The 230,686-nt window shown below is 53.9% G+C and carries 213 protein-coding genes and 1 tRNA gene; 104 read left to right on the top strand and 110 right to left on the bottom strand.

Annotated features, from left to right (window positions below; all coding sequences use genetic code 11):
• Positions 1–37: 37 nt before the first annotated feature.
• The 6 genes from coaBC (at position 38) to FBR45_RS20470 (ending at position 5,668) form a co-directional block, all read left to right on the top strand.
• The gene (gene coaBC / locus FBR45_RS20495; protein ID WP_138505777.1) at positions 38–1,267 is read left to right on the top strand and encodes a bifunctional phosphopantothenoylcysteine decarboxylase/phosphopantothenate--cysteine ligase CoaBC; all 1,230 of its coding nucleotides are present in this window, start codon (positions 38–40) and stop codon (positions 1,265–1,267) included.
• A 44-nt stretch (positions 1,268–1,311) separates the two neighbouring features.
• Positions 1,312–2,226 (top strand): type IX secretion system protein PorD, encoded by a 915-nt coding sequence (porD, locus tag FBR45_RS20490; RefSeq protein ID WP_138505775.1) that lies wholly within the window; start codon positions 1,312–1,314, stop codon positions 2,224–2,226.
• A 152-nt stretch (positions 2,227–2,378) separates the two neighbouring features.
• Positions 2,379–4,052, top strand: a complete 1,674-nt coding sequence (gene recN, locus FBR45_RS20485) for a DNA repair protein RecN (protein ID WP_138505773.1) — start codon at positions 2,379–2,381, stop codon at positions 4,050–4,052.
• 74 nt (positions 4,053–4,126) lie between these two features.
• On the top strand, positions 4,127–4,582 hold the full coding sequence (locus tag FBR45_RS20480) for a viral A-type inclusion protein (protein WP_138505771.1): 456 nt from the start codon (positions 4,127–4,129) through the stop codon (positions 4,580–4,582).
• A gap of 4 nt (positions 4,583–4,586) precedes the next feature.
• The gene (locus FBR45_RS20475) at positions 4,587–5,216 is read left to right on the top strand and encodes an SCO family protein (RefSeq protein WP_138505769.1); all 630 of its coding nucleotides are present in this window, start codon (positions 4,587–4,589) and stop codon (positions 5,214–5,216) included.
• On the top strand, positions 5,213–5,668 hold the full coding sequence (locus FBR45_RS20470) for a c-type cytochrome (protein WP_138505767.1): 456 nt from the start codon (positions 5,213–5,215) through the stop codon (positions 5,666–5,668). The genes FBR45_RS20475 and FBR45_RS20470 overlap by 4 nt, the downstream gene beginning before the upstream one ends.
• On the opposite strand, the gene lptC is transcribed toward FBR45_RS20470, so the two are convergent.
• The 3 genes from lptC to FBR45_RS20455 are packed head-to-tail and all read right to left on the bottom strand — an operon-like array spanning position 5,665 to position 8,335.
• Positions 5,665–6,279: an LPS export ABC transporter periplasmic protein LptC gene (gene lptC / locus FBR45_RS20465; protein ID WP_246082323.1), complete on the bottom strand. Its 615-nt coding sequence runs from the start codon at positions 6,277–6,279 to the stop codon at positions 5,665–5,667. The genes FBR45_RS20470 and lptC overlap by 4 nt on opposite strands.
• A gap of 6 nt (positions 6,280–6,285) precedes the next feature.
• Complete coding sequence (locus FBR45_RS20460; RefSeq protein ID WP_246082322.1) at positions 6,286–7,602, bottom strand: hypothetical protein; 1,317 nt, start codon at positions 7,600–7,602, stop codon at positions 6,286–6,288.
• Positions 7,586–8,335 (bottom strand): type III pantothenate kinase, encoded by a 750-nt coding sequence (locus FBR45_RS20455; protein WP_138505765.1) that lies wholly within the window; start codon positions 8,333–8,335, stop codon positions 7,586–7,588. The genes FBR45_RS20460 and FBR45_RS20455 overlap by 17 nt, the downstream gene beginning before the upstream one ends.
• A 543-nt stretch (positions 8,336–8,878) precedes the next feature.
• On the opposite strand from FBR45_RS20455, the gene rho reads away from it, so the two are divergent.
• Complete coding sequence (rho, locus tag FBR45_RS20450; RefSeq protein ID WP_138505763.1) at positions 8,879–11,119, top strand: transcription termination factor Rho; 2,241 nt, start codon at positions 8,879–8,881, stop codon at positions 11,117–11,119.
• 70 nt (positions 11,120–11,189) lie between these two features.
• Here the strand turns inward: rho and FBR45_RS20445 are convergent, their stop codons facing one another.
• The 4 genes from FBR45_RS20445 to FBR45_RS20430 form a co-directional block, all read right to left on the bottom strand.
• On the bottom strand, positions 11,190–11,987 hold the full coding sequence (locus tag FBR45_RS20445) for a DUF3298 and DUF4163 domain-containing protein (RefSeq protein ID WP_138505761.1): 798 nt from the start codon (positions 11,985–11,987) through the stop codon (positions 11,190–11,192).
• A gap of 84 nt (positions 11,988–12,071) precedes the next feature.
• The gene (locus tag FBR45_RS20440; RefSeq protein WP_138505759.1) at positions 12,072–12,812 is read right to left on the bottom strand and encodes a LytR/AlgR family response regulator transcription factor; all 741 of its coding nucleotides are present in this window, start codon (positions 12,810–12,812) and stop codon (positions 12,072–12,074) included.
• A gap of 52 nt (positions 12,813–12,864) precedes the next feature.
• Positions 12,865–13,962: a sensor histidine kinase gene (locus FBR45_RS20435; protein ID WP_138505757.1), complete on the bottom strand. Its 1,098-nt coding sequence runs from the start codon at positions 13,960–13,962 to the stop codon at positions 12,865–12,867.
• Between the two features lie 137 nt (positions 13,963–14,099).
• On the bottom strand, positions 14,100–14,738 hold the full coding sequence (locus FBR45_RS20430) for a histidine phosphatase family protein (RefSeq protein WP_077922734.1): 639 nt from the start codon (positions 14,736–14,738) through the stop codon (positions 14,100–14,102).
• Positions 14,739–14,797: 59 nt separating this feature from the next.
• Here FBR45_RS20430 and FBR45_RS20425 point away from each other — a divergent pair, with 59 nt between their 5' ends.
• Together FBR45_RS20425 and FBR45_RS20420 are read left to right on the top strand one after the other, a co-directional pair.
• The gene (locus tag FBR45_RS20425) at positions 14,798–15,214 is read left to right on the top strand and encodes a hotdog fold thioesterase (RefSeq protein WP_077922733.1); all 417 of its coding nucleotides are present in this window, start codon (positions 14,798–14,800) and stop codon (positions 15,212–15,214) included.
• A gap of 97 nt (positions 15,215–15,311) precedes the next feature.
• Entirely contained in the window at positions 15,312–16,577 is a 1,266-nt protein-coding gene (locus FBR45_RS20420; protein WP_138505755.1) for a chorismate-binding protein, read from the top strand.
• Between the two features lie 49 nt (positions 16,578–16,626).
• Here the strand turns inward: FBR45_RS20420 and FBR45_RS20415 are convergent, their stop codons facing one another.
• Together FBR45_RS20415 and FBR45_RS20410 are read right to left on the bottom strand one after the other, a co-directional pair.
• Positions 16,627–16,809, bottom strand: coding sequence for a hypothetical protein (locus tag FBR45_RS20415; protein WP_138505753.1), 183 nt, complete (start codon positions 16,807–16,809; stop codon positions 16,627–16,629).
• Between the two features lie 35 nt (positions 16,810–16,844).
• Positions 16,845–17,096: an adhesin gene (locus FBR45_RS20410; RefSeq protein WP_138505751.1), complete on the bottom strand. Its 252-nt coding sequence runs from the start codon at positions 17,094–17,096 to the stop codon at positions 16,845–16,847.
• Between the two features lie 207 nt (positions 17,097–17,303).
• On the opposite strand from FBR45_RS20410, the gene FBR45_RS20405 reads away from it, so the two are divergent.
• Positions 17,304–18,362 carry a glycoside hydrolase family 130 protein gene (locus FBR45_RS20405; RefSeq protein ID WP_138505749.1) on the top strand — a complete coding sequence of 353 codons (1,059 nt, stop codon included), beginning with the start codon at positions 17,304–17,306 and terminating at the stop codon, positions 18,360–18,362.
• Between the two features lie 60 nt (positions 18,363–18,422).
• A complete protein-coding gene (locus FBR45_RS20400; RefSeq protein ID WP_138505747.1) occupies positions 18,423–21,392 on the top strand; it encodes a S9 family peptidase in 2,970 nt (989 codons plus the stop codon).
• Between the two features lie 92 nt (positions 21,393–21,484).
• Here the strand turns inward: FBR45_RS20400 and FBR45_RS20395 are convergent, their stop codons facing one another.
• Positions 21,485–21,868, bottom strand: coding sequence for a DUF1573 domain-containing protein (locus tag FBR45_RS20395; RefSeq protein WP_138505745.1), 384 nt, complete (start codon positions 21,866–21,868; stop codon positions 21,485–21,487).
• A 196-nt stretch (positions 21,869–22,064) separates the two neighbouring features.
• Between FBR45_RS20395 and FBR45_RS20390 the strand changes: the two genes are divergently transcribed.
• From FBR45_RS20390 to FBR45_RS20375, 4 genes are read left to right on the top strand one after another with little or no spacing between them, the layout of a single operon-like run.
• On the top strand, positions 22,065–23,360 hold the full coding sequence (locus FBR45_RS20390) for a sensor histidine kinase (RefSeq protein WP_138505743.1): 1,296 nt from the start codon (positions 22,065–22,067) through the stop codon (positions 23,358–23,360).
• The gene (locus FBR45_RS20385) at positions 23,357–24,034 is read left to right on the top strand and encodes a response regulator transcription factor (protein ID WP_138505741.1); all 678 of its coding nucleotides are present in this window, start codon (positions 23,357–23,359) and stop codon (positions 24,032–24,034) included. Before FBR45_RS20390 ends, FBR45_RS20385 begins: the two co-directional genes overlap by 4 nt.
• Positions 24,035–24,066: 32 nt before the next feature.
• Positions 24,067–25,161: a hypothetical protein gene (locus tag FBR45_RS20380; RefSeq protein WP_138505739.1), complete on the top strand. Its 1,095-nt coding sequence runs from the start codon at positions 24,067–24,069 to the stop codon at positions 25,159–25,161.
• A 33-nt stretch (positions 25,162–25,194) separates the two neighbouring features.
• Entirely contained in the window at positions 25,195–26,142 is a 948-nt protein-coding gene (locus FBR45_RS20375) for a TolB family protein (RefSeq protein WP_138505737.1), read from the top strand.
• Here FBR45_RS20375 and FBR45_RS20370 read toward each other — a convergent pair.
• Complete coding sequence (locus tag FBR45_RS20370; RefSeq protein WP_246082321.1) at positions 26,136–27,296, bottom strand: alpha/beta hydrolase family protein; 1,161 nt, start codon at positions 27,294–27,296, stop codon at positions 26,136–26,138. The genes FBR45_RS20375 and FBR45_RS20370 overlap by 7 nt on opposite strands.
• A gap of 308 nt (positions 27,297–27,604) precedes the next feature.
• Here FBR45_RS20370 and FBR45_RS20365 point away from each other — a divergent pair, with 308 nt between their 5' ends.
• From FBR45_RS20365 to glgX, 5 genes are all read left to right on the top strand, one after another.
• Positions 27,605–28,321 carry an OmpA family protein gene (locus FBR45_RS20365; RefSeq protein WP_138505733.1) on the top strand — a complete coding sequence of 239 codons (717 nt, stop codon included), beginning with the start codon at positions 27,605–27,607 and terminating at the stop codon, positions 28,319–28,321.
• A 42-nt stretch (positions 28,322–28,363) separates the two neighbouring features.
• A complete protein-coding gene (locus tag FBR45_RS20360; RefSeq protein ID WP_138505731.1) occupies positions 28,364–28,579 on the top strand; it encodes a hypervirulence associated TUDOR domain-containing protein in 216 nt (71 codons plus the stop codon).
• A gap of 3 nt (positions 28,580–28,582) precedes the next feature.
• On the top strand, positions 28,583–28,933 hold the full coding sequence (locus tag FBR45_RS20355; RefSeq protein ID WP_138505729.1) for a DUF3140 domain-containing protein: 351 nt from the start codon (positions 28,583–28,585) through the stop codon (positions 28,931–28,933).
• A gap of 147 nt (positions 28,934–29,080) precedes the next feature.
• Positions 29,081–29,536 carry a ferritin-like domain-containing protein gene (locus FBR45_RS20350; RefSeq protein WP_077922718.1) on the top strand — a complete coding sequence of 152 codons (456 nt, stop codon included), beginning with the start codon at positions 29,081–29,083 and terminating at the stop codon, positions 29,534–29,536.
• A 199-nt stretch (positions 29,537–29,735) separates the two neighbouring features.
• A complete protein-coding gene (glgX, locus tag FBR45_RS20345) occupies positions 29,736–31,859 on the top strand; it encodes a glycogen debranching protein GlgX (RefSeq protein WP_138505727.1) in 2,124 nt (707 codons plus the stop codon).
• Between the two features lie 54 nt (positions 31,860–31,913).
• Here the strand turns inward: glgX and FBR45_RS20340 are convergent, their stop codons facing one another.
• The 7 genes from FBR45_RS20340 to FBR45_RS20310 form a co-directional block, all read right to left on the bottom strand.
• Complete coding sequence (locus tag FBR45_RS20340) at positions 31,914–33,068, bottom strand: glycosyltransferase family 61 protein (RefSeq protein ID WP_138505725.1); 1,155 nt, start codon at positions 33,066–33,068, stop codon at positions 31,914–31,916.
• Between the two features lie 153 nt (positions 33,069–33,221).
• On the bottom strand, positions 33,222–34,589 hold the full coding sequence (locus FBR45_RS20335) for a Gfo/Idh/MocA family protein (protein WP_138505723.1): 1,368 nt from the start codon (positions 34,587–34,589) through the stop codon (positions 33,222–33,224).
• A 115-nt stretch (positions 34,590–34,704) separates the two neighbouring features.
• Complete coding sequence (locus FBR45_RS20330) at positions 34,705–35,430, bottom strand: DUF3891 family protein (protein ID WP_138505721.1); 726 nt, start codon at positions 35,428–35,430, stop codon at positions 34,705–34,707.
• Positions 35,431–35,512: 82 nt separating this feature from the next.
• Positions 35,513–36,016, bottom strand: coding sequence for a pyridoxamine 5'-phosphate oxidase family protein (locus FBR45_RS20325; protein ID WP_138505718.1), 504 nt, complete (start codon positions 36,014–36,016; stop codon positions 35,513–35,515).
• A gap of 85 nt (positions 36,017–36,101) precedes the next feature.
• Positions 36,102–36,512, bottom strand: a complete 411-nt coding sequence (locus FBR45_RS20320) for a four-helix bundle copper-binding protein (protein WP_138505716.1) — start codon at positions 36,510–36,512, stop codon at positions 36,102–36,104.
• 30 nt (positions 36,513–36,542) lie between these two features.
• Positions 36,543–36,725, bottom strand: coding sequence for a DUF2188 domain-containing protein (locus tag FBR45_RS20315; RefSeq protein ID WP_246082320.1), 183 nt, complete (start codon positions 36,723–36,725; stop codon positions 36,543–36,545).
• 849 nt (positions 36,726–37,574) lie between these two features.
• The gene (locus tag FBR45_RS20310) at positions 37,575–38,027 is read right to left on the bottom strand and encodes a DoxX family protein (RefSeq protein WP_138505715.1); all 453 of its coding nucleotides are present in this window, start codon (positions 38,025–38,027) and stop codon (positions 37,575–37,577) included.
• Positions 38,028–38,237: 210 nt separating this feature from the next.
• On the opposite strand from FBR45_RS20310, the gene FBR45_RS26900 reads away from it, so the two are divergent.
• Positions 38,238–38,372, top strand: a complete 135-nt coding sequence (locus tag FBR45_RS26900) for a transposase (protein ID WP_138505713.1) — start codon at positions 38,238–38,240, stop codon at positions 38,370–38,372.
• Between the two features lie 203 nt (positions 38,373–38,575).
• On the opposite strand, the gene FBR45_RS20300 is transcribed toward FBR45_RS26900, so the two are convergent.
• The 3 genes from FBR45_RS20300 to FBR45_RS20290 all read right to left on the bottom strand — a co-directional run bounded on the left by FBR45_RS20300 (position 38,576) and on the right by FBR45_RS20290 (position 43,482).
• Positions 38,576–40,462 (bottom strand): fatty acid desaturase, encoded by a 1,887-nt coding sequence (locus FBR45_RS20300; protein ID WP_138505711.1) that lies wholly within the window; start codon positions 40,460–40,462, stop codon positions 38,576–38,578.
• A 1,031-nt stretch (positions 40,463–41,493) separates the two neighbouring features.
• A complete protein-coding gene (locus tag FBR45_RS20295; protein ID WP_138505709.1) occupies positions 41,494–42,972 on the bottom strand; it encodes a hybrid sensor histidine kinase/response regulator in 1,479 nt (492 codons plus the stop codon).
• Positions 42,973–43,062: 90 nt separating this feature from the next.
• On the bottom strand, positions 43,063–43,482 hold the full coding sequence (locus FBR45_RS20290; protein ID WP_138505707.1) for a response regulator: 420 nt from the start codon (positions 43,480–43,482) through the stop codon (positions 43,063–43,065).
• Between the two features lie 569 nt (positions 43,483–44,051).
• On the opposite strand from FBR45_RS20290, the gene FBR45_RS20285 reads away from it, so the two are divergent.
• Positions 44,052–44,696, top strand: coding sequence for a porin family protein (locus tag FBR45_RS20285; RefSeq protein ID WP_138505705.1), 645 nt, complete (start codon positions 44,052–44,054; stop codon positions 44,694–44,696).
• A 72-nt stretch (positions 44,697–44,768) separates the two neighbouring features.
• Here FBR45_RS20285 and FBR45_RS20280 read toward each other — a convergent pair whose 3' ends face one another.
• Together FBR45_RS20280 and FBR45_RS20275 are read right to left on the bottom strand one after the other, a co-directional pair.
• Positions 44,769–46,229: a sigma-54-dependent transcriptional regulator gene (locus tag FBR45_RS20280; RefSeq protein WP_138505703.1), complete on the bottom strand. Its 1,461-nt coding sequence runs from the start codon at positions 46,227–46,229 to the stop codon at positions 44,769–44,771.
• An 88-nt stretch (positions 46,230–46,317) separates the two neighbouring features.
• Positions 46,318–46,692, bottom strand: coding sequence for a response regulator transcription factor (locus FBR45_RS20275; protein WP_077922706.1), 375 nt, complete (start codon positions 46,690–46,692; stop codon positions 46,318–46,320).
• A gap of 478 nt (positions 46,693–47,170) precedes the next feature.
• Here FBR45_RS20275 and FBR45_RS20270 point away from each other — a divergent pair, with 478 nt between their 5' ends.
• Positions 47,171–47,332: a lmo0937 family membrane protein gene (locus FBR45_RS20270; RefSeq protein WP_138505701.1), complete on the top strand. Its 162-nt coding sequence runs from the start codon at positions 47,171–47,173 to the stop codon at positions 47,330–47,332.
• Positions 47,333–47,553: 221 nt separating this feature from the next.
• Here FBR45_RS20270 and FBR45_RS20265 read toward each other — a convergent pair whose 3' ends face one another.
• Positions 47,554–48,627, bottom strand: a complete 1,074-nt coding sequence (locus FBR45_RS20265) for an endonuclease/exonuclease/phosphatase family protein (RefSeq protein ID WP_138505699.1) — start codon at positions 48,625–48,627, stop codon at positions 47,554–47,556.
• Positions 48,628–48,842: 215 nt separating this feature from the next.
• Here FBR45_RS20265 and FBR45_RS20260 point away from each other — a divergent pair, with 215 nt between their 5' ends.
• The 7 genes from FBR45_RS20260 (at position 48,843) to FBR45_RS20230 (ending at position 58,011) form a co-directional block, all read left to right on the top strand.
• A complete protein-coding gene (locus tag FBR45_RS20260; RefSeq protein ID WP_138505697.1) occupies positions 48,843–49,091 on the top strand; it encodes a YtxH domain-containing protein in 249 nt (82 codons plus the stop codon).
• Between the two features lie 32 nt (positions 49,092–49,123).
• Positions 49,124–49,492 (top strand): YtxH domain-containing protein, encoded by a 369-nt coding sequence (locus FBR45_RS20255; protein WP_138505695.1) that lies wholly within the window; start codon positions 49,124–49,126, stop codon positions 49,490–49,492.
• Between the two features lie 196 nt (positions 49,493–49,688).
• Entirely contained in the window at positions 49,689–51,029 is a 1,341-nt protein-coding gene (locus tag FBR45_RS20250) for a TolC family protein (protein ID WP_138505693.1), read from the top strand.
• Positions 51,030–51,065: 36 nt separating this feature from the next.
• A complete protein-coding gene (locus FBR45_RS20245) occupies positions 51,066–52,313 on the top strand; it encodes an efflux RND transporter periplasmic adaptor subunit (protein WP_138505691.1) in 1,248 nt (415 codons plus the stop codon).
• Positions 52,314–52,355: 42 nt separating this feature from the next.
• Positions 52,356–55,469: an efflux RND transporter permease subunit gene (locus tag FBR45_RS20240; protein WP_138505689.1), complete on the top strand. Its 3,114-nt coding sequence runs from the start codon at positions 52,356–52,358 to the stop codon at positions 55,467–55,469.
• Between the two features lie 357 nt (positions 55,470–55,826).
• Positions 55,827–56,504 carry a response regulator gene (locus FBR45_RS20235; protein WP_077922700.1) on the top strand — a complete coding sequence of 226 codons (678 nt, stop codon included), beginning with the start codon at positions 55,827–55,829 and terminating at the stop codon, positions 56,502–56,504.
• A gap of 82 nt (positions 56,505–56,586) precedes the next feature.
• Complete coding sequence (locus FBR45_RS20230) at positions 56,587–58,011, top strand: sensor histidine kinase (protein WP_138505686.1); 1,425 nt, start codon at positions 56,587–56,589, stop codon at positions 58,009–58,011.
• Here FBR45_RS20230 and FBR45_RS20225 read toward each other — a convergent pair.
• From FBR45_RS20225 to FBR45_RS20210, 4 genes are all read right to left on the bottom strand, one after another.
• Positions 57,961–58,242, bottom strand: coding sequence for a hypothetical protein (locus FBR45_RS20225; RefSeq protein WP_138505684.1), 282 nt, complete (start codon positions 58,240–58,242; stop codon positions 57,961–57,963). The two genes, FBR45_RS20230 and FBR45_RS20225, sit on opposite strands and share 51 nt — an antisense overlap.
• 54 nt (positions 58,243–58,296) lie before the next feature.
• The gene (locus FBR45_RS20220) at positions 58,297–59,742 is read right to left on the bottom strand and encodes an NADP-dependent isocitrate dehydrogenase (protein ID WP_138505682.1); all 1,446 of its coding nucleotides are present in this window, start codon (positions 59,740–59,742) and stop codon (positions 58,297–58,299) included.
• Between the two features lie 313 nt (positions 59,743–60,055).
• Complete coding sequence (locus FBR45_RS20215) at positions 60,056–60,328, bottom strand: hypothetical protein (RefSeq protein ID WP_138505680.1); 273 nt, start codon at positions 60,326–60,328, stop codon at positions 60,056–60,058.
• Positions 60,329–60,362: 34 nt separating this feature from the next.
• A complete protein-coding gene (locus FBR45_RS20210; RefSeq protein ID WP_138505678.1) occupies positions 60,363–60,791 on the bottom strand; it encodes a RodZ family helix-turn-helix domain-containing protein in 429 nt (142 codons plus the stop codon).
• A 217-nt stretch (positions 60,792–61,008) separates the two neighbouring features.
• On the opposite strand from FBR45_RS20210, the gene FBR45_RS20205 reads away from it, so the two are divergent.
• Positions 61,009–62,592, top strand: a complete 1,584-nt coding sequence (locus FBR45_RS20205; protein ID WP_138505675.1) for an NAD(P)/FAD-dependent oxidoreductase — start codon at positions 61,009–61,011, stop codon at positions 62,590–62,592.
• Positions 62,593–62,668: 76 nt separating this feature from the next.
• Positions 62,669–63,298 carry an NUDIX hydrolase gene (locus FBR45_RS20200; protein ID WP_138505673.1) on the top strand — a complete coding sequence of 210 codons (630 nt, stop codon included), beginning with the start codon at positions 62,669–62,671 and terminating at the stop codon, positions 63,296–63,298.
• On the opposite strand, the gene FBR45_RS20195 is transcribed toward FBR45_RS20200, so the two are convergent.
• The 4 genes from FBR45_RS20195 to FBR45_RS20180 all read right to left on the bottom strand — a co-directional run bounded on the left by FBR45_RS20195 (position 63,299) and on the right by FBR45_RS20180 (position 68,065).
• Positions 63,299–64,750 (bottom strand): TolC family protein, encoded by a 1,452-nt coding sequence (locus FBR45_RS20195; protein ID WP_246082319.1) that lies wholly within the window; start codon positions 64,748–64,750, stop codon positions 63,299–63,301. It abuts the gene before it with no gap.
• Positions 64,747–66,105, bottom strand: a complete 1,359-nt coding sequence (locus FBR45_RS20190; RefSeq protein ID WP_138505671.1) for an HlyD family secretion protein — start codon at positions 66,103–66,105, stop codon at positions 64,747–64,749. The genes FBR45_RS20195 and FBR45_RS20190 overlap by 4 nt, the downstream gene beginning before the upstream one ends.
• Positions 66,106–66,223: 118 nt before the next feature.
• Positions 66,224–67,225 (bottom strand): ABC transporter transmembrane domain-containing protein, encoded by a 1,002-nt coding sequence (locus FBR45_RS20185; RefSeq protein WP_138505669.1) that lies wholly within the window; start codon positions 67,223–67,225, stop codon positions 66,224–66,226.
• A gap of 21 nt (positions 67,226–67,246) precedes the next feature.
• Positions 67,247–68,065: a hypothetical protein gene (locus tag FBR45_RS20180; protein WP_138505667.1), complete on the bottom strand. Its 819-nt coding sequence runs from the start codon at positions 68,063–68,065 to the stop codon at positions 67,247–67,249.
• Between the two features lie 150 nt (positions 68,066–68,215).
• Between FBR45_RS20180 and FBR45_RS20175 the strand changes: the two genes are divergently transcribed.
• A complete protein-coding gene (locus FBR45_RS20175) occupies positions 68,216–68,902 on the top strand; it encodes a TetR/AcrR family transcriptional regulator (protein WP_138505665.1) in 687 nt (228 codons plus the stop codon).
• Here the strand turns inward: FBR45_RS20175 and FBR45_RS20170 are convergent.
• Positions 68,876–69,256: a DUF1801 domain-containing protein gene (locus FBR45_RS20170; protein ID WP_138505663.1), complete on the bottom strand. Its 381-nt coding sequence runs from the start codon at positions 69,254–69,256 to the stop codon at positions 68,876–68,878. The two genes, FBR45_RS20175 and FBR45_RS20170, sit on opposite strands and share 27 nt — an antisense overlap.
• Before the next feature lie 74 nt (positions 69,257–69,330).
• Between FBR45_RS20170 and FBR45_RS20165 the strand changes: the two genes are divergently transcribed.
• Together FBR45_RS20165 and FBR45_RS20160 are read left to right on the top strand one after the other, a co-directional pair.
• Positions 69,331–70,488 carry an efflux RND transporter periplasmic adaptor subunit gene (locus FBR45_RS20165; protein ID WP_138505660.1) on the top strand — a complete coding sequence of 386 codons (1,158 nt, stop codon included), beginning with the start codon at positions 69,331–69,333 and terminating at the stop codon, positions 70,486–70,488.
• Positions 70,489–70,615: 127 nt separating this feature from the next.
• Positions 70,616–73,762 (top strand): efflux RND transporter permease subunit, encoded by a 3,147-nt coding sequence (locus FBR45_RS20160; protein ID WP_138505658.1) that lies wholly within the window; start codon positions 70,616–70,618, stop codon positions 73,760–73,762.
• Between the two features lie 74 nt (positions 73,763–73,836).
• On the opposite strand, the gene FBR45_RS20155 is transcribed toward FBR45_RS20160, so the two are convergent.
• A complete protein-coding gene (locus FBR45_RS20155; RefSeq protein WP_138505656.1) occupies positions 73,837–74,553 on the bottom strand; it encodes an SGNH/GDSL hydrolase family protein in 717 nt (238 codons plus the stop codon).
• Between the two features lie 173 nt (positions 74,554–74,726).
• Here FBR45_RS20155 and FBR45_RS20150 point away from each other — a divergent pair, with 173 nt between their 5' ends.
• Together FBR45_RS20150 and FBR45_RS20145 are read left to right on the top strand one after the other, a co-directional pair.
• Entirely contained in the window at positions 74,727–75,329 is a 603-nt protein-coding gene (locus FBR45_RS20150) for an RNA polymerase sigma factor (protein WP_138505654.1), read from the top strand.
• On the top strand, positions 75,326–77,002 hold the full coding sequence (locus FBR45_RS20145; RefSeq protein ID WP_138505652.1) for a hypothetical protein: 1,677 nt from the start codon (positions 75,326–75,328) through the stop codon (positions 77,000–77,002). Before FBR45_RS20150 ends, FBR45_RS20145 begins: the two co-directional genes overlap by 4 nt.
• 88 nt (positions 77,003–77,090) lie before the next feature.
• On the opposite strand, the gene FBR45_RS20140 is transcribed toward FBR45_RS20145, so the two are convergent.
• The 3 genes from FBR45_RS20140 to FBR45_RS20130 form a co-directional block, all read right to left on the bottom strand.
• Positions 77,091–78,413: a PQQ-dependent sugar dehydrogenase gene (locus FBR45_RS20140; protein WP_138505650.1), complete on the bottom strand. Its 1,323-nt coding sequence runs from the start codon at positions 78,411–78,413 to the stop codon at positions 77,091–77,093.
• Between the two features lie 215 nt (positions 78,414–78,628).
• Positions 78,629–79,069, bottom strand: a complete 441-nt coding sequence (locus FBR45_RS20135; protein ID WP_138505648.1) for a GNAT family N-acetyltransferase — start codon at positions 79,067–79,069, stop codon at positions 78,629–78,631.
• Complete coding sequence (locus FBR45_RS20130; protein WP_138505646.1) at positions 79,069–80,016, bottom strand: threonine ammonia-lyase; 948 nt, start codon at positions 80,014–80,016, stop codon at positions 79,069–79,071. The genes FBR45_RS20135 and FBR45_RS20130 overlap by 1 nt, the downstream gene beginning before the upstream one ends.
• Positions 80,017–80,131: 115 nt before the next feature.
• Here FBR45_RS20130 and FBR45_RS20125 point away from each other — a divergent pair, with 115 nt between their 5' ends.
• From FBR45_RS20125 to FBR45_RS20075, 11 genes are all read left to right on the top strand, one after another.
• Entirely contained in the window at positions 80,132–81,073 is a 942-nt protein-coding gene (locus tag FBR45_RS20125) for a sugar phosphate isomerase/epimerase family protein (RefSeq protein ID WP_138505644.1), read from the top strand.
• A gap of 60 nt (positions 81,074–81,133) precedes the next feature.
• Positions 81,134–82,732: an aldehyde dehydrogenase (NADP(+)) gene (locus FBR45_RS20120; RefSeq protein ID WP_138505642.1), complete on the top strand. Its 1,599-nt coding sequence runs from the start codon at positions 81,134–81,136 to the stop codon at positions 82,730–82,732.
• Between the two features lie 508 nt (positions 82,733–83,240).
• A complete protein-coding gene (gene kduI, locus FBR45_RS20115; RefSeq protein WP_138505640.1) occupies positions 83,241–84,092 on the top strand; it encodes a 5-dehydro-4-deoxy-D-glucuronate isomerase in 852 nt (283 codons plus the stop codon).
• The gene (locus tag FBR45_RS20110) at positions 84,089–85,282 is read left to right on the top strand and encodes a glycoside hydrolase family 88 protein (RefSeq protein WP_138505638.1); all 1,194 of its coding nucleotides are present in this window, start codon (positions 84,089–84,091) and stop codon (positions 85,280–85,282) included. The genes kduI and FBR45_RS20110 overlap by 4 nt, the downstream gene beginning before the upstream one ends.
• Before the next feature lie 166 nt (positions 85,283–85,448).
• Positions 85,449–88,601: a SusC/RagA family TonB-linked outer membrane protein gene (locus tag FBR45_RS20105; RefSeq protein ID WP_138505636.1), complete on the top strand. Its 3,153-nt coding sequence runs from the start codon at positions 85,449–85,451 to the stop codon at positions 88,599–88,601.
• Positions 88,602–88,609: 8 nt separating this feature from the next.
• Positions 88,610–90,340, top strand: coding sequence for a RagB/SusD family nutrient uptake outer membrane protein (locus FBR45_RS20100; RefSeq protein ID WP_138505635.1), 1,731 nt, complete (start codon positions 88,610–88,612; stop codon positions 90,338–90,340).
• A 67-nt stretch (positions 90,341–90,407) separates the two neighbouring features.
• The gene (locus tag FBR45_RS20095; protein ID WP_138505634.1) at positions 90,408–90,803 is read left to right on the top strand and encodes a hypothetical protein; all 396 of its coding nucleotides are present in this window, start codon (positions 90,408–90,410) and stop codon (positions 90,801–90,803) included.
• A 6-nt stretch (positions 90,804–90,809) separates the two neighbouring features.
• Entirely contained in the window at positions 90,810–91,805 is a 996-nt protein-coding gene (locus tag FBR45_RS20090; RefSeq protein ID WP_138505633.1) for a DUF4466 family protein, read from the top strand.
• A gap of 69 nt (positions 91,806–91,874) precedes the next feature.
• The gene (locus FBR45_RS20085) at positions 91,875–93,077 is read left to right on the top strand and encodes an alginate lyase family protein (protein WP_138505632.1); all 1,203 of its coding nucleotides are present in this window, start codon (positions 91,875–91,877) and stop codon (positions 93,075–93,077) included.
• 77 nt (positions 93,078–93,154) lie between these two features.
• On the top strand, positions 93,155–95,104 hold the full coding sequence (locus tag FBR45_RS20080) for a heparinase II/III domain-containing protein (protein ID WP_138505631.1): 1,950 nt from the start codon (positions 93,155–93,157) through the stop codon (positions 95,102–95,104).
• A gap of 147 nt (positions 95,105–95,251) precedes the next feature.
• Positions 95,252–96,049 (top strand): MBL fold metallo-hydrolase, encoded by a 798-nt coding sequence (locus tag FBR45_RS20075; RefSeq protein ID WP_138505630.1) that lies wholly within the window; start codon positions 95,252–95,254, stop codon positions 96,047–96,049.
• 65 nt (positions 96,050–96,114) lie between these two features.
• Here the strand turns inward: FBR45_RS20075 and FBR45_RS20070 are convergent, their stop codons facing one another.
• From FBR45_RS20070 to FBR45_RS20060, 3 genes are all read right to left on the bottom strand, one after another.
• Positions 96,115–96,816 carry an SDR family NAD(P)-dependent oxidoreductase gene (locus tag FBR45_RS20070; protein WP_138505629.1) on the bottom strand — a complete coding sequence of 234 codons (702 nt, stop codon included), beginning with the start codon at positions 96,814–96,816 and terminating at the stop codon, positions 96,115–96,117.
• A gap of 69 nt (positions 96,817–96,885) precedes the next feature.
• Positions 96,886–97,674 carry a GTP cyclohydrolase I FolE gene (gene folE / locus FBR45_RS20065; RefSeq protein WP_077922667.1) on the bottom strand — a complete coding sequence of 263 codons (789 nt, stop codon included), beginning with the start codon at positions 97,672–97,674 and terminating at the stop codon, positions 96,886–96,888.
• Positions 97,637–98,068 (bottom strand): 6-pyruvoyl trahydropterin synthase family protein, encoded by a 432-nt coding sequence (locus FBR45_RS20060; protein ID WP_129601403.1) that lies wholly within the window; start codon positions 98,066–98,068, stop codon positions 97,637–97,639. Before FBR45_RS20060 ends, folE begins: the two co-directional genes overlap by 38 nt.
• 281 nt (positions 98,069–98,349) lie before the next feature.
• On the opposite strand from FBR45_RS20060, the gene FBR45_RS20055 reads away from it, so the two are divergent.
• From FBR45_RS20055 to FBR45_RS20040, 4 genes are all read left to right on the top strand, one after another.
• The gene (locus FBR45_RS20055; protein WP_246082318.1) at positions 98,350–99,435 is read left to right on the top strand and encodes an MBL fold metallo-hydrolase; all 1,086 of its coding nucleotides are present in this window, start codon (positions 98,350–98,352) and stop codon (positions 99,433–99,435) included.
• An 80-nt stretch (positions 99,436–99,515) separates the two neighbouring features.
• The gene (locus FBR45_RS20050; protein WP_138505627.1) at positions 99,516–100,880 is read left to right on the top strand and encodes a Gfo/Idh/MocA family protein; all 1,365 of its coding nucleotides are present in this window, start codon (positions 99,516–99,518) and stop codon (positions 100,878–100,880) included.
• A 95-nt stretch (positions 100,881–100,975) separates the two neighbouring features.
• Complete coding sequence (locus FBR45_RS20045; RefSeq protein WP_138505626.1) at positions 100,976–102,193, top strand: sugar MFS transporter; 1,218 nt, start codon at positions 100,976–100,978, stop codon at positions 102,191–102,193.
• A gap of 24 nt (positions 102,194–102,217) precedes the next feature.
• Entirely contained in the window at positions 102,218–103,300 is a 1,083-nt protein-coding gene (locus tag FBR45_RS20040) for a mevalonate kinase family protein (RefSeq protein WP_138505624.1), read from the top strand.
• A 39-nt stretch (positions 103,301–103,339) separates the two neighbouring features.
• On the opposite strand, the gene FBR45_RS20035 is transcribed toward FBR45_RS20040, so the two are convergent.
• Positions 103,340–104,809: a nicotinate phosphoribosyltransferase gene (locus tag FBR45_RS20035; protein WP_138505621.1), complete on the bottom strand. Its 1,470-nt coding sequence runs from the start codon at positions 104,807–104,809 to the stop codon at positions 103,340–103,342.
• A gap of 279 nt (positions 104,810–105,088) precedes the next feature.
• On the opposite strand from FBR45_RS20035, the gene rpoN reads away from it, so the two are divergent.
• The 5 genes from rpoN (at position 105,089) to FBR45_RS20010 (ending at position 109,761) form a co-directional block, all read left to right on the top strand.
• On the top strand, positions 105,089–106,543 hold the full coding sequence (gene rpoN / locus FBR45_RS20030) for an RNA polymerase factor sigma-54 (RefSeq protein WP_138505619.1): 1,455 nt from the start codon (positions 105,089–105,091) through the stop codon (positions 106,541–106,543).
• Positions 106,544–106,658: 115 nt separating this feature from the next.
• Entirely contained in the window at positions 106,659–107,297 is a 639-nt protein-coding gene (locus FBR45_RS20025) for a hypothetical protein (protein WP_317128630.1), read from the top strand.
• A 27-nt stretch (positions 107,298–107,324) separates the two neighbouring features.
• The gene (locus FBR45_RS20020) at positions 107,325–108,122 is read left to right on the top strand and encodes an enoyl-CoA hydratase/isomerase family protein (protein WP_138505617.1); all 798 of its coding nucleotides are present in this window, start codon (positions 107,325–107,327) and stop codon (positions 108,120–108,122) included.
• Positions 108,123–108,238: 116 nt separating this feature from the next.
• A tRNA-Arg gene (locus FBR45_RS20015) sits at positions 108,239–108,315 on the top strand.
• Positions 108,316–108,585: 270 nt separating this feature from the next.
• On the top strand, positions 108,586–109,761 hold the full coding sequence (locus FBR45_RS20010; protein WP_138505615.1) for a phage integrase SAM-like domain-containing protein: 1,176 nt from the start codon (positions 108,586–108,588) through the stop codon (positions 109,759–109,761).
• Between the two features lie 55 nt (positions 109,762–109,816).
• Here the strand turns inward: FBR45_RS20010 and FBR45_RS20005 are convergent, their stop codons facing one another.
• From FBR45_RS20005 to FBR45_RS19925, 17 genes are all read right to left on the bottom strand, one after another.
• Positions 109,817–111,715, bottom strand: coding sequence for a PAS domain-containing sensor histidine kinase (locus FBR45_RS20005; RefSeq protein WP_171044927.1), 1,899 nt, complete (start codon positions 111,713–111,715; stop codon positions 109,817–109,819).
• A 468-nt stretch (positions 111,716–112,183) separates the two neighbouring features.
• Positions 112,184–113,710, bottom strand: a complete 1,527-nt coding sequence (locus FBR45_RS20000) for a terminase large subunit domain-containing protein (RefSeq protein WP_138505610.1) — start codon at positions 113,708–113,710, stop codon at positions 112,184–112,186.
• Positions 113,691–114,236 (bottom strand): hypothetical protein, encoded by a 546-nt coding sequence (locus tag FBR45_RS19995; protein ID WP_138505608.1) that lies wholly within the window; start codon positions 114,234–114,236, stop codon positions 113,691–113,693. The genes FBR45_RS20000 and FBR45_RS19995 overlap by 20 nt, the downstream gene beginning before the upstream one ends.
• A complete protein-coding gene (locus FBR45_RS19990) occupies positions 114,214–114,582 on the bottom strand; it encodes a hypothetical protein (protein WP_138505606.1) in 369 nt (122 codons plus the stop codon). Before FBR45_RS19990 ends, FBR45_RS19995 begins: the two co-directional genes overlap by 23 nt.
• Positions 114,583–114,674: 92 nt before the next feature.
• Complete coding sequence (locus FBR45_RS19985) at positions 114,675–115,037, bottom strand: hypothetical protein (RefSeq protein ID WP_138505604.1); 363 nt, start codon at positions 115,035–115,037, stop codon at positions 114,675–114,677.
• Positions 115,038–115,100: 63 nt separating this feature from the next.
• Positions 115,101–115,340, bottom strand: coding sequence for a hypothetical protein (locus FBR45_RS19980; protein ID WP_138505602.1), 240 nt, complete (start codon positions 115,338–115,340; stop codon positions 115,101–115,103).
• A 61-nt stretch (positions 115,341–115,401) separates the two neighbouring features.
• Positions 115,402–116,112, bottom strand: a complete 711-nt coding sequence (locus FBR45_RS19975; RefSeq protein WP_138505600.1) for a hypothetical protein — start codon at positions 116,110–116,112, stop codon at positions 115,402–115,404.
• An 82-nt stretch (positions 116,113–116,194) separates the two neighbouring features.
• On the bottom strand, positions 116,195–117,172 hold the full coding sequence (locus FBR45_RS19970; RefSeq protein WP_138505598.1) for a hypothetical protein: 978 nt from the start codon (positions 117,170–117,172) through the stop codon (positions 116,195–116,197).
• 64 nt (positions 117,173–117,236) lie between these two features.
• Entirely contained in the window at positions 117,237–117,668 is a 432-nt protein-coding gene (locus FBR45_RS19965) for a hypothetical protein (protein WP_138505596.1), read from the bottom strand.
• 45 nt (positions 117,669–117,713) lie between these two features.
• Entirely contained in the window at positions 117,714–118,586 is an 873-nt protein-coding gene (locus tag FBR45_RS19960) for a S49 family peptidase (protein ID WP_171044926.1), read from the bottom strand.
• Positions 118,587–118,831: 245 nt separating this feature from the next.
• The gene (locus FBR45_RS19955) at positions 118,832–119,293 is read right to left on the bottom strand and encodes a DUF1353 domain-containing protein (RefSeq protein ID WP_138505592.1); all 462 of its coding nucleotides are present in this window, start codon (positions 119,291–119,293) and stop codon (positions 118,832–118,834) included.
• Positions 119,290–119,736 carry a hypothetical protein gene (locus FBR45_RS19950; protein ID WP_138505590.1) on the bottom strand — a complete coding sequence of 149 codons (447 nt, stop codon included), beginning with the start codon at positions 119,734–119,736 and terminating at the stop codon, positions 119,290–119,292. The genes FBR45_RS19955 and FBR45_RS19950 overlap by 4 nt, the downstream gene beginning before the upstream one ends.
• Positions 119,737–119,740: 4 nt before the next feature.
• Positions 119,741–121,402, bottom strand: a complete 1,662-nt coding sequence (locus FBR45_RS19945) for a hypothetical protein (RefSeq protein ID WP_138505588.1) — start codon at positions 121,400–121,402, stop codon at positions 119,741–119,743.
• Positions 121,403–121,413: 11 nt separating this feature from the next.
• Complete coding sequence (locus FBR45_RS19940; protein ID WP_138505586.1) at positions 121,414–121,980, bottom strand: hypothetical protein; 567 nt, start codon at positions 121,978–121,980, stop codon at positions 121,414–121,416.
• 211 nt (positions 121,981–122,191) lie between these two features.
• Positions 122,192–122,665, bottom strand: coding sequence for a hypothetical protein (locus FBR45_RS19935; RefSeq protein WP_138505584.1), 474 nt, complete (start codon positions 122,663–122,665; stop codon positions 122,192–122,194).
• A 114-nt stretch (positions 122,666–122,779) separates the two neighbouring features.
• Positions 122,780–126,550, bottom strand: a complete 3,771-nt coding sequence (locus tag FBR45_RS19930; protein WP_138505582.1) for a hypothetical protein — start codon at positions 126,548–126,550, stop codon at positions 122,780–122,782.
• Positions 126,550–127,113, bottom strand: a complete 564-nt coding sequence (locus FBR45_RS19925) for a hypothetical protein (protein ID WP_138505580.1) — start codon at positions 127,111–127,113, stop codon at positions 126,550–126,552. Before FBR45_RS19925 ends, FBR45_RS19930 begins: the two co-directional genes overlap by 1 nt.
• Before the next feature lie 196 nt (positions 127,114–127,309).
• On the opposite strand from FBR45_RS19925, the gene FBR45_RS19920 reads away from it, so the two are divergent.
• Complete coding sequence (locus FBR45_RS19920; RefSeq protein ID WP_138505578.1) at positions 127,310–129,199, top strand: NACHT domain-containing protein; 1,890 nt, start codon at positions 127,310–127,312, stop codon at positions 129,197–129,199.
• Positions 129,200–129,244: 45 nt separating this feature from the next.
• Here the strand turns inward: FBR45_RS19920 and FBR45_RS19915 are convergent, their stop codons facing one another.
• From FBR45_RS19915 to FBR45_RS19850, 15 genes are all read right to left on the bottom strand, one after another.
• Positions 129,245–130,648, bottom strand: a complete 1,404-nt coding sequence (locus FBR45_RS19915; RefSeq protein ID WP_138505576.1) for a hypothetical protein — start codon at positions 130,646–130,648, stop codon at positions 129,245–129,247.
• A complete protein-coding gene (locus tag FBR45_RS19910) occupies positions 130,648–132,708 on the bottom strand; it encodes a DUF5977 domain-containing protein (RefSeq protein ID WP_138505574.1) in 2,061 nt (686 codons plus the stop codon). Before FBR45_RS19910 ends, FBR45_RS19915 begins: the two co-directional genes overlap by 1 nt.
• Positions 132,709–132,771: 63 nt before the next feature.
• Positions 132,772–132,996 (bottom strand): hypothetical protein, encoded by a 225-nt coding sequence (locus FBR45_RS19905; protein WP_138505572.1) that lies wholly within the window; start codon positions 132,994–132,996, stop codon positions 132,772–132,774.
• Positions 132,997–133,236: 240 nt separating this feature from the next.
• Positions 133,237–133,707: a hypothetical protein gene (locus FBR45_RS19895; RefSeq protein WP_138505568.1), complete on the bottom strand. Its 471-nt coding sequence runs from the start codon at positions 133,705–133,707 to the stop codon at positions 133,237–133,239.
• The gene (locus tag FBR45_RS19890) at positions 133,704–134,564 is read right to left on the bottom strand and encodes a hypothetical protein (protein WP_138505566.1); all 861 of its coding nucleotides are present in this window, start codon (positions 134,562–134,564) and stop codon (positions 133,704–133,706) included. The genes FBR45_RS19895 and FBR45_RS19890 overlap by 4 nt, the downstream gene beginning before the upstream one ends.
• Positions 134,564–134,734: a hypothetical protein gene (locus FBR45_RS26435; RefSeq protein ID WP_171044925.1), complete on the bottom strand. Its 171-nt coding sequence runs from the start codon at positions 134,732–134,734 to the stop codon at positions 134,564–134,566. The genes FBR45_RS19890 and FBR45_RS26435 overlap by 1 nt, the downstream gene beginning before the upstream one ends.
• 30 nt (positions 134,735–134,764) lie before the next feature.
• The gene (locus FBR45_RS26785) at positions 134,765–134,890 is read right to left on the bottom strand and encodes a hypothetical protein (protein WP_262709537.1); all 126 of its coding nucleotides are present in this window, start codon (positions 134,888–134,890) and stop codon (positions 134,765–134,767) included.
• A gap of 8 nt (positions 134,891–134,898) precedes the next feature.
• The gene (locus tag FBR45_RS19885; RefSeq protein ID WP_138505556.1) at positions 134,899–135,477 is read right to left on the bottom strand and encodes a hypothetical protein; all 579 of its coding nucleotides are present in this window, start codon (positions 135,475–135,477) and stop codon (positions 134,899–134,901) included.
• An 11-nt stretch (positions 135,478–135,488) separates the two neighbouring features.
• Positions 135,489–136,256, bottom strand: a complete 768-nt coding sequence (locus FBR45_RS19880) for a hypothetical protein (RefSeq protein WP_138505554.1) — start codon at positions 136,254–136,256, stop codon at positions 135,489–135,491.
• Positions 136,257–136,267: 11 nt separating this feature from the next.
• Complete coding sequence (locus tag FBR45_RS19875; protein ID WP_138505552.1) at positions 136,268–137,236, bottom strand: DUF6712 family protein; 969 nt, start codon at positions 137,234–137,236, stop codon at positions 136,268–136,270.
• Entirely contained in the window at positions 137,236–138,510 is a 1,275-nt protein-coding gene (locus FBR45_RS19870) for a hypothetical protein (RefSeq protein ID WP_138505550.1), read from the bottom strand. The genes FBR45_RS19875 and FBR45_RS19870 overlap by 1 nt, the downstream gene beginning before the upstream one ends.
• A 9-nt stretch (positions 138,511–138,519) precedes the next feature.
• A complete protein-coding gene (locus tag FBR45_RS19865) occupies positions 138,520–138,819 on the bottom strand; it encodes a hypothetical protein (protein WP_138505548.1) in 300 nt (99 codons plus the stop codon).
• Positions 138,809–139,012 (bottom strand): hypothetical protein, encoded by a 204-nt coding sequence (locus FBR45_RS19860; protein WP_138505546.1) that lies wholly within the window; start codon positions 139,010–139,012, stop codon positions 138,809–138,811. The genes FBR45_RS19865 and FBR45_RS19860 overlap by 11 nt, the downstream gene beginning before the upstream one ends.
• A 76-nt stretch (positions 139,013–139,088) precedes the next feature.
• Entirely contained in the window at positions 139,089–139,502 is a 414-nt protein-coding gene (locus FBR45_RS19855) for a hypothetical protein (protein ID WP_138505544.1), read from the bottom strand.
• Positions 139,405–139,779 carry a hypothetical protein gene (locus FBR45_RS19850; RefSeq protein WP_138505542.1) on the bottom strand — a complete coding sequence of 125 codons (375 nt, stop codon included), beginning with the start codon at positions 139,777–139,779 and terminating at the stop codon, positions 139,405–139,407. Before FBR45_RS19850 ends, FBR45_RS19855 begins: the two co-directional genes overlap by 98 nt.
• A gap of 255 nt (positions 139,780–140,034) precedes the next feature.
• Here FBR45_RS19850 and FBR45_RS19845 point away from each other — a divergent pair, with 255 nt between their 5' ends.
• A complete protein-coding gene (locus FBR45_RS19845; RefSeq protein ID WP_138505540.1) occupies positions 140,035–141,336 on the top strand; it encodes a hypothetical protein in 1,302 nt (433 codons plus the stop codon).
• A 349-nt stretch (positions 141,337–141,685) separates the two neighbouring features.
• On the opposite strand, the gene FBR45_RS19840 is transcribed toward FBR45_RS19845, so the two are convergent.
• From FBR45_RS19840 to FBR45_RS19815, 6 genes are all read right to left on the bottom strand, one after another.
• Positions 141,686–142,072 carry a hypothetical protein gene (locus tag FBR45_RS19840; RefSeq protein WP_138505537.1) on the bottom strand — a complete coding sequence of 129 codons (387 nt, stop codon included), beginning with the start codon at positions 142,070–142,072 and terminating at the stop codon, positions 141,686–141,688.
• Between the two features lie 270 nt (positions 142,073–142,342).
• Complete coding sequence (locus tag FBR45_RS19835) at positions 142,343–142,528, bottom strand: hypothetical protein (protein ID WP_138505536.1); 186 nt, start codon at positions 142,526–142,528, stop codon at positions 142,343–142,345.
• Positions 142,521–142,874, bottom strand: coding sequence for a hypothetical protein (locus tag FBR45_RS19830; RefSeq protein WP_138505534.1), 354 nt, complete (start codon positions 142,872–142,874; stop codon positions 142,521–142,523). Before FBR45_RS19830 ends, FBR45_RS19835 begins: the two co-directional genes overlap by 8 nt.
• Complete coding sequence (locus tag FBR45_RS19825) at positions 142,871–143,614, bottom strand: hypothetical protein (RefSeq protein WP_138505532.1); 744 nt, start codon at positions 143,612–143,614, stop codon at positions 142,871–142,873. Before FBR45_RS19825 ends, FBR45_RS19830 begins: the two co-directional genes overlap by 4 nt.
• Before the next feature lie 809 nt (positions 143,615–144,423).
• Positions 144,424–144,660, bottom strand: a complete 237-nt coding sequence (locus FBR45_RS19820; protein ID WP_138505530.1) for a hypothetical protein — start codon at positions 144,658–144,660, stop codon at positions 144,424–144,426.
• A 141-nt stretch (positions 144,661–144,801) separates the two neighbouring features.
• Positions 144,802–145,086, bottom strand: a complete 285-nt coding sequence (locus FBR45_RS19815) for a hypothetical protein (protein WP_138505528.1) — start codon at positions 145,084–145,086, stop codon at positions 144,802–144,804.
• 175 nt (positions 145,087–145,261) lie between these two features.
• Here FBR45_RS19815 and FBR45_RS19810 point away from each other — a divergent pair, with 175 nt between their 5' ends.
• The 10 genes from FBR45_RS19810 (at position 145,262) to FBR45_RS19760 (ending at position 153,247) form a co-directional block, all read left to right on the top strand.
• Positions 145,262–146,098, top strand: coding sequence for a hypothetical protein (locus FBR45_RS19810; protein ID WP_138505526.1), 837 nt, complete (start codon positions 145,262–145,264; stop codon positions 146,096–146,098).
• A complete protein-coding gene (locus FBR45_RS19805; RefSeq protein ID WP_138505524.1) occupies positions 146,095–146,514 on the top strand; it encodes a helix-turn-helix domain-containing protein in 420 nt (139 codons plus the stop codon). Before FBR45_RS19810 ends, FBR45_RS19805 begins: the two co-directional genes overlap by 4 nt.
• Positions 146,515–146,950: 436 nt before the next feature.
• On the top strand, positions 146,951–147,133 hold the full coding sequence (locus tag FBR45_RS19800) for a hypothetical protein (RefSeq protein ID WP_212748640.1): 183 nt from the start codon (positions 146,951–146,953) through the stop codon (positions 147,131–147,133).
• A gap of 43 nt (positions 147,134–147,176) precedes the next feature.
• On the top strand, positions 147,177–147,401 hold the full coding sequence (locus FBR45_RS19795; protein WP_138505522.1) for a hypothetical protein: 225 nt from the start codon (positions 147,177–147,179) through the stop codon (positions 147,399–147,401).
• Complete coding sequence (locus FBR45_RS19790; protein ID WP_138505520.1) at positions 147,398–147,820, top strand: putative toxin-antitoxin system toxin component, PIN family; 423 nt, start codon at positions 147,398–147,400, stop codon at positions 147,818–147,820. Before FBR45_RS19795 ends, FBR45_RS19790 begins: the two co-directional genes overlap by 4 nt.
• Positions 147,821–148,050: 230 nt before the next feature.
• Positions 148,051–148,455: a hypothetical protein gene (locus FBR45_RS19785; RefSeq protein WP_138505518.1), complete on the top strand. Its 405-nt coding sequence runs from the start codon at positions 148,051–148,053 to the stop codon at positions 148,453–148,455.
• A 687-nt stretch (positions 148,456–149,142) separates the two neighbouring features.
• Complete coding sequence (map, locus tag FBR45_RS19775) at positions 149,143–149,904, top strand: type I methionyl aminopeptidase (protein ID WP_138505514.1); 762 nt, start codon at positions 149,143–149,145, stop codon at positions 149,902–149,904.
• 219 nt (positions 149,905–150,123) lie between these two features.
• Positions 150,124–150,933, top strand: coding sequence for a helix-turn-helix transcriptional regulator (locus FBR45_RS19770; protein ID WP_138505512.1), 810 nt, complete (start codon positions 150,124–150,126; stop codon positions 150,931–150,933).
• 80 nt (positions 150,934–151,013) lie between these two features.
• Positions 151,014–152,672: a serine hydrolase domain-containing protein gene (locus tag FBR45_RS19765; protein ID WP_138505510.1), complete on the top strand. Its 1,659-nt coding sequence runs from the start codon at positions 151,014–151,016 to the stop codon at positions 152,670–152,672.
• A 353-nt stretch (positions 152,673–153,025) separates the two neighbouring features.
• Complete coding sequence (locus tag FBR45_RS19760) at positions 153,026–153,247, top strand: hypothetical protein (protein ID WP_138505508.1); 222 nt, start codon at positions 153,026–153,028, stop codon at positions 153,245–153,247.
• A gap of 704 nt (positions 153,248–153,951) precedes the next feature.
• Here the strand turns inward: FBR45_RS19760 and FBR45_RS19755 are convergent.
• From FBR45_RS19755 to FBR45_RS19715, 9 genes are all read right to left on the bottom strand, one after another.
• Complete coding sequence (locus tag FBR45_RS19755; RefSeq protein ID WP_138505506.1) at positions 153,952–155,055, bottom strand: type I restriction enzyme HsdR N-terminal domain-containing protein; 1,104 nt, start codon at positions 155,053–155,055, stop codon at positions 153,952–153,954.
• Between the two features lie 37 nt (positions 155,056–155,092).
• Complete coding sequence (locus FBR45_RS19750) at positions 155,093–156,028, bottom strand: hypothetical protein (protein ID WP_138505504.1); 936 nt, start codon at positions 156,026–156,028, stop codon at positions 155,093–155,095.
• A gap of 8 nt (positions 156,029–156,036) precedes the next feature.
• Positions 156,037–156,900 (bottom strand): hypothetical protein, encoded by an 864-nt coding sequence (locus FBR45_RS19745; protein WP_138505502.1) that lies wholly within the window; start codon positions 156,898–156,900, stop codon positions 156,037–156,039.
• Between the two features lie 71 nt (positions 156,901–156,971).
• Positions 156,972–160,505 (bottom strand): Ig-like domain-containing protein, encoded by a 3,534-nt coding sequence (locus FBR45_RS19740; protein ID WP_171044924.1) that lies wholly within the window; start codon positions 160,503–160,505, stop codon positions 156,972–156,974.
• Between the two features lie 51 nt (positions 160,506–160,556).
• Positions 160,557–161,828: a hypothetical protein gene (locus FBR45_RS19735; RefSeq protein WP_138505499.1), complete on the bottom strand. Its 1,272-nt coding sequence runs from the start codon at positions 161,826–161,828 to the stop codon at positions 160,557–160,559.
• The gene (locus FBR45_RS19730) at positions 161,825–162,775 is read right to left on the bottom strand and encodes a hypothetical protein (RefSeq protein ID WP_138505497.1); all 951 of its coding nucleotides are present in this window, start codon (positions 162,773–162,775) and stop codon (positions 161,825–161,827) included. The genes FBR45_RS19735 and FBR45_RS19730 overlap by 4 nt, the downstream gene beginning before the upstream one ends.
• Positions 162,772–164,118 carry an OmpA family protein gene (locus tag FBR45_RS19725; RefSeq protein WP_138505495.1) on the bottom strand — a complete coding sequence of 449 codons (1,347 nt, stop codon included), beginning with the start codon at positions 164,116–164,118 and terminating at the stop codon, positions 162,772–162,774. The genes FBR45_RS19730 and FBR45_RS19725 overlap by 4 nt, the downstream gene beginning before the upstream one ends.
• Before the next feature lie 12 nt (positions 164,119–164,130).
• Positions 164,131–165,348, bottom strand: a complete 1,218-nt coding sequence (locus tag FBR45_RS19720) for a hypothetical protein (RefSeq protein ID WP_138505493.1) — start codon at positions 165,346–165,348, stop codon at positions 164,131–164,133.
• 17 nt (positions 165,349–165,365) lie between these two features.
• Positions 165,366–166,190 carry a hypothetical protein gene (locus FBR45_RS19715; RefSeq protein WP_138505491.1) on the bottom strand — a complete coding sequence of 275 codons (825 nt, stop codon included), beginning with the start codon at positions 166,188–166,190 and terminating at the stop codon, positions 165,366–165,368.
• A 405-nt stretch (positions 166,191–166,595) separates the two neighbouring features.
• Between FBR45_RS19715 and FBR45_RS19710 the strand changes: the two genes are divergently transcribed.
• The gene (locus FBR45_RS19710) at positions 166,596–166,997 is read left to right on the top strand and encodes a hypothetical protein (RefSeq protein WP_138505489.1); all 402 of its coding nucleotides are present in this window, start codon (positions 166,596–166,598) and stop codon (positions 166,995–166,997) included.
• A gap of 44 nt (positions 166,998–167,041) precedes the next feature.
• On the opposite strand, the gene FBR45_RS19705 is transcribed toward FBR45_RS19710, so the two are convergent.
• The 3 genes from FBR45_RS19705 to FBR45_RS19695 form a co-directional block, all read right to left on the bottom strand.
• Positions 167,042–167,494: a nuclear transport factor 2 family protein gene (locus FBR45_RS19705; RefSeq protein ID WP_138505487.1), complete on the bottom strand. Its 453-nt coding sequence runs from the start codon at positions 167,492–167,494 to the stop codon at positions 167,042–167,044.
• Positions 167,495–167,609: 115 nt separating this feature from the next.
• Positions 167,610–168,182 carry a YMGG-like glycine zipper-containing protein gene (locus tag FBR45_RS19700; protein WP_138505485.1) on the bottom strand — a complete coding sequence of 191 codons (573 nt, stop codon included), beginning with the start codon at positions 168,180–168,182 and terminating at the stop codon, positions 167,610–167,612.
• A gap of 117 nt (positions 168,183–168,299) precedes the next feature.
• Positions 168,300–170,189 carry a beta-N-acetylhexosaminidase gene (locus tag FBR45_RS19695; RefSeq protein WP_138505482.1) on the bottom strand — a complete coding sequence of 630 codons (1,890 nt, stop codon included), beginning with the start codon at positions 170,187–170,189 and terminating at the stop codon, positions 168,300–168,302.
• 138 nt (positions 170,190–170,327) lie between these two features.
• Between FBR45_RS19695 and FBR45_RS19690 the strand changes: the two genes are divergently transcribed.
• Complete coding sequence (locus tag FBR45_RS19690) at positions 170,328–171,950, top strand: carboxylesterase/lipase family protein (protein WP_138505480.1); 1,623 nt, start codon at positions 170,328–170,330, stop codon at positions 171,948–171,950.
• Positions 171,951–172,120: 170 nt separating this feature from the next.
• On the opposite strand, the gene FBR45_RS19685 is transcribed toward FBR45_RS19690, so the two are convergent.
• Positions 172,121–172,885, bottom strand: coding sequence for an NIPSNAP family protein (locus tag FBR45_RS19685; RefSeq protein ID WP_138505478.1), 765 nt, complete (start codon positions 172,883–172,885; stop codon positions 172,121–172,123).
• 175 nt (positions 172,886–173,060) lie between these two features.
• Positions 173,061–173,540, bottom strand: a complete 480-nt coding sequence (locus tag FBR45_RS19680) for an Lrp/AsnC family transcriptional regulator (RefSeq protein WP_138505476.1) — start codon at positions 173,538–173,540, stop codon at positions 173,061–173,063.
• Positions 173,541–173,713: 173 nt separating this feature from the next.
• Between FBR45_RS19680 and ald the strand changes: the two genes are divergently transcribed.
• Positions 173,714–174,844, top strand: a complete 1,131-nt coding sequence (ald, locus tag FBR45_RS19675) for an alanine dehydrogenase (RefSeq protein ID WP_138505474.1) — start codon at positions 173,714–173,716, stop codon at positions 174,842–174,844.
• Between the two features lie 66 nt (positions 174,845–174,910).
• Here ald and FBR45_RS19670 read toward each other — a convergent pair whose 3' ends face one another.
• A complete protein-coding gene (locus FBR45_RS19670) occupies positions 174,911–176,176 on the bottom strand; it encodes a hypothetical protein (RefSeq protein WP_212748639.1) in 1,266 nt (421 codons plus the stop codon).
• 101 nt (positions 176,177–176,277) lie between these two features.
• On the bottom strand, positions 176,278–176,568 hold the full coding sequence (locus tag FBR45_RS19665) for a hypothetical protein (RefSeq protein ID WP_138505472.1): 291 nt from the start codon (positions 176,566–176,568) through the stop codon (positions 176,278–176,280).
• Positions 176,569–176,800: 232 nt separating this feature from the next.
• Between FBR45_RS19665 and FBR45_RS19660 the strand changes: the two genes are divergently transcribed.
• Positions 176,801–177,703 (top strand): sterol desaturase family protein, encoded by a 903-nt coding sequence (locus FBR45_RS19660; RefSeq protein ID WP_138505470.1) that lies wholly within the window; start codon positions 176,801–176,803, stop codon positions 177,701–177,703.
• Between the two features lie 180 nt (positions 177,704–177,883).
• Here the strand turns inward: FBR45_RS19660 and FBR45_RS19655 are convergent, their stop codons facing one another.
• Positions 177,884–179,368, bottom strand: a complete 1,485-nt coding sequence (locus tag FBR45_RS19655) for an FAD-binding protein (protein ID WP_171044923.1) — start codon at positions 179,366–179,368, stop codon at positions 177,884–177,886.
• 163 nt (positions 179,369–179,531) lie between these two features.
• Here FBR45_RS19655 and FBR45_RS19650 point away from each other — a divergent pair, with 163 nt between their 5' ends.
• Positions 179,532–179,915, top strand: a complete 384-nt coding sequence (locus FBR45_RS19650) for an iron chaperone (RefSeq protein ID WP_171044922.1) — start codon at positions 179,532–179,534, stop codon at positions 179,913–179,915.
• 3 nt (positions 179,916–179,918) lie between these two features.
• On the opposite strand, the gene FBR45_RS19645 is transcribed toward FBR45_RS19650, so the two are convergent.
• Positions 179,919–180,230: a GNAT family N-acetyltransferase gene (locus FBR45_RS19645; protein ID WP_138505464.1), complete on the bottom strand. Its 312-nt coding sequence runs from the start codon at positions 180,228–180,230 to the stop codon at positions 179,919–179,921.
• 313 nt (positions 180,231–180,543) lie between these two features.
• On the opposite strand from FBR45_RS19645, the gene FBR45_RS19640 reads away from it, so the two are divergent.
• From FBR45_RS19640 to FBR45_RS19630, 3 genes are read left to right on the top strand one after another with little or no spacing between them, the layout of a single operon-like run.
• Entirely contained in the window at positions 180,544–181,512 is a 969-nt protein-coding gene (locus tag FBR45_RS19640; RefSeq protein ID WP_138505462.1) for a helix-turn-helix transcriptional regulator, read from the top strand.
• A gap of 57 nt (positions 181,513–181,569) precedes the next feature.
• Positions 181,570–182,037: a DUF3224 domain-containing protein gene (locus tag FBR45_RS19635; protein ID WP_138505460.1), complete on the top strand. Its 468-nt coding sequence runs from the start codon at positions 181,570–181,572 to the stop codon at positions 182,035–182,037.
• Positions 182,034–182,417, top strand: a complete 384-nt coding sequence (locus FBR45_RS19630; RefSeq protein WP_138505458.1) for a VOC family protein — start codon at positions 182,034–182,036, stop codon at positions 182,415–182,417. Before FBR45_RS19635 ends, FBR45_RS19630 begins: the two co-directional genes overlap by 4 nt.
• Positions 182,418–182,477: 60 nt before the next feature.
• Here the strand turns inward: FBR45_RS19630 and FBR45_RS19625 are convergent, their stop codons facing one another.
• The gene (locus FBR45_RS19625; protein WP_138505456.1) at positions 182,478–183,698 is read right to left on the bottom strand and encodes an acyl-CoA dehydrogenase family protein; all 1,221 of its coding nucleotides are present in this window, start codon (positions 183,696–183,698) and stop codon (positions 182,478–182,480) included.
• A gap of 186 nt (positions 183,699–183,884) precedes the next feature.
• On the opposite strand from FBR45_RS19625, the gene FBR45_RS19620 reads away from it, so the two are divergent.
• Complete coding sequence (locus tag FBR45_RS19620) at positions 183,885–185,228, top strand: sigma-54-dependent transcriptional regulator (protein ID WP_138505454.1); 1,344 nt, start codon at positions 183,885–183,887, stop codon at positions 185,226–185,228.
• A 13-nt stretch (positions 185,229–185,241) separates the two neighbouring features.
• Here the strand turns inward: FBR45_RS19620 and FBR45_RS19615 are convergent, their stop codons facing one another.
• On the bottom strand, positions 185,242–186,087 hold the full coding sequence (locus tag FBR45_RS19615; protein ID WP_138505452.1) for a helix-turn-helix domain-containing protein: 846 nt from the start codon (positions 186,085–186,087) through the stop codon (positions 185,242–185,244).
• A 172-nt stretch (positions 186,088–186,259) separates the two neighbouring features.
• On the opposite strand from FBR45_RS19615, the gene FBR45_RS19610 reads away from it, so the two are divergent.
• The 4 genes from FBR45_RS19610 to kdpA all read left to right on the top strand — a co-directional run bounded on the left by FBR45_RS19610 (position 186,260) and on the right by kdpA (position 191,206).
• On the top strand, positions 186,260–187,057 hold the full coding sequence (locus FBR45_RS19610) for a phytanoyl-CoA dioxygenase family protein (protein ID WP_138505450.1): 798 nt from the start codon (positions 186,260–186,262) through the stop codon (positions 187,055–187,057).
• An 81-nt stretch (positions 187,058–187,138) separates the two neighbouring features.
• Positions 187,139–188,980: a glycoside hydrolase family 13 protein gene (locus FBR45_RS19605; RefSeq protein WP_138505447.1), complete on the top strand. Its 1,842-nt coding sequence runs from the start codon at positions 187,139–187,141 to the stop codon at positions 188,978–188,980.
• 288 nt (positions 188,981–189,268) lie between these two features.
• Entirely contained in the window at positions 189,269–189,457 is a 189-nt protein-coding gene (locus tag FBR45_RS26670; protein WP_246082317.1) for a potassium-transporting ATPase subunit F, read from the top strand.
• A 33-nt stretch (positions 189,458–189,490) separates the two neighbouring features.
• A complete protein-coding gene (gene kdpA, locus FBR45_RS19595; RefSeq protein ID WP_138505445.1) occupies positions 189,491–191,206 on the top strand; it encodes a potassium-transporting ATPase subunit KdpA in 1,716 nt (571 codons plus the stop codon).
• Here the strand turns inward: kdpA and FBR45_RS19590 are convergent.
• Together FBR45_RS19590 and FBR45_RS19585 are read right to left on the bottom strand one after the other, a co-directional pair.
• Positions 191,198–191,548, bottom strand: coding sequence for a toxin-antitoxin system TumE family protein (locus FBR45_RS19590; RefSeq protein ID WP_138505444.1), 351 nt, complete (start codon positions 191,546–191,548; stop codon positions 191,198–191,200). The two genes, kdpA and FBR45_RS19590, sit on opposite strands and share 9 nt — an antisense overlap.
• Entirely contained in the window at positions 191,545–191,841 is a 297-nt protein-coding gene (locus tag FBR45_RS19585; protein ID WP_138505442.1) for a hypothetical protein, read from the bottom strand. The genes FBR45_RS19590 and FBR45_RS19585 overlap by 4 nt, the downstream gene beginning before the upstream one ends.
• Positions 191,842–191,873: 32 nt before the next feature.
• Between FBR45_RS19585 and kdpB the strand changes: the two genes are divergently transcribed.
• The 9 genes from kdpB (at position 191,874) to FBR45_RS19540 (ending at position 203,443) form a co-directional block, all read left to right on the top strand.
• A complete protein-coding gene (gene kdpB / locus FBR45_RS19580) occupies positions 191,874–193,949 on the top strand; it encodes a potassium-transporting ATPase subunit KdpB (protein ID WP_138505440.1) in 2,076 nt (691 codons plus the stop codon).
• Positions 193,950–194,018: 69 nt separating this feature from the next.
• Positions 194,019–194,582, top strand: coding sequence for a K(+)-transporting ATPase subunit C (locus tag FBR45_RS19575; protein ID WP_138505438.1), 564 nt, complete (start codon positions 194,019–194,021; stop codon positions 194,580–194,582).
• Between the two features lie 28 nt (positions 194,583–194,610).
• Positions 194,611–195,699 carry a porin gene (locus FBR45_RS19570; RefSeq protein WP_138505436.1) on the top strand — a complete coding sequence of 363 codons (1,089 nt, stop codon included), beginning with the start codon at positions 194,611–194,613 and terminating at the stop codon, positions 195,697–195,699.
• An 8-nt stretch (positions 195,700–195,707) separates the two neighbouring features.
• On the top strand, positions 195,708–196,832 hold the full coding sequence (locus FBR45_RS19565) for a sensor protein KdpD (protein ID WP_138505434.1): 1,125 nt from the start codon (positions 195,708–195,710) through the stop codon (positions 196,830–196,832).
• A gap of 7 nt (positions 196,833–196,839) precedes the next feature.
• Complete coding sequence (locus FBR45_RS19560; protein WP_138505432.1) at positions 196,840–198,684, top strand: sensor histidine kinase; 1,845 nt, start codon at positions 196,840–196,842, stop codon at positions 198,682–198,684.
• Between the two features lie 42 nt (positions 198,685–198,726).
• A complete protein-coding gene (locus tag FBR45_RS19555; protein ID WP_138505430.1) occupies positions 198,727–199,563 on the top strand; it encodes a ThuA domain-containing protein in 837 nt (278 codons plus the stop codon).
• A gap of 111 nt (positions 199,564–199,674) precedes the next feature.
• Positions 199,675–200,517 carry an SMP-30/gluconolactonase/LRE family protein gene (locus FBR45_RS19550; protein ID WP_246082316.1) on the top strand — a complete coding sequence of 281 codons (843 nt, stop codon included), beginning with the start codon at positions 199,675–199,677 and terminating at the stop codon, positions 200,515–200,517.
• Between the two features lie 92 nt (positions 200,518–200,609).
• Complete coding sequence (locus FBR45_RS19545; RefSeq protein WP_246082315.1) at positions 200,610–201,827, top strand: cupredoxin domain-containing protein; 1,218 nt, start codon at positions 200,610–200,612, stop codon at positions 201,825–201,827.
• On the top strand, positions 201,827–203,443 hold the full coding sequence (locus FBR45_RS19540) for a DUF7133 domain-containing protein (RefSeq protein WP_246082314.1): 1,617 nt from the start codon (positions 201,827–201,829) through the stop codon (positions 203,441–203,443). Before FBR45_RS19545 ends, FBR45_RS19540 begins: the two co-directional genes overlap by 1 nt.
• Before the next feature lie 4 nt (positions 203,444–203,447).
• Here the strand turns inward: FBR45_RS19540 and FBR45_RS19535 are convergent, their stop codons facing one another.
• A complete protein-coding gene (locus FBR45_RS19535; RefSeq protein WP_138505425.1) occupies positions 203,448–204,350 on the bottom strand; it encodes a histone deacetylase family protein in 903 nt (300 codons plus the stop codon).
• A 116-nt stretch (positions 204,351–204,466) separates the two neighbouring features.
• Here FBR45_RS19535 and FBR45_RS19530 point away from each other — a divergent pair, with 116 nt between their 5' ends.
• From FBR45_RS19530 to FBR45_RS19520, 3 genes are all read left to right on the top strand, one after another.
• Positions 204,467–205,216, top strand: a complete 750-nt coding sequence (locus FBR45_RS19530; protein WP_138505424.1) for an SDR family oxidoreductase — start codon at positions 204,467–204,469, stop codon at positions 205,214–205,216.
• A gap of 66 nt (positions 205,217–205,282) precedes the next feature.
• Entirely contained in the window at positions 205,283–205,723 is a 441-nt protein-coding gene (locus FBR45_RS19525; RefSeq protein ID WP_138505422.1) for a hypothetical protein, read from the top strand.
• A gap of 18 nt (positions 205,724–205,741) precedes the next feature.
• Positions 205,742–206,062 (top strand): hypothetical protein, encoded by a 321-nt coding sequence (locus FBR45_RS19520; protein WP_138505420.1) that lies wholly within the window; start codon positions 205,742–205,744, stop codon positions 206,060–206,062.
• A gap of 303 nt (positions 206,063–206,365) precedes the next feature.
• On the opposite strand, the gene FBR45_RS19515 is transcribed toward FBR45_RS19520, so the two are convergent.
• Entirely contained in the window at positions 206,366–207,115 is a 750-nt protein-coding gene (locus FBR45_RS19515) for a ferritin-like domain-containing protein (protein WP_138505419.1), read from the bottom strand.
• A gap of 334 nt (positions 207,116–207,449) precedes the next feature.
• Here FBR45_RS19515 and FBR45_RS19510 point away from each other — a divergent pair, with 334 nt between their 5' ends.
• The 5 genes from FBR45_RS19510 (at position 207,450) to FBR45_RS19490 (ending at position 219,489) form a co-directional block, all read left to right on the top strand.
• Positions 207,450–208,685, top strand: coding sequence for a PQQ-dependent sugar dehydrogenase (locus tag FBR45_RS19510; protein WP_138505417.1), 1,236 nt, complete (start codon positions 207,450–207,452; stop codon positions 208,683–208,685).
• 837 nt (positions 208,686–209,522) lie between these two features.
• On the top strand, positions 209,523–210,266 hold the full coding sequence (locus FBR45_RS19505; RefSeq protein WP_138505415.1) for a response regulator: 744 nt from the start codon (positions 209,523–209,525) through the stop codon (positions 210,264–210,266).
• A gap of 68 nt (positions 210,267–210,334) precedes the next feature.
• Positions 210,335–214,111 carry a PAS domain S-box protein gene (locus FBR45_RS19500; protein WP_138505413.1) on the top strand — a complete coding sequence of 1,259 codons (3,777 nt, stop codon included), beginning with the start codon at positions 210,335–210,337 and terminating at the stop codon, positions 214,109–214,111.
• Positions 214,112–214,124: 13 nt separating this feature from the next.
• Positions 214,125–215,231 (top strand): hybrid sensor histidine kinase/response regulator, encoded by a 1,107-nt coding sequence (locus FBR45_RS19495; protein ID WP_138505411.1) that lies wholly within the window; start codon positions 214,125–214,127, stop codon positions 215,229–215,231.
• Between the two features lie 13 nt (positions 215,232–215,244).
• Positions 215,245–219,489, top strand: a complete 4,245-nt coding sequence (locus tag FBR45_RS19490) for a PAS domain S-box protein (RefSeq protein ID WP_138505409.1) — start codon at positions 215,245–215,247, stop codon at positions 219,487–219,489.
• An 18-nt stretch (positions 219,490–219,507) separates the two neighbouring features.
• Here the strand turns inward: FBR45_RS19490 and FBR45_RS19485 are convergent, their stop codons facing one another.
• Complete coding sequence (locus tag FBR45_RS19485; protein ID WP_138505407.1) at positions 219,508–219,894, bottom strand: hypothetical protein; 387 nt, start codon at positions 219,892–219,894, stop codon at positions 219,508–219,510.
• A 403-nt stretch (positions 219,895–220,297) separates the two neighbouring features.
• Here FBR45_RS19485 and FBR45_RS19480 point away from each other — a divergent pair, with 403 nt between their 5' ends.
• Complete coding sequence (locus FBR45_RS19480) at positions 220,298–220,531, top strand: hypothetical protein (protein ID WP_138505405.1); 234 nt, start codon at positions 220,298–220,300, stop codon at positions 220,529–220,531.
• 112 nt (positions 220,532–220,643) lie between these two features.
• Positions 220,644–220,886: a PIN domain-containing protein gene (locus FBR45_RS19475; RefSeq protein ID WP_138505403.1), complete on the top strand. Its 243-nt coding sequence runs from the start codon at positions 220,644–220,646 to the stop codon at positions 220,884–220,886.
• A 122-nt stretch (positions 220,887–221,008) separates the two neighbouring features.
• On the opposite strand, the gene FBR45_RS19470 is transcribed toward FBR45_RS19475, so the two are convergent.
• From FBR45_RS19470 to FBR45_RS19460, 3 genes are all read right to left on the bottom strand, one after another.
• The gene (locus tag FBR45_RS19470; protein ID WP_138505401.1) at positions 221,009–221,467 is read right to left on the bottom strand and encodes a hypothetical protein; all 459 of its coding nucleotides are present in this window, start codon (positions 221,465–221,467) and stop codon (positions 221,009–221,011) included.
• Positions 221,468–221,493: 26 nt separating this feature from the next.
• Positions 221,494–222,000, bottom strand: a complete 507-nt coding sequence (locus FBR45_RS19465) for a GNAT family N-acetyltransferase (protein ID WP_138505399.1) — start codon at positions 221,998–222,000, stop codon at positions 221,494–221,496.
• Positions 222,001–222,075: 75 nt separating this feature from the next.
• Positions 222,076–223,146 carry a glycosyltransferase family 4 protein gene (locus FBR45_RS19460; RefSeq protein WP_171044921.1) on the bottom strand — a complete coding sequence of 357 codons (1,071 nt, stop codon included), beginning with the start codon at positions 223,144–223,146 and terminating at the stop codon, positions 222,076–222,078.
• Between the two features lie 259 nt (positions 223,147–223,405).
• Between FBR45_RS19460 and FBR45_RS19455 the strand changes: the two genes are divergently transcribed.
• Both FBR45_RS19455 and FBR45_RS19450 read left to right on the top strand, forming a co-directional pair.
• The gene (locus tag FBR45_RS19455) at positions 223,406–224,461 is read left to right on the top strand and encodes a glycosyltransferase family 4 protein (protein WP_138505394.1); all 1,056 of its coding nucleotides are present in this window, start codon (positions 223,406–223,408) and stop codon (positions 224,459–224,461) included.
• A 75-nt stretch (positions 224,462–224,536) separates the two neighbouring features.
• Positions 224,537–226,375, top strand: coding sequence for an ABC transporter ATP-binding protein (locus FBR45_RS19450; RefSeq protein ID WP_138505390.1), 1,839 nt, complete (start codon positions 224,537–224,539; stop codon positions 226,373–226,375).
• A 53-nt stretch (positions 226,376–226,428) separates the two neighbouring features.
• On the opposite strand, the gene FBR45_RS19445 is transcribed toward FBR45_RS19450, so the two are convergent.
• From FBR45_RS19445 to FBR45_RS19435, 3 genes are read right to left on the bottom strand one after another with little or no spacing between them, the layout of a single operon-like run.
• A complete protein-coding gene (locus FBR45_RS19445) occupies positions 226,429–227,688 on the bottom strand; it encodes a glycosyltransferase family 4 protein (protein WP_138505386.1) in 1,260 nt (419 codons plus the stop codon).
• Between the two features lie 58 nt (positions 227,689–227,746).
• The gene (locus FBR45_RS19440) at positions 227,747–228,397 is read right to left on the bottom strand and encodes a glycosyltransferase family 2 protein (protein WP_138505382.1); all 651 of its coding nucleotides are present in this window, start codon (positions 228,395–228,397) and stop codon (positions 227,747–227,749) included.
• Positions 228,390–229,580, bottom strand: a complete 1,191-nt coding sequence (locus FBR45_RS19435) for a glycosyltransferase family 2 protein (RefSeq protein ID WP_138505379.1) — start codon at positions 229,578–229,580, stop codon at positions 228,390–228,392. The genes FBR45_RS19440 and FBR45_RS19435 overlap by 8 nt, the downstream gene beginning before the upstream one ends.
• A gap of 299 nt (positions 229,581–229,879) precedes the next feature.
• Here FBR45_RS19435 and FBR45_RS19430 point away from each other — a divergent pair, with 299 nt between their 5' ends.
• A complete protein-coding gene (locus FBR45_RS19430) occupies positions 229,880–230,593 on the top strand; it encodes an ATP-binding protein (protein ID WP_138505377.1) in 714 nt (237 codons plus the stop codon).
• Positions 230,594–230,686 lie beyond the last annotated feature (93 nt).

The following is a 230,686-nucleotide window of genomic DNA, read 5'->3' as shown; positions in this document are numbered from 1 at the left end:
CGCCGGTTCTGGCTGTTCAGCTAACGTAATCACGTCTATGGTATTAGTCGGCAAACGAGTTCTTTTAGGTGTTTCGGGCAGTATTTCGGCCTATAAATCGGCGCTTCTCGTTCGCCTGCTGGTCAAGGCCGGAGCCGACGTGCAGGTTGTCATGACCGAGTCGGCCAAAACGTTCATTACACCGCTGACGCTGGCAACTTTATCGAAACGCCCTGTACTTTCGGCCTTCGCCCATACGGAAGACGGGCAGTGGAATAACCATGTGGAGCTTGGCCTCTGGGCCGATGCCGTAGTAATTGCACCCGCTTCGGCTCACACCCTAGCCCGCTGTGCCTTCGGAATTTGCAACGACCTGCTATCGGCGGTGTATCTGTCGGCAAAATGCCCCGTCTTTTTTGCTCCGGCCATGGATCTCGACATGTACCGGCATCCAGCTACAGCCGAGAACCTGCGTCGGCTCGAGTCGTTCGGCAATCACATCATCCGGGCCGAATACGGTGAACTGGCTAGTGGACTGGTGGGCGAAGGTCGTCTGGCCGAACCCGAAGCCATTGTTCAGGTTCTGGAAACGTTCTGGGCCAAAAGTACTACGGCTGTCCTAAGCGGGAAACAGGTGCTGATTACGGCTGGCCCCACGCAGGAGCCTATCGACCCGGTACGGTATATCAGTAACCATTCTACCGGCAAAATGGGGTACGCGATTGCAGCGGCCTTTGCGCAGGCTGGAGCGCTAGTTACCCTGGTTAGCGGCCCTACCAGCCTGCCTCTGCCCCACCCCGCCATTCGGCGCATCAACGTGCGGTCAGCCCAGGAAATGTTCAGCGCCACACAGGCCGCTTTTAGCCAGGCTGACATTACGATTCTTAGTGCCGCCGTGGCCGATTATACACCGGCCCACCCCGCTGATCAGAAGATCAAAAAGAACGAAGCTCAGTTCGCCATTGAACTCGTTAAAACCGTTGACATTGCCGCTTCCCTGGGTCAGCAAAAACGGGCAGGCCAGTTGATGATGGGGTTCGCGCTGGAAACGAATAACGAACGGGAGAACGCGCTCAAGAAACTCCATGCCAAAAACCTCGACTGGATTGTGCTAAATTCACTGCGGGACTTGGGGGCTGGTTTTGGACACGATACCAATAAAATTACCGTTATTGACAGGGACGAACAAGTGCGTGAATTTGCTTTGAAAGCCAAAGAAGACGTGGCGCAGGATTTGTTACAGATCGTACTAGAGAAGCTCGGTTCGCAGCCAGCCCTCACCGTCTGACAGGTTTCCCGTTCAGACTCCGATCGTCAGAAAAAAAGCTCAATATGAAATTGCTAAAAACCTTGCTGGTAGTATGTGCTCTGATCAATTCGGCCCGGGCTCAGGAGCTGAACTGTACGGTGACGATTAACTCCGATCAGCTTTTCGCAGCCCAGAAGACGGACTTTTCGTACGTAAATCAGTTACAGGGGATTATTTCGGAGTTTATGAATGCGCGCCGATGGACAAACGACCAGTTCGCACCCAACGAGCGGATCAACTGCTCCATAAATATAAACCTGGTGAAATCACTGGCACAGGGAGTTTTTGAAGCTACCGCCCAAATCACCGTTACCCGACCTGTGTACGGCACCAGCTACGAAACCACTATTTTCAACTACGTAGATCGGGCCTTTAATTTCGTTTATCTGCCCACTACTCCGGTATTCTTCCGCGAGAACCAGTTCTCCGATGACCTGACCTCACTGCTGGCCTTTTACGCCAACGTCATACTGGCCGTTGACTACGACACATTTAGTCGGCAAGGCGGTAATCTCTTCATTCAGCGCGCATACGCCATCACGAATCTGGCTCAACAGGGCTCACCAAACGCGGCCTGGCAAACCGGAGGTGACCGTCGTAACCGCTACTGGCTCATCGAGAACTTGCAGAATCAGCAGCTGCTTCCATTTCGGGATGGGCTGTATACGTATCATCGCCTGGGACTGGACACCTTTGCTGCCAATCCCGTGCAGGTCCGGAAACAGACGCTCGACCTGCTCGGTACCATTCGGACCATCGGTCTGCAACTTCCCAATTCGGTGCTGATTAATTCGTTCTTCGATGCCAAGTCGCAGGAGTTATTCAACATTCTGTACGAAGGAACCCCCGCCGAACGCCAGCGCAGCTTCGAGTTACTCTCCTACCTCGACCCCAGTAAAACTGAAGTGTATCGTAAACTGGTTGCCAGCGGCCAGTAGAGGGAGCCGTCGGGCTACCTGACATGCAGAGTTACAGTAGCCAGTGGACGGGTATTATCTTTACATTTTTTCATCGGAATCGGCACAAGACGTACGGCTTCCTCAGAACTGAGTGCTGGCTGGTATTGTTAGCTATTTGAGGAACCTCACCTATGCTATCGCACTTATTGATAAAAAATTACGCCCTGATCGATGAGCTTGAACTCGCTCCTGACCGCGAGCTGAATATCATCACGGGCGAAACGGGCGCTGGTAAGTCTATCATGCTGGGCGCCATTGGCTTACTGCTAGGCAACCGGGCCGATACCAGAGTGCTCTACAACCCTGAGCTGAAATGTGTCATTGAAGGCACGTTCGGCGTGGCCGGTTATGCCATCGAACGAATTTTCGAGGAAGAAGAACTCGACTTCTCAGACAGCTGTATTGTGCGCCGGGAAATCGGCGTCAGTGGCAAATCGAGGGCTTTTGTCAACGATACTCCCGTTAACCTCGAAACGCTGCGTCGGGTTACGAGCCAGATCATGGATATTCACTCCCAGCATGATTCCATACTGCTCGGCTCTAACGACTACCAGCTGGAAATTGTCGACACCTACGCCCAGAACGATACATTGCTCCGCCAGTACCGTACTGACTATCAGGCCTATCGCGCCAAAAAGAGCATTTACGATCAGCTGCAGGCAGAAGCCGCAGCCATGCGGAAAGAGTTTGACTATAACAACTTCCTATACGAAGAACTGGTCAAAGCCCAACTGACCCCTGACGAGCAGGAAGCCCTCGAGCAGGAACTCAACATCCTGGAGAACGCCGAAGAGATCAAGGAAAGACTACAGCTAGCCTACGAATACCTGGATAACGCTGAACAGTCGGTCATCGATTTTCTCAAGAGTACCGTCAGCAATCTCTCCTACATCAGTAAGCTTTCCGATCAGTACGAACAGTTGCAGCAGCGGGCGCAGAGTAGCCTCATTGAATTGCGGGATCTGGCGGATGAAATCAGCACCGAACAGGACAATGTCGAGATTGACGATGCCCGGGCCGAAACCATTCGGGAACGGCTGAACCTGCTGTACCAGTTGCAAACCAAGCACCAGGCTGCCGACGTAACCGCTTTGATCAGACTGCGTGATGAGCTGGGGCAGAAAGTGAGCAAAGTACTGAATCTGGATGATGAGCTGGCCGAAGCCAAAACCCAGACCGAAGCCGCCCGCGCCCAGCTGCTGGAGAGCGCCAACGCGCTGTCGGCGGCACGCCTGGCCGTACTTGAATCAATTGAAGCAGAAATTGATGGTCTGCTACATGATTTGGGCATGCCTAACGCATCCCTGAAAATCCAGACCGAGACTGGCAAGCCCAGCGCAACGGGTATTGATGTGATCACCTTCCTGTTCAGCGCCAATAAGGGTATAAAACCCCAGCAGCTTAAAAACGTAGCTTCTGGTGGTGAGTTCTCACGGCTGATGATGGCCATCAAATACATACTGGCCAATAAGCGCTCCTTGCCAACCATTATTTTCGATGAGATCGATACGGGCGTCTCGGGTGAAATTGCGATCAAGATGGGTAATATGATGCGCGACATGGCTCACAGTCACCAGATTATCGCCATCACCCACCTGCACCAGATTGCCGGACAAGGCACAGCCCACTACTTTGTATACAAAGACAATACAGCCGCCAAGACCGTCAGCCGAATCAGGAGATTGTCATTTGATGAGCGAGTGAGCGAAATTGCGCAGATGATAGGAGGCAAAAACCCGTCGGCCAGCGCGATCAAAAACGCCCGCGAACTGTTGAAGCAACGGGCCAACGCTACGGTCAGGTAACAGAGCGGTATCCGTTATGTTGGTCTTTATTCCTGCCAATCTACCTGAGTTCTACTATCTAGCTTAATTTATTTATGCACAATCGTGTTGTGTTATTGACTGGCCTGCTCACTGCCACCCTTTTTCTCGGAAGTTGCCAGTCGAATGAAGATGCTGTACGGGAGGCCGAAAATGAAGTTTTCGCGATTCATGACGAGGTAATGCCCAAAACGAGCGATATCCTGGGGCTGAAGAAACAGTTGAACCAGCGCCTGACGGCCCTCGACAGCCTGGGCGAGGCCGGTTCACCAACTGCCACGCTACGGGCCGACGAAGACCGGGAACAACTCATGCGGCTGCGCAAAAACCTCTCTGATGCCGATAGCTCAATGATGAGCTGGATGAACCAGTACAACGGCGATACCCTCACTACACTTTCCTCCGAAGAAGCTTTGCGTTACCTGGCGGAGCAAAAAGATCAGATCAATGAAGTCAAAACAAGAGTCAATACGAGTATCGAGCAAGCCCGCTCATTCCTGGGTAAGAATTAACGGAATGGCCCTGGTCTCAATTGCAGCCGGCCTGGTGCTGTCGTGCAGCCAGTCGGATGAGAAACTACCTATTCTGGGTCGGCGGGAGGCCGTTACCAAAGTAGTAGATGGCAAATCGGTAACCGATTCAGTATACCAGACCATTCCCGATTTTGCCTTCGTCAGCCAGTATGGCGATACGGTCACGGCGAAAGCCGTTGCCAACAAGATCTACGTGGCCGATTTTTTCTTTACCAGCTGCCCTACCATCTGCCCCAAGATGAAAGTTCAGCTGAAGCGGGTTTATGAGACGTTTAAAGGCAACCCGGATGTCATGCTGCTTTCCCACACAATCGACCCGGCGCACGATTCCGTAGCTGTACTGCGCGAATTTGCCGACAACCTGGGCGTAAGCGGTCGGCAATGGCTCTTCGTAACCGGCGATCGGGAAACGATTTATGATATCGGGCAGAACAGCTACATGGTCACCGCCCAACAGGATTCATCGGCTCCGGGTGGTGTTGTACACAGCGGAGCTTTTATTCTCGTCGATAAGCAACGACGGATACGCGGTATTTACGACGGCACCACGCAGGAAGGCGTCGATAAACTGATGAATGACATAAACCGGCTTTTGGCTGAATACAAATCATGACAATACGGCTGGGTTTATATGCTGCGCTGGCGGGTGTGCTTACCCTGGCATCATGTCAGAGTGATGAAGAGATAAAGCGGCAGAAATACATTACCGAAGGAATTTTGTTATACAAAAGCAACTGCGCCAACTGCCATCAGGTTGACGGCAAAGGGGTTGCCGCGCTGTACCCGCCCCTCGCAGGGTCTGATTATCTCGCCAACAAGAACAACGTTATCTGCCTGATCAAGTATGGACTGAACGGCCCGATCGTTGTGAACGGGAAGCGGTACAACCGACCGATGCCGGCCCAGCTACAGCTCAGTGATCTGGAAGTGGCCGAGATAACCACCTATATTTATAATGAGTGGGGAAAAGAAACCGGCCTAACCAGTGTCACGGCCGTTACGCCTATCCTGAAAGCCTGCGAAACCAACGCGCAGCAGAACCCTGCTCCTGCGTCTGCTCCCTAATAAGTCGGATTCGTTTCTACGTTGAAGACCCCGGTTGGCTTGCGGATCCTGTAGTTCGTAAAATCCTGATTGGCATCCAGCCCAATCCCGTACAGGTTTTCGCCAGTCAGCTGGCTGATGACCGTTACCCGCTTTTCGGTGTATACCTTTTTGGTTGCCGGATTCCAGTTCAGCTCGGGCGTCAGCAGCTTTTCCTGTTTCTGCTTGTTGATTACAACAACATTGCCCATAACGGTATAGAGGTTCTTTTCTTTACTATACCGTCCCGAATCAGACCGCAGGGTGGTCACCTCTTCGCCAGCCGGGCCGTAAAAAACGATGTTAACCTCTTTAGGATACGTCCGGTTATCATTGGCATACCGATACTGTTTAGCCGTGGTTAGCTTGACTTTCAACAGGGCCGCTTCGCTATACAGTAGTTTAACATCGTTTATCTCTTCGATTGGCCCTTTATACGGGGATACCTTCCTGGTCTGCTTCGAGTCTTCGCAGGCCAGCAACAGCACGGCTCCCAGCAGGCAAACGTAAAATGGATACCGGAAAGCCAGTCTGGTCCAGCCAGACCACTTCCCTGCATTTCCAGTATCCATTTTACCTGTTACGCTATTCATGCTGTATCAATCGACTACCTGCTTCCGGAACCACCAGTCGTTCAGCGAGAAGCCTAACGCCATAAGGACGTACTGTTCACGAATCTGGCTTCCCGTCAACACCCCGCGCTGGCCACCTACAACCGATACGGTGATGTGATTGACCAGATAGGCGCCGAGGGGTAAAGAGATACCAACACTACCATTGATGTCTTTAATTTGTTCACCTGCCACGCGGTAGGGCATCTGATTGTACTGGAACCCGGCCCGGTACGTTATCAGATCCCGATAGCGGGTAGAGTTTGCTTTGGGGGTGTACTCCAGTCCGGTGGCTACTGTTAAGCCGTCAGTTAGGTTTCCGGGCTGATCGCTGACCGTTCGAAACTGAGTCCATTTCTGAAATCCGACGTCGATACCGACCAGGAATGTATTGTTGCGCTCCAGACTTAACCCGAAATGCAGCTGCTGGGGCAGCGTAGCTCGCCCATTGGCCCCGTACCGAAGGGTATCGGGCGATGAGATGGCCAGCCCGGTTAGTGTTGTTTGCTGGTAAATATCGGTCTCGGTAGCGTTGATGCGCGTCTGCGGATCATACGTGGCCCCCAGGTTCAGGGTCCAGTTTGTGCTGAGTTTAGGTCGCCAGGCCGCTCCCAGTTTCCATACGATATCGCTGTAGTTGGCCCGGTTCAGACGAGCGACCCGAGTATCCTGTACACCAACGTTGGTTTCGTTGATGAGAACGCGTGAATCCGAGGTGTTGGTGATGTTGCCAAATACAAAGGCCGCTTCGGCACCGGCATAGATGTTTTTACCGATGCGAAACCCACTGGCAAAAGCAGCTTTGTTAAGACCGCCCCGACCGGTATAGTTGTATTCAGCCTCGTAGATCGTACTGCCAATGGGCCGGTACTGCCGGGTGCTGTAGTCGACGTAGGTATAGGGCCGGAGGCTCAGCGACATATTCCAGCGTGAGTTGGCCGGAAAAGCCAGGGCCAGGTAGCCCAGGTTACCACCGAAATCGCGCTGGCTCTGCGTACCGCCGTTCAGATTCTGGGTGAGCGACTTCGATTGGCCCATCAGCCCAACCTCGAAAACAGTGAACCGTGTACGCCGGGCCAACAGGGCCGGATTTTGTAGATTCAGGTAGAACGGGCTGGCATTACTAATGCCAATCCCCCCCATACCCATGTTCGTGACGTTGCCAGAGGTATATTGTTCGCCAAGCCCCAGCGCGGAGTATGGCGAATTTCCTAATCCCTGCGCCTGAACCACTGGTGCGGTCGCGGCAATGGCCAGCAAACTATGCGTTAACGTCTGGCGTATCCGCTTATAAATTTTCAACATTATACTGTAAAATACGATTCAATCCAATCAGCACCAGTTCGGATACTGCAAATATCGGGGGTTTCAAACGACTTTCAAAGGTTAGACCGTCTCCCCCACACAACACCACCACTAAACCAGGGCGTTCGCGCCGGTAGTAATCGATGATTCCATTCATTTCCAGAGACAATCCGTTCAGTACGCCACTCATCATAGCCTGATGCGTATTCGTTGCGGTGAGCGCAGGCCATTGCTGATCATCCAATACGAGCCCCTGCTCCAAATTCAGCAACGGCAAACGAGCCGTCTGTTCGTGCATAGCCCGAAACCGCATGCGCAGCCCGGGCGAGATCAGCCCTCCTTCAAAAATACCCTCTTTACTGACCAGATCGGCCGTAAGGCAGGTACCCAGGTCCAGGACCAGGCAGTGCTGATCCGGAAAAAGCGTAACCGCCCCCACGGCAGCCGCTATCCGGTCAGCTCCCAGCGTATAGGGTGTATCGTAGTGTTTCCGGACAGGAACGGGCGTGTGCCCATCCAGTACTAACAGCTTGTCACTCAAGCTCCCTAAGCCCTCCCGAATATCACTCGCAGGTCGGCTCGTTGACGATACGATGCCGTGAGCAAAAGGGCGCTGGGCTATGTCGGCCAGCAACTCATCGACCGAGCTGTAACGGCCCGCGTCCATCAATCCTGCGCCTTCAAACCAACCAGTCTTCAGGGTTGAATTGCCCCAGTCTATTACCAGATTCATGTAAATTAGTTAATCAAAACGGCGTCTTGAGGAAGGTGTTCGGGAAAGGTAACGACGACGATGCAGGCAATCGTTACAGCGGGATGGAGATTTAAGCATTTTTAAGGAAAATATCGGTTAGTAAGCCTGATCGGGAAACATTTTCAGATCGCTGACGTTATCTTGACAAAATCGGAACGGTTTGTTACCTTTGCCCACATCAATCTGGTCGGCAGGTAGCTCTTTTCAGAGGCACAGCTCGTACTACGGCAGACCATCCGTTTTCCAAACGTCTCTATAACCACCGCGTCTGGCCTCACCAGACCTTTGTGTTTGGATAAAGTAAGAGTACTTCCCGTTCACTTTTTTAGATTAACCCCATTGCCCAGTTAACTCAACTTATTGCGGTTACCTTGTCCGGTTCCTTAAGAATCAGCTCGTTACGGCACTCGTCCGACCCGCGCACCTGCCCTTCGGGCATCTACTTCTCCGTATCAGCAACCCCCATTTTCTATTCTGGCCGCCCAGGCGGTCCTGCCAAGGTTCCCTGTTAACCTGAACTGTATGTACAACAAAGAAGAATTGAGTATGAAGCTTCTTTCTGAGCTTCAACCCATTGCCGAGCAATTCGGTATTCGCGACATCGCGAGATACACCAAAGAAAAACTAATTTATAGAATCATCGACGAACAGTCGAAAACGCCTGTTTCAGAAAGTGAGGAGGCCGCCATCGAAGCGCCACGTCGTGGTCGTCGCCCCAAGGCGGCACCAGTCGCCGAAGATACACCAGCAGCCGAGCAGGCCGAACCGGTAGCTAAGCCAGAACCTGCCAGAAGTCGCCAACGGACTCGTCGCGATGCCGATGCAGCCCCTACTCCTCCCCCAACGTCAGAAACTGGCGAAACAACTATCTCAACCGCCGAAGCCCCTGTGGCCGAGGTCGAGCCAGGTACGTTCCCTGCCGATGCCCAGCCAGCGCAGCAACCCCTGCCGGACTCGTCGGAAAACGCCCAGCCGGCCATCGATGCAACGCCACGAACGACTGCTGACACCAGCGCTGCAGCCACTATGCCAACGGAAGCCCGATCGTCGGAGCGACCACTTCGCACCCGGGAGCGGGTCGGTAATGCGAACGGCGACCCCGCCCGGACTCGTCCCGAGAATAATCGGGATGGCGGTCAGCGCGATGGAACAGCCCGGGATGGTGGACAGCGCGACCAGAATCGGCAGCGTATGCAACGCCCCGACGGACAACCCGCCGGTCCGCGTGATCCTAACGGGCGGCAACGGTTCGAAAACCGAAGTGACCGATCCGCTAGTGACGATTTATCTGCCGACCGCTCTGTCCGTCCCCGCGATGGCGGCCGTCGTGACAATATGCGCGAAGGAGGCCCCGGTCACCGTTCGCGGATACCAAGACCTGTTGCCGACGATACGGCGGTAAACTACAACGCCCAGCCGGACGATGAGTTTATCACACCTACCGTTGTTTCTGAAGACAATAGCGGAAATATGCAGTCGGCACCGGAGGCTCCCGTTACTGAAGAGTCGAACGGCCAGCCTGCGGATGTTCAACAGGCAGATCAGCCAGCTTCGGCGCAGATGCCCCAGGTTCCGCAGCCATCCCGCGAAGCGCAGGAGTATCAGAATCGCATTCGCCGGCAATACAACCAGCATATTCGGGAGTTTGATGGTATCATCGATAACGAAGGGGTACTGGAGATCATGTCTGACGGTGGATATGGGTTCCTGCGGTCGGCTGACTACAATTACCTCGCCAGCCCGGATGATATTTACGTATCGCCCTCCCAGATCAAGCTGTTCGGCCTGAAAACCGGCGACACGGTGCGCGGAGCTATTCGCCCACCCAAAGAGGGCGAAAAATACTTCGCCCTGCTGCGGGTAACGACCGTTAACGGGAAAACCACCGAGGAGATTCGTGATCGTATTCCGTTTGAATACCTGACCCCGCTTTTCCCCGAGGAGCAGCTCCACCTCAGCAACCGGCCCGAGAATTATTCGTCGCGGGTGCTCGACCTGTTTGCCCCTATCGGAAAAGGACAGCGCGGTATGATCGTCGCGCAGCCGAAAACGGGTAAAACCGTATTGCTGAAAGAGATTGCCAATGCCATTACCCGGAACCACCCGGAGGTCTATCTGATCGTGCTGCTCATCGACGAACGGCCCGAGGAGGTAACTGACATGGCCCGCAGCGTCAATGCCGAAGTTATTTCATCGACTTTTGATGAGCAGGCCGACCGCCACGTAAAAGTGTCGAGTATGGTGCTTGAAAAAGCAAAGCGGATGGTTGAATGCGGCCACGATGTGGTTATCCTGCTCGATTCGATCACGCGTCTGGCCCGGGCCTACAACACCGTGGTTCCGTCGTCGGGTAAAATCCTGTCAGGTGGTGTAGATGCCAACGCGCTGCACCGGCCCAAGCGTTTCTTCGGCGCAGCCCGGAACGTAGAGAATGGCGGATCGCTGACGATCATCGCTACGGCCCTGATCGATACGGGTTCGAAAATGGACGAGGTGATCTTCGAGGAATTCAAAGGTACGGGTAACATGGAGCTTCAGCTTGACCGTAAACTGGCTAACAAACGTATCTACCCCGCCGTTGACGTAATGGCCTCGGGAACCCGCCGGGAAGACCTGCTGCTCGACAAGGAAACCCTGCAACGGGTCTGGATTCTGCGCAAGCACATGTCAGATATGAACCCAATGGAAAGCATGGACTTCCTGCTCGATCGGATGAAAGGTACCCGGAACAATGAAGAATTCCTGATTTCGATGAATCGTTAACCGTCCTATTTTATACAGGAACGCCCCGGTCGATAGGTCGACCGGGGCGTTCCTGTTTTCATATGTATCGTTACAGCCAGCCTTCACGCAGGATACCGTTCAGCTGTTCGTAGGGAACTGTTACTTCGATCGGGCCCACGGCGTACGCGGCAATTTCGTAGGGGTTGTAGTAAAAGATCATTCCCCTCGGACTCAGGCCCACGTTAGCAGGCAGGAAAAACCGACCGTCGTGCAGAAAATACCCCCGTTCTTCCAGATTATACTGAGGCAGTAGCTGTTGCTGTTTCCGAAATGCTTTCTCGACTACGCCGAGTAAGGCAACCGTATCGGATACCATGTCACTCAGGTTCAGCGGTTGCCCTGTTTCCCGGTTAAAGGTAAAAAATGACTGATTCGAATTCGGATGGGCGCCCCCCGTATACGCGTAGGTTTCCATTTTGACGGTTAGCACGTTTTCATTCGAGAAAACCGTATCGGCTGTCGTTTTCAGTTCCCAGCACCCGCCCAGGCTACCCATTTCGGTGAGCATGTTCTGGTAATCGGCCGCAAATAGGGCAGCCGCTTTGTTGAGATCAGACCGGGAACCCGGATTAGCGGCAACCGTTGCACTATCGAGCCAGTCCGTCACACTGCGTACGGCCATATCGCTCAGCCGACCGTTGATGGTACCAGCGCCGGGTTCCTCATCGGCGAGAAGTACGTAGGATACCGATACGTTGACCCCCCGGTTACTGGTTGTATCGCAGCGGCTATCTCCCGAAAACGTATAAAGCTGCTGCTTCAGCTTGGGAGGACCAGACGGTTTATTACGACACGCCTGCGACAGGCAAAGCAATCCAAGGAATAACGTTGCAATCAGGTACTTCATGAACTAAACAGGGAGCGTTTGCCGGTTGTTGACGAGCGGTTTGTCAACAGTATAGTACATGTATTGAACAAATCGGCTCTCCCTCTACAAACTTAGCAAATCTTTGAACCGAATAGCCTGACGCCGGCTGATTTCAATTTTATCGCCCCCGCGCAGGGTCACCAGCAACCCACCGCTGAACCACGGTTCTATCTTTTCGATCCACTGCAGATTGATGATGTGTTTCCGGTTGGCCCGAAAGAACGTGCTCGGGTTTAGCCGATCTTCGAGTGCATTGAGCGACTTCAAAACCAGCGGTTTCTGATCGTCAAAGTACAGTCGGACGTAGTTACCCATCGACTCGAACAGGCGTACCTTTCCCAGCTTTACGAACCAGCACTTTTCGCCATCCTTCACAAACACCTGATCATTTTCGCCCAGTACCTTGGAGGGTGAACCGGTTGCCGGGGTTGTGCCGGTTGAGTCGGTGGTGTGCTGCTCTTCTTCTATGCGGTTGATGGCATCGGACAAGCGGGCCAGTTCAACGGGTTTAAGCAGGTAGTCAAGCGCATTGAACTCAAACGCTTTGATAGCATACTCGTCGTAGGCAGTGGTAAAAATAACCTCCGGCGTTTTTCCTTCAATCGACTGAAGTAGTTCAAATCCGTTTTTACCAGGCATCTGAATATCGAGAAACAGCAAATCGGGCTCGAGTTCTTCGATCATGGGTAATGCTTCATTGGCGTCAGCGGCCTCGCCGATGACCTGAATTTTAGGAAAGTTGTCAAGCAGTCGACGAAGTTCGTTACGAGCCAGGCGCTCGTCATCGATAATGAGGGTCTTCATGGGGAATAGATATATGACGTCACATGATAAATAGGCCTACGGGCAGCCCGTCTCACTCTCCGCTCATCATTTTGGCGGTAGCGGCTCGCCGGAATAGCCCCTCCGACTGGGCGGGAATGCTGATATGCGCACAAACGACCGGGCCCTCGTTGGGGTCATCGTCTTCCTGATCAATTTCAAACGAGGCTTCGGGTCCGTAGAGGAGTTCGAGTCGTTGTGCGGTATTGGCCAGCCCAAATCCGCCCGACGCCGTTCGGTCGCCCAGGACGCCGGTGTTACGGATCGTGATATGAAGTTTATCCGCCTTAATGGTAGAGCTAACCGATACGAAGCCGCCCCCTACTGCCTGAGATACCCCGTGTTTGATAGCGTTCTCGACCAGCGTCTGTAACATCATAGGCGGCACCTGCCAGAATAGTGTTCGGCCATCCAGCTCGATGCGGGAGCGCAGCCGGTCTTCGTAGCGCACTTTTTCGAGCGCCAGGTAGTCTTCTACGGTTTTCATCTCCTCGCGGAGTTCTACCGTTTTTCGGCGGTCGGCCAGTAATGAGTTGCGGAGTAGGTTGGAAAGCTGGGTGATACCCTGCTGGGCTTTGTCCGGATTTTCATAAACCAGCGCCCGGATGCTGTTGAGCGCGTTAAATACAAAATGAGGGTTCAACTGCGAGCGCAGCACTTTGGCCTCCGTTTCGCGGATGCTTGTTTTCAGCAGAATTTTCTCGATTTCGGCGTTGCGGGTCTGCTCTACATAATGGTAAACCGTATAACTCAGTACCCACGCCAGCATGGCCTTGCCCCAGCTCAGTATATAGCCGATAACGGGCCAGGGCTCATCGATCAGCTTATCGGGAATAATAATCTGGTCGAACGGCATGTTGACCATAGTCATGATCAGGGCCAGCACAAAGACCGACAGCAGCACCCGGGGCGCCAGCTGCACGAACGGCAGACGTACCCAGTTCCAGCGCCGAATCATGAGTCGGTACAGATGCGTTAGGGTGATGCCCAAAAAAATATTGGCAACGGCCAGGTATAGCGTATCCGCATCGAACCCGTCTTCAAGCACGTAGGCCAGGTATTCGACCAGAATCAGCAGCGTCCAGCCGAATAACTGACAAAACCAATATATTTTCTGTTTCGGAAAACCCATGCGTCAGTCGCGTCCACTACCGGACTATAAGCGAATGTACGAGAAAGAAGGCATCTCTACCCAGCTACCCATTACCAAAGGGGCTATTAGCGGATTACTGGCGCGTACGCTGGTACTACCGGAATCAGCTAACAGGCTTAATGCGCCAGAGCCAGCGTCAGCAGATGCGCCGTATCATTGGCCTGTTCGATCGTGAACGCAGCGGTCTCGTAGTTATACTGAAGTTTGTAGAGGCAGAGATTACTGTGCTCGAACTGATCCATATGGGCCAGCGGCTGATTGGTAAGCCAGCAAAGCAGGATACGCATAGCCCGACCGTGCATGGCCACCAGCACCGTGCTCTCGTCCGGATGCGACAGAATGGCTTCTATAGCCACCCGCTGCCGAACCACCACCTGGTCGGGGCTTTCTCCGCCATCGGTCGGCAGGGCAGTATTACCCGACGCCCAGGCCGTGATGAGGGCGCTGTAGTACTCGTTTTCGATGTTACCCGGCACCCGGCCTTCCATAACGCCCCAGCTGATCTCGTTCAGACCCGGTAGCTTTTCGTAGGGCAGACCCAGTTCGATAAACGACTCAACCGTTTGGTACGTACGCTTCAGCGCGGAGATATAAATTTTGTCGAAAGGTACGTGCTGATACGCCTGAAAAAAGGCCATCGCCTGCGCCCGACCCATGTCGTTGAGGTCCGAGTCGACACCACTGCCCTGAACTACGCCCCGTCGGTTGTAGTCCGTTTCGCCGTGGCGAATTAAATAAATGGTTTTTTGCTGCAAGCCCTTAGCTTTGTCTTAAGTTGTATTCAACTACAAAATTAAGAATAAACCAATGCATTATGAAAGCTGGTTTCGACCTGAGTAACCTTTCCTTTGCCCACGCCGACTCTATTGTTAAACATCTTGGTATTGAGTTTACAGAAGCCGGCGAAGGCTATTTGCTGGCCCGGATGCCGGTAGATGCCCGCACCCATCAGCCCTTCGGCATCCTGCACGGCGGAGCCTCGGTCGTGCTGGCGGAGTCGATGGGCAGTACGGCCTCCTTTATGATGCTGGATGATCCTGCCACCCAGCGGGCTGTGGGCGTAGAAGTAAATGCCAACCACATCCGCTCCGTGCGCGAGGGCTGGGTTTACGGTCGGTGTACACCCATTCACGTCGGACGCTCGACGCATGTCTGGGACATCCGCATCACAGACGAGCAGGGACGAACGGTCTGCGTCAGTCGGTTAACTATAGCCATTATTACCCCCTAGCGGCCGTACCTGTCAACTTATTGTTCGGGTTACGCACAAATCATGTCTACAAACTGTTACCTATACAGCCGATCTTTTGCCCGGTCGGCTGTTGACTATGCAACCTGATCCGCTCATCAACACCGTACTTTCTGAAAAATCCTGGCTTACCAGTCAGCCCACGACCACTGATCTGTGGCAAACGGCTCTCTCGCTCGGGTATCCTGCTGCGCTCTGGCGGCTCCCCAACCGGGCCGACAAGCACCTGATCGTTTCGCTGGATACCGTATTACCGCGCGTATCGGTCGATCTGGAGGAATTACCCGCCGGATTTGCCATTAGCCCCTTCGACAACCTCGACTTTGGTCCCGATAGCCCCGCCCGCACGCTGTTCCTGCGCGCCGACATCCACGCAACGTTTGGTGAGCAGGGGAGCAAAATTGTGGAGACTGGCACCGCTCCGGCCGTAAACCGGTTCTGGCAGGCAGTAGCTGAACAGCCGACGGCAAAGCGCCCGGCTTCGCTGTCGCTGACCGACCTCCCCGATCCTAACGCGCAGTCAGACTACGTACATCGCGTAGCTCAGGCTGTTGAGGCCATGCAGCGGGGCGAATTCAGAAAAGTAGTGCTGTCCCGAACGAAGCGCGTCGAGTTTTCAGATACCCCCGACGCGGTGGCTCTGTTCGATACCCTGTGCGACACCTACCCAACCGCCTTTATCTCGGCCGTGTCGTTACCCGAACATGGACAGATCTGGATGAGCGCTACCCCCGAACGACTGGTTAGCCAGAACGCCGACGGCCTGTTCAGAACCCTCTCGCTGGCGGGAACCCAGTCAGCAACCGATGCCAACGGCGTACCTAAACGACCGGCAGAAGCCATGTGGTCGCAGAAAGAAATTGAGGAACAGGCGCTGGTAAGCCGGTATATTATCGAATGCTTTAAGAAAATTCGACTGCGCGAATACCTGGAAGAGGGGCCAAAGACCATTATAGCCGGTAATCTGATGCACCTGGGTACCCAGTTTACCGTCGATACGCAGGCGGTGCATTACCCCCAGCTGGGCACTGTCATGCTGCGGTTACTTCATCCGACCTCGGCCGTGTGTGGCATGCCGCGCGATCGGGCCTTTAACTTTATCCGGCGCCACGAAACCCACGACCGCGAGTTTTACGCTGGTTTTCTGGGACCGGTCAATATCGGTTCGACGGAAGAACAACCGGCCACGGATCTGTTCGTGCATATCCGCTGTATGAAGCTGGAAGGTCGCGTGGCTACACTAATTGCCGGAGCCGGCCTGACCGAAGATTCGGTGCCGGAACGCGAGTGGCAGGAAACGGAAATGAAATGCCAGACCTTACTGGCGGTGTTAAGCAAGCCGTAGGCAGCACCTGCCCGACAGGGTTGCGCTACCTACGGCTGTTCAATGTCACTTACTCGTCCCGACCTTCAGCAGGATCGCTTGTGGCCCGGGAGCCTTCTTCGGAGGTACGTCCGCCAGCAGCACTGGCAGCGCCAGACTGCGTTTCGCTATCGGGAGCGGTGTTGTCGGGACCGCTGTTGCCCGCTGCCTCGCGGTTTTCTTCTGAGTCCTGTAGTGATTCCTGTGGGTTCATATGTGTTGAGTAGTTAGCGTGCTCTGAGTGATTCCCTATTCCATACTGTCATCGTCGAGATCGTCGTCAATGTCATCATCCAGTTCTTCGCTAAGATCGTCGTCGTCGAAGTCCTCATCGATGTCTTCGAGGTCGTCTTCGCCATAGCCACTGGTGGCACCGGAACCTAACTCATCAAATTCGGCTCCTCCGTCGAAATCGTCATCGTCGTCATCCAAAGCGGCCGTTTCTGGATCGGGATTTAACATCAGTACGTCGTCCTGTTCAAAACTGGGATGGTGTAACATGATTGTAAAGATATGCGGGTTGTCAATGGGGTTTGCAGTAGCCTTAACGCGACTCTTTGCCGGAAGGTTTTACTGACACAAAAAGTATTTGACCAAATGGCCCCGAAATAGCAGCGCATCCTCCGTAATTAGCGAACGAGTTAGGACGCAACGTTAGCTTTTGGCCCGGCTGCGTCTTCTTACTGGCTCGTTACTTTATATTTTCGAATGAAAAACTACCAGCTCAAACGGCTCTTCGATCAGCCAATTTTACAAACAATTGATGTAAAACCCGCTATTGATGGCTTTGACGTTCTCGGCGCGTTTAATCCGGCTACCTGTTTGCTGGGCGATGAAGTGATCATGCTCCTGCGGGTGGCCGAAGCCCCCCATGCGCGGGAAGGGTACCTGGCCATACCACTCATCGAAGAAAAGGATGGCATTCCAACCCTGACCGTCAAACACGTTAAAGAACCCGAAGGAGATTATGACCCCCGCGTGGTGACCATCGATGGCAAGCAGTATCTGACGTCGCTCAGCCACCTGCGGCTAGCCCGGAGCCGCGACGGGATTCATTTCGATATCGACGATAAACCGTTTTTGTTTCCGGCCCGCATGGACGAATCGTTCGGCATTGAAGATGCCCGAATTACGTTTCTGGACAATCAGTACTGGATCACCTACACGGCCGTTTCGGAGCACGGACCCGCCGTCGGACTGGCCCGTACTACCGATTTTACAACCGTAGAACGGCTTGGCCTGATTCTGCCGCCCCCCAACAAGGACGTGGCCCTGTTTCCGAAACAAATCAACGGTAAGTATGTGATGCTCCACCGCCCGATGGTATCGGAAATAGGCAAGCCCTCGGTCTGGATGGCCGAATCAGAGGATGGGGTCAACTGGGGAAATCACCGGTTCCTGTTTGGAGGCCGGGGCCTGGCCGACGCCCGTTTTGCCTGGGAAGGTGCCAAGATTGGAGCCGGTCCGGAGCCGATCTTGACTGATGAGGGCTGGCTGGTCTGTTATCACGGCGCCGACGACACCCATGCTTACGCCCTGGCGCTGGCGCTGCTGGACAAGGACGACCCCACCCAGGTGCTGGATCGCTCGGCGGTTCCCCTGCTTACGCCTGATCTGCCCTGGGAGCAGGAAGGATTCTTCCCCAATGTTGTCTTTTCGAACGGCTGGATTCAGTGGCCGGCCCACAGCACACACCCAAATAAAATATGGGTATATTACGGTGCCGCCGACTCAGGCGTTGGTTTAGCCGAGTTAATACAGATATAAAGTAGTACATATTTTCCTATATCCGTTATATTCGTTTTTTCTTTCTAGCAACCTGAAAACATGAACCGAATTATTACGGCTTTTCTTTGTCTGGCAGCGGCTCTCCCGCTCCGGGCACAGTCTCCTAAGCGACCGCTCAAGGCCAGCGATTACGACCGATGGCAAAGTGTACGAGCAGAAAAACTCAGTAACGATGGCCGCTGGGTGGCCTATCAGATCGATCCGCAGGAAGGCGATGGCGTGTTGCAGGTTAGCCGGACAGACGCGACGGCCGGGGCGAAAACTACCGCACCGGCTCAGGTAGTAGCCAAGCCAGCCTACGCCTTTTCCCGGGGCTACATGGCTCAGTTTACCCCCGACAGCAAGTATCTGGTTATGCGGCTGAAAGTCCCGCTGGCTGATACCCGGAAAGCCAAGCTGAAAAAGAAAAAGGCTGACGACATGCCCAAGGATAGCCTGTTGGTGCTTAATCTGGCGACCGGCGAATCGACCCGACTCCCGAACGTAAAGTCGTTCATGTTCGGTAAGGACGCTGGGTCGTGGCTGGCCATCCTGCAGGACGGCAATGCTCCGAAGCTGGTAGCCGAAGCCCGCGCTACGCCCCGTAAAGACACGCTGACCCCAACTACGCCCGTCTCAACCACCACGGTAGCGACCCGGCGCGGCCCGGCCAAAAAGCCCAAGGGAGACGACCTGGTGCTGTTCAACATGGCGGACGGAACCCGTAAAACGGTACGCTACGTATCCAACGTGGTTATGTCGGATAATGGCCAGACCATTTTTTACAGCCGTGAGTCCGCTACCGATTCGCTCAAAGCAGGCGCAACCCTTACGCCGGGGGTGTTCATGATCAACACCACGAACGGGCAAACCATGCTGGTTGACAGCAGTTCACAGCGCAAGCTGTACAAAGGACTGACCGTAGACAAAACCGGTAAGCAGCTGGCCTGGATGGCCTCTGCCGACAGCGCTGGTGCCGACGTGCGGGTGTTTTCGCTCTACTACAAGAACCTGGCGCCGACCCCGGTAGCGAAAGGGAAACGCGCTAAACCAGCTCCTGCCGACGTGCCCTACCGCGTACTGGCCGACACCCTGACCAAAGCCCTACCGGCCCGGTGGTCGGTGAATGAGTACCGCGAACCAAAGTTCTCGGATGACGGGAGCCGGCTGTATTTTTCGACCTCCCCCATTGCGCCCAAACCGACCAAAGATACCCTCACCCCCGACGATGAGAAAGTTCGGATGGACGTCTGGAGCTGGACCGATAGCCGCCTGCAGCCCATGCAGCAAAAAAGACTCAAGGAAGAAAAAGAGCGGGGTTTCCTGACGGTAGCGGAGCTGACTCCTGCCGGTCCGGCGCGGGTGACGCTGCTGGCCAGCCGGGAAGTGCCTACCGTTACGTTCGACCCTAAAGTAAACACCCGCTATCTGCTCGGTCTGAGCGACCTCCCCTACCAGGTTCAGTCGTCCTGGGACCCCGGACATACAGACCTGTACCTGATTGACACCCAGACCGGCGACAAAAAGCGGATTGCCAACGACGTTATGGCCTCCCAACCCCGACTGTCGCCAGGTGGTAACTATGCCTACTGGTTCGATGAGCGTGATTCGCTCTGGCGGGCCTGGTCGGTGGCCGATGGCAAACGGATCGACCTCACCCGCGGTTTACCCAGCAAATTTTTCGACGAAGAGCACGATACGCCCAGCCTCCCTGGTTCGTACGGCTCGGCGGGCTGGACCACCAACGACCGCTACGTATGGCTGTATGACCGGTACGACATCTGGCAGATAGACCCTACCGGCCGCGAGAAGCCCCGCCCGTTGACCAACGGCTGGGGCCGGACCAACAAAGTCCGGTTGCGCCGGGCCGATACAGACCCCGATGAGAAAGCCATCGATCCCAAAGAAACGGTATGGCTGACCGGTATCTGGGAAAGTGACAAGCAAAATGGCGTTCTGCAGGCTACACCGCCTGCATCCGGATCGGTAACCATTCGGGTGCTGGCCCATAGCCCGCACCGGTATTTCGGGCTGTCGAAAGCCAAAAAAGCCCCAACCATGACGTATTACCGGGGTAACTTTCAGGAGCCGATCAATCTGTACAGGACCGATACCACCTTTACCACACCGGCTCAGCTTACCCGCACCAACCCACAGCAGGACAGCATCCGCTGGGGTAGCGTAGAACTGGTCAGCTGGCTGGGTACAAACGGAGTTAGGCTGGAAGGGCTGCTGTTCAAACCGGAAGGCTTCGACCCGAAACAGAAATACCCGATGCTGACGTATTTCTACGAACGTAACGCCGAAACCCTGAACGACTACCGGGTTCCTTCGCCCAGCCGCTCAACCATCAACATACCCTACTGCGTATCGAACGGCTACCTGGTTTTTGTGCCCGACATCGTTTATACGACCGGCCAGCCGGGTCCGAACGCGTATGACTGTATCGTTCCCGGGGTGCTGAGTCTGCTGGACCGGGGTTTTGTAGACCGCGACCGGCTGGGTATTCAAGGGCAAAGCTGGGGGGGCTACCAGACGGCCTATATCATTACGCGCACCAATCTGTTCCGGGCGGCCATGGCCGGTGCTGCGGTGGCTAACATGACCTCCGCTTATGGCGGTATACGGGGCGAAACGGGGGTTGTACGGCAGTTCCAGTACGAGAAGACCCAGAGTCGGATTGGCGGTACCCTCTGGGATAAGCCCATGAACTACCTCGAAAATTCACCCCTTTTCTATGCCAACCGGATTCAGACTCCGCTCATGCTGATGCATAACGACGCCGACGGGGCGGTTCCCTGGCAGCAGGGCATCGAATTCTTTACGGCCCTGCGCCGACTCAGCAAACCCGTCTGGATGGTGGTGTATAACGGCGAAGGCCATAACCTGACCCAGCGCCACAACGCCAAGGATCTGAGCATCCGGATGTACCAGTTCTTCGACTATTATCTCAAAGACGCACCCGAGCCTGTCTGGATGAAAGAAGGCCGGACAGCCGTTGAGAAAGACCGGGGCGAAATGAAGTATTAACAGCCTGACGGCTGCCACACCGGAACGCGCGGACTGAACAGGAGACAAGCCAACGGAGGCTGATTCTTTGTTCGGTCCGCGCGTTCCGGCTTTTACGGTGCCGCCTTCAGCACTTCACCTTTTACGTACAGCGTCATGGTTCCGCCTTCGGCATTCGACTCGACAAAGACGCTTTTGCTGAACTGACCTACGGTTGCTGCGTTAAAAGTCGCTTTAATTACCCCCGAGGCTCCCGGCATAACGGCCGCTTTGGGAAACTCTACCCCGGTACAGCCACAGGACCCTTTCGCCTGGCTAATCAGCAGCGGTAATTCGCCCTGGTTGGTAAACCGAAATTCAGCCGTTACGGGCTTGCCCTGTTCGATACGCCCGAAGTCGTGGGCCGTTTTGACCCAGTTGAACAGAGCAGCCCGGCTAACCATGGCTACAGAAGCCGTCAGGGTTAGTAGCCCTACTACAAACAGTACGCGTTTCATTGGCAAATGTGATTAAGTGATAGATGCAAAGCCGCTCACCCGAGCGACGATGCAAACCTATATCAGGTCTTTCGGTCTTCCTGTTAAGCCCTTCCTAACAGGTGTTAATGAGTTGTTAATGGATTGGCGACAGCCTCACGAATCGATATATTTGCCTGGTAACCTTATCCCTTTATCCGCGTCTGCCCCTTATCCGATGAATCGGCTTCGACTGCTTGTTGTCCTGTCTGTCTTGAGCATCATTGGCATCCTGATCATGCAGGCGGTCTGGGTGCGCAGTGCCTACACCCTGCGGGAGCGGCAGTTCCGGCAGTCGGCGTTTATTGCCCTGCAGGATGTAGCCGATGAAGTAGCCCGGCTCAACCAGTTTACCCTGAACCGGTACGCCGTTACGCAGTTGTCGGCCGATTACTTTATTGTCAATACCGACGCCCCCATTGACCCGGTCACTCTCGAAACTCTTATTCAACGATCCCTGCAGCAACACAACCTGATAACGGATTACGAGTATGGGATCTACGACTGCGAAACAGACCGGATGGTATATGGCGCCTATGTCAGCACCAACGGCAAAGCCGGTCAGTCTTCGCGGGTGCTGCCTACCTTTCCCCGTTATACCTACTACTTCGGCATCCGCTTTCCGAATCAGTCCTTGTTTGTGGCCGGCCAGCTGAGTGGCTGGCTGTGGTCAACCCTGGTGGTGCTGCTGGTCGTGCTCTTCTTTGGGTATACGCTGATCGTTGTACTGCGGCAACGGCGGCTGACAGAAGTGCAGCGTGATTTCATCCATAACATCACCCACGAGTTGCAAACCCCCGTCTCGACCATCCGGATAGCAGCCGATGTGCTACAGTCCGACCTGATCATCGATCAACCGGCGCGGCTGAAACAATACGCCCGTATCGTGATGGAAGAAAGTCTCCGGTTGCAGAAGCAGGTGAGCAATGTGCTTCGGCTAGCCCGTACCAACCAAACCGGCTTCCGTCTTACCTGTTCTGATGTTGATCTGCATGCCCTGATGCGCGCAGCCGCCAGCACCTTCGCTCCCTATGTTACGCTCGACCTTAGGGCGGCCGAGGGGCGGGTATGGGCCGATCCGTACCACCTCGAAACGGCATTGACCAATCTGATCGACAATGCCATCAAGTACAGTCAGCCTACCCCCGCGGTTGTGCTCCATACGCATATTGATAAGGGTCGGCTGGTCTGGTCGGTGAGCGATACGGGGATCGGCATAGATCCGGTTTACCACAAAGCGGTATTCCACCAGTTTTTCAGGGTGCCGACCGGTCACACGCCCACAGCTACCGGGTTTGGCCTTGGGTTGTATTATGTGCAGCAGGTAGTACGGGCTCATCGCTGGCAGCTGTCGCTTAGCAGTTCGCCGGGACAGGGCAGCTCGTTTACCATCTGCGAACGGGCAGGAACCCGCAGCCATTCGACCAGCCGCCCGGCCCCAACCTCCGCTCCCCTTTCCCTGCCGCAGCCTTGACACCCGCCCGCATTTTATTTGTCGAAGACGATGTCAACCTGGGCTTCGTCGTAAAGGATACCCTTTCGATGGTCCCCTTTGCCATTACCCACTGCACCAACGGTTCCGATGCCTGGGCTGCTTTTCAGGCTGGTTCGTTTGATCTGTGTCTGCTCGATGTCATGCTCCCCCAGAGCGACGGCTTCACCCTGGCGCGGCAGATCAGGGCACTGAATACACAAATTCCTATTCTGTTTCTCAGTGCGCTGGGCGACAAAGACAGCCGCTTAGAAGGACTCCGGCTGGGTGCCGACGACTATCTGACCAAACCCTTCAGTATTGAGGAGTTGATCCTGAAAATCCGGGTTTTTCTGAAGCGGGCTGCAACGGTACCTGCCCGACCCGATTCGGCCCCGGCGTTCCGGTTCGACCGCGCTAATCTGACGCTGTGCGTAAACGGAAAAGAGCAGTCCCTCACCCACCGCGAGGCTGATGTGCTCACCTACCTGCTGATACGCCCCAATACACTGATTCGGCGCGACGAACTGTTACGCGCGGTCTGGGGCGACGATGACTATTTCATGGGCCGCAGTCTCGACGTTTTTATCTCCCGGCTGCGGAAACGGCTCGCCGAAGTTCCTACTATCCGGATCGATAATGTCCACGGCGTTGGCTTTGTGTTCAGGCAGGAATAATCGTAGTTTGCGCCACAAAAGCTCCCTACACCATGAACCACCATATTTCTTCTACCTTCCTGATCCTGACGATTTTTGGTCTGTCCTGTCAGACAAGCCGCCCACTCACGCAGGCTCCTGCCTCTGCCGCCATAACAGCCGAAGGGTTGCTCAACTGCTTCAGCCCGGGTACCTCTCTGGATGGCAAACCAGTCTGGTGCGAAGCTTCGGCCGTAGCCTATGATGGTAAACAGGTGCTGGTCGCCAACGATAAAGACATGCCCGGCAATCTGAGCCCGGTATTTACGAAAGCCACCACGACCCTGTCTGACTCAACACAGGCCCCTGCTTACCTGATGGCCCCCGCTTACCCGGCGGGCCGAAAGTATGAAGACTTTGCCCAGACACCCGACCGCAAGTTTGTCTTACTCACCACCGCCTTTGACCGGGTTAAGGCAGGCAGCCCTGACTGGGACAGCTACAACACGATTCTCTACTGGCGTACGGGCAATGAGCAGACGCCCCTGGTGCTTGCCCACGACGATACCAGCCGGACCTCAGTAGCGTATCGGCAGAAGCTATCGCGCGTGCTGGCGACCGAGGAGTTTCCCGACGGTGTTCCGTACTTCAAGATCGAAGGGCTGGCAGCTACCAGCCAGTTTCTGCTTTTCGGGATTCGCGAAGCTGGTAAAGCGTTTGACTCCTTTAAACCGGTCGATAAGGTGGTTGCCGTATCGTATTCAGTCAATGGTGATCGTATCCGGCTTGCCGACGACTGGCGCGTAGTGGCCGACTTTGACCCCACTAAAGCCGAACCCGCCCTTCCGCAGCCGCTGAGCCTGTCGAGCCTGGAATACGACCCGGCCCGGAACCGGTTCTGGCTGCTGACATCGCTGGAAACCAAAACCAAACTGGACGCTTACCTCTGGAGTATTTCGGCCGATGATCTGTTTAGCAACAAACCATTCACCCTGGTTCGGGATGCGCAGGGTCAACCTCTCCACTTCAACCACAAAGCCGAAGACCTCACCCCCCTCAACCGGAACCAGCTGCTGATCATCCACGACGACGATCGTTTTCAGCTTCCGGTAGGTAACCAAACGCGCCAGCCTCACCAGGCGCCGTACAGTATTGTTACAGTAAACTGATTAGAGTTACCCTGCTGAGGTCTTTACCCCGTTATGCATAAACTTATCATAACGATCGGCCTTTCAGCCTGGCTGGTGGGAGCTGCTATGGCCCAGTCGGTCCAGCAGCCTGTCCTGAGCAAACTGGAGATCTACACCCTGGGCACGAAAAGCCGACGGGTTGTGCGGCAGGATAGCGTACGGTTCGAAGCGCCCAACTGGACGCCCGACGGTAGGTACCTGATCATCAACGAGCGCGGGCGCCTGTACCGGGTAACCGTGAGCGATGGGCGTAAAGAACTGATCGACACCGGCAGCGCCAGAGCCTGTAATAACGATCATGGCCTGACGCCCGATGGCAAAACGCTTATCATCAGCAACAACACCCGCACCGATGCTACGGGGCCGTCGCCCTCCAGAGTATATACAGTACCCATAAGCGGTGGCGAGCCAACCCAAATTACTCCCCTGGGCCCATCATACTGGCATGGTGTCTCTCCAGATGGAAAAACGCTCGCCTATGTTGGGGAACGGGCTGTTGGGCCAACGGGGCAGGCGGATTTCGATATCTATACCGTTCCGATCACCGGCGGTCCCGAAACGCGGCTCACAACTAGCCCCGGCCTGGACGACGGGCCTGAATATTCGCCCGATGGCCAATATGTGTATTTCAACTCGTACCGGACCGGCCGGATGCAGATCTGGCGAATGCGGCCCGATGGCTCCCAATCCGAACAGATCACCGACGATGCCTACGCTAACTGGTTTCCACATCCATCCCCCGATGGCCGCTGGATTGTATTCATCAGTTATATAGAAGACCAGAAGTCAGCGCACCCCGCCGACAAAGAGGTTATGCTACGGTTGATCGACGTAAAAAGTCTGGGACAAAAAAAGACCGGACCAGTTCAGGAACTGGCCCGGTTCAGGGGTGGTCAGGGCACGATCAACGTGGCAAGCTGGTCACCAGACAGCCGATCGTTCGCCTTCGTGAGCTACTGAACGTTCCGGAAAAACTCGTAGGTGCCGGTGATGAATTCGACGACGCCGGTGCCGTGGTTGGCTCCGCGCATGGTGCGCAGTTGTACGGCGGTAGCCCCCCGCTTCTGCATAGCATCGTAAGCATTCTTTGAGTTCAGGTAAAACACTGTATCGTCCGCATCGCCATGATAAAGCCGGGTTGAGGTGCGAGGCTTCCAGTCGTAGATATCGTTGTCCTGCACGGCAGCAATGAATTCTTTGTCGGTACCGTTGGTGATAGCCTGTTTAAAGCTGTCGGTAAACGCCTGATTCATGCTGACGTTGATACTGGTATTAGCGCCACTAGCGGCTACCCGCGACGCGTACGGCTCTTTAAAGTAATAGCTAGCGGGCCGGTTAAGGCCATAGATACGGTCGTAAGTGAGCAAAACCCGCAGATATAACCGGTTTATGTAATCGACTCCGCTGGTCGGTTTGCTGATGATCTCCCGCATGAATGACGATTTATCGTAAGCGCCCGCTCCGCAGCTGGACGCTACCAGATTAAACTCTGATCCGGTTTCTTCTTCCAGCTTCTTCTGCAGAGCCAGCGTGGCGTACCCCCCTTCCGAATAGCCCGCCAGATACAGTCGTTTGTCCCAGTTTACCTTCTGATCGGCTAAGAAGTCGCGGGTAGCCCGCAGCATATCGAGCGAAGCCGTTGCCAGACTCTTGTTGTGCTCGTATGGGTGCGGAACCGTATTCGAGGCACCATAGCCTATGTAGTCAGGAGCCGCAATGATATAACCCTGAGAGGCAAACACCGATCCAAACGTATAGGCTTCACTACTCGATCCATAGCGGGATGGCGCTTCACTATCGTTTTGAATCGTTCCGTGCTGCATGCTCAACAGCGGAGCCGCGGTCTGCACATCCGGGATCAGCAGCGCTCCCGATGCCGTTATGGGTTTTCCGTCGGTGTTGGTCGTCTGGTATTCGAGCCGATAGGCTTTTATTCCGTGTACGATAAACGCTTTGAACAGCGCACTCCCCCCCGAAAACCGGCTTTGCAACTGACTCACTGAATACTCACCAATCAGCGAACTACTGACCAGCGTTCGGGCGGGGGGCGGGTTAGGGACTACCGGGTCGGTCCGGTTGGTTGTCTGGCAGCCGGTAGGGGCTGAAACAAGCATGACGCCCAAAAGCATCAGCATCAAAACTGATTTGAGGGTTACCATCTAGAAGCAGAAAAAATGAAAAGAAGAAACGCTGGGCGGGTGTAGAACAGACTCCACAAGAATAGGCATCTGACTTCCCGTTTACTCTACTATATTACTTGGTATTAGTATAACTCATTCGATTGGAAATAAAATCCCAATATGAGTTAAATACTTGTTCTGCAGCTAGTTAATCTCCATAATCCCCTGATCGTCACAGCCTATAGAGTATCTTGGTACACCTTTTGGACCTGTAGAGTCAGTACCAACAAGTATTCACTACAATGAAACGTCAATTCATAACAATCGGAACAAAGTCGCTGGTCGTATTCGCTGCGGTTGGTCTTTTATCCACCAGTACGCTTACGAGTTGCAAATCACAGGGGAACCTGAATAAAACCCAGAAAGGCGCTGCAGTTGGTGCAGGCGGTGGTGCATTGGTGGGCGGTATCATTGGTAAGAAATATGCGAAAGGCAACACGGCCATTGGTGCCATCATCGGCGCAACCGTAGGTGGAGCCGCTGGTGCGGTAATTGGTCGTCGGATGGATAAACAGGCTGAAGAGCTGAAACGAGAATTACCGAATGCCCAGATTGAGCGGGTGGGCGAAGGAATCAAAATTACCTTTGGCTCGGACATTCTGTTCGATGTCGATTCTTACCAGCTGAAGGCTGCTACCAAACAGCAGCTTACGGAATTTGCTCAGACGCTTAACAAATACGAAGACACGGACATCCGGATTGAAGGCCATGCCGACGCAACCGGTTCGGACGCTTATAATAAGAAGTTGTCTGACCGCCGGGCTAAGGCAGTCGGTGATTACCTCGCCACGCAGGGCGTAAAAACGTCACGTCTGGAAGAACTGGGATACGGCGAAGCACAGCCCGTGGCCGATAACACGACCGAATCTGGACGTCGGCAAAACCGCCGGGTTGACATAGCCGTGTTTGCCAACAAGCAGATGCAACGCGATGCCAAGGCTGGTAAACTGGAAAACTAATAGACTGTAATATAACGCGAAACGATCAATCCGAATGGAGTTATGGCAACGGTAAAAAAAGGCGACGAGGTCACGTGGAAATACGGTAAAGGCACAGCCGAAGGAAAAGTTGCCGAGGTTCATAAGGAAGATATCGAACGCAAAACGCAGGGAACCACCACTAAACGGAAAGGTTCTGCCGAGGAGCCCGCACTGGTAATCAGGCAGGGTAGCAAGAAAATTGTAAAATCGGCCAGTGAGGTCACCAAAAAGAGCTAGGTTATGGCAACTGCAACGCTCGACGCTGACGAGAAAAAGGCGATCAAAAGTGAGTTCGATGAGGTTGTTAACATGTCGGCTTCACAAATCGAAAAATGGCTCAAAACAGAAGAGTCGAAGTCGGTCGGACAAACGAAAGAGGGCGATGATGAATCGATTGGCCACCAGTCGGGCGAAAAAATCATCGACATTCTCGGTAAAAAGTCGGCCGATCTCTCCGAAGATGATTACGCACACATGCGCAAAGTGGTCAGCTATGTCCGGCGTCATAGTGCACAGCGTCCCAAACAGGTGGCTGGTTCCAACTGGGAGTATTCCCTGAAAAACTGGGGCCACGATCCTGGAAAAAAATAAATTTCGGTTTGCTGCCGGGTGGTGCATACGGTTTATTCAGCGGGCACCACCCGGCTCAAAACGGAACCCATTGCTTTCTGATTTACTCAACACAACGAACGTTACGAATTCTTTTCATTTCAACACAACCAACACAACACAAACGTTATGAATGTTAAAGAAACACGGGGCGAAGTCCTCGACCAACTGAATCGACTTCTAACAGACACGCGCGACGGAGAAAAAGGCTATCAGGAAGCTGCCGACAGCGTAAAAGATACGGAGCTGAAAAGCCTGTTCCTGGCGCAGTCGCGGCAGCGGGGCGAATTTGCCCTGGAGCTGGACCGCGAAATCCGTACCCTGGGTGGCGATCCGGACAACACAACTAGCCTGGCTGCTGATCTGCACCGGGCCTGGATCAATATCAAATCAACATTTGCCAGCAACGACGATAAAGCGACTGTGCAGGAATGCCAGCGTGGCGATCAGGAAGCACTGGAAAATTATAACGCCGTATTACAGGAAACGGATCTGGTAGCCAGCACCCGCGAACTGTTACTGCGTCAAAAGCAAAGCATCGAATCGGCCCATGCATCAATGGCTCGATTGGCCTTGGTAGTGTAGTGAATGGTGGGATCGGAAAGCCTGCCCTCGTTGAGGGCAGGCTTTTTTGTATATAGTCTACTAATTCAATTGATTAACAATATTTATCAAATTGCTGGTAAAAAGGCCTGGGTTAGCCTTAAACAATCGCTTCAATCAGGCAGTTATTTGATGAGCCTGTTTTATACAGTGCCATCACCATTCCTGCTTTACACACGTTATGAGCAAGCATAAATCTACCGTTTCGGCTCCGGCAGCCGATCAAATCAAACCCGGCAAACCGTACCCGCTGGGAGCCACGTTTGACGGCGAAGGCATCAACTTCGCCCTTTTCTCCGAGAATGCCACTGGCGTTTACCTGTGTTTATACGACGTGGCTGACCCCACCCAGGAAACCGCCATGATTCCGCTCACTGAGCGCACCGAGCTGGTCTGGCATATTCACATCGACGGCCTGCAGCCCGGTCAGCTCTACGGCTTCCGCGTCGACGGCCCTTACGATCCGCAGGCTGGTCATTTTTTCAACCCCAACAAACTGCTGCTCGATCCGTACGCGCGGGCTATCAACGCCCCCGTGAATCACAACAACGACTGGCTTGGCTACGATTACGAAGAAACCGAAGGCGAAGAAGGCAAGCATCTGGTCATGAGCAGTACAGACAGCGGCCCGAGCATGCCCAAGTCGGTGGTTGTCGACGATAAAGATTTCGACTGGGGTGAGGATACCGCACCGGCCATACCAATGCATCGGTCGGTTATTTACGAGATGCACGTGAAAGGATTCACCTACCAGCATCCTACCATCAACGAAACCCTCCGCGGTACGTACGCCGGTCTGGCTACCCCCGAGAGCATCGACTATCTGAAACGGCTGGGGGTTACGGCGGTTGAACTGTTACCCGTTCATCAGTTCACCGACGAGAGCTACTGGGGCTATAACAGCATCGGCTTTTTTGCGCCCCAGAACACCTACTCTTCGGCCGGCATGAATGGCGAGCAGGTCAACGAATTCAAACAGATGGTCAAAGACCTGCATGCCGCCGGTATTGAGGTCATTCTGGACGTTGTTTACAACCATACCGCCGAAGGTAATCAGCTGGGACCAACGCTGTCTTTCCAGGGCATCGATAACCGGGCCTACTATCACCAGGTTGGTGACAGACCGGATTATTACATGGATTATACCGGCACCGGCAACACGTTCAACCTAAGCCACCCACGCGCCCTGCAGCTGGTCATGGATAGCCTGCGTTACTGGGTAACAGAAATGCACGTCGACGGTTTCCGCTTCGACCTGGCATCGGCGCTGATTCGGACAGACGAAGAAGTAGGTCGGGTTTCGTCGTTCCTCGACACCGTGGCGCAGGACCCTATTCTGACTCAGGTAAAGCTGATTGCCGAACCCTGGGATATTGGCTCATATCATGTGGGGGGCTTCCCGGTGCGCTGGTCAGAATGGAATGGTAAATACCGAGATGCGCTGCGTGGTTTCTGGAAGGGTGACGATGGCAAAGCGGCCGAAACGGCCCTGCGGTTGCTGGGTAGCCCCGACCTCTATGCCAACGACGGCCGGTCGCCGGCCAACAGTGTTAACCTGATTACGGCCCACGACGGATTCACTCTGAACGACCTCGTCAGCTACAACGATAAGCATAACGAAGCCAATGGCGAAGACAACCGCGACGGCTCGAACGATAACCTGAGCTGGAACTGCGGGGCCGAAGGGCCAACCGACGATCCGGCCATTGTTGAGCTACGCGAGCGGCAGAAGCGCAACTTCCTGTCTACCCTTCTTCTGAGCCAGGGGACTCCCATGATCGTGATGGGCGACGAATGTGGGCGCACGCAGCACGGGAATAACAATGGCTATAACCAGGATAGCGAAATAAGCTGGATGAACTGGCACTGGGACGATCGGCAGCAGGCGCTGTTCGACTTCTCAAGTGCGCTGACAAACCTGCGCCGGGATATTCCGCTGCTGAGTCGCCGTAAGTTCTTTGGTAGCGAGCAGGTCTCCTACCTGCGTCCTGATGGGCAGGAAATGACCAGCGACGATCTGAACAATCCGGGTACCCACTGTCTGGCCCTGTTTATCGACGGTAAACGTGTTGACGAACAGACCGAAGACGGTCAGGACATCGGCGACGAACAACTGATCTGGATTCTGAACGCTTACTGGGAAGACATCCCGTTCCTGCTGCCCAAGCTTGAGCGGAAAACCGCCACCTGGGAAGTGTTGGTTGATACGAACGCCGGTCAGGTCAGACCCGATGCCACGCCAACCAAAGGCGGGAAGGAGTTTGTCGTACCAGCGCGCTCGTCTATCCTGCTGCGGTTAAAATAATCAAGCTTACTCATTTTCCTGAAATAAAAGCGGACCGTCTGGTCCGCTTTTATTTTAATAGGCTGGCTCGAACAGCTGATCAAAGGCGGCTCGTAAGGCCGGGATGGATACATGAACGTCAGCTTCAAGATCGCGATCATCGTCCAGCGCACCGGAATAGGTAGCCGTGTACCGCAGCCCTGCCCAGGTAGACAGGTAGAGGAAATAATCGACCACGTACTTTGGCGAAAACAGTTCAAAGAGAGCGGTTCCGGGCTTACACCAGATCAGGTTTGTAAACGAAGCCCCGTGTGGGCCCAGAATGAACGACGCGTTGGAATAGATAGCAACCTGTTCGGCTACGGTTCGGGGTTCGTCGTTGATGACGGTGAACTGGTAGTCGTTCAACAACGTCATCAGCTCCGCTTCGTTGCTGACCCGACGGCGACCCGCCCGGCGGATGTAGATTCGTTCCGATTGCTGCCCGCGAACCGGCACCGCTTTTTCGACGCGATTCTTCAACGCCTGAATCGAGGCAGAGTTGGGGTACGACCAGTCGCCGTTGTTTGCCAGAATACAGCGGTCAGCGATCACTTCGGTATGGCGGCTGTCGATAATCTGATCCGGTCGAAACCCGAGCATGGTCAACAGCTCCCGTTCGTACGGTGTGTTGAACAGCGGGTAAGCCACCACCGCATTGGCCAGTACCTGAGCCGGTATGGTTTCTCTGATCCGGCAGAGCTTTGCCCCTACCAGCATCATGAAATCGTAATAACCTCCGTAACGAACGCCGTCGAGCTGGTGGCTCCAGGGTGCAATCAGCACTCTGGCCCGGACGGTTTTTCGCCTGGCTGGAAACAGGGCCGCCTTGACCACACCCCGCAGGTCATCGAAATCCGTACAGAGTACCCGCCCCTGGGTTCTGACACTGCCAAGAGGTAATACAACGGCTTTACTGGTTGGGCAATGGTAATCCCAGACGAAGCTGGTCTCGCTGATCGCTACGGTTTCGGCGAAAATGAGTTTATCGAGCTCCAAGGCGTCGTGTACGTTCCGTAGCTTCAGCTGATTACCCGCCTGCTCGGACACCACGTATTTCGCCAGAAACGAGTAGGTTTCGGAGCGGGACAGTAGCCTGAAGCCCAGCCAGCGCAGGAGAACAGGAACCAGCTTAGCCAGTAGGGATCGTAACGTACCAACAAGTGTTTTTTTAGGGGCAGAGGAAGTCATCTAAACAGACAGGCCTAATGGAAGAACCTGTCTGTTTGGACGCCTTTCGAGCCGAACCGTCAAAAAATGGGCTGAATATTTTATAAACGGTGTTTTGGCTGACGTGACCCGGCCGTTCTAAAAGCCCTGACCATTGGCTCGAACGTGTTGTGACTAGCTTTGGTACGGGTGTTTCCAGGGCTGTCGGTAGGGTCGTTTCAGCAAGGCGGTAGCCTCCTTGTCGCCCACGACAACGTGCTTTTTAGGATCGTATACCACCGGTCGGCCGATCTTCATAGAGATATTGGCCAGTATACAACTGGCGGTCGATATATGGGCTTCGTCGATGTTGGCTACGGGGCGGCCGTTCGTCTCGATCGCTTCCAGGAAATTAATCATGTGTTGCCGGGTAGCCGGGGCCGCGTTCAGTTCGATACGTTCTTCGGTAAGGTCTTCCGGATACTTTTCTTTCTCGAACACGACGTCTTTATGAATTTTGGCCGGCCCTTCTTTTCCCTGCGGCACAAAGTCGTAGCTCATCGTGCTGGCCATAAGCGTGCCTTTTTCTCCATAGAGCGTAAACGCCCATGGGTAATCGGGATTGGCGGGCGTTCCCCACGACCGGTGCTGCCACACACAATTCAGATTGTCGTACTCAAACACGGCTGTTTGCGTATCGGCAATGTTCGATTTGCCTTCGGTCTGCACATATATGCCACCGGTCGAGCTGATTTTATTGGGCCAGCCCAGACCCAGCATCCAGCGAACCGCGTCGAACATATGTACGCACATATCGCCCATAATGCCATTGCCGTATTCCATAAATGTGCGCCACCAGCGAATATGCGGCAGACCATCGTACGGACGAAGGGGGGCCGGGCCCGTCCACAGCTCATAATTGAGAAAATCCGGCACAGGCACTACCGCCGGGTTTCCGTTAGCTTTCATGTGGTAATAACAGCACATGTCAACATGCGATATCTTTCCCAGCAACCCTGCATCGACAATATTTTTCTTAGCATCGATCAGGTGGGGAGTACTCCGGCGCTGGGTACCTACCTGTACGACCCGGTTGTATTTCCGCGCAGCGGCTACCATTGCCTCCCCTTCCAGCACGTCGACGCTGATGGGTTTCTGCACGTAAACGTGTGCCCCTGACTTCATAGCTTCGATAGCCTGAAGCGCGTGCCAGTGGTCAGGCGATCCGATCAGAACAATGTCGAGTTTGTTTTCGGCCAGCATCTTCCGATAATCTTCGTACTGCCGGGGTGTCTGCCCCGATTTCTGACGCTGGCTAACTAGTTTTGCGGCCTGAGAAAGCTGATTTTTATCAACGTCGCACAGAGATACCACCTCGACCGGGGCAACCTGAATCAGCCGGAACAAATCGCTTTTACCGTACCAGCCCGTGCCGATCAGGCCTACGCGGTACGTTTTGGGAGGGGTCGAAAAAGCCAGACTATTGGCACCCAGCGTAGTAAGAGCGAGCGACGCTGACGTACCCTGCAGGAAGCGACGGCGGTTTATCGTGACCGTTTGCATGATTAAACGAACGTAAAGGTGTAACTTAGGAATAGCGTTCCCAAGTTAAGGGATCGGCCGGTAAATATCAGATTTACGCCCCCTTTAAACGACAGACTCGCTCAGCATTGGTCGATCACTGCCTGAACGTCCAGACTTTCACCGCAACGGGCGCATCCTGAATAGCATTGTACAGCTCTTCGTCCGAGCTAAATACCAGTTGCTTCAGCGGGAAGGTTTCGACGTGTATGGTTAATTCTGGCTGATCGAAGGGCCAGGGATCGAGGCAAAGCGATTCATCGGGACGCTGTAAGATGTAATAAGACACGCCATCGGGCCCCACGCTTACCTCTAAACGTCGGCCTTCGGGAGGCACCTGATCCAGACAAAGCACCAGCGAGAGCGCATCGCACCACTGCACAAAATCGTAGGCATACTGGGCTTCGGCTTTACTGGCTCCGCACTGCCTGCGCCACTTTTTCTGGTTATCGACCTGCTGATCCAGGAACTCGTCCAGAGCGGCATCCGTCCCCCGTTTGGGTTCGTACAGAAAAGACGTATGCATTGACAGCATTAGGGCGTTCCAGCGGCTCTTCTGCAGGCCAATCTGGATCATACTCCGACACTGATCTACCGAGTACTGGAGAATCTGGAAATGGAGTGGGGCACCAGCCGTGGTCAGGTGGTTACGGCCCTGCCAGGGGTCCTGCCCGTCGTCGTGCTCAGTCAAAGCTATGAGGGTCTCTACCCAATAGATGGGGCGTTTCGCGTCCTGCCAGTGCATAGCCGCCTGCAAAGCCAGCAGCCCGTGCGCCTGCTGGTTAATAATTCGCCAACCTTCGTCGGTTTGGGTAACGATCATCTTCTGAGTAGTAACACAAAGCGAGCCGAACGACCGACTGAAGCAGTTGCTTCGGCCAGCCGTTCGGCTCGCTTTATTACTGTTAATTGTATACTTTTTCGTTTTCGCCCATTTTGGGTGTTGTTCCCGTCAGCGCAGCCGTGGCTTGCTGAAACAGCCGAACCATGGTGCTGTCGTTAGAATCCCAATACTCAGCCATACGGGTATGCACCTTGAGCAGCGTCAAATTCGGATCGTCTTTTCCGTTGGGAAACCAGGCTTTTGCCTGCGGATTCCAGAGCTCGTCAATCTTGGCCTGATCGTGAAATTCTTCGGCCGTACCCGAGATAGATACGTAATCAGCATCGCTAACATTGGCGAAGGCTATGTTGACCTGCCGATCGTGCTGCTCGATCTGATCTACTTTGGGAGACGTTTTTTGGGTAAAGAACCAGAGTGTACCGTCTTCATCCATCTGTAAAACAGCCATTGGCCGACTTTGCAGATGACCTTCTTCATCGACGGTTGTCATCATGGCAATCCGAATGTCGCCAACCATCTTACGTACTTTCTCCAGCTGGTCGTTTTTCTGTGGTTTCGTTTCCATAACGCGAATTGGTTGTCATATCAGGTAGCATCAAAGCCCGGTGTTGACGGGCAAGTCGTCTGCTACCTACCCTATATGACTCGAATTAGTTGTATAATGTTTCGCGTAGGTCAATTCCGTAAAAAAGCGACATAGGGGTTGTAGCCGGATGTACGGCATTGGTCTGACCGCTCATTTCCAGAATGCTCACGCAGCAGTGAATCGTTTGCTGACACATAGCGTATACCTGCTGGCAGCGATCGTTTTCAAACTGGAGTACTTCCTGGGCGCATTTTTCACAAACCTCAATACAGGCGCTGGCCAGCAGACGGGTGTTTTCCGAACCGCGGACGTATAGCATGGCCAGCTGACGGCACATATCGGCGCAATCGAGATTCAGGAAAATGCTCCGGTACCAGTTTTCAATGTCTTCATGCCTTGAGCATTCGGTTGCAAACGAATCACAGAGTGTGGCACAGCCAGTAAGGGTGTCGTAGATGTTCTTCTTCCAGATCATAACGCGATGACTATATTGAGGTTGGGGTCATTAAACAAATGAATGTGTGCTCTGCACCAGCGAATCATTATCACTGTGCAACCGGCGGGCCAGCCGACGGGCCTCGCTCACACTGGTCAGAATAACCTGCTGCTTATCCAGCTGTCCCTGTTCCAGAAGCTGGTTGGCAATCTCAATAGCTTTGGCCCGGGTACCGGGGTTAAGCGAACGCATTGCGGCTGGGAAGTGAGTAGCGGTCCACATCATGGTAGTTACCTTTTCGCAAAACAGAGTACCTATATCATGCCACGACATGAACTAGCCGGTCTTCAGGCTAAATAGACAAGCATAAGCCATTAAAAATCAGCAGCTTGAAAAATACGCATCGGCTCTTTTTTTGCGCCAGGCAATATCAGTTCTTCAATGACTGTGTATATTCTGCCGGGTCAGTGTGTATTAAATTACCCAATGTTTATCATCAGACAACCCCACATGTCCAGGGGGTGCACTGTTATTACTGCAGACGCGTCGTACGTGTGATTCCAGACCAGTCTCAACGGCGCAGAATCAGTTATCGCTCCTCCGTTAGCAAGAGCATTGGCGAAAACGAGGTGCCATAATTTGGCGAGCTGACCATAGCCAGGTTAAGAGGCTACCTAGGATGGCATTTTTCCCCCCGCCCTGTGCGGATGGACAGCCGTTATTAGAGTCCATTCGGCAGGATTAAGGGCCTGTATCGAATAAGGTGGGCAAACCGTCGAGGGCTTGTATCTTCAAGCCAGTGATTTGCTGGGAGAGAAATCGTCAATTAGATGGCGAGTTGGGCCAGTGATTTGGTGCCTTTTAGGGCTTCCAGTACCACCTTTACCTTGAAAGCTGAGTCGTGTGAACACGATAGGGTGACTTGGTCATAATTAGACATTGTGTAGCGAAACGCTTGAAGATTTAAGTTACACTACCTGTCCAATTTTTGGGGACCATTATAGTACCACAGCCAATAGTAGCCCGTAGAGAATCAACTGACGCATTCCTAAGCTTAAGTTTATACCAGTCCACCCCGTAGCAAGACCAGCTAAGTGAGATTTATAAGGCATTTTTTGTTAAACGAGCATCTAAGCTTGCCTTGCCTCCTCCGGCAATCAATACAATGAGTGTCAGGCCGAATAGCAGAATAAAATATTCGACACCTTCTTCCTTGTTAGCCTCGGCTCCCCAGTTCATAAAGAAGCCCGTCGTTAGGTGCGAGGTCAGGACAATACCGACGAAGTTGCCCAGAATTCCCAGCGCAGCGATGCGGGTAGCCAGGCCAAGAATAAGCAGTAGGGAGCCCAAAAACTCGATCAAAATAACAAGGAGTCCTACGATCCAGGGTAGGCCCGCCAGTTCAGTTAAAAAATTCATGCTAGATGCGAAGCCATCCCCGCCAAACCAGCCCAGCAGTTTCTGAGCGCCATGCGGGAAAACAACGATTCCAAGAGCCAGTCGGGCGATCAACGGTGTTAGATTGGCTGGATTAGTGGCAAATAATGATACCATAAATTGTCTTGTAGCAGTTTAAGAACCTATTTAAAAATAGGATAATGACAACTTAAAAACAGAGAATCAGCCTATTTTATGGGTTGATCCGAACGCTCCGGTAGCCTTGTAAAGATATACCCCACAGACCTGACTGATTCTGCCTGCGGTTCCCCGGCGGGGCAAGTTATCCAGGAAATCCTGGCCGGCAAGCGAAAACGTACATAGTCCTTGCGTGCTCTATTCAATACCTTGCTTTACGTCACCAAAACGGGTGGACAATGGCGACAAACGCCTAATAATTTACCGCCTTGGCCACTCTGCTATTGCTATTTCGGGAATCGGAGCGCTGAAGCGATGGCATAATGATGGTAGCTGGCAGAAACTTAATAGAGGCTGGTCGAACGCCGACGTAAAAAAGCCAAACCTGAAGCCTAGCCCAATGTGGGCATCATTGATTCGCCTACTGTGGATAGTAGTAAATTTCAAGGTGGTTTAGTTTTGTTGTACTAGTTGACTATGTTGAGAAAGAATTACCTTCTCTGTGTACTAATTCACGGGCCTATCAATTACAAATCCAGGGTTAAAGACTCGCCTTTGGCACGCGAAACACAAAGACAAATTTTCTTATTATCCATTTTCTCATCTTCACTCAGACAGGCATCAAAGTGTTCAATGTCGCCTGCTGTAACATCTGTTATACAAGTGCCGCAGGTGCCCTGCAGGCAAGAATATGGCACACTTATGTTATTGAGCTGAAGGCTATCTAGTATAGAAAGGTCTTCTGCTACCATAATGGTCTTTTTGCTTTTCAACAAATGTACCGCAAAGGATTTTCTGGTTTGAACCTGTAGACTTCCTGCATGAAAAGCTTCAGATTTTATTTGATTTTTATCCCAACCCATGGCTTGTGCGGTTTCTCTGATCCATTGGTTAAACTCAGTTGGTCCGCACACATAAATCAAAGTTCTGGGTTCTACCTTAGCTAGTATCTTAGAGAGATCTAATCCTGAACGGCCATTCAGACAATATTCTATGTTTGGCGCGAAAGACCAGTTTTCCAAAGCATGCTGAAAGGGAATCTGATCCTTTGAACGGGCGCAAACGTAAAATTCAAAATGTTTTTCTAATTCTGTTAACCGATGACTCATCGAAATAAGTGGTGTGATACCTATTCCACCAGAGATTAAAATATAACGGTCTGCATTTTCATAAAGTAGAAAATTATTTTTGGGAAAAGATAGGGTGATTTGATCCCCTTCCAGCAAAGTCTCATGAATCTCACGAGAACCTCCTCTACCATTTTCTTCTTTCTTAACCGCAATCGTATATTTATTCCTATCAAAAGGAGCGTTTACTAACGAGTAGGATCTTACTTTTCCTGATTTTAAATGTAAATCTATATGTGCTCCTGCTTCGAAGGCAGGAACACTCGCCAAGTCGATGGGTTCGAAAGTAAAGCTTTTAACGTTTGTAGCTACCTGTTCTATTTGGCTAACTCTGGCCAGAAAGGTTTGTTTTTCTTCCTGGATCAGGTACGATTTATAGGTTTCTGTGAAATGTTTATCTGGTCGGCTAAAAATATTTTTTTCTGGTATAAATTGTTTTTTAAAGACTCCATTGGCTAATTCCCATACCTTGAAATATTTGTACCATGGTACGTGGGGTAAAAAATGATGCATAGCATGATGCTCTTGCCCCAATAATCCATCTAGTATTAGTCGATTTGATTTTAATTTAAACGTAGTCAGAAAGGGATAGTCGTTCCACTTAACCCCTTCTGGGTGTGGAGAGTGTGCAAACCCGAATGCAGTAATCCAAATTCCTAATCTGGAAGGAATAAAAAAATACATACAGTATTCTGTTCCTATTGGACTCAACAGCATGAAGGCATGAAAAATTGGATTTAATCCAAACGTAAAAGCAAGGTGAGCCTTGGTTTTTGTAGGAATCCTTTTTCTGTTGTTGTATATCCAGTAAACCCAATACACTTCTGGAACAAATAACAGTAAATAGCCTATTGGATAATAATGAGTTGGAAAACTCACCATACGCTCGTCAGGGTCCAGGTCTTTGTCTCCTACATATCTATGATGGGACAAATGCAAATAGCGAAAGGCCGGTGCCGTTACAAACGGAAACAATACTTGTCCTGACAATGATCCTAAAACGTCATTAATCGTATTGTTATTGGAAACCGCTCTATGTGTACAATCGTGTAACGGCGTAAAAGCGGTATATATAAAAATTGCCATGATAGGGTATGCAACAAGTAATGGCATACCCCAATAAATATGAACCAAGATTAGCGAAAAAGGCACCAGATAAGCTAAGACAATAATACTTATCTGCTGAAAGGACAATAACGGAACACTAGATACTTTTTTATATTCAGGATCATGTACAACCTGATTAATAACTTCTCTTATTCTGGAGTTAGTAGCCGTGATACTCATATTGATTAAGATTAAGGGTCATTGTTGATCCGTTTTTGAAGTTCAACTCCTTGTGTAAACACAATCATTATTGACGTGCGAATTAGTCCACTCAAATATCACACACGACACGACCAATGAAACCAAGCCCTTACAAATCAAGCATTTATACTACCAGCTGAGATATGAAAGACGTAAAGGTAAATTTTACTTACTAAGACGTTTGTTTTGACGCAGGTAACCTCTCTATAAATTTTTTCTACCGTCAGACTATATAAGCTCAATGTCTATTCTTTGAAACAAGCTGTCCTGTATAATGTATATATGCTTTACCATACCATCGAATATCAGCTTACCCTGCAAACCTGTTACGACCTGGCACACCGCCACTTCCAGTGCCCCGTTTTGTCTTTTGATCAAGTTAACTGGTTCAACAATGGGATAAATTTCTGTCAACTACTCTGCCCAGTACGTTCGTATTGCCTCGTGTCCACTTACGTAACCCCCTTCAAAAGCTTTTGGCCATAGCACATCAGCGTGCATATGGGCTAAAACAGCGTCAGTACGACTGGCGTCAAAATCTAGATCGAGCTGACGAAAAATCGACGGAGAGTCCATCTTATTAAGCAGTTATGATCTCCTGATAACAGAGCAAAGCTAGGCCATACCGCCTGGTGTTGAGCGTCAGTAGTAGGTGATATTTTAACGGATTTGCTTGGGACTATTGTAGACAGACCACTTAACGGCAGATACCCAATTGAATTGACTGGGGTTTTTCCAAGCGTCGATCACAGCGATCTTCAACTTATTATCCCTCTGTGCTTCTGTTAGCTGCAATCATTAAGCCCCTATCAGTTTAGCCTGGAGACTGAGAGCCAACGGACAACTGCTTTAGCGTCCCAAACACTGGTGAGTATGCTCGATACACAAAGATCCTGTTGGGTCTAAGCGTTAGCGATAGGCCACTGCCATAAGCCGACTCCGCCCAGAGGAATTGGCGGGCGACTCTTGTGTAAAGATCAGAAGTTATTTGATGATGGTTTGCCGACGGTTTATTTCGGGAAGAGCAGTCGGAAGGTAGTTCCCTGCCCTACCTGGCTGTCTACTTCAATGGTGCCTTTGTGACTGTTAATGATATTCTGCGTAGCGGTCAGGCCTAGTCCCATACCGCCCGACTTTCCGGTAAAGAAAGGATCGAAGAGCCGCTGCCGGTCGGCATCGCTAATGCCCCCCCCATTATCGGCCACTTCCACACAAACCCAGTTGTCTTCAATACAACTCGTTTTAATGGACAGAATACCTTTGCCTTCCTCCATGGCCTCTACGGCATTAACCAGTATGTTGAGCAGCGCCGTTTTCACCTGATCCCGGTCGAGCAAGGCGGTGCAATCATCGGGGGCGAGCGAAACCTCCAGGCGCATCCGTTTCAGCTTGATCCGGTCGGCTATGAGCTGCAGTGTCGCTTTGACAACGGCGTTGAAATCCTGTTTTTTACGGTCCAGCTCACGGGGTTTGGAGGAGTTGAGCATCTCCGTAATCAACTGGCCAATTCGATCAACGTTACGCCCAATGATATCGGTGAACATGGTCACGTACTCATTGTCAGTATCCAATTCATCCTTGAGCTGCTCCAGAGCCAGACTCAGGTTGGTCAGCGGGTTGCGAACTTCGTGGGCAATGCTCCGGGCGATCTTACCCGTCATGGTGAGCTTTTCGGCCAGGATAAGATCCTGCTGCGCCCGCTTCTGTTCGGTGATATCGCGTACAATACCCTGGTACCACTCAGGTTTACCAACCACATCCTCTACCGCCCAGACCGAAATCAGGCAGATGCGCTTACGGCCGTTTCGGTTAATAAGTGTTGTTTCATAATCTTTGATCTGCCCATGTTCCCGAACGTTGAACCGCAGCTCGCGCAAGTGGTTCAGGTCGGCAAAGAGCCGCGCGGGATTGAGCAGCCGCAGTTCATCACGGCTGTACCCCAGCAGTCGTTCTACTGATGGGTTCGCATCCCGGAAGCGCAACTCATTATTTGCCACGAAGATGGCATCGATAGACCGCTCGAATAGCGAGCGGTATTTATTTTCTTTCTGGGCTACTTCGGCCAGGACACTGGCCTGCCGAAGGGCGTATCGAATACTACGGCCCAGCAGCTGAGCATCGATGCGTCCTTTTACCAGATAATCGGCAGCTCCCAGTTCAAGAGCTGACTGATCGACTGTAAGGTCATCCTGCCCCGTGAGCAGAATCATGGGAGCGCGGCAACCGGCGCGAAAGGCTTCCTGAATAAGATCAATACCGGTATGATGACCCAGTCGGTAATCGACCAGATACACATCATGCTCATTCGCTTCAATAGCTAGCAGCGCCCGGTCATAGCTCTCTACCCAGTCGAGTTTGATGTTAGCATTTTCCCGGGCCGAAACCAGGGCCCGGGTCAGCATGTAATCATCTTCATCATCTTCAACCAGAAGAACCCGAATTACATGTTTCTTTTCGGTAACGTCGAGGGGAGCAACAACCGGCATCATAACAGTGAGCAGTTAACAGGAACCAGTTAGTATTAATTTAATACAGTATATACAATCGAAAGGGCTGACATCCTGGACAGCACCGCTCTGTTAAGGTAGCTTGACCGTGTCCATCCAGTACGTCTTCAGCGCCCCAACCATCTCGACCAGACGGCTGAAGTTGAAGGGCTTTGTAACAAACGAATTAACGCCCAGATTATACGTTTTCACCACATCCTCGTCGGCCGATGAGGTAGTCATTACTATTACCGGCAGACGACGTAATTTAGGATCGTCTTTGATCTCTTCCAAGGCCTGAAATCCGTTTTTACGGGGCATATTCAGATCAAGTATGAGCAGATTGGGCCAGGGAACGTTCTGATCGAGGAATCGACCTTCGTGGCGCAGATACTCCATCAACTCCTCACCGTCTTCAACAAACTGTATTGTTTGAGAAAATCCATTCTGACGCAGCGCCTGCTCCATAAACAAGCGATCATCATGGTCATCGTCAGCAATCAGAATAGTCATACTGGTAGGCTTACGGTGCATAGATTCGGTAAAGTAGTTTGTTACGGTAGTGCTAAAAAGAGGTAAAATGCATGCATACTAGTTGTAACAGATTTAAACCCGCCATCAATAGTCGGCTAGCATAATACATGTAACGTATAATGCATAGCAATCGGCATTATACTTGTCAAAACTAAGCAAAATTGCCCAACTCGCGGCAGCGCCCATCCATTAAAATAGCGTAACCTATCCTGCCGTACGATAGTATTTATACCGAACTAACAGACTTAGCCTGATTGACAGCCCCTTACGTATATAGAGCAGGGGTATTCATGAACAGATGTATGCGTTCTAATTTCAGATCAGGATTGTCTATATTCTACAAAATGGGGAGATTATTACGCAGCAGGTGTCCTTACCGAGCAGTTCCCCTTCTCTAACAAAATTCTGTAAAGTGGTAAAATGCAACGCGATAGGCCCTCAACATGCGCTTAGGAGAGTTTTGGCACGATTTTAACATATTAGCCGTCATGAGTCGGTACAACTGAATTAACCATGGACCTGCTCTTCACGTAAATCACTAGATCGTTATGAAAAAGTCGATGAATCTACTGTTGGCTACTGCAGTACTGGCTGTTGGTAGTCTTGTTACTTCCTCGTCGGATGCACTTGCCCAGGGCCGAGTCAGGACGGGGATCAAAGGAGGTCTAAACGCAAGCTCACTCTTCTACGATAACCAAGGTGTCAGCAACAAAAATGAGCGTATCGGCTTCCACGCGGGCTTGTTTGCGCAGGCACCTCTTGGCGAATTTCTGGCCATTCAGCCTGAGTTACTCTACTCGACCAAAGGCGCTTCTGCCGATTACAACCTGCTGGGTTTTAACGGACGCAATACATTCAGACTAAACTATGCTGAACTGCCAGTATTGCTGACGTTCAAACTGGGTCAGGCCGTAGAACTTCAGGCTGGCCCTTACGCTGCCTATCTGCTAAACTCGAACGTCAATTCGAACGGCGACTTCGGGAGTGGTAGTAGCGCGATCAACCGCGATAACTTCAACAAGGTCGATTACGGTATCGCTGGCGGACTCAACATTTACTTCGGGAAAGCGTTTATCGGCGCTCGCTATGAGCAGGGACTACAGCGGATTGCCAACAGCGGAGCCGCCCGTACGTTGTTGGGTAATGCAAAAAACAGTGTAGGATTACTGTCGGTAGGCGTGAGCATCAACTAAGAAAATGCTCCATAAAGAAAGCCGCCTGAATCGAATTCAGGCGGCTTTCTTTATGGGTATATACTCTACATGTTAGAGATGAATATCGTACGCTTTGAGTTTGTTGTAAAGCGTTTTTCGGTCGATGTTGAGCACTTCCGCGGCTTTGGTTTTATTGTAGCCGGTTTTCTCAAGTACCTTTAGAATAGCGACCCGCTCGGCGTTTTCGGATACTGATTTTAAGTTAGCGGCCGACTGACTCATGACGGGCACACCCGGTCGGGCCGGATCAAACGAAACCTGAACGTTGCCTGCCGTATCGTCGGGGGCAAAATACTGAGGAGTGATTATCTCGTGAGGTAACACATCGGCCTCCACATAATCTCCCGATGTCAGCAGTACAGCCCGTTTTACCACGTTCTGCAGTTCGCGAAGGTTTCCATGCCAATAATACTCTTTCAGTTTCTCCTTCGCTTCATCATCGAAGCCAAGAATATCCTTTTCGAGCTGCCGGTTGGCCAGTTCCAGAAAGTGTTCGGCAAAGATCATAATGTCGGCCTTGCGTTCGCGCAGGGGCGACAGATGAATTTCGAATTCGTCGATCCGGTGGTAAATATCCTCGCGAAAGCGCCCCTGGCGAACGGCCTCACGCAGATCTTCATTCGTAGCTACGATAATTCGCACATCGACGGCAATGTCCTGGTTACTGCCAATGCGCCGAATCTTACGCTCCTGCAACACCCGAAGCAACTTGATCTGGTTGTCGTAGGAGAGGTTGCCGATCTCATCAAGAAATAATGTTCCGCCGTTGGCGAACTCGAAACTCCCGGCTTTATCGGACATGGCCCCAGTAAACGCACCCTTTACATGGCCAAACAATTCGCTGCCGGCCAGTTCTTTGCTCAACGCTCCGCAGTCGATAGCCACGAAAGATTTGTCGGCGCGTTTGCTTTTGAGATGAATGGCGTTGGCTACAAACTCTTTCCCCGTACCCGTCTCGCCGGTAATGATAACCGACATGTCTGTGGGAGCAATGAGATCAATATGTTTCTGAAGTTGCTCGGCTACCCGGCTTTTGCCGAAGATAAACCGTTTGCCGTCGGGGGCCAGTGAGCCTTTGTTACCAGCGGCTCTGGTGGAGGTAGCTTTTGCCGGACTGGCGACCGTTGCCGCTGGCTGGGTGAGCGACTGGCTACGACGTTCCAGTGCGCCTTTAATAGTGTAAAGAATTTCGTCGGGGTAGAGTGGCTTGGTTACATAATCGTAGGCCCCGTGCTTCACCGTCTGCACAGCCACCCGTACGTCAGAATAACCGGTAATGATGATAACGGCTGTTGTCGGATGCATGACCTTTATTCGGCGCAGCATTTCCAGCCCATCAATATCCGGCAGCTTGAAATCGCAGATAACTAGTTCGAACGATTCTTTACGAAGCAGAACGAGTCCGTCCTCTCCCCGCTGCACCGACGCCGTCTTATATCCCTGTTTGCCCAGAAACCGTTCCAGCAGCAGGCATATGTCGTTATTATCGTCAATGATTAATATTTTCTCCATGAAGAGGCAGTAGCTTACTCAGGCAGCCCAAGGCTAACTATGTTAACAGGAAATAACGAAGCGTTGTTAGCTGCTTGAACAAAGTTACTCAAACCTGAATGGTTTGCAAAGCCATTTCGACCGACCTTCTGGTAAACGGTTTACCTATAAAATAGTCGGCTCCCTGCTCGGTGGCGCGTCTGCGTTCGGCCTGTCCGTCAAAGGCGCTGATCATGATAATCTTGGTGTCGGCCTGCTCCTGCTTGATGGACGGTAGCAGATCGAAGCCTAACCCATCGGGCAAGTTCAGATCTAAAAACACAGCGTCGAATTGCTGTGCACTCAGGCACTGCCTGCCTTCTTCTATGAAGTGGGCACAGGTCGGCTGGTAACCCAACCGACGAAGTAAACCGGACAGTAATAAACAGATGTCGGCTTCGTCGTCGACTATTAACACGCGTTTGGCGTTACTCACTGCATTCATTACGGCTGGTCGGTATTGCTGGCCCACACTGGCTCCTGTCATTGTGCTTACCACGGTACGTAGCATTTTATGAACTTCTATGCTTCTCTTTATATAAAATTTAGTGCCGAAACGATAGCCTTCCAGTTTATTTCATGTAATTTCTGTGTTAATGGCTGATTAACAAGCCCGTTACCCGTTACAAGTTATTCTTCAAGGTAATAGTACTCATAGCATATGAGATAACGTACTGTGGCAATGTGCGCTTATTTTCCCCGAATGTTCTACACATGTGTACTTTTCTCCACACTTCCTCACTAGAGGTTAATAAATTGCTGTAGACACGTCAATGGCGAAGTTTACTACCTAGTAACTCATTTTCAAGCATGTAGCCCATTTTAACTCTACTTTATGCTCCGAAGGGCCCGTGATGGCACAGAATTTTCTAGAGAGTTTGACAATTGCGAGATATTAATTTCTGATTTACTCACGAAACGTTATGGGAAACCTTCTTTATACAATTGCCGTAGTGCTGATTATCATCTGGCTACTTGGCTTTATCGGATTCGGCAGCTTTGGTCTGGGCAATCTGATCCACGTTCTGCTGGTGATTGCAATCATTGCAATTATTCTGCGCCTGATTCAGGGACGAGGGGTGTGAAGATTGGGTTTCCTTGAAAATATACCGACCTGTTGCCAGCTACGGGTTGGGGTCACAGAATTCCTAATACGTCGAAACGTTTAGGTTTAGGTGGTTTCATTTTAGGTTAAGTACAAGTTACGGTGGGTACGGAATCCCTGCGCCAAGTTGAGCGCAGGGATTTTTTTTATCCCTGCCCAATCAGATCGCGTAACCTGACCACAAAATGATCACTGACCGGGTTATGTAGCCCGGTCAATGATGTCACGTGCTTCTTTCAGATCGTCGCCCTCAGGTTGCGGCTCTTCGGTAGCCGTAGCCGGATCGGGCTGATAGGTAAGCGATACCAGTATGGGGAAATGGTCGGACCCACAGTTGGGAAGCCGGCGCAACTGCTTAAGCCGGAAATGATGCGACACAAAGACGTGATCGAGCGGCCAGCGTAGAAAAAAATAGTGCGCATGAAACGTACTATACAGCCCCCGTCCTACCCGAGGGTCGAGCAGCCCGCTGACACGCTGAAACAGTCGGGTCGTATGTGACCAGGCCACGTCGTTAAGATCGCCGGCCACGACGATAGGCCCCGTATGCTTCCGGCATTCTTTCCCCACCAGTAGTAGCTCCGCATCACGTTCGGTAGACCGGTAGTGTTCCGTAGGGCTGGGAGGCATGGGGTGAACCCCATAGAAATGGACCTGCTGACCCGACGGGAGCTCCAGCTGCACGTACATAGACGGGATGTCATCCTGTATCAGAAACCGGATCTGCGGGTTATGCAGCGGCAGCCGGGAATATAGCAACATACCATACGTATTCTCTAGGGGACATAATAACCGATGCGGGTAGTTCTGTTCAATAGCCTCCAGCTGCTGGCGCCATGCTTCGTTGGTTTCCAGCAACAGCACGACATCGGGCTGGTGTTTCTCGATCAACCGCTTTACATCTGGTACATGCGTGTTCTCCATGAACACGTTTGCCGTCAGCAGCCGCAGCGTATTTTCTTCCACCTGGTTTCCCCCGCCCTTACGCCTTACCGCTCTGACCTGCTTTTTGGCGAGGGGCGTATAGGGCCGAATCAGCCAGCCCTGGTAAATGCTGGCCGCCAGCAGACCCACCGGGGCAATGGTTAAAGGCCACTGGGTCGACTGATCAGCCAGTAACCAGGCAACCAGGCCGAGCACCGTAAGGGCTGTAAGCTGCAGGTGAGGGAAGTCCCAGATACGAACCCACCAGTAGTCGAGCCGGATAAGGTGGATGAATGAAGCCAGCACCAGAAAACCGGTGTAGCCAAGTAGGACGAGTGTAGTGGTGGTCATGATTCTCTAACTGGCAACTGTGGGGGTGTTGTTTTCCAAATTGCGTAAATCGTGGACGCCCTTGTAGAAAATACTCCTCAAACTCCCTACCGTATACTCAACGATAGTGGCTATTTAATAGACTGTTAATGAGTGATTTACTATATTTACAACAATGTGGTACAAAATTTTCTAGTGATTTAGTGTATTTGTTTCATTCACTAAAGATACAGCCAATGAAATCGTTACCAGGAATACTGATAGGCCTCGCAGTTGGTGCTGTGGTAGGCATTCTGCTGGCGCCGGAGAGTGGAAAGACTACTCGCCGAAAAATATCTACTGAGTCAGACTCGTTTTTCAAGGACTTGCAGGATCAGCTTCAGTCTGGCTTAGACAGTATCAAAGAGCAGTACAACGATTACGTTGACTCCGCTTCGTCTAAAACGCAGGACCTGGTCGCTCAGGCAAAACGGAAGGCGAAGTAATCATCTACCAATCACCTAAAACAAATAAAGCAATGAGAAGTACACGTGATTTTTTAACAGGCATTATTACAGGCGTAGTTATCGGTATCCTCACAGCACCCCGCAGTGGTAAGGAAACCCGCGAGAAACTGACCGAAGAAGCTAACAAACGTACTGGCGATCTGAAAGACCAGTGGGAAAAAGGCGTAGCTCAGGTAAAAGAAGGCTACGAACAGGCTAAGACGCAGGTAAATCAGTATGCCGATAAAGCCAAAGATCAACTGAACCAATATAAAGGTCAGGCTGAAGCAGAATACAATAAGGAGAAAGTAAAGAGCCACTATAACGACAAAGTTGATGAACTGGCCGATGATGCTCAGTCTGGTATCGAGAATGCAAAAGACTCTTTCAAGGTGAACTAATATCACCTTCCTGATTTACTCAACGTTATTGAAAAAGCGGCCTGCCGGATCTCCCGGCAGGCCGCTTGCTTTATAGCCAGACATGACAAATACGACACCAGAGGGTCACATTATTTAACGGCCTTTTAATTTTTGTTTAAGAGGGCCTTAATACCGCCCCGTGACATTTGCTACGAAACACACCAGTACCAAGGCTATGTTTTGTAGTTCATTCCTATATGTCCGGCTCCGGGCGCGCAAACAGTGGTTAATCTGTTTGCTGGTGTTTGCAGCCAGCAACATCCACGTTCTCCTGGCGCAGATAATCGCCCCTACTCAACTCCCCGCTCCAGATACGGTGCGGCTCACGTTGCAACAGGCCAACGATCAGTTTAAGGCCAATAATCTGAGTCTGCTGGCTGCTCAGCTGGGGGTTCCCGAAAACAAAGCGTACGAGTTACAGGCCCAGTTGCGGGTAAACCCTTCGGTCTACGTCGAGACAATGCCGTACAACCAGCTGACGCATGAAGCACTGCCCTTCGGCAAATCAAACTCCCAGCAGGTAATCCAGGTCCAGCAGCTAATCAGGCTCGCCGGGAAACGGAACAAGCAGCTGGCTCTGGCCAAAACCGGTACCGACCTGGCCGCTGACCATTTTTATGACCTCCTCCGTACATTAACCTACCAACTGCATACCAGTTTCCTTGATTTATACTACGGTCAGCAGCTACTGACGGTATACGATGAAGAAATTACCACCCTGCAGCAAACGGTTCAGCTGTACCAGCAGCAGTTCGACAAAGGGAACGTTCCGCTCAAAGACCTGACACGCCTAAAAGCCTACCTCTTTAGCCTGACTACCGAACGTCAGCAGCGGCTCCGCCAGGTTATTGACTCACAGTCTGACCTGGCTATTTTATTAAACATCAAACCCGCTACGGTGATCCGTCCGATGGTATCGACCGACTCGGTGAGCCAGCTCAGCGTATCGCAGCTGAATCTGGACACCCTGTATCAGCTGGCAGAGCAATATCGCTACGACGCGAAAAGTTATCGAGATCTGGCCAGGCAGGAGCAACAGAACCTGGCCCTTCAGAAAGCGCTGGCCGTACCCGATCTGACTTTACAGGGTACGTATGACCGAAACGCCGGCTACATCCCCAACTACGTTGGCGTAGGTGTGGGTATCTCACTGCCCGTCCTGAACCGAAACCAGGGAAATATTCAGGCCGCTCAGATCCGAATCCAAAGCAGCCAGTATCTGTCGAATGCTTACCTGGTCCAGGTCGACGGTGAGGTACAGCGGGCCTACGACAAAGCCAGACAGACCGAACAGCTTTATCGCGCCTTCGACAATCAGTTTACCGGCGACTTTGGGAGGCTGATCAACGGCGTGACGATCAACTACCGCAAGCAGAATATCGACGTGGTTGAGTTTCTTGACTTCTTCGACTCGTACAAAAACACTCAGATTCAGGTTACGCAGCTCCAGAATGACCGTATGCAAAGCCTTGAGGAACTGGAATACGCCATCGGTACCAACCCGTTTCGGCATTGACTGAACATACAGAAATTGGTAAAACAGACATTCAACATGAAACGACACCCCACTATTCTTCCCTGTAGCCGACCGCTGCGCCTGTCTGACCGGCTCGGCATAACAGCCGATCCTAAATCGGCTATGGCTACCCGTTTTTCGTTTGGGCTGATTGTACGGCTAGCTCATCAAACGAACCGGATGCCCGGCTCCAAAGGCCTGGCGAGTTTGGCAGGGTTCCTGCTCGTAGGAGCCCTCAGCAGCTGTAGCCATTCCGACTCGCCGACCGAAGCCACCACCGTTACCCCCAAAACCAATCTGCTGGCCAGTGCTACCTTCGATACCGCCCAGCTCGAAACTACCCGAAACGAACTTAACCTGACCGGTAAGGTCACGGTCAATCAGGATCAGGTCGTCAAAATATTTCCCCTGGTTGGTGGTCATGTTGATGCGGTCAAGGCAGATCTGGGCGATTTTGTCCAAAAAGGTCAGACTCTGGCCCTGATCCGATCCGGCGACCTCGCCGACCTGGAGCAGCAAGGCGTTACGGCGCGTGGCCAGTTATCAGTGGCCCAGAAAAACCTGCAGGTAACCGAAGACATGGCACAGGCTGGGCTCAGCTCTCAGCGCGAACTCGTGGCCAGCCAGCAACAGCTTCAGGCCGCCAGGGGCGAGGTAAACCGGGTAGCCGAACGACGACATATTCTGGGCGGCAATGGGTCGGTTTACGTCGTAAAAGCGTCCATGAGCGGGTTTATCGTCGAAAAAACGGCATCGCCCGGGATGGAAATTCGGTCCGATGACCCCGAAAACCTATTCACCATCTCGAACCTCGACCACGTCTGGGTACTGGCCAACGTCTACGAATCTGATCTGGCTAATGTACACGAAGGCGATATGGCAACGATTACCACCCTCTCCTATCCTGACAAAGTATTTCGGGGGCGAATCGACAAGATTTTCAACATGCTCGACCCGGAAAGCAAAACGATGAAAATCCGGGTCACGCTCGATAACCAGCCGACAGGCCCAAACCCTTATCCGCTCAAACCCGAGATGTTTGCCAACGTAAACGTTACCTACGCCGGTCATGACAAGCGGGTGGCTATTCCGGCAAGCGCCGTGGTGTTCGACAAAAACCGCAATTTCGTAGTAGCCGTTAACCGGCATAATCAGCCCATCGTGCGCGAGATTTCGATTTATAAAACCATTGGGTCAACCACATACTTGTCGGGTGGTCTGGCCGTAGGCGATCGGGTCGTTACTACCAATCAGCTCCTGATTTACAGCGCACTGGGTAATTAACCCAGCCTTTCTTTTTGCCTCCCACCACTTAGCCCACTGGCTATGAATACGTTCATTCGATCCATCCTGTCGTTCTCGCTCAAAAACAGATTCTTTGTTTTTTTCCTAACGGCCCTGGCGGTGATAGCGGGTATCATCAGCTACCAGAATACGCCCATCGAGGCTTTCCCCGACGTTACCAATACGCAGATTACCCTCATTACCCAATGGCCCGGCCGCTCGGCCGAAGAAGTCGAGAAATTCGTAACCATTCCCATCGAGATTGGGCTCAACCCGGTTCAGAAACGCACCGATATCCGCTCAACCTCTCTTTTTGGCTTGTCGGTGGTCAAGATTATGTTCGACGACGGAGCCGATGATGCCTTTGCGCGCCAGCAGGTCAATAACCTGCTCGGTAGTGTCGACCTGCCCGAAGGCGTCCGACCCGACGTACAGCCTCCCTACGGCCCCACCGGTGAGATTTTCCGGTACACGCTCCAGTCACCCACCCGCACCGCCCGCGAGCTAAAAACCATTCAGGACTGGGTCATTGACCGGCAGCTGAAGGGTGTGCCGGGCGTAGCCGATGTGGTCAGCTTTGGGGGCGAGGTAAAAACCTACGAAATATCGGTCGACCCGCGTCGGCTGATCGATTATCACATTACCCCTCTCGAGTTGTATCAGGCCGTGGCCAACTCGAACGTCAACGTTGGCGGGGATGTCATCGAAAAAAACGCCGAAGCGTACGTGGTTCGGGGTATTGGTCTGTTGCGAAACCAGGATGACATCCAGAATATTGCCATCAAAAACGTTAACGGAACCCCTATAACCGTACGAAACGTAGCGCAGGTATCGGAGTCGGCCCTCCCTCGCCTGGGTCAGGCCGGACGCGACAAACGCGACGATGTAGTAGAATGTATCGTGGTCATGCGCAAGGGCGAGAACCCCAGCGAAGTCATTGACCGCGTAAAAGCCAAAATCAACGAGCTCAACACCAGCATCCTGCCTTCCGACGTACAAATCAACACCTTCTATAATCGGGAGTCACTCATTCATTTTGCCACCCATACCGTTACACACAACCTGCTCGAAGGCATCGTATTTGTTACGGTCATTGTCTTTCTGTTCATGGCCGACTGGCGCACCACGGTTACCGTTTCTATCGTCATTCCGCTGGCGCTGCTGTTTGCGTTTGTGTGTCTGCGGCTGAAGGGTATGTCGGCCAATCTGTTATCCATGGGCGCTATCGACTTCGGTATCATCGTCGACGGTGCGGTGGTTATGGTAGAGGGCATTTTCGTTACCCTGGATCAGCTGGCCCATGAGCAGGGCATGGCGCGCTTCAACCGACTGGCCAAACTCGGTGTGCTTCGCAAAACGGGCACGGAGATGGGAAAAGCCATTTTCTTCTCCAAGCTCATTATCATTACTTGTCTGCTTCCCATCTTTTCGTTTCAGAAAGTAGAAGGCAAACTGTTCAGCCCCCTGGCCTGGACCCTGGGCTTTGCGTTGCTGGGCGCGCTCTTTTTTACCCTGACCCTGGTGCCGGTGCTGGCCAGCCTGCTGCTGAAGAAAAATGTTCGTGAGAAGCACAACCCGTTTGTCAACCTTGTCACCCGTTATGCCACCCAGGCGTTCGGTTTCACCTTTGCGCACAAGAAACTGAGCCTGCTGGTTACCGCTTTCGTGGTTGTGATCGGTTTGTCGGGTTTCAGCCTGTTGGGTACCGAATTTCTACCCGAACTGAACGAAGGGTCTATTTACGTGCGAGCCACCATGCCCATGAGTATTTCGCTGCCGGAGTCGGTGAAGCAAAGCATTCAGATGCGGCATGTATTCGAGCAGTTTCCGGAGGTGAAAGGGGTGATTTCGCAGACCGGACGACCCAACGACGGAACCGACCCCACCGGCTTTTATAACATCGAGTTTCTGGTCGACATTTACCCACAGGATGAATGGAAAAGTGGGCTGACCAAAGAAGAATTAATTGATAAGATGCAGGAAAAACTGCGCGTTTTTCCGGGCGTTAATTTCGGTTTTTCGCAGCCGATTATGGACAATGTAGAAGAGGCTGTTTCGGGCGTAAAAGGCTCAATTGCCGTTAAACTATTCGGCCCGGATCAGACCATCCTGGAACGTAAGTCGCAGGAGGTGCAGCAACAGCTGGCCACCGTTCAGGGTATCGAAGACCTGGGAGTGATTCGGACAACGGGTCAGCCTGAAATGCGGGTCGAGCTGGACGAACGCAAACTGGCCCTCTACGGGGTCGACAAAGCCGAGGCTGAAGCCGTTATAGAAATGGCTATTGGCGGGAAAGCAGCTACCCAGATCTATGAGGGCGAGCGGAAGTTCGATCTGCGCATTCGGTACGACCGCCCGTTCCGCTCCAACGAACAGGAGATTGGCCGACTTATGGTACCGGCCCAATCCGGCTCGGGCGCGTCGACGGCCATGATCCCTATCCAGGAAATTGGAAAGGTAACGACCCAGACAGGGCCTGTCCTGATTTTCAGAGAAGGCGGCCAGCGATATGGCGCCGTCAAATTCTCGGTGCGTGGACGCGACATGGGTAGCGCCGTTGCCGAGGCCCGTCAGAAAGTAGCCGCTCATGTCTCACTGCCAACTGGTTACACGATTAAATGGGCGGGCGATTTTGAGAACCAGCAGCGGGCTACGAACCGGCTGGAGCAGGTAGTACCGATTAGCCTGTTAGGTATCTTCCTGATCCTGTTTGTGCTGTTCGGCAACGGGAAAGACGCTGGACTGGTGTTAGTCAACGTACCGTTTGCGGTTATCGGCGGCATTGCCGCGCTGCTGGTAACGCATGTCAATTTCAGCATATCGGCCGGTATAGGTTTCATTGCCCTGTTTGGCATTTGCATTCAGAATGGCGTTATCCTGATTACCGTCTTCAAGAAGAACCTCCGGAACAATTTGTCGCTGAATACCTCTATTCGCGAAGGAGTTATTTCCCGGATACGACCCGTTGTGATGACGGCCATGATGGCAGGCATTGGTCTGATCCCAGCGGCCCTATCGCACGGAATCGGTTCGGAAACGGCCCGACCCCTCGCTATTGTCGTTATTGGCGGGCTTATTTCGGCTACACTGCTAACGCTATTCGTTTTTCCGCTGATATTTTACGCCTTCTACCGGCGTCAGTTTCAGCCTTTATAGGACCCGAACTCAAAAGTTACTACGTTAGATAATTTTAACCGCTGTAGTAGCGTTTATTAGTTAAATCGCAACGTAGTTGAGGGCATTGCGCAGAATCAAAATGTCCGAACCGATCTTGCGCTACGAAGAAATTTGCTTACTTTAGCATAACAATCCTTTACAAAGGGAAGGTTGAACATCAAGACGTGGTAACCATCGGTTACCTGTCTTGAAATGGTGTGGATAGAAGCGGAAAGCCGCCCCGATTTTCGGAGCGGCTTTTTTGTTTTTGGGGGTATTTGTTTTTTTGCACTCGTCACCTTAAAATAAAACCGTTTGCCATTTTTAAATAACAAAATAGGTGCGTATGTTGCCGATATGAAGATTCTGATGGTTGAGGACGAGCCAAAGTTGGCCTCGTTCGTAAAAAAAGGACTGGAAGAGCAATCCTGTGAGGTAGATATTGCCTACGACGGACAAGTAGGTCGAAATATGGCCCTGAACAATACGTATGACGTTATTGTAATGGACGTTAACCTGCCCAAAATGAATGGGTATGACGTTGTTCAGGCCCTGCGGCAGGAGCAGGTCAGGACGCCGGTTCTGATGCTGACTGCCATGAGTTCGGTAGATGATAAACTGACGGGTTTCGAGTCCGGCGCCGACGACTACCTGGTCAAGCCGTTCGAATTTCGGGAACTGATGGCCCGCCTGCGCGCCCTGACCAAACGGGCTACCGACCCCGGCACCCAGTCAAATGTATTGAAAGTAGGCGATCTGGAGCTGGACCTGAACGAGAAGGTAGCCCGCCGGGGCAACAAACGCATCGAACTAACGGCTAAGGAATTTGGTCTGCTCGATTACCTGATGCGGAATCGGGGCCGGGTGGTTTCCAGAGTCGACATTGCCGAGAAAGTCTGGGATATCCATTTCGATACCGGCACGAATGTAATCGATGTTTACGTTAACTTTCTCCGCAAAAAAGTCGATAAAGACTTTCCCCATAAATTAATTCATACCGTAATTGGTATGGGCTATATGCTCAAAGAGGAGTGACAGAGGAGAACCGGGGTAGGAAAGCCGCACCAGTCTACTCACCAGTTCTTTCGCTACTTCCCCCTGCCCCGCCTTTATTTCCATGAATATACGGACTCGCCTAACACTGCTTTTCGTGCTTCTGGTCGCGTTAATCATGCTGCTGTTTACGGGGTCTGTCTATTATTTTTACGATCAGTTTCGACAACAGGAATTTCAGCAGCGACTCGAGGAACGCGCTTTCACCACCATTCAGTTGCGGGAAGATGTTGGCGAAATGCCCCGTACAGATCTGTCGTTCATGATCGATGAGCAGATCACTATTTACAATGACCAGGGTCTGGTTCTATACAGCAAAGGCGCTCAGCGCCCCCGCTTTCCGGTATCGCCGGGCCTCCTGCGCCGAATTACAACCCGACAACCCCAGTACCTCCGACAGGGCGATATAGAAGCCGTTGGCGTGCGGTCGCAGAATAGCCGGGGTCAGTCGTTCGTTATTTTTGTCTCGGCCAATGATCGCTACGGCTTTAGCAAACTCGGCCGATTGCGCGATTTGCTGGCGGTAGGATGGCTGCTCAGCCTGCTCATCGCCGGCATTGCCGGTTACCTGTTTGCGACCGATGCGCTCCGGCCCGTTGCTGAACTTATTGCTCAGGTCAACTCTATCTCCGCCACTAACATTCATGAGCGGCTCCGGGTTGGTCGTCAGCGAGATGAACTGGCTGCGCTGGCCCGCACCTTCAACGCCCTGCTGAGTCGCCTTGAGGTGGCCTTCGTTACCCAGAAGAGTTTTGTTTCACATGCGTCGCACGAACTCCGGACTCCGCTGACGGTCATGATGGGCCAGATTGAGGTGACCCGGCTGCAACCCCGAACCGGACCGGACTACGAAGCCGCGCTGGACGGTTTGCTCGATGAGGTGCAGAACATGATTCGTCTGGTCAATGGACTTCTCGAGCTGGCCCAGGCCAACGCCGACGCGGTTATGTTGCGATACCAGCCCGTCCGGATCGATGAGCTGCTGTGGCAGGCCCAGAGCCAGATCACCCAGAAAAAACCTTCCTATCAGATCGACATCGACTTCGAAAACCTGCCCGATCAGGAAGAAGACCTGGTGATCATGGGCGAAGAGTCACTGTTGCAGACGGCGCTTCAGAACCTGCTCGAAAACGGATGCAAGTATTCAGCCGACGAGCAGGTATCGGTACGAATCGCTTTTGAGCCGGGCGAAATTCATCTGACCATCAGTGACCATGGACAGGGAATTCCACCCGGCGACATTCAACATATTTTCGAACCGTTTTTCCGCTCTGAGAACGTACTGACCATTCATGGGCACGGCATTGGACTGGCCCTGACCCGACGCATCATTGACCTCCATCAGGGCCGGATTGAGGTAGAGTCTGTCTTAAATAAGGGGACCACCTTCCGGATCAGTTTACCGACGCAGACCAACGCGGCCCTGCGTCAATCGGTACTACACCTGACGAACGAAACGCATTCGGATAACTCCCTCGATATCCACTGACCCTTCAGGCCCGGCGGTTGTCTTGATAAGCCGGATTGTTTCGCGCAGGTCGGTTTCTATTTCGCGGATGCGGACTTCCAGGGCCTTGATGTCTTCTTCGGCATAATCGTGCCAGGCAATCCGACGCATATGGTGCTGTATTTTGGCCTGGGCCAGTTCACTGATCAATAACTCGGCCTCATTGCTACTGAATCGGCCATTGATGAGTTGAAAATCGTGTTGATTTGTCATGATAGTGTCTGTCTATTATGATACCTGAGTGTTTGATTAGCAGCCAGATGCTGGCTATGCTCCCTGTCCGGCCGAGAAAACGGGCTGCCCATCGAAGGTGCAGAGATTCTCGGTTTTGATAATCTCGAAACCAGCTTCCGTAATGGATTGCTGCAGCGCCAGAATATCCTGATACGATGACGGCTCCAGGGCCTCCGATTTGAAACGACACCGCCAGTGATCCGTGCAGAACGTTTCCGCAAACCCATCTGGCCATACTTTAACCCCCCGGTTTGTGATCATAGACAGGCTCATAGCGCCTGCTTTATGTGTTTTGAGGGTCTGGCCGAGTTTGTTCGGGTCCCGATCCGTATGGCGAAGGAAGATATCGACACCTACCGTTTCAATCGCTACGGGCGCCTGGGGCTTCGGCGTTACGTTGAAACTTACGTTTTTAGCCTGCGCATAACTGACCGGGGTTAACTGCTGGGGTTTCTGGCCGAGCCGGGCAATAACAGCCTGCGCAAATTCGCGGGTGCCGACTTTCTCGGTGCTCACGCTGGCGTCGAAGATGTCATACGTATGAATACCATCTTCCAGCGTTTTGAGCCAGGCGTTATGTACGCGCTCAGCCGCTTCGTTCTGGCCAATATGAACCAGCATCATGATCGAGCCAAGTAACAGCCCCGATGGGTTGGCCAGGTTCTGACCCGCCCGACGGGGAGCCGATCCGTGTATGGCTTCAAACATGGCCACTTCCTGCCCAATGTTCGCGCTACCGGCCAGACCGACCGACCCCGCAATCTGAGCAGCCACGTCTGACAGTATATCCCCGTAGAGATTCGGCATGACAATCACATCGAATACTTCTGGAGTGTCGGCAAGTTTGGCCGCTCCGATGTCAACGATCCAGTGTTCGTTTTCCAGCTCCGGATACTCGGCCGCTACTTCGTCAAAAACTTTATGGAACAGGCCGTCGGTCTGCTTCATGATGTTGTCTTTACTGAAGCAGGTCACCTTCTTACGCCCGTAGGCGCGGGCATACTCGAACGCATAGCGGATGATTTTTTCGGTACCGGGCCGCGAGATGAGCTTCAGGCACTGCACTACTTCCTGAGTTTGCTGGTGTTCGATGCCCGCGTACAAATCTTCTTCGTTTTCCCGCACGATAACCACATCCATAGCCGGATGCTTGGTGCTGACGAATGGGGAATAAGCCACACAGGGCCGAACATTGGCAAACAGACCCAGCACTTTACGCGTCGTTACGTTCAGGCTCTTGAAGCCTCCGCCCTGGGGTGTTGTAATCGGTGCTTTCAAAAAAACCTTCGTGCGCCGAAGCGACTCCCAGGCCTCAGGAGCTATACCGGCGGAGTTGCCGCTGAGATACACTTTTTCGCCAATCTCAATCGTCTCGATATCGAGCTGAGCACCGCCAGCCTGTAAGATATCGAGGGTAGCCTGCATAATTTCGGGACCAATACCGTCCCCATAAGCAACTGTGATGGGTGTTTTTTCCATGTGCGTATAAATTACCGCACAAAGGAAAGCAAAAATAACCAATATGATAGTAATACTATCAAAAATATTTGTTTAGCTAATTTAGCTTACCACAAAATGACTACTCATTGCAACAAATGCCCTTTTGTCAATCTATCCGCCAGCTAGCTGATTCGTTTGACTGGTTCAACAAAAAAGGCTCCTATATCAAGTAGGAGCTTTTTTGTTGCATACACAAGGTATTATTTTAAAATTATCTGCCTTGCTTTTCATTGGCTATGCTTGGTCTTTTTAGTTAGGAGATGTATAGACCGTCTCGCTTCACACGCTGGAACTAACGGTTGCCGCTTTTGGTAGTCGGATTTTTTACCCGGCCTCCGTTCTCCGTAGGTCCCTGCACAGGCTGCTTACCCGATTTAGGTTTGGGTTTCTGAGGTTGGTCAGGCTTCTGCCCGTTAAACTTTTCGGCCGCGACCCGCTCTTTCTCCGCATCAGGGACCCGAGCCGCTGCGCTGTTGTATTTATTACCGCTCTTTACACTTTCCCGCTGGGCGTTGGCCAGCGTTGGCAGGGCGGCTAAGACGGCTATAATTAGGAGTTTTTTCATGGCGATTCGGTGATTGACGACCCTACAAACCATTTTACTGGTCCTTTTTCGGATCTTTATTGGGCTTCAGGTTTATCAGATTCTCTTTTTTAGTGCGGGCTTTGGTCGACGTGCCACCGGTCATGGTGCTGCTACGTGCATCCGTCGTAGTCGTTGTAGGACCGTTGGCTGATGTAACGGTTGCCGCGCTGTTCTGCTCCAGGGTGTTATTTAGCCCCGACGTTGCCGTTGCCCCGTTGCTGGTGTTCGTACTGGACGAATTGGGCGGGGTCGAGTTGGCAGAGCCATTGGTAGCCGCTCCGGTGGTTACACTGCCCGCGCTGTTCTGCTCGAGCGTATTGCCGGTACCGGCATTGGTGGCTGTTCCCGATGACTGGGCAGCTGTAGAATTAGTGCGCTGCTGGGCCAGAGCCGCCCCAGTTATTAACCAGGCGCAGGCGAAGGTGGCAAGTATCTGTTTCATACGTTGAGTCGATTGTGTTGACGTATATAACTCTACCAATTTACAGTAGTTTAAAAAAGTACACCAATGCCCGGCCTGGCCGCTTCTTACGGCCCATGTTGTATAAGTAATTCACCGGTAACGAACCCAAACAAAATGGCCCCTGTTATCCGTAAACAGCCTTTTTTGTGCGTAGTTTTGTCAATTCCTGCCGGATAAACACCGGCCTTCCTATCGTATGATTCATCAGCTTTCGCTAACGCTCGATCCGGAACAGGCTTTCGACGATCAACTTTTTCAGGAGCAGGCATTTCGGGCGCTTCGGCTTCCGGCCGATGTACCTGCCCATGTGCGCAAACGCCGGCAATCGGTCGATGCCCGCGGCCGACAGGTCCGTGTCCACATCGATGCCGAGGTGTATGTAGGTATAACTCCTCCTCCCCTGATTCAGTACCAGAAGCCCCAACATGACGTTAGCCAGGCGCCCCAGGCCCTCGTGGTCGGGGCCGGACCAGCCGGTCTGTTCGCTGCGCTACGCCTGATTGAGCTGGGTATAAAACCCATCGTGCTGGAACGAGGCAGCGACGTACGCGCCCGACGTCGGGATCTGGCGGCTATCAACAAAGACCATATCGTTAACCCCGAGTCGAACTATTGTTTCGGCGAAGGAGGTGCTGGTACGTACTCAGACGGCAAACTGTACACCCGCTCAACCAAACGGGGCGATGTTCGGCGGATACTCGAAATATTTGTCGCGCACGGCGCAACGGATCAGATTCTGGTTGATGCCCATCCACACATTGGCACCAACAAACTACCAAACGTGGTAGCCGATCTGCGCGAAACCATTCTCCGCGCCGGGGGCGAGGTTCGCTTCGACACCAAAGTAACCGACCTTCAGTTGAGCGGGGGCGAGTTGCGTGGCGTGGTGACCGCCGATGGGCAGGAAATCCACGGCATCGGGGTTATTCTGGCAACGGGGCATTCGGCCCGGGATGTCTTTTACCTGTTGCAGCAGCGTGACGTCCGGATCGAAGCCAAGCCATTTGCCATGGGCGTGCGGATCGAACATCAGCAGTCACTGATCGATCAGTTCCAGTACCACCGGCCCGAGCGGGGCGACTACCTGCCGGCAGCGTCGTACAGCCTGGTTACCCAAACGCGCTATGGCGGGGTAGACCGGGGTGTTTTTTCGTTTTGTATGTGTCCGGGTGGATTTATTGTACCGGCCGCCACAGCCCCCGGCGAGTTGGTCGTCAACGGCATGTCGCCCTCGCGCCGGGACTCGAAATATGCCAATTCGGGGTTAGTCGTCGCCATTACCGAGGCCGATCTCAAGCCCTACGAAGACGAAGGGCCGCTGGCCGGACTGGCTCTCCAACAGGAACTGGAACGCTGGGCCTGCCGGATGGGTAGCCGGTCGGAAGGAGTACCATCGCAAACCGCACCGGCTCAGCGGGTGGCCGACTTCGTAGATGGGCACGTGTCCGATGTGTTACTACCTACGAGTTACCAGCCTGGCCTGGCTTCGGTCGATATGGCAGACGTACTGCCTGACCATATTGCGCAGCCCCTTCGACAGGGACTACGCGATTTTGGCCGGAAAATGCGCGGCTATCTAAGTAACAACGGGCAGGTTATTGGTGTTGAAAGTCGTACATCGTCGCCCATACGAATTCCCCGCGATCGCGACTCCTGTGAACACGTCGATGTACGGCGTCTGTTTCCATGTGGCGAAGGCGCTGGCTACGCAGGCGGTATCGTTTCGGCCGCTATGGATGGCGAACGGTGTGCGGAGCAGTTAGTAAAGCTATATAAATAGGGTTACGGGCTTGTGTTTACGGTGGGTGAGCAAGGCTGATCTACCGAATACGAACCGCTGTAATCTACAGAGATACATGATCGACACCACGTTTCATACCTTTACCGAACACCTTCGGCAACGACTTCGGGAACCTTTACCCGGCGAAGCGGCTCACGCCAGGATGGCGTCGACCTCCCGACTTCGGCTTGGTATCAAACCCAACGAGCGTACCCGGCGGAGCGCGGTGCTGATCTGTTTTTACCCGTACCAGAATTCTATTTATCTACCCCTCATCCTGCGCCCCCAGTACGATGGCGTTCATGCCGGCCAGATGGCTTTTCCGGGCGGTCGTATGGAGCGCATCGACGAAAACCTGACCCGTACGGCCCTGCGCGAAGCTCAGGAAGAGATTGGTATCCGGGTTTCGGACGTACAAGTGCTGGGATTGCTGACCGAGCTGTTTATTCCCCCCAGCAATTTCTACGTACAACCCGTTGTAGGCATCCTGCCCCACCGTCCCGAGTTTTACCCCGATCCGCGGGAAGTGGAAGCGGTGGTAGAAGTTGATCTGGCTACCCTTCTCGACGAAACCATTGTCGGGGATAGCCAGATCGACGTCCGGGGAGTGCTGGTCGATGCCCCATTCTACCAGATACAGGGCTACCGGGTCTGGGGCGCTACGGCTATGATGATCAGCGAATTACTGACCGTCATGAGTGCCTGATTACTGGGTCGTTCCGGCCACAAAATACAGCTCGGCAATGGCTTTCTGATACTTCGTTTTCAACTCTTCGCCCTTTACGCGCAGGTCGATCTGCTTGGTCTCGCGGGAGTTGACCAGGAAAAGGCTGCTTTCGCCAATCTCGAATTTCTGCTGCTCAGCCTCCATCAACCGCTGCTGGTTGGCAATTACCTGCTGCTGAACGATAATCTGCTGCTGTAGCGTTTGCAGCTGGTTATAGGCCGACTGCACCGTATTGGTTATATCGCGGCCGGTCTGCTGGCGTTCCAGAACAACCTGCTGGTTTTTTACCTGTACTTCGCGCAGTTTACCGCGCTCTTTCCGCAGAAACAATGGGAATACGAAGTCGAGACCTACTTTGTAGTTCTGAGGCCGTAAGGCGTAATAGCTACTCCAGTTGTAGGGCACATCGATGCGGGGCGTTTCGCTGAGCAGCATGGCGTTTAGCTGAATCTGCGGTTGAATCATGGCCCGGCGGAAACGCTCCTCTATGGTCAGCTGCTGGTTCTTGATATCAAGTTTCAGCAGCTCCGGATGGCGTTGCGCAGCCTGGTCCAGCAGCGCCTGGAGCAGATTTTCGTCCGGGGTGGCCAGCGAGGGCTCCTGCGGAATAGCCGTTACCGGCAACTCGACCGGCTGTCCTTCGGCATTCCAGAGAAATGTATTCACACGCAGGCGGGCATTCTGCTCATCCAGTTCGGCCTGTTGCCGCTGCACCAGTCGGTCCTGCACGGTAATGAGTGCTTCGGTCGTATCGATCATGGCCGCATCGCCCAGGAGTGCCCGTTGGCGCAATGCCCGGAACCGACGGTCGGCCAGGTCATAGCCTTCGACAAGTAATTGCCGTTGCCGATGAGCCAGGAACCACTCCCAGTAGGTTTTTGCCGCATCGAAGAGGGTTTTGTTGACCTGCTTAACCCGATCAGCTTCGGCCAGGTTAATGAGCAGCCGGGCCTGACGAACGGCGTTGCGCCGGGCATCGATCAGCATGGCCTGCCCGATCGGCATCGCCAGCCCTACGCCCGCCAGCCCCGACGGTGGGGTGGTTTCCTGCGGGTTGATGTACTTCCCGTTGTTACGATCGTAGGATACGTTCAGATCGATGCCGCTCACCCAGAGCGGAACCGACAGCTTATTCTGCCAGTGGTCGTAATACAGGGTCCGGGCAAATTCTTTCCGGTCGTAATAAGTACTCAACTTCGGGTCAAAAGCCCCCCGCGCCTGCATCAACACCTGCTCGGCTTCTTCGCCAAACAGGCCAGCCTGTTTAACAATGGGGTGGTTGAGTCGGATGAGTTCATAAAAGGCCTGCGCCGGAAATACAGTTGTGTCGGGCTGACAGACGGCCTGCACCGTTGACAGGAACACGACACCGGCCACCAGCATCAGCCTTCGGAATACCGAAGATTGCCAGCGAAACGTCAAACGCATCATTTTTTAGCTCCTTTCTCCTCGGTGGGTTCTTCCTGCAAACTGGGCGGGAAGCCGTTTAACTGACGCCATAGTTCGTACCATACCGGTACGTCGTCGAGCATGACCCAGCCATACACGCCCGATCCGACCCGCAGCTGACTCGGCCAGGGCTGATCGCCTTTCTGTACTTTGGGGCTAACCAGTAATCGATATTTCCCGCCTACGCTACTGACGGCATCAATGACGACCACTTCGCCACCAAACGTACCGACCGCTACGGCCGGCCAGCCCGAGAACTGAATCGCCGGCCAGCCATCGAACTGTAACCGAACGGTGCGACCCCGCTGAATCAGGGGCACGTCCATAGCCCGCACGTACAACTCAACGGCCAGCGCCGGGTTATCCGGCTGGAGGGTAGCAATGGATTCGCCTTCTTTGATGGTCTCGCCGATACCGGCCTTCAGTGAGCGCACTACGTAGCCATTCTGCGGGGCCCGTACGATGTAAAGTCCCCGGCGTACATCGACACTACTGATTTTATTCCGCAGCTTGGATATTTCGCCCCCGGCTTCGGCCAGGTAAGAGACCGCCGAACTCCGGTCCGATTCGGCCTTGGCCAGCTTCTCCTGATAATCGGCCTGAATGTTTGTCAGGTCCAGCCGCGCGTTGACCAGCTCCTGTTGCGACACATTCACTTTGTTCTCCTGCGATACAACTTTGGCATAATCTTCCTGCACCTTCAGTCGGCGCGATTCCAAATCGGTCAGCGAAAACAGGCCATTTTTGTACCCTTTCTCAAAACGGTCGAGCCGGTCTAGCGCAATCTGGTAATTTCTGCGGATGGCGGTCAGGTCGGCCTGGTCGGCCTGTACTTTGAACTCGCTTTGTTTGACCTTATTGCGGGCAGCTTCCAGCTTCACTTTCAAGCCCGCCCGGAGCGCTGCAATCTGGTCATCGAGTGCGTTAATTTTGGCGACAGTTGCATCGCTGGTGCCCTGTTTGGCATCCAGTTGCTCATCGAGCCGCTGGGGCAGGTTGGGATCAAAGTATTCGTCCTTAATCTCGGAGATCACCAGCAGCGTGTCCCCCGCCTTGACGTACTGGCCTTCCTGCACGTTCCAGCGTTCAATCCGGCCCGCAATGGCATTCTGTACCGTTTGCGGACGATCTTTTGGAGTCAGAGCCGTTAGCTTGCCTTCTCCGTTGATATTCTGCTGCCAGGGCAGAAACATGACAGCCAGGCCGACCAGCAGAATAAACGCCATCCAACGTCCTAACCGGCGACCGGCATCCGTATGGGGCAGGGTGCGCAGCGTTTTGAGCGGATAGTGGTTGAAGAGTTCTTCATCGACCCGTTGATTCGATATGTTTAGCATAGTGTCTGTACGTAATGAGTAATGAGTACCAAGCCAGTTACGATAATCGTCGTAGGTATGCCCCGGGTTACTTCATGGGACCTGATCGGTCCCGTTCTGCGGCCCTGCTTCGTTTTCATTAGTCGGTAAGGTGTAAATCAGATAAGGGAAGATCGGTTACGTAACCAATTTTTTCAACGGCCGTCAGCATGTCGAATACGGTATCGATGCCTGACATGAGTTTATCGACCGAGCTCGTAATCAGAACGATTACCAGCTCAGCGGCAACAAACTGCCCAAGCGACATTTCGCGGCCAACTACCAGGGTAGTCCCCAGAATCAGCAGCCCCCCGGTTACGATGGTCTTGAATGCCACACCACTGTAAAAAAAACGGCGCAGTACGCTAAAATGCTGATTCCGGTAACCCACGTAGCTGGCCACCAGTTCATCCATGCGATCAATCGTTTCCAGTGAATCGGTCCGGTGCCGGTGAATAGGCAGATCACGGGCTACATCCTCGAGCCAGGCCACCACCTTGTACTTGTATTTCGACTCGTTCAGACTGGTTTTCAACCCGACCGGCCCGTATATCCAGCAAATGCCGACGATAGCCACCATGGTGAACAAACCAAACGCCAGAAAAACCGGGTGGTAGGCCGACAGCAGAATAATACCGAACAGAATCTGTACCGCGGCTGCTGTCAAATCGATCAACAGCTTGGGCATTCCTTTCTGAATGGTCAGCACATCGAAAAAACGGTTCATCAGCTCGGGTGGGTAATAGCCAGCAAACGCGTCGGGCTGGATACGGGGCAGTCGGTAAGTAAATTCGAAAGCCGCCTTGGCGAAAACCCGCTGCTGCAGAACTTCGACCAGCATCATCTGGCTCACGAGCAGTAAACCAGACAACAGTACACCCAGAATAACGAGGCCAATCAGCAAATAAACCGAACTGAAGACTAACCCACCCGATACCAGGTTAAATACGGCCTGGATACCCAGCGGCAGCGACAGACTGATCAGCCCCGTAACCAGCGCGTACAGGTAGATGTAGCCAATGTCTTTTTTATCATTACTGAGCAGCCGGATCAGTCGTTGTGTTGGTGTTGGTGTTGGATCAGATGACGTTGAAGTTGCCATTGTTTAATTCCTGTTAGGTTTTTAGAAATGAATCATCACTTCAGTTACTAATGCATTTGTGTCTGAAACCTGATCGTTAGCCCGTTTATAAGCCAGAATCAGCACCTGGTGACCGATGTTGAACTGCACCCCGGTAATCAGCGCGGCAATGTCGTGACGGCCCGAAATCCAGTCGGCCAGCAGACCAACGTGGCGGGTTAAGGGCTGTTCAATACCGCCTATAAAGCTCAGGGGTGTTAACGGAATCCGCTGGGGGCTTGTTTCCGGCAAGCCACCTACCCCCTGCATCCTGACTCTCCGGAAACCGAACACGTGCGATGAGCCATAGCTCAGGCCCGCCGTCAAACGGGTTCGCGTCGGCGACAGGCGGGTACTGACGTGACTGTACAGCCACCCGCCTACCCGATCCCGAACAATGTTTCGTTCGGGCCCTACCGCCACGTAAGCCATTTGCCCTATAGACAGCTTTCGTTCACGAAACATACCGGCACCCTCTCCCTGTTGCAAAGGTAAGATGGTTTTATACCCAATCCCTACCGCTACGTTTTCGGTTCCCGGCGAGCCCACATTTACAACAGAAACAGCCAGTTCTGTCCGTTTGGCGATGCCGTAGGTTAAAAAGTTGAAGCTGTTCCATTTCAGCTTGCCAGCCTCAGACGCCCACTGACTTTCGTGCGTATATTCAACATGACCTCTGCGAGCTACATCGGCACTCGGAATACCAGCAATCAGCGACTGGGCCTCTGCGGCTGTATCCGAGAATATATAGAGCAGACTGGTACCAATCCAGTTTCTGATTTGACACAGGATAATATATGTTCGATTAATTAAACGGTTCATGACTAGATTTGTGTATGTAACTACTTGAAAAGATAGCAACAATATCTATTTTGATAGTATTACTATCTATCTTGCAAACATAACTCTTCTCTAGGGTTATCTGCTTATTTTGCTTTAAATTTTAGTCCAGGTGGTTAAATAGCCGGATCAATGGAGTATTCAGTACATGTCCGCATGAATGAGCGGCTTTTCTTACGTGATCCGGAAGGATCTGATTTAGGTCGGCGGATTGTCCGGCAGGGTATTTTATTGTTCGACGAAATTGGCTTTGAAGATGCCACTTTCCGGAAGCTGGCCGATCGTATGGGCACCAAAGAAGCCAGTATCTATCGCTATTTCGAGAACAAACACCGACTGCTGGTTTACCTGGTTGCCTGGTACTGGCAGTGGCTCGACTTCCAGCTGGTTTTCCGGACCAACAACCTGGCCGACCCCCACGAAAAGCTAGAACGACTCCTGCATCTGCTGCTGCTGACCGATCTTGAAAACCCCCTTACCGACGACATCGACCTGCGGGCGCTGCACAATATCGTCATCTGCGAAGCCAGCAAGGCCTACCTGACCCGACACGTCACGGAAGATAACCGGCAGCAACTGTTCAAACCGTACAAAGACCTGGTCGGTCGTATTGCGGGTATCATTCTCGAACTCCGACCCGGCTACCCCTACGCCCGGTCGCGGGCCAGCTCGCTGATCGAGACCATTCACCACCAGGCTTTCTTTATGGAAAACCTACCCTCGCTCACCGATTTCGGCCAGCCTAAAGATCAAAGCAAACTGCTGGCGTTTGTGCGGCATCTGCTGTTTTCATCACTCGCCATGCCGATTCTCGATTAACAGCAGGGCTTCCTGTATATAGGTTCGTACAAGATCAGCCTCCGGGTCGTCAACGCCAGAGATTGGCAGCGACCTGACCTGCTTGCGGCCTGCGCTCGTGAGCATGCCCAACTCATCGGGCAGGTGGCGCCCAGCCATGAATGCCAGTTCGACACCGATACCGGGCGCCATGCCGCGTCGGCCACGTACCACATTCAGGTACATCACGTTCACCTGCCGAAACGTAAAGACGGGGATCTGCCAGGCTATCTTCTCGCGGATAGACGGGTCTGACGACATGATTATTTTCCGGAGCCAGCGTAAAATTCGCTGTAGATCGGCAGGCTGTTGATTGATATAATCATCTACGGTCATAGCTTTGTAGGTTAAGAAACAAAAACGCGCATTGTGCCGTTAAAATCAAGTTCCTCCCTGCAAAACGTTAGCCTGTGAAAAGATGGATTGCTATCGGCCTCGTCGTCCTGGTACTCGGCGGGATTATCGTGTATAACAAGGTATTACACCCGGCTCCCGGAGCCACGTCGGGGGGGCCAGGTGGTGGCGGAAAAGATGGCGGCAAAGGCGGCCCGGGCGGTCCCGGACGAGGCCCCACCCCCGCCGTAAATGGATTCATTGTTGTTGCCCAGAACCTGCGCGAAGATGTGGTATCGAGTGGATCGTTGCTCGCTGCCGAACAGGTAGACATCTACCCCGAACTGTCGGCCCGTATTACCCAGCTCAACATCCGCGAAGGTCAGCCCGTAGCCAAGGGTGCCTTACTGGTTAAATTGTTCGACGCAGACCTGCGTGCCCAGCTGCAGAAGCTACAGGCTCAGGCTGATAACGCCCGACGTACTGAAGAACGAAATAAGCAATTACTGGACCGGGGCGGCATTAGCCAGCAGGAGTACGACATCGTAACGACCAACCTACGGTCATCGCTGGCCGATATCGAACTGGTCAAAGCAAACCTGCAGCGGACCGAAATTCGCGCTCCTTTTTCGGGCGTAATCGGCCTTCGTAACGTCAGTCCCGGCGCGGTCGTTACGCCTAATACCCTTATTGCCCGTCTCCAGCAGGTATCATCGCTGAAACTTGACTTTTCAATTCCTGAAAAATATGGATCTGCTGTACGGGTTGGCAGCTCTATTTCGTTTTTAGTAGACGGAGCCAGACAACCCAGCCAGGGTATCGTATATGCCATTGAGCCCGGGGTGGAAGAACAAACCCGTAACCTGCGTATCCGGGCCAGAGTGAGCAACGGGTCGATGACATACCGGCCAGGAACGTTTGCCCGGGTTACCTTAACCATTCAAAACGAGAAAAGTCTGGTCGTACCAACGCAGGCCATTATCCCCCAGACGCGAACCAACCAGGTTGTGGTTGTGAAAGACGGGAAAGCCCAGTTTAAGGATGTCACGACCGGATTACGCACGGCCGGGGCCATCCAGATTCTGTCGGGTCTGTCGGCGGGCGATACGGTAGCCACAACCGGCTTGTTGTTTTTGAAGCAGGATACGCCGGTTAAAATCGGCCGCGTCATTACCCTGCCCAACATGAATTCGGCCAAAAGCGCCAGTACCGACCCGAAAGTAGCCACGCGGTAAACCAGCCGATGTTTCAGTACGGGGCAATCTGTTGCTAGCCTGAAACCTGACAGGCAGCCAAACCAGAACGTAACCCCATGGTACCCAATTCGAATCCAGAAGACCAAAACCATAATCTCAACCAACAATGAGTCTTCCTGAACTTAGTCTGAACCGGCCCGTTTTCGCCATGGTGATGTCGATCGTCATCGTGCTGTTCGGCATCATTGGCTTTACGTTTCTCGGCGTTCGGGAATATCCGGCCATTGACCCGCCCGTTATTTCGGTGCGGACCAACTACACCGGCGCCAATCCCGACATCATCGAGTCGCAGATTACCGAGCCGATCGAGAAGTCGCTGAACAGCATCGAAGGCATACGGACAATCTCGTCGAACTCCGCCCTGGGCGCCAGCACCATTACCGTCGAGTTCAACCTGGACGCCAATCTGGAGCAGGCCGCCAATGACGTACGCGACAAAGTGGCCCAGGCACAGCGGCAGCTCCCTCAGGATATCGATGCTCCCCCGGTCGTAACCAAGGCCGACGCCAACTCCGACCCGATTATTTTCATGACGGTGCAGAGCACAACGCGCAACCCGACGCAGCTGTCCGACTACGCCGAAAACGTACTCCAGGAGCGGCTTCAGACTATTCCCGGTGTAAGCCAGGCCAACATCTACGGTCTCAAGCGCCAGGCGATGCGGCTCTGGATCGACCCTATCAAACTGTCGGCCTACCGACTGACCACTCAGGATATACAGACCGCCCTGAACGCGCAGAACGTTGAGCTACCCAGCGGTAAAGTATATGGCAACAGCACCGAACTAACCGTAAAAGCAGTGGGACGCCTTGTCTCCGAAGATGATTTCAATAACCTCATCCTTCGGCAGACCAGCAACCAGATCATTCGCTTCAAAGACGTAGGTTACGCCACACTCGGGGCCGAGAACGAAGAAACCAGCTCGAAGCAGAACGGCGCTGTCGGAGTTATTCTCGTGTTGATTCCGCAGCCGGGGGCTAACTACGTCAGCATTGCGGATGAGTTTTACAAGCGGTTCGACCAGATCAAGAAAGACCTGCCCGACGACATTATCGTAAGTCTGGGTATCGACCGGTCCACGTTTATCCGGCGCGCCATCGAAGAAGTAGGCGAAACTCTCCTGATCTCGTTCGTCCTGGTCGTCCTGGTCATCTACTTCTTCTTCCGTGACTGGCTGATTGCGTTCCGTCCGCTGATCGACATACCGGTATCGCTGATCGGGGCTTTCTTCATCATGTACATGGCCGACTTCAGTATTAATGTACTGACGTTGCTGGCCATTGTACTGGCCACCGGTCTGGTGGTGGATGACGGTATCGTTGTTACGGAGAACATCTTCAAGAAGATTGAAGATGGTATGGAGACCAAGCAGGCCGCCAAAGAAGGGTCCAACGAGATCTTCTTCGCCGTACTGGCAACGTCGATTACGCTGGCCATTGTATTCCTGCCCATTATTTTCCTGGAAGGGTTCGTGGGTCGGCTTTTCCGCGAATTCGGCATTGTCGTAGCGGGCGCCGTTCTGATTTCGGCCTTCGTCTCGCTGACTCTCACCCCCGTTCTCAGTGTAAAACTGACCAGCAAGAATCACGGCAAGGGCTCCTGGTTTTACAAGAAAACAGAACCTTTCTTCCAGTGGCTCGATCAGTCGTACCGCAGCTCACTGACGACGTTTATGGGCAAGCGGGGCTGGGCTTTCGTCATGATTGGTGCCTGCCTGCTGCTCATATTCGGACTGGGCTCCCTCCTGAATTCAGAGCTGGCTCCGCTGGAAGACCGGAGCCGCACGCGGTTGTCGATTACCTCACCCGAGGGAACCAGTTTCGAGGCTCAGGCCAACACTACCGACCGGATTATGCAGTTCGTGCTGGATTCGGTCCCGGAAACAAAGCTGGCTTTTAGCGTGGTGGCTCCTGGTTTTTCGGGTGCCGGTGCCGTTAACAGCTCGTTTGTGATGGTAAACATGGTCGACCCTACCGAGCGGAAACGCTCCCAGCAGGAAATTGTCGATTTCCTCAACAAAGGAACCAAACGGTTTAGCGAGGCCCGCATCTTTGCTACCCAGGATCAGACGATTCAGGTAGGCCGGGGTGGCGGCTTACCGGTGCAGTTCGTTATTCAGAATCTAAACTTTGAAAAACTGCGCGAGAAGCTGCCCAAGTTCCTCGATGAGGTGCAGAAAGACCCAACGTTCCAGAACTCCGACGTCGATCTGAAGTTCAACAAACCCGAGCTAAACATTAGTATCGACCGCGAGAAGGCCACCAACCTGGGTGTATCCGTTCAGGATGTCGCTTCTACACTTCAGCTGGCGCTCAGTAACCGGCGTCTGGCCTACTTCCTCATGAATGGAAAGCAGTACCAGGTGATCGGACAGGTTGACCGCGCTGACCGCGACGCCCCGGTCGATCTGGCTTCGTTCTATGTTCGTACCAATCAGGGGGAGTTGATTCAGCTCGATAACCTCGTCCGGTTCCAGGAAGTCAGTAGCCCCCCGCAGGTGTACCACTACAACCGCTTTAAATCGGCGACCGTGTCGGCCGGCCTTGCCCCCGGCAAAACCGTTGGTGATGGCGTAGCAGCCATGCAGGCCATTGCGGCCCGCACCCTCGACGAGAGCTTCCAGACGGCCCTGTCAGGCCCTTCGCGCGATTATGCCGAAAGCTCTTCCAACACCCTTTTCGCCTTTGCCCTCGCGCTGGTACTGGTGTATCTGGTACTGGCTGCCCAGTTCGACTCGTTCGTCGATCCGTTTATCATCATGATCACCGTGCCGCTGGCGCTGGCCGGAGCCGTGTTCTCCCTCTGGATGTTTAACCAGACGCTGAATATCTTCAGCCAGATTGGGATCATTATGCTGGTGGGTCTGGTTACCAAGAACGGTATCCTGATCGTTGAGTTCGCGAACGAACAGCGACTAGTCGGCAAAAACAAGTTTGAGGCTGCCACAGAATCAGCGGCCATGCGTCTTCGCCCTATTCTGATGACAACCCTCGTAGCTGCGTTTGGCGCCTTACCGCTTGCGCTGGCGCTCGGCTCCGCATCCAAAAGCCGGGTGCCGCTCGGGATCGTTATTGTGGGTGGTCTGTTGTTCTCGCTGGTGCTGACCCTCTATGTCGTACCGGTTATTTATACCTATCTCTCACGCCGAAAAGACGGAGCGGGTGCCGACGGCGAAAAGCGGCCGCTGCCCCAGCCCGAAGGTCGCCCAACGGGCGATACGACGAAGCCGGAAGAAATGACCGTACGTCTCTAATACCTTCTTTCTGTACAGACAACGGCGCCGGACTCCACAGTCCGGCGCCGTTGCTTGTATACCTGTTTACCTAATCACTGTTTATTACGCCGAAACGTCTGGATGGTAACGATAGCCGGGGCCGACTGGTAAAAATCGAACAGGGCCTGGCCCAGCAGTTCGTGGCTGACCGCGTTCAGGTGTTCCGGGTCATCGGTCAGGAAGTATTCCTCTCCTGTTCCTAAAACCTGACTTGTATCAAACAGGCTGAACGCAGCCCGGCTGGCCTGTTCAACCATCCGGTATCGTAGCCGCTGGCGCCCCCAGTTAACAAGCCCCTTCTGGTGCGGAAAAGGCGTCAGTAAAACAACCGTATGCCGGTAAGGCTTCAGCAACGCCAGCAACCTGGAAAGACCCGTCGGTCTGCGACGTAACCAATTCAGCCCGTCGGACAGCAGGTTACTGCCCACTGTCCGAAGCTCACTCTTCCAGCGCGACCGCTTTTGGGAAGCAGGCGGGTATAAGGTTGGCAGACAGGAGGTCGCCGGCCCCGCTTCACTCGGCTCGTCGACAACGGCCCGGCGCATCGATTCGTCGAGCTGGAGTATGATCAGGTCATACCGACCGAGTGGCAGTTGGCTCAGTGCATTCAGCAGTCTGGGCATGGTAAGATGCGCGTAGGCCTCCACCGATATAGAGTCGCCTTTACCCAAGCGCCCCATCAACCGAATAAACTGGTTTACGTAGCTGAGCTGTCCCGAACGCAGTCCGTAGCCGTAGGTGTGTTCATCACCAATCACCAACACATTCATTAGCGCACAATAACAAAGTAAGTAATTTCGTTACCCGCCCGTACGTAATCAGCGGATAAAACGTGGCATCCGGTTAAAAAAAAGACAAAAATCCAGTGCGGTGCAACGCTTCGCCGACCAGGTGCGTATTGCTGATGATATCCCCCTTGCGTCCACGATAACCTGGTTTGACTTTGTTCTTCAGAAAATCGTCCTCGTTCTCCGATAATGACCTGCTGAGCGTCATTCGGGCCTGTCGCGCCAAAGATCCACGGGCGCAGCGGACGCTCTTTAAACAGTTCTTCGGCTACGCCAAAAGTATCTGCCTGCGCTACACCTCCAGTACGGAAGAAGCTGAAGATGTGCTGAATGAAGGCTTTCTGAAGGCCTTTCAACACCTCGATAATTTCGACGAGACGCTGCCCTTCAAAGCCTGGCTTCGTACAATCATGGTCAATACGGCCATCAGCCATTACCGCAAAAATCAGCGTTTTGACCAGCATGCATCCCTCGAAACCAGCGAACAGGTAGCCTTCGACGACGATGTGGTCGATCAGATGGCAGCCGACGAGATTCTGGCCCTGGTTCAACAACTAACCCCTACCCACCGAACCGTGTTTATGATGCACGTAGTAGATGGATATAGCCTGCACGAAATAGCCGGCATACTGAACCAGAATGAAGCTACGGTGCGCTCCAATTTTGCCCGCGCCCGGTACAAACTGCAGGACATGATCCGGCAGGCTTATCCATTCCATGAAAAAAACAATCCGCAGGCTCCTTATACGATCTCATGAGAACTGACCGATTCACCGAACTGATCCGGCGAAAACTGGAAAGTATTCGTCCGGAGTTTCAAGATAAAGACTGGCAGCGCATGCAGGCATCGCTGCAGCAGGCCGGATTGTCGGACCCGGACGGTTCCGGCACCGTTCAGCCCCTGCATGGTGCGGGCTGGTATGCCCGTCCCTGGCTGGTAGCCGCGGCCAGCATCAGCTCCATCGTATTACTGGCCCTGAGTGTCTGGCAACATGCTGAAATCAATCAGCTTCGGCAGGCGGTTTCGCAACTGCGCCAATCGCCATCATCCACTGTCCGGCAACCGCAACCCGGCTCGGGCCTGCCTGTAGATAAACTAGCGGCTCCCCCTACTGCATCGCAATCCCAGTCGGCCCACCCCACTGTATCGAAAAATGAGTCTGCCCTCACATCAATTCCCTCCCGGATCGACACCGTATACATTACCCGTTACGTACCGGTGCCAGCCCAGCCAGGTACCGAACTGCCCGCCAGCCGAAGCCAGGCGGGTACGGAGCGGTATACCGGCACCGACCGATCGCGGCCCCAATCGACGCCTTCGCTGCCCCCCGAGTCACCGTCTGCTAACCCGCTTACCCGGCAGGAGATAGCCGGCCACCAGCCGACCCAGTCAACCAACGACCAATCTAACCTACCCTCGTATGACCCAACGTCTACACGTACCCTATTGACCACCAAACGTAAAAACCGGCAGGATCACGATTCGGCCCGTCCGTCGGCAAACTCGTCGTCGCCAGTCCGAAACCCTATTTCTTCAGCCGACGGCTCCGAAGGCAGCCGGACCGACCTAGCGGGCGCGACCGGGGTGGCGCCTACAAACGCAGCTGAACCAGGCGGGTCATTAGCCACGGCCCAGCCGGCCGCAGAGAATCCGGCGGCTCCCGTCGAGACCGCCTACCAGCCGGTTAACACCCGCCCCTTTGCGCTGAAACCGGTCGACTGGAACGGGCTCCTCAGCCGTCGGCTCAAACGCACGCGTTCGGCCGTAACCCAGCCAGCGGCACCGGCAGTGGCTCAGGCGCCGGAGAGCCAGCACATCGATCCGATAGCAGTCAACGTTCGGCTGGGTGTGGGGATGGATCTTCAGCCGCAACTCTTCAGTCTGGGGGCCGTGTCGGAGTTTGTTTTCGCCAATCGCTGGACCCTGAGCCTTGGTCTGGCGCAGTCTACCTACAAAGTAGGTTCTTATGCCAACGATGAGGATTTCAAGTACCGGACGCGCCGTAACTTCCGGTACGAGTACGCGCCCCCGCCGGGTTTTGACCCTAAACGTGAGATCTATAGCATCAGTCTGAAAACCACCCGGTATCAGATTCCGCTACAAATTGGCTATAGGGTGCCGCTGAACCAGCACCTATCGCTGACCCCTGCGCTGGGTACCTATCTGAATCTGACGAGTACAGCTCATGTCTCGTTTAGTTATCCGAAACCCATGTTTGGGGGCTACAATGGCTTCGAGTCCGTGGAGTTCACCAAAAAATTACCCGTCGATCTGATCAGTTCCTACACAGCCAGCGCCACCGTCGAATGGCAGCAGGGCCACTGGGTAGCGCAGGGGGGGCTGTTGTTAACCAAACCACTGCAGGCTACGATGAACTGGGCCAGCGAACCCTCCTTCGGCGCGCGGCTCCGCCTGTTCTATCAGCTTTGACATACCCCACAAACAGACCGGCCTGCCGACATACTTACTGTCGGCAGGCCGGTCTGTTTGCCTGATGAGCCAGTAGATGAGCCAGTACCTACTGGCCGGCAGCTACCCGCCAGATGCGGCCGGCGGCATCGTCGGCAACGAGCATCGACCCATCGGGTAGTACACTAACCCCAACCGGACGGCCATAGACATCTTTGTCTTTACCAGCTACGAAACCCGTCAGAAAATCTTCGGGCTTACCTGGCTTCCCATTTTCGAAGGGAACGAACACAACCTTGTAACCCGAAAACTCCGAGCGGTTCCAGGAGCCATGCTGCCCAATGAAAGCGCCGTTGTGATAGCGTTCCGGGAAGGCTTTCTGGTCATAGAATGCCAGTCCCAGCGAAGCGGTGTGCGAGCCCAGTGGTACATCGGGAACAACCGTTTTTTCAACGAGGTCGGGCCGTTCGCCTTTCCGGCGGGGATCTTCGTTAGCGCCAAAGTAGCTGTAGGGCCAGCCGTAGAAAGCACCGGCTTTTACGCTTGTCAGGTAATCAGGCACCAGATCGTCGCCCAGTTCGTCGCGCTCGTTGACAGCCGTAAACAGCACCGGACTACCGTTACCCGGCTGCCAGTCCATACCAACCGGGTTCCGCAGTCCGCTGGCGTAGATACGCTCTCCTGAACCATCCGGGTTGATCTCCAGAATATTAGCCCGCCGAACTTCATGCTCCATGCCGTTTTCGCCTACGTTACTACCCGATCCGACGGATATGTAAATCTTCTTGCCATCGGGGCTGGCCAGCAGATTGCGCGTCCAGTGGTTGTTATAACCGCCGGCGGGTAGCTCCAGTATTTTTTTGCCCTGACCGGTCAGGGTAGTTTGGCCGGTCTTGTAGGGGAACATCAGCAGCCCATCGGTATTGGCTACGTAGAATTTATCGCCCAGCACCAGCATACCAAAAGGCTGGTTAAGACCCGTCACAAAGGCCTGACGAAGGTCTGGCTTGCCATCTTTATTGGTATCGCGCAGAATCGTGATTCGGTTGGGGCTTTCTCCACCGGGCTCGGACTTGTTTTTCCCCGAAACGGCGTTTACAACTTTTGTTTTGATTCCCTTGCGCTCGGTTTTCGACTCGGCAACAAAGATGTCGCCGTTGGGAGCTACATAGATCCAGCGCGGACTGTCGAAATCCCGGGCATATTCGGATACGGTGAAGCCAGCGGGGGCTTTGGGCATCTGGCCTTCCGACCAGCCAACCACATTGCTGAAATGAGCCGCTGATTTGGTGGCATAGGGCGCCGGAAGTTTCAGGTCCGTGCTGGCTGTGGACACCGTATCGGCTCCGGCAGCCGCATTTTCTTCTTTTTTCTGACCACAGGCCAGCAGAGCCGAGGCTAACCCCAGCATCAAAATGGGTGTTGTTTTCATTGTTGAGCAAGACGTATTAACGGATGACGAGCCAGGTGACAGCATAGTATCAACTAACCTGAGCCCGCAGGCGATCAGTTACCGGCATGTCTGCTACCCGACTCATTCTACAATAACCATTAATACAGCGGCCCGGTTACGGATTCTGTATTTTTACCCGCACTTTAGGCCGGGCATCCCAGACTACCCGGCCGATAACCCACCCGGTTCCGGTTTTAGAGGTTGAGCGACGGGTACAGCGACAGCGAAAACTTGTTGTACGGAATTGCCCCCTTGTAAAAACCTTCGCCGTATGGTTCCATACCAAAACGCTGGTAAAAATCGGCCGCGTCGAGTCGCGCGTCGCACCAGAGGGTTTCTGCTCCCAGGCGCCGGGCTTCGGCGATGACGTGGTTCATCAGCTGGGTGCCAATTCCCTGCCGCTGGCGGTCGGGCCGGGTTGCAAATTTGCGGAACCGGGCCCGAACGGGACCGCCCTCGCCGGGTTCGATAAACAACGAAATAACCGCGACCAGCTCATCGGCCAGAAAGGCCCCGTAATGGTAGCCGTCAGCATCGTTATCGATCTGAACGTACTCGACGGGTTTGTCGGGCCAGAGTACTTCGTGGCGAAGCGGGTAGGTCTGCTCGTAGGTTATGGGCTGAATTGTAAGCATCAGAAAGGCAGTTTACCCAGATCTACATTACCACCGGTCAGGATGATGCCAATTTTCTGGCCCGCAAACCGATCGGGGTGTTTTAGCACGACTGCCAGCGGCACCGCACACGAGGGCTCGATGATGATTTTCATCCGCTCCCAGACCAGCCGCATTGCCGCCACGATCTCCGCATCAGACACGGTCAGAATCTCCGATACATGCGCACGTATAATAGATAGCGTCTGCTCGCTCAGGCTGGTCAGCAACCCATCGGCAATGGTATCGATAAACGGAGCCTTCTCGACCTTTCCGGACTGAAACGACAGCACCGCATCGGCAGCGCCCGCCGGCTCTCCTGCCACAACGCGGCTGCCCGGAGACAGGTAATGCGTGGTCAGGGCCGTGCCGCTCAGCAACCCGCCCCCGCCCACCGGCGCCATAATCACTTGAAACGGAGTGATCTGCCCCGCATCTTCGATCAGTTCTTTGGCCGCCGTGGCCTGCCCGGCAATAACCCGATCGTCGTCGAACGGATGCACCAGTACGGCACCAGTACGGGCTATAATATCCCGAACGCCCTGCTCGCGGGCATCGAGCGTTGGCTCGCACTCGATCACCTCGGCGCCATAGCCCCGGACTGCGTCTTTTTTGACCTGCGGAGCGCTACGCGGCATCACGATGTAGGCAGGCAGACCGACCTGTCGGGCCGCATAGGCAACAGCCTGGGCATGGTTGCCCGACGAATGAGTGGTGATGGCGGTGCCTTCGCGGTTCTGAGCTACCTGAAGCACCGCGTTTGTGCCCCCACGCGCCTTGAAAGCACCTATTTTCTGAAAGTTCTCGCACTTGAAATACAGGTCGGCGCCGGCCCGTTCATTAATGGTCCGGTTGGTCAGTACCGGCGTGCGGTGAATATAAGGTCTGATGCGGTCGTGGGCCTCGGCAATCGTCTCGAAGGAAAGCATAGATGGGTATATTGTTCGTAGTTTGACGTTTGAAGTTTGTAGTTTAGCGGCCGAACCTGGTCCTGTAAACTACGAACTACAGACTTCAAACGCTAATCTCCAAACCTGGCCCGTTATGACTACCAATCGCCGTCAATTTATTCAGCAAGCCGCCGGATTCGCAGCCGGAATAGCTTTTCTGCCCGAACTCGTTGCTGGCCCTATGAAGAAAAAGATGTTCTTCGAGATCTCGCTGGCCGAGTGGTCGCTGCATAAAACCCTATTCGCCAAGAAAATTACCAACCTCGATTTTCCGGCTATTGCCCGTAAAGAATTCGATATCAGTATCGTTGAGTACGTTAACCAGTTCTTTAAAGACAAAGCGCAGGACAAAACGTATCTCAACGATCTGCTGACGCGCTGCAAAGACAACGGTGTCAGCAACCACCTCATCATGATCGACGGTGAGGGTGGACTGGGCGATCTCGATGCCACGAAGCGGCAAACGGCGGTCGACAACCACAAAAAATGGGTCGAATGCGCCAAATACCTCGGCTGTAAGACCATCCGGGTCAACGCCCACGGCATTGGATCGGCGGCCGATGTGATGAAGAGCGCGGTCGATGGACTGGGTAAGCTGGGCGAGTTTGCCAAAACCATGAACATCAACGTCATTGTCGAGAATCACGGCGGCCACTCCTCTAACGGCGACTGGCTGACCACCGTTATGAAGCAGGTCAACATGAAAAACGTCGGTACGCTGCCCGATTTTGGCAATTTCTGCCTGCGCCGGGCCGATAACGGCACCGAATGGGGGGGTGCCTGTGTTGAAGAGTATGACCGCTACAAAGGAACCAAAGAGATGATGCCGTTTGCAAAAGGCGTATCGGCCAAGACCCACGACTTCGATGCCCAGGGTAACGACACTCTGGTCGATTTTGCCCGGATGATGAAGATCGTCAAAGACAGCGGTTTCCGGGGTATTGTGGGTATTGAGTACGAAGGGTCAACCCTCGACGAGTACGAAGGCATCCGCAAATCCAAAGCCCTGCTGGAGCGCGTCGGACCACTGGCCTGATCATATTGAATGACCGGTAGCCCAGCCAGCCGGTTCACCCGAATCAGATACAACCAATCCATGATAGCTCAACCGCTTACCACTAACCTCATTGGCCACGAATCCGTCATTGGCGAAGGGGATTCATTCCAGGCCTATGCCCCGGCCCAGGGCGACCTCTTACCAGACGCATTCACAAACGTGACCGCTGAGCAGGCCGACATCGCCGTTCAGAAAGCACAGGCCGCTTTTGCGCCCTACCAGAAACTCAGTCCGCAGCAGCGGGCCGATTTCCTCGACGCCATCGCAGCCGAAATCGAAAACCTGGGCGATGTCCTGATTGAACGGGCAGTACTGGAAAGCGGCCTGCCCACCGGCCGGATTGCAGGCGAGCGCGGCCGTACCACCGGCCAGCTCCGGCTTTTCGCCAACCTGCTTCGGGAAGGCTCCTGGGTCGACGCCCGCATCAATCCGGCTCTTCCCGACCGGCAACCCCTTCCCCGGCCCGACCTGCGCCGGATGCTGGTGCCGCTCGGACCGGTGGTTGTATTTGGCGCGAGTAATTTCCCGCTGGCGTTCTCGGTGGCCGGGGGCGATACCGCATCGGCCCTGGCGGCTGGCTGTCCGGTTGTCTGCAAAGCCCACCCGTCACATCCGGGTACCTCCTCTATGGTGGGCGCGGCTATTGCGCTGGCGGCTCAGAAAACCGGTATGCCCGACGGGGTGTTCTCGCTGCTCCATGCCGACAACGAAGTAGCCCAGCGCCTGGTTGCTCATCCTGCCCTAAAAGCCGTTGGCTTCACCGGGTCGCGCCGGGGCGGTCTAGCACTCCTGCGGGTAGCTCAGGAGCGCCCCGAACCCATTCCGGTCTATGCCGAAATGAGCGCGGTCAACCCGCTGATCGTTCTGCCGGGCTCCATTGCTGAGGATCCTGCGAAGGTAGCAGCCGGGCTGGCAGCCTCCGTTACCCTGGGCGTTGGTCAGTTTTGCACCAATCCGGGTCTGGTCTTTATGCTCGACGGCGGGGAGAGCCTGACCAACGCGTTTCTGGAAACCGTAGCCGACAAAATACGGGCTACCGCGCCCGCAACCATGCTCAACGCCGGTATTCAGCAGGCCTATCAGAAAGGGGTTCAGCAAATTCGGGTCTTGCCCGGCGTTCACCTGCTGGCCGAAGCGGAAACGGATGCCGATGAGAGCCGCACCGAAGGCCGGCCTACGGTACTGACCACAACCGCTCCCCTGTTCATGTCGAATACGGACCTGAGCCACGAGATTTTCGGGCCCAGCTCGCTGGTAGTTATCTGCCGGACCGAAGATGAACTGGCCGACTGCATCGATTCGCTGGAAGGGCAGCTGACAGCAACCCTCTACGCTACGCCCGACGAGTTACAGCAATCGGCGTACGACTGGATTGGCCGGTTACAGGCGAAGGCGGGTCGGGTGCTGTTTGGTGGATTCCCCACCGGCGTAGAGGTCTGCGAGGCCATGACGCACGGCGGCCCCTTTCCGGCCACCAGCGACAGTCGTACAACGTCGGTGGGCACCGCGGCCATTCTGCGCTGGGTCCGTCCGGTCTCGTACCAGAGTTTCCCGGATGCGCTCCTGCCGCCCGCCTTACAAAACGGCAATCCGCTCGGCATCTGGCGGAATGTCGATGGCGTCTTGACCAAGGATTAGTCGTCTCTGGTCTGCATTCACGGCAGACTGGCCCATACCTTCTTGCCCCCAAAGCCGCATCGCCTGTCTACCCAACCAGACAGGCGATGCGGCTTTTTCTTGTCTGCACCCGAATAGTACTAAATTTATATGGTATACATCCACAGCCGCTGTTGTACCAAAAAGTTAGTTTTCTATACTCCGTTCAGCCTGTACCCGTAAAGTGTAATGTTTTCAAAAAATAATTCTTCCCGCAAACGTTTGCGGCAACGTTTGCGGGAAGAATCTTTGATTTCTGCCTGCGTCGTCTATTGACAAGCTTACCTCAAGCGTATAATTTCCTTGAAAAAGCTAAATGATCTATGCTGTCAAACTTTCTTTTTCGTTAGAGACGACCACCCTTCATCCAGGCTCATTTATCACTTTCCCAATATAACGCAGTTACTACCGACCTAATCAAACCTCTTGTGAAGAGATCATTCCAGTCCGTATCTATTCCAGCTACTCGTAAACACCTACTCGTTTTCGCATGATAACAGACACTACCGTAATGCCCATTCTCCACGCAGTTGGCCTTGGTGAGATGCAACATTTCACCACGGAGAAATTGCGCGACCATTTTCTGGTCGAAACTCTGTTCGAGCCCGACAGCATCCAGACGGTGTATACCCACTACGATCGGGTGATCGTTGGTGGCGTACTACCGATCTACGATTCGATCGAGCTTCCTCCCTACGACAATCTTAAAACCTCGTTTTTCCTGGAGCGTCGCGAACTGGGCATCATCAACGTAGGAGGCCCCGGCTCGGTCACGGTCGACGGTACTACCTATACCCTGACGGCGCTCGATGCGTTGTACGTGGGTCAGGGAAGCCGGTCGGTAACGTTCCAGAGCTTTGATGCCGGTGAGCCGGCCCGTTTTTTTCTGATGTCGGCCCCGGCCCACTACGCCCACCCGACGGCTAAACTAGCCAAAGAAGACGCCAGCCCCACCCGGCTCGGGGCCCGGGAAACGGCCAACGAACGGACCATCTACAAATACATCCATGCCGCCGGACTGGCTAGCTGCCAGCTTGTTATGGGTCTTACCGTCCTGGAGCCAGGCAGTGTCTGGAACACGATGCCGGCGCACGTACACGACCGGCGCATGGAGGCCTACTGCTATTTCGATCTGCACCCCGACCATCGCGTCTTTCACCTCATGGGTCCGCCCGACCAGACCCGTCATCTCGTTGTGGCCAACCACCAGGCCATTATCTCTCCACCCTGGTCCATCCACTCGGGTTGCGGTACCTCTTCCTATTCCTTTATTTGGGGTATGGCCGGTGAAAACAAAGACTTTGCCGACATGGACTTCTCACCTATTTCAGCACTCCGATGATCAAACGTTCTATTTCTATACTTAGCCTGGTTTTACTGACCCGACTGGCGCCGGCCCAAACGCCCATCGACGTTAAAGGCGCGTTTGCCTTCGCGGCTCAGCAATACGAAGGCATGTTGCAGTCGCATCCCGACACGACTAAGTTTCCGCAGTCGACCAACCCCGACGGTAGCCCGCGCGATATGAAATCGAGCTGGTGGTGCAGCGGTTTCTTTGGCGGATCGCTCTGGTACCTGTTTGAGCAGACCGGCGACCCGAAGTGGAAAGAAGCAGCCCACAAATGGACCATGGCTGTTGCCAAAGAGCAGCACAATACCGGCACCCACGATCTGGGCTTCATGCTCTACTGCCCCTTCGGAAATGGGTACCGACTCACCAAAAACCCGCAGTACCGCACCATCATGCTGACGGGTGCGCAGTCGCTCTCGACCCGGTTCCGCCCCGATTATGGGGTTATTAAATCGTGGAACAGCTTCAAGGATAAGGCTGGCGAGAAGTACGACTACCCCGTTATCATCGATAACATGATGAACCTGGAGTTTCTGTTCTGGGCCGCTCGTGAATCGGGCGATAAACGGCTTCGGGATCTCAGCGTTACCCACGCGAACCAGACCCTGAAGAATCACTTCCGGCCCGATGCCAGCAGCTACCACGTCATCTGCTACGGCGACGGTGGCAAGGTGCTGGCCCGCCGAACCCACCAGGGTTACGCCGACGAGTCGGCCTGGGCACGGGGCCAGGCCTGGGCGCTGTACGGCTACACGACCATGTACCGCGAAACTAAAGACAAAACATACCTACAGCAGGCCCAGCGCATTGCCGACTTTTTTCTGAACCACCCCAACCTGCCCGCCGATAAAATTCCGTACTGGGACTTCAACGCACCGGGTATTCCGAACGAAGAGCGCGACGCATCGGCAGGCGCTATTGCGTCCTCGGCCCTGCTGGAGCTAAGCACCTACGGCGGCCCCTCGGCCAAAAAATACTACCAGTCGGCCGTGCAGATGCTGGAAAGCCTGTCGGGTCCTACCTACCGGGCGAAAGTGGGCGAGAACAACCATTTTATCCTGAAGCACAGTGTGGGCCACAAACCCGGCAAAAGCGAGATCGATGTGCCGCTGGTTTACGCCGACTACTACTACCTGGAAGCACTGCTCCGCTACGATGCGCTGCGCAAAAAACGCAGCTAACCCCGCCAGACACGAATCGATACTCATTCAGTAGGCCGTTATAAGCAGGTGTCTGCCCGTTTCTGCAGGTTGGCACCCGCTTATAAAGGGCTTATCCCAGTGGCTTACTCCTGATTAGATTAATCACCCCATTACCTGTAAACCAATTAACCTGTGATTCCTGCTCATGTATAAACCTCTATCTATTCACGTCATACGGCCGATGATGCACGGCTGGCTCGCCGTAGCGCTGGCCACCGGAGCCGCCCTTGGGCAGGCCGTGACGCCGGGAAGCGGGCAAACGCCTGCCACCCGCCCCGTAGGCTCGTACCGGTTCAGCGGTCGGGTGCTCGACGAAAAAGGAACCGGCCTGCCCGGTGCGACGGTGGTGTTGAAAAACGACGCCAAGACGGGAACGACTTCTGACGCCGATGGTAAATTCACGATCAACGTCCCTACCGGTGGCGGTACACTCGTGGTGTCGGCCATCGGGTACCTCCCCAAAGAGGTAGCCATCACCAGCGAAACCACCCTCGATGTGGCCATGGCGCCCGACATCAAGACCCTGAACGAAGTAGTTGTTGTTGGGTACGGCACCCAGAAGAAAGAGAACTTGACCGGGGCCGTTGCGGCCATCACCATCGATGAAAAAATCGCAAGCCGGTCGCTGGCCAACGTATCGTCGGGTCTTTCGGGACTGATTCCGGGCCTGGCCGTTCAGCAGTCGACGGGGCAGGCGGGTCGTAGCGGAGCCGCGCTGGTGATCCGGGGACTGGGTACGGTCAACAACGCCGGTCCGCTGATTGTTGTCGACGGCATTCCCGATGTTGACATCAACCGGATCGACATGAACGACGTGGCCAGTATTTCGGTACTGAAAGACGCGGCTTCGGCCTCGGTCTACGGCTCGCGGGCGGCCAACGGCGTTGTGCTGATCACGACCAAAAACGGCTCGCAGAACAAGAAAGCGCAGATCAGCTACACGGGCACCTACGGTCTGTCGCAGCCTACCAATTTCTATACCTACTTCGACGACTACGCCCGGTCGCTGACCATGCACCTGCGGGCGTCCGGCGCCGGGGCCTCCTCGACGACCTATCGCTACGGTACGGTAGAAGACTGGCTGTCGAAGAGCATGGTCGATCCGATCAAATACCCCAGCACCAACTGGTGGGATGTTATTCTGCGCGATAACGGCCGGATTCAGACCCACAACCTGTCGGCCTCGGGCGGTACCGACCGGGCTAACTTCTACCTGTCGGCGGGTCTTTTCGATGAACTGGGGGTGCTGATCAACCACAACTACCGCCGGTACAACACCCGTTTCAACCTCGACTACAAAGTCCGCGACAACATCAAAGTCGGTATCCGGATGGATGGTCAGTGGTCCAAGCAGGAATACGCCAACCAGGAAGGATTTATCTCCTACAACGGAACGGCCGGTTATGACATCCGGTACGCGGTGGCGGGTATACTGCCGAAGAACCCGAACACCGGCCAGTATGGTGGTATCATGGCGTATGGCGAAGATGCCTTTGCCCGGAATATGCTCTCGCAGTTTGAGGTGAACCACAACCAGAACGACCGGCAGGAGCTGAACGCCAACCTCTATGGCGAGTGGAACCCCATTGAGGGACTGACCGTGCGGGGCGACTACGGCCTGCGGTACTACAACCAGTTCGTGAAAAGTTATTCCGACCCCACCGACGAGTATAATTTCCAGACGGGGCTGATTGCGCGGAACCTGGTAGCCCCCAGCGCTGGTATCAGCAATTCCGTCAACTCCGGCTACAAAACCCTGCTGCAGGGTCGGGTGACTTACAACAAAACCCTGTTCGGCAACCACCAGCTCAGCCTGCTGGGCGCCTATACGGAAGAATACTGGTTCAACCGTAATATGTTCGCCAGCCGCCAGGACCGGATCAACCCGCTGCTGAGCGAGATCGACGCAGCCCTGACCACGACCCAGGCCGCCGGTGGCAACTCCGATGCCGAAGGGCTGCGTTCGGGCATTGGCCGGGTCAACTATGTTGTCAACGATCGGTATCTGTTCGAAATCAACGCCCGTTACGATGGTTCCAGCAAGTTTCTGCCGGGTTTCCAGTACGGCTTCTTCCCATCGGCATCGGCCGGATGGCGCTTTTCGGAAGAGCCGTTTTTCAAGCGGTTCTCCAACTTCCTTTCGTCGGGTAAAATACGGGCCTCGATCGGTAAGCTCGGCAACAACTCGGGCGTGGGCCGGTACGAGCAGCGCGACATCTTCAACCTGACCAACTACATCCTGAACGGCAAAATCGTTAAGGGTTTCAGCTCGGCCAAGATCATCAACGAAGATTTCTCCTGGGAAGAAACGAACGTGACCAACCTGGGACTCGACCTGGTTTTCTTCGGCGGACGGCTGTCGAGCGAAATCGACTTTTACCAGAAGCTCACCACCGGCATGATCCGTCCTTCGTCGCTGTCGACGTTCCTGTCGGGGTACTCAGCGCCCCGTGTCAACATCGGCGAACTGCGCAACCGCGGTCTGGAGGTGAACCTGACCTACCGCGCCAAAGTCCGCGATGCCAACGTAGGCGCCAACCTGAACCTGGCGTTCAACCGCAACAAGCTGCTCCAGTGGAACGAGTTTCTGGGCAAGGGCTTTACGTACCTGAACATGCCCTACCACTTTGCCTACAGCCGCGTCGCTACGGGTATTGCCCAGAGCTGGGAAGACATCGCCAACGCACCCTACCAGGGCCAGTACTTCTCGCCGGGCGATATCCTGTACAAAGACCTTAACGGCGACGGCCAGGTCAACGACGAAGACCGTTTAGCACAGCCGCAGTTCAACCGCGACCAGCCCATCGGCACCTACGGGCTTAACCTGTTCGGCAACTGGCGCGGTTTCGACGTCAGCGTACTCTGGCAGGCCGCAACGGGTCGGAAAGACTTCTGGCTCGAGCCGTTCAACAACGTCAACGTACCTTCTACACGCAACGCCTTCCAGGATTTCCACTGGTACGACACCTGGAATCTGGACAACCGTTCGGCCTCGCTGCCGCGTCTGGTCAGCGGCTCGGGGGGTAACAACCAGGCCGAATCGACGTTCTGGCTGGATAGTTTCAGCTACCTGCGGCTGAAAAACATCCAGGCTGGTTACAACATTCCGGCCAAGGTAACGAGCCGCTTCGGCGTAAGCCGGCTGCGGATCTACGCCACGGCCGAGAACCTGCTGACCTTCACCAAATACCGGGGTGTCGATCCCGAGAAGAGTACCAGCGTAGCCGGCGTCGACAATCAGGACGATCCGTTCCCGCTGCTGCGCTCGTTTTCGTTCGGTCTGAACCTTAACCTGTAGTCTCTCTCATGAAACGACTTACCAAACTATATTGTCTGCTAGGCGTAGCCCTGATGACGGCGGCCTCCTGTACGGAAGATCTGCTCGATCAGGTACCCACCACGCAGCTGTCGTCTGACCTGTTCTGGAAAACAGCCGACGACGCCGTCTTTGCCGTTAATGGTGTCTATGATGCCAACCGGACTACCTTCGACCGTGATTATTACTTCGATGGTGCCGGTGAATTTGTTCATACCCGCGGTACGAGCAATAACCAGGGTTCGTTTAGCCCCGGCGGGATAGGGTCGAGTGGTAACTTCGGCTTTCTGTGGAGCGACTGCTTCCGGGCCATTAACCGGGCCAACTACGTGCTGGCCAACATCGGCACCCTGCGGGCAACCTTACAGTCGCCCACGGACCAGGCCCTGATGAACCGGCTTACGGGTGAGGTACGCTTCATTCGGGCGCTGAACTATTTCCGGCTGATCGATCTCTGGGGCGATGTGCCGTATTTCACGAAGCGACTCGACGGCAACGCCGAAGCTTATACCCTCACGCGCACCCCGCGGGCGGTGGTGAAAGATTCGATCCTGGCCGACCTGACCTATGCGGCTTCGGTACTGCCCGAAACCTACACCGGCGATAACCAGGGACGGGCCTCGCAGCGGGCGGCTCTGGCCTTCAGCGGCAAAGTCAATCTGTACTGGGCCTGCTGGATGAAAAACGCGGGCAACACCGCCGAAGCTCAGAAGCATTATACAGCGGCAGCGGCCGAGTTCAAAAAAATTATCGACAAGAATATTCCGTTGTTCCGGAATGGCGAACCCGGCCCGATCGATAACCCCAACTACTGGCACCTGTTCCAGTATTTCAACGAATACGATCCCGAGATTCTCTTCTCGGTTCAATTCGGCGGGCCACTGCTGGGCCAGGGCGAAGAGCTGATGCGCGACTTCGGCACCCGCAACACCGGCAACGCCCAGTGCTGGGTAGCACCCACCTACCGACTGGCCAACCGGTATCAGCTGGTGAGTACCGGCGACTTTGCCCCCCCGCTGGTACTAAGCCGTAACACGACGCTGGTTAATAGCGCTACAAACCCCCGATCCTACATTGGCCGCGATTACCGGATGCGGGCTACCATGCTGTGGGACGAGCAAAAAATGGTTCGACTCTCGACCGACGGCCTCAACGCGCTCGACAGCATACCGTTCCGCTTCGGCAGCCGCGACGGGGTTACGTACATCAACTACGACGGCGCCCCGGCCGGGTATATCTTCCGGAAGTGGGTACGCCAGACGGGTGGTATCGGCCGCAGCGACGGCCCGCAGGACATCTACCTCATGCGCCTGCCCGACGTGTGGCTGATGTATGCCGAAGCGGTTAACGAGATCAACGGCGGTCCAACGCCCGAGCTCTTTACCCTGCTCAACCGCATTCGTCGCCGGGGAAATCTGCCCGCGCTGAACCAGGCTAAGTTTGCTACCCAGGCCGAATTCTTCAAAGCCATCGAACAGGAGCGCATCGTTGAACTGGTAGGCGAAGGCCACCGCTTCTTCGACATCCGCCGGTGGAAAAAAGCCGAAGAAATATGGCCGATGCCAGCCGGACAGGTCCTCTTCGATAGCCAGGGTACTCGTATCCGCGATGAATTCGTGAATGCCGACCTGCGGGCTTATCAGCGGTATTACATCTTCCAGATCCCGACCAACGAAATTGAAGTAAACCCCAACATTATTCAGAACGAACCCTGGCTGTAAGCACTGAGGTTGCCCGCGTCTTCATCTGACCTGGCAACCCGGCTTTGGCCCATAAATACCCTGTTCGATGAACCAGTCTTTGTTTTCCAAACTCCTCTGTCTGCTGGCTATTACGGGCCTGCTTTCCTGCGGCAACGATCCCATTGATGATACCGGTCTGCTGATTACCGGCCGGTCGCAGTGCTACGTTACGTTTTTCGACCTGCTCGGCTCCGACCACCGGACGGTGCTGGTCAGCGGCCAGACCAAGATCGACACGACGGCGCTGACCGTTACGGCTGTAGCGCGGTTCGGCACCAACATGCAGCGCGTCAAACCGTATTGCAGCGTCGTGACCGATGCCATCGTAGAACCCACTATGGGGATCTGGACGGACTTCCGCCAGCCGCAGAAGTATACCGTCGTGTCGGGCAACCGGCAGGTACGCAAAACCTATACCGTAACGGTCACCCTTCAACAATAACTGCCCATGCGCCACTATCTATTTCCGCTGATCCCGGTTGTTGCTGCCTTACTGACAGTTGGCTGCCAGCCTAGTGTAAGCCCGGACGAAGGGCCCCTACGAAACGACCTGCTCAAAAAAACGACGGGCCCTGCCGTGGTAGGCGATCGGATCGAGTTTGCCTACGCCATCGGCACCCTCGAAGGTGACCTTAAAAACGTTCGGGCCGAAGCGACTCTGCCCGGCGGCACGGGCACCGGTTTCGACCGGTTTTCCTGGTACACCAACCGCAGCACCGGCGTCGATGAACCGCTGGCGACAGCGGGTGATACCTCGACTAAAGGGCCGGTATCGACCGCCAACATCCTGGACGTAGCCACCAATAAAGCCATCACCCTGCGGTACTATTACTACCCCACGGCAGCCTCGCAGGGGAAAGATGTATCGTTCCGATTCAGCGTCACCTCCTCCACCGGCAAGGAAGTCAGCATCCAGTCGCCGACCTACCGCATCAGCCGCATGGACATGAAACGGTCTATCGTGCTGGCCGACGGGGCCAAAGCCTACATCTCGCTGGCCGATATGACTGCGTACACCAAAGCCGAAGTCGAGCAGAACAATCTGGCCAGCAAAATCGACCTGGTCTACATCTACCGGCCAACCCTCGGCGCGGGCAACTACGCGTTCGGTCATGCGCTGGTAGCGCCCTCGAACGCCGATTACCTGAAGGATGTTGTCCTGCCAACGGGACTGGCTAAACCCCGTACGGCCATCGACAAGCGGGTCGACGTGAAGGATGCCCAGCTGCGGGGCACCGCCGGCTTCGACGTCTATATCGACGATATCGATCTGGAGCGAACTACTTTCACCAACGTGGCTGACTACGCCTATGGCATGGCTGCGGATCAGGGAGCCTTCGTCAAAACGGCTGACGGCGCTTATGCGGCCTATGTCTACGTAAACGCGGTTAACAACACCGCCAAAACCATGACGGTGAGCATCAAGCGGCTCAAGCTGAATTAACCGAATAGAAACCAGTAAGGTCTACGGGGCCTTACTGGTTTTCCTTTGCTCCCCTCCCCCCACGAATCGATGAACAAGCTGACTCAACGACTGGCCCTTTGTGGCTGCCTGATTGGTATGGCCCTGGTATTTGACTCGGTAGCGCAACCCGTCAGGAAACCGGCCACGTTCCTGCTGGATGCTACGCTGCTACAGGCAAACAAACAGAAGATCCGGCAGGGTGACCCGGCGATGACGGCGGCCCGGCAGGCCTTGCTTACCGCTGCCGACCAGGTGCTGACCCGACCGGCTCACTCGGTCATGGAAAAGAGCAAAACGCCCCCCAGTGGCAGCAAACACGATTACATGAGCGTAGGACCCTACTGGTGGCCCGACACGACCAAACCCAACGGATTGCCGTACATCCGTAAAGACGGCCAGATCAACCCGGAGCGGTCGGCCATCGTGGACGAAACCTACCTCAAGAACCTCTGCGACGATGTGCCGACGCTGGCACTCGCCTATTACTATTCCGATAACGAAAAATATGCCCGTCGCGCGGCCGAGCGGCTGCGCATCTGGTTTCTCGACCCGGCCACCAAGATGAACCCGAACCTGAACTACGGCCAGGCTATTCCGGGCATTACCGAAGGCCGGGGCATCGGGTTGATCGACAGCCGGGGGCTGGCCAACCTGACCGACGCCGTTCAGCTGCTTCAGGGATCGAAAGCCTGGTCACAGCAGGACCACCGGGCGTTGCAGGGCTGGGTACAGCAGTTTATGGACTGGATGCTGACAAGCCCCATCGGCAAGGATGAAGAAGACGAGCATAATAACCACGGCACTTATTATGATGTACAGACGGTAGCGTTTGCGCTTTTTCTGGACAACCGGGCGCTGGCCCGGCAGATGCTCGAACAGAAGACCATGAAGCGGATTCAGACGCAGCTCAAACCGGACGGTAGCCAACCGCATGAGCTGGCCCGTACGCTGTCCTGGAACTACTCGATCATGAACCTGAAAGGCTTTTTCACCCTGGCGCAACTGGCCGAAACCGTAGGCGTCGACCTCTGGAAGTACCAGACTCCCGACGGTAAAAGCATCCGGAAAGCGTATGAATGGCTGGTGCCCTACGCCCGTCAGGAAAAGCCCTGGACCTTTCAGCAGATCAAGCCCCTGCATTACGAGGAGTTTGCTCCGGTGCAGGCCGTAGCCAGCCAGAAGTACGGAACATCGGCGGCCGGTTCGGCTCGCGACACAGGCCTGTTTGCCCTGACGCATTCATTACTCTAGCAGAAGCTATAGCCGCTGCGTTTTCCTTACTCATTCAGGTGGATTACCCACCCGACAACACATCCTGACCCCATTTTATGGAACAAATAGCTGGTGTATGCCTGGCGCTGCTGATCAGTCTGGCTACTTACGGTCAGCAGGCTGATTTGCTGAGCGGCAAATTCACGAAAGAGCAGTTGAAGAGCGTGCTGATCCCGCAGGCCAAATGGACGCCCTTCCCCAAACGCGACGACTGGGCGGGCTGGGCCAAAGCCGATCAGGCCATGATGCAGGCCTATGTCAAGAAAGCCGAAACGTACCTGACCTACACCTGGCCTTATATTCCGGCCACCAAATCGCTGCTCATCGAACGCACCGGCGACCGGGATCAGTACCAGAACGTCAGTTTTGAAAAACGCGAGGTGCTGGGTACGCTGCTGCTGGCCGAGATCTACGAAAACAAAGGCCGGTTCGTTGACCCCATCATCGACGGCGTCTGGTCGATCTGCGAAGAGTCGTTCTGGGGCGTACCGGCCCACCTGCCGCGTTCCCGATCGTATGCCGGGCTGATGGATGTATCGAAACCGTTTGTCGACCTGTTTGCGGCCGAAACAGCGACCTACCTGGCCTGGGTCGACTACTACCTCGGCGATAAGCTCGATGCCGTTTCGCCCCAGATCCGCAAACGGATCTATACGGAAACCAGCAACCGGATTTTTCAGCCCCTGATGACGCAGCCCCACGGCTGGATGACCAAGACCGCTGCGGGCCGCGCGCCCAACAACTGGAACCCCTGGATCTGCTCCAACTGGCTGAACGCGGTGCTGCTGCTGGAAAAAGACGACGACAAACGAGCGGCATCGGTGCATAAGCTACTCGACGTACTCGACGAATTTCTGAACCCCTATCCGCAGGATGGCGGCTGCGACGAGGGGCCCAGCTACTGGGGAGCCGCTGCCGCGTCGCTCTACGACAACATGGCCCTGCTGAACACCGCCAGCAACGATGCGTTTGCCTATGTCTATGCCGATGAAAAAGTCAGGAATATGGGCCGGTTTATCTACCGCGCTCAGATCAGCGACCGATACTTCCTGAACTTTGCCGACGCCGACCCACAGCCTGGTATGGCCGCCACAATGATCTACCGATACGGCAAAGCCATCAACGACCCCGACATGATGCGGTTCGGCGCCTACTATCGCCAGCCGGAGACGGGTACCGTCGGTAAGTTTCACTTTTTCCGCCACTTTTACGCGCTGTTCATGCAGGACGAGTTTAAACAGGCCGCCCAGGGCCTGCCCCTGCCTCAGAACGTCTGGTTACCCGACCTGCAGGTCTTTGCCGCCCGCGACAAAGCCGGCACCACCGACGGGTTCTACGTAGCGGCCAAAGGCGGGCACAACGACGAAAGCCATAACCATAACGACATCGGCAACTACGTGGTCTACTACAACGGTCAGCCGCTGCTGATCGACGTGGGTCGGGGCACCTACACCCGCAAAACCTTCAGCGACAAGCGGTACGAGATCTGGTACAACTGCTCCGACTACCACAACCTGCCCACTATTAACGGCAAGACCCAGCCGCCGGGCATGACCTACAAAGCCAGCCAGGTGACCTACAAACCAGGCAACGCCACCACCCAGTTTGGCGTCGACATTGCGAAGGCCTACCCGGCCGATGCGGGGGTGAAAAGCTGGCAGCGGACGGTTCGGCTCAACCGGGGCAAAAACGTTCAGATTGAAGACATTATCAGCCTGACCAACGCCAGTTCGCTCACCCAGCACCTGATGACCTGCTACCCGGCGGAGGTGCTGAAACCCGGCGAACTACTCGTTCATTACCAGCCCAAAGATCAGCCGGCCAAAGACTTTGTGGTGACCTACAATGCGAAGCAAATGCAGGTGGCCGTCGAGAAAGTAAAGCTCGACACGCCCGAAGACCGGGGTATCATCAGTAAATGGGGCGATACCATCTACCGGATCAACTGTACCGTAGTGGCTCCCAAAACCGCAGACACCTTCCTGTTTACCGTAGCGGCCAAATAATTCGCTTTGGTAGCTCGTTTTTTACCTGAATAACCGGCCTGTATGCCTACAGGCCGGTTTATTTTTGCGTAACTACGCCAGTACTGCCGCCGTCGGCAACCTCTTGCTGCCTATTTTTGTTGTTTCGTTTTATCCCTCCGTACCGGCATGTCGCTTTACATCACCTCGCTTAATTCAGGCAGTAACGGAAACTGCTACTACGTTGGTAACGACACCGAAGCCGTCCTGATCGATGTGGGGATCTCCTGCCGCCAGATCGAACGTCGGCTCGACCAGCTGGGCTTATCCATTCATACCGTAAAGGCCATTTTCGTTTCCCACGAACATACCGACCACGTCAGCGGCATTCCGCAACTGGCCAAAAAGTACCAGCTTCCCGTATACATCACCGCCCGAACCCTGCAACACTCGCGGCTGGCTTCGCAGGCGTATCCGCTCAGGCCGCTACGCAGCGATAACCCGGTCTGGATCGGCGATTTGTGCGTGTCGGCCTTCCTGAAGTTGCACGATGCCGCCGACCCGCACAGTTTCCTGGTTCGCTACAAGGGGACCAACGTGGGAGTATTCACGGATCTGGGGTACCCCTGCGAATCCCTGATCGAGCATTTCAGCCAGTGCCATGCCGCTTTCCTGGAGGCCAACTATGACGAGCAGATGCTCGAAAACGGCCGGTATCCGTACTTTCTGAAGCAGCGCATCCGGGGCGGCAAAGGGCACCTCTCCAACCAGCAGGCGCTGGCGTTGTTTAGAGCGCATAAACCGGCTCATATGAGTCATGTCCTGCTGGCTCACCTCTCCAAAGAGAACAACTGCCCCGACCTGGTAGCCACCCTGTTTGAACCGCACCGGGATAGCACCGAAGTCATCGTTGCGCCCCGCTATGCGGCTACGCCCGTTTACACCATCAAAGCCCCCGTTCCGGCCGAAACGGAGGTGCCAGCCTAAACGCAGAAAAGCCGTCTTGCCGGGGCTGATGCCCGACAAGACGGCTTTACCATAGAGAAATACGTTTATTTCAGACTGCCCATACCCCCATCGACCCCGATGATCTGACCGGTAATCCAGCTCGCCTGGTCGGTGAGCAGATAAGCGGCCATGGTGGCAATATCCCCCGGAGAGCCATATCGGTTGAGCGGGTGCCGTTTGTTGGCCGCTTCCCGCTTTGTTTCGTCACCGAGCAGAAATTTGGCCATCGGCGTATCGGTCAGTGAAGGCGCTACGGCATTAACCCGAACGTTGAACGGAGCCAGCTCGGCCGCCAGCGATTTGGTCAGTCCTTCAACCGCCGATTTAGCGACCGAAACCGACGAGTGCATACCCATACCCAGCTTGGCCGCTACCGTGCTGAATAGTACAATACTGGCCGACTTCGACTTCTTGATAGCGGCATAGGCCGTATGGATGGCCGACACCGCGCCCAGCACGTTTACCTGCAGGTCGCTGGAATAGTCGTCCAGGGTGAGCCGCTGAAACGGTTTCAGATTGATGGTTCCGGGGCAGTAGACCAGTCCATGCAGGGTGTCGGGCAGCTGGTTGAGCGCATCGGTAGCCGGGGCCTGGGTTACGTCCCACGTCATGTGAGTCGACTGAATGCCTTCGGGCTGGGTTCGGCCAGCGGTGAACAGGGTTGCGCCCTGCTCCTGAAGCTGCCGGGCCAGCGCGTGACCGATACCCGAACTCGCCCCGACAATGAGGATGTTTTTGCCTTGCATAAAAAAAGGTTGCGGTTTTACAGCTACGCTGGCTGACGCCAGACTGTACCCTGTAAAACCGCAAACCGGTTAGATAGTTACGTTCGAAGTGCCGATGTAGCGCAATAATTCCTGACGGGTAGCCTCTTCGTCGAACTTGCCTCCGTAGGCAGCCGTAATGGTCGAGCTATTGACGTCGTGCACCCCCCGCGTCGACACGCAGAGGTGTTTGGCATCGATGATGACCGCTACATCTTCGGTTTCGAGCACCTTTTTCAGCTCGTCGGCAATCTGGACCGTCAGGCGTTCCTGTACCTGGGGGCGTTTGCTGTAGTATTCTACGATCCGGTTCAGCTTCGAGAGACCAATGACCTTCCCGCTCGAGATATAGGCTACGTGCGCCTTGCCAATGATGGGCACAAAATGGTGTTCGCAGTAGGTCTGCACCAGAATGTCTTTCTCGACCAGCATCTCGTTGTAGCGAAACTTGTTCTCGAACAGGGTCGGTGCGGGTTTGTTGGCCGGGTCCAGGCCGCGGAAGATTTCCTTGACGTACATCTTGGCCACCCGCCGGGGCGAGCCTTTCAGGCTGTCGTCGGTCAGGTCGAGGCCCAGAATACTCATAATCTCGCGGAAGTGCTCTTCAATCAGGTCGATTTTGGTATCATCGTCCAGATCGAAGGCGTCGGGCCGCATGGGTGTATCAATCGAAGCAGCGCCGTGTTCGTCGCCGATTTCATCAATCAGTTCGTCGTGATGATGACCATTCAGGCCGTTACCGTTCATATGTTTACCGTTCATGGGGTTTCCGTTCAGCGAAACGCCGTTCATAGCCTGTCCGTTAAGCGGGGTACTCGACGAAGTTCCGTTCCGTTTCATAAAGTCTGATTTTGAGCGCCAGGTCCTGGCTCAGCTGGTTGCGTAAAATAGTGTAAATAACGATGGCAATGTTTTCGGCCGAAGGGTTCAGGTCGGCAAACTCGTCGGTGTCGAGGTTGAGATTTTTGTGATCGAAGCGGTCGGTAACGTGCGTTTTGATCAGGTCACCGAGCACTTTCATGTCAATGACGTAGCCGGTTTCGGGATCGATGGGCCCCGTAACCTGCACGATCAGCTCGTAATTGTGTCCGTGATAATTAGGATTGTTGCACTTGCCGTAAACGCGGGCGTTTTTTTCGTCTGACCAGTTGGGATTATTCAGACGATGGGCCGCGTTAAAGTGCTCTTTCCGAAACACAGCCACCCGCAGGGCATCGGCCCGGGAGGTTTCCATAAACTAGTAATCGAAAAATGGTTCGATCAACCTGTCGTTACAAAGTATGTGTACAACACAGGCAGACAGCAGAGCGTTGAAGAAAACCCGCTCTTTCGTGTGCGAATGATACCTGCTTAACCCGTTTTTGGCGAATTTTGTTTAACGTTTTTTTAAAAAAACTAAACAACAGCAGACATCTTCACTGGTATAACGTCCGCTCCAAACGGTTTGTTCCCCCGGGTGCCGAACGGAAGCCGACTTCACGTGGTTTGCCTAACATGAAATCGCTTAAATCCACCATGCTTATCACTTTTATCATTCTGGCAACCCTGGCCATAGGGGGATACATTTTCCTGCAACAGCCCGTTTTTGGCCTTAATCCGGCCGATGCCCGGCTGGAGCGCATCAGCCAGTCACCCAATTACCGCGACGGCGCTTTTCAGAACATTGCGCCCACGGCCATGATGCGCGAAGGCGCTTCCTATATATCTATGATGGGCGACTTCCTGAACAAACCCGCCAACAACGAACCGCCCCGGCCCATCCCTACCGTCCGCACCTCCCTGACCAGTTTACCCGACGACACCCCCAGCCTGGTCTGGTTCGGGCATTCGTCTTACCTCATCCGGTCTAAAGGGGTGACGATTCTGGTCGATCCGGTCCTGAGCGGCAGCGCGTCGCCCATCGGGTACTTCGGCCGGTCGTTTCCGGGTTCAGATGCCTACAGCGCCGACGAAATGCCCGCCATCGACATGCTGGTGCTGTCGCACGATCATTACGACCACCTCGATTACCAGACTATTACCCGACTCATCCCAAAGGTCAAGCGGTTCTATACAGCCCTGGGCGTTGGTGCCCACCTTGAACGCTGGGGCGTCCCGGCCGACCGCATCGTTGAGTTCGACTGGTGGGAAACGCAGGCCGTGGCCGACAGTATCCGCCTGACGTCTACCCCGGCGCGGCACTTCTCGGGGCGGAGCATGACCCGCGGCAAAACCCTCTGGACATCGTTTGTCCTTGACCTGCACGGCTACCGGCTTTTTCTGGGGGGCGACTCGGGCTACGACGAGCAGTTTGCCAAAATAGGCGCTACCTACGGCCCGTTCGATCTGGCTATTCTGGAATGTGGACAGTACGGCGCCGACTGGCCCAGTATTCATATGTTCCCCGAAGAGGTCGTAAAGGCCGGCCAGGATCTGAAGGCCAAAACCGTTTTGCCCGTTCACTGGAGTAAGTTTGCGCTGGCTTACCACCCCTGGAACGAACCCATACAACGATTTACCGAACGCGCCCGCGCAGTGGGGCTTCCCGTAACGACCCCCCGGATTGGCGAGCCAGTGGTGCTGGGTGTGGCTTATCCGACCGGGGTCTGGTGGAATTTCTAGACACCGGTAGCGGCATCCGGTTTGGCGATAATCCGTATATTTCCGGTCGTGATTCCTGAAATAGTCCTAACCTAATCCCCATGACCGCCACCACCCGACGCCAGTTTATCCGTACAGCCGCCCTGACCGGCACAGCCGCATCTATTTTTCCGACGATACTGACCAGCCAAGCCGGGCAGGCCGATACCAAAGTCCGGCTTGGCTTCATTGGCGTAGGCCTGCGCGGACGCAGTCACGTAGAGCAGGCGCTGTATCGCGACGATGTTGTCATTCCGGCCATCTGCGACGTTGACCCGGACAGCATTGCCCGCACCAACGCCATGATTCAGAAAGCCGGCCGACCGCTGCCCGAAGCCTATACCAAAGGCAGCGAAGCCTTTTTGCAGATGCTCAAACGCGACGACCTCGACGGCGTTGTGATTGCAACCCCCTGGGAATGGCACGTGCCAATGGCTGTAGCGACCATGAAAGCCGGAAAGTACGCAGCGGTTGAAGTATCGGCTACGGTAACGCTTCAGGAGTCGTGGGACCTGGTCAACACCTCCGAGAAAACGAAGATGCCCTGCATGATTCTGGAGAACGTCTGCTACCGACGCGACGTGCTGGCCGTTCTCAATATGATCCGGCAGGGCCTGTTCGGCGAAATGACGTACGCCCACTGCGGCTATCAGCACGACCTGCGCGAAGTGAAGTTCAACGACGGCAAAAAAGCCTACGGTGGTGGAGTCGAGTTTGGCGAAAAAGGCTTTTCGGAAGCCCGCTGGCGCACCCAGCACTCCGTAGACCGCAACGGCGACCTGTACCCGACCCACGGCCTCGGTCCGGTAGCTCACTGGCTCAACATCAACCGGGGCAACCGCTTCGTCCGGCTAACCAGTATGGCGACCAAAAGCCGCGGGCTGCATAAGTACGTTGTCGACAAGGGCGGAGCCGACCACCCCAACGCCAAAGTCAACTTCAAACTCGGCGATGTGGTAACGACTATGATCGAGTGCGCCAACGGCGAAAACATCGTGATCATGCACGACACCAACTCACCCCGCCCCTACTCGCTCGGCTTCCGGGCGCAGGGCACGCAGGGAATCTGGATGGACGATAACGACATGATCTACCTCGAAGGCACCTCGCCCAAAGCCCATACCTGGGAACCCTTTGCCGCCTATCAGGAGAAATACGACCACCCCCTCTGGAAACGACACGCCCAAACCGCCGACAAAGCGGGACATGGTGGCATCGACTTTTTCGTCTTACGGGCGTTTATCGAAGCCGTCAAAGCCAAAGGCCCCGTTCCGATCGATGTATATGACGCGGCCGTCTGGAGCGCCATCAGCCCCCTGTCCGAACAAAGCATTGCCGGTAACAGCAAAGCGGTCGATATTCCCGACTTTACCCGGGGCAAATGGAAGACCAACCCGCCGATTTTCGGGTTAAACGACAATTTTTGAAAAAATTTAATAATATTGGCTAGCGAATGACTGCCGTCTCTTGAGGACCAGCCGTTTTCTTTCATTAGCCCTCGTTTTTTGTTGCTCTCCCAGACATGGTAACTGCCCCTTCCAAACCCCAGAATTACACCGGCCCGCTGCTTATTATCGGAGCCCTATTTTTCATATTCGGCTTCGTGACCTGGGTCAACAGCGTCCTGATCGCGTTTTTCAAGCAGGCCTTCGACCTCAGCACCGTTGGTTCCAACCTGGTTGCCTTTGCGTTCTTTATCTCCTATACGCTCATGGCCATTCCCTCATCGGCGGTGTTGAAGCGGACGGGTTTCAAGAGCGGCATGTCGCTGGGTTTGCTGGTGATGGCGGTCGGTACGCTTATTTTCGTTCCGGCGGCCAAAGCCGTATCGTACCCGCTTTTTCTGGTCGGTCTGTTTCTGATCGGCATCGGGCTAACGGTGCTGCAAACGGCTTCTAATCCCTATGCCACCATTCTGGGACCGCGCGAAAGTGCCGCCCAGCGGATCAGCTTCCTGGGTATTGCCAATAAACTGGCCGGTATCATTAGCCAGTTCGTGTTTGGCGGGCTACTGCTGACGGGGGCCAACGCCGTATCGGGCACCGCTTCGCTCGAAAAAGTGGTATCGCCCTATCTGATCCTGACGGGCGTACTGGTGGTGCTGGCGGGCCTGATTCGGTTCTCGAACCTACCCGACGTATCGGAAGAGCAGGACGACGCTCCCGCCGATGCCGTGGCCCATACCAGCGTCTGGCAGTTTCCGAACCTGGTGCTGGGCGTAGCCGCTCTGTTCTGTTACGTAGGGGCCGAGGTTATTGCGGGCGATACCATCATCAACTACGGCAAAGCGCTTGGTTTTGATAACGACGAAGCCAAATATTTTACAACTTATACACTGTACGGCCTGCTGGCGGGTTATGTGTTGGGTATCGTGCTGATCCCCAAAGTTATTTCGCAGCAAACGGCACTGCGGTTCGGAGCCGCCTACGGGCTGGTGCTAACGGTGGCTACCCTGCTGACCAGTGGTTTTACGTCGGTTTTGTGCGTAGCGCTGCTGGGTTTCGGTCTCGCGCCGATCTGGCCCGCGCTCTGGCCACTGGCACTCAACCGCCTGGGCCGCTTCACTAAACTCGGGTCGGCTCTGCTGATTATGGGTATTTCGGGTGGGGCGCTGCTACCCCTCCTCCACGGGTATCTGACCGATACGTACAGCCCCCAGCTGGCTTATGCCATGCTTCTGCCCCTCTTCGGCTTTATCCTGTACTATGCCGTATCAGGATACAAAAAATCAAGCTGGTAAGTCGTTGCCTGCCTTATTGTTCCAATGACCAGTTCTACCCCCGGCCGTATCTGCCTGTTCGGCGAACATCAGGATTATCTAGGATTACCCGTCATAGCGGCCGCTATCTCGCGCCGGATTCAGATCGATGCCACCCCTACCCCCGAGTTGGGGTTCCGGCTTAACCTGCCCGACATCGGCCGTACGGTAACGATTCCGTTCGACGGTTCTCCGCTGACGTATCCGCAGGATCGGGATTACTTCCGGTCGGCGGTGAACGTGCTGCTGCGTGATGGTTTTACCTTTTCAAGGGGGGTGCTGGGCGAGGTTCACGGCAACATACCCATCAATGCAGGCACGTCGAGCTCGTCGGCGTTGCTGGTGACCTGGCTCAATGTGCTGACCCAGCTGGCCGACCAGCCGCGTTCTCTGCCGCCCACGCAGCTGGCCGAGCTGGCCTATGCAGCCGAAGTGCTTGAATTTGGCGAACCCGGCGGCATGATGGACCATTACGCCACGGCCGTTGGGCAGGTGATCTACCTCGAATCGCAGCCGCAGATCCGGCTCGTCAGCCTGGAGCCCCGCAGCCCGGCGTCTCGGCTCGGCACCTTCGTACTGGGCGATTCACAGGAACCGAAAGATACAATCGGGATTCTGAGTCGGGTCAAGTACGGTATGCTCGACATCCTGGCCCGCATCAGGGCGGTGAACCCCGGCTTCTCGCTGCACCACTCAAGCCTGACCGACGCGACCGAGTTCAAAGACAGCCTGACCAAAGACGAGTACATCCTGCTGAAAGGCAACCTTGCCAACCGCGACATCCTGCGCGACGCCCTAACGGTGTTACAGGCCGATGCACTCGACCACCGGCGGTTCGGCCAGCTCCTGACCGACCACCACGCCAATCTCCGCGACGCCCAGCGCATCAGCACTCCTAAAATAGACCGGATGCTCGACGCAGCCCTCGCGGCCGGCGCGCTGGGTGGCAAGATCAACGGGTCGGGCGGTGGCGGCTGCATGTTTGCCTACGCGCCTGAAAGCCCTATCGCCGTAGCCGATGCTATCGAGCAGGCCGGTGGCCGCGCCTACGTCGTACATGTTGACAACGGCACGCGTCATACGCTGTAGCTGCACAGGCGGTAGCCCCTTCCACCCAAAACCCGGCATTCACTCTCCTCTGCGTTCGAGAATAAGCGCGGTTTTGAGGTCATGCAGGTGTCGTTCCAGCCCGACGGGGTAGGTATGCGGGTTGACGAGTCGCTTGACCCCGGGGTGCAGCGCGGCCAGCTGCGCCTGCACCCGCGCCCGGATAGCGTGGATATCGGGTTTATCGTATACACACTGGCCAGCCGCAAAGATGGGCACCAGCAAATCCTCGAAGGCTGCATGCGCGTCGAAGCGCCGACGTTTGGTGAAGTCGAGCGGGTCGATCATGGTGGTGGGCTGGTGGGTGCCGTTCAGCGTCTCATCAAAAATCATGTCGGCTAGAAAGCCCCGCTCGTCGCGGTACCGGCGCACCTGCTGAATGCCCGGAGTCGAGGTTTTAATGGCTTGCTCCGACAACTTGATCTTGTAGTCCCAGGGCTTGTGGGCATCCCCCGTGCGGAGCGCGGCCAGCTTGTAGACGCCCCCCAGCGCCGGCTGATCGAAGGCCGTAACCAGTTTGGTGCCGACGCCCCATACCGTGATTTTGGCCCCCTGCTGCTTCAGACTGGCGATAATCGTCTCGTCGAGGTCGTTACTGGCCACGATGTTGGTATCGGTGAAACCAGCCTCATCGAGTAGTTTGCGGGCTTCGATGCTGAGGTAGGCCAGGTCGCCGGAGTCGAGCCGGATGCCGGCCAGCCGGTAACCCCGGGCCCGGAGTTTGTGACCCGTTTCGATGGCATGCCGTACCCCGTCCAGCGTATCGTACGTGTCAACGAGCAGGGTAACGTTGTTGGGCAGCACCCGTGCGTAGGTATCGAACGCCTGCTGCTCATCGTCGAAAGACATGACCCAGCTGTGGGCGTGGGTACCCCGAACCGGGATGTCGTAGAGTTTGCCGGCCAGCACATTCGAGGTAGCGTCGCAGCCACCTATGTAGGCCGCCCGGCTGGCCGTCATGCCGCCATCGATCCCCTGTGCCCGGCGCAGGCCGAACTCCAGCAGCGTGTCCGACTCGGCAACCAGCCGGAGTCGTGCCGCCTTAGTAGCAATCAGCGATTCGAAGTTGACCAGGTTCAGGAGGGGCGTTTCGAGCAGCTGACACTGCAGGATAGGCCCGCGTACCCGTACCAGTGGCTCGTTGGGAAACACGACCGTTCCCTCGGGAATGGCATCGATGGTGCAGCTCAGCTTCAGCGCGGCCAGGTACTCGATAAAAGCCTCCTCAAACAAGGGCTGCCCGTCATTGCCGGTGAGGGTACGGAGATACCGTAGATCTTTGCGCGAAAAGCTGAACTGTTCGATGTAGCCGATTACATTACTAAGTCCACAGGCTATCGTATAGCCTCCGCCGAACGGGTTTTTCCGGAAATACAGATTAAAGACCGCTTCCTTTTCGGCAGTGCCTGATTTCCAGTACCCATAGGCCATAGTGACCTGATAGAGATCGGTAAGCAGACTCAGCGAGGTGTCGTACAGCTTATTTGTCATGACGCTAAGGTAGAAAAATGATACCAGTTTTCGTATCCGCTGCCAACACCCGAAAGCAAGCCATTAAATGGCTATCTATCAGCAATTTACTAACCCATAAAGATCGTTAACCAGGCACTTTTTTAGGCCAAATCATTAATTCTGAACGACTTGGTGTATTTTTTTTGTAGCCCTAAACAAAATCCTAACTAAATTGGTCTGATAATTGTGAGGGGCATTTTGCCAACCGGAGCAGCCAATCCCCGTTGACACCTCTACCCGATTTGAAACATCACTACCATGCAGAAGTTAAGCCTTTCCCAGTCTCTTCAGCAGAAGTTATCGCCCCAGCAGATTCAGTTCATAAAGCTGTTGCAGATTCCTACTGCCGAACTGGATACCCGCATCGAAGAGGAGTTGGAAATCAACCCGGCGCTGGAAGAAGGCATGGACGACGAGTTCGATCAGAAAGAAGATGATCCCTTCGACGATGATTTCGGTGACGACGACTACAAAGACCGCACCGACGACCTCGATATCGACAGCTACCTGCAGGGTGAAGATTATGCCGGCTACAAGATGCAGGGCGACGGCAACTACAGCGAAGAAGAGCGCGACATGCCGCTAGCCACCAGCTCGAGCCTGACCGACTCGCTGCTACAGCAGTTCGGGTACCTCTCGCTTAGCGAAGAACAGCGGATCATCGGCCTACAGCTGATTGGCAGTATCGAAGCCGATGGCTACATCCGCCGATCCATGCAGGCCATTGTGAACGATCTGGCCTTTTCGCAGAATGTATTCACCGATGCCGAAGAAATTCAGGAAGTGCTGCATAAAATTCAGACGTTCGACCCGCCGGGTATTGCCGCCCGCTCGCTCCAGGAATGCCTGCTGCTGCAACTCCGGCGTAAAGATCAGTCGGACCCCTACAACGTACTGGCCGTTCGCATCATCGAAGATTTTTTCGATGAGTTCTCGAAGAAACACTACGACAAAATTCAGCGACGGCTCAACATCAGCGACGAATCGCTGAAACGGGTGGTCGATGTGATTATCAAGCTCAACCCCAAGCCGGGGTCGGTAGAAGGCGAAGCCGGCAACGTACAGTACCTTATTCCAGACTTTATCCTGACCAACAGCAACGGCAAGCTTGAACTGACGCTGAACTCCAAGAACGCGCCCGAACTGCGCATTAGCCGGTCGTTTGCCGACATGCTCGATACCTACGACAAGAGCAGCAAGCAGAACAAATCCCTGCGCGAAACGGTCTCGTTCGTGAAGCAGAAGCTCGACGCGGCCAAGTGGTTCATCGACGCCATCAAACAGCGGCAGCAAACCCTGCTCAAGACCATGAACGCCATCGTGCGGTTCCAGTACGACTTCTTCCTGACCGGTGACGAGTCGAAGCTGCGCCCCATGATCCTGAAAGACATTGCCACGCTCATCGACATGGACGTATCGACCGTGTCGCGGGTAGCCAACAGCAAGGCCGTCCAGACCGAGTTCGGCATTTATCCGCTCAAATATTTCTTCTCGGAAGGGATCTCGACCGATACGGGAGAAGACGTCAGCAGCCGCGAGGTGAAAAACATCCTGAAAGATCTCATCGACAGCGAACCCAAGATGAACCCGCTCTCGGACGATAAGCTGGAGAAGATTCTGAATGATCGCGGTTATAACATTGCCCGCCGTACCGTGGCCAAATACCGTGAGCAACTCAACATACCCGTAGCCCGGTTGCGAAAACAGTTATAGGAACAACGAATTATGGAGGATGGATGATGAGTGACAACAGGCAGGACGGTTAACTTTGCAACCCAGCCGCAGGCTCCCCAAAACGAATTCATCAATTATCATTCATCGTTATTCATTGACAACCTCGTTCGCCCGCTTCCTCTCGATTCTGTTGCACCCCCTACTCATGCCGACACTGCTGTTCGGCCTGTTGCTGTTTCAGGCACCCGGTGTAGTGGGTATGGATGCGTTTTCGCCGGCCCTGCGGCTCAGCCTGCTGGTGCTGATCTTCATTGGCACCTTCGCGGTGCCCTCGCTGCTGATCGTTTATCTGGTTCGTACGGGCTACGTCAGCAGCCTCCAGCTCGAAACCCTGGCCGACCGCCGGCTGCCCTATTTCCTGACGGCGCTCATCTACACCTTTGTCGCTTATCTGTTTGCCTTCCGGATGCAGCTCGTCTCGACCGTAGCGCCCGAAATAGCGATTCTGCTGGGCAGTATTGCCGTATCGATACTGCTGGTCGGGCTGATCAGTCTATACTGGCAAATCAGCGCCCACGGCGTCGGACTGGGGGGCGTACTGGGCGGCATTGGCGGGCTGATGCTGAAATTCAGCCTGACCGACCTGTTTCTCCCGATGCTGCTGCTGGTGCTGCTGGCCGGATTTGTGGCCAGTGCTCGTCTGAAGCTCAATGCCCATACGCCCGGCCAGATCCTGGCCGGGCTGGCGCTGGGGGTGACCATCAGCCTGCTGGCCGTGTTCTGGTTTATCTAACCTTGCCCTGACTAACCTTTACCGATCATGTACGATACACTGCTCTACGAACTGGCCGACGGCGTTTGCCGCATTACCCTCAACCGGCCCCAGGTCTACAACGCCCTCAGCCCCGGCCTGATCCGGGATATTACCAGCGCTATGGAAGCCGCCGGTGCCGACGACCGCGTGCGGGTCGTGGTGCTGACCGGCGCGGGCGACAAAGCCTTCTGCTCCGGCGCCGACCTGAAAGAAGGCTTCGCCAGCGCGGCAGCCTCGGGAGGAACGATGAATCTGGGCGACTCGCTGCGGAACGGCTATCACCCCATGATCCGGGCCATCCGTAACCTGCCCAAACCCGTTGTGGGTCGTATCAACGGGGTGGCGGCTGGTGCGGGCTGTTCGCTGGCCCTGGCCTGCGACGTCGTTATCTGCACCGACGAGGCTTATTTCAGCCAGATCTTCATCAACATTGGCCTCATGCCCGACGCCGGCTCTACGTTCTTTCTGCCGCGTCTGGTGGGCCCTCAGCGGGCTTTTGAGCTCAGCAGCACCGGCCAACGCGTCTACGGCCCCGAAGCGGCCCAGATCGGCCTCGTCAGCCGCTCGGTTCCTGCGGCTGAACTCGACGCGGCCATAGCGGAGGTAGTGGGGTATTACGCCACTGCCCCTACCCGCGCGATCGGGGCGTTAAAAAAAGTTTTGAATCAATCGCTGTATTCGGACCTTGACCACCAGCTGGAGCAGGAAGCTGAAAATCAGGATGCACTAGGTCGTTCGGCCGATGCCGCCGAGGGGATTGGTGCCTTTCTGATGAAGCGAAAAGCAAATTTTTCGGGCCGATAGGTTGACAGACGCCTTTTTTCTCCCTACTTTTGCACTCCCAATCAACGGGAAATGCATTCGTACCGGGGTCGCGCTCGACATCAATTGGATAGAGCACTCCGCAAAAAATGTAAATCGCATTCGTAGCTCAATTGGATAGAGCACCTGACTACGGATCAGGAGGTTTGGGGTTCGAATCCCTACGAGTGCACCAGATACATTAACAACTAGCCAGAAAGCCCGCTTTTAAGTGGGCTTTTGCTTTGTGTACCCCCTATTGTACTCTGTACGAATCGACTGCAAGCGGGCAGCTACTGAGGTGTACCACCTACCAACTGAGGTGCTCTTTACTCACCTGTTTACAAGTAGTTACCAATTTGTCTGTATAATACAAATGTACCATAGATATAATAGGGTTGTGTTGTATTAGTTTTGCCAATTTTTTACCAAACTAATAACAACATATTTTCATGTATCGTAAAAAATGCGTGTTCTGTTCATCAAACGGAAGAACCGAAAAAAACCGGATGGTAAAGCCGCCATATATTGCCGGATCAAAGTAGAGGGTGTGGCCGCTAATGATTTTTCCACCTTTATCCAGGTATCGGATAAAGAGTGGGATTCCGAAAAGCAACGCATCAAAGGCAAGAGCCTCCGGGTGTTCGATGAAAATACCAAGCTCTCCCAAATCCATTCCGACATTACCAGGATGTTCCTCCAGTTGGAGAGCGCTGGAGACCCCGTAAGCGCCCAACATTTGGCCGATCTGTACACCGGCAAACAGCAGCGTAGCTATACGTTTTGGGAGCTGGTGGATTTGTATGAGCAGCACATAAACGCCACCTACAAAAACGGTGGTACGCGTCGCAACTACAAAACCCGAATCGAAAACATCCGGCTTTTCCTGCTGGATCGGAAATGGAAAAAGCTGGCTGCTGATCGGTTTAGCCTCGGATCCGCTGACGAATTTGTCAGGTGGTGCAACGAACGGGATTTAGACCGCAATTACATCGTTCGGCATACTCAGGTGCTTAAGAACATCACAGAAGATGCCGTAAGGCGCGAAATCTTGCGGGTGGATAAGCTAGCCTCGTTCGTCTACAAGAAACGGGAAAAGGTCAACACCGACCACATTACCAGGCAGGAGCTCAATGAGCTGGCCAGCACCGACTGGAGGCCGGAAATACAGCGAATCGTGGATCTGTTTTTGTTCTCGATTTACACCGGCCTCCATTACCAGGATGCCCAAACCCTCACCACTGCCGACGTTCGCACCGGCATTGATGGCCGGAAATGGCTGTATAAAACTCGTGGCAAGTATGCCGAATCCGATTTCTTCGTGAATGAGCCGGTGCAACTGGTGCCCCTCTCGGATAAAGCGCTGGCGCTGATTGCCAAATATGGCAGCGTGGAGAACCTGCCTAAAATCAGTAACTCCGGCTTTAACGACTGGTTGAAGCAGATTCAACACCTGGCAGGCATCAAAACCAAACTCACCGTTAAGGTTGCCCGTAAAACCTTTACCAACCTCATGCTTAATGAGCTCGGTGTGTCAGAGGAAAGCGTGGCCGCTATGCTCGGCCATACCACTACTAAGCACGTTCGCTACTATGGCAAAGCCAATGAGGAGCGAGTGGCCAGGGAGGTAGTTTACAAATAAAGCTAAAAGGTAGTAGCCACAATCGTGGCTACTACTTAGCAGTAAGATCTGTCTGTTACCCAGCAGAGGGCAAAAAGATGGTGAACGTTGCACCCGCCCCCTTGTCACTTTGAGCCACAATAGCTCCTTTGTGATTTTCTACAACTCGCCGACAGATTGCAAGTCCCATGCCCACTCCAAGATACTGGCTCTTGCCATGTAGCCGTTGAAAAACGCCAAAAACGCGCTCTGCGTGCTGCTGCTCAAATCCAATACCTTCGTCAACAACCTTGATACATATGAATTCGGTACGAGACCCTTTAATATCTAGCCAGGCGGGCAATTGCTCCTCATAATCTGTCACACTACGAATGTGTATGTTAGGAGATGTGCCAGAAGCAGCAAACTTGATACTGTTGCTTATTAAATGCTCAAACAATAGCTCCAACTGGATTTCATCGCCCATGACTATTGGTAACGAATCTACGTATACTCGAGCCTCACTTTCCCTAATCTCAATTGCGAATCTGTTTAAAACTCTGGTTACTAGTTCGGTTAAGGAAACCAGTTTAAATTCCTTTAACCTTGTCGTCAAACGAGAGTAGTCCAGTAATTCTTTAAGCAGACTTGACAACCGGCCTGCGCTCCCCTGCATACGATCCAAAAACTCTCGGCCTGCCCCTAACTGATCACCGTATTGTGCTGCTAGCAACCCACCGAACTGCTGAATCTTTCGTAATGGTTCTTGCAAGTCATGCGAAGCCACAAAAGCAAACTCTTGCAAGTTGGCACTCATACGATCTAGATCGCTCACGAGTCTTTGAATATGCTGCTCACTATGGTAGTTATTCAAGTCCCTGTATGTAATCAATAATAGGCCTTCTACCTGAATAAGTTGAAAGTCCACTTCAGTTAATCTGCCATTAATACGCTGCGTTTCGTAGCCTTGACAAGCTTGATCACCCAATAAAGCTTGTTGAACACACGCCATTAACTGTGTTGATCGCCATTGTGGATGCACATCATCCATAAGCTGACCTTTTAGTTGATCGGGATCTTTATCTTTCGGTTTGGCATAAGCCAAATTACAGCGAACTATCCGAAGATTCACCAGTTGGCCATCACTCATGATAGGTTCCAGCAGTACCAATCCACCCGGCAAACTTGTAACTAAGTAATCTATTAGCTGCTCGTGCTGCTGCTGCAACTGTTTGAACGGAGTTATATCATGATATGTAACCATAATACCTCGCTCTATATAAGTGATAACTAGCTTTCGCCAAATGCCATGATCTGGGTAAAAATGTTCTCCTTTATATGGCTCTCTTGTTGTGTAAACCTGCTTGTAGATAGAAAATAAGCCAAACGAGTCCGTAGGTGGGTAAAGTTCGCGCAACGTCTTACCAATAACTTGCTCACGGGATAAACCACTCATAGCCAGCCCAACCTCGTTTATAGCCTCAAATTTGAAATCAATCGGTTCTTGGCTATCATCTAGTACGGCTTTGTATACAGTGATTCCATTGAGACATGCCTCAAAAGCATTTTCTAACACCTCCACCTGACTTACCGTATCAGTCCCTTCTGGGTGTTTTGGATTGATCGTAGAAATAGATACAAGAACTCCCTGCCCTAATGGACTCATTCTACAATCACATATATGACTTTTAGCCGACTTAAGATGAACTGTAGAAATGGAGTAATCTAATTCTTTCTGATGAAAAAAAACGTACTTCAAAGCTTCAAGCAACTTGTCTGCCTCATCGATCGGCACAAAATGAGCTGTTAATAAATTAGGCGGATTCGTATAGTCCCAACCCACCAGATTGGAAAACTTAAGATTTGCGGCCGTGCAACAGAAGTCTGGAATAATACTACTACTGATTCGTACTGGTTCGAAAAGAGCAGCCCCTAGTGATTCAGGATTATCATAGTTGCTTACGAAATGGCAAATATCTCTGTCTACCTCATTCATTTTAGTGAGAGCTGTGTTTAGTTGGGCATATCTCTTTTTAAGCGATATACTTAACCAATATAGCATACTTCCGCGTAAGTATTTCTATCAATAATGTTATTTTGTTGTAAAAAAATTACACAATCAAATCAAATGTCTTAAGATACTGCGGGCTCAAAAAAGTAAATTATTATTGCTCAATAAGTTACTCGAAGCCTTCTTCTCGATCTTTTATAAGTTAAAGGCATATAGTCGGGAGATAAAAGACTTACCCCTTTCTTGTATGCTTCAGATTAAGTGTTTTTACGTACCTTTTTAAACTGTATAAAAATTGCGCCAAAAAAAATGGCTAAGGTTCTAGCAGATAGAACTTTAGCCATTAACCACCCCCCTTTTTGGGCGTTTTTTTTTATAATCGACCCCGCCCTTTAGCATTTTGGAAATTTCCACTTTCCACGTTTCCGAATATCTGAAACGGCACCGGCTCACTTAGAAGTAATCCAAATCGAAGTCCTCACCACCGGATCCGCTCCAGCGCTTTCCTCCTTTCAGTTTCCATAGTATGTAGTAGTCCACCGTATCCGAGAGGTGGGTGGCCCGCTCCTGGTCGATCTTGCTGCTCTCGGATTTCTTACTTTTGGTAAAGTCGGCATTCAGCGGGCTATTATCCATACTGATAACGGTGGCCTTACATCGTATGCCATCTATACGGATCCGTACCAGGTCTATACTACCCTCCGCAAAGACGGTATTAAGGTCTTTAAACTTGTCTATGTGGGGTGGGTTGTAATTGAGTGGTTCGGTGTCTACTGTCCAGCCCTCTCCCTCCAGTACCTCCGCTACCTGGTCGAACATAGATTTGGTTGAGCCTGCGCTTTTGTTTTTCCCGTTTCGGTCTCCGGTTAAAACAATCTGTTTGCACCGATGGCCAGCGTACTCGGTGGCCAGCATCGTGGCCAGCGTCTGCGCCATCGTCATGGCCACCCCGTCGGCGTTGGTGTCGGGCTCCTTACAAAACAGATTGTCCACCAGCCTGGCCTCCACCCTGTCACTTTGCCAGAGGGTAGCGCTGGTAAAGTGGGCGTTAAAATCCAGGCTGGCCTCCAGTGGCAGGCTCGTATTATACAGGAGTTCACCGTTCCGGCAGGCCCGCCCCTCCAGCTCCTCGCTTTCCTCTTTGCATACGTGTATATGGTGCTGAAACGATGGGTAAAAGTTGTGCGGCATTTTAGACAGCCGTTCACCCTCCACCTCCACCTGGTACTCCAACCGGGATAGGTTTTTCTGGAGCGTGTCCAGGTAGTCAGCAGGCAAAAAGGCCAGGTTATCCTTTGTCTTAACCTCCAGGAAAAAGTATTTATCCGGCTCCGCTTTGGCCTGCTCCTCTATATCGTACATCCATTGGCCGCTTAGATCCCAGGGAGGTGAGGAAAAAACGGCCAGCATCTGGTGGAACGTCGAATTATAGACCCCTACGTTTGCGCGTAAGGTTGGTAATACAACTTTGAGCCATTCCTTTTTAAAGTTTAGCCCCTCATCAATCACATACAGGTCATAGTTGGCCCCCCGGTTTTCGGCTGCTGCCATCTTGAAGCTCTCGAACTCGATCACAAACCCGTTGGGGAAACTTATACAGTTTTCCCAAATGTCCGGCGCTTCGTGCGGTCGGTCGAAGTGGGCCGGTGGTTCTCTCCAGAGCACAAAACAGCCCTCTCCAGTCCGAAAGTCGTACTCTTTAAGGCCGTGGCGTTTCCAGCCCGCTTTTAGGCCGCTGGTGAGCTTAGATTTGGCTTTTTTGATGGTGGGTACACCCCAGCCACATTTGGCCTTAGGCAGCTCTCCCATTGCCAATAGGAGAAAGTCCGAGAGGGTAATGGATTTGCCGGAGCCCCGGCCCCCGATCATACCGGCGATTTTGTAACGGTGCGTATAAACGGTCTCCAAAAAGATGGCCTGTTTTTCGTTTACCTCCACCACCAGCTCATCCGGATCCTGGTTAGTCGGTGCTGAGTTCATAGGTGGTCGTTTCTACCGGCCTGGCGTCCTGGCTGGCGTTGTTTATGGTGAGTTGCTTGGTTTTGAATACCACTTTAGAGGGCTTCTTATAGGCGTCGGCATCCAGTTCTTTCTGGGTATCGTAAGCGCCATCTATTTTGGCCGCTTCTTTGAGCAGGAGCGAATAATTATAAAAATCATCGGCGTCCAATGCCTTTTTTGCGGCCTCCCGAAATAGTTCGGCGTAAAGGTGCTTAACCCCCTCTTTCTCCCGGCCCTGGCGCAATTCGGCAAAAACGGCGTAGGAAAGAGCCAGGATTTCCCTGGCTCGTCGATCCTGGATAGAACGGCTATTTTTAAGCATGAGCAAAACCTGGCCATCTGAATGGCCAGCCTTAAGCCAGGCTCTGGCACTGTCGATTTTATCCCAGGTTGCCCACTGCTCCGGCGTCAATTCGGTTCCCTCCAGCAGATACCGCTGGTAAACCGTCAGCTCGTCCCGAATCTTGTCTAAATACTTGTTATTACTCTGCTTTAGTGCTTTCATAGTTCATACGTCTTAATTCGTCGTCGTACTGCTCTTTGATGGCCCTGAGCCTGGCCAGCTCCTGGCTCCAGGTGGTGGCCAGCCGGTGCTCTGGCCGGTCGGCTAGTTTGCCCTCGTTTTTGGAAATATTGACCCGTATTTTCTGGAGCTCCAGCCGGATCTCAGCGGCCAGGAGCCCCTGGCTGGCCGTGGCCGGTTTGGCCTGCTTTTCCGGTCGGCGTGGCTGGCCGGTCTGGAGCTCGTACCTGGCATCTTTCCAGGCCTCCCGAATGGCCAGGATTTTCTCCACCACCGGCCTCCGGCCTGCCACATCATCATCCGCAAAATCGGCCAGGCTATTCGACAAAAGAGCAGCCTCCCGGTGGAGCCGTTCGGCCTCCAGCGTGAGCTGCTCTTTACGTGGATCCGGTAACGATCCGGAGGCCTGGCTGGCCGCTGTTAGCTGTTTTTTTTTGGGGCGTCGGTTGGCGTCGCTGCCGGTTTGCCGGTGGCCTTTCCAGCGGGTGCTTTTCCTGGAAGTGGCGATTTTTGGGCCTGCTCCAATTTCCGGACTTGCTCGGTTAGCTTCTCAATTTGCTGGTTTTTGAGAAAGAGCTGCTTCTCTAATTCGGCTAGTTTATCCGCTGAATCGGCCACCGGCTCCTGGCTTGGATCGGCCACCGGCTCCTCCGGAATAGTCTCCTCATAGCTGATTTTGGCCTGCTCGTAAGCCGCCTTTTTGCGTTCGTTGGTTGGGTCGGCCTGGTGGGCCATTTGGGCCAGTTGATAGGCCGCTTTTAGTTGCTTGCTCGTTTGGTTCATTGTGGGGAAAGCGTAAAATATAATTTGGTTTTGCGGTTGTTGAAGCGGCTCGTTTTCCGTAGATTATTTGGCGGATTGTCGATTTCTGCCGGTTCGGCCCGTTGGGGCTTTTTCGGCGGGTGCGGCCTCCGTGCCTGGCTCCAGCGCGGGCGCTTCGGGTTCCGAAATGGCCAGATAAAGGCCACGGTACTGCTCATTGATTAGCCGGGCATCGGCCAGGCTCATATCCGGCTCCAGCGTTACGGTTCGTCTACCAATCGAAAATTCCAGGCTGGCCGGATAAAGGATAGTAATGGTGCTCATCATCAAAAAAAGCCTCCCTCCGGCTGGAGGGAGGCTTTGGGTGGTTAGCGTGGATAATAGATTAAACAGTGGCAGGCAGGCCAGGAATCACCACCGAGTCAGCTAGTGGCGTATAGCCGAATTGGTAGCCATCTTGTTTGGCCTTTAGCGACCATTCCCGGCGGTCGCCCCCTTTGGCTCCGGTCGTGTGCATCACCTCGAATTGCAGGCCCAAAAACGAAGAACCAAGCACCACCCGTTGGCCATCGGTCAGAATGACCACGGCCACCACTTCGGTATTAATCAGTTTGCCAATAGCGGCCACCTGCTCCTTTGTATAACCGGCCACTTTTACCTCTAGGGATTGCTCCCAACTCTGGTAGCCGGTAGCGCCTTTTAGTGCCTCGTCAATCTTTAGGCTGTTGTCCGAAACGGCCACCTCTACGAACGTGGGCGCTGTGCCTCCGGTTACGAACGTAGGAACCACCCCTAACTCACCGTCCACAATTTCCTCCAGCTTGGGCCATTCGCTGGTAATGTTGTCGGTGGCCATCAAAAACAGCCTCCGGCCCCCTCCAGGGTTGGTCTCCTGCTGCTTGGTTCGGGGAATAGCGGCCAGCGTGGCCAGAGCCAGGCCGGTGGTATCATACAGCGAACCGCCCGTAATGACCTGGAGCCCGTAGGCAGTTACCGGCATGGCCACCACTCCGGCCAAAACGTTGCCGGTGCTGGTGGCCACCAGTGCACCAATGGCCAGCGTGGCCAAACTCATCAAAAATTTTACAAACTTCATGGGTATTCGTTGTTGGATAAAAAGAGGAAAGTAAAACACATTTGTAAACCGGCCACCCGCTCAGGAGTGGCCGGTGGGAGGCTTAGACCTTATCGTTTAGAAAGGTGAATTTGCCGAAACCGTAGTCGAACCCTACGCTCATCCGAATGTTGATTTTGATGGCTTTAACATCCTTTACAACCGTCAACGTGTAGGCGCTCACATCTTCGTTACAAACAAAATTCATGTTGGAGCCTGGCGTAATGACCATTGTTTGCTTACCGGCCAGGCCAACATCCGGCGTAACCGTAATGTTGTCGTAACCGTCCACCGTTACCATACTCTCGTTAGGCCGTACTGTGTTGGGAAATTTGGCCTGGCGCTGGCGGTTGATGCTACGGGCCATACCAGGAGAGCAACGAAGTTGCAGCGGAATCTCCAGCATGGCCTCGTTTGCGGCCTCCACGGTCTTACATAGGCTTATGGCCTGGTCGTAGGCGTTGGCGTCGGTTATGGCCGCTGCTGCCTCGAAAACGTTGCTCTCCGGAATGTCTCCGTTTGCTCCCCGGCCAGCGGTCATTTTAGCCAGCAGGCCGGTAATGGCGTAAGCGGATCCGGTGTTGGCCGCGTTCTTAACCGCTTTCCAGGAGCCTTTTTCTACCAGGTTGGCGCGGCCTGTGCGTAGAATCTCGCTGATAAAAAATACCTCGAACGGATTGGCCAGTACTTCCTTTTCCGATTTGAGCCCCTTAACGTACTGGAGGTACGAACGGTAAAGCGTCTGTATTTCTCCGGTCGTGAATTGCAGGTCAATATCTACGTCCTCAAACTCCGGAATCCTGGCGCCGAACTGTAGGGCTCCCTCCGATGGGTTGAAGTCGTCCGATGCCGCACGCAGAATATCCATGATCTGGAGGTTAATGAGCGGGCTTTTATTGTCCGTAACCAGGATCTGGTACAACTCCCGAATTTTGGCCTCCCCATCGGTTAAAACGTCCGTGATAATTTCCCGGCGTCCCGAAAAGGTTTGCATTAACGCGTCGGGCAACTTGCCAAAATCATAGCCTTTAATCTGGCTCATACTGAATTTTTGTTAAAAAAGAGGTTGGATAAAAAAAGTTGGTTGTGTTGACTGGTGGCCGGTTTTAGTGGCCTTTGTTCTTGCGGAAATAAGCCAGCGCTTCCGCGTTGTAGCTGGTGAGCTCCGGCTGGCCGCTGGTGTTGGTGGCGTCCGTTTCGGGTAGTTGCGCCCCGGCTCCGGCCTGTTTCTCGAACCAGGCTTTATACTTGTCCCGGTCGGTTTCCAGGCTGGTAACTTGCCCCTGGAGCGTTGTTTTCTCACCCTCCAGCGTGGCCTTTTGGGTAGCCAGGGTGTCGCGTTCGGTCGTCAGGTTCGTAACCGATGCCTGGAGGGTGTCCCGTTCGGTTTCCAGGCCGGTAACTTTCTCCTGGAGTCCGAGCGCTTCGGTGGTGAACTGGTTAAACTCCTCCGAGCTGAGTTTTTCCGAAACGGCTTTTTCAGACTTTCCGAAAAAGTTGGCCATGAACGTGGCCAGCGTCTGCTTTACTGCTGCCATTGGTTGGGTAATTGGTTGGTTGAAAAAAAATTGGTTGTGATTGACTTAAGCGGCCAACTGTGCGGCCCGTTGGATGGCCTGCCGGAGCGTTCCCTTTTGATCGGCCAGGCCGATCCGGATGGCATCCCGAACCCCGTACATTTTGGCGGTTTTCCATTCGTCGCTGGTGAGCAGCCCCGCCCGCCCCCGGCGTACATAGCCCGCAAACTCCTTTTGGCTGGCGTCCAGAATGCCCTGTATTTCGGCCCTGGTCTCGTCCGGTAGTGGCTCGGTGCCGTTCATCCGGCTTTTGTCGGTGCTCTCGCTGGCCCGCATAATCTCGACTTTGAGGCCCGCCTTTTTAAGTGCTTCGCTTTGGTCGGTGTAGACCATGAGCGTACCGATGGAGCCCACGGCGTACAGGGTTTGCTCCTCTACCCAAATCTCCCTGGCCTGGCTGGCCACGAAATAGGCCGCACTGGCACAAAAATTAGTCCAGACCACTACCGGCTTTTTCACGGCTCTAACCGCGTCAGCCAGCACTTTAACGCCATCCACCGCCCCGCCTGGTGAGTCGATCCGGAGTACCACGGCTTTTACGCTCTCCTGGCCATCGGCCACGGCCAGCAGCCCCGCCAAATCTTCGTACCCCCACGAACAAAGGCCGTACCTGGTAAGCGTTCCCATCACCGGGATAACACAAACGCCCTCCACCGTATAGGCGTTAACCACGTACTGGTAATACTCGATTGTACCGGCCAGTATGCTTTTTCCTGCTGTCTGGAGCGTAGCCTGGATAGTTCTGGCCGGATGCCCTGCCACCATAGCCGGAGCAAAGGGTTCTTTTCCAGCCTTTAGGCGTGGCTCTACGATACCCCACATTCGCATGGCAAAAGACTCCTCCAGGCACCAGAGGCCCGCAATGTTTACCGCGTTCATCATTGTTGTTTACTGCCAGCAAAGTGGCGTTGTTGTGCAAAAGTGCTTTCCAGTCCTGCCCGCCGAAAGGACACAAAAAAGCCAGCCCTGGAGAGAGCTGGCTGGAAAAGCAAAACCGTAGATTCTTTGGCGGGTGGGTGGCTGGAGCGGGTTGGTTTGGGCCGGATCTGGTGCGGCTCCGGCCCGCTCGGTCGGCCTCGATGCCGATTTTAGCCCCCGCCCACCAAAGAATCTACGGTTTTGGGCTATCCGGTTGGTGGGGTGGCCTGGCTCCTGAACGTGCGCCAATTCCACCAGCCGAACAGCCGCACCGCTGCCAGGTACACCCGATTCCGGAACCGCCCCCGGTTAAACCGTTCCATAAGCTCCAGGTAAGCCGCGTCGGCGTAGGCTCTGGCGTCGGCGTCGGCCAACTCCGGATACACCAGTAGGAACTCCTCCCAACACATATACAGCCGGTCGTGCACCCAAGCGGCCAGGTTTGTCCGGTTGTTGAAGCCTGGCAGGATCGACTGGCCAGCGGCTGGCGTGGAATGGCAGTCCGTCACAAAACCCACCGGCAGCAATACCCGCCGATAGTCGGCCAGCTCCACCACCACCGTAACGGCCAGGCTGATTTGGTCGGGCTTGTTGAGTCGGCTGTCTACCATGACCGGCACGGTGTAGTACGTGGCTGTCCGGCGAATTAAAAGGGTGGGCTCCATCATAGCCCGCCCCGGTTGTCGATGTTGGTAATTTCCTGGCCGATCAGCGCGTAAATCAGGGAGGCCACGGTGGTTTTATCGGTAATGGTGAGCCCCTGCTTTTTGAGGTCTCCCAAGGTAATGGCCTGGAAAAAGCTCCGCTGTGGAATGGCTCCCGGCTCTCTAGGCTCCACTACCAGGCCGGTGGTATCGACAAACGCCCCGGTAGTTTGGCGCGTAACGATCTGGTCAGCATACCGCTGGCCTAGCGCCTGGCGTTGTTCGGCGCTTAACGAGTCGTCGGCCAGGATCCGCTCCAGGAGTGGATGGCCAGCGGCATCTACGGTAATAACCCGCACCTGCTGCACCATCTGCAAATCCGGCAGGATTACAAAACTTTCGTGTTTGGCCTGGCGCTTAAAACCAGTTACCAGCTCGGTAGAAATAGGTAGTTTGATAAAGTCCATAAGGTTAAGAGAATAAAACAGATTTGATAGTGCCGCCCACGTTGACCCACATACGCACCTCTCCGGTTGAGCTGTTGCGCTGCACTCGCCAATAGCCATCGGCTAAATCAGCCGGAGCCGGATTAACGTTGGAGGTGGCATATTTGCCCGAAATGGAGCCGTTTACCCGCATTTGGCCATCTCCGGAAATTCTCAGGTATTCGGGAAAGGATCCACCGCCCCAGCCATAAATAACAAACGCGTCAGCTCCGGCAGGAATCCCGTAACGCCAAATGGCAATACCTCCCTGATGGATCTGCATAATGGCCCCGGTGCCGTTTGAGGTGGCCGTATTGGTGAACTGAGCAATTATGCCACTGCTTGGGTTACTCGACCCAACATCCAGGGTGTAAGCGGGCGCGGCCATGCCTATACCAACTCGTCCGCTTCCGGTTATACGCATAAGTTCGGCGCTGGTGGTCGGAGAGGTTCCGGCGTAAAAAACGTGGGCACCGTCTACACTAGAAATCTGATACCTATACCCTACATTAGTAACCCCCATGCCGTAGTACTGATGGTCATTGCCGTTCAGGTCGTAAAGGATCACTTTCCGGTTTAATAAGGTGCTTGGAAATTTTACGGATTCCGTAAAGTAACCAGAGCCAACAACGTGGAGCCGTTCGCCTGGTGTGAGGGTGCCTAGACCTAAATTGCCATCCTGCGTTAACCAGGCCAGCAGTTTTTTTGCGGCTGCTCCAGTCTGCTGCCAGAATGAAAAGCCCCCTCCGGCCAGGTTGCTGTTTACCAGTCCCAAATCAGAACTTCCCGAAATCCAGTTAGCTGCCAGCGTCAACTGTGAGGAACCCGGTTCATTCAACGTTTCAGCCGGATACGCACTATCCGAGTTGCCTACATTGAACTTGGTAAACCGGCTCCGAATAATGGTTAAGGGTTTGTAAGCGGTTGTGTTTAGGGAACTAAATACAAGAGTGCCGGTAGGGTTGGCCGAATAAACAAAGTTTCCGTACAAGGTGGCTTGTTGGTGTCGGTTGATCGTAACCACAAACGACCGAAAGTTATTATCAGAGACCACGTAAAAAATGGTACGGCCATCGGGTTGTTGATACGCTACAATGCCTACACCATCCTGTTCTCCCTGTACCGTGTATTCGTATCGAAATGTCCCCCGGTTGGCCGCGTACATTTCCAGATGGAGGTGCTTGCCTGAACTGTTATCCCAGGGTTTAGCGGTTAAGGATATGTCGATAAAATCAAACGTACCTTGTGCCGATGCTGGCAGTTCAGTAAACGCGTAATAGCGTGTGCCTGGCAGCGTACTCTCACCCACCGACGTAATGGCCGCAAACGGGCCAGGAATGCCGTTAACGGCCTCAAATCGGGCGCTTGGAGCCTGGATAAACGCCCCGCTCCCGTCGTCGGTCATTCGGCCCGCAATCACTTTACCCCGGTGGTAAATCGTATCGGTTGATACGCCTGTCGGTTGGTTGTCTCCTACTCGGAGCCAGGCATTAGTGGCCCCGTTGATGGCGGTTTTTGTCCAGTCTATAAGAGTCTTTAGGGTAAAGCGTAGAATGGCCGGTTTGATGCTGCGCGGCTGGCCTGGTGGGGAGTCGGCCAGGTTGGTATCAATAAGTGCCTTTAAATAACTGTCGTCTGGTGCTGACATTGGTTGGCGTTTTAAGCGTTAAAAGAGAAATCAAAACTTAGGTCAAAATCAACGTGCGCGAACAAAACAGCCGCGTCGAACGTCTCCAGGAGCCAGGCCGGATGGGTGGCTTTTCCTTTGAGTGAAATAGCGATGGAGTTACCTGCCGCAATGGCTCGGTTTAGCTGGAGCCGGAGCCCGTTGCCTGGCTCACCCGCCACATAGGCCTGGCCGTTTCGGTCGAGAAACAGCGCCACCCAGCGCCTGCCCTGGTTGCGCTGGAGCCAGTCCAGTAGAGCAGGCTGATTTTTGGGGAGGGTGGCCGTGAGCTCCGGCGCGTAAACGATGCCAGCGGCATCCTGTGCGGAGCCCTCCGTAAAGGAGCAGCCCCCTGGTGGAAACAGGAGCTCCGTGGTTTGCGCTCCGTTGGCCACGGCCAGGCCGTACCTGGAGACCGTAAACGGCGTGGCCGTGGCTGGCCCCGCTCCTGGTGGAACGATGGCCAGCACGGCCTCTACCGGCAGGAGTCGTAACCTGGCCACATGGCCCACGTTCGCCCCTTGTTCATAGTTGGATAAAAGCTGATTTGTTACAATCATTTTTGATCCAAAAGTAAAGCGCGGCCAGGCTCCTGGAAAGGACGAAAAAGCACCCGATTTTACGGGTAGTAGACCAACAAAAACGGCCCCCATTCAACATGGAGGCCGTTTTGTGGTAGAAACAGCCCGGCCCAAACTGCACACATCCGGCCCAAACTGCTCATATCCGGCCCAAACTGCACCAGTCCGGCCTTTTTAATGCAAAATATTTTTACGCTACCTGGTAAAGCTCCCGGTTCGATTTGTCCATTCGCTCCAGGTAATCCCGGTAAATTTTCCGCACCGTATCGAAATCTATGTCCACATCCGGCTCGATGCTGTAACGCTTTAAAAAGTTGCGGATAAACTTGGAGTAGTCACCCCCGCAGAGTTCATGCAGCGCCCGCACCTCGCAAATTAGGCTCCGTCTGAATTGCTCATCTAAAGAGCGTACCAGGCTGGCCAGTTTCTCCGGTGGTACTTCGTGGGTTCGTTCGCGGCTGCTGTACCAAATTATCAGTTTGGTGCCTGCCAGATCCAGGCGCGGTAACGGGTAAGGAATAGGCCGGGAAACGCTGGCAATATAGGAGCCGATAAAGCTACGGCCTCCAACCTGTAACGTGCCATCGACCACCTGGCCAAATTCGGCATTCAATAAGTACTTTTTGAGGTAACGGGGAACGGAAAGAACAACTTTTTTACGCATGGATTGAGTAGTGGTTTTTTCATAGGTTAGGCAGCTATTGGAATCCCTTAAAGATACGGTTTAGCCGCCTAACCTACAACAGTTGAACGAATGAGCGTATTTATTTACTTAGGCCTATTTACCAGCAAAGGATGAAATGGCCCCTATCAGCGCGTCTAACCGGCCCGCCTGGTTCGTGCTCCATACAGCGCCCTGTACACCGTCCACGGCCCCCCGTACCTCCCTGGTGGCACCCTCTACCGCATTGATGGATCCTTTAAGCCCGCCCACCTCTACGGCCATGCCATCCAGCCCGCCCTTTGTGGTTTGGGCCAGGTTATCCAGGCCGGTTTTAGTCGATTCGGCCAGGCTCTCCAGGCCGGTGGAAACGTCCGTATTCAAGGCCTCCAGCGCTTTCTCCATTTGGCTGGCCAGGTTATCCAGGCCGGTGTTTACGTCGGTATTGAGCAGCGCTAAAGCCTCCTCGATCTGGAGCGCCAAATTCTTATTGGAGAGCTGTATATTTTCGTCCATCGTTTCGATGGCCAGGCCGATGTTTTCCAGGAGCTCCAACTGCGTTTGCGCCATCTTCGCGGCTTCTGCTGCCTGCGCGTCGGCCTGGCCGTTGTAGGTGGCCGCGTCGGCTGTCCCGTTGGCGTCTCCGGCGTCTCCGGAGGTGGCACCGTCGTACACCGTGGCCATTGCCGCCTGTGCTTCGGCTTCGGCTCGTTTCGCGGCTGCTTCGGCCTCCCTGGCCTGCGCTTCGGCCTCGCGTTTGGCTTTCTTGGAGCCAAACAAATACATTTCCTTTTTCCAGTACGGACTGGTAAACAAACCGCCCTCCCGAAAGGCTGGCCCTCTGTCCTGGAGTACCGGCGTGGAGCGTCGGCCAGGTGTGCGGGCATTCCGGAACATCCGGCTAATGAGTGGCCAGTTTGCCGCCGTTTGCTCCCGGCTTATAATGGCCTCATCCCCCTCCATTTCGCCCACCTCGCGCTGGCTCTGTCGATCCACCAGCGCAATACCACCCCGGCCATATTCCGAGCCGTGCCGCCCGCCCCTGGCCACAAAACCACCGTGCTCGAATACCGGCGCGGGCTGGCTCTTGATCTTAGCGATTTGAACGGCTGTCAATCCGGCGATTATACCGGCAAATACCAGGTTTACCGGAAAGATACCGGAGGCCAGCGCTTTGAGTGCGGCCTGTGCTCCGGAAATGAGCGCCGTGGCCACTTGCGCCCGTTTGTCGGCCTCCCATTTCTGTTTGGCCAGCGCTTTCTCTTTGTCGGCTCCGTCTTTGCGTATATCGTCGGCCTCACTCTCGAACTGCTCCCGAATCTCAGCTTTACTGGTGGCCAGCTTTTCCTCTATTTCTGCGATTTTTTCGGCAGAGTCACCAGCGGCCAGCTTTTCCGCTTCGGCCTGCTTCTCAGCGGCCTCTATGGCCTCCTCCATCCGTTTTTGGGAGTCGGCTACTTTGGTCTCCGTCTCCTTTTTGCTGGCCGCTATTTCCTTATCCAGCCGCTCCTGCGTGAGTTTGTTTAGGAAAGCTACGCCCTGCTTGGCCAGGTCAGCCACCTGGTCGTAACTCTCCATATTTTTCTGCATTCGCTTCTGCCAGGCCTCCTGTTCACCAGATACGATTTTGCCGGTTTGTTGGGCAAAGGCCATCAAATCGCCATCCAGCAAGGCCTTAAACGAGTTGGAGAACGCGGTTCTCCGCTCCTGGCGCTGCTGCTTCTCCTGGAGCTCGATCTGCTTTAGCTTTTCGGAGTGGCTGGCTTCGGCCACCTGCTCCTCCGCTCGGAATCGGTTGTTGATGGCCGTTACCTGTTGGGCCAGTTGATCCTTAATTTGGCGCGTCTGTTCGGTCTTGTCTTTAACGTCTCCGAGCTCCGCTATACGGCGCTCCGCGTCCCGGCTGGCTTTGGCCAGTTCGGCCTGCTCCTCCTCATCCAGCTTATCCTTTTTGTACTTCGCTTGCAGGTTGGCCCGATCCCGTTCGATCTCAATTAATTTGCGGGCGTTGCCAGCGGCCTGGAGCTCCTTAAGATCCAGCAAAGCCAGGTTAGCCTGGCGCTCCTGCTCCCGGATCTGGTTGTTTGCCTGGAGCCGTTCCTGCGCGGCTTTGGCTTCTGCTGCCAGCTCCTTTTGCCGGTGCTCCGTGTGGAGCCGCTGAATATCGGCCACCAGTTTCTCATCCAGGAGTTTGATTTGCTGGTTTTTTAGCTCCTCATCGGCCACGGTGTTTAGGATGGCTTCGGCCTCCTTATCCCGTTTTTGCATGAGTTTTACGGTGTGCTGCTGGAGCTCACCCTTTACGCTGGCCAGGTAAATCTCGGCCTCCGTGTCGGCTATTTTCTTAAGCGCGGCCTCGTTCGCTTTGGCCCGTTCGGCCAGCGCTTTCTCCTGCTCCTGCTGCTCTTTCTTGCGGGCTTTTTCGGCCTCTTTCTCCTGTGCCTCCAGCGCCTTTTTTTGCTCACTGGTGAGCGCGTCGCCGTGGGCCTTGCCCTGCGTCTGGCCCGCAAACTGCGCTTTGGCCGTGTTGCCAGGATCCGACCAAATAGCCACCACGGCAGCGGCTCCGGTTTTGACGTTGGTTTTTACCTGCTCTACCGCTGCCAGGCCTGCCGCTTTGGTCTGATCCCAGGCCGCTCCGGCAGCCTCGAAATTGCCGCTCAAAAACTCTTTAATGGCCAGGCCGGTGTTTTTGAAAACCGAACCGGAGCTAATGGCAAAATCAGCCAGGGTTTTCACCGTCGTAACTACCGCCGTTATGACCGTGGCCAGTACGCCCGTAAAGCCGCCAAAAATCCCGATCCCGTTGCTGATCGTGTCCAGGATCATCAAAAAGACGGGCCGGAGCTGGTTGCCGATTTGCACCTTTAGACTATCGAAACTGTCTCCCATGTTGGAGGCTTTTCCGTCTAGGGTTTCCATCATTTTGGCATTCTGGCCAGCCACCCCCTCCATTTCACCAAAGGCCGTAATGGCCCCGTTAATGGCCTCCGGCGTGTTCTTGACGGTTTGGTTTAATCCCTTAAAGGAAAGCGTTACATTATCGCCCTCTTTGCTGGCCTTAATCCCGAACTCCTTAAGCCGCTCGAACTCCCCGGTTTGCGCGTCCAGTGCGGCCTCCACCAACTGGTCGAACTGTTTGCCCTGGCTGGCCGCTAAATCCGTCATGGCCACCATTTCCTTTTGGCTCGGTCGGAGCCCCCGGTTTATCATCTTTACGTACCCATCCGTCAGCTCATCGACTGAAAACGCGGTCTTAGCTCCCAGGTCTTTGAGCGCGGCCATTGCCTGCTGGGCCTCTTTCTGAGAGCCTAGCGCGGTATCCAGCACCTTGCCGTATTTCTCGAATTTGCTGGTTGTCTCAAAGATGCTTTTACCGATGTCGATAATAAAGCCAATCACCTGGAGCGCCATAAAGGCCTGGAACGCTTTGGCCATCACGCCTACGCCCCCGCCTATCTTTTGCCAGAGGGCTGGCTGGGCCAGATCTTCCCCGCCCTTTTTGATCTTGTCCACCTCCTCCTTTACCCCTTTGAATTGCTTTTCAGCTTCACCGAGTCGCTTGGTGGCCGCTATAAATTCCTCCGTGCCTGGCTTCATGCCCCGGAGGTCTTTATTAAGTTGCTTGATTACACTTTCGAGCTGGCCATAGTTAAGGGTAGTTAAGTCTACCTCCTTTTTGAGCTGGCTGGTGGCCGTTTGAACCTCCTTTAGTTCGCTCTTGTACTTCTGCCAGTTTTCGCTCCCTTTGCCGCCCTCTTTCTCAATCTCATTGATTGTTTTTTTAAGCGCTTTGGCCTTATCGTTTAGCTCGTCTATGCTCTTGCTAACGTCGCCATTATTGAGCTTTAGGGATAAGGTGGCTGTTTCGTTTAGATTCAGTGCCATTAGTCGGAGAATGCCACTTTAAAGGCCCGGCTGGCCGTTAAGTTGCAGGCCGTGGCCAGATCTCGAAACAGGTAGGGTAATACGTCATTTAGGAGCGGATCCGAGTAAATACCCCGGTAGCCGCGTACCACGTTGGGCCTCCTGGCCAGGCTCATTTTTAGGCTCCAGGCAATCCGCTCTACGGTCTGGGATTCGGTGCGCGGAAATACGCCCCGTGGGTAGCCACCTACGTAGGCGAAATGGGAAACGCCCACTTTCTCCACAAAGGCCTCCATTGCCAGGAGTGGTGGCGTCCGGCTGTAGTTCATCCGGCGCAAATCCTTAATCCGGCCATAACCGGCCATCTGTAGCCTGACCTCCACGTACCCCTCCCCCTCCGTGGCTGCTGTCGTGCGAAACGATGCCAGGAGCTCCCCGGTGAGCGTGAGGCCAGCGGCCTGGATCTTACTTTTAAATGCGTTTTCGGCCTGGCCGATGTAGGCCGTTAGGATCCTGGCCGCGTCGCGGTTACTGGTGAGCCATTCGGCCCTGGCATCCCCTCGAATGCCGGTTGCTGATTCCATAGTATCTGCTGTTTAGGCCAGCAAATACAGTGAAAAGGAATGTTGACAGAAGGACCAATACAGCCTTTAAAACACAATAACATTGGGCCATACCGATAATTACTTAAATTTAGGTGACCTATCCCACTCCATACAGTACATTGGATTTTCGTGCAGGCCACACAAACAAAAAAAATTTATCTTACCTGTAATATTTATGGACGCGAAAGTAGAAGTAACAAACTTGATCACACCCATTTTAAACAGCTTTGAGACAATAAATAATGAGATAAAATATTTACTTGACCTGGGACTCAGAGAATATTTAGAATCTCAAACATCAAAATACTATTACACAAATACATTTCTTTCTAGAAACGAAAAAGTTAAATTCTATGACATATACTATCCAATCAAATGCAAATATAGACTCTTAACAACCGATTTCATTAACACAAATGAAATATTTGAAGAATACAAATACATCACCTTACTTGGCAGTGCTGGGAGCGGAAAAACAACTTTAATTAAATATATATACTTAAGCTCAATTTTAAATAAAAGCAAAATTCCGGTATTAATCGAACTAAGGCACCTAAACGATTACAATGACAATTTAGAAAAGTTGATCCTTGAAAAAGTGGTAAAAACAAATCTACAACCATCAAATAACCATTTTTCCAGAGCCCTAAAAAGTGGGAAATTCCTATTTCTTTTTGATGGATATGACGAAATAACATCATCAAAAAAACAATCAATAAATAAGCAAATCGAATTTTTTATTGATTCTTTTTCTGAAAACTGGTATGTAATTTCTACAAGACCTGGAGGAGGAATTGAAAACTTTCCAAGATTTCATGATTTTCATCTTCAAGGACTAGACAATGACGATATAATTAAATTCACCACAAAGATTGTGAATGATTCGGAGAGAAGAGGTCGAATCCTTAAGACAATATCTGATCCAAGTAATAAAGATATAACCTCTTTCTTGAGAAATCCACTTCTACTATCAATGTTTATTTTAGCTTACGAAAGTCATCCTGAGATACCTAGAAGAAAAAGCGCATTCTACAAAAATGTATTCGACACATTGTATTCAAAGCATGACGCAATTACAAAATTCAGTTTTCCTAGAGAGAAAAAATCAAAACTGGAAAGAGAAGATTTTGAGAAGATATTAAATTGTTTTTCTTTTATATCTCAAACAGAAGGTATATATTCTTTTACAGATGAATATTTGAGAAGCAAACTAACTCAAATTAAGCAATTTACCGGCTTGTCATACAATAATGACGACTTAATTTATGATCTCAGAACACAAATTTCAATATTAGTCTTAGATGGATTCCAGTATTCATACCCTCACAGATCTTTACAAGAATTTTTTACTGCACAATTCATAAAAGATCTCCCTTCTAATCAAAAATCAAACGCCTACAGTAGAATTTGCAATTTTATATCAAACAAAAGTTTTGACAATAGTGGTAACTTATTTAGTCTTATGTCAGAACTAGATAGAATTGACTTTGTCAAAGAAGTACTACTAAAGCGCTTAATGATGTACAAAGAATTATTTGAGACAAAAAACGACGCAGAGTTAACTTACGCCTATATAGAAATCGCCAAATTAACAATACTCACCCTATATTTAGCAGTAGACGAAGTTAATGATTTGGGAGATGATGATATATTCATCAATAGTGCAGATATGTTAATCGATAATCTTGAAGATATCCGCAAAAGTTCTACCCTTTTTCACAAAATCGGGACAGAAGAAAACTTTAAATTAAAATTTCAGCTTCATATTACAGATGGGCTATTTAAAGAAATAGTCAATTTTCTCAGTTTAGATCGTGCAAAAAAAATTGAGCTAGATTTTTTGCTCAAAAATGAACTAAATCATTATATTAAAAATTCAAGCATAACTAGAGAAGAAATTATATATTTTCCTTTAAGAAATATACACAAATTTGATAAAATATTTGAAGTTTTTCTACCAATCAATTCTTTAATAGAATTAAAAGATGAGATAAATCTAATTATTAAAAACCTAGAATTAGAAATTCAAACTAAAAACATAAGTTATGATGATATTTTTCAGTAATTAACCATACAATCTAACTATATGGTTAATTACTGAAAAATATCATCATGATTTCACCAATAAGACATTTGAAACTTTCTTGATAGGTAGCATTAAATCAACTCTTGCAACGAAATAGTCAAGGCCGTTGATGTGCACCTTTTTGGAAAAATCTAGGGTAGCCAGATCGACCTCGTTTAAATCCAGTTGGCGCTCTACGTAAAACCGGCGCGTCCGGTGCTGCTCCGTCATGGGCCAGAACCGAGCGGCCAGGCCATCCGCTCCCGGCCAGTACAGGGAATAGCCATTTAGCCTGGCCGTGGCCATCGGGAGCCCGCTCTGGAGCCCGTTCCAGAATAAAAGCCGTGGGCTCCACCCGCTGGCCAGTTGCCCAAACTGCTCCGTGCGGCCTGCCTGTTGGGTGGTGGCCAGGCCTGTGGCCGGATCGGTGAGCAGGGTAGAGAACCGGCTGGTTAGTTTGCCGATGCCAGTTTCGCTCTCCAGCTCCGGCGTCAGGTAGTCGGCCAGGCTCTCCGGTTTGTCTTTGGTCAATCCGTCGGCACTGTCGGCCACACTACCGAGCTGGAGCCGCCTGGCCGTTTCGGGTCGTTTCTTGTACTCCTTAAGCGCTTTTTCACTCCAGTCGATACTTGCCGCTCGCCGGTGGAACGAGTCCGTAAAATCGAGCCGTATGGCTCGCTCTATGGCATTCACCCGCATGGCCAGGTTAAAGGTTTTGCGGAGCTCCAGCAGCAGCTCCGGAATGGTCAGCTCCGGCAGGTGCTGCCGGAGCTCCACCTGGCTCCGGCCATCGAGCGCCCTGGTGTTGTAGAGCAGGAGCTGCCGGAGCTCCGGATGGCTGAAAAATTCCCCAATGAACGCCACCCCCGTAAGCTCTCCGATCCGCAGCAGGAGCTCGGCTACAAACACCATCGGCACCAGCGGCCCCGCCGTGTAGGCTCCCCCCTGGTAGTTGTTCATCCGGCCCCCGTAGGAAATGGCCGCTCCGTTGGCTCCGTAGTAGGTTGGATTGAGCACGGTAGGAAAGGCCACTACATCCCGCCCGAACTGTTGCAGCGTCGGCTGGAGCACTCCAGGTACGGCCAGAGCCCCAAAGTTCAATTCTGAGAGGTTTTTACGTTGTAGCTCACCGAATACCTCACCGAGCGGCTGAACGACCGTCAGCGCGAAATTTTGCGCGGCTTCGGTCAATACGGCCACTCCGGCCTGGAGTAGCTGGCCATTGTAGTACTTTTCGCAGCGGTACCGCATCCCTACGGCCTCATTCTGGAGCAGATCCGGAAACCCTAAAATTTGCCGGTTGCGTCGGGTGGCTGGCAGCGCGGGAATACTGGCTTTACTGGCCAGTATATCCTCATAAACCAGGTAGGGGTTTATCAGCTCCAGGCCGGTGCTCATACCTGGCGATAAGTCGGCCACCTGGCCATTGATTCGTATTTGCAGGCTCATTATAACGGCGTGGCTTTAAAGTACAGTTTATCGCCATAGGTTAGGGCGCGGCCCCCTGTTATGAGCTCCTGGCTTAAACTTAAATATTCGTAGTTGTCCCGGTTCATGGTCAACGTTCGATCAAACCGGAGTACTCCGTTCTGGTAGATCTTTACGTTTACCTGGCTACTGTACGGCCCGTAGGTGAAAAAACGCCAGTCCGATGCCCGAACGGGAAAGTTCAAACCGCTGCTGAACCGTGGGTAAACAAACGGTCTGTTTTGCCCTTGCAGATCCCAGGTGTTGCCTATTTTGAGCTCCTGGCTGTCAAGCTGCAACCATTCCACCTCGACTAGTTGCGGGTTGTTTACGCGGTAATGCCATTGGCCCGCTGGTACGGCCACCTGGTAGAGCTCCGGCGCAACGGTACAACTGCCGAACTCATCGGCGTAGGCCTGCGTATTGAGCGCCCTATAAGCCGCTTCGGCCTTGCTGTCGGCATCGGCCTGGCTCATTTCGGAGCCGTAGGTTCCGGCAGGTACGACCACCAGCGCGGCCTCTCCGAGCTGGCCATTCGGGCAGGTCGAACGGGTAAACGTGGTGGGCCTGGTGAGCGCCTGGTTCGGGTAGGGTGTCGAACCGGCCACGGTGCCAGGCAGCGGCAAACTTTCCACAAAATCCGGATCCCCTGGCTGGTTCGGCTTTTCGGTTATGGGCTTGTAAACGCTGGCGTCGTCCAGGTAATACTTTTGGAGTTTGAGCGGTCGGCCTTTGCCGGTTCGTTTGCCGTTGCCATCCAGTACCTGAACCACCCCCACCCCTCTCCAGCCGGTGGGCCTGGCTGGAGTAGCCGGAGCGGCTGGCATGGTCGAAAAGTTCACCTGTGGCGTTACGATCCGGAATGAAAAACTCCGGCTCACTAAATCGCTATCATCTTCCGAATCCACCAGACTGGTAGTTAAGAGCTCCAGCGCCTGGTGGCCTCTGGCATCCACCAGGTACAAATCTTTGGTCAGTAGCAACTCATCCAGGTAAGCCAGTTGCGCGGCCTGGTGCTGCTCAAAATAGCCGGTATTCACCTGGAGCGTTCGGGAGCCCTGTACATAAATTACCCGCAGTTCGTTGTAGTCGGCTGGCGCTCCCACTGGCCGCTCCAGTTCGGCCACGGTTCGCTGGGTGGTCAGCGTCTCGGATCCCTCACCGAGTAGCCGGAGCGTGTCCCACCCGCCCAGGCTGTTGGAAAACAAAAGCCATCGCTCCTGGCTCCTGAATTGCGGATCAATCTGGTAAGTGCGTACCTGGCTGATTCGGTAGTAATTGGTATCAGCCAGCCAAACCTCGTAGCTGGCCACGTTGCTGGCCAGACCCAGCGCCTTTGGCCCTACCGGCACACAAACCACCTGGTAGGCCTGGCCACCGGAGAGCTGGCCCGCGTCTTTGGTTTCCATCGTGCCATCCTGGTAGGTAATCCGCACCCTACGGATTAGGGTGGCCGGTGTCGGCTGGCAGTTGAGCAGGAAAAACAAATATTCCTCCTGGCCAGCGCTCACCAGTTTATTATCCGGTTGCCAGGTCAAAAATGGCCGGTTGGCCCTCATGTAGTCGGTAAAGAACGCCCCGCCCCAGGCCACAAAATCCCGCTCCTGGAGCCCGGCTTTCAGGAGCCATTTACTGGCCTGCTCCCTGGCCGATCCGGCCAGTACCTGGCCGTTGTTCTCCACCGTCTCCCGCACCATATACGGCATGGTGAGCGTGGACACAATGCACATACCAGCCGCTCCGGCGTCGGGCTTCTGGTGCTCCAGGAATCCATCCAGCAGCTCATCCAGTAAGAAAAAAGCCCCCTCGTAAACGACTGAGCCGCCCCCGCTGGTGGGTGGCTTCTCGGCCCCCGGCATCTTTACCAACCGCTCGAACTGACTGGAGCCCGCAAACTCCGGAACCAGCAGCTCCAGGTAATACCGTAACCCGCTCCGGTCGGCCAGGCTGGTATCTGCCGGATCAATGACGTACTCAATTTTGTTGCGGGAAAATTGCACCGGCAAAAAGGCCAGGCTGGTCTTTAGTGGATCAATCAGCATAAAAATGGCTCACCTTGTTTGTACAAAGGTGAGCCAGTGCGCTCCGGAGGGAAAGGACGAGACTTATTTGTTAGTTGCCATGATTTTAGCCTTGTCGAATAAAAACTCTATCATCTCTTTTTCGGACTGAAACTCTGCAATCCCTTTGGAAAGCGGCAATCCTTTATTACTCGCTTTTAGTTGCTCAAATATTTCCTCAACGGTCTGTACTACATCACTCACCAACCACGCATCAAGTCCTTGACCCGTACCCTGGCTTTTAAATTGCTCTTTTTCTTCTATGCTCATTGTGTAAGCAATTGAGTTTGATTAGCATGTTTCTCGTTAGAAGCCAAAAAGTTATGAAATTATTTGGATACGTTCGGAAATTTTGCGGCTTTACCTACAAAGCGCTGGTTAAGGCTCATTTGAATAAGCTGAAATTTTACACCAATGAGCCGCCACTGGCCAGAAACGACTGCCGCCCCCACCAGGAACAAAAACACCAACGGCGCGGCCAGGATCCAAACCAGCCAGAACCGCACTATTTTAAAGATCTGCATACACTTCAGCGTTTACCATTAAACCAATTCGTTGCCGTACTTCATAGCCAAAAGAGGCCTCGCCGTTAACCATCTGGATTGGCTCCATAAATACCTTTGCCATCGGGTCGATTAGGGTTTTATAGCCATCCTCCTGCTGTCGAATCAATACCGAGAGCGTACTGGCCAGCCGTTCGGCCTCATCGAAAGCGCTGTCCTCATCGGCCTCCTCTCCCATTTGGGCGCTGCAAAGTACGTAATACGTGGCATCGAACCAGGCCGTTACCAGGCCCGCCCCGTTTTCCTCCAGGCTGTATTTAGGCCGGAGTAAAAACGTGGCCGGATAAATATCTTCGCTTCGGGTGCTGCCTAGCAGCCTGTCCATTTTATCGCCACCGGAGCGCGTTACGGTTTTCATGCCTGGCACCGCGTCGGCCAGCGCTTTAAAGAACTGCCAAAACTGTTGGGTGCTGGTCATTGGTCGGCCTCCTGTTGGTTACGGTGTGCAATGTCGGCCAGCAGATCCTTTCTATGTTCCTCCAGGAATAAAAGTACGTCGTGCACGTTGGCCGCTTTGGTCTGGTCGATATTGCCAAAGATACCCTTACCGGCCAGCAGGTGGCTGTTTTTTACCCAGCCCTGGCCAGGGTACTCCTCCGGCTCTCCCTCCTCCTGGCCCCATAACTCATACCGCTCCAGGATCTGCTGCATATTGCCCAGAAAAAACAGCAGCACGGCCATTTTATAGCCTGGCTCCACATGAGCCAGGAGTTTGGCCCGCTCTTTGGCCTGGTGCTCATTGTAGGGCTCCCGGTGGTCTCCGTTCCAGTCCGGAGCCGCCTGGTAGTTGCCCGCCCGCCTTGGTCGGCAGAGCGTGGCCACCAACAAATCCAGATGCTTTTGGCCTTGTACCAGTTGCCGGATATACACCAGAAAATGAATATACGCGTCGGTCAGTTCGCCGTAACTCATGGTATAAAAACCGGCCTCCGGTAGTAGCAGCTCCAGGCCAAAATCCAGCTCCAGGCTGGTAAATGGCTGCTGCCGGATCGGCTCCGTATAGAGCCATCTGAGCTGGTGTTTCAGCGTGTGCAATACGATGGCATTGGCCCGCCTGGCCCGCTGTCCGACTTTTGGGCCAAAGTGCGTTTGCATCATCGTTTGCCAGCGTTTCCTCCGGATCCCTAAAACGATCCGGAGTAAGGTGTGGCTGGTTTCTTCCGTCTGTGGCGTAAAGTACACCAGTTGCACCAGCTCCGGCAGGTGGTTCGGGTCGAGCTCCTGCCAGGCCTCCGGCAACTGGTAGGCCTGGCCATCGAATTGGATTGTCTGCATTAGTTGCCCAGGTGCTTTTTAAGCCACCCTTTTAAGCTCAGATATTCGACTACGTAATCAAAGGTGTTCTTACCCCAAAGGAGCCGAACGGGTAGCCAGTAGAGTACGGCCACGGCGAACTCCAGCAGGCAAAGCAGCCACCGGAGCAGGGTGTAAAAAAAGTATCTCATGGGTTTTTGATTGGCATAAAAGAGGGTGAACTATTCGGCAAACAGGAGAGCCATTAACCGGCATCCAAACTCCCATCCGGCCACCGCTAAACCCAGGAGGGTAAGCAGCGCCCACATGGTAAAGGAGGCCATTTTTTGTTTGGGTAGTGCGTCCATTGTGGTGGTTACTGTGGTTTATAGGTGGTTAAAAAAGGCGTGAGCCAGTTGGCAATAAATTTAATTTCGCTCTTGCGTCTCCGGTTAATGTAGCAGCCGTATTTGGTGCCCCGGCCTCCGGAGGTGTTGAACCCGATTAGCGTTACATATTCCTCATCCGGATCCCAAACGTCATCCACTAACCCCTCTATGTGGCTGGTGTAAATGCTCACGGCATCCATTCGGCGCGGCATCACTCCCAGCCGTTGGTTTCCCCGCTGGTTGCGTCGATAGATGATTTTAGCCGGAACCGCAAAATAAGAGCTCACCGCCCCCAGCGCCCGCACCGGCAACCGTACCCCGTTGACCCGGTGGGCGTAGTAGAATCCACTCGCGCAGTAGGCGCTCCGGATCGGTAGACCGTTGTAGGCGTTTATCTTGGTAATCCACGGCGCGTCATTGTGGTTAGTGAGCTCCACCATACCGACGAATGCCGCAGCGGAATCCAGGATGGCCTGGCGTAAAATCGTCTCGTCCAGGCTGATCGGTTTGAGCGGATAAGCCACCGTTTTTACCGGCTTAAGGGTGGCCACCTGTCGGGTGGCCACCGGCTGCTTTGTTACGGTTTGACCCCGTGCGACAAGGCAGAATGCAAAATAAATAAGGCCACAAAAGCCAGCGTAATGACGCATCTCTGGTAGGGTGTTAGATCCTCGAAAAACTCGGTAAAAAAATCCTTGCGGCTCCGGATAAACGGGAGCAGGTAGAGCCCCACGAACGGCACCAGGATTAGGAGTTTAAACAGGCCCACCGGCAAATCCCAAAACTCCACGTACTTCTCAAAAAAGAATTTTTGATTGCTCGTCAGGTCGTAGGCGTTCATTTGCTGCTCTACCGGGAGCGATTTGTTTAGCTCCTGGATGTGCTGGCCAATACTCTCAAAGTTGGTGCTGGCCCACATGATAGCCGCCCCTAACAAAATCATTTGCACCAGCGCCCCCACCCGATGCCGGAGCAGGCTGGTTACTTTCTCCAGGGTGGTGGGCTCCAGCTCCGGCTCCGGTTCTTCGATGGCCAGGCCTAGCTCTCTGGCCAGTTGCACGGCCTGCCGGTCGGCATCGAGCGCCCACTGCACATAGGTTTTTTTGCTGGCTTCGTCGGTCTCTTTGGCCGCTGTGGCACGGAATCCGTTGGCGTCGTCCCGGAGCGCGTTGTAGGCGTCAAGTTTGCGCTCCCGTTCGGCCTGTTGGGCCTCGAACCGTTTACGCTCCAGCTCCTGCTCCTCCAGCTCTAGCTGGCGTTTACGCTCCTGGATCGCGTCGGCTACCTGGTCGAAATTGGTGGGCGTTTCCCCGCCCTGGTCGTGGTTGTTGTTTACTGATTGCATGGATTGACTAGTTAAAGAATTACTAAAGAGGAATGCGTAAAATCATCGGCCTCCGGCTGGCCATTGCGGGCCTGGTTGGCCTGGTAAAAGCCCGCCCACTGGTGGGCGCTGGCCGTGTCGTTTAGGTAGTCGGCCAGCTCTGAAAGGTAAAACTGGCCATCCTGGTAGAGCTGCCGTTTTTGGGTGCCCCTGCTGTCGGCGCTCGGTGCTACCTCCTCCATCGTGCCATCCTTACTACGGCGCTCGGTTATGCCGGTGGTGTCGAGCGTGAGCGGTAAGTAGGGGTAAGCCTCGAATAGAGCCAGGTGAGCCAGCGCGGGCCGGATCCGCTCCAGCAGCTCCTGCTCCGGTTCGGTTAGGTCGGCCTCCGGATCGCTCCAGCGCTGTTTTAGCTGTTTATACACCGCGTCGGTAAGTACCGGCTTTATATACACCGCTTCGGCGCGTCGGATGTAGGTTAGGAGCTGGTCAAATAACCGGCTCTTGCGGCCCAGCGTCGGGATATGTTCGGCCAGTTCCCCGGCGCTCCGGATCCATACACCCTGGCGCTTTTTGTAGGCTGCTGAACCTGTCCAGGCCGCTGGCCGGATCCGCTCCACGGCGCTCCAAAAGTTTTCTAATGCCAGGTCTAACATGGCCAGGTTAGCCTCCCGGCTGTCCACGTACTCCCACTTAGCCACGGCCACCGCGTTAGTGGTGTTTAGCTTCTGAATCCCTAAATCACCCACCCGTAACTTTAGGTGGGGAAAAGCCAGCTCATAGCAGCGCCAACTCATACAGGATTGGGCCAGGTCGATCAATTCGGCCTCGTCCTGGCCAATGCCGGGAGCGGTCAGGCTGGCCAGGTAATCCAGCAGCTCCTGGCCCACCTGCTCCCGAAACCAGCGCTCCGCAAATCGAACGAACGGCTCCACGGTCTGGAAATCAATTTTGGCGTTTATGCCTCCGAGCTGCTGTTTTAAAATCTCTTTGGTGAGCATTAGCTGGCGTGGTTAACTACGGCCTGTTTGCCGGTGGGGTTCTTGTCGAGCGTCGTTAGTTGCACCTCTTTAAAGGCTGGCACAACGTCTTTAAAATTCATAATCCGGAGCGCCATCCGGACTGGCTCCAGCAAAATCTGGCGTTGTACGGGCGTCCTGAAATGCTGTTGATAGTCGGCCACGGTTCTCACCTGGCTTCCACTGTCTCCGCTCTTGCTGCCTGGTGTTACGCCCCCTAAAACCGGCAGGATCCCGGCAGCGTTGGTAATAGAAATATTGGCCATTTCCCAAACCTTGTTATAGGCGTCGTCGGACATTTCATTTTTCAACGGCACCACATCAATACTCTCCAGCGCTTTGCCATCATCCCCCCGCAGATACCGCACCAGGAGCGATTTATTCACGTTGTCCACTCCGGAAAGCCATTGTTTCAGGTTCTCCCCGAATGCCGCCCACTTTTTACGGATTTCTTTGGGCTCCAGATCCTTGCCGCCCTCCTTATCGAAGTAGTCCTTTGGCATCTTGATTAGGTACTTGATATTGTACCCATTCTTAAGGCCGGATTTGTGAAAGAGCGGTATTAGGTTGGCCACCTCGATCCAGTCTTTACTGCACCACCAGGAGGGAAACGCGTAGTATGGATTGCCAGAAATGTGCTCCCGGCTATGGAACAGACTAACGATGTGCCGGAGCGGGTTTACCCGATCAAACGCGGGTAGCTTTTCGCTGCTGGTGGCCACGGCTCCCCACCCCTCCCCAAAGGCCGCGTTTTGCAGATAGTGGGTTATTTTACCCCCTACCGGCCTGCCTATTCGCGTGGTGAAGCCATCGGATACCGAGAGCAGTGGCACCCCCTCCGGCGTGAACTCGAACCGTGTCCAGTGGTTGGCATTCGTCACCCGCTCGTTAATGGCCGCAATCATGTAATTGGCCAGCTCGGTTTGGTACACCCAATCGGTTAGCCGTTCGTCCTGGTAGGGCTCCAGGTGGATGGTGTTCCCCTCCTGGATCTGTCGAAAAAAGCCTATGCCTGTGCCGTAAATCATATCCCGGCTGGCCTCCAGGAGTGGCCGTACCTGGTTGTTTTTCTCCACCATCCTGGCCATTTGTTGGGGCTGGTTATCTTCGGCCCCCCAGGGAATATGATCTAAACCATACTGCCGGGAGAGCAGCAGGCTAGTACCGAAAAATTGATCGCGTCCGTCGGTGAGCTGGAGCAGCGCCCCGTTTCTATCGCTCGGAATAACAAACGCGTTTTCAGAAATCCACTCCATTGTTTGGAATTAAAAGGTGTGTACGACCCGTAGGCCGTTGTAGTGCGTGATTAGATCAATAGCCAGCTCGAACGGCTGTTTATTGGCCTCCAGGTTTTCCAGGAGCAGCACGTGGTTTAGGTTGATGTTACCCCGATAGCCCCGCTCTCCTGGCAGGTTTTTGGCGCATTTGCGAACCCTGGCTTTATAGCCTACCGTACTGTCCTTTTTGACGTACTTAAGGCTAAAAACGTGGTTTCTGCCGCCCTCCAGGGTGTCCTGGTGGATCTCGGCAAACATGGCCCGCCTGCTGATCGTATTAGCTGCCATACTGGAGCCGTTTATTGGCTATTTCCTCCGGCTCCAGGATCCGGTAATATTGGCCGTTTACCATTGTCAGGTGGCAGATTTGGCCAGGTTTGGCCATATCCTGCTCCACGGTGGCCACGTACTCCGGATTGATAGAAACCTGCCGTGCCGGCCCGTCTGAATCGGTTGAAAACCGTACTAGTTTGAGCGCCATAATTGATGGTCGATTGATTGATTTTGTTCAGCGCTCAAAGTTGGCCGGTGGAGCACCTGCCGAAAAGGACGGTTTGTTACGGCAAAACGCCCTTTAGTTTGCCCGCTACGTAGAGCGCCACGGCCACCCGCATGGCCCAAATTTCCAGTTTGGCGGTTTTGGTTTTTAGCGTCTGCTCCTGGAGCGCCTGTTTACTGGTGGTTAGTTGGGTGGTGAGCTGGCCGTTCGTCTGCTGGCAGTTCTGGAGCTGGCCCGTGAGCCGCTGGTTTGCGGTCTCTTGCTCGGATAGTTGAGCCTTGTAGACTACCTCCCGTTTTATGGCCCAATCGAGCCGGATTAGATCCTGCTGGATGTTTTTGGCGTTGTGGATCAACTCCACGGCCACGGCCAGGCTATCGGTGGCCGGTTTTGCTTTTGTACCGGGCGTTGATTGCCCGCATAGTTTCCAGCTCGGTAACAGCAGCAGCAGAATCAAGAGCGTTCTTTTCACGGAAATAAAGTAGTTCATTTTGTAGGCGGTTGATTTGTTGGGTTTTTTCACTCACTACGGCGCTCCATTTTACCGAGTCGGCAAAGGCCTGGCCGGTGGCATTCTTTCGGAGCAGTTCGGCCCGCTCATCCTGGCAGGCCTGGAGCGTTTGCTGGCCCGTAAACCGGCTAATCAAATAGGTAATGCCGATGCCTAGCGCCACGGCCACCAGCTCCCAGACAAAGCGGGCTGAATTGCTCCGGATGAAATTCCAGACGGTAGTAAATAGCTGTTTCATGGGGCAAAGCTCACCCCTGGTCAGGCCAGCCGAAAGGACACAAAAAAGCCAGCCCTGGCGAGAGCTGGCTGGCGAACATCTACCCTTATAATTAACTATGACTTATCCTCCTATTAATTGAAGAATAATCATATAAAATGTATTAAAATTTAATTAATTGTAAACATTTACTCATAATAAATTCGTTAAATGCCAATTTAATTGCTAATTAAACCATTGAATAAACTTGCATAAACTTTTAAACGCTTAATTGTAATGCAAGGAACATCTAAATTTATCCAAGCCGTGTGCCTACTATTGGTCGTGGCCGTACTTTCCTGTACTAAGCAGTTGGATATACCATCTGTAGAGTATGGTTCTAGCAAACTAAGTATACAGACTGCCCGGAGTTGGTTCGCCCGCCACTCACAATATAACACACTATCGGGCAAAGGGCGTGCAAAAGCGTCTAGATTTAAAAATATGGTGCCGCTCTGGGAGGAGGCATTCGAAGGAACAGCTCCTACTGGTGAAAGTTACGTCGAAGTACCTTTACAAGCCAGTAAGCGAGTGAAGTGGATTACTGGTTCAGGAAGCAATTTAAAGTCGATTGATGCAGTTAGACCCTCACTAGTTATATACAATCAAGCAGGCCAAACTAAAGAAAACATTAAAGAAGTTAGTCCCAGCCAAGACTACCTGAGCACACATAGAAGTGGGGTCAACAAAAGTGATTTTACAGGTAAAGTCGTCATGTGGACATGGGATGGGGAGTTTATTGGGGGAAGTAGCTACCTGAACGGTAAAAGGGAAGCAACCATGAAACCTATCTCTAATGGTACTAAAGCAAATGCCAGAGGAATTGTGTGTGAAGTCTACACCTCGTGCCAATGGTCTTCTTATTGCTATAATCTAGGCGAAACCGGCGAATCAGGCATGAGCGCTGTATTGTTTGGAACGACTACTCACGCTGGTCCTAACAGTACTTGTACACCGCCTTGGTATGGGCACGGAGGCGAATACCACTCATGCGGCCCCTGGGATTTGGTTGGCGAATATCTTTATCATCAATGCTATGATGACGGTCAAACAAATCCTGGTGAGGGTGGAGGGCCTAGTCAAGGCTCTGGAGCAGGAATTGACAACCCTGAGTTCATTCGTGCATATGAGGCTGATCTAGGTGATGACCCTATCAAAAAAAGAATATTTAATCTTTCTGGTAAAGTCGTCATAAACAACAGATGCCAACACCAAGCACTAAGGGCTTACCTTTTGAAAGCTCAAGATTTAGAGGTGGATTACCTTAATAAAATTACTCAATGTGGCGTTCAACATAATATTAGTGGAGAAGCACTTGCGGCACTAGCTGGCGGGCTGTCTTTTACCTCTATAGCACAGTTCATGGGTGCCAATGTTAGTGCTACATTTCGGTCAGCCGCAAGAGGTTTACTATATGGTCAAATGTATAATAATTTAAATTTGAGTGCTTGTATATCAGGCGTACAAGGCGACATCGCTGCTGAGATTGAAAAAGCCTATAATGCTTACAGTGATGCATATAATCAACCATGCCCTTAATTGAATTATGATTGATTATCAACTTCTCAAACAGCACTATGAATCTTATATAGATCAAGGTGTTACAATGGGGCAACCTAAATTTTGGTTGCTGTTTTTTGGAGCTATTTTACTAGTGGGAATAGGCTATTTTGCGTACGTTCACCTACTAATTGATGGCATAGACATTGAATACAGAAGCTTGACAAACAAGGTAGTTACTGTACTCATATTGCTACCTTTTCTAGTTCTACGTCGATTAAATTTAATAGCACTTTTATTCCTTGTAGCGCTCATTGTACGGTGGCTATAGAAAAAGGTGTCAATTTTTCTGCAAGGACGCGGTTGAGTGACCGCGTCCTTTTTTAGTTTACTCATTTACTAGCAGCCCATTAGTAGTATACTTCTCTACATAAGTAGCAAAGTCAGCGGGTTCAATATCTGTAAGTTGGCAGATCTGTTTATAAGCTGGATAGTTCACCAAAAGGAAATTTCCAGAAACCTCCTCCCACATAATGGCCCCGCCCACGTTCGTATCCAGGTAGCCAATGGCCTCCACATTGCCGGTGGTGTTAACGGCCCGAAAAATGCCATAGTATAGGGCTGGTTCGATGCTTACAACCTCATACCGCTCCGGATCCGTCTCTTTAACCCGCACCAGCGACGAACCGGCTAGTAGCGGCTGTATGGCCAGTACATTCTCGACTTTCTTAAACGCGTACTTTTTTTGAGAGGTTTTGTAACGAATTTCTAACATGGTTCTGGTTGGTTAGCCTGGTCTCTTTCGATGGCCAGATAGTCATAAAGTTAAGGGTGTTCTGGTACGCTGATTATCGGGTTGAACTGTATGGCCAGTGGGTAACGTAACCGGGTGGTAACTTTGCCCGATGGCTTCGGCTCCAGCCACCGGCTAGCGCAATAGGTACACCGGCAGACTGGCCTGGTAGGCGCTTTAGCTGACCGGTTCGGAATTAGGAGCGATTCTTGAATCTCTTGGTTGTCCCGCTCCTGTTCGGTCATTGCTTGGTTAGGCGTCATAATGAGCGTATTTAGAGGGTACTGATTGCGCGTTAAAAAACTCATCGAACAGGCTTAAAATCGGGCTGAGACAAAAGGCCAGCAGCACCACCGAGCCAATGGCCACCAGGAGCCAAAAGGCCAGCACCAGGCCCACCAATAGCAGCACCGGAAAGGATAAAACGGCTTTAATCATGGTCTTGAAATGTTAGGTTTTTAATGGAGAATCCTGCGTTTGTTAACTGTCTGTCCAGCTCATCCGAGAGCTCTTGCAGATCGGGAGAAAGTGGCACCCTCCGGAGCGCTTTCCAGAGCGCCACGGCTACCGAAACGGGTAGGTTTACGGTATACCTTTTGTTGTGTTCTCGGAGTTGCCAGGTGAGTAGGTTGTGGGTGGTAATCTTGCCCCGCCACTCGATCAATACCAGCTCGTCCAGGGTAAGGGTGTTTAGGGCGTCGGCCAGGCTGTACTGGCTCGGATGGTGGATTAGTTGAAGCAGCGCCACCATACCACTCCGGTAAACGTAAAGCGGCACTTTCATTTTGCCCGCGTGAATCTTTGGGCTAGGTTGGCCATTGCATTTTGGGCCAACTGTGCGGCCCGTTCGTTGTCTTTGTCGCCACCAAGCACCACGGCCCCGGCTGGTGGCTGCTGCTGGCTGGTGGTGTATCTTCCCACGTAGTTATGATAAAAACCCACGACCTGGTTTCTGGCGTACTTTTTTAGCAGCACCTCCCGGCAATACGTGGCCAGCGCGTCCTGGTTTGGAAAGCGCTCCAGGCTAAAGCGGAAATCTTCTTTGAGTTGCTGCTGTGGGGTTGTCCGTGGGGGTAGTAAATGCTTATAATCCAGTATGCCCTGCGTGTTGGTTTTCCGAGCGGTAAAGAGCCGGTCTAACCAGCTTAAGGTGGCCAGATCTAAGGTTAGGTAATCGTGGGCCATGTAGCCGTGCGGATTCAGCTCCAGAATGACCGTATCCGCGTCTTTGTGGGTAAACTCGCGTTTGAAAATGACCCAGTACCAACACCCATCCAAGTATCCTTTGTTGGCCAGTCGGCTGATGCAATCCTGGAGTAATTGCTGCTTGTCCTCTTTCTCTTTACTCCTAACGTCCTTAGAATAGCCCTCTATGATTTTATCGTCGCTGCCTTTTACTCGGTTCCATTCCGGCCTCATAAAGATTTTCCAGCGGTAGGTGCTTAAATCGCGGTCGCCTACAAATTGGTAGCCTGGTTGGCGCTGGCCTGGAATCGTGTACGACTGATTGGCTGATGTGTTCATGGTTGATAGGAATTGCTTGATTTTAGCCCCGTAGAGCTATTTACTGTGTATTGTCTTAGTTGAGCCAGGCTAAAAAAAGATCGTGCCTTGTGGAGCTCCATTTTGGCCCTGCTGTCATTTTGAAAATTTGGGCCATTTTTTCAGGTTACTTTTTAGCGGGTTGCCCCGTTGTCGCTGCTGGCCGGTGCTGGCCTGGAATGGGGTGGCATTTTGTTCGATTTAAGCCCTTTTAGGGTGTTTAACGTGTTTTAGCCAGGTCAAAAAAAGATCGTTGCCTAGTGGGCTCATGGTGGCCGCTGGTGGCCAATTCGGATTTTTGGGCTCATTTTTTGGGCTGCTTTTGGCCGTTTTCAGGCCTCTGAAAGTCAGTTATTCAGTTAGGGAAAGACTCTACAAAAAAATAAGTTATTCAAACCGTTATTCTTGTTATCAAAATGTTGTCAAATAGTTGAATGACAAGGGATTAACAGCAGGAGTAACTGGCACCGGCTCAAAAAAACGTGCCAAAATGGCACAGTGATACCGGCCAGCCTTGTGGGCTGATTTTTTTGCGGGTAGTAAAATCATACTGCCGTGAGCTCCTAGCAGTGACTATATAACTAACGGTGTTATATATACGTCAAGAATTGGCTTGGTTAGGTTGGTGGCCTGAAACCAAGCCACCAACACCGGAATACCTAATTCCTAACTCCATTAGCTTTGCAGGTGGCCGGGAGTCGAACCCGTTAAATACCTGGCACCCTGCCAGGCATGGCTCACCGGCTGAGCCTACCACCTTACCCTTTTTGTCGAGCGGGCTGGCTCCTGGTTTACGCTGCCAGATTGACCTTTGCAAAGTGCTTCGGATAGCGCCGAAAACGTAGCATGATGTACTGGAGCCTAGCCGCTGTAATGTTTGCCTGGAGTATCGCTTTGGCCTGGTTATCGGTCTCCACTCTACTCAGCAGGCTATCCAACTGGCTTTTGGCCTTTTCATAGACGTTAGCCACCTGTTCATCCGGTAGAGCCTCAATCTGCTCCCGGTCTAGTGTGGGGTGTGTGGTCATGGTCTGTATAAGGTTAATCGGCCTGTTTGAAATTGTCCCGAAAAGTAAGCCAGGCCAGGAGGCACAAAAAGGACAAAACATTTAGGCCGATTATGAGGCCGAATGCCGCCCACGGTTGCACGTTATTGGTAAGGTCTTGCATTATTCGGCGGGCTCTAAATCCTGTAAGGCAGGTATGTGATTGGCCCAAATATCTTCCCACGTAAAGCCTAAGAAATCGACAAATTGACGCACAATCCAAGCAGGTAACATAGACAAGTCCAGCCGTTCCTCCTGCTTTGCCTCTTTCTCTAGGATCGAGCGCCGGAAATAGGTTAGGCAGTCGCTACGCATATGGAGTCGAGAGGCTAATTGCCCGTTCATAGCTCCCCACTTTGCCAGATCCTCCTGGCGCAATCGGTCGTAATGCTCTTGGATTGTGCTCATAAGAAAATAAGTCCGTTTGTAAAGTTTATTGCTAGATTTCAACTGCCTTTGTGATAATATTGCACAGTCAGCGAGAAATCATTGGGCAATGTTAGACTTAAATTTCTAATATTAGAAATTTATATTTAATATTATTTGATAATTATTTACAATTAGTTGACTTACAGAAAATTACATGAAAAAGATTTTACAATATATATTTATAGGATTTGCGCTATTCGTCTCTTTTAGAGCAGTGCAGATGTATATATGGCAACGAGATAAGCCAACAAGCTCAGCGAATATTGGACAACCATCTGATAATCTGTCATTTAATATAAGAAAGATACATGGAATAGATGATAATAAAATATCGCAACCAGTAGTATATGAAGACCCAATAATCAAGACTAAAGGAAAAGTCTACAAGCTTGGAGACACTATTTATTTAAAACGGATAAACAAGGAACTCATTGAATTTGAAGTCATTGCAAATTCATCTATTAATTTCTATGATGTAAATATTATAGCAAAGCAGGGTAATAGTAGGGTTAGAGAAAAACCTCATATAAACGAAAAGGAAGCCTGTGTAAGCCTTAAGGGAAACAAAGCACTATTCGCCTTTCGCCCTTGGGTTTATACGTCTGATTTAAACAACTTAGTGGAAGTTGAAATTAATTGTAAAAATCTAGAAGTCAATGTTTTAACAATACCAGTTGTAGTTCTAGACAATATTGAATATGAAAAGTATATTTCTAACCACTTGCTACCTACACAGAGGAACACATGGCTTGCGACAACCAAGAGATACAAGCAACGTCTCAATACAGCCTGGGTAACAAAAGAAGTAGGTAATGGCCGAAGATCATATTCCACGTCTAGCCTTAGCGCAAAGCGCTTTTTCGCGGACAAGCAGTACCATAGTGGAAAATACACCAACGAGTACTTCGCTCACGATGGTGACTTTAAAATCACCCTATTTGCCGACCAAACCCCTATAGTAATTGTCGAACCAATTAATTTGCTATTATGAACACTCCCGGAGAAAGAGCAAATGCCCTAATTCAGCATTTAGGCCTGTCCAAGAATGCTTTTGCCCAAAAAATTGGGGTTTCATCGACCGTAATCAACGGCATCGTTAAAGATGTACACAAGCCTGGCTCCAAGGTTTTAGATGCTATCAAACGAGAATATCCAACAGTAAGTACTGACTGGATTCTATCAGGAGACGGTTCTATGATTTCAACAAAACAAGAGCCACAAGCCTTTGGTCAGCAAGTAATTCAGCAATTAGAATTCGAATTGAGCCAAATGCGAGAATTGTTTTCGCAGCAGCTAAATACAAAGGATCAACAGATTGCTAGCCTGACCAGAATGCTGGAGAACGTACTGGGAAAGCCTAAAGGTGCACCCTATCTCAGCCAGGTTGCGCTCCTGTGCTATAACTAAGAAAAAAGCCTTTAATGGCTTTTTCTTGTAGCTTTGGGGTGCAATTTGGGGTGTACCAGTATCGCCAAGAGCGGTAAAAGGCTGATTGTTAAGGTTTGAAAGTTGCTACTTGTTAATCCCTACGAGTGCACGAAAAGTCAAAAAATCCCTCAAAGCAAGCCGCTTTGAGGGATTTTTTATTACATAAAGCCAATGTTGTGTCCCCAATTGGTGAAAATGCCAGTAACCGGCTTAAAATTCAAATCTTATTTTCCTGCTAATCAAAAGCCTAGCGTTAAGAAACAGTGCATTTGTGGATCTATGCTGTAAAATCGATCCAGAAGCCGTTGAAGTTAGAAAAGATTGGGTACCCTTCGCACTGTGATGCTGATGCTAATCTGCATGATTTGAGAATGTATCGCTCCTCGAAGATATTGATGACTACTTTGCTCGTGAGGTGCAGCCCCATGTGCCCGATGCCTGGATTGATGCCAAAAAACGCGATGAGAGTGATGGCGAAGTGGGTATAGTGGGTTACGAAATAAACTTTATCCGGTATTTCTACGAATACAAAGCACCCCGCTCACTTGCCGAGATAAAAGCCGCCATTCTGGCATTAGAACACAAAACAGCGGCATGATTCAGGAGATTCTATAACTTTGGTAAATACGATTATATCAGTTATGACAACGACAAAACTTAATCCGGTACAACTGCACCTGCTGCAATTGTTTTCCCACGATTTAAGTCAGAACGAACTGACTGACATCAAGCGTTTACTGGCCGACTATTTTGTCCAGAAAGCCGATGAGGAGATGGCTAGCCTGCAACAGCAAAAGCCAACCACACAGGCCGATCTGGATGCTTTGCTGAACACGCACCTGCGTACTCCCTACAAAACGCAATGAGGGTACTGCTCGATACCAACATTATGCTGGTTATTACGCCGTACTTCTCTGCCTACCGCTGGGTGTATGACGCCCTACGCGCTGGCCAGTTTGAGTTGGTGGTGTCGACTGAAATTCTGGACGAGTATGCCGAATTGCTGGAACGCCAGTACTCTGCCGTATTTGCCGAACGAACCTTATTGGCCCTCGATAACTTTCCAACTGTGGTTCGGGTAGAACCGGCGTTTCGGTTTATGCTCATCCCGAATGATCCCGACGACAATAAATTTACCGATGCTGCCGTAATTGGAAACGCCGATTATATCGTTACAAACGATGGCCATTTTCGGCATATTCCCGATGTTCCATTTCCTAAACTTGGTTTATTGTCATTTGAGGAGTTCTGCCAGCAATTGAAGCAACACACTAGCACATCCTGACAACAGCCACACGACCCGTACTTTCTGTTCCCTAATCCATGCCCATACTGCATCCTTCTACAACTTTTTTATGGGTACTCAGCACAGACCAAACATCCGATTGGTCACGCTATATCAGCTCCTGGAGTCGGCTGTATGCATACCCTGATTTAGAGGAGTACGGCCGTTTGATTCAGCAGGACCAATTAACGGTAAATGACACTGCGTGGCTTTTTGCCTGGAAGAATGGCATGAATTTGAGCCGTGCCAAACAGCTACGTGTTGAGCAGGATATTGTTTCTAAAGAACAACTGCTCCATCAACTCCGGAAAGACTTTTCATTGACAACGTTTGAGGAGCATTTTTCCGACTTATCCGCTATCTGGCAAGCCTTTCTGTTGCACATCCTGCAACCCGCTACATTTCCTATCTTCGACCAGCACGTTTACCGGGCTTACCGGTACCTGACCACGGGCCGACCCTGTGAATTGCCTTTCGGCAAAGCAAACCGCATGCGTTTGTACCATGAAAGCTACCTGCCGTTTTTCAATCAGATTGTGGCCGCTACGACCGACAATAGCCAAACCACCGACCAGGCACTTTGGGCCTTTGGAAAGTTTATCAGGCAATACCCAACGTTCATCAGGTATGACTAATCTCTTCGATTATAGTAAGTCCTCCGGCGTTCACGGGCCTGGAACGCGTGCGTAAGTCCGTAAATGTATAGGATTGACATATAGATTGGTTTCTATAAACAAACAGATTATGAAGCCCTACGCTGTCGATGCGTCGAACTCAAGTGGGCGGGCTGGAGACAAGTTGACATGTAGACTAAACCCGTATTTATGAAAAGTTACAAAGTCAAAGGCCTGATCTTTTATTCCAATCTTACGCTCAATTCCAGGCATATTCTGAACGATTCCCAAGCCGAAGTACAAACGAAACTCGATGAATACTCTCAGCAGGGGTACTGGCTTATGTCAACCAACACCGTAAGTTATGGGCCGGCTGTTTACATTTGTTTATACTCTGAAAAAGACCTGAACTAACCTACTGGCGCAAGGCCGTTTACACCAGTAACTATCACACAACAGTATGAGCCTTTATAGCCTGGACTAACGCTATAAATTAAGCGCAGACCTTCGGGTATACTTTCAGCGATCCGCCATGAGGAGCACAACAGCGGAATTCTGACGCTAATGTCCATGTCTGTTAGGTGACGATGTCATCTTGGTCTGACCCATGGCTGATCGGCCTTACTGATGCCTCGGCGTTTTTTGCCTGGTGTGAAAACGGTCTGCAGGGCTTACTTTCGCCAGAAATTGACTCTTTAACCGAACGTTATGTCATTGACCTCCGAGGAAGAATGGGTAGGCATGCAGCAGATTAGCCAGGTGGTTGGCTCAACGCTTAAACGCATGCAGGAGTACGCCCAGCCGGGCATGTCGACGCTGGAGCTGGACCGCTACGGGCGGCAACTGCTGGAATCGTACGGGGCGCGTTCGGCACCGAAACTGACCTACGGCTTTCCGGGCTGGACCTGTATCAGTTTGAACGATGAAGTCTGTCACGGTATTCCGTCTGCCAAACGGATTCTTCAGGAAGGGGATCTGGTCAATATCGATGTATCAGCCGAGCTAAATGGGTACTGGTCTGACAATGGTGGCTCGTTTGTCCTGGGGCGGGATATTCATCAGCACGGTAAGCTGGTCGAAGCCTCCAAACGGATTCTGGCTAAAGCCATTAGCCGGATCCGGGGTGGGGTGCGGATCGCTGAGATTGGTCGCTTGATCGAAACGGAAGCGAAACGAAGCGGATACCGGGTTATCAAGAACCTGTCCGGGCACGGCATCGGCCGGAGCCTGCACGAAGAGCCCCACGAAATCCTGTGCTATTATGACCGGTCCAATAAAGCGCATTTCAAAAAGGATTCCGTAGTAGCGATTGAGACGTTTTTATCCACCAAAGCGTCGTATGCCCACGAGAAAGGCGATGGCTGGACACTCATCGCCAGGAATAGTCTGGCCGTACAGCACGAGCAAACCATCGTCGTGACGGATAAAGAGCCAATCATCCTGACAGCAGCCAACCAGTTGTGGGCTTGAATTCGGCTATTTCTTCAGGCTACTACTGCCCGCGCAACGCCCCCTGCCGCGTTTGCCAACAAAGGACGTTGTGCGGGCAGCACCTTATTAACCTTATTGAGTACGGCATGGGTTGTTCGTCGGTCGGGTTGTCTTCCGAAACTGTGGTTATTAGTCCGTTCGGTGTACCTTAGCAGCGACAATGGGGCGTATTCGATCCTATTTCCCTGTCAGTCTTCTATGAACGCGTTGCGGAATGGACAGTATTACGGCCTGACCAACCAGCTGGTGACGCTGGGGGGCCTGACGCTGACCGATACGGAATACACCCACGATCGGGTCGACTGGCATTATCACGAAAACGCCTACTTCACCTTTGTTTTGGCGGGTCGGGTGCTGGAAGGCAACCGTACCGACACCTACCACTGCACCGCCGGGAGCCTGCTATTTCACCACTGGCAGGAGGCCCACTACAATACCAAGCCCAAAGGGTACACGCGCGGCTTCCATGTCGAAATCACGCCCGACTGGTTCAACGCCTACGGGCTGGATACGGCCCGTTTGCAGGGAAGCCTCAACCTGCCCGATCCGGGGTTGAAAGCGCTCATGTACAGCATCGTTACGGAAACAAAGTTGCAGGACGGTCACGAAAAGCTGACTGTTGATGCGTTGCTGGTGCAGCTTCTCAGCGAGATCAACTCAGCTCCGGTCAGGCTCGACCGCCAGAAACCGGCCTGGGTGGGTCAGCTCCGGGATTTACTCCACGACGCTCCCCATGAACCGTGGACACTGGCGCAGCTGGCAACCCAGACAGGTCTACATCCCGTTTACCTCTGTCGCCAGTTTCCCCGTTACTTCCAGTGCCATTTTGGGGACTACCTGCGTATGATCCGACTTCAACAGGCGATGCCTCTGCTGCTCAGACCGGGCCGTTCCCTGACCGACATAGCGCTGGCCTGCGGGTTTTCCGATCAGAGTCATTTTATCCGGTCGTTCCGGCAACAGTACAGGCTTACACCCTTCCAGTACCGAAAGCTTTGGGTACGCTAAGCCGGGCAGGTTAATTCTGTTCTATTTCCAGACGGCCGGTGTGGCCACCTTTGGGGCATTATTTATCCTCACAACGCACTATGTCGGGTCGATACAGTTGGCTACTGCCTTTATTTCTGCTTACTTACTGGGGCTCCCAGGCCCAGCCGGGTTCATTTGTCAACGATCAGGGAATTAGCTCAGGGCTTCATCAGGCTCAAGTGGGCACGATCGTTTTTACGGCGACCGACATCCCGGTCGCGGCCCTGAAACCAGTGGACTTTCTGAAAACCCACGAGCTGACCAACCGGAGCAATCTGTTCATGACGGTTTTCATGGCCAGTTCCCTGACCAACTACCTGCATCCGCTGGCCCCTACCCTCAGCGCGGACTCACTCACCAAAGTAGGAAACTACCAGTTTGCCTTCTACGTCGATAACCGGCTCATCTACCAGACCAACCTGCACCCGGGGGCGCCCTATGCCCGGATAAAAAATGAGCAAACGATCCTGAGCAAACCCCTGGTCGATAACGAACGCGAAGGCCGATGGTGGAGCCAGTCGGCCTGGAACCGGTTTATGCAGAACGGCGGAGACAGTGCCTTGTCCGACGGCAGGCACCAGTTTAGGCTGGTGATCAGTCCGTATGTAAACCTGGTCGGCGTGAAAACAGGCGAGCCGATAGCTACTGGCGAACTGACTCTGCTCGTGAAACGAAAGCCGGTTATAGATCTGACGCGCATCCGGCTGGCCGTACCAAAACCCTATGCCGGGCTCCCGGTAGCCACCGACTCGCTGGATACGCGTCGCATCAAAATCCTGAAGGCAAACATCGAGGCAGGCGTATTCCGGCATATTACCAGCGTCGTTGTCCTAAAGAACGGGAAACTCCTGCTCGAGGAGTACTTCAACGGAGCCAGCCGAACCACCCGGCACGATGTCCGTTCGGTGGGAAAGTCCTTTGCTTCGACCCTTACCGGAATGGCACTCGGCGAAGGACACCTGACACATGAACAGCAGCCCCTGTCCGACTTTTACGATCTGAAAGCCTACCAGCATTATTCGACCGACAAGGCCCGCACCACCCTTGCCGACCTGCTCACGATGAGTTCCGCTTTCGACGGCGACGATAACGAGATGGACTCACCGGGAAACGAAGAGAACATGTACCCGACGCCCAACTGGGTGAAGTTTGCGCTCGACCTGCCCGTCACCCCATCGAAATTTCGGGGCGACTGGCATTATTTCACAGCCGGGGTAGTGGTCTTGGGCGACGTGCTGCACAAAGCAGTACCGGGCGGCCTGGATCGTTATTCGAAGCAAAAGCTGTTCTCGCCCCTGGGCATTCGGGAGTACAGCTGGCAATACACGCCCCAGCAGGTAGTTAACACGGCGGGTGGTATTCAGATGAACGCGCTCGACTTTGCCAAGTACGGTCAGCTATACAAAAACGGCGGCCGGTGGAATGGCCAGCAGCTCCTACCCGCCGAGTGGGTCTCCAAAACCTTTACCAAGCGGAAGGTGATTCCCGGTCGAACCAACGAGTATTACGGGTATCTGTTCTGGAACCGGACCTTCACAGTCGGGGGGAAGTCCTACGAAACGTACTACTGCACCGGAAACGGGGGTAATAAAATCTACGTGTTCACCGATCTGCCGCTGGTCGTGGTCGTGACCGCCACTGCTTACAACGCCCCCTACGCGCACCCGCAGGTAGACCGAATGATGGAAGATTTCATCTTACCCGCTGTGTTACACTGATGCCGACAGGTGCGCATCCATAAGCCGGTACCCGGTCGGTGCTGATCGGGTACTGGCTCATGGAACACCGTAGCAAACATTTTTTCAACCTGGTTTCGTAGCTGTTCCGATAGCCTTATTCACATACAACCCACCCATATCAATATATACTATATGTGCTAAGTTGAGTAATAATAACCACCTTCCCTGCTAAGTATAACCTACAACCAGGTAAGATTTGATTTACATGTAACTACATGTGAATTATTAGCTAATATGTTTATAATATTCAAAGAATATTAATCAATACATTACATATCAGCCGATTATAAAACTTATATTTGTCTAGTTCTTCCTCAAACACTATTCACCTTATGAGTCTTATCTTTTTAGCCGGTGCGGTCGCATTGGCGGTCTTCGTATTGCCGTTGCTGTACTATCGCCCTGTCTTCAAAAGCCGTTGTCCGGCCTGTGGCGAAACGCATTCGATCGAGCGTATTCCCAGACCTGCCCTTGTCCGAACGTTTCTCGGCTACTTACCCACCAAATACTATATCTGCTACTCCTGCATGAAACGATTCCTGCGTTTCGCGTAATAGTCTGTATACTGAATGGCCCAAAGCCGGTCCCAGCTGGGACCGGCTTTTTTGCTGGCAATACCAGGCGGCTTGCCGGTTCTATCTGGTTTGTATCGGCTACGAGATGCATTGTATCATCATGCTTCCCAAACAGACTATAGACAAGGTCAGACTACTCTGGTCATAACTTCCTGAACGTCTTCTTTACCTGACAAATACATATATAACCGCTACGACCATTGACCTCAGCCCGATAATAATAGTCGTCGTACAAGTCTATCTTAACAACGGCTCCTTTGGGAATCACATAGATGGATGGAGCCTTATAACTCGCCCTGTCCCTTAGGGCAGCATTAGCTTCTGTTTCGGCATATAGTTCACCATCGCCTACTGGTCTTACAAGCATAGGTTCTTTCGTAGAACCAGAGGTCGAATACACAGGACTGGCGGGTACGATTGGAGCCGTTGCATAGGAGGTTGATGACGGACTCCCCGTAATACGCCCTGTATTCGGATTGTAATTGCCCGGATAGCTGTAGTTATCGGTAGTAGTATGATTTGGCCGAGTACGCTCACGGGGAGGCACGTAGGTGCCGTTCTCCCGATAGTACCCACGCACGCGAACCTGTGCCAATGACAGGTTTACAGAAACAAGCAGGCCAAGAACAACGATCCATCGAAACATGGCTGATGAGTATTGGGGTGGAAATCAATAAAGATGATCAGGCTGTTGCCTTCTCATAAGCAGACAGGGACTTTACCAGCGCGTCGCTGTGCAGAAAAATATCATTGATACTGCTTATCTCATGACGTTGTTCTGCCTTGTTTTCGTCAAATACAGTGATCGATTTTTTTATTCCGTTCAGGTGCAGCCGACAAATTGGCTTACGGTTGTTATCATCGAGCAGAATAGCGAAGTAGGACTGAGCATCTCGATGGACGATTCGGTTGACATCGATTATACTTCTAAGAATAGCTCTCACAATATAAAAGCCTTCCAGTTCTTCCTGTGTAGTTACAATCACGGGGCCCTTCTTTTCATCAGAAGCAGCAGTACTAGCGATCTCCAAAGAAACAGGCTGCGAAACCGTCATTTCTTCCTGTCCCAGAGCTGTTTTTAAGCGATCTGTGATCTGGTCGGAAAAGGTGTGCTGGAATGACTTACGAACCAGATTCGTGAAGTAGTCCATCATTTTGGCCGTAAGCGTTCCGCTGTAGACCTGCCTTGCGAAATGCCGTACTAAAGCATCAGACGGACTGGCCATTTCCTGCTGAATAAGGTTTTTCAACTCGCCGGTATATTTCAGTTCGCTGGCTGTAGAGATAATCGTTTCAACGTCGAAGTACGATTTGTGAAACTTCTTGAGTTCCTCAATTTGATTATCGCGCAGATCCAGCAGGTTGACCTCCAGAAATGGCGCTTCGTCCATTTTGTTCGGCTCCTGCAGGTCTGTATAGAACCGATAAACGATACCATTGGTCAGCACGCCAAACCGGGCTTTCGTAACGTGAAAATAACGTAGTAGCTGATTGTCATGCAGAGTAAGCGCCTGTTTCCAGTGCTTACACTCGATCAGCATACAAGGCTCTGCTGTTTTGCCATCAGCGCTTTCCCGCATAACCGCATAGTCGACCTTCTCGCCTTTTTTAGTACCGATGTCACTAATGAATTCTGGTACAATTTCCAGGGGGTTAAATACATCGTACCCGAGGGTTTGCAGAAAGGGCAAAATCAGGGCTGTTTTGGTGGCTTCTTCAGTTTGAATAGAATCTTTCAGCCGGGCAACCCGGTCGCCCAGCTGTTTAATCTGATCTTTGAAATCCATGTTGAAAAAGGGTTTGGTGTGGAGTTACTTATATGTTTTAATCTACAGATTCAAGCCTGTTACCACCTGTATCATCGCAGTTCATACGGTAGGTTCTTCCTCGCAATACGATATCCTTCCCACAGGGGCAGCAGTTCGTTGAATTCTTCTCCGTAATCTGCCGTACACGTCCTGCATTATCGACCGCACTGTAGTAACGGGTGCATACATCACACCCTTCACTACCTTTTACCATCACCAGATCTCCTCCGCCTGAGTTGATTCGTCTTTTTGTAAAACGAGGAGACGCGGATTTGGGAGAATATACTTTTGGCTCGACAGGTTTCGGTAAAATTGAAATACCAGTATTAAGCAGTGGGGGGTTAATAAAAAGAGTAAAATTAGTCTTATCGTTCTGGCAAAGGAGAGATGCAATTTTATTTCGTACCTCTTCCATACTCGTAAATACTTTATACTGCTTTCCGTTCAACTGATATTTATCCGTAGAAGAATTTTCAATGACTATCAGAATTGAGTCGTTTACAGACTCAGTCGTTGAAAATTTTTCAATCAAAGCTCCCGCATTAATGTTGCTAGCCTGACGCGTAGTAAACTCTCGAGGAACCTCTAATTCGTCAAAGTTTTTTTGTATGAGTTTACCAATAACTTTAGGATTATCAACATTCTTTGCCCCTCCCTTCTCTATGGCTGTCTTGAGAGAGAAAGTTTTATTCAAGTCCAGGCGTGTAATCACTGGATCGAGAATGAAAATTCGATCACAGTCTTTAGTCTCTGAAATTAGCACGGAACATAAATCACGGATAGTTTCAGGTAGTCGTCTGCCATCATCTTCTTCCTGGACAGACAGAGAATCCACCATTACAATCTTTAGCCCACTTCTGTCTGGTCCCTGTCCGGTACGATCACCTTTGCAACCATCAGACATGAACATTACGACAAGGCACAGCAATAATAAATTTGTAAATTTTTTCATGTTAAAAGTTAGTTGGTCTGTAAAATTTCCATTTGACGCTTCAACCCGACTCGTGCTACCAGCCCCTGTACATTGTATGACTGTCTGACAATCAGATTCGCTAGTTCATTATCAGTCAGCACCCCACTTGTCTCCAAGAAAGGGCGTCCGCTTTCATCCTGGAAAATATGATGATTGCCTGAAGAAGTTGGTTCTACCTGAAATATATTACCATCCAGAAAGAGAGGTTGTGCAACTTTACCAGTTTGGTCTTTAAATTTTACACCACCAGATGATACATACCGACTATACTCTGACTGAATTTTATAATTAAATCGGGACGTGTATAAAAAATAACCCGTATAGGCTACGTGCAGTAAAGCGCCTAGTAAATAGCATACCAAAACTGCTCCAGCTATAGCATCTGGAGTCATGTACGCGTCATAAAAAAAATAGAACTTCAGAATACCTGATGATAAAATCAAAACATAGAAAAAGTATGTATACCAAAGACAACGATTTATCTTTCTTCTCAACGCTTCTTTCAGCACAGGCTCATCTGTGTTCACCAATTCGTTCCGATAGCGGCATATACTATCGTGCCATATATGAGAAACTACAGCGAGGAATATATCTATAAAAATAGCAGCAAGAATTGCCTGCCATAAAACCCCTTGATCTATTCCATAAATTGTTGGTACTATCTCAAGGATAATTATAGCAAAAAAAGCCAGCATTTGTGTAGGGTACCCGACTGTTTCAAACAAACCAGGAAGTACAACCCCACTAAAAGTACGCTTGCTTTTCTTTGTGTATAGCCAAAAATTTTTCGTTTCTTTTGATGGGACAAAATCCTGACCGGGCGGGAAGTCAAATTGCTTAAAGCTTAACATAGTTGTGGAGGTTTTATTTGGCAATTACGTTTTACAATGACAATCAGGCAGCATTAAAAACAGCCGAGCCTTTATTGCCTGACAATGACGCGTGTGACTGTCCCATTTTTGGGCGTACTAACGCGCAGTATATACGTACCGGCTGGTTGTCTGTCAAGCGGAAACGGTTCCGTTTGCGACACACTACTACCCTGCCGGGTTACCTGCCTGATTATTTGCCCCTGGGCGTTGATCAATTGCAGTCGTATCTCTTGTTTCATAGCCGCTCTCCAGCTTACGGTTACATTACCCGTAGTTGGGTTAGGGTACGCGTTAACCTCCAGCGGTTCCAATGCAGCCTGATTTGACAGGGGCGTCATGACCGTTAGCCGATAGCTATTCAGGATATCTCCCTTTCCGCAGGCACTAGTTAAGTTGGTGATCGTATACGTACGGGTACTCACTGGTTTTTCCCACTTTACGTATACAGAGTCTTTAGTATTGATAGCTTTATCCTCCCAGTTCGTGAACGACCAGGGACCGTCGCCCGTAAGTCGTACCCGGATTGCCGTACTGTCGCCGGCATAAATCACGCCGTCGCCGGTCAGCAGGGCGGTAGCTTTGGCAGACACCCGAACGGTTAGGGCGCTACCAGGGCTCTCGCAGTTGAAAGCATCCGTTTGGGTGACGTAGTAGGTTGTTATACTGGCCTGTTGGGTGTTTACCAGTACTTGTGCCGAGGATGGCCCTATGCGTCCGGCGTTGGTGTACCAGCGGAGCTGCCCCTCTCCTATTGCCGAAAGGGTTGCGCTACTCTGTCCGATACAGAAGGCAGCTGGCGAGTTCACTTTAGGAGCCTCGGGCGTCTTCCGAACTGTAAACAAGATGGTGGTATAGGCACTTGTGCAGCTCCCAGCCCGCTGGGCTACTGAATAGGTGAATGTGGCGGGTTCAGTTGTAGAAGGAGTAGGTGCCACACCGGTGGTTCCTATGATACCCGGCCCCTGCCAGATTAAGTCGGTAGCAGGAATGGCAGAGAGTGGATTTACTCTGGCAAACTGACATACCGTCTGATTTGCCGTAACAGTAGGGGCCGAAGGCGGTGCAACTACAGATACCGATACAGGCTGACGCTGGCTTTCGCAGCCGTTGTTATCAGTCTGGGTCACATAGAATGTAAACACATTGGCTACGTCAGTAAAGTAGCCTGGCGGAGCCGGCGAGCCCGTGCCGCCCGTGCCGTTGCTGTACCACCGGATGTCAGCGCCGGTAGCCGTAAGCGAACGTGGATTTTCGCCAACGCAAAGGCGTATTGAACCGGCAACCGGATTGACCGGTGCAGCCCGCACGACCTGTTCAACGAGAGATCGGGGGCTCTCGCAACCGTTTATGCGCTGGGTAACCGAATAGGATTTAATACCAGCCGTGGAGGTTTCGGGTACGGGTACTGCGGCCAGTTTACCGGACTGATCATACCAGGTTAGGTCTTGGCCGGTAGCCGCGAGTGGACTCGCCGTGGCATACTGGCATAGCTCCCTAGGTCTCTGAACAGCGGGGGCAGGCGGAATTGGGTAAACGATAGCTACCACCGCTGCCCGGGGGCTTTCGCACCCGTTGATAGTCTGACTTACATAGATAGTCTGACTACCGGGGTTTTGGCTATTCAGCAGCGGGGGCTGCGGGCTTGGGGTACCACCGGCTCCGGAAGTGTACCACAACGCCCCCGGAATCGACGTGGAGAATTGCCCTGACCCGCCCTGGCATATGGCCACGCTGCTTACGGTCGGCGCCGGAGGCAGCGTTTTCATCGATATAGTAATCGTTGCCAAAGCACTTTCGCAGCCGTTTATGGTCTGGCTTACCTGATACTGGCTCGATCGGTCATTGGGTGGTAACGGAGCCCCATCCAACCGCGAAGCCCCTCCGTTACTATACCAGGTCAACGACGTGCCGGTAGCTGTGAGCTGACTCAGCGAAGCTCCCTGGCAGAACGATATATCCGTCACACCGGGGGCATTGGGTCGGCTGACAATCAGTGATCCGGGTACTGGATTTGTGGCTTTTGCGTAATCAACAGAGCCTGCCACTGTCGGTTCCTGCAGCACAACACGCAGTTTATACCCCGTGCCAGCCGGTAGCGACTGAGGAATGGTTGCACTCAGAGGACTGGTACGGGCGCCCGCACCGATAAGTTGTGCATTCTGAAAGTTGCCGTTACGATCCGAAATCTGTAGCCGGTATACCGCGTCGGCTGGCAATGGGCTGCTAACGGTAAATGGAACAGATATAGCGGAACCGGGACAATACGCTTCTGATAGGCTGCCGGTCGTCACCGTTATGGGCGCTACTGAAACGAATGCCGAGCCGGTTATAGCATCGCTGGTACCACATCCGTTATCGCTAAACTCTTTTATGGATTGGCGATCGATTGTCGAACTGGAAAAAAGCATCGGGTTGATGCTACCAATGCTGTTGGAAAAAGAAAGCGTTCGTACATAGGTGGGCGCCAGGTCAGGACTGTAATCAACGAAGCCAACTGACCAGGGTGCTGTACCTGTAAACGTAAGCTGCACCGTTGCTTTGGCGCCTGCGTTGATGCTACCGCCCCCCGACAAGGTAAGCGTTGGCCTGGCCCGTATGTTGATAGGATTGGGAGCACTTAGGGTAGAGGTCGACGTACTGAAGACGAGAAACTGATACGACCCACCAGCCAGCGAAGCCGGAATTGTAGCCCGGACTGGCGACGTAGCACTGGTCTCGGGGAAGTCCTGTACTAGTGAACCATTCATTGTAAGCAGCCGAACTCTGAACTGGTTTTCCTGTGGAAAACTACCGGTTGTCGAAAAAGAAAATGATACTGTGTTCCCGGCACAAACAGGCGTTGAAGCCAGGGTACCGGCGGTGATGCCAAGGGTATTATTTCTGATTACAAACGTGCCGCTGGCGCTACCCACCACATTCGAGATCAGGCCCTGGGTTACAACCCGAACCCTGTATGTACCAGGAGGCACACTGGCCGGAATGGTTGCTTTAATAGACCGGGTACCGCCCCGGCTGGAGCCAAATTTCTCGCCGTCGGTATACTGGTCTTCTGAATTTAACAGATCAGCGTACAGTATACCGTTGCCATCCAATAACTGAGCTTTGAATCTACCCGCAGCGAGCCCCACAGGATAGGTGCCGGCTCCGGTCGTGTATGTTATGGTGAGCGTTGAGCCGGGGACTGCCTCTGTAGCCACGTTGGCACTGATGGTTGAAATGCTCAGAGTCTTGACATTGACGGTAACAGATCCCGTCACCGAGCCGGTGAAGTTGAGAATTCTGGTCCGGTCAATAACGATGCTGCTCGTTGGGCGGATTGTAAAATAGCCGGTAGAGGTTACGGTTTTTGTCAGGTTCTCACCGGGCGATGCTATCTGAAAGGATTGGGCTCCATTACTCAGAACCGCATATATACTGGCATCGCCATACTCCGTACCCGATCGGAATACATTGCCATCGAAGGCATCCTCTGGCCTCCCATTCGGATCGCCGTAGTACAAAGCCAACGACTGGCCCTTTGCCAGCAGAGCACTACCAACGATTAGTAGAGCTGTTACCCACAAAGTTTTTACAACTAGCTGCATATTAGTATGGATGAGTATTTTTTCTACCTGGGTATTCGTAGGCATCCCTGGTTACTTTCTAGCTTTCAGTACCAATCTGATTCCATTGATGAGCAGGCTGCTGCCTATAGCCCCTCCGCCATAGACAGCATAAATACCAGGCCTGGCGTAGGACGTAAACGGCATAGTTGCTAACGGACTGGTATCGGGCCGCTGCGCGAGCGTTTGCCAGATCGCATAGTCAGCATTGAGCGCCGACACCTGACGGTCGTAGGCATCATATTGCTTCTGGAGATACGCATAGCCTGCATAGCTAGCGCCAAGCGATACAACCCCCGTTGCCACCTGAAGCCAGCCGTACAGCCGGTGCCGGCTACGCTGGCGCAACTTCTCATTTCCCACAATTGACCTCGCCTGCGTAAACCCTACTGTTGATCCATCAATCCGGCGAAACGTAAGCTGCTGATCTTCTCGGGATAAGGTTATGCTGATATTATCCTGGCTCTTGCTGGCCGTTATACCCCGTTGGTAGTAACCGGTAGGGATCATATCGATTGTTGACCGGACAACACTCAGCCAATGATTATCCCACTTCACCGTTAGCGAGTCAACGGGGCTGTCGGCTTTATGAAAGCTGAATTCTTTACTATCAATGGGTTTCTTTGGTCCGGCAGATTGCAGGATTGTTGGATTGGTAAGTTGAGTGAGTGCTTCACCAGGTCGCAGAAAGGCCAGACGGGTGATAAACGTTCGCCATTTACCGTCAACAATTTCTGCTTTCAGCTCAGCCACCCGCCGAACGGGTTGATAGGGTCTGTCAGCCTGTTTGTTTTTACTCCTGAAGGTCTGGGTGAAAAACACTTTCACATACGGGTAATCTTTTCCCTCCTGAACATCAGAGACAATTAGCTGAGAAAAGGCGATGGTCAGCGTGTCGGACTTGATGTAGAACAGGTCCATGTTGCGCAGGTATTTTTCAACATCTACATCAACCGCCCCCTCGGCCGATGTATGGGTGGGGTCAATATCATCTTCAATAACTACGTCATCTCCGCTAAAAATCTGGTTCGGGCTGGGTAAAAAGCTGTTCTGCATCAAGGCAATACGTTCAGCATCGCCCAACCCATCGAAGGTGAGCGTATTGAGTAAGTCAACAAGGTTTTTACTGATTCGGGTAGTTGCCTGAAATTTGATCTCGTCGTTGCGTCGCTTCATCTGCTGGGGCGTCAACGCCCCCCCTTTACCGACTTTGGCTACGTATACTTTAGCCGATTTATCCTGGGCTATAGCTGGCAGACCGATCAGTGAGACGCCCAGTAAAAAATAGAAGATGCTGTTTTTCATGGGCAGTTGATGTAGTAATTGATCTGACGGGCTCCGTCGCTACGGCCGTAGCCCAGCGAATAGCCGTTTTTGTTGTACGCATGGCTGTAGACAAGGGTTTGCTCCTCAAGTAGCCTGTCGTTCTGGTAGCGCTGGTACGTCCTTGTTTTTAGGTTATGTAGCGGTCTGTGCTCCCCTAAGTCCAGCGCCGGAATGCCTCTCAGCCCTAACTGCGTCCGGTACCAGTAGGGATTGTTATCGTAGGTATAGGAATACTGTACCCGGCTTAATCCGGAATAGATAGTTTGTTTTTCGAGTTGCCCCCGACTGTCAAATTGATAGCGTATGTCAGTACTATCCGGATTACCGTAGTGGCTTTCTGCTATAATTTTCCCCTTGTTAACGGTATACGAACTGACTGAACCTGGCGCTTGGCAGGATGACAGTTCTCCAGTATCGTCGTATGTATACCGCTTTGTAATAGCCCGGTTGGCATCGGTTTCTGTGTATGTCTTCAGCCTGTCGCCATCGTAGGTATAGTCCCGATAGCCAAGCGTTACGTTCGTTGTGTTATCAATGATTTTTACCGTCCGGAGCCGCCCTTCTTCGTATGTATAGAGATAGCCGTTTACTTGCTTTGTTTGCCTGCCGCTGTTGTCACGATTTATCAGTTGTTCCACCTGAGAGGTGAGGTAATGATCAGCAGTATATACGTAGACATGCTCAGTACTCATCATTAATTGCCCCTTGATCCATCTGCGATACGTGCTCTTTTCCACGTTCCCAAATGAGTTATACTGATAGGTAGTCGTATCCCGCAGGTCTTCATCAATAGTGACTGACTGACTAAGCTGACAGACAAATGGGATGGCCGACTTGGGCAAAAAAGGGTCCTCATGACAACCGGTTATACCAGCCACCAGGGCACTGATCCATAAAGAATAGCCTGCTGCGTTGAGTTTCTTCATTGATTGGTAATAAGTTTTAGGGCTACCCTCCGGTTTAGTGCTTTGTTGGCTTCTGTATCGTTGGGTGAAATCGGATTTCTACTACCCTCTCCGGCTTTGTTTAACTTATCTTCGGGAATACCCTGTCGGGTCAGAAATGTAAAGGCAACCGCAGCCCGGTATTCAGACAGGCTTTCGTTCAGGCGCTCGTTACCTACATTATCCGTATGCCCAGTTACCTGCAGGCGGTAATGCGGATGCGTCTTCAGATACAGAGCTACCTGTTTTAAGACTTCCTGCGAATCGGCCCGCAACTGGTAACTACCCTGTTCAAAATAAAGCATCGGAATACTATCCGGCAGTACCAGGGCAGGCAGCGATACAGGCGTAGCCGCGTTGGGTTTTATTCCCGTTTCTACGGTTCTTATACCCAGCTTAGCGGTGGATTTCGACGGGTCTATATACCGCACAGTCAAGCCACTTCTGACGTTTACCTCTTCACTACGAGTCTGCCTCTGCTGCTTTATGATCAGTGTATACGAACCAGGCTTGGCTCGGTACGAACTGAACCAGACGTCCCCCCTGGGCCCTGTTACCTTCTTCAGCGGAATACGGACACCCTTTCCTAGAAGCTCACCTTGGTCTGCTTTATCTGCCCAGACGGTCAGCAGAGTCAGCTCGCGTTGCAGCTGAATGATTTGTTTAGTTGATGCGCCAAGTGATTCAACGAGCAGGTTTCCTGCGTAGGGCTGATAGTCTTGTGCGGTAGCGTCAATGGCAACGATGTCAGTCTGGCTAAAGTTGATGGCTACCTGACCAGCTTTATCTGTTTTCAGGCAATTACGCTCACCCGTTTTCGTAAAAACAAAGCAGATCTTCCCTTCAACCGGTGTCTTGCTAATTGCATCGCTCAACGTAAAAACAGCGTGTTGTTCCGTGCTGTCTACTTGTTTAACTTCGGCTACACGGCTAGCCTGCACATACGCTTTCTGTTCTGTTTGCAAGTAGATTCGGTCCTTACCTGGCTGCTCAACCGCCAGCAATGGAACCTCAACGACCACAGTGTGGGTATCTGCCTGTGTGTTAGCGATAGGAAGCACCTGCGTACGGTAACCCTGTTTTTCTATTACAACAGCCGTTGCTTCGCAGGGAGCGTTCATAGAAAATTTCCCCTGTGCCGAACTAGTACTGACCTTCTTCTGGCCCCCGGGCAGTTTAACGAACAGATTGGCACTGGGCAGCACCTTGCGGGTATTGTAATCGACGATAACGCCCTCTAATCGCAGACATGGAGCGTACTCCGGCACCTGCGCCTGTACCACCACGCTCAGCAGAGATGAGCACACGAGTAATGCCTTCCTCACGTTCGTAGTGATTTATTGCGCTACGCCGATACTACCCAACAATACATCCCATTTTACACTTTTTACCCCGTCTGACGTGGATCCGTATGACTGGAGTTTAACCCGTACGTTCTTCTGAACTACGTCAGAATAGAGTACCTGATCCTGGCTGCCGTACCCGATAAATGTTTGCTGGCCCGTGATGACTCCATAATAGTTTCCGTCGGCAGCCTGCGACAGTTCCTTTATATATTGTACCTCTGACCACTCGATCTGGGCGGAGCTGTAAGGCAAGAGCTTAAGTCGGTTGAGGTAGTCCCGAATGGGGTAACGGCGAGCCCCGGGTTTACTGATTGAGGTAACAGCGATAGTAGCCGCCGGCATAAACAGTCTGGCCGCCTGATCGATGGCCTTGTCTTTTTCGTAGGTAGGCAGCTTTTTATCGGTGATTATATTCAGATACGAGACGAATTCGTCTACCTTCTGCAATGCTTTTTTACGATAGCCTTGGTATTCACCCTCGGTCAATGCCGGCTTTCGGACATCAGTCGCCGATTCGGACGTCAATGGCTTATCTGCCACTTTTGCCTGCGGGATAACTGCTTCCGGTTTTGCAGCGCCGTCGGTGGGCAACGCGGTCGGGGCGGTGGGCGATGGTGTAGGCAGAGACTCCGGAGAGCTGGCTGTGGGTGCCTGCGGTTTTGCGGCCAGGGTCTCGCCTTTTATTTGCCCGCCTATGTCCTTTAATAAAGGGGCTATCTCGGCAGCTTCCCGTAACAACTGATGACGTCCATCCTGATAAAGAATTCCTACGAGCTCACTCTTGGGAATGGATGCAGATTTACCTTCAGTGGTTTTGTAATTTACAATAGCATCGCTCTCATAGGCAATAGTGGCCGGAATAACAGTAAGTGGAACAGCCCTGATCAGATACTCCCTACCACCCGCTCTGACTGGTGCTGATAAATACTCGCTAAGCTGTTGCTGGGCTTTTGTCAGGTCGCTGCTCAAGTCATTTATTACCAGAAAATTACCGGTACGACTAAACGCAAACAGAACATTGGCACGCTGAAAGTTGAACGTACTGGCTTTACCGTCCCGCTGAACGGTAAAGCTCACTTTATCTTCAGTGATACCGGTTAGCTGTGCATCACTGATCCGGTTTCCATTAGCTGTATAAATAGCATCCTGGGCTGACAGAAGGAGCGGAAAAACCAGGAAAAATAGTGTGGCTAGTAGAGTTTGCTTCATAAGGTGTGGTACAGAAATTAGCGCATTGTTTTGACCAGCTGTTGGGTAGCATCGGTAATAAAGGCTTCCAACCGATCCTGATCGAGATCTTCGTATCCTTTTCGGTTCAGCTTCTGAATCTGCTCTTTTTCGCCGGGCCTTAACCAGAAGCTACTCATAAACGTGCCGTTAGTGCCTTTTTTGGTATAGATACCCCGGCACCCTTCCAGGCAGGGCGTGTAATGAATTTTGTAGGTCCCAACTATCTCGTTCGTCTTTACATGTACCAGTTTGAATTCAACCGAAGCTCCCTGGTTGCGGTACTCATTTATAATTTTGGGCGCATCATCGGCCTCCAGATAACAGACGTTCGTTTTGTACCCAACCGAGCTTTCTAAACTAACAAGCTCTAGAATCAAATCCGTATTTGTCAGTTCTTTGATCTTCGAATAATCTAAGCTGGCATTGTCATCGAGTACCTGATTAAACAGCCCCCGGTCTCGTACGCTGAACCCTTCCTTGAAGAGCTGCTTCTCAATAGCGTTATACAAAGCCGTCTCGTCATACTGCGATTCAACGTACTGCACCTTGGCGGCTGCTCTTCCGCTACCAGCCTGTTTTACCAGAACGGGGTTAACAACGTTGGACTGGTAACTGCCTGTTCCCTGCGTATTCGTAACCCCTTTACGTGTATTCGGCACACGAAGCACAATGCGTGGTGACTTGTTGACAAGCATAATTTCGGTCAGTACATCAGCCGAGGTCAGCTCGGGAGCTCTCTGAGTAAACCGAACAACGGCTCGCTTAGAACAACCGAACTGGGTAATAATTAGGAAGAATAGTAGTACGTATTTGTGCTTCATCAGGTTTAGAGGCTGGTTTTCGACATTTGCCCGGTTTACAACTACCTGAGGTAGCCAAGAAACGACTGAGCTTTTTAGACATAATCAAGGTCTACAAGCCACAAATCCTAAATGCCACATCGAGTAAATATAAAATAGGTTACAAATAAACAAATATGTTTGCGTTACCGTGTATACAATTGAACATAGTCTCAGATAAACGCAGTCGAATTTATTTATCGGTAGTAAGTTGACTAATCAGTTTATTTTGCAACGGTTCGAATAATTACAACCAACCATAACTCCATACATAGGTATGTACTATAAATTTCCTGTAAGCTATACTCTTTGATTTTGGGTAAATGTTGACTGCGTACTACCTATCTGCTTTTATGCGTTTCTTTGTTGACTCAATGACGTAACCCCATGATTCGGTTGTTTTCTTTTCTGTTCCTGATGATGCTGTCAGTGGCGGCATCGGCGCAGGTAACCGGCTCATCAGCCGCAACAACATCGGCCCAGTCCCTGTCGGCATCGACGGCCGACGAAACCCGCGCGCGCGACGAAGCGTTTGCAGCCTGGAAAGTACGCTACGCCACAAACCGTGCCTGGATTGCCGACGAGATCAAAGCCGTTCGGCAGGAACTCAACAAACTCCGCCAGGCGCAGCCCGAACCCGGTCAACGCTTGACCGATCTGCTTAACGGAACCATCAAACGCTGGAATCAGGAAAAAACGGACTATGGCGACGCCGAACAGTTTGCCGATTGCCAGGAATTTTTCGCCACCCTGCGAACCAGCATCCAGAACGAAGGCACAAAAAAATAACCCGGTTGATCCGGGTTATTTTTTTGTGTTGACTACTGGTTTACTTACTGCTTTACCTGGACCGGTAACCCTTCCAGCTGGGCGTAGTTGAGTTTCCAGGTATTGTCGGTTCCCTTCTTCCAGAGCAGAATAAAATTGCCTTCCCCGTAGCCCCGTGGCTGCTGAGGGCCTTCGGGCAGGACATCGACCGAGTAGGTACCGGCTTCATAAGCAGTCTGATTATCGACCGCCGAGCTAACTACATTTGTTTTCAAGTCAGCCAGGGTTGGCATGGTTTCGCGAACCCATTTCTGAGCGACCTCCGATTTTCCTTTGAAGTGGGTATTGCCCTGCAGGAAATGCACATCTTCGGCCAGGAAACCAATGACTTTCTCGGTATCCTTGTTGTTCCAGGCACCGATAAACTGCTGGTTCAAATCCTGAATATTGACCGTATCGGTCGAGGAGCAGCCGCTGGCAAACAGGGCCACCAGTACAACAAATCCGTATGCTTTCATGACGTTGGTGTATTTAGATGATGGAATGGTTGACGTAATTTTAAAATAGGTTGCCTTCTCCATGGTCTGTGTCGACACCTGCGGGCCGACATAGACTATGGGGAAGGCAACCTATTTACCAGCTTTTCCGGCGTACTTCAGAGCTGGGGTAGGCACTGTTCTGATCGCCGTAATTGTTGTTCAGCAGGAACAGGGTGTTGTTTTGATACGGCTCCGACAGGGTTTGGGCGCTGAACGCGGTGGCGGCCATACCGGCCCCGGCCGCTACCCCTGCCACAGCGGGTACGGGTGCCTTCTGCACGGCAGCTACCCGCTCGGCAGCCGGACGGGTCACCACGCCGGGCTTGTCGGCAGCCGCTGCCGCTTCCCGGCGAGCCAGCGCGGCTTCGCGACGGGCTTCGGCAGCCTGGCGTTCGGCCGCGGCAATGCGGGCGTTGGTTTTCCGGCGGTTATCGACGCCTTTACCAATGGCATACCCACCAGCCGCACCAGCCGCACCACCAATCAGGCCACCCACCAGCCGATTCCGCTTATTAATTATAGCCCCGGCGGCTCCGCCAACGCCTGCCCCAATGGCAGTACCCTTGGCCTGTGGACTCCACTTACGGCGTTGCTGTGCTTCTACAACATGACTGAATATAAAGGCAGTCAGAACTGCCATCAGGATAATCGCTCGGTTCGTTTTCATGGCGTTACTTATAGTTGGTGTTCAATTGCCCGTTGGACAGACAAGTATCCAATAGGTTTAGTCGACATATCAACTACGAATAACGCCCGGTTCCGGATTGTTGTTTGAATCCGGTCGTTAGAACCGTCCGACCCGCTTCTGCATCGCATCGCGCGTGAGCGTAATGAGTCGGCCGATGGGCTTGCCGGCCCGGTACGTAATGACGCGCAGGGTGATCGGTCCGTCGGGCAGGGTGATCGGCTGGCTGTACTTCGGCGAACGGCCGTCGGGCATGGTGTCGTCGATCGTATAATACAGATCCAGCCCCGGCGTTTCACTTTCCAGCTCGACAACCAGTTTCCCGTCTTTCAGACTGGTCCGGACAATAGCGTCGTAGATAGCCCGGGAGTAGTTGACCCCGGCTGCGTCGGCCCGGTCGAAGTGGGCTTCCAGTCGGGGTACGAATCCGGCCCAGTCTTTGGCCGTTTTCGGCGACCAGTAGACTTCGGCCAGTGCCCAGCCGCGCGGGTAGGTCATGTACTCGGCATGGCGCAGGGTCGGAATCTGCTCGGTCCAGAGGTTGGCCTGGCCACCCAGAATAAACTTCGGATCGACGCCATCCGGAACGGGTTCGAAACTATAACTTTTGCTGGCCCGGAGGCTGGCATAGATAGGCGGCTCTATGGTGGGGTCGCCCTGCAGGTAGTCGATATAGGCAAAGGTCGACGGGGTCATCACCACGTTATGGCCCGCATGAGCCGCTTCGATGCCGCCCTTGATGCCGCGCCAGCTCATGACCGTAGCGTCCGAGGCAATGCCCCCCTCCAGAATTTCGTCCCAGCCGATCATCTTCTTGCCTTTAGCCTGTACAATCTTCATCACCCGGTTCATGAAGTAGCCCTGCAGGTCTTCTACGTGCCGGATGTTGAGTTTTTTCATCAGCGCCTGGCAACCCGGGTCCTGCGCCCAGTACCCCTTGTAACATTCGTCCCCGCCGACGTGGATATACGGGTTGGGAAACAGGGCAGCTACTTCGGTGAAGACCTTGTCCAGAAAATCGTACACCTTTTCGTCAGACGGATTCAGCGTGTTCTCGACCTTCATCTTGAACGTACCGTTGCCGTACCAATCCGCAAAAGGAGTACCGGGGTTGACACTGACAGCGGCTTTGGTGCAGCTCAGCTCGGGGTAGGCGGCCAGGGCGGCCATGCTGTGGCCCGGCACGTCGATTTCGGGTACGATGGTTACATTGCGGGCCTGCGCGTAGGCAACCACCTCGCGGATATCGTCGTGGGTGTAAAACCCGCCGTATGGCACGGGCTCGCCCGGCTGCGGGTCGGCACGATCACCGAAATGGCCAGCTCTGGCTACCCGCCACGCCCCTACTTCGGTTAGTTTAGGCAGCGCTTTGATCTCGATCCGCCAGCCGTTATCGTCGGTCAGGTGCCAGTGCAGGGTGTTGAACTTATACCGGGCCATCTCATCGATGTACCGCTTCACGTCGTCTTTGGAGAAGAAATGGCGGCTCACATCGAGCATGATGCCGCGCCAGCCGAACCGGGGATAATCGATAATCTGAACCGCCGGAACCGCCCAGCTGGCCCGAGGGGTAACCGCGGTGCTTTCGATCTCTTTAGGTAACAGCTGCAGCAGCGTTTGGGCACCATAGAACAGCCCCGCCGGCTGGTTGGCCGTGATCACAACTCCCTTCGGCGAGGCACTGAGCCGATACCCCTCGGGGCCGAGCTGAGCATCGGGCGTATCGGTCAGGTTGAGCTGGATGCCGCTCCCCGATCCCGCTTTCGCCCCGAGCGGAAAGCCGGTAGGCCGACTCAGCTGGCTGGCGAGCCGATCGGCAACAGCCTGCCCGGCGGGTTTGTTGTACCGAATGGCGGTGGAGCGCGTCAGGGCGAAGGTGCCCGGCTGGGTCTGTACCGAGACGGGTTGTGGGATCAGAGCGAGCGGTTGCTGCGCCTGGGCGATGGTGCTGATCAAGAGTCCGATCAGCCAAACGTAATGCCGTTTCATAGAGTGGGTACGCTTTTTAATAAACAGGGTAAAGTAGGTGTTTTTTACCCAAAAAACCCACAGATGCCTATATCCTGGCCCATATGACAAGTAGTTTCAGATCAAATACCCATTTTTCAGATTATATATGTATCCTATATGAAGTCACTCATTCTTCTTTCTCTTCTGTCTGTGCAAACTGGCCTGACCGCCCTGGCCCAGTCAACTCCGCCCCGCGTCCGTACGGCCAACGGCACCCTGGAGGGCACCCTCGAATCTTCGGGTATTCGTTCTTTCAAAGGGGTTCCCTTTGCGCAGCCCCCCGTCGGCGAGCTACGCTGGAAAGAACCCCAGCCGGTAAAAAACTGGACCGACGTCCGACCGGCGACCAAGTTTGGGCCGCGCGCCATGCAGCGGGCCGTATTCGGGGATATGAACTTCCGATCGGACGGTATGAGCGAAGACTGCCTTTACCTCAACGTCTGGACACCCGCCAAATCGGCCAGCGAACGGCTGCCGGTGCTGGTTTACTTCTACGGCGGAGGGTTTATAGCGGGCGATGGCTCGGAGCCCCGCTACGATGGCGAAAGCATGGCCCGCCGGGGAATCGTTACCCTGACGGTCAACTACCGGCTCGGTCCCTTCGGCTTTATGGCCCACCCGGAGCTGACCAAAGAGTCGCCGAACCGCTCATCGGGCAACTACGGCTACCTCGACCAGGCGGCTGCGCTGCGCTGGGTACAACAAAATATTGCCGCGTTCGGGGGAGACCCCAAGCGAGTGACGATTGCGGGCGAGTCGGCCGGATCGGCCTCGGTCAGTGCCCAGATGATGTCGCCCCTGTCGCGCAATCTGATTGCCGGTGCCATCGGAGAGAGCGGGTCGGTGCTGGGCACCCTTCCCCCGGCTCCGCTGCCGGTTGCTGAACAGAGCGGGGTCCGGTTTGCCAGCCTGCTGGGCGTACAATCGCTGAAGGAGCTGCGGGCGCTGTCGGCCGAGCAAGTGCTGGAGGCTACCGCCAAATCCGACGCCCCCCGTTTCTCGGCCTCGATCGATGGGTACTTCTTTCCGAAATCGCCGGTAGCGATCTGCGCGGCTGGTGAGCAGGCCAAAGTACCGTTGCTGGTGGGCTGGAACTCGGAAGAGATGAACTACCGCGCCATCATGGGCGGAGAAAAACCAACCCTGGAAAATTACACCAAAGCCGTACAGAAGCTGTACAACGATCGCGCTGACCAGGCTCTGAAGCAGTATGCTGCCCAGTCGGACGCCGATGTAGAGCAGGTAGCTACCGATCTGGCGGGTGACCGGTTTATCGGGTACAGTACCTGGAAATGGGCCGATTTGCACAGCCAGACGGGAGGAGGTAAGCCTGTTTACCGCTATTTCTACGCTCGTCCGCGACCGGCTATGACCCCCGAAATGGGGAACGCAGCGCCGGGTCTGGCGGGTGGCGTGGTCCGGGGAAACGCCCCCAATGCGGTGCCTCCCGCCAAAGGGGCCGTCCATTCGGCCGAAATCGAATACGCCATGGGTAACCTGGCTACCAACAAGGTATTTGCCTGGACCCCCGACGACTATAAAGTCTCCGAAACGATGCAGGCTTACTTCGCCAACTTTATCAAAACCGGCAATCCAAATGGTAAAGGTCTACCCAACTGGCCCGCGTTGAAACCCAACGCCCCGGCTCAGTACATGCGCATCGACGTTACGACCCGCCCCGAAACCGAACAGCACCGTGACCGCTACCTGTTTCTGGACCAGTTTCTGGTGAAACCCTAACTGACGTATTACCCGTATGAATAGAACCCCAGATCAGCCGAGGCCGGTCTGGGGTTTCGTGTATAAGCGAGGTAGGCCCTTGACCACCCTGTGCCTGTTTTGCCGCCACGCAGCCTCACCGGGGGTGTTGCTCCCGGTACCGGGTTGCGGCTCGGCCTAGCGGTCGGGGACTAGATCTGTGAGTAGGGCGACGGCTCCAGAAATACCCGGATGATGTTGGAGACGGTATTGGCATATTCGGGAAGCTGCGACACGCGTTTCCAGTCGGGGTCAGCGCCGAACTGCTTCCAGTTGGCATCCCGCTCGGCCATGTCCTTAAACGTCAGCATATACGTCAGACACGGCATGTGCTCCCCGGCAATCACCTCACCAAAGAATACCGGATTGAGTTTGACCCGGTAAAAAATAGGCAGTTCATCGACGTTGAACATCTTCACTTTCCGCCGAACGGCATCTTCTGAGTACCCTTCGTAGGTTCGCAGTTCAAAAATCCGGGTTTCGCGGGCGGGCGTGACCAGCTGCGGCAGGGCATCGAACGCCGTGAGCAGCGAGGTGGTATAACGGGTAAAAACGGCTTTGTCGGGTGTCAGGTCGTTATAAGCCCTGCTCGCGCTGGCGTAGGCAGTATCGGCCGCCAGCCGGGTGGAGACTCCGGCATAGGCGTCCATCGACGCGTGGGGTATGAGTACATACAGCTTAGCCGGGTCAGACTTACCCATTTCCCGAAATACGCCCACCGTTTTGGCTCCCTGCCGGTTCAGGGCCGGTATGAGCGCATCTTTGAGGTAGTTTTCGAGGTTTGACTGCTGCGCGCCGAAGCGCATGTCATACGTCCGCAATTCATACACTTGTTTAGCCGGAGCGGGTTTCGCGGTTTCCTGGGTCAGTGCCGGTACGGCCAACAACGACGAGGCAACAAACTGTCTTCGTTTCATCAGAGATTAAAAAGATCACATTAAGCGAGTATCATAAGTCTGAACCTTTCAGATACTACTACCGCCGTACACCAGCAAATTAGTTAGTCAACGGAGATCAATCCAGGCTCCATCACAACCCATCAAGCAGGTGGTAGCAGCCGTTCAGGATCAGCCTTGGGGCCCGTTAGGGCCTTCACAGCGTAGCGTCGGTAGCAACGGGAATGACCGTGGAGTTTTTCACCTCATCCATCACAAAAAAGCTGCTGATGTGGAGCATACCCGGAATAACCGACAGCCGCTCCTGGTAGAACCGGTTGTAAGCTTCCATATCGCGGCTGACGATCTTCAGCAGGTAATCGAACGTACCCGACACGCGGTTACACTCCAGCACCTCGGGCAGATCGCGAACGGCCGTGTCAAAACCGGCAAACGTATCGCGGGTCTGTTTATCGAGAGTAACCTGGCAATAGACCATCAGGCTGTTGCCTACCTTTTTCTTGTCGATCAGGGTAACGTATTGCGCAATGACACCCTCCCGCTCCAGCCGTTTGATCCGCTCGTGAACGGGCGTTTTGGAGAGGTTGATCTGCTGCCCGATTTCCTGAATGGTCAGGCGGGCGTTGGTTTGTATCAGGTTCAGGATACGACGGTCGGTTTTGTCTAGCAGCTCCACAGGAAATTTTTACGGACACGCAGGTGAAAATTCGTCTCTTATCAGGAAAATATACTACCAATAACTTAATTATGGTCGCAATTTCCTAAAAAAAACGCATGTATTAGAAAAGATATACACCCCCTTTATCTTTGTCATACCTATAAAATTAACCTAAACGCATTCAGCTCATTATGGTTATCGGCGTTCCCAAAGAGATAAAAAACAACGAGAACCGCGTGGCACTGACCCCCGCGGGCGTTACGGAACTACGCAAGCACGGCCACACCGTCTACGTGCAGGTCAACGCGGGCGAAGGCAGTGGTTTCGAGGATGAAGAGTACATCGAAGCCGGTGCCGTCATGCTGCCGACCATCGAAGATGTCTACGGTATTGCCGAGATGATCATGAAGGTTAAGGAGCCGATTGCGTCTGAATATAACCTCATCAAGCAGGACCAGCTCCTGTTTACCTATTTCCACTTCGCTTCATCGGAAGAACTGACTCAGGCTATGCTGGCAAAGAAAGCCGTATGCCTGGCCTACGAAACCGTTGAACGGCCCGACCGCAGCCTGCCGCTGCTGGTGCCGATGTCGGAAGTAGCCGGCCGGATGGCCATTCAGGAAGGGGCCAAGTACCTGGAGAAACCACTGAAAGGCCGGGGTATCCTGCTGGGCGGTGTGCCGGGCGTAAAACCCGCCAACGTCCTGATTCTGGGCGGTGGTATTGTCGGCACCCAGGCAGCCAAGATGGCCGCCGGACTGGGCGCACACGTTACGATTATGGACGTTAGCCTGGCCCGTCTGCGCTACCTGTCCGATATCATGCCGCCCAACGTACAGACCATGATGTCGAACGAGTACAACATTCGGGAGATGATTAAAGTCTGTGACCTGATTGTGGGCGCGGTGCTGATTCCGGGCGCCAAAGCCCCCCACCTCATTACCCGTGAGATGCTGAAGCAGATGCGGACCGGTACCGTACTCGTCGACGTAGCCGTTGACCAGGGGGGCTGTATCGAAACCTGCCGGCCAACGACCCACGAAGATCCGACCTTCATCATCGACGGGGTGGTTCATTACTGCGTAGCCAACATGCCGGGTGCGGTACCCTATACCAGTACCCTGGCGCTGACCAACGCAACCCTGCCCTACGCCCTGCAACTGGCCAACAAAGGCTGGCAGCAGGCCTGCCGCGACAATATGGACCTGCAACTGGGCCTGAACGTAGTCGATGGCAAGGTGGTATACAAGGGTGTTGCCGATGCGTTTGGCCTGGAGCTAACGCCCGTCAGCTCCATCCTGAACGAAGAAGAACTGGCGTAAGCCACGATAACATTACCCATTCATCGACAGACATGGGCCGCTCTCTCCGGAGAGCGGCCCTTTTTTTCAGGCCAGTTCGGCGCTGACGGCTGGTGCAGCAGCAAAGTCAATAAAGCGGGTCGGTACGGTGATCATGGCGGGCAGCAGTCGGCAGAGGGCTTCGCGGCCCGTATTCCACCGGCGGGCTATGTTCTCTTCGCGAACAGCAACGGGTGCCTTCGGCTGGCCGGGCTGGTCGAAGTACTCCGGCATACGAGCTGTCATGGCCTCGCGAACGGCCTCGATAGAACCGGATAGGATCAGCGTCGGCTCGATCTGGGCCAGCTGAATCAGGGCGCGGCCGATCGATGCGGTGTAAAACGCACAGTCGATATCCTGATGTCGGACGGGTACGCCATCGTGCAGTCGCTGTAGGTTCACGCTCCCGTCTTCAAGCCGGGTCGATACGGGTGCCTCACCGGCCGGGACCGGAAATACCACGTCTACTTTCTGTTTGAATTTGTCCCACCAGGGGGGCGTACCTGAGGGATTCAGGGTGTCGCAGAAGACGAGCCGACAGGGCCGGTCGGGCTGTTGCGGGTTCATCACGAGCAGAGCCGCACCCAGGTGCCGATCGTCGGCCGCGTGGCGTCGCTGAATGATGAAGATATGCAACCGGTCATCATCATCCAGACCGGCCTGTTCAGCTGCCACCCGAACGGCCCGCAGCGACTCATCCATGTACCCCTCAGTCACGACATGAATCGGCAGCGAGGCCGGAGCCAGCGCTTCCCGGCGCAGCTGGTCGCCCAGAATGGTCAGGGCGGTGGTGTCGGACCGGCGGGTACCGAAATACATGCCGATATCCTCCCGAACCTGATCGGCAGGCAGGTGGCTGGTATCGACGGTGTCGCCGTAATCGCTCTGGCGACTGGGCGGGCTGTAGCGGAACGGCACCTCACGGTGTTCGCGGTGGGCCGCTACGTTATAAATCCGGCGTTCGAACTGGGCCAGCAGCGGCTCGTAGGCATCGGTCTGAAAATGGACCTCATGCACCGAACGCAGCAGATGGCGCGCAATGGCGTCGTTCCGCAACAGCTGCTCCAGAGCATCGTCATGATGCTGAAAGAAGCTCCGCAGCGCTCCCTGCTCAATGAACGCGTCGGCATCCGTATCGGCATGAAAGCCCGATATGGTTCCCTGGTCGATCCAGTTGCGCAGGAACGTACGAACGGCCAGATCGAAAGCCAGATTGGCTTCCTCGGCTTGTTTTTGGGAATAGGTATATACAGGGGTCTGATCCAGTCTGATCAGACCAGCGGGCTCGGATACGATCCGAAACACTGTTTGCATGTGGGGAAGTACGCTGGGAAAATAGCCCCACAATATACATAGAATTCAAAGAATTTTCGAAGCAAATTGCCCGCAAACCCCCATTATATTTTTGTGAATCTTCAGCCCAGCTGTTCAGTCACCAGCACCCGCCACTCGTCGGCCAGCGATCCGTTGAAAAACGACGTTCCAGCACGCCTATACCAGTAATTGGCGTTGAAGCGGTCGCCTTCTTTGCGGTGCAGGTACGCGTGCAGCCGGTCATAGGGCTGGTCGCCCTCCCGGCTCTGGGCTACTTCGTGGGCTTCTTCCCACTGTTCGTTGGCATCGTACCAGAGGGCTTTTAAAATGGGGTGCGCAGCGGCCGGGGGTTGCGGGTCCGACAGGCTGGCGGTAAACTGCTCGAAGGTCATGCGTCAATCTGTTTTTTTACGTACAGGGCTGCAATATAGGGGGCCGGCTTCGACTCTCGAAGGCGCCCCGTCGTTATCCCATCAACCGGAAAACCGGCGCCCCTGTTCGCACCCGATTAGTCGACATGGCACAGGCTCTTATGTAAACAAAACAGTATTTTTCTGTAAATTGCGAAGAGCACAGCGCGGGTAGCACAGACCGTACAACCTCCCTGGCTCCGCTAAAACACGCATGAAAGATCTGATTCAGTACGCCATTCCGGGCTTTGTCATTCTGCTGGTTGCCGAAGTAATCGTTACGGCTATTCAGCAAAAGGATTACTACGAGGCTAAAGACACGGCCAGCAGCCTGAGTATGGGCATCGGCAATGTGATTGTCGGGTTTGTGGGCAAGGCCATCGTGTTCGGGGCGTATTCGCTGGTGTACCAGTTTCGGCTGTTCACGATCGACATGGGCCAGTGGTGGACCTGGGTGCTGCTGTTCGTTGCCGATGATTTTAGCTATTACTGGTTTCACCGCATCAGCCACAGCAGCCGTTATTTCTGGGCCTCGCACGTGGTGCATCACTCGTCGAAGAAATATAACCTCGGTACGGCCCTGCGGCAAACCTGGACCGGCACCCTATCGGGAGCGTGGGTTTTCTGGGTATGGCTACCGCTGATCGGATTTTCGCCGGTAGCCGTCATGACCATGCAGGCCATTAGCCTGCTCTACCAGTTCTGGATTCATACCGAACACATCGACCGGCTCCCCGCCCCCATCGAGTATATTTTCAATACGCCTTCGCACCACCGCGTTCATCATGGATCGAACCTGGCCTATCTGGACAAGAACCACGCGGGTGTGCTGATCATCTGGGACCGGATTTTCGGCACCTTCGAGCCCGAAACGCACCGACCGACCTACGGCCTCACCAAAAACATCGACTCGCACAACCCCCTCCGGATCGCTTTCCACGAATGGTCCGACATGGCCCGCGACGTTGTCCATGCCGGCTCGTTCCGAAGCGCCCTGGGTTACCTATTCGGCCCGCCCGGCTGGAGCCACGACGGCAGTCGCCAGACCACGAAACAGCTTCTGAAGCAGCAGGCAAATTGCTCGGCCCAACCCAGCGAAAAAACCGAAGCCGCCTGATCAATACCCATTCAACAACCCCAGACCAAACCGTCGAGTCGGGGCTGTGTTACACAGAGCTAGTCGGCCATCATGAGCAATCGGCACTGGTACCATCCTCAAAGCGAATGAGTATTAACGACCGCTTTTGGCAATAGAGACTACGGGAACCGGATTCTGCATCGGTAAGATAGGTGTAAATCACCCAAAAACCCGAAGGCCAGCGCCCAGCAGGGCGTCGGGGTCGTACTCCTGCTTCATCCGGGTCAGATCCTGCCACAGCGGCCCGAAGTGACGCGCCCAGTCGCGGGTGTCCATCGGTACAGCACCAATGGGGTACAGTTGCCCGCCTGTGCCGACGACCCACTCGTAAAGATGCCGATTCTGGGCGACGACGTCGGCCATCAGATCGGGATCGGGCGCGATGGTACGCAGAATATCCACGAGCACGCAGGTCGGCTCGTTCGGTATCTGAAACAGCGGACAGCGCAGTGTTTCCCGGCTGAACGGGTAAAAGAGCAGCAGCGAGCCGGGACCGAAATTAGTATTGTCGAGTTCGGTCAGAATCTGTGTCGACACAAGGTTAACGGCCGAGTCGGGCACGAACAGGTCCAACCAGGGATGGGGGAGCTGGCCCAGCCCGGCCGCATCCAGCTGATTGACCAGCTGCACCACCTGATCGGTAAAGGCAACGTACGTCCGGTCCTCGACCTGATCAGCATCGCCCGCCACCGGCAAATCGAGATCGGGCAGCCCGGCCAGTTCCTCGACGTCGTTGTAGAAAACGGTAGCCTCCAGGAAAAACTGAAGACGGAGCCGACGCGAGCCCGGCCCTCCTGCGGGCGTTGCCGACTGGGCTGGTACGGGAATAGCGTTTCCCCGGATGTAATCAATATCGGGATGGGTCGTCAGCCAGCGCAGATCGGCCAGCAGGGTGGTATGATCAGGATAGAAGAAACGGTAGGTACGAGCCTGCTGACGAGCCGGAGTGAGTCGGAGGGTAGCCTGCACCAGTATGCCACAAAGGCCCAACCCGGCCAGCACACCATAGAAAAGCCCGGCATGAGCCTCGGCCGAACAGGTCACTAATTCGCCCCGTCCCGTTACCACCTGGAGTTCGACAACCTGATCGACCTGCGCGCCGTGACGGAAACTCCGCCCCCCGACACCGCCAACCGATAACGTACCGCCCACGGTCAGTGCCGTAAAGTCAGTCAGCACGGGGGGCGTCAGCCCGGCGGCTGTCGTAGCCAGTATTAGATCGCGCCAGATGACGCCCGCATCGACTCGCACCTGGTCGGGTGTCATGTCGTGGATCTGGCAAAGGCTGCGCATGTCTATGATCAGACCGGCTTCTGCCTGCGCCTGTCCGAAAGCCGTGTGTCCACAGCCGCGCCCCACCAGTCGGATACCGTGCCGACGGGCAAAGCAGACCATCGCTACGACGTCGTCGGTAGAGCCGGGACGTAACCAGGCCAGCGGTGTACGATGAATCAGGTGGCCAAAGTCATCGGCCATAGTGGCGAGGGCCGACGCATCAGTGATCAGCTTTCCGTTCAGCCGCGGCACGGGCACGAAGCGGCTGGCGCTGTCGGCGGCCGTTGCCCAGCTGCGTTCGTCGGGATCGAAGTACAGGGCGGGCGGTTGGGGGAGTTGGTCGGCGGAGGTCCTTGGGGCAACTGACATGGGAGCAGAATGGCAGCCTGGCATTCCCCGTCAATGTAGGTGTTATTCCTGACGCGGTCAAATGAAGATTGGGTTTTGTATCCTACTGTCCCGTAGATTTACCCAGCGATTACCTCGTTTCTTGCCGATCTACCCAACCAACCCGACTACCCCTATTCCACTCATGGCTACTCAGGTACCCTCACCCAATGCCAGCCCAATTGATGCGTACATCGACACCTTCCCGGCCCTGGTTCAGGAGCGGCTACGGACTTTACGGCAGCTCATCCAGGCCGCCCAGCCCGACGCCGAAGAAACGTTCAGTTACGGCATGCCAGCCTTCAAACGGCATACCGTAACAATCTGGCTTGCGGCTTACAAAAAACACATCGGGTTGTACCCCATGTACGGGATGGCCCTCTACAACGCAGAGATGGCTCCGTACCGGGGTAAGGGTACCAAAAACGCCCTTCACTTCCCACACGACCAACCGCTCCCCACCGATTTACTGGTCAGGCTGGTTCAGCACAAGTTTTCGGAGCCACCCCCATCCAAGCCCCGTTCATGAGATTCAAAAGTCGTTGACGCTGTAGGCCGTGGAAACAACCCGGTTCCAGTCGGGGTGGCGTTTGAGGTAGGTCGATACGAAGGGGCAAAGCGGCACGATTTTGAGGTTATTGCGCTCCACAAATTCAAGCACCCCTTTGACCAGGTGCGAGCCAACGCCCTGCCCTTCCAGACTGGGATCTACTTCAGTATGGGTCAGGGCCAGCGTTTCGTCGTCAACCTGCTGGTAAGCCACGATGTTGAGTTTCCCGTCGACAGTCAGTTCAAACCGGTGGTGATGACGGTTGTGGGTAACGGGGGTGTCTGCTACGTTCATGCGATCGGAGGTTTTCTCTCTTGTACACCAAAGCGGGTTGGTTTGTTCAGGAAAGTGTCCGCACCGGTGTGGATTGGGGAGCGATCAGGCAATAAATCGTCATGGGCCAACCCTAGAGCCAGGTCATCAAACACCGCATCGACATGGCACAAAAACACCCCTCGTATACACCATCCGTCACTGACTCTGCCGATCGCCCCCAGACCCGGTCCCACTCGCCAAAAAACACGATTGAAACCCTCACTTTTTTAGGTAAAGACCGGCTTATTTTTTATCTTTAACTACCCTGAACAACCTGATTTCTGCTCTATTTATGAACCGTCTGGACCGCCTGACTGCCATTCTGATTCATCTGCAAACCAAACGGGTCGTCCGCGCTCAGGAACTGGCCGATCGCTTTACCATCAGCCTGCGAACGGTCTATCGCGATATCCGGTCGCTCGAAGAAGCGGGGGTTCCCATCGGTGCCGAGGCAGGCGTGGGCTACTTCCTGACCGATTATCACCTGCCGCCGGTCATGTTCACCAATGCCGAAGCCAGTGCACTGGTATTTGGCGGCAAACTGGTCGAAAAATGGGGCGACGAGTCGGTACAGACCGCTTTCGAGTCGGCCCTGTTCAAGATAAAATCGGTGCTGAAGCGCCCCGACCAGGAACACCTCGACGACCTGGCTCCGCATGTAGCGGTGCACAAGCCCAACCTCCGCGAACCCTATGTCGGGGGCCTGCTCAACACGCTCCAGCACGCCATTGCCCAGCATCACGTTCTCGCCATCTGCTACCAGGCCGGCTATACCGATACCGAAACCCGGCGCGAGGTAGAGCCCGTTGGCCTGTACCACTACGGCATGGTCTGGCACCTGATCGCCTACTGCCGAACGCGCCAGGACTACCGCGATTTCAGGGTCGACCGGATTCGGGAGCTGGTCGATACGGGGCGGCCGTTTGCGCGGCAGGAACGGCTTAGCCTGCGCGAATACCTCGACCAGATGCGCCGACCCGACATGCCCGTCGTGAATGTATCGGTCTCGTTCACCAAAAAAGCCGCCCGCTTTGTGCAGGAGCACCGCTACATGTGGGGCTTTCAGCGCGAAGAAGACCTCGGCGACCGTGTACGGATGCATCTGTGCACGCCCTACCTCGAAGGGCTGGGCCGGTGGCTGCTCTCCTACGGCGACTCGGTCACGATCGAAGCCCCCGACCAGCTGCGAACCCTCATGCAGGCGCTGACCGAAGAGCTTTTTGCCCATTACATGCCCGTCGAGGAAACGCTGCTGACATAGGGCTGTCACCAGACCAGCCGATCTTTAGGGTATCATCTCATCCTAAAGCATGCGTTTATGCAGCCCAACCCGATGTTTGTCTCTTCCCTGACGCGTTCACTTCTTCACCTGACAGCCCGGCGTACGGTCAGAAGCTGGACGGAAACTCCCTACGATGAACTGACTGACGCCCCTACCCTGACCCGCTCTGGCGTGACCAACACCGTGACGGGTGACCTGGAAGGCGAAAGCTGGGAACAGTACCTGATGATGTACCGGAGCCAGACCTCCTGCAGCTTCGTCAGCCTCGAGCGTTTCATCGGCAGCCTCGACGGTCATCGGGGTAGCTTCGTGATGCAGGGTACCGGCACCTACGAAGACGGCGTGGCCCGGGGCACACTCACCATCGTACCCGGCAGCGGCACCGACGAGCTGACCGGCCTGCAGGGCAGCGGCACGTTTGTCGCTGCCGAAGGCCGCTTCTCCACGATTCGGCTGACCTGCGAACTCCTGCATACCCTTGTTGACAATAGTCCTGGCCTATGAAACTGAACGCCGGAGTGATCACCGAGAAGCTGGCCGAAACCCGCGACTTTTATACCCGCGTGCTGCATTTTGGCGTAACGTTTGAGAACGACTTTTACCTGCTGCTCCATACGCCGAACCAGCAGGCCGAGCTGAGCTTTCTGCGCCCCCATCATCCCTCGCAACAGCCGCTATTCCAGCCGGCGTTCGAGGGACAGGGCGTTTACCTCACCCTCGAATACGAGGATGTAGACGCTGAATACGAACGTATAGTCGCGCTGGGTCTGCCCATCGCCATCGATATCCGCAACGAACCCTGGGGCGACCGGCACTTTGCCATCGTCGATCCCAACGGCATCGGCATTGACCTGGTTACTTACGCAGCGCCTGACCCGGCCTGACCGCAAAAAGACCCGTGCTATGACGGGTCTTTTTGCGGTTTTATCTGTTCTATTCTCTGCTTATTTATAGGCCGGAATGCCGGTGATGTCAGCGCCCAGGATGAGCAGGTGAATATCGTGGGTTCCTTCGTAGGTGCTGACCGACTCCAGGTTCATCAGGTGGCGCATGACTGGAAACTCGCCCGTTATGCCCATACCACCCAAAATCTGCCGGGCTTCGCGGGCTATCCGCAGGGCCATTTCCACGTTATTACGCTTGGCCAGAGAGATCTGGGCGGTGGTGGCTCGGTCTTCGTTTTTCAGCATACCCAGCCGCCAGCAGAGGAGCTGCGCCTGGGTGATGTCGGTTAGCATTTCGGCCAGCTTCTTCTGCACCAGCTGAAAGCTGGCGATCGGCTTGCTGAACTGAATCCGTTCGAGGGCGTAGCGACGGGCCACTTCGTAACACTCCATAGCCGCGCCCAGCGCACCCCAGCTGATGCCGTAGCGGGCCTGATCGAGGCATTTCAGCGCGCTCTTCAGCCCAAACGCGTCGGGCAGCATGTTTTCTTTCGGCACCTTCACATCCTGAAAAACCAGTTCGCCGGTGGTACTGGCCCGCAGCGACCATTTATTATGAATCTCGGGGGTCGAGAAGCCTTCCATGCCGCGCTCGACCAGCAGCGCCCGGATCTTGCCCTGGTCATTCTTGGCCCATACGATGGCGATGTCGGCAATGGGCGCGTTGGTGATCCAGAGCTTCGAGCCGTTGAGCAGGTAGTAGTCGCTGCGTTCGATGAAGTTCGACTCCATGCCGCCGGGGTTAGAGCCGTGGTTCGGTTCCGTGAGGCCGAAGCAGCCGAGCAGTTCGCCCGTGGCCAGCCGGGGCAGAAATTTCTGCCGCTGCTTGTCGGAGCCAAACGCCCAGATCGGGTACATAACCAGCGAACTCTGCACCGATACGCAGGAGCGGCAGCCCGAATCGCCCCGTTCAATTTCCTGCGTCATGAGGCCATAGCTGATCTGATCCAGTCCACCCCCGCCGTACTCGGTAGGAATGGTGGGTCCGAACGCACCGATCTGCCCAAACTTCTGCACCAGATGAACCGGAAATTCGGCCCGCTGCGCATAGTCCTCAACGATGGGGCATATCTCGCGCCGGACAAAGTCGCGAACGGCTGACCGAACCAGCTTGTGTTCGGCTGTCAGCAGATCATCGAGCTGGTAAAAGTCGGGCGACTCGACCGGGGAGGTAATCCGGGAGTCGACTTTATTACGGGATGAGGTCGATTGGGGTTGCATAGGGGGTTAACTCCGGAAAGTATGGCTTGTTGGCGAATTAATATTTTTTTAGTGTGACTTCGCATTTCACCCTGGTAACGTGCTTTTTCGGGTGTGTAGCCGGTCGCGGGGGGTAGAGCGGTACATTTGCCATCCGCGTTTCATCCGTACTTTGCAGCCCGATCAGTCACTCAGCGTACGCACTCTATGCCCGCCACGATTCTCCTCATTGATGACGAACCCCGGCTGCGCCAGCTGCTGGCCCGGATATTACAGCTGGAAGACTATACCGTTCTGGAAGCCGACACCGCCCGGGCCGGGCTAAAAACCCTCGAGCGCGAAACGGTTCAGCTCGTCATCAGCGATGTCAAGCTGCCCGACCGGAACGGCATCGAGCTGACCCGCCAGATCAAGCAGCTTTACCCGGCCACCGAAATCATAGTCCTGACCGCCTACGGCACCATTCAGGATGGCGTTGCGGCCATAAAAAACGGTGCATTCGATTACATTACCAAGGGCGACGATAACGACAAGATCATTCCGCTCGTTAGCCGGGCCGTAGAGAAAGCGAACCTGCAGTTTCGCATCCGCCAGCTGGAAGAGCAGATGAGCCGCCGACATGGGTTCGATACCATTGTGGGTCATTCCAGGCCGCTCCGGCAGGCGGTAGAACTGGCCCGTAAGGTGGCCGTTACCGATACTACCGTGCTGCTCACCGGCGAAACCGGTACGGGCAAAGAAGTTTTTGCGCAGGCCATTCACCAGGGAAGCCCCCGCCGAAACGGGCCGTTTGTGGCCATCAACTGTGGAGCCCTGGGAAAAGACATCCTCGAAAGCGAACTCTTCGGCCACCGGGCGGGCGCCTTCACCGGGGCCAGCCGCGACCAGAAAGGGCTGTTTGCCGAAGCGGACAAAGGCACTATTTTTCTCGATGAGATCGGCGAGATGCCACTCGACCTGCAGGCTAAACTGCTGCGGGTGCTCGAAACCCACGAGTTTCTGCGCGTGGGCGATACCAGACCCACCCGAACCGATGTGCGCGTTGTAGCGGCTACCAACCGAAGTCTGGAGCAGGAAGCCAACGCCGGGCGGTTCCGGCTCGATCTGTACTACCGGCTATCGGTCTTCAGCATCGAACTCCCGCCCCTGCGCGACCGGCGCGACGACATTCCCGCGCTGGCCGAACTCTTTGCCCGGCAGGATGCGCTGAAAATTGGCCGCCGTGATCTCCGGCTCAGCCCGGCTTTTGTCCAGAAACTGCAGCAGCACCCCTGGAAAGGCAACATTCGTGAGCTGAAGAACCTCATCGAACGGGCCGTCATCCTGGCCGACACCGCCGAACTAACCCCGGATTTGCTTCCGTACGAGATGCAGGACGGCCCGGCCGTTACCGATCCCAACGCCATTATTGACCTCGCTACCCTCGAGCAGCAGCACATTCGGCGGGTACTGCGGCATACCGGCGGCAACAAAACCGAGTCGGCCCGGCTGCTGGGCATTGGCCTGACAACCCTCTATCGAAAACTGGCCGAATACGGGCTGGACGGCTGAAGTCAACCCCCGTTCAGATACGGTGCTGCGCCCGGTAACGGCCCGGCGCGGTGTGGAGTCTACGCTGAAAAAGTCGGTTGAGGGTGCTGATGTTGTCGAAACCCGTTTGGGCGGCTATCTGGCCCACCGGCAGGTCGGTGGCAACCAGCAACTGACATACGTGGGTCAGACGCACTTTATTGAGGTAGTCGACAAACGTTACGCCCATGTGCTGTTTGAACCACCGGCAAAAGGCATTGGGTGCAAAATGACAGACTCCCGCCAGTTCGGCCAGCGGAATCGGCCGCTGATAGTGGGCGTTCACGTAATCGATGGCGGTGCGGATGCGGGTCGACGCGTCGGTCAGAGCCGCGTGTCGCTGATAGGTCTGCAACAGGATCGGTTCCCGGGCAGGTAGCTGCTGGAGCTGGTTGAGCAGGGCGAAGAGGCCAGCCAGCGCAGGCAGGCCCGGATGCAGGATGATCTGCCGGATGGTGGTTATCAGGTCGGAACCAGGTCGGGCAAAGGCGAGGCCACGCCGGGCCGCGTCGAACAAGTCCTGCAGCGGAGCACACTCGACGAACCCGTCGAACAAAGACCGCGGAAACTGAATGACGAGGGCTTCGACCAGCGGCACGGCTTCGTCTTCGTAGCTCACGAACGTATGGGGCAGGTTCTCGCCAATCAGGAACAGATCGCCTTCGTCGTACAGGGCGATATCGTCGCCAATAAATCGCATGCCTTTGCCACGGGCAAAAAACACAAGCTCCAGTTCAGGATGGTAATGCCAGTGGGACCGGAACACGGGCTGGTTCAGCCGAAACGCCCTGAACGAAGCCAGGCCCTTCGTAGTAATACCGGCTTCCAGCTCAGGTTTCATTGCCTATTTTACCTTTGTACACGCACAAAAATCAATCTGATGGTAATATCGGAAAAATACCCGGATAAATAGGTTATCCAGGATGACGGCTTCGCGGCAGAACTTTGTGGCATCAGTCGACACCACACACACTCTCGACTGCCCAACCTAATAAACCCAATCAGCAACGGCCATGACACGCCTGGATACCCCTTACGAACTCACGCCCGACCAGATCGATTTTTACCAGACCAACCAGTTCATCAAGCTAAAGCACGTCTTCGATGCCGATACGCTGGCCCACTACAACGAGGTTATTACCCGGCAGGTTGCCCACATGAACACCGTCACGACCCAGCTGACCGAACGCGACACCTATGGCAAGGCGTTTTTGCAGCTGTTCAACCTCTGGCGCGAAAACGAAGCCATCCGAACGTTCGTGTTCAGTAAACGACTGGCCAAACTGGCCGCGGATCTGATGCAGGTAACGGGCGTCCGGATCTATCATGACCAGGCTCTGTTCAAAGAAGGCGGTGGGGGCATCACGCCCTGGCATGCCGATCAGTATTACTGGCCGCTGAGCACCGACAAAACCATCACGGCCTGGATTCCCCTGCAGGAAACGCCACTCCCGCTGGGTCCGCTCGAGTTCAGCGCCGGAAGCCACCGAATTGTGGAAGGCCGCGACCTCAAAATCAGCGACGACAGCGAAACGCTGATTGCCGAAAAGCTGCGGGTTACGGATTTTAAGCATGTGATCGAACCGTTTGACCTGGGCGAAGTCAGTTTTCACTCGGGCTGGGTATTTCACCGGGCCGGGGCCAACCAGACCAACCAGACCCGTAAGGTTATGACGGTCATCTACATGGATAAAAACATGCGGCTGAAACAACCTGCCAACCGCAATCAGGAAAACGACTGGCACACCTGGTGTCCGGGTGCAACAGTAGGCCAGGTGATCGATACGGCGCTGAACCCCGTGTTGTACTAACCCCTGCCGAGCCGGGTGCGTCGGCCAACCTTTCTGGCTACCTCTCTATCTTTGCCTTCAACCTATCTCGTCTTTTTACCTATGTCCCGATTCGTTCTGCTGGCTGCCCTGCTAGCCCTCCTCCCCGTTACCCTGCTTTTTGGGCAGCGCGTTGAACCTGCATTCTGGTGGGTCGGCCTGAAAGACCCGCACCTGCAGGTACTGATTCACGAAAAAAATATTGGCGATACGCAGCCCCGCCTGTCGTATCCGGGGGTAACGATAACGAAGGTCAGCCGGGTCAAAAGCCCCAACTACCTCTTCATAGACCTGGTTATTGGGCCCGGCGCCAAACCCGGTACGTTCCCGATCCAATTCCTCAGAAATGGTCGGCCGGCACAAACGGTTGTTTATGAGCTGAAAGCCCGGAAAGCCAACTCGGCGCAGCGGCAGGGGTATACGGCCGCCGACGTCATGTACCTGATCACCCCCGATCGCTTCGCCAACGGAAATCCGGCCAACGACAACGTAGCGAATCTGGCCGACAAAGCCAGCCGCACCGGCCGGGATACGCGCCACGGGGGCGACATTCAGGGTATCATCAACCACCTCGACTACCTCCAGGATATGGGCATCACGGCCCTGTGGGTCAACCCACTGGTGGAGAACAATATGCCTTCCGGGTCGTATCACGGCTATGCCAGCACAGATTTTTACCGGATCGACCCTCGCTTCGGCAGCAACACTGACTACCTTGCCCTCTCCCAGGCCGCTAACCAGCGGGGTATCAAACTCATTATCGACCTGATCATGAACCACTGCGGCTCGGCGCACTGGTGGATGAACGACCTGCCTACCGACGACTGGCTGAACGAACCGAAAAATCCCCGGATTACCCACCACGCCCGCGAAAGCATCCAGGACCCTTACGCGTCTGACTACGACCGGCGCCTGCACGCCGACGGCTGGTTTGTACCGACCATGCCCGATCTCAACCAGCGCAATCCACTGCTGGCTACCTATCTGATCCAGAACACGATCTGGTGGGTCGAATACGCCGACCTGCACGGCATCCGGATGGATACCTATCCGTATCCCGACAAGGATTTCATGGCGCAGTGGTCGAAACGGCTCATGCAGGAGTACCCCAACCTGAATATGGTCGGCGAAGAATGGTCGCTGAACCCGGCGATTGTGGCTTTCTGGCAAAAAGGAAAGCAGAACCGCAATGGGTACGTTTCCTACATGCCCGGCATGTTTGATTTTCCGCTCCAGAATGCCCTGGTAGAAGCCCTCAACGAAGACGACCGGCAGTACAACCGGGGGCTGGTCAAGCTCTACCAGACCCTCGCGCAGGATTTTCTGTACGAGCGCCCCCAGAACCTGGTTACGTTTCCGGATAACCATGACATAAGCCGGTTTTACACGCAGATTCATGAGGATTTTGCGCTGTGGCAGATGGGGATGATCCATCTGTTGACCACCCGCGGCATTCCGCAGCTGTTTTACGGCACCGAAGTCCTGATGACCAACCCGAAGAGCGACCGGCACGACGAAATCCGGGGTGAAATGCCGGGGGGCTGGCCCGATCATACCGCCAGCGCGTTTACCGGCCAGGGGCTGACTGAGCAGCAGACAACGGCCCGGGAGTTTCTGCGAAAACTCCTGCGCTGGCGTCGTACCAACGAGGCTGTACAGACCGGTCAGCTCAAGCACTTCGCGGCCCGCGATGGCCTCTACGTATACGTCCGCTACACCAACTCGCAGAAAGTGCTGGTGGTGATGAACAAGACCCCGGAAACCAGCACACTCGATACCGCCCGGTATGGCGAAGTGCTGGCCGGTTATACAACCGCCCGAAACGTACTGACCGGCCAAACGCAGGCACTAAGCCAGCCGCTGTCTGTAGCCGGCAAATCGGCCGTTATCTTCGAGCTTCGGTAAGCAAACCACCCGGGCATACGCAACGGGCACCGACATTACCAAATTGAAAAGCCGACCCTACCAAAATGGTAAGGTCGGCTTTTTTGATTCACCGCTTTCCGGTCCGTGTCATCACCATAACCTTCTTTCTTATAGCCAATTACAGTCTACATTCTTTTTTAACATCCAGTTTGGTCTACTTCTTGGCACAGGGGCATCAATAACCAACCTAATCAATCCAATGGCTACTGTTCTGCTGCTGCTTGTTTCGGCCCTGCTCTGCTTCGCCGTATTCTACAAAACCATCGAATGGTTCGAACGAATCTAACTGTACCACCAACAACCGCCATTCACTGGCTAAAACAGGCGCAACGGCTGGCTAGCCGGGTGCTTGCGCCTTCACACACACACACGATCATGCTGACGATCCTGTTTATCATTTCACTCCTGGCTTTTGCCTACATGCTGTATGTGCTCATCCGGCCCGAACGGTTCTGAATCAGCCTCGGGTTCCGACTTATACGTTAATCAATGACAACTGAACTATTAGGCGTGGTCGTCACGTACGGCCTGACCGTCCTGCTGGCGATTCCACTAGGCAAGTACCTCGCCCGCGTATTTGCCAATGAGCCAAACGCTTTCGATTTTATGGCGCCCGTCGAACGGCTGATCTACCGGATCGGCGGTATCGACGACACCCGCGACATGCACTGGAAAGAAAATCTGGTGGCCCTGCTGACCATCAATCTGGTCTGGTTTGTACTGGCGTTTGTCCTGCTGTTCACGCAGGGTTCCCTCCCGCTCAACCCCGACGGAAACCCCTCCATGTCGCCCGATCTGGCGTTCAATACAGCCATCAGCTTTCTCGTCAACTGCAATCTGCAACATTACTCGGGCGAGTCGGGGCTGACGTATCTGACGCAGCTGGGGGTGATCACCTTTCTACAATTTGTTTCGGCGGCAACAGGCATTGCCGCGCTGGTGCTGATTTTCCGGCATTTTCTGCCGCAGACAACCGACCGATCGGGAAACTTCTACTTCTTTTTTGTTCGGTCGATTACTCGCCTGCTGCTCCCCATTTCGCTCGTAGTGGCGCTGGTGCTGGTCTTCAACGGTACGCCGGCCAGTTTTGCCGGTAAAGACACGATCGTTACCATGCAGGGCGATACTGTAGGCGTTTCGCGCGGACCAGCCGCCGGCATGATTGCCATCAAACACCTGGGCACCAACGGGGGCGGCTGGTTCGGTGTGAACTCGGCCCACCCATTGGAGAACCCTAATTATCTGACCAACATGGTCGAGATGATTACGCAGGTACTGATCCCGATTGCCCTGGTGTTTGCCCTGGGCTTTTACATCAACCGGCGCAAGTTCGCCTGGATCGTGTTTGGGGTGATGACCGCCGGCATGCTGCTGTTACTGCTGCCGACTATCTGGTCGGAGTTGAACGGAAGTCCGGCCCTGACGCAGCTGGGCATTGCCCAGCCGACCGGCGCCATGGAAGGTAAAGAAGTTCGTTTCGGCCCGCTGGCTTCGGCCTACTGGAGTATCGTAACGACGATTATCTCGACGGGCTCGGTCAACAGTATGCACGATTCGGCCATGCCTTTGTCGGGCGCTATGCAGCTGCTGGGTATGATGACCAACGCGTTCTACGGGGGCTGCGGAGTAGGCTTTCTAAACTACTACATCTTCCTGATCGTAGCGGTATTTATCTCCGGGCTGATGGTTGGGCGAACCCCCGAATTTTTCGGCCGAAAGGTCGAAGCCCGCGAGATGAAGATTGCCTCACTGATCGCCATCCTGCACCCGTTTCTGATCCTGGCGGGTACGGCTCTGTCGTCGTATGTGCTGGTCAACAGCCCCGATGCCGACTGGGCCGTTAAGCCCGCCAACTGGCTCAACAACCCCGGTTTTCATGGTTTTTCGGAGATGCTTTACGAGTTCACCTCATCGGCCGCCAACAACGGCTCGGGCTTTGAAGGACTGGGCGACAACAACGTGTTCTGGAACGTATCGACGGGCTTTGTGCTGATTCTGGGGCGGTTTTTGCCGATCATCGGGCCGCTGGCTATTGCCGGGCTGCTGGCGCAGAAGAAGTACGTCCCCGAAAGCGCCGGTACCCTCCCGACCGATACCGGCACGTTTGGACTGATGACGTTTGCCGTCATTGCCATCATTGCAGCCCTGGCGTTCTTCCCAGCCCTGGCGCTGGGTCCGCTGGCCGAATTTTTCTCCCTACGCTGACCCTTGTACGGCAATGAAAGCAAGGACTTTTTCGAGCGTCATCGGTTCCGAGGGGAGCACGTTTTCTTCCGTATTTACATGCTGGTGGTAGGGCGACGTATCAATCCCAGGCATATCATGGGCATTGTCCCAACGAACGATAAGAGTATGGTTGGCAGTCTGCCACTGGTAGGCGTAGTCGATCCAGCCAGTAGCTAACACATGATTCTCACGAATATGAACAACGGACTGATCGATCAGGGTAAGGCGCCCTCGAATCTGCATAATACCTGGCCTGTAAACAGGTTTAAGGGAAGAAGCCTCTGTGATAAAACGGGCAAAAGGCTGCAAATCATGAATCATAGTGTCAATGTGGCCAACCGCTTTTCAATGCTCCGCAGCACCGTAAGCTCTGCCCGCCAGTCCATGCTGTCGTCGTCGCGCTCGAACAGGCTGAACTGGGTAAGCGAATGAAACTGCTTATCAAATTCAGCATACGTCATTTCGTACTTTTTCTCGAATGCGTCAATACGACCAAGGCTGACCTTAAGTTCCCGCAATAGTTCCTCTCTGGCCTTTTTGATGGCGTAATCCGTACTGGAAGCATAACCCATTTCGTGGAAGATGCTTTCAACCGAAGTCTGCTCAACTGTCATAGTTACATGTCGTTTTATCAAAGTTAACAAAAATGGCAAAACAAGCTTCCCCATCCCTGTTCCAGCGTGAACTGGTGGGAACTGCCCTAAAAGAATCGTTCGTTAAACTAAACCCGGCGCTCCTGATCAAGAACCCGGTTATGTTTACGGTCGAAATTGGCACCTTCGTGATGCTGGCCGTCACGATCTATATTGCGCTCTCGGGCGATACAACTCAGGGCTCACTGGCCTACAATGTCGTTATTACCGCCGTGCTGCTGCTGACCATCCTGTTCGCCAACTTTGCCGAAGCCATTGCCGAAGCACGGGGCAAAGCGCAGGCTGAATCGCTCCGCAAAACCCGCCAGGAAACGCCCGCCAAGGTGATCCGGCCGGTGGGCGCCTATCGGCTGGACGAAGTAGAAACGATCTCGTCGGCTCAGCTCCGCAAAGGCGATGTGTTTCTCTGCGAGCCGGGCGACATCATCCCGTCTGACGGCGACATTATCGAAGGGCTGGCTACCATCGACGAATCAGCCATTACGGGCGAGTCGGCGCCGGTGATCCGCGAAGCCGGTGGCGACAAATCGTCCGTGACGGGAGGTACCAAAGTGCTCTCCGATCGGATCAAGGTCATCGTGACGACCCAGCCGGGCGAGTCGTTTCTCGACAAGATGATTGCGCTGGTTGAAGGAGCCTCACGGCAGAAAACGCCCAACGAAATTGCGCTCACCATCCTGCTGGCGGGTTTTACGCTGGTGTTCATCATCGTCTGCGTTACGCTGCAGCCCTTTGCCGTTTTTGCCAATACGCCCATTACCATTGCAGCCCTGATTTCGCTCTTCGTCTGCCTGATTCCGACCACCATTGGGGGGTTACTGTCGGCCATCGGAATTGCGGGTATGGACCGGGCCCTGCGTGCCAACGTCATTGCCAAGTCGGGTCGGGCCGTAGAAACAGCGGGGGATATCGACACGCTGCTGCTCGACAAGACCGGCACCATCACCATCGGCAACCGGAAAGCCACTCACTTTTATGCCGCACCGGGGGTGAACCAGGCCGACATGATCCGGGCGTCGGCGCTGAGTTCGCTGGCCGACGAAACGCCCGAAGGCAAGTCGATTGTCGAGCTGGCCGGTACTGACGTGACCCGCTCGCTTAGTACAACCGGCGCCACCCTGATCAAGTTTACCGCCGAAACGCGCTCGTCGGGTATCGACCTGCCGCAACCGGGGAAAGGCAGCGCAACGGATGTACTTCGTATCCGAAAAGGAGCCGTTGACTCTATTCGGGCACTGGTCGAGAAAGCCGGTCAGCGGTTCCCGACCGAAACGGCCGACAAAGCCAGGGATATTGCAGCCAATGGTGGCACCCCCCTCGTCGTGACCGAAAATGAGCGGGTCATGGGCGTCATCGAATTGCAGGATATCATCAAGCCAGGTATTGCCGAACGGTTTGACCGGCTCCGCAAGATGGGCGTCAAGACCGTTATGGTAACCGGCGATAACCCCCTCACGGCCCGATTCATTGCGCAGAAAGCAGGCGTCGACGATTTCATTGCCGAAGCCAAGCCGGAAGACAAGATGCAGTACATACGCCATGAACAGACCGGCGGCAAACTCGTAGCCATGATGGGCGACGGCACCAACGACGCGCCCGCCCTGGCCCAGGCCGACGTGGGTGTGGCGATGAACTCGGGAACGCAGGCTGCCAAAGAAGCGGGTAACATGGTCGACCTCGACAACGATCCCACCAAGCTGATTGAGGTAGTTGAAATCGGAAAGCAGCTGCTGATCACCCGGGGCACGCTAACCACCTTCAGCATCGCCAACGACGTAGCCAAATACTTCGCTATCGTTCCCGCGCTGTTCGTTGCGAGCATACCGGCGCTGCAACGCATGAACCTGATGCAGCTCCACTCGCCGGAGTCGGCCATTCTATCGGCGGTGATCTTCAACGCCATCATCATTCCGGTACTGATTCCGCTGGCTTTACGGGGCGTGGCCTACAAGCCGATCGGGGCCAGTGCGCTGCTGCGCCGGAACCTCTTCATTTACGGATTTGGCGGTCTGGTAGCCCCCTTCGTCGGCATCAAACTGCTCGATCTGATTGTAGGGCTTTTCGTCTGATTCACCCAGCGTCGGGTATCCGGCCCGGCGCTCACCAATAAACAGCCGGGTAAAACCGGCATCAATCCCATGAACAAACACCTGTCACCCGCTATCCGACTTTCGCTGGTCCTGCTGGTTCTTGTATCCGTTATTTACCCGCTCGTTGTTGCGGGCGTGGCCAAACTGGCCCCCGGCGGAGGAAATGCCGAAACCGTATCGGTAAACGGCAAGGTTGTCGGATACGCCAACATTGGTCAATCGTTTACCGAAGACCGGTATTTCAACTCGCGCCCGTCGGCCGTTGACTACAACGCGGCCGGGTCGGGGGGGTCTAACAAAGGGCCAGGCAACCCTGATTATCTGAAGACTGTTCAGGCCCGCATCGATACGTTTCTGGTTCACAACCCCGGGGTTAGGCGGGCCGACATCCCGGCCGAGCTGGTCACGGCATCGGGATCGGGCCTCGACCCACACCTGTCGCCAGCCGCTGCCACCATCCAGGTAGCCCGTATTGCGCGGACTCGGAAGCTACCCGCCGATCGGCTGACCCAACTCGTTGGCGAGTATACTGAAAAACCACTGCTTGGCCTGTTTGGACCCGAAACGGTTAACGTACTGAAACTGAACGTAGCCCTCGACCAGCTGAACTAGCATGCCCCGTCCAACAAAACCATTCTTCATGAACTGTATCTTATCAGCCACCCTGCTGCTGGCTGCTTCGTTCCCAGCCCTGGCCCAAACGCCCGATAGTACGGACATCACCCTCACCGGCTACGTCGAAGCGTATTACACCCACGATTTCACCGCGCCCAAAACCAGCCAGGAACGGCCCGGCTTTCTCTACAACCACAAGCGAAACCGGGAGCTGAATATCAACCTGGCCTATGCCCGACTGGCCTACGCCACCGATCGGGTACGGGGCAATCTGGCGCTTCAGGTCGGCACCTACGGACAGTACAACTACGCGGCCGAACAGGGGCTGGTAAAACCGATCTTTGAGGCCAACGCCGGGGTTAAACTATCGCGCCAACGGGATCTCTGGCTCGACGCGGGCCTATTTTCGTCGCATATCGGCTTCGAAAGTGCCATCTCCAAAGACTGCTGGACCCTGACGCGGAGCATTCTAGCCGAAAATTCGCCTTACTACCTCGCGGGTGCCAAACTGACCTACACCAGCCCGAACGGGAAATGGACCCTGCTGGGCTCCGCCCTGAATGGGTGGCAGCGGATCAAAAAAGTGGAGGGGTATACGGGGCCTTCGTTCAGTACGCAGGTACAGTTCCGGCCCTCGTCCCGGCTGACGCTGAACTGGAGTAGTTTTCTGGGATCAGACCGACCCGACTCACTCCGTCAGGGGCGTTTCTTCAACAACCTGTACGCCATCATCAACCCTGCCGGCAGAGTAGGCCTGATTCTGGGCTTCGACATCGGGGCCGACCGAAAGCCAGTAACCGACAGCGGCCAGCGCGTGGGAAAGGGCGCTTATATCTGGTATTCGCCGGTTATGATTGCCCGGCTGAAAACCTCCGCCACGAGTTACCTGAACGGACGGGTCGAGTATTACGACGACCGGAACGGCGTTATCATCGGCACACCCGATTTCCGGACCTGGGGGTATTCGCTGGGGTATGATTATGCCATCCTGCCCACGGCTCTGTTCCGGATCGAAGGTAAGCTGTACAACAGCCAGACGTCTATCTTCGCTACGCAGAGCGGTACAGGCCGTAGCAATGCATCCCTGACCACCAGTTTAGCCGTTTCGTTTTAACCACAATCATGAACCCGAACGATCAGACTGCCGAACGTTTTCTGAACCTGATCCGCGCATCAAGGCGGGGTAAGTTCAAGATCTACATTGGCATGAGCGCGGGCGTCGGCAAGTCGTACCGGATGTTGCAAGACGCGCATGCTCTCCGGCGCAACGGCGTCGACGCCCGCATCGGGTTCATCGAAACCCACAACCGGGCCGAGACGGCCGCGCTGGTTGTGGGTTTACCCGTTATTGGTCGGCGGAGCCTGTTTTATAAAGGACGCGCGCTCGACGAAATGGATGTGCAGGCCATCCTGAACGCCCATCCCGAACTGGTAATCGTCGACGAGCTGGCACATACCAACATTCCCGGCTCGAAGAATGAGAAGCGCTGGCAGGACGTACTCGACATCCTCGACGCCGGCATCAACGTCATCAGCGCGGTCAATATCCAGCATATCGAAAGTTTATACGACGAAGTACGGGCCATTACCGGCATCGACGTAACGGAGCGCGTGCCGGACCGGGTGGTACAGCTCGCCGATGAGGTGGTGAACATCGACCTGACCGCCGATGAGCTGATAGCCCGACTCCGCGAAGGCAAAATTTACGACCCGGCCAAAGTACAGATGGCCCTGGCTAATTTTTTTCAGCCCGACCGGATTCTGCAACTGCGTGAACTGGCCCTGCGCGAAGTGGCATCGGCGGTAGAACGAAAAATTGAACTATCCCAGCCGCTGAACGGCACGATCCGGACCGAACGGCTGTTGGCCAGCATCAGCAGCAACCCTGATACCGCCCGGCGGGTGATCCGCAAAACGGCCCGACTCGCCAGTTACTACCAGTCGCGCTGGTACGTGCTCTACGTGCAGACGCCCGCCGAAGCCCCCGACCGTATCCGGCTCGATCGGCAACGGCACCTCATCAACAACCTGAAACTGGCAACCGAGCTGGGGGCCGAAGTTATCCAGGCCAAAGGCACCAACGTTGTCAACTGCATCATGACCGAAGTTGAAAAACGACAGGTTACCACCGTCTGCATCGGCAAGCCCCATTTCAGCCTGACGCAGATCATTTTGCGCACCTTTGTGTTTAACCAGTTACTGAACAAACTGTCCGAATCCGACACCGATCTGGTTATCCTGTCCTGAAACGAGCATGACCATAAAAGCCAAAATATCCGCTGCGCTGGCGTTCCTGTTCGCGATTATCCTGCTCATGGGCGGGTTGGGAGCTTATTACCTCAACCAGCTGTCTGATGATTCGCAGGCTATCCTGCAAGACAACTACATCTCGCTCGAATACGTAGGCGATATGCAGCGGGCGCTGGCCGATCTTCGGGAGCAGGCCAGCGTACCCGCCAGCGAACGAACCGCCCAGCCCGCCAACGCGCTGAAAGAGTTTGAGATGAGCCTGCGCCTACAGGAAGCCAACGTAACCGAAGCCGGTGAACAGTCGCCAACGAATGCGTTACGCCGTGAGTATGACCGGCTCCGGCACAACCCCACCAGTACCGATGTGATCCGGCGGATGGAGCAGGCTCTGTTCCGGGTCGATGAGGTGAACCGGCAGGCCATCGTGCGCAAGAATGAAATCGCGAAGCAAACGGCCAAAGATGCCCTGCTCTGGATGGCAGCCGTAGGGACGTTTTGCTTCCTGATCGTTTTTTCGTTCATCATCAACTTCCCCGGCTACATTGCCAACCCCCTGCGCGAGCTGACGCACGGTATCCGGCAGATTGCCAGCCGTAATTTTGAAGAACGGCTCCATTTCAAATCCAGCGATGAGTTTGGCGAACTGGCCCGGTCGTTCAACTCGATGGCGCATAAGCTGGACGAATACGAACACTCGAACCTGGCGCGGGTGCTGTTCGAAAAACGACGTATCGATACGCTCATCCAGACCATGAACGAAGGTATTATTGGTCTCGACGAAAACCGGCGTATCCTGTTTACCAACCCCGTTGCCTGCCGTCTGCTGGGCCTGACCGAAGAGCAGTTGAAAGGCCGCTACGCCCCCGACGTAGCCACCTCGAACGATCTCATGCGTACGCTGATCCGGGATGTCATGGACCTGCCGGTACCCAAACCGACCACCGAACCAGCCGACCCGGACCGGCCAGCGTTGCTAAAGATTTACGACAACGGCAAGGAGAGTTACTTCAACAAACGTACCCACACCGTTTCGGTGACGCGCACCGGCGAAGAGCAGTCGCAGCTGGCCGGCTATGTCATTGTACTGGAAAATATTACCTCCTACAAAGAGCTCGATCTGGCTAAAACCAACTTCATCGCTACGGTTTCTCACGAACTGAAAACCCCGCTATCCAGCATCAAGATGAGCCTGAAGCTGCTGGACGATACCCGCATCGGCCCACTCAACGACGAGCAGCGCGACCTGATCGGCAACGTCCGGGCCGACGCCGACCGGCTGCTGAACCTGACCGGCGAACTGCTGAACATGGCCCAGGTCGAATCAGGACAGATTCAGCTGAACCTGCAACCAGTAGCCCCAGCCGATATTATTCAGTATGCCGTGAATGCGCTGCGGGTAGCCGCCGACGACAAGCAGATTTCGCTGGATGTGTCGCTGCCCGACGCACTGCCTGCCGTGCTGGCCGACCCGGACAAAGCGTCGTGGGTGCTGATCAACTTTCTGTCGAACGCCATCCGGCATAGCGCGTCGGAGAGTTCGATCGAGATCGCAGCCCGTACGGTGGATACCTTTGTTGAGGTTCGGGTTCGGGATTACGGAACCGGAATCCGGCCCGAGCACCAGAGCCGGGTATTTGACCGGTACTTCAAAGCACCGGGCCTCACTGGCGCCAGCCGAGCCGGGACCGATGGCAAAACCACCGGCGGCACCGGCCTGGGGCTAGCGATATCAAGCGAATTTATCCGAAGTATGAACGGACAGATCGGCCTCGACACGACCGTTACGGACGGGGCGGCATTCTTTTTTCGGCTTCCCGTCAGCCAGGCCCTCCCCTATACGCGTAGATAACCCTACCCCCGCTCCTTATAGGTTCGTCAACCCATCTCACCGATGAATCGAATCTGTAAAACAGGCGGCATCCTCTTCCTGCTTGGCGTGCTCAGCCTGGGGCCGGTCTGGAGCCAGTCCGTTACCTGGAAAAAAGTCAGGGTATTGGTTTACACCAAAAACGGCAAGGGATACGTACACGATAACATCCCCAACGCCGTTGCCTGCATCCGGACACTCGGCCAGCAACACGGGTTTGCGGTCGACGTCGCTGACCAGCCCGACGTGTTTACCGAAACGAATCTGAAGCAGTACACCCTGCTTCTTTTTGCCAGCACCAACAACGACGTGTTCGATACCGACCAGCAGCGCCTGACGTTCCGACGCTACATCGAAGCCGGTGGGGGCTTTGTCGGTATTCATTCCGTGATGGGCACCGAGCGGAACTGGAGCTGGTTCAAGCGGATGATTGGCGGCACGTTTGCTTGGCATCCGCGGTTTCAGCCGTTTACGGTCGAGGTTCTCGACACCCGGCACCCGTCTATGCAGGGATTGCCCAAACGGTGGCAGAAAGAAGATGAGTTTTATTTTACCAAAGAGATGTTGCCCGGCCCCACGGTGATTATGGCGAGCGATATGACCACGCTGAAACCGGACGAACCCGAAAAAATAAAAACCTTCGGCGGCTCGTACACCCAGCTTTATCCGTCGGCCTGGTACTACAATTTCGACGGCGGGTATACGTGGTGTACGACCCTCGGCCACGCCAAAACGGATTACCTGAATGATGAACTGTTCATCAAACACATCTTCCAGGGCATCCGTTATGTAGCTGGTCAGGTAAACCGAATCGACTTCAGCAAAGCGTATGCCGACGACCGCGATTCGCCAATCCGATAAGTTTTTTCAACCGTCAATTCCCTTTCTTCCATGAACAATTCCCGCTGGCCCGGATTTATACTAGCATTATCCCTGACCACATCAGGGCCTTTATTTAGCCAGTCGACGCCTATGACCCAGACCGAAGCCAACTCCATTGTGGCACCCAACGCCACCCTTCAGAAGCTATCGAGCCAGTTCAAATTTACCGAAGGCCCCGCCGTTAGCCAGACTGGGGCGGTCTATTTCACCGACCAGCCTAATGATAAAATATGGATATACAACCCAGACGGAACGTTTTCCCTCTTCATGGACAAGACGGGACGCTCGAACGGGATGTACTTCGACCGGCAGGGAAACCTGATTACCTGCGCCGACGAAAAAAATGAGCTGTGGTCGATCAGCCCCGACAAAACGGTTACGGTCCTGCTGGCCGACTTCAACGGCCATCGCTTCAACGGCCCCAACGACCTGTGGATCGACCCGAAAGGCGGTATTTATTTTACCGACCCCTACTACCAGCGCGACTACTGGGAGCGGAAAAAGCCGGAGCTGGACGGCGAAAAGGTATATTACCTGCCCAAAGGAGCCCGGCAGGCTATTCTGGTAGACAGTGACCTGAAACAGCCCAACGGCATCATAGGCACGCCCGACGGGAAAGTCCTTTACGTGGCCGACATCCGCGATAATAAAACGTACCGCTACGACATCCAGGCCGATGGCATGCTCAAAAACCGACAGCTCTACGTCAGTCAGGGCTCCGATGGCATGACCCTGGATAACAAAGGGAATCTGTACCTGACGGGCAAAGGCGTTACCGTATACGGCCCCGACCGCTCGAAACTGATGACCATTCCGGTACCGGCCGGCTGGGTCGGCAACATCTGCTTCGCCGGTAAAAACAACGACATGCTCTTCATCACCGCGTCGGAGTCGGTCTACACCCTTCATATGCAGGTCAGGGGCGCCCGGTAAGCCAGGGCGCTACTCCGCCTGTCTCATTTATTTCAGGGGTGAACGAAGTAACCAGAAGTAGGCAGAAGGCGTTGAACCGCTTTTAGCGCTGTATGCGTTACGAGTTTATGCACCTCATTCTTTCCCGGCTACGGGCTTCTCTGCTGGCATGGCTGACCCTCGGCATCGGCCCGGCCCTGGCTCAGCAGCCCGTCGATACGACCATTACGCTCAAGTCCATTGCGGGCCTGCAATACGATCAGCCCCGGCTGGTGCTGAAGCCCAAAACCCGGCTTCGGCTCGTGCTGGAAAATTACGACGACATGGCCCATAACCTGGTTGTCACCCGCCCCAACGCCCGGGTCCGGGTGGTTGACGCGGCCCTGCGCCTGGGAGCCGAGGGTGCCAGTCGCCATTACGTTCCGGACATGCCGGAGGTGCTGGCCCACACCCGCGAAGTAGAGCCGGGCCGGGCCGATACCTTGTTACTAACGGTCGATGAGGGCGCCTTCCCCTACGTTTGTACCTACCCCGGTCACGGCTACGTGATGTACGGCATTCTGTACGGCACCCGCGACCCCAAACGGCTCCCCCCACCCGAGGCCGACCCGTATCTACCCAAACGGGGCAGCACCGCCGTCCATGCCGGTCATCACCAGCCGTCGGGCCACCCCTACGAGGTCACCCTGCCGGCCGTTTATCGCACGTTCATGCCCGACTGTGGTCCGGCGGCTATTGCAGTCGGCATGCCCGGTCTGGCCGGTGGACCCGTTCAGTCATACTGCTTCGACGCCGGTATCTGCCAGCTGCGCTACGCCTGGTCGGGCGGTTTCGTCGACAATGCCGACCAGTGGGATGGCAAGGGGCAGAAGCTTACCAAACTCGTCGGGGATATCTATTACGTAGCCAGTGCGCCCGGGCGACCCTCCACCGCGGGTCTTACCGTGAGCACCACCACTAAGCCGGGGGCCGCACCCGCGCCCAGCCCGGCCGGGCTTGTTTTCCCGCTTCGGATCGGGAGCAAACCAGCTGGTCATTCGCCCGTAGTTCAGTTTCGGGGCTACCGGCTTATCAACCGATACCCAGAGTTTCAGTATGTCGTTGACGGGGTTACCGTACGCGAGCTGATTAAACCGCTCCCCGGTGGGCGGGGTCTGGTCCGGCAGTTCTCCATCGACAAGACCAAACAGCCCATCACCTTCCTGGCCGACGAGCAACCGGGCCTGGCCTATCGCGCCACCCAGACCGGCAAGACCGCTGCCTTACGCAACGGCCAGCTGCTTCTGCCCGCCGGTACCCGCCAGTTCACCATTTTCATGACCGTCCAGTAATGCGCTTTTCTCTCGTATACCTTCTCTCCGCGCTGGCCACCACGACGGGGCTACTCCTCTGGTCACCCTGGTCTGTGGGGACACGGACCACGCTGGCATCAGCAACAAACCATTCGAATAAGTGGTCCGTGGGGATCGGAGCGCCGTCCGCACGGACCACGGTGACCATACCGGCCAAAAACACCAAAACGCGCGGGCAGGCTACGGGCGATACGATTACCGATTACTACAGCGTCGAGACGGTGCCGACCCCGCCGGGTCTGGTGGCTGAAACGGGTGGACTGGCGTTCATGCCCGACGGTCGGCTGGCGGTTTGTTTCCATCGGGGCGAGGTGATGCTGTACGACCCCAAAACCAAACAATGGAAACTATTTGCCGAAGGGCTGCACGATCCGCTGGGCGTCATAGCCGTCAGCAATACCGAACTGCTGATCGTTCATCGGCCCGAGCTGACCCGGATTAAAGACACCAACAACGACGGCGTAGCTGACGTGTACGAAACCGTTATCGACCAGTTCGGCATGTCGGGCAATTACCACGAGTACGCCTTCGGACCCGTGCGCGACCGACAGGGCAATCTCTACATCAGCCTCAACGCAGCCTCCAACGGGGCCGGTATCCGCGACGAGGTGCGGGGCACGTATGACCCGCTGGGCCGGCCGGGGCGCATGTACGCCTGTGTGCCCTACCGGGGCTGGGTACTGAAACAGACGCCCGCCGGGCAGGTTATTCCGTACGCCCTTGGTTTCCGGTCGCCCAACGGCATTGGCTTCGACGCGGCCGGGCGACTCTTCGTAACCGACAACCAGGGCGACTGGCTGGGTACCAGCAAACTCTACCACGTTGAGCCCGGTAAGTTCTACGGTCATCCATCCAGCCTGGTCTGGAAAAAAGACTTTCCCGACATCGACCCGCTGACCCTCTCGGTCCAGGCCCTCGACAGTATGCGAACAAAAGAAGTGGTTGCGTTTCCGCATCAGCGTATGGCGCATTCGCCCACCCAGATCGTACCCGACCTGACCCGGGGGAAATTTGGTCCCTTTGGGGGCCAGCTGTTCATTGGCGAGATGGATTTTTCGCGCCTGCTGCGGGTTATGTTCGATACCATTGGCGGTCAGTTACAGGGGGCCTGCATCCCGTTTTTCGATAAAGCGGGGCTGAAGATTGGCAATAATCGCATGGCGTTTTCGCCAGACGGTTCGCTCTGGCTCGGCATGACAGACCACGGCTGGGTCGGCGACCGGGGCCTGCAGGTTATCCGCTACAAAGGCGGTACTCCGCTCGATCTGACAGCCATGCACCTGACCGCCACCGGCTTCGACCTGACCTTCACCCAGCCCCTCGACGACGCCACGGCCCGCAGCCTGACCAACTACACCTGCCGCCGTTACTACTACAAATACCACCGCGAATATGGCTCGCCCGAGACCGACAAACAGCCGGTGGCCGTTACAGCCGCCCGGCTCTCGCCCGACCGCCGAACCGTATCGCTGACGGTCGATAAACTCGTGCCGGGCTATATATACGAGTTCACCCTCGGCGACCTGCGCGCGGGCAATGGTACAAAAAAAGTGGCCAACCGGCTGGTGTGCTATACCCTGAACCGGCTTCGGTAAGGTGTTAGAAAAACAGGTCGCTGGCCGTGCGGAAGGTGTTGCAGTGCGCTTCGACAATATCGGTCAGGCGGGGCGAATACCCCCCGCCCATCGATGCTACGATGGGCAGACCGTGCCGAATCGCCTGCTCGAATACGAACCGGTCGCGCTGTCGGCACCCCTCCCGGCTTACCCCCAGTTTGCCCAGCCGGTCCGACTCCAGGATGTCGACTCCCGACACAAAAAACAGAAAATCGGGCCGAACGCGCTTCAGTAGGCCGGGCAGGGTATCGTAGAGCGTATTGAGATACAGTTCATCGGCCGTACCCGTAGGCAGCTCAATGTCCAGATCTGACTGTTCCTTGCGAAGGGGGTAGTTGTCTTTGCCGTGCATACTGAACGTAAACACGCGCGGCTCCTGCCGAAACATCACCGCCGTTCCATTGCCCTGGTGAACGTCCAGATCGATCACCAGAATCTGACGGGCCTGACCGGTCTCGAGCAGGTAATGGGCCGCCACCCCCACATCATTGAGCATACAGAAGCCTTCGCCCCGGTCGGGGTAGGCATGATGGGTTCCGCCCGCCACGTTCATGGCCACCCCGTCCTGCTGCGCCCGCTGGGTACAGTCGATGGTGCCCTGGGTTATGATCCATTCGCGGTGGATGAGCTCGGGCGTAAGCGGAAATCCAATCCGACGTACCATGCGCGGGTCGACGGTCAGCGACTGCAGGGCCTGCACGTAGTCGGGCGTGTGTACGCCCAGCACCCAGCGGTTATCAACGGGCTCGGGGCCGAAGAAATTAGCCTCGGTACAGGTGCCTTCGTAGAGCAGCTGTTCGTGAATCAATTCGTACTTGAGCATCGGGAACCGATGGCCTTCGGGCAACCGGAGCCGATACACCGGAGAGAACGCAATCTGAAGCATTGGGGGGCGGCCTGTAGCTGGCCCGTTCGATAAGGATACGCTTAAGTTAACCCGTGGGTGATGGCTTGTGTTCGGTTAACGTGTAGTTTGCCGGTTCATACGCTTTATTCTCAATCATGAAAACTGCCATCATCACCGGCGGGGGCCAGGGCATAGGCCGGGTAACGACCCAATACCTCCTCACACACGGCTACCGCGTTGCTATCTGGGAAGCTGACACTGACGCACTTGCCGAACTCCGCGAAGCGTTCAAAGCCTCTACCAGCCAGATCCTGTTCGTCTCCTGCGACGTCTCCAGCGAAATCAACGTAAAGAAAGCGGCCGACCAGACCATCAGTCACTTTGGTCAGATCGATGCGCTGATCAACAATGCCGCGCAGATGATCGAAAAACCAATCGATAAGCTAACCCTCGACGAGTGGAACCGCGTGATCGGTACCAATCTGACCGGCGCTTTCCTCTGTACCAAGCATACGGCTCCCTACATTGCGGCCCAGAAAGGCTGTATTATCAACATCGGTTCGACCCGGGCTTTTCAGTCGGAACCCGACACGTTTGCCTACTCGGCCAGTAAGGGCGGCATTTTGTCGCTGACCCATTCGCTCGCCGTTAGCCTCGGCCCCGACATCCGGGTCAATGCCATCAGCCCCGGCTGGATCGACGTCTCCAACCTGCGCAAGAAAGCCAAAGCGAAAGCCGACGATCTGCGGCCCGAAGACCATGCCCAACACCCGGCCGGGCGTGTAGGTCAGGCCGACGATATTGCCCGCATGATCCTGTTCCTGATCGCGCCGGAAAACAGTTTCATTACCGGACAAAACTTTACGGTCGATGGCGGTATAACCAAAAAGATGATCTACATCTAACCCATGGGTAAACATCATATGCATTTGTCCGGTTTTAAGAGATAAAACGTCATATTTTCATCACTCATGAACATCGAACTTACTACCCTCTCGGAAACAGCGCCCCTCGAAGTGCTCGACCTGGAGGTGACGACACGACCGGTAGCCGGGCGCTCCTCGCTGCTCGTTCGACTCCTGTGTCGCCGGGGACTACAGGATAACCACCTGAAAATGCCTCCTTTGTCGTGGTTCGATGCCAGTCAGCTACAGCGTTTTTCGCAGGAACTGGCTGCGGCAGAGTACCCCGACACGGTAGCGACCACCCTGGTCGATGCCGGTATTCAACTCACGGGTTCGGTACGTCGGGTAGCCGGTCGCTGGACGTCGGGCCGAACCATCCGGATTGAACCGTTGCCTAACTCGGTACATCGGTTTACGCCGTTTACCATCCATGCGTCGCACCTCGACGTGCGGACGTATTCGCGCAAACTTTACAACCGTTTATGGGAGGTATTTACGCGCGGTTAACTACTAAACTCAACACCCATGGAAAACGTAAATCAGGACGCCATGCTCAACGAGCAGTCCCAGACCTACACGCCCGACACCGGCGGTCTTATGCAGACTCCCGACCAGAGCGAGATGATGAATGAAGCGTATAACCCGACCGATCTGTCGGGCGATGCCCATCACGTACCCACAACGCCTACCGACGAGCAGGAGGCCGCCACGATAAGCGACGGGTCCGGCATGGCCTCGGGTAGCCCTAATATGGAACCTGACCGCAGCCGCAACTTCGGGAATGGCGACACGCTGGGAAACAACGATGGCACCGAGCCCGACCCGGAGCTACCCAGCCAGCCCTAGCTGTTTGGCCGACGATGTACCTAACTAGCCGGAAACCAGCCTGCAGCTGAGAATATTGTATGGTGTTGGTTTAGGGGAATTGGCACATTGCCGGAAACGCATTGATTTAGCAGAGGTTCAGCCCCGTCTGGGAAAGGCAAGACCTCGGATTTATCGGTTGTCTGCCTGCCCGACGGGGCTGAGTTTGTAAAAACTACACGTTAACGGCTTAGGTTATCAAACGAAAGCTGTGTTCACAGGTGTCATAAAACAGCAGCGGGCTTCCTGACCAGGAAGCCCGCTGCTGTTTAGGAATAGTCGGGGTTATATACCCAATGTACCGCCCAGGGTGGCATCGTTGCCAGACCGGTACGTACCTGTCGATCCGGTCGAGCTGCCCGACTGCGTGCCGCTATACGACTCGCCTGACTGGTAGGTCTGGCTAGAGCTGTCGCTGTAGCGCGTGCCGTCCGGATTTACCACACTGCCGCTGTATTGATCACGGTCCGACGAACCCATATCATCGGACTCGGAATTGGCGCGGTCGTTGATAAACGATTCAGCCAGTTTTGTCAGCTTTTTGTCCGTGTTTTTCTCTTCATCGAGGGTTTGCTGTAACAGCTGAGCCGCCTGCGTATGCCCCATGATCTGAGCCAGGGTTACAACAGAGCCATAGGAAGCGATCTCGTGGTGCTCTACCTTTTGAGCGGCCATGATCAAACCGGCGTCGCGGGTGAGCGATCCTGAATGGGTATTGGACACCACCATCCGGGCATCTTCGGCCAGTCCGTCAATAGCCGCACAGGACCCTTCTTCTACGTCGACGTTGAGGCTTTGGAATACCTGCTCCAATCGTGCAATCTGGTTACGACTTTCCTGCTGGTGTTGCAGAAAAGCGTTCCGCACTTCGTCGGTTGTAGCCGCATCGGCCTGTTCGCCGAGGGCATCGACAGCCTGTTTTTCAGCGTAATAGATATTTCTGAGCTCGGTTACGAACAAGCCATGCAGGCCCTCCTGGGTTTCAGTATCATTGCCACTGAAAAAATTTGCGATGCGTTCTCCAAACGTTGCCATAGCGAAAAACAGTTTAAGGTTAGTTAGTTTGTGTTGCTGCCCCTGGTAACCAAAACTGTGCCATCCGCTGATACTGTGCGTTTTACACATTTCCGCGAATAAGTTGTGTTTATTATTTTCTACAATTATTGTAGACTAATCGGGAACACCCCTTCCCCAGCTGTAAAATCAGCCCGGCAGCTCACCAACCAGAGTCCTCTATTCGAACCATACTACAGGCTATGCAAACCGGGTCCGTTTAATCGTATACCAGGTCCGTTCACAACTTGTAGCAATATGACTAGTTATTCTGTAGATTTTATTCTATTTATATCTCAACGTTATCACTCATCGCATGAAACGTATTTTTCGCCTATCGGGCTTGCTGTGTGCAACGCTGGTGGCTGGATTGACCGCCTGTAATAAAGACGAAGTGTATGACACGTCGATTCCGGAAACCAACGACCAACCGACTTCAGCGCAGGTAAACGGGAACGTCTTCGAGCCAGCACTGGTCAGCGCCACCGACGAACGGGTTGCTCAACTGAAAGTACCGGCCGGATTTAGCATCGCCAAATTCGCCGATTCGCTCGGAAAGCCACGCATGCTGGCCGTTACCAGCTCGGGAAATGTTTATGTGTCAGACCGTACGGCAGGGACTATTACCCTGCTGAAAGACACCAACGCTGACGGTCGGGCCGACCAGAAACAGGTTGTAGCTACCCTGAAAAGTATTCATGGCCTGACCATCCTCGACAACAGACTGTATGCCGTGGCGATCAAAGAAGTGTACTCCATCCCGATCAACGGCGACGGTACCCTGGGTCAGGCTCAGGTGTTGATCAACAATCTGCCCGACGCCGGGCAACACCCAAACCGCACCATTGGCTTCGGTCCCGACGGGTTTATGTACCTGACCGTCGGCAGCACCTGCAATGCCTGCGCCGAGCCCAACGCCGAACACGCTACCATCCTGCGGGCCAATCCCGACGGTACAAACCGCCGGATTTACGCCAGTGGCCTTCGCAATACCATCGGCTTTGGCTGGCATCCACAAACGAAAGCCCTGTTTGGCTTCGACCACGGTATCGACTGGCTGGGCGATGAACAGCAAAAAGAGGAGCTGAACCAGATTGTAGAGGGCGCTTTTTACGGCTGGCCTTACATCTACGGCGATGGGAACTACAACCCGCACCCCCGGCCCATGGGCGATACGACCTATGCGCAGATCCTGGCTAAAACAACGCTGCCCACTCTGTCTTACGACGCTCACGCAGCTCCGCTGGGGATGGTCTTTTACACCAGTGGCGCCGGTGCGGCCAGCGCATTCCCGGCCGATTATCAGTATGATGCGTTCGTAACCATGCGCGGCTCCTGGAACCGCACCCAGCCTTCGGGATACAAGGTTGTTCGGGCTCACTTCGAGAACGGCAAACCGACCCGTATCGACGACTTCGTGACGGGCTTTCTGGTCGATAATAACCGCTCCCAGTTTGGCCGGCCGGTTGGCATCGCTACCCTGCCCGACGGCTCCCTGCTGTTTACGGACGATAACAACGGGGTTGTATACCGGGTCAGTTACCGGCCATAACCGCGTTGGCTTCGGCACTATATACGGTTAACTCTACACAACAAAAAGCCACCTCTACAGCCTGTCTCATTTCGGGCCGTAGAGGTGGCTCTTTAGCTGTATAGCCTCTATTGATATTCTGATTTTACTACCGGATCAAGGAGCACAAGATGGGCCTCTCGGACAAAAACAGAAAAATGTGCATTTATTAAAAGTTTATAAAATACCTGGAAAGTTTATAAAATACGCTCCTAAAAACCGGACTATTTGCTTGATTTTTGAATCTTACTATTTCCCATTTAGTAGCTACTAAGCTAGAAGTAAGAATTGAAAAAGTGGGTATATAAGCGCATAATTTGTTAATACCTTTATCAGCAATAAGAGATTTATTACGAGTAAGTATTTGTAAATCAGAATATTAATAGAAATTCATATTGTTTTACCTGATTGACATAAACGTTCACGTGTAATTAATCATTTCTGTGCTTATTATTTTCTTTTATTAGGTAGTTCCTATAAATTTGACCCAACTACCTGGCTAACTCAACGTCGACGTTAATTAACATCAAACTATCCAACATATACATCGTGTATATTGGATAGTCAACATAAAATTCGACGTTCCATTCATTTGTCCGGCTTGATTACCGTTGGAGCTTATCTGACAGCCTCTCCCGCTCCCGGTGCTTTTACCGCTTAACCGTTCGCCCTAGTCTGTACGCAGACCCGGTGCTTTACTCAACGTCTTTCTTCCCGAACAGCAGGTCAATCCCCTCAGGGCGCTGGCTGCATACCTGTACGCCCTGTATAGCTGGCAGGCTGGACGGTTCTTTATAGTGTACCCAACTATCCATCGCTATGCCAACCGAAATATTAGTTATTGAAGACGCGGCCCAGATCCGGGAGAATCTGGTCGAACTCCTTCAGCTTAGTGGCTACAACGTGCAGACAGCACCCGATGGCATAAACGGCCTTCATAAAGCCAGAGAAGTAAAGCCCGATCTGATTCTGTGCGATATCATGATGCCCGACATGGATGGCCATCAGGTATTGACCACTATTCGCAACTACCCCGACCTGGCTCATGTCCCGTTTATTTTCCTGACGGCCAAAGCCGATATGGTAGACCTTCGTCAGGGCATGGGGCTGGGAGCCGATGATTACCTGACCAAACCCTTCCTGAGCAGCGACCTGCTGACGGCTATTGCCAGTCGGCTGAAACGGTGTCAGCAGCAACGGCTGAGCCGCCCTCCCAAATCGGGCTATCTCACCAGCCTCCCGGGCCACGATGCCAAAGGGAACATGATGCTGACGGTGCCCGACTGCCTGTATTTCTACGTGCAGCACCGAAGTACCTACGTCTGGCACAAGGCCGGCCTTTTTCAACTCAATAAAACACTGGACAGGCTGACGGCAACCCTCGATCCACATGAGTTTTTCCGGGTTAACCGCCATGTTATTCTGCACCGAAAAACCATTCAGAAATACGCCTACTGGGAAAAAGGCAAATACTGCCTCTATCTGACGATCAACGGCCAGCAACACCAGGTAATCTTACCCAAAGCCCGTTACAACGCATTCAGAAACTGGCTTTCCACCTAACCGTAGCGAGGAACGCCGTAGCCCAACGGGTATCCATGCGTTCAACTATCCACTTTACCCAACTTATAATGGAGCATTTTTTTCAGACCTGGTTCAACACATCAGTACAGGGTGTAGCCTTTCTGGTTCCGGTCCGAAACCGACAAAAAGAACTGTGCGATTTTCGCTACCGGCTGGTCAATCCAGCCTTCGCCCGGCTGCTGGGGCAAACTACCGAATCGCTCACCGAGCGGTTTGTTAACCAGGTGCCATGTCCGGTACTGCCTGAGCTGTTCACCCGCATGGTCACCGTAACGGAAACGGGCGAGCCTCAGCAACTGATTCGGGAATATACCTTGCAGAATCAGTCGGTCTGGTATGATATCACCCTGGCCCGTCATGACGATCGGCTTATGATCAGCCTCACCGACGTTAGTGCCCAGCAGCAATCAGCGGCTATCCTTCAGCATCGGCTGGCTATGGAGTCGATTCTGTCTACCATTTCGAGCCGGTTTATTACCGTACAGGCCGACACCGTCGACGCCTACATGACCGAAGCGCTGGGCCTGATCGGTGCGCACATTGGCGCCGAACGAGCCTCGGTGTTTCTCTTCTCGGCCGATTATCAGCAGGGTAGCTGCGTGTACGAATGGTGCGCGCCCCACATAGCTCCCCGAAAAGAGCGGGTCAATATCAGACCCGCCAGCTGTTTCGACTGGACCCGCCCCCGGCTGGAGAACGGCCAGATCATCCGGCTACGCGCCGATGAACTACCCGAAGCGGCTGTTGCCGAGAAAGCGTTTTTCTCGTTTCTCTCGGTTAAATCCATATTGGCCGTTCCGTTCATGCAGGCCCAGAAGGTTCAGGGGTTCGTTGCCTTTTATACCATCACAACCCAACCCAGCTGGGAGCAGCACGATTTATCTTTGCTGAAAACGTTTGCTACTCAGGTGGCCAATGTGCGGCAGCGCCTGCAGCATGAGTCAGCCCTCAGACGCACCTACCAGCGGCTGGAAGGGCTGCACGACATTGACCAGGCCCTGCTTGGTTACCGACTGAATGATCAGTCGCCGTTGCTGATTGCCATGAAATACATGCACTTTATGGTGCCCTGCGAACGTATATCGGTCTTTCAGCTTCACGACGACACCCGCCAGATTATCGCCCGATGCCGCATCAGTGATGGAGACCTGACGCTGAACCCGGACACCGACATACCACCCAGCTCCTTCTACGAGCAGTTCCTCGCTATTCGGCAAACGATCCATATTCCGGACCTTCAGCCCGATTCCGACGAGCTTCCGTTCGCACTGAACGTGTATGAGCGGGGGTTCCGCTCGCTGCTCATCATCCCACTATACTGCCGGAACAAGTGCATCGGTGCCTTTACGCTGGCTTCGACCAAACCCGGCTTTTTTAACGAAGAGTACCGGGCTATTGCGCAGGAGCTGGCCAGTCCGGTCGCGCTGGTCCTCTACCAGCAACAACTCGACGACCAGCTCAGGCATTATACCGAACAGCTGGAACAGCGCGTTCAGGAACGAACACAGGAGATCAGGCAGCTCTCGGCCCTGCACGAAGCCATACTCAAGCATGCCGGTCATGCCATTATCTCGACCGATGTGAACGGGGTTATTCTGACGGCCAACCAGGCCACCACCCACCTACTCGGCTACGAACCCAGCGAACTCATCGGCCTGGTAGCCCGAATCGTGCCGGGGCCGCCCGACAACCCTGTCCCTCATATTGCCCACTTCCCGCCCGATTCTGTCTTCCCAACATCCGATATCTTCAATGATGCCTTTGCCTCGCAGGGGTATTACTATGGTGAGTGTGTGGTGGTAGGGAAAAACGGCAGGCAGGTACCCATCCTGGCAACGATCAGCACCCTGCAGGATGAAGCGGGTACGCTGATCGGTTTTGTCAGTATCTCTACGGACATATCGGTGCAGAAAGCCGTTGAGGCCGAACTGAAACGAACCAATCAGGCCGTAAAAGCCATCTTTGACGAATCGATCGACCTGCACTGTACAACCGACCTGACCGGCAACCTGCTCAGCATCAACCGATCCTGGGAGCTCACTCTCGGTTTTCCGGCCAGCGAAGCGGAGACAGTACCGTTCTGGGCATCGGTTGATCCCGCCGAGCAGGAAACCGTTCGGCGGGCCTTACTGAGCGTTGTTGACGGCCAGCCGCTGCGGAACCAGATCAACCAGTTTCGCAAAAAAGACGGTACATTCTGCGTGCTGGAATGGAACGCCGTCAAGATCGATCACCTCATCTGCGCATCGGCCCGCGACATAACCGAACGGCAACAGAACGAAAGCCAGTTGCGCAGCCTGAACCAGCGGCTTCAGCTGGCCACCCAGGCCGCCGAACAAGGGATCTGGGAGATCGATATGGTCGAGAACCGCATGTTCTGGGACGATCGGGTCTGGGAAATATACGGGCTGTCGCCCCATTCCGAATCCCTAACCTTCCAGACCTTTCTGAATTTGATTCACCCCGAAGACCTGCCGGCCTTCATGGACCGCTATCACCGGGATAGTCATGGAAACACCTTCCAGAACATAACCCGGGTAATTCGTCCCGACGGTGTCATTCGCTGGGTTCGGTCTATCGGCAAGTTGATCCGGGATCATCAGGGCACCGTTATCCGGCAGATCGGCGTCCTTTGGGACGTGACGGAGCAGGAAGAAGCCGAACAGGCCCTGCTCGAGAGTGAACAGCGCTTCCGCGAAATTGCCGAAAATGTAGACGAGGTGTACTGGATTCATTCGGCCAGGCCTTTTCAGCTGCTGTATCTCAACCCGGCCTATGAGCGGGTCTGGGGTACCCATGCAAAACGGTCGCTCCGGCGACCATTTTCCTTTCTCGATCCGGTCCTGAAAGAAGATAAACCCGCCGTTCTGGCCTTCATGAAACAGTACAGATCCGGTCAAGAGGGCGAGCTTTATTTCCGGCTTCGGGAAACAGCCGGCGACATTCGCTGGCTCCACGTCCGGACCTTTATCATACGCGACGCAGCGGGGGCCGCCGTTCGCCATATCGGCATTGCCAACGACGTAACCAGCCAGAAGGAAAGAGAACGGGTTTTGCAGCAGGCCCTGCAACAGGAACAGGCGCTCAATGAGTTGAAATCGCAGTTCGTTTCTACTGCATCGCACGAGTTCCGTACGCCCCTGGCCACGATTCAGTCCAGCGTCGATCTGATCAAACTGTATATGGAGCTTCCGCTGGATAACGCCCAGGCCTCGGTTCAGCGCCATCTGTCCATTATCGAAAAAGAGATCGACCAGTTCAACACGCTGCTCTCTGACATGCTGACCATTGGCGCCATAGAATCGGGAAAAGTAAGTTTCAAACCGCGCTGGGTCGATGTCGTGGCCCTATGTGAAGAAATCATAGCCACGCATTTTAACGCCCGGCCCGACCAGCGCAGCGTGCAGCTGGCGGTAGCGGCTCTCCCCCGTCCCGTTTACCTGGACGCGAAGCTGATCAGTCATGTGGTGGTTAACCTGCTCTCGAATGCGTTTAAGTTCTCCACCAGCAATCCGCAGCTGCACCTCTGCTTCACCGACACAACCCTGGTTATTCAGGTTATCGACGAGGGAATTGGGATACCAGCCGCTGAGCAGGCCACCGTTTTTCAGGCTTTTTTCCGGGCCAGCAACACCACCGGCATCCCCGGCACCGGGCTGGGTCTGGTCATCTCGCGGCAGTTTGTCGAGCTGCACGATGGTCAGCTGACCCTCAGCAGTGAAGAACAAAAAGGCACTACCTGCACCATTACCTTACCCATTGCCTGCGCCGAAACCATACAATCCTCCACCAAACAACCTTTATCGGGCACCAGCCTCAACTAACCTTCCAGCCATCATGTCAACACAAGTACTTGTTATAGAAGACGACACACAAATTCGGGAAAACCTGGCCGAAATGCTGAGCCTGCATGGCTACGAGGTCGATACCGCCATCAATGGGCGCGAGGGCATCAGCCAGGCCATGTTACGCCCCCCCCAGCTGATCCTGTGCGATATCATGATGCCCGAAGTAGACGGCTATCAGGTGCTGGATGTCATACGCAACAATCAGCTTACCGCCACGACGCCCTTTATTTTTCTGACGGCCAAAACAGAAACCACCGACCTGCGCCGGGGTATGGCACAGGGGGCCGATGATTACCTGACCAAGCCCTTCACCCTCGACAATCTGCTGAGCAGCATCAACAGCCGGCTACAGCGCGAGGCCCTGCGCAAAGCAGAGCTGAAAGCACAGCTTGATAACTACCGCCATAACCTGGCCTCGGTATCGGTGCACGAGTCAAACACCGCCCTGACCGGTATTCTGGGTTTTTCGTCTCTGCTCGTTGACCAGCACCAGCACTTTACGGGTGATGAAATAGCCACTATGGCCCACATGATCAAGGTGTGCGGACTCCGGCTCAAACGCTCGCTGGACAACATTCAGCTAATGGACTCGCTGCGGCATATGGAGCCAGCTAACCCCACGTACCTGTTTTATACCAGCGGCACCTGCCAGATTACCCAGTCGATGGTCAATAGCTGTATGGAAGCCATCGCCCTGCGGCAGGACCGACGGATCGACTATCGGCTCGACATCGATGACGCCCCGCTTGACCTGTCGGCCGAGAGCCTGACAACCTGCCTGACCGAACTGCTCGACAACGCCTGTAAGTTTTCGGCTCCCGACCAGTGCGTTACGGTGCAGGGGTGTGTCCAGGCCAATCAGTACTGCCTGACCATAACCAATCAGGGGCAGCCGTTTCCGATCGGGCGCCTGGACCAGATCGGCGCTTACACCCAGTTTGACCGGTCTCAGTACGAGCAGCAGGGCTTTGGTATCGGGCTGTCGATCACCCAGCGCATGCTTGATTTGAACCAGGGCAGCTTCACCATCGATAGCCCCGCACCCGGACTAACGGTGGTGGTAATCCGGCTTCCTGTCCATACCGATCAGGCCTAAGTTCAATGCGTTGATGTCAGTTGTTTCCCCTTCGTACGAGTCCGTTTTCATGGCGCTTTTTAATCGGCTAAAGAGTTTTTTTTTCAACAGGGAAGTCGCCCCTTCTGAAAGCACTAACCAACCCGGCCTGTGGGCAGATCTTCCGATCGGCGTACTGATCTGTGAGCCGGGCCCGACCTCTGTTGCCCCTACCCTGACCGTCACTTACTGGAACGACCGGGCGTCCTCGCTCGTTGGTGGCCTGCCTCAGCCGGTTCGTCCGCTGCCGCTGGCTGGCAATTCCTGCCTGCGCCACCTGGCCGACTCCATTCGGGCCGTACTGGCCACCGGAACGCCGATCACGATGGAACGGTACGACCCGGATGCCAATCGCTGGCTCGACTTCACGATTAGCCGCAACCAGCAGACCTGTTTGATTTATATCCAGAACAAAAGCCCGGAGAAATACAGAAACAACCTGCAGCGCCGGCTGGCACTCGAATCGATTATCTCCGACATCTCGGGCAGCCTGCTGACTGTGTCCCCCGACGGGCTAAATGCGTTCATCCATGAATCGCTGGCCAAAATAGGGTCGTATAACAACGCTGACCGGGTATATATCTTCGAATACGCCCCCGACAACCAGCGCATGTCCTGCACCCACGAGTGGTGCGCCGAAGGTATTGCTTCTCACCAGTCTGACCTGCAGGATATACCGACCCGCTCATACCCCTGGTGGCAGGAGAAAATGAGCAACCAGCAAACCATCCGGCTGACCTTGCTGGATGAACTACCGCCCGACGCGGCCAGGGAGAAAGCAACCCTGCTGGATTTTAACATCCAGTCGTTACTGGTTATGCCCCTGGTGGCAGACCATGGTCTGGTAGGTTTTGTTGGATTCGATGCCGTCCGGGAAGCCAGGCAGTGGGACACCAACGATGCCGATCTGCTGAAAACGTTTTCGGCGCTGGTCGTAACCGCCACCAGCCGGGCCAGCCGCGAACTACAGCTGCAGCGGGTCAACAAACGGCTCACCGGCTTGAGCCGCATCACCAAAGCGTTGCTGACCAGCAGTCTCCACGACGGACAGCCTGCCCTTACGGCGCTGCACCACCTGTACGAGATGATTCCCTGCGAAATTGGGATTGTATTCCGAATCGATGAAGACAGACAGTATGCGCATACTGAAAGCCGGTTCAGGCGCGGGCAGCGCGAAGACTGGCCAGGGGTGTCCATACCCGTACAATACCTGTATAACAACCTGCTGGCACAAGGGCAGGAGATCCTGGTGAATCAGCTACGACCCAGCAGCAGCGGCTTCCCGGCTGATTTCAACCCCTACGACTGGGGGCATCGTTCCTTTCTCTGCGTTCCCCTGCAGGCCCATGAGCAATATGTTGGCTTACTGGTTCTGTTAGACCCTACCCCTCAGTTCTTCACCTCCGAGCATGTCCTTATCGCCAGAGAAGTGGCCGGGCAACTCTCGGTGCTGCTCTTGCAGGAAGAAATCAACCAGCAGCTGACCACTCAGGCCACTACCCTGTTTAATAATCACCAGCTCCTGCAGGTGGTTGTCGACACAAGCCCCACGGGCCTGGCGCTCCTGGAGCCGGTCTGGGTCGCCGGCAGCCTCGTTGATTTTACGTACCTGCTGGCTAATCCGGTGGCGGCCCATATCACGGGCCAGACGCAGGAAGCCATGCCCGGACAGCGGCTGCTTGCCATGCTCCCGCATGTGCGCACCAACGGGCTTTTCGACTGTCTGGTCAGCGTGGCCACGACGGGCGGTCCCCAACGGATTCAGTTGCAGGACGATCTGTCGGTAGGCGAGTTCTGGGGCGATTACCTGCTGGCCCGGGTGGGAGGCAATGTGCTGTTGACGGTCAACGACATTACAAGCCTGAAAAGAACCAAAGCGCAGCTGCGGCAAACGAACGCAGAGCTGGAAACGCGCGTAGCTGAGCGGACCGGGCAGATTCAGCAGCTGTACGCCATTCAGCGGGCTATTTTCAAATACGCCGGACTGGCCATTGCCGCCACCGACACCGAGGGAATCATTCAGCTGGTCAATCCAGCGCTCGAAACCCTGACCGGTTACCGGTCCGACGAGCTGATTGGCAAGCTTACCCCCGGAGCACTACGCGCTCCGGGGGTTTTTCAGCAGCAGATCGACCAGCTCAGGCCCGAAGTAGCCGACCCTTCCATCACGGGCGAGAAGCTCATCAGAGCCTATCTGGAAAATCACGACTATCTGCGCCGGGAAAATACGCTGCTCACCAAAACCGGCCAGCTGATTCCGGTCATCTCTACCGTAACCGGCCTCTACAACGATGAGCAGGAGCTGATCGGCTACGTCGACACGGCTATCGACATTTCGTACCTGAAAACCATCGAGCAGGAGCTGGTACAGGCTAACCAGCGGAGTCAGCTGGCTACCCGCGCTGGCAAACTGGGCGTGTGGGAATGGAATCTGGATACCAACGAGCTGATTCTGGATGGCAGCTTCGCCAACCTCTTCGACATGCCCCGTGATAAGCCCATCCGCCACCTCGACGATGTGGCCCGCATGGTTCATCCGGATGATCTACCCTTCTTTAAGCAATATGTAGCCGACATTCAGCAAAGCAGAAAGCCGTTTAACGCCGAGTTCCGGCTCTTCTCGCCTACTCATCAGTCGGTTCACTATATGAAAGCCGATGGCCTGGTGCGTCAGGATGATCCCAACGGCACCAACCGCATGATCGGCGTCATTCGGGACCGGACCACGAAACGTCAGGCCGAACAGGCCATGCGGGACAGCGAGTACCGGTACCGGTCGCTGGTCGATCACCTCAAAGCCGTTGTTTTCCAGGCCGACTCAACGGGTTGCTGGCTGTTTCTGAATGCGGCCTGGGAAGAAGTGACCGGATTCACCGTCGAGGAAGCACTGGGGCATCGGTTCCTGGAGTACATTCTTCCCGACGACCAGGCCCATACCCTGGCGCTCTTTTCCCAGATCAGGGACTGCGACGCCGGGCATGTTAACCTGGTTGTACGGTATCGCCACAAAGAAGGCGGTTACCGATGGATCGATGTGTTTGCGCAGGCTACGCTCAACGAACAGGCTGAGATTACCGGCTTTACCGGAACCCTGACCGACATCACCGCCCGAAAGAAAGCAGAAGAAGCAATCATCGAAAGCGAACAGCGGTTCCGGGATATTGCCGAAAACGTAGACGAAATTTTCTGGATACGGGATCTGGAAGAGCCCCGGTTTACCTACATGAATGCCGCCTACGAACGATTTACGGGTCAGCCGGTTACGAACCTGTACCGAAACCCCCTAACGTTTTTAGACTTTATTATCGAAGAAGATCGCCCGAAAGTGCTGAGCTTTTTTATGCATACTGAACAGGAGCCATCGTTTGAGTTCCGGGCCAATCATCAGGACGGCAGTGTTCGTTATCTAAGCGTCCGCATTTTCACGGTAAAAGACGAGAACGGTGTCATTACGCGCCGGGTTGGTGTTGCTTCCGACATCACGTCAGCCCACGAAAAAGAATTGATTTTGCAGGATTCTCTCCAGCGGGAGCGGGCGCTGAATGCACTCAAATCGAGGTTTATATCAACAGCCTCCCACGAGTTCAGAACACCGCTGGCGGGCATCAGCTCCAGCCTTGAACTCGTAAAACACTATGTCAACAGCGGCTCGGCTTCTGTCGACATCAGCTCTATCAACCGGCATCTCGACACGATTCACAAGAAAATATTTTCGCTCAACGATTTGATTTCCGACACCCTTACCGTCAGCAAACTAGACGAGGGCAAGGTAATTATTGACATTGAGCCGGTTGATTTATTTGACCTTTGTGCGCAAACAATTAAACTGCATTTCAGCGACAGAGGGGATAAACGCTTCGTTGAACTGATCGTTATTGGCGAGGTTGTACCGGTCGAAACCGACAGGAAACTGGTAGCGCATGTGCTCGTAAATCTGTTGTCCAATGCCTTCAAATTTTCGACCGGCAACCCGACACTGACCATCCGGTTTAAAGACAATATGGTCACGCTAAAAGTTAGCGACAAAGGCATCGGGATTCCCAAGAAAGACATACCGAATCTGTTCGGGAAATTTTTCAGAGCCAGTAACGCCATCACCTTTCAGGGAACGGGTCTTGGGTTGGCCATCTGCCACGAATACATCACCCTCCTCAACGGACAAATCGATCTGGACACTACCGAGGGCGTCGGCACCACCTTCCGAATTACGCTCCCGAAAGCCTACCGCGTCATCTCCTGAACAACGGCGGCTGCTGCGCTACATCCCGTCGGCAGAAAACCGATTGATTCGTTCGTTGTACACATCGAGCAGGCTGTCGTCGACCTCGCCCGCCTGTTGCAGGTCGAGCCGTAGGAAGTCGGCCCGATCGACCCCGCTGAGCATACCCTCAAACTTCAGCTCCTGCTCGACCCAGGCCGATGTTTTGTTGAGCGCCACGGCCTGCTTCAGCACCGCCATAACGATGGCAGTGGTCTGCTCAAGGCTCTGGGTGGTCAGCAGCAACGTACGGAGGGTGTTCATGTAATCCTGATAGACCAGCCCTTCGGCAGGACGGTCGGCACTGACCCATCGATAAGCCAGGGTCTGAATCAGTTCTTTGTAGGGTGATGAGTCAAGTGACTCAGGCCGTATGCGTGAGTTCATGAACCAAACATACGAGGTATACCTCTGTTTTCGGTAGTTTATCCCCTCGTTTAGCCACAATGGTCCCCCCTCACAATCGCCCCCATCCAGCAGCCATCGCCCAATCGGCTGGATAACGTCGTTGGTTACGCTTATTTGCCCATCCAGACCTTAGAATCGCATTTGACTCGTGCTGTAAGCTCATGCCGAATGAGCGCTTGTCCCGAACAGCAAAGCCCTGATTGGGCTGAGTCGGGTCGTTGACCTGACTCAGCCAACTTACACCGGCCAATTTAGTTCGGTAATCCAGGTCATTGTGGTGGGTATGAAACACAGACAAAGTCCCGACTCAGCGACGATATGATCAGATAGGTTTTACCAGCCCGTGTGCTTATTTTTACAATTACACTGGATATACCTAACTATGAATGTACAGTATTTATCCGACGCCCAGGGCCGACACACGGCCATTGTGATTCCCATTGAGGAGTGGCATAACATTACGGCAAAGCATCAGGATTTGAAAACACTGGAGATAGCGAATCCAAACCGAACCAAACCGTCGGCTTTTCGAGGGGCTATTTCTAAAGAAACGGCCGATGAATTGCTCCGCCATACTGAGCAAGCAAGAACGCAATGGGAAAGCAATATATCTTAGATACCAATGCTATTATTGACTATGTAGGAGACAAGCTACCGGAGTCAGCCGCTTTGGCGATGGATGAGCTTATGACGACAGCCTGACACTATCCATCATTGCTAAGATCGAAGTGTTAGGATTTAGTGGCGACCCCGACGAGATGCAGAAACTGAGCGACTTTTTGTCTCTGGCAACCATCTTTTACGTCGACGATATTATTGCCAACACAACCATTGAATTGCGAAAAACCTATAAAAAGCTAACCCTGATTGCCGCTACTGCTCTGGTATATGGTTTCATTCTCATTTCCCGCAACACCAGAGACTTTCAGACTATTGTAGGGCTGACGTGTATCAATCCGCATGACCTGTGAACAAACACTTGGCTATGCTGATTGTCGCTCTCCAGTTAGCACACCAACTTCACTCGACCACCCTACCCATCTCGTGAAGCACCGTATCGCTTATACCTGCTCTGGCTTAGCGGCCGGCGAGCTTACCGGAGCCGTTCGTAGTGGTAGCGGACGGTATCGAAAACGGCGGCATATCCTTTTATGAACGGTGTCACCTGGATGTTGTGTACCCCCTGCGGAACGCCGTTCTGATAAGTTTGTCTTAGAAAGTACCGCAGCATCTGCCCGTTGCCGTAATAGAGATCCACAGTATAGGCATTCTCGTTTGTGACCCGGCGAGTTTCAAAAAGACGTAGCTGCTCAACACCACCCTGGCTGATGGACAGGAAATTGCGCCGGCTATCGTTGCCCACTTCGAGCACTTGTCCGCCCAGACTGCCGAAGGCGGTCGTATTCGTTCGGGTAACCTTTTTGGTGAGCAGCCACTGGCCGGTCAGGTAGGTTCCGATGCCACCGGGGGGCACGGGATTTTTCTGACAACCCGGGTGCAGCCCGATAGCCAGCCCGACCAGGGCGGGGCTGATTACTCGTTGAGCGTTCATGGATGAAGCTTGATAAAAGCAGTTCGTTAGCTGAGACCATAGAGCCTGGAGGGTTCGGTTTGGCCGGGCAGTGTGCGGGTCGCTTCGTAGCGAAACCCCAATCGACTGAGCAGGTTAATCGAAGGCTGGTTGTGGGGCGCCGTAATGGCTACGATCCGGGCTAGTTTTAGCGTCGTGCGGGCATAGGCAATAACGGCAGATGCCGCTTCAAAACCGTATCCCTGTCGGGTAAACGGCGGCAGATACGCAAACCCGATATCTACGTCGTCCAGGGTTTCCCGCTTTAGCAGGCCACACAGGCCGATGGGTTGCTGGTTTTCTTTCAGCCGAACCAGATACAGCCCGAAACCCAGCCGCCGATAACTGGCCACCGGACCGTTCTGAATATACGCTTCGGCATCAGCAACCGTTCTAACGCCCCGGTCACCGATGAATTCCAGCCAGGCAGGCGTGTTGAGGAGTTCAACGATAAAGGGCGCGTCGTCTGTCGACAGCGCACACAGGTTCAACCGATCCGTTTCCAGTATACACATAGTACGTGATACCAAGGTAGCCATTACGCGATTTATATGGATCGGCTCGGGCAAAATTTAACACTATCCGGCTTTTCAGTTCATCAGCGACTGATACACGGCTACGTACTGGCGGGCGCTTGCCTGCCAGGTAAATCGTTCGGCATGCCGGACAATGGCGTCGGCCATCGGCGTGTGGGTGTAGGTATGCATGCCCTGTTCAAATACCGACTGCACCACCGCGGCCTCAAAGCTGGGAAAATAGAAAGCCGCTTCCCCGCCAATCTCGGGCAGCGAGGTGGCCGTTGACAGAAACACCGGCTTCCCGAACCGCATGGCCTCGATAACGGGCAACCCAAATCCTTCGGCCCGTGAGGGGTGCAGAAACGCCTGGCAGTGCCTCAGGTACCAGGCTTTATCGGCCTCGGAGACCGTTCCCGGCAGGTGCAGCCGATCGCTGACCCCCAGGTTTTGGGCCAGCTGCCGCATCTGATCGACATAAGCCGAATCGTCATGATGACCAACCAGTAGCAACTCCAGCTCCGGGTTCGACTGGAGCAAAGGCAGCAGAACATGGTAGTTTTTTTTCCGATTCTGGTAGCCGATGCCGAGCAGAAACGCGCGGGCAGGCCGGTACGCAGCGGGCGCCTGTACCGGCTCCGTTACCGGGTCAACACCGTTATAGATCACGTGAACAGGCTTGTTACCAACATCGCAGTGGGTCAGCACGTCGCTCCGGGTAAATTCAGAAATGCAGACAATAGCATCGCTGCGGTCAATCAGCGCCTGCGTATGCGCCAGGCTTTTCTGCTGTACGGCCTCGGGCCTGCCCTCGTGGAGTACGTTCAGGTCATGGATGGTCAGCAGCACCCTGATAGCCGGATAACGCGTTTTACCGGGCAAAATCCGTCCGGACTGAAACGGAGCGTGCCACACCCGACAATCTTTCAGAAACGGCTGAACCAGCCTGTGCCATCGTTGCTCAATGAGGTGATACGGTTTGGAACTGAGTTCAAGTTTTCGGCGGGGCGGCAGGTACATGTACAGAGATGGCGAGCCATCAACAGCCGACAACTGATTAACATGATCGCCAAGGTGCTGGCAGTACTGATACAACCCGGAATGAGAATACTTCATCAGGTCGCAATCCAATATAATTCGAGACATACGGTCGATCTGCGGGGATGCAGGGTGCTTACAATCAGATTTTCGTAAAAAATGCAACATTATGGAGGTTAGGCCGCTATTCTAGTGCGGTCTTTTTTCCTTCGGCTGTCTTCCAACCCTTCTACCAGCTTTAAGACTCATCACTTCTGAACGATGCGTCATGCTTGATGAACTGCTATAGGTACGCGTTTATTTTTCGCCTTGACGCCCGTTCCAAACTTTTCTGTTCAGCTTATCAACGTTGAAAAGCGATTCCGTTATGAACCAAATCATCTTCGACTGCGAGCGAATGAAGTACATCAATACCGGACTGTACTACTTTTGTCTCAATCTGGGGAAGGCCCTTTTGCAAAACAGCCGCCGTGAAAAAATAGCCGTCTTCATTCCCAATCGGGTAGCTGCCAGCTTTGGCCCGTCGGTACCCATTCTGCCCCAGCAATCGTTGCAGAAGTTCTTCATGCCATCGGTCAGCCAGTATCAGTTATGGCACTGCACCTATCAGAACTCGAATTACCTGCCACGCCGGAACCGGAAGATAAAAGTACTGCTGACTATCCACGACCTGAATTTTCTCTACGAAGACAAGTCGGCCAGCAAAAAAGCCCGCTGCCTCAGTCATCTGCAGGAAAACATCAACCGGAGCGACGCCATTGTCTGCATCTCCGAATTCACGCGCAACGACGTGCTGACCCACTGCAACGTCGGCAACCGGGCTGTACACGTGATCTACAACGGCACCAATGGCCTGACCAAGCCGGTTCTGGAAGAAAAGTCGTACCGCCCCGCCGTTCCGTTTCTGTTTAACATCGGCGCCATTGCCCGCAAAAAAAACCAGCATCAGATTTTACCCCTGCTGCAAAGCAATCCGTCCATGGAGCTGGTATTGGCGGGTCGGCACGAGGATAAGTCGTACGCGCATTACATCCGGCAGCAGGCGTCTGAACTAAACGTCGACGACCGTACACACCTAATCAACGAGGTAACGGAAGGCGAGAAGTCCTGGTATTATCATAATTGCCAGGCGCTGGTGATGCCGTCGCTGGCCGAAGGATTTGGCTTGCCCATTACCGAAGCGATGTCCGTAGGCAAGCCCGTTTTTCTGTCCAAACACACAGCCATGACCGAAATTGGCAAAGATCTGGCGTTCTACTTTCAGGATTTCAACAACATGCACGATGATTTTCAGTCCGGTATGCTGCACTACCGAAAGGCCGGCAGCCGCATCCAGGAAGCAATGAAAGCCTACAGCGCTACGTTCAATTGGGAAGACGCGGCCCGGAAGTATCTGGACGTTTACCGCTCTCTGCTCGGATAAAATAAACCCTGCGATCCAGCCAGTCCTCTCCATGCTTTGGCAGCATGGAGGTAGTTAACCCGTTACGATCAACGAATGAAAGTGTATAAACGGCTGATGGCTTATGCCAGGCCTTATGGAAAATTTATCATCCCCTTCTTCTTCTTCACCATCATCAGTGTGTTTTTCAACGTCTTTCAGTTTGCGTTGATTATCCCGCTGCTTAATTTCCTGTTCGACCCGATCAACACCGCCGATGCGGCCAAGTACGCGTCGATGCCGGACTTTCACCTATCGGGCAATTACTTCAAGGATATTTTTTACCACCTGATTTATCAGTTCAAGACCACGAATCCGGTCCACGCGCTTTATTTCCTGGCAGGAATGATCGTCGTAGCCGTGGTCATGACCAACTTTTTCCGGTTTCTGGCCCAACAGTGTCTGCTGGGCGCCCGAACCCTGCTGGTCAAACGCCTGCGCGAAGCGTTGTTCGAGAAAATCAATCACCTGCACCTGGGTTACTTCACCAAAGAGCACAAAGGCGATCTGTTGTCGCGGCTCAACGGCGATGTCTACGCTATTGAAAGCGTAGCTGCCAGTTCGATCGAGGTCGTTTTCAAGGAGCCGTACATGCTGATCGGCTATTTTGTGGCTCTGTTCATGATTTCGGCCAAGCTGATGCTGTTCACGCTCGTTATCATTCCGGTGTCGGCGGTCGGGATAGCGGCCGTTACCAAACGACTCAAGAAAGAAGCGCAGGACGTTCAGTCGTCGATGGGCCGGATGCTTACGCTGATGGACGAAACGCTGATGGGCATGCGCATCATCCGCTCCTTCAACGCGACGCCGTTCATTCTCCGGCGGTTCAGTGTCGAAAATGATTTCTACCGGAAAGCCAGTCTGGAAGGGTTCAAACGTCGGGAGCTGGCGCCGGCTTTTTCTGAAGCGTCGGGCGTGTTTGTCGTAGCCTGCATCCTGGTATACGGAGGCAGTCTGGTGCTCAACAGCACGAGTAACCTGCAGGCCAGCTCATTCATTGCGTTCATCGCTATTTTCTCGCAGATCATTCGGCCCGCCAAAGCCATCGTCGTTGCCCTGACGAACATTCAGCAGGGACAGGCAGCCGGCGAGCGCATCCTGGAACTGCTCGACAAACCAATCGAGATTGAAGACAAACCGAACGCCCTGACCCTCGATCAGTTCCGGCACGACGTTGTCTTCGAGAATGTCAGCTTTCAGTATGGCGACAAGCCCGTGCTGAAAAACATCAGCTTCCGGATGGAGAAAGGTCGTAAAATCGCGCTTGTAGGGCCGTCGGGCGTGGGCAAATCGACCATCGCGGACCTGATTCCCCGCTTCTACGAACCCACCCAGGGCAGCGTTACTATCGATGGCGTAGAAGTCAGCGACTACACCATGGACTCGCTGCGTCGGCAGATGAGCTTCGTAACTCAGGAGATTATCCTCTTCAATGATTCGATCTTCAATAACATTGCCCTCGGCCAGCCCGACGCCCGCCTGGAAGATGTTATTGCCGCGGCCAAAGTGGCTAACGCCCACGCCTTCATCATGGAAACCGAAGACGGTTACAACACCAACATCGGAGACCGGGGGGTTCGGCTGAGCGGGGGGCAGCGCCAGCGGCTCAGTATTGCCCGGGCGGTGTTCAAAAAACCGTCTATCCTCATCCTGGACGAAGCTACCTCAGCCCTGGATGTTGAGTCGGAAAAATCGGTTCAGGAAGCGCTGGACAACCTCATGGAAGGCCGCACTACGCTGGTCATTGCCCACCGGCTCAGCACGATCCGGGAAGCCGACGAAATTCTGATTATGGAAGACGGCGAGATCGTAGAACGCGGCAACCACTACGACCTGATCAGCCGCACCGACAGTGTCTATAAACGCCTGAATACCCTGCAGGAGGTGCTCCAGTAGCAGCGTTACAGCTACCGCCCCAACCGCCTGTTGCGTCTCCGAATTCAGTAGGTTCAGCTGGCCACGTAATTGACAGCCTCGTCAAACGTGGCCAGTACGTTTTTCCAGGTGTAATACTGGTGAACATAGGCCCGCCCATTGCTGGCCATCTCTGCCGTATCCTGCGTCAGGAGCTGATCAACCGCCTGCTCGAACTCTTCGTAGCTACGGAACAACAGGCCCGCCTGGCTACCGACTATATGATCACGCAGTACGGCGCATTCGGCCGTGGCAATGACAGGGATACCGACGGCAAAACTTTCCAGGGTTACCATCGACAGACTTTCGTAGGGCGACGGCATCACGAGGGCTTTGGCGTTTTGGAGCAATGTTGCTTTGGTCGGTTCATCAACGAAGCCAACGGGTTGTATGTCGGGGTGATCCGGTATAGGCATGAACGCCTGCCCAACCAGCACGAGCTTCAGGGGGGATGGGTGGGCTTCTTTATACTGTTTGAAATACGCAAACATCGTATCGCACCCTTTTGCCGTGTCGATTCGCCCAATATACAGCAGGTAATCGACACCGTCATTAGCCGCTGATGAGCCTGGTTCGCCGAGGTTGAGTATCTGGCTTACCGGCTTGTCCGACAGGGCGCGGGCGGGTTCGATCCCCACCCCTACCACATCATTCCGGATCGACTCGTTCCGGAACAGCTGATGCACGAAGCTGCGCTCGGCGGGCGTCAAAAACAGGATGGCGCGGGGTTTCTGAAAGAGCGGCCCAAACACCGGCAGGTAAATTGGCACCTCATCGTGGGCCGTGGGAATAAAAATAGACTTCCGGGGGGCAACGTTCAGCCCGGCAATGGTGGGGTAATACAGGTAGGTGATGAAGATCAGCGCGTCATACTGCGGGTGGTTGCGCTTCAGGTAATCGATCAGGTCGGGCGTATAAGGCCCCTGGTATTCGGCCCACAGGCGGCTGTATCGGCGGATGCTCTTACCCACCAGCGCCCGGGCCCACATCCGGAGCCGGGCCAGCCCCTGCCACTCCTCCGGTCTCGACCATTTTTTGAGTTTGTGTTCTGCCCGGGCGGCCTGCTTAACCAGCCGTTCGTGTTGGGTAGCAAACCGGTGTACCCGTACTCCATTGATCATCACCGTCTCGGCGGGGTACCAGTTGGCCCAGGTGACATACTCCAGCGCACAGCTTGTGAGCACATCCACTTCATAAGTAGTTGCCAGTCGCTCGGCCATGATCCGGCAGTAGTACTCGGCTCCTCCGTTGACCTCCACGCCGTAACGCTGCACAACAAACGCTATTTTTTTCATATGACAAAGCTAAACGATAACGCCCGGCTACCGCCAGAGTTTATGCGTTAATCCCGGCTCATCCGAGCGACTGGTAAAAGTCATTCTGTTTTTTCTGCCGATCGATGTCTTTCCGGTGTAGCAGACAGTATGCATCGGTGTCGGCGGGCAGAAAATGGCAGTGCTGGTACCCGGCGAGTTCTTCATGTACTTTATTTTTCCACCGTATTGTCTGGTTCAGCCGGAAGATCCGCAGCTGGTAATCGGGGTAGTTGATCCGCCCCTGTTCATCCACCTGCCACCGCCAGGCCGCTATCCACTCGGGCGTCAGCCCTTTAACCAGGTTGATCCGGGGCACAGCCAGACAGTCGGCCTGCGGATGCTTTCGCAGTATGCCTTTCAGCGAACGAAGCAGGGTTTTACCGGGCAGTTCATCCGCATCGATCTGAAACAGATAATCGCCCGACGCCATCGAAATCAGGGTATTCTTAAAGGTCGCGAAGTCCCCGCCGAGCCGCGCGGTCTGGACATTGATCTGGTCGCGGTAACGGTCGAGTACGTCCGTAACCCACGGGTCAGGCTCGGTAGTGTCCTGCAACACGAGGATTTGATCGTGCGCATCTTTATGAACCAGCAAAAACAGAATCAGCCGTTCCAGCTCCACCGCTTCGTTGCAGACGGTAATGCCGTAAGACAGCCGGATTCGTCGGGCCAGTAACCGATCAAGCATAGGTGAGTTTTTTGTAAATCAGGGCGGACTCGGATGTTGTCGGGTCAATAATCCGGATGCGATACCCGTGCCAGGTAGTGACCGGAACCAGCCGTCGCCAGAAACGTTTCAACGGCGACACCTGCTCGTTGAGCCGGGCGTAGATCATGTCCGGCAAGTGGGCGATCTGTTCCAGCTGGGCTGGGTCCGCTTTACGGGCATCCAGCGTAACCAGAATACCGTTGGTCCGGACGGCCGACAGTTTTTTTAGTTTCTTCGCCAGGTCGATACGGGTCAGGGGTTGCTCGTCCCGGATGTACGGTTCCGGATCAAGATCGGTATAGATCGTCTGCGCCCAGGGTTCCAGTTCCCGAAGCACCGCCAGATTGCCACCGGTCAGAATTAGGCCAATATCGTACCGGCACCGGCTGACCGACGTATTGCCAAACCCCCATTTCCGAACAAAATTCCGGTTCGACTGCCGCTCAATCTGCCGGGTCCGGTGAATATACTCTGCCGAAAACCGGGAGGTCTTGCTCACAAAGTGGTAACACAGCGCATTCGGGGCGATGATCATCTCGACACCGCTCAGCCCGAGTCGCAGCAGCAGGTCGTCATCTTCGCAGAACATGGGGTCGAAAAGGGGGTCTAATCCGCCCATGTCCAGCAGCAGCTTCCGCGACGCAGCCAGAAAGAAAACACCCCGACGGGTAGGAACGGCCGTTTGACCGGCCTCCCGATTCCGTTGTTGCTCATCCCGCACAAACTGAAAAAAGACGACTGGTTGAAACGTAACCAGGTCGGCCCCAAAATCCTGAACCAGTTTACCGGGCCGGGGATCGTCCGCAAAGACGGGCGGCTCGACGGTTGTGTAAAAGATCACCCGCCGGTCGGTTTGCAGCAGCGCCAGCTCTTCTACAAAGCCCGGCGCCAGCACCATGTCGTTGTGGGCGAAGATCACGTAGGCCGACGTGGCCAGTTCGATGCCTTTGTTATACGTATCAGAAAGCGTGCGTTCCCGCTCTTCGTAATAATACCGAACGTTTTCATCCTGCAGGGAATCGAGCCACTGGTGCGTGCCGTCGGTACTGTTGAAGCTGACGAAGACAAGCTCCAGGGTTGGATAAAGCAGGCGGGTCTGGGCATAAAAAAACTGTGTATATGCTAGGTTATTCTTTAAGCCTGCCAATAAAGAAAAAGTCATAGGCCTGTCACGATTCCCGTAAGCCCCCTACGCCAGTGGCGGTCTGAGCGGCCAGCCGGTTATCTTGTCAACGCCCGGCGCGCTGGCTTAGTATCCGCGAAGACCCAATACTGTCAGCTCAGCTGTTGCCGTGATTCAGGTCAGCTTGGTCCGAATGAATCCAGTACCAGCCTGCGTTTAATCCGTCAGGGCCTTTACAGCGTAGCGTTGGTAGCGCCCATGCCGACCGCGACCGGTTACGGGGTCTGATCGAAGCCAGCACCCCGCGCCCGACGCGCTGGGCGCGGCTGCGCCGGGCCTTGCGGTCGACGCTGTTTCCAGCCACACAGACCCGAATCAATCTGCCCGCTGTACTGATTCCTGATCTGGTGGGCCGCGACGAGGAGGCCAGACGCATCCAGCGACTGATTGGCAATAAGGTGTCTGTTATTCTCGTCGGCCCTACCGGAATCGGAAAAAGCTTTTTGCTGGAGTCGCTGCACTACCCGGGTAAGGTGCTGGAGATCGACAATGTGTCGGAGTTCAGGAAGTCGATAGCCAGCGCCCTGGTACACCTCCTCGGCAGCAGGGAAGCCGTAGCCGACTTGCTGTACAAAACGACCGATGCCGACGCGGTTTGGGCCAGGGTGAGTAAGAAGTCGTTACCCAGCCTGTGCAGGCTGGGTAACGACTGTTGCGACCGGAAAGAGTACGTGCTGCTGATCAATAATATCGACCGTATAACGCCGACAGTCGTCAAGGTGCTGGGGGAGCTGAAAGATCACTTTGCCTGGTCATTCGAGAAGGTCGAGCTGAAGCCGCTGAGTCGACCCGATGCGCTGAAGATGATCTACCGCCTGATCAGCGATGTGTCGGTGATCGATCTGGACGCGGTGATGACCAAGCTGTACGAAACATCAGATGGCAACCCGCGCAAGATCCGCGAACTGTGTGAGCGACTGCGCCGGGAACCGTTCATTAATCTGGATACGGCGGTGGATGGACTTGCAACAAAACACTGGACAAACTTTTAAGCAACTTGTTGGCACTGCCCACTGTAATAGTCAAAAGGGGAAAGATAGCCTAGCGCCGAATGCCTGCGTTGCCGGTTATACCAAATCTCTATA

The sequence above is a fragment of the Spirosoma lacussanchae genome (genome assembly GCF_005870035.1).
Taxonomy (GTDB): Bacteria; Bacteroidota; Bacteroidia; order Cytophagales; family Spirosomataceae; genus Spirosoma; species Spirosoma lacussanchae.
Note: the sequence above shows the minus strand (reverse complement) of the source record. Positions and strands in the feature narration are given on the sequence as shown.

What these genes read in the sequence shown, in the direction of transcription:
- coaBC (WP_138505777.1), top strand. Translation starts at nt 38, where the DNA reads ATGGTATTAGTCGGCAAACGAGTTCTTTTAGGTGTTTCGGGCAGTATT.
- porD (WP_138505775.1), top strand. Translation starts at nt 1,312, where the DNA reads ATGAAATTGCTAAAAACCTTGCTGGTAGTATGTGCTCTGATCAATTCG.
- recN (WP_138505773.1), top strand. Translation starts at nt 2,379, where the DNA reads ATGCTATCGCACTTATTGATAAAAAATTACGCCCTGATCGATGAGCTT.
- FBR45_RS20480 (WP_138505771.1), top strand. Translation starts at nt 4,127, where the DNA reads ATGCACAATCGTGTTGTGTTATTGACTGGCCTGCTCACTGCCACCCTT.
- FBR45_RS20475 (WP_138505769.1), top strand. Translation starts at nt 4,587, where the DNA reads ATGGCCCTGGTCTCAATTGCAGCCGGCCTGGTGCTGTCGTGCAGCCAG.
- FBR45_RS20470 (WP_138505767.1), top strand. Translation starts at nt 5,213, where the DNA reads ATGACAATACGGCTGGGTTTATATGCTGCGCTGGCGGGTGTGCTTACC.
- lptC (WP_246082323.1), bottom strand. Translation starts at nt 6,279, where the DNA reads ATGAATAGCGTAACAGGTAAAATGGATACTGGAAATGCAGGGAAGTGG.
- FBR45_RS20460 (WP_246082322.1), bottom strand. Translation starts at nt 7,602, where the DNA reads ATGTTGAAAATTTATAAGCGGATACGCCAGACGTTAACGCATAGTTTG.
- FBR45_RS20455 (WP_138505765.1), bottom strand. Translation starts at nt 8,335, where the DNA reads ATGAATCTGGTAATAGACTGGGGCAATTCAACCCTGAAGACTGGTTGG.
- rho (WP_138505763.1), top strand. Translation starts at nt 8,879, where the DNA reads ATGTACAACAAAGAAGAATTGAGTATGAAGCTTCTTTCTGAGCTTCAA.
- FBR45_RS20445 (WP_138505761.1), bottom strand. Translation starts at nt 11,987, where the DNA reads ATGAAGTACCTGATTGCAACGTTATTCCTTGGATTGCTTTGCCTGTCG.
- FBR45_RS20440 (WP_138505759.1), bottom strand. Translation starts at nt 12,812, where the DNA reads ATGAAGACCCTCATTATCGATGACGAGCGCCTGGCTCGTAACGAACTT.
- FBR45_RS20435 (WP_138505757.1), bottom strand. Translation starts at nt 13,962, where the DNA reads ATGGGTTTTCCGAAACAGAAAATATATTGGTTTTGTCAGTTATTCGGC.
- FBR45_RS20425 (WP_077922733.1), top strand. Translation starts at nt 14,798, where the DNA reads ATGAAAGCTGGTTTCGACCTGAGTAACCTTTCCTTTGCCCACGCCGAC.
- FBR45_RS20420 (WP_138505755.1), top strand. Translation starts at nt 15,312, where the DNA reads ATGCAACCTGATCCGCTCATCAACACCGTACTTTCTGAAAAATCCTGG.
- FBR45_RS20415 (WP_138505753.1), bottom strand. Translation starts at nt 16,809, where the DNA reads ATGAACCCACAGGAATCACTACAGGACTCAGAAGAAAACCGCGAGGCA.
- FBR45_RS20410 (WP_138505751.1), bottom strand. Translation starts at nt 17,096, where the DNA reads ATGTTACACCATCCCAGTTTTGAACAGGACGACGTACTGATGTTAAAT.
- FBR45_RS20405 (WP_138505749.1), top strand. Translation starts at nt 17,304, where the DNA reads ATGAAAAACTACCAGCTCAAACGGCTCTTCGATCAGCCAATTTTACAA.
- FBR45_RS20400 (WP_138505747.1), top strand. Translation starts at nt 18,423, where the DNA reads ATGAACCGAATTATTACGGCTTTTCTTTGTCTGGCAGCGGCTCTCCCG.
- FBR45_RS20395 (WP_138505745.1), bottom strand. Translation starts at nt 21,868, where the DNA reads ATGAAACGCGTACTGTTTGTAGTAGGGCTACTAACCCTGACGGCTTCT.
- FBR45_RS20390 (WP_138505743.1), top strand. Translation starts at nt 22,065, where the DNA reads ATGAATCGGCTTCGACTGCTTGTTGTCCTGTCTGTCTTGAGCATCATT.
- FBR45_RS20380 (WP_138505739.1), top strand. Translation starts at nt 24,067, where the DNA reads ATGAACCACCATATTTCTTCTACCTTCCTGATCCTGACGATTTTTGGT.
- FBR45_RS20375 (WP_138505737.1), top strand. Translation starts at nt 25,195, where the DNA reads ATGCATAAACTTATCATAACGATCGGCCTTTCAGCCTGGCTGGTGGGA.
- FBR45_RS20370 (WP_246082321.1), bottom strand. Translation starts at nt 27,296, where the DNA reads ATGCTTGTTTCAGCCCCTACCGGCTGCCAGACAACCAACCGGACCGAC.
- FBR45_RS20365 (WP_138505733.1), top strand. Translation starts at nt 27,605, where the DNA reads ATGAAACGTCAATTCATAACAATCGGAACAAAGTCGCTGGTCGTATTC.
- FBR45_RS20360 (WP_138505731.1), top strand. Translation starts at nt 28,364, where the DNA reads ATGGCAACGGTAAAAAAAGGCGACGAGGTCACGTGGAAATACGGTAAA.
- FBR45_RS20355 (WP_138505729.1), top strand. Translation starts at nt 28,583, where the DNA reads ATGGCAACTGCAACGCTCGACGCTGACGAGAAAAAGGCGATCAAAAGT.
- FBR45_RS20350 (WP_077922718.1), top strand. Translation starts at nt 29,081, where the DNA reads ATGAATGTTAAAGAAACACGGGGCGAAGTCCTCGACCAACTGAATCGA.
- glgX (WP_138505727.1), top strand. Translation starts at nt 29,736, where the DNA reads ATGAGCAAGCATAAATCTACCGTTTCGGCTCCGGCAGCCGATCAAATC.
- FBR45_RS20340 (WP_138505725.1), bottom strand. Translation starts at nt 33,068, where the DNA reads ATGACTTCCTCTGCCCCTAAAAAAACACTTGTTGGTACGTTACGATCC.
- FBR45_RS20335 (WP_138505723.1), bottom strand. Translation starts at nt 34,589, where the DNA reads ATGCAAACGGTCACGATAAACCGCCGTCGCTTCCTGCAGGGTACGTCA.
- FBR45_RS20330 (WP_138505721.1), bottom strand. Translation starts at nt 35,430, where the DNA reads ATGATCGTTACCCAAACCGACGAAGGTTGGCGAATTATTAACCAGCAG.
- FBR45_RS20325 (WP_138505718.1), bottom strand. Translation starts at nt 36,016, where the DNA reads ATGGAAACGAAACCACAGAAAAACGACCAGCTGGAGAAAGTACGTAAG.
- FBR45_RS20320 (WP_138505716.1), bottom strand. Translation starts at nt 36,512, where the DNA reads ATGATCTGGAAGAAGAACATCTACGACACCCTTACTGGCTGTGCCACA.
- FBR45_RS20315 (WP_246082320.1), bottom strand. Translation starts at nt 36,725, where the DNA reads ATGCGTTCGCTTAACCCCGGTACCCGGGCCAAAGCTATTGAGATTGCC.
- FBR45_RS20310 (WP_138505715.1), bottom strand. Translation starts at nt 38,027, where the DNA reads ATGGTATCATTATTTGCCACTAATCCAGCCAATCTAACACCGTTGATC.
- FBR45_RS20300 (WP_138505711.1), bottom strand. Translation starts at nt 40,462, where the DNA reads ATGAGTATCACGGCTACTAACTCCAGAATAAGAGAAGTTATTAATCAG.
- FBR45_RS20295 (WP_138505709.1), bottom strand. Translation starts at nt 42,972, where the DNA reads ATGATGCCGGTTGTTGCTCCCCTCGACGTTACCGAAAAGAAACATGTA.
- FBR45_RS20290 (WP_138505707.1), bottom strand. Translation starts at nt 43,482, where the DNA reads ATGACTATTCTGATTGCTGACGATGACCATGATGATCGCTTGTTTATG.
- FBR45_RS20285 (WP_138505705.1), top strand. Translation starts at nt 44,052, where the DNA reads ATGAAAAAGTCGATGAATCTACTGTTGGCTACTGCAGTACTGGCTGTT.
- FBR45_RS20280 (WP_138505703.1), bottom strand. Translation starts at nt 46,229, where the DNA reads ATGGAGAAAATATTAATCATTGACGATAATAACGACATATGCCTGCTG.
- FBR45_RS20275 (WP_077922706.1), bottom strand. Translation starts at nt 46,692, where the DNA reads ATGAATGCAGTGAGTAACGCCAAACGCGTGTTAATAGTCGACGACGAA.
- FBR45_RS20270 (WP_138505701.1), top strand. Translation starts at nt 47,171, where the DNA reads ATGGGAAACCTTCTTTATACAATTGCCGTAGTGCTGATTATCATCTGG.
- FBR45_RS20265 (WP_138505699.1), bottom strand. Translation starts at nt 48,627, where the DNA reads ATGACCACCACTACACTCGTCCTACTTGGCTACACCGGTTTTCTGGTG.
- FBR45_RS20260 (WP_138505697.1), top strand. Translation starts at nt 48,843, where the DNA reads ATGAAATCGTTACCAGGAATACTGATAGGCCTCGCAGTTGGTGCTGTG.
- FBR45_RS20255 (WP_138505695.1), top strand. Translation starts at nt 49,124, where the DNA reads ATGAGAAGTACACGTGATTTTTTAACAGGCATTATTACAGGCGTAGTT.
- FBR45_RS20250 (WP_138505693.1), top strand. Translation starts at nt 49,689, where the DNA reads ATGTTTTGTAGTTCATTCCTATATGTCCGGCTCCGGGCGCGCAAACAG.
- FBR45_RS20245 (WP_138505691.1), top strand. Translation starts at nt 51,066, where the DNA reads ATGAAACGACACCCCACTATTCTTCCCTGTAGCCGACCGCTGCGCCTG.
- FBR45_RS20240 (WP_138505689.1), top strand. Translation starts at nt 52,356, where the DNA reads ATGAATACGTTCATTCGATCCATCCTGTCGTTCTCGCTCAAAAACAGA.
- FBR45_RS20235 (WP_077922700.1), top strand. Translation starts at nt 55,827, where the DNA reads ATGAAGATTCTGATGGTTGAGGACGAGCCAAAGTTGGCCTCGTTCGTA.
- FBR45_RS20230 (WP_138505686.1), top strand. Translation starts at nt 56,587, where the DNA reads ATGAATATACGGACTCGCCTAACACTGCTTTTCGTGCTTCTGGTCGCG.
- FBR45_RS20225 (WP_138505684.1), bottom strand. Translation starts at nt 58,242, where the DNA reads ATGACAAATCAACACGATTTTCAACTCATCAATGGCCGATTCAGTAGC.
- FBR45_RS20220 (WP_138505682.1), bottom strand. Translation starts at nt 59,742, where the DNA reads ATGGAAAAAACACCCATCACAGTTGCTTATGGGGACGGTATTGGTCCC.
- FBR45_RS20215 (WP_138505680.1), bottom strand. Translation starts at nt 60,328, where the DNA reads ATGAAAAAACTCCTAATTATAGCCGTCTTAGCCGCCCTGCCAACGCTG.
- FBR45_RS20210 (WP_138505678.1), bottom strand. Translation starts at nt 60,791, where the DNA reads ATGAAACAGATACTTGCCACCTTCGCCTGCGCCTGGTTAATAACTGGG.
- FBR45_RS20205 (WP_138505675.1), top strand. Translation starts at nt 61,009, where the DNA reads ATGATTCATCAGCTTTCGCTAACGCTCGATCCGGAACAGGCTTTCGAC.
- FBR45_RS20200 (WP_138505673.1), top strand. Translation starts at nt 62,669, where the DNA reads ATGATCGACACCACGTTTCATACCTTTACCGAACACCTTCGGCAACGA.
- FBR45_RS20195 (WP_246082319.1), bottom strand. Translation starts at nt 64,750, where the DNA reads ATGATGCGTTTGACGTTTCGCTGGCAATCTTCGGTATTCCGAAGGCTG.
- FBR45_RS20190 (WP_138505671.1), bottom strand. Translation starts at nt 66,105, where the DNA reads ATGCTAAACATATCGAATCAACGGGTCGATGAAGAACTCTTCAACCAC.
- FBR45_RS20185 (WP_138505669.1), bottom strand. Translation starts at nt 67,225, where the DNA reads ATGGCAACTTCAACGTCATCTGATCCAACACCAACACCAACACAACGA.
- FBR45_RS20180 (WP_138505667.1), bottom strand. Translation starts at nt 68,065, where the DNA reads ATGAACCGTTTAATTAATCGAACATATATTATCCTGTGTCAAATCAGA.
- FBR45_RS20175 (WP_138505665.1), top strand. Translation starts at nt 68,216, where the DNA reads ATGGAGTATTCAGTACATGTCCGCATGAATGAGCGGCTTTTCTTACGT.
- FBR45_RS20170 (WP_138505663.1), bottom strand. Translation starts at nt 69,256, where the DNA reads ATGACCGTAGATGATTATATCAATCAACAGCCTGCCGATCTACAGCGA.
- FBR45_RS20160 (WP_138505658.1), top strand. Translation starts at nt 70,616, where the DNA reads ATGAGTCTTCCTGAACTTAGTCTGAACCGGCCCGTTTTCGCCATGGTG.
- FBR45_RS20155 (WP_138505656.1), bottom strand. Translation starts at nt 74,553, where the DNA reads ATGAATGTGTTGGTGATTGGTGATGAACACACCTACGGCTACGGACTG.
- FBR45_RS20145 (WP_138505652.1), top strand. Translation starts at nt 75,326, where the DNA reads ATGAGAACTGACCGATTCACCGAACTGATCCGGCGAAAACTGGAAAGT.
- FBR45_RS20140 (WP_138505650.1), bottom strand. Translation starts at nt 78,413, where the DNA reads ATGAAAACAACACCCATTTTGATGCTGGGGTTAGCCTCGGCTCTGCTG.
- FBR45_RS20135 (WP_138505648.1), bottom strand. Translation starts at nt 79,069, where the DNA reads ATGCTTACAATTCAGCCCATAACCTACGAGCAGACCTACCCGCTTCGC.
- FBR45_RS20130 (WP_138505646.1), bottom strand. Translation starts at nt 80,016, where the DNA reads ATGCTTTCCTTCGAGACGATTGCCGAGGCCCACGACCGCATCAGACCT.
- FBR45_RS20125 (WP_138505644.1), top strand. Translation starts at nt 80,132, where the DNA reads ATGACTACCAATCGCCGTCAATTTATTCAGCAAGCCGCCGGATTCGCA.
- FBR45_RS20120 (WP_138505642.1), top strand. Translation starts at nt 81,134, where the DNA reads ATGATAGCTCAACCGCTTACCACTAACCTCATTGGCCACGAATCCGTC.
- kduI (WP_138505640.1), top strand. Translation starts at nt 83,241, where the DNA reads ATGATAACAGACACTACCGTAATGCCCATTCTCCACGCAGTTGGCCTT.
- FBR45_RS20110 (WP_138505638.1), top strand. Translation starts at nt 84,089, where the DNA reads ATGATCAAACGTTCTATTTCTATACTTAGCCTGGTTTTACTGACCCGA.
- FBR45_RS20105 (WP_138505636.1), top strand. Translation starts at nt 85,449, where the DNA reads ATGTATAAACCTCTATCTATTCACGTCATACGGCCGATGATGCACGGC.
- FBR45_RS20100 (WP_138505635.1), top strand. Translation starts at nt 88,610, where the DNA reads ATGAAACGACTTACCAAACTATATTGTCTGCTAGGCGTAGCCCTGATG.
- FBR45_RS20095 (WP_138505634.1), top strand. Translation starts at nt 90,408, where the DNA reads ATGAACCAGTCTTTGTTTTCCAAACTCCTCTGTCTGCTGGCTATTACG.
- FBR45_RS20090 (WP_138505633.1), top strand. Translation starts at nt 90,810, where the DNA reads ATGCGCCACTATCTATTTCCGCTGATCCCGGTTGTTGCTGCCTTACTG.
- FBR45_RS20085 (WP_138505632.1), top strand. Translation starts at nt 91,875, where the DNA reads ATGAACAAGCTGACTCAACGACTGGCCCTTTGTGGCTGCCTGATTGGT.
- FBR45_RS20080 (WP_138505631.1), top strand. Translation starts at nt 93,155, where the DNA reads ATGGAACAAATAGCTGGTGTATGCCTGGCGCTGCTGATCAGTCTGGCT.
- FBR45_RS20075 (WP_138505630.1), top strand. Translation starts at nt 95,252, where the DNA reads ATGTCGCTTTACATCACCTCGCTTAATTCAGGCAGTAACGGAAACTGC.
- FBR45_RS20070 (WP_138505629.1), bottom strand. Translation starts at nt 96,816, where the DNA reads ATGCAAGGCAAAAACATCCTCATTGTCGGGGCGAGTTCGGGTATCGGT.
- folE (WP_077922667.1), bottom strand. Translation starts at nt 97,674, where the DNA reads ATGAAACGGAACGGAACTTCGTCGAGTACCCCGCTTAACGGACAGGCT.
- FBR45_RS20060 (WP_129601403.1), bottom strand. Translation starts at nt 98,068, where the DNA reads ATGGAAACCTCCCGGGCCGATGCCCTGCGGGTGGCTGTGTTTCGGAAA.
- FBR45_RS20055 (WP_246082318.1), top strand. Translation starts at nt 98,350, where the DNA reads ATGCTTATCACTTTTATCATTCTGGCAACCCTGGCCATAGGGGGATAC.
- FBR45_RS20050 (WP_138505627.1), top strand. Translation starts at nt 99,516, where the DNA reads ATGACCGCCACCACCCGACGCCAGTTTATCCGTACAGCCGCCCTGACC.
- FBR45_RS20045 (WP_138505626.1), top strand. Translation starts at nt 100,976, where the DNA reads ATGGTAACTGCCCCTTCCAAACCCCAGAATTACACCGGCCCGCTGCTT.
- FBR45_RS20040 (WP_138505624.1), top strand. Translation starts at nt 102,218, where the DNA reads ATGACCAGTTCTACCCCCGGCCGTATCTGCCTGTTCGGCGAACATCAG.
- FBR45_RS20035 (WP_138505621.1), bottom strand. Translation starts at nt 104,809, where the DNA reads ATGACAAATAAGCTGTACGACACCTCGCTGAGTCTGCTTACCGATCTC.
- rpoN (WP_138505619.1), top strand. Translation starts at nt 105,089, where the DNA reads ATGCAGAAGTTAAGCCTTTCCCAGTCTCTTCAGCAGAAGTTATCGCCC.
- FBR45_RS20020 (WP_138505617.1), top strand. Translation starts at nt 107,325, where the DNA reads ATGTACGATACACTGCTCTACGAACTGGCCGACGGCGTTTGCCGCATT.
- FBR45_RS20010 (WP_138505615.1), top strand. Translation starts at nt 108,586, where the DNA reads ATGCGTGTTCTGTTCATCAAACGGAAGAACCGAAAAAAACCGGATGGT.
- FBR45_RS20005 (WP_171044927.1), bottom strand. Translation starts at nt 111,715, where the DNA reads ATGAATGAGGTAGACAGAGATATTTGCCATTTCGTAAGCAACTATGAT.
- FBR45_RS20000 (WP_138505610.1), bottom strand. Translation starts at nt 113,710, where the DNA reads ATGAACTCAGCACCGACTAACCAGGATCCGGATGAGCTGGTGGTGGAG.
- FBR45_RS19995 (WP_138505608.1), bottom strand. Translation starts at nt 114,236, where the DNA reads ATGAAAGCACTAAAGCAGAGTAATAACAAGTATTTAGACAAGATTCGG.
- FBR45_RS19985 (WP_138505604.1), bottom strand. Translation starts at nt 115,037, where the DNA reads ATGAACCAAACGAGCAAGCAACTAAAAGCGGCCTATCAACTGGCCCAA.
- FBR45_RS19980 (WP_138505602.1), bottom strand. Translation starts at nt 115,340, where the DNA reads ATGAGCACCATTACTATCCTTTATCCGGCCAGCCTGGAATTTTCGATT.
- FBR45_RS19975 (WP_138505600.1), bottom strand. Translation starts at nt 116,112, where the DNA reads ATGAAGTTTGTAAAATTTTTGATGAGTTTGGCCACGCTGGCCATTGGT.
- FBR45_RS19970 (WP_138505598.1), bottom strand. Translation starts at nt 117,172, where the DNA reads ATGAGCCAGATTAAAGGCTATGATTTTGGCAAGTTGCCCGACGCGTTA.
- FBR45_RS19965 (WP_138505596.1), bottom strand. Translation starts at nt 117,668, where the DNA reads ATGGCAGCAGTAAAGCAGACGCTGGCCACGTTCATGGCCAACTTTTTC.
- FBR45_RS19960 (WP_171044926.1), bottom strand. Translation starts at nt 118,586, where the DNA reads ATGAACGCGGTAAACATTGCGGGCCTCTGGTGCCTGGAGGAGTCTTTT.
- FBR45_RS19955 (WP_138505592.1), bottom strand. Translation starts at nt 119,293, where the DNA reads ATGATGGAGCCCACCCTTTTAATTCGCCGGACAGCCACGTACTACACC.
- FBR45_RS19950 (WP_138505590.1), bottom strand. Translation starts at nt 119,736, where the DNA reads ATGGACTTTATCAAACTACCTATTTCTACCGAGCTGGTAACTGGTTTT.
- FBR45_RS19945 (WP_138505588.1), bottom strand. Translation starts at nt 121,402, where the DNA reads ATGTCAGCACCAGACGACAGTTATTTAAAGGCACTTATTGATACCAAC.
- FBR45_RS19940 (WP_138505586.1), bottom strand. Translation starts at nt 121,980, where the DNA reads ATGATTGTAACAAATCAGCTTTTATCCAACTATGAACAAGGGGCGAAC.
- FBR45_RS19935 (WP_138505584.1), bottom strand. Translation starts at nt 122,665, where the DNA reads ATGCGTAAAAAAGTTGTTCTTTCCGTTCCCCGTTACCTCAAAAAGTAC.
- FBR45_RS19930 (WP_138505582.1), bottom strand. Translation starts at nt 126,550, where the DNA reads ATGGCACTGAATCTAAACGAAACAGCCACCTTATCCCTAAAGCTCAAT.
- FBR45_RS19925 (WP_138505580.1), bottom strand. Translation starts at nt 127,113, where the DNA reads ATGGAATCAGCAACCGGCATTCGAGGGGATGCCAGGGCCGAATGGCTC.
- FBR45_RS19920 (WP_138505578.1), top strand. Translation starts at nt 127,310, where the DNA reads ATGGACGCGAAAGTAGAAGTAACAAACTTGATCACACCCATTTTAAAC.
- FBR45_RS19915 (WP_138505576.1), bottom strand. Translation starts at nt 130,648, where the DNA reads ATGAGCCTGCAAATACGAATCAATGGCCAGGTGGCCGACTTATCGCCA.
- FBR45_RS19910 (WP_138505574.1), bottom strand. Translation starts at nt 132,708, where the DNA reads ATGCTGATTGATCCACTAAAGACCAGCCTGGCCTTTTTGCCGGTGCAA.
- FBR45_RS19905 (WP_138505572.1), bottom strand. Translation starts at nt 132,996, where the DNA reads ATGAGCATAGAAGAAAAAGAGCAATTTAAAAGCCAGGGTACGGGTCAA.
- FBR45_RS19895 (WP_138505568.1), bottom strand. Translation starts at nt 133,707, where the DNA reads ATGACCAGCACCCAACAGTTTTGGCAGTTCTTTAAAGCGCTGGCCGAC.
- FBR45_RS19890 (WP_138505566.1), bottom strand. Translation starts at nt 134,564, where the DNA reads ATGCAGACAATCCAATTCGATGGCCAGGCCTACCAGTTGCCGGAGGCC.
- FBR45_RS26435 (WP_171044925.1), bottom strand. Translation starts at nt 134,734, where the DNA reads ATGAGATACTTTTTTTACACCCTGCTCCGGTGGCTGCTTTGCCTGCTG.
- FBR45_RS26785 (WP_262709537.1), bottom strand. Translation starts at nt 134,890, where the DNA reads ATGGACGCACTACCCAAACAAAAAATGGCCTCCTTTACCATGTGGGCG.
- FBR45_RS19880 (WP_138505554.1), bottom strand. Translation starts at nt 136,256, where the DNA reads ATGCAATCAGTAAACAACAACCACGACCAGGGCGGGGAAACGCCCACC.
- FBR45_RS19875 (WP_138505552.1), bottom strand. Translation starts at nt 137,236, where the DNA reads ATGCTCACCAAAGAGATTTTAAAACAGCAGCTCGGAGGCATAAACGCC.
- FBR45_RS19870 (WP_138505550.1), bottom strand. Translation starts at nt 138,510, where the DNA reads ATGGAGTGGATTTCTGAAAACGCGTTTGTTATTCCGAGCGATAGAAAC.
- FBR45_RS19865 (WP_138505548.1), bottom strand. Translation starts at nt 138,819, where the DNA reads ATGGCAGCTAATACGATCAGCAGGCGGGCCATGTTTGCCGAGATCCAC.
- FBR45_RS19860 (WP_138505546.1), bottom strand. Translation starts at nt 139,012, where the DNA reads ATGGCGCTCAAACTAGTACGGTTTTCAACCGATTCAGACGGGCCGGCA.
- FBR45_RS19850 (WP_138505542.1), bottom strand. Translation starts at nt 139,779, where the DNA reads ATGAAACAGCTATTTACTACCGTCTGGAATTTCATCCGGAGCAATTCA.
- FBR45_RS19845 (WP_138505540.1), top strand. Translation starts at nt 140,035, where the DNA reads ATGCAAGGAACATCTAAATTTATCCAAGCCGTGTGCCTACTATTGGTC.
- FBR45_RS19840 (WP_138505537.1), bottom strand. Translation starts at nt 142,072, where the DNA reads ATGTTAGAAATTCGTTACAAAACCTCTCAAAAAAAGTACGCGTTTAAG.
- FBR45_RS19835 (WP_138505536.1), bottom strand. Translation starts at nt 142,528, where the DNA reads ATGATTAAAGCCGTTTTATCCTTTCCGGTGCTGCTATTGGTGGGCCTG.
- FBR45_RS19830 (WP_138505534.1), bottom strand. Translation starts at nt 142,874, where the DNA reads ATGAAAGTGCCGCTTTACGTTTACCGGAGTGGTATGGTGGCGCTGCTT.
- FBR45_RS19825 (WP_138505532.1), bottom strand. Translation starts at nt 143,614, where the DNA reads ATGAACACATCAGCCAATCAGTCGTACACGATTCCAGGCCAGCGCCAA.
- FBR45_RS19820 (WP_138505530.1), bottom strand. Translation starts at nt 144,660, where the DNA reads ATGACCACACACCCCACACTAGACCGGGAGCAGATTGAGGCTCTACCG.
- FBR45_RS19815 (WP_138505528.1), bottom strand. Translation starts at nt 145,086, where the DNA reads ATGAGCACAATCCAAGAGCATTACGACCGATTGCGCCAGGAGGATCTG.
- FBR45_RS19810 (WP_138505526.1), top strand. Translation starts at nt 145,262, where the DNA reads ATGAAAAAGATTTTACAATATATATTTATAGGATTTGCGCTATTCGTC.
- FBR45_RS19805 (WP_138505524.1), top strand. Translation starts at nt 146,095, where the DNA reads ATGAACACTCCCGGAGAAAGAGCAAATGCCCTAATTCAGCATTTAGGC.
- FBR45_RS19795 (WP_138505522.1), top strand. Translation starts at nt 147,177, where the DNA reads ATGACAACGACAAAACTTAATCCGGTACAACTGCACCTGCTGCAATTG.
- FBR45_RS19790 (WP_138505520.1), top strand. Translation starts at nt 147,398, where the DNA reads ATGAGGGTACTGCTCGATACCAACATTATGCTGGTTATTACGCCGTAC.
- FBR45_RS19785 (WP_138505518.1), top strand. Translation starts at nt 148,051, where the DNA reads ATGAATTTGAGCCGTGCCAAACAGCTACGTGTTGAGCAGGATATTGTT.
- map (WP_138505514.1), top strand. Translation starts at nt 149,143, where the DNA reads ATGTCATTGACCTCCGAGGAAGAATGGGTAGGCATGCAGCAGATTAGC.
- FBR45_RS19770 (WP_138505512.1), top strand. Translation starts at nt 150,124, where the DNA reads ATGAACGCGTTGCGGAATGGACAGTATTACGGCCTGACCAACCAGCTG.
- FBR45_RS19765 (WP_138505510.1), top strand. Translation starts at nt 151,014, where the DNA reads ATGTCGGGTCGATACAGTTGGCTACTGCCTTTATTTCTGCTTACTTAC.
- FBR45_RS19760 (WP_138505508.1), top strand. Translation starts at nt 153,026, where the DNA reads ATGAGTCTTATCTTTTTAGCCGGTGCGGTCGCATTGGCGGTCTTCGTA.
- FBR45_RS19755 (WP_138505506.1), bottom strand. Translation starts at nt 155,055, where the DNA reads ATGGATTTCAAAGATCAGATTAAACAGCTGGGCGACCGGGTTGCCCGG.
- FBR45_RS19750 (WP_138505504.1), bottom strand. Translation starts at nt 156,028, where the DNA reads ATGAAAAAATTTACAAATTTATTATTGCTGTGCCTTGTCGTAATGTTC.
- FBR45_RS19745 (WP_138505502.1), bottom strand. Translation starts at nt 156,900, where the DNA reads ATGTTAAGCTTTAAGCAATTTGACTTCCCGCCCGGTCAGGATTTTGTC.
- FBR45_RS19740 (WP_171044924.1), bottom strand. Translation starts at nt 160,505, where the DNA reads ATGCAGCTAGTTGTAAAAACTTTGTGGGTAACAGCTCTACTAATCGTT.
- FBR45_RS19735 (WP_138505499.1), bottom strand. Translation starts at nt 161,828, where the DNA reads ATGAAAAACAGCATCTTCTATTTTTTACTGGGCGTCTCACTGATCGGT.
- FBR45_RS19730 (WP_138505497.1), bottom strand. Translation starts at nt 162,775, where the DNA reads ATGAAGAAACTCAACGCAGCAGGCTATTCTTTATGGATCAGTGCCCTG.
- FBR45_RS19720 (WP_138505493.1), bottom strand. Translation starts at nt 165,348, where the DNA reads ATGAAGCAAACTCTACTAGCCACACTATTTTTCCTGGTTTTTCCGCTC.
- FBR45_RS19715 (WP_138505491.1), bottom strand. Translation starts at nt 166,190, where the DNA reads ATGAAGCACAAATACGTACTACTATTCTTCCTAATTATTACCCAGTTC.
- FBR45_RS19710 (WP_138505489.1), top strand. Translation starts at nt 166,596, where the DNA reads ATGATTCGGTTGTTTTCTTTTCTGTTCCTGATGATGCTGTCAGTGGCG.
- FBR45_RS19705 (WP_138505487.1), bottom strand. Translation starts at nt 167,494, where the DNA reads ATGAAAGCATACGGATTTGTTGTACTGGTGGCCCTGTTTGCCAGCGGC.
- FBR45_RS19700 (WP_138505485.1), bottom strand. Translation starts at nt 168,182, where the DNA reads ATGAAAACGAACCGAGCGATTATCCTGATGGCAGTTCTGACTGCCTTT.
- FBR45_RS19695 (WP_138505482.1), bottom strand. Translation starts at nt 170,189, where the DNA reads ATGAAACGGCATTACGTTTGGCTGATCGGACTCTTGATCAGCACCATC.
- FBR45_RS19690 (WP_138505480.1), top strand. Translation starts at nt 170,328, where the DNA reads ATGAAGTCACTCATTCTTCTTTCTCTTCTGTCTGTGCAAACTGGCCTG.
- FBR45_RS19685 (WP_138505478.1), bottom strand. Translation starts at nt 172,885, where the DNA reads ATGAAACGAAGACAGTTTGTTGCCTCGTCGTTGTTGGCCGTACCGGCA.
- ald (WP_138505474.1), top strand. Translation starts at nt 173,714, where the DNA reads ATGGTTATCGGCGTTCCCAAAGAGATAAAAAACAACGAGAACCGCGTG.
- FBR45_RS19670 (WP_212748639.1), bottom strand. Translation starts at nt 176,176, where the DNA reads ATGCAAACAGTGTTTCGGATCGTATCCGAGCCCGCTGGTCTGATCAGA.
- FBR45_RS19665 (WP_138505472.1), bottom strand. Translation starts at nt 176,568, where the DNA reads ATGACCTTCGAGCAGTTTACCGCCAGCCTGTCGGACCCGCAACCCCCG.
- FBR45_RS19660 (WP_138505470.1), top strand. Translation starts at nt 176,801, where the DNA reads ATGAAAGATCTGATTCAGTACGCCATTCCGGGCTTTGTCATTCTGCTG.
- FBR45_RS19655 (WP_171044923.1), bottom strand. Translation starts at nt 179,368, where the DNA reads ATGTCAGTTGCCCCAAGGACCTCCGCCGACCAACTCCCCCAACCGCCC.
- FBR45_RS19650 (WP_171044922.1), top strand. Translation starts at nt 179,532, where the DNA reads ATGGCTACTCAGGTACCCTCACCCAATGCCAGCCCAATTGATGCGTAC.
- FBR45_RS19645 (WP_138505464.1), bottom strand. Translation starts at nt 180,230, where the DNA reads ATGAACGTAGCAGACACCCCCGTTACCCACAACCGTCATCACCACCGG.
- FBR45_RS19640 (WP_138505462.1), top strand. Translation starts at nt 180,544, where the DNA reads ATGAACCGTCTGGACCGCCTGACTGCCATTCTGATTCATCTGCAAACC.
- FBR45_RS19635 (WP_138505460.1), top strand. Translation starts at nt 181,570, where the DNA reads ATGCAGCCCAACCCGATGTTTGTCTCTTCCCTGACGCGTTCACTTCTT.
- FBR45_RS19630 (WP_138505458.1), top strand. Translation starts at nt 182,034, where the DNA reads ATGAAACTGAACGCCGGAGTGATCACCGAGAAGCTGGCCGAAACCCGC.
- FBR45_RS19625 (WP_138505456.1), bottom strand. Translation starts at nt 183,698, where the DNA reads ATGCAACCCCAATCGACCTCATCCCGTAATAAAGTCGACTCCCGGATT.
- FBR45_RS19620 (WP_138505454.1), top strand. Translation starts at nt 183,885, where the DNA reads ATGCCCGCCACGATTCTCCTCATTGATGACGAACCCCGGCTGCGCCAG.
- FBR45_RS19615 (WP_138505452.1), bottom strand. Translation starts at nt 186,087, where the DNA reads ATGAAACCTGAGCTGGAAGCCGGTATTACTACGAAGGGCCTGGCTTCG.
- FBR45_RS19610 (WP_138505450.1), top strand. Translation starts at nt 186,260, where the DNA reads ATGACACGCCTGGATACCCCTTACGAACTCACGCCCGACCAGATCGAT.
- FBR45_RS19605 (WP_138505447.1), top strand. Translation starts at nt 187,139, where the DNA reads ATGTCCCGATTCGTTCTGCTGGCTGCCCTGCTAGCCCTCCTCCCCGTT.
- FBR45_RS26670 (WP_246082317.1), top strand. Translation starts at nt 189,269, where the DNA reads ATGGTTCGAACGAATCTAACTGTACCACCAACAACCGCCATTCACTGG.
- kdpA (WP_138505445.1), top strand. Translation starts at nt 189,491, where the DNA reads ATGACAACTGAACTATTAGGCGTGGTCGTCACGTACGGCCTGACCGTC.
- FBR45_RS19590 (WP_138505444.1), bottom strand. Translation starts at nt 191,548, where the DNA reads ATGATTCATGATTTGCAGCCTTTTGCCCGTTTTATCACAGAGGCTTCT.
- FBR45_RS19585 (WP_138505442.1), bottom strand. Translation starts at nt 191,841, where the DNA reads ATGACAGTTGAGCAGACTTCGGTTGAAAGCATCTTCCACGAAATGGGT.
- kdpB (WP_138505440.1), top strand. Translation starts at nt 191,874, where the DNA reads ATGGCAAAACAAGCTTCCCCATCCCTGTTCCAGCGTGAACTGGTGGGA.
- FBR45_RS19575 (WP_138505438.1), top strand. Translation starts at nt 194,019, where the DNA reads ATGAACAAACACCTGTCACCCGCTATCCGACTTTCGCTGGTCCTGCTG.
- FBR45_RS19570 (WP_138505436.1), top strand. Translation starts at nt 194,611, where the DNA reads ATGAACTGTATCTTATCAGCCACCCTGCTGCTGGCTGCTTCGTTCCCA.
- FBR45_RS19565 (WP_138505434.1), top strand. Translation starts at nt 195,708, where the DNA reads ATGAACCCGAACGATCAGACTGCCGAACGTTTTCTGAACCTGATCCGC.
- FBR45_RS19560 (WP_138505432.1), top strand. Translation starts at nt 196,840, where the DNA reads ATGACCATAAAAGCCAAAATATCCGCTGCGCTGGCGTTCCTGTTCGCG.
- FBR45_RS19555 (WP_138505430.1), top strand. Translation starts at nt 198,727, where the DNA reads ATGAATCGAATCTGTAAAACAGGCGGCATCCTCTTCCTGCTTGGCGTG.
- FBR45_RS19550 (WP_246082316.1), top strand. Translation starts at nt 199,675, where the DNA reads ATGACCCAGACCGAAGCCAACTCCATTGTGGCACCCAACGCCACCCTT.
- FBR45_RS19545 (WP_246082315.1), top strand. Translation starts at nt 200,610, where the DNA reads ATGCGTTACGAGTTTATGCACCTCATTCTTTCCCGGCTACGGGCTTCT.
- FBR45_RS19540 (WP_246082314.1), top strand. Translation starts at nt 201,827, where the DNA reads ATGCGCTTTTCTCTCGTATACCTTCTCTCCGCGCTGGCCACCACGACG.
- FBR45_RS19535 (WP_138505425.1), bottom strand. Translation starts at nt 204,350, where the DNA reads ATGCTTCAGATTGCGTTCTCTCCGGTGTATCGGCTCCGGTTGCCCGAA.
- FBR45_RS19530 (WP_138505424.1), top strand. Translation starts at nt 204,467, where the DNA reads ATGAAAACTGCCATCATCACCGGCGGGGGCCAGGGCATAGGCCGGGTA.
- FBR45_RS19525 (WP_138505422.1), top strand. Translation starts at nt 205,283, where the DNA reads ATGAACATCGAACTTACTACCCTCTCGGAAACAGCGCCCCTCGAAGTG.
- FBR45_RS19520 (WP_138505420.1), top strand. Translation starts at nt 205,742, where the DNA reads ATGGAAAACGTAAATCAGGACGCCATGCTCAACGAGCAGTCCCAGACC.
- FBR45_RS19515 (WP_138505419.1), bottom strand. Translation starts at nt 207,115, where the DNA reads ATGGCAACGTTTGGAGAACGCATCGCAAATTTTTTCAGTGGCAATGAT.
- FBR45_RS19510 (WP_138505417.1), top strand. Translation starts at nt 207,450, where the DNA reads ATGAAACGTATTTTTCGCCTATCGGGCTTGCTGTGTGCAACGCTGGTG.
- FBR45_RS19505 (WP_138505415.1), top strand. Translation starts at nt 209,523, where the DNA reads ATGCCAACCGAAATATTAGTTATTGAAGACGCGGCCCAGATCCGGGAG.
- FBR45_RS19500 (WP_138505413.1), top strand. Translation starts at nt 210,335, where the DNA reads ATGGAGCATTTTTTTCAGACCTGGTTCAACACATCAGTACAGGGTGTA.
- FBR45_RS19495 (WP_138505411.1), top strand. Translation starts at nt 214,125, where the DNA reads ATGTCAACACAAGTACTTGTTATAGAAGACGACACACAAATTCGGGAA.
- FBR45_RS19490 (WP_138505409.1), top strand. Translation starts at nt 215,245, where the DNA reads ATGTCAGTTGTTTCCCCTTCGTACGAGTCCGTTTTCATGGCGCTTTTT.
- FBR45_RS19485 (WP_138505407.1), bottom strand. Translation starts at nt 219,894, where the DNA reads ATGAACTCACGCATACGGCCTGAGTCACTTGACTCATCACCCTACAAA.
- FBR45_RS19480 (WP_138505405.1), top strand. Translation starts at nt 220,298, where the DNA reads ATGAATGTACAGTATTTATCCGACGCCCAGGGCCGACACACGGCCATT.
- FBR45_RS19470 (WP_138505401.1), bottom strand. Translation starts at nt 221,467, where the DNA reads ATGAACGCTCAACGAGTAATCAGCCCCGCCCTGGTCGGGCTGGCTATC.
- FBR45_RS19465 (WP_138505399.1), bottom strand. Translation starts at nt 222,000, where the DNA reads ATGTGTATACTGGAAACGGATCGGTTGAACCTGTGTGCGCTGTCGACA.
- FBR45_RS19460 (WP_171044921.1), bottom strand. Translation starts at nt 223,146, where the DNA reads ATGTCTCGAATTATATTGGATTGCGACCTGATGAAGTATTCTCATTCC.
- FBR45_RS19455 (WP_138505394.1), top strand. Translation starts at nt 223,406, where the DNA reads ATGAACCAAATCATCTTCGACTGCGAGCGAATGAAGTACATCAATACC.
- FBR45_RS19450 (WP_138505390.1), top strand. Translation starts at nt 224,537, where the DNA reads ATGAAAGTGTATAAACGGCTGATGGCTTATGCCAGGCCTTATGGAAAA.
- FBR45_RS19445 (WP_138505386.1), bottom strand. Translation starts at nt 227,688, where the DNA reads ATGAAAAAAATAGCGTTTGTTGTGCAGCGTTACGGCGTGGAGGTCAAC.
- FBR45_RS19440 (WP_138505382.1), bottom strand. Translation starts at nt 228,397, where the DNA reads ATGCTTGATCGGTTACTGGCCCGACGAATCCGGCTGTCTTACGGCATT.
- FBR45_RS19435 (WP_138505379.1), bottom strand. Translation starts at nt 229,580, where the DNA reads ATGACTTTTTCTTTATTGGCAGGCTTAAAGAATAACCTAGCATATACA.